This is a genomic window from Methylocystis sp. SC2, from assembly GCF_000304315.1.
Lineage (GTDB): Bacteria > Pseudomonadota > Alphaproteobacteria > Rhizobiales > Beijerinckiaceae > Methylocystis.
In genome coordinates, this window is the sequence record NC_018485.1 from 877,919 (window position 1) to 1,101,159 (window position 223,241).

The following is a 223,241-nucleotide window of genomic DNA, read 5'->3' on the forward strand; positions in this document are numbered from 1 at the left end:
GGAACTTGGTCCCGTCGTTGAGTTCCCTGCCGACCCTAAGCCTCACTGGAAGCAATTTTTTATAGATCATCTGGCTCTTTCAAAGAGTCTGCATAACATAAAGAAGGTGTTAGTTTTAGGGCACAGAGACTGTGGTGCTTACAAAATGTTCAAGCTGTTGCCTGACAATCCAGATCTACAAGTGGAACATGATGTCCATAGAGATCAGGCCACAAAACTGGAGGCGCTTATAAAGGGATTTTGTCCTAACTTGGAAGTCGAATGGCGCTTGCTGGAATTGACGTTCCCCGGCGATACTATGAATTTGCAGGCCCTCTCGTGAGAGGACGAATTCCAGCCCTCGATCTAGTCGCGGTTCTTCATCGACACTCAGATATTTGTGCTGAAGTCCTCGAAGGAGACCCAGGCGTGAAGGCGCGCTAACGGTAAAGCCAGGCGTTGCGCGCCAGCATGCCGCCGCCGCCGAGGGCGCGGATCGCTAGATTGCGCGCGGCCGCCGGCAGTCCGCCCATATGGAAATAGCCGCCCTGCCGGCGCGAAGCGCGCACAACGCGCTCGGCGCGGGGAAGCCTCGCGTCCTCATAGGCGGCGAAGGCGGCCTCAACCGTCGCGCCCAGTCGCATGAAGGCTTCGCCCAAGGCGTCGGCGTCCTCGATCGCCTGCGCCGCGCCCTGCGCCAGAAAGGGGACCATCGGATGCGCGGCGTCGCCGAGGAGCGTCACCGGACCTCGCGTCCAGCGTTCCAGGGCCGGCCGCGCGAACAGCGGCCAATGCCGCCAGGAGTCGCCGGCTTCGATCAAGTCGCGCAGATCTGCCGCGAGTCTACGCGGCGCGAGCCGGCGCGCGAGCGCCGCGCCCTCAATCGACAGGCTTGACGCGGCGTCCTCCGCCTGCGGCGGCTCTTCGATGATGACGACGACGTTGATCAGCGATGCGTCGCGCAGCGGATAGTGCACGACATGCGCGCCCGGCAGCAGCCAGAGATTGGACGCGCGCGCGCGCAGCGCCGCCGGAACGCGGTCGGCGGGCAGCGTCGCGCGCCAGGCGACGCAGCCGGAATAAGCGGGCGCGTCGCGCTCGGACGGAACGAGATGGCCGCGCACGCTCGAGCGCACGCCGTCGGCGCCGATCAGGCCCGCCGCCTGGATTTCCTCGACGCCGTCCGGGGTGTGCACGCGAATCCGAACGCCTCGGGCGGTCGCTTCGAAATCGCCGACGCGGGCGCCGGCGCGGACATGAGTCTGCGGATTGTCCAGCGCCGCCTGCAGCAGCGCGCCCTGCAGGTCGGCGCGGTGGAAAAGCCGGAACGGCGCGCCCCAGCGGATCCTTGCGGCGGAAAGATCAAGGCGCGCCAGAACGGCGCCGTCCCGCCCGCGGCGGATGTTGATCGCCTCGGGCTCCAGAGCGACGGCGGCGAGCGCCGGCTCGAGCCCGAGCCTGGCGAGGATGCGCCCGGCGTTCGGCGCGATCTGCAGTCCCGCGCCGACCTCTTCGATCCGAGCGGCGCGCTCGAGGACCAGCGCGCGCTTGCCGGCGCGCGCCAGCGACAGCGCCGCGGCGAGGCCGCCAACGCCAGCGCCGGCGATGACGATCGGCGCGTTCACCCGCGATCTTCGATCAGGCGGCGGTGTCTTCAGAGATGCGATAGACGCATTCGGCGGGGTCGGCGCCGCCGCGCAGCGCCGCGTCGTAGACGTAATGCGTCGAGCAATAGGGGCAGATCGCCTCCGACCCCGCGCCCATATCGAGATAGACGTGCGGATGGTCGAAGGGCGGGAGCGCCCCGATGCACATGAATTCCTTGGCCCCGATCCTGATCTGCGCGACGCCGGGCTGATTGTGGAAATGGGGCGTGTAATGCTGGGCCATGATCCGCTCCTTGAGAGGCGCCGGGCGGCGGGACTCCCGCCCCTATAGTGCAGCGCGAGCGCCTTGGATAGGGTTTTAGCTCTTGGGGGTTTAGCTCTTGGGCCGTTCCAAGTCCGAGACGCCCAGAGTTTTCAGTCGCGCGCGCTCTTCTTCACTGAGCGCCTTGGCGGGCGCGGCGACGATGCTCGCCCGTCGCCGCGCCGCCATCCAGATGGCGGCGGCGCCGGCGAGCAGCGCGATCAGCGGCGCGGCCCAAAGCAGCGCCGTCTCGGGTTTCACCGGCGGGCGCAGCAGCACGAAGTCGCCATAGCGCGCATGAATGTATTCGCGCACCTGCGCGTCGCTCATCCCCTCCTTGAGCTTCTCGCGCACGAGCACGCGCAAATCCTTGGCGAGCGAGGCGTCGGAATCATCGATCGACTGGTTCTGGCAGACGAGGCAGCGCAGCTCAGTCGTGATCGCCCGGGCGCGGGCTTCAAGCGCCGGATCGGCGAGCCTTTCGCCGGGCGTGACGGCGTGGGCGGTCAAGGGGAAAAGAACGAGCGCGATGAACACCCCCGCCCCAACCCTCCCCCGCTTCGCGGGAGAGGGAGCAGGATTCGGCGATTTCTCGCCATCCGACAAATGCCGATCGTTAGGGTCCCCTCTCCCGCGACAGCGGGAGAGGGACAGGGAGGGGGCTTCGACGCTCATTCCGCGGGCTCCATGGCTGGCGCGGCGGCGCGGCGGGCGACGCCGATGCGCAATCGCCGGTCGGCGAGCGACAGCGCGCCGCCGAAGGCCATGATGAGCGCCCCGATCCAGATCAGCGTGACGAGCGGCTTCCAGTAAAGCCGCGCGTCGATCGTTCCATCCTCATGCGACTCGCCGATCGCCGCATAAACCTGCCCGAGGCCCAGCGTCACGATTCCTGCCTCCGAACGCGCCATGCGCCGCGCCTGATAGAAGCGCTTCGCCGGCTCGATCGTCGCGAGCGTCGCGCCGTCCTTGCGCACCGCCATCACGGCGTAGACTTCCGAATAATTCGGCCCCTGGCGCGGCGAAACGGAGTCAATGCCGATCTGGTAAGGACCGACGTCATAGAAGCTCGAAGGCTTCATCGCCACGATCGTTTCGACGCCCCAGCCGGTCGCGGCGAGGCCGAGAAGCGTCAGCCCCATGCCGGCGTGCGCGATCGACGTGCCGAAAGCGGAGAGCGGCAGGCCGGCGAAGCGCTTGAAGCTTGCGCGCCCCCCGCCCCCTCGCGCGCGCAAAACAAGATCGCTCAAGGCGCCGACGACGAGATAGACCGCGATGCCGGCGGCGGCGATGGAGAGGAAGGGCGTTCCGTACCAGGCGCCGAAAGCCGCCGTCGCCAAAACGCCGACGATAAAGGCGATGCGCAGCCGCTGCAGAGCGGCGGTAAGATCGCCGCGCTTCCAGGACAGCATCTGGCCGATCGGCATCAGCAGAGCGAGCGGCAGCGCAATCGGGATCAGCACCGTGTTGAAGAAAGGCGCGCCGACGGAAATCTTCTCGCCGGTGATCGCTTCGAGCGCCAGCGGATAGAGCGTGCCGACGACGACGGTGGCGCAGCAGGCTGACAGCAGCAGATTGTTGAGGACGAGCGCGCCTTCGCGCGAGATCGGCGCAAACAGACCGCCGACAGGCAGCGCGCTGGCCCGCAGCGCGAAGAGCGCAAGCGCGCCGCCGATAAAGAACACGAGAATGGCGAGGATGAACACGCCGCGGTCGGGATCGCTCGCGAAGGCGTGCACCGAGGTGAGCACGCCCGAGCGCACCAGGAAGGTGCCGAGGAGAGAGAGCGAAAAGGCGAGGATCGCGAGGAAGATCGTCCAGACCTTCAACGCCTCGCGCTTTTCCATCACGGCGGCGCTGTGCACCAGCGCCGTCCCGGCGATCCAGGGCATCAGCGACGCGTTCTCGACCGGGTCCCAGAACCAGAAGCCGCCCCAGCCGAGCGTGTAATAGGCCCAGTACGACCCCATGGCGATCCCGAGCGTCAGCGCGATCCAGGCGAAGAGCGTCCAGGGGCGGATGACGCGCGCCCAGCCCGCGTCGATGCGCCCGCCGATGAGCGCAGCGGCGGCGAAGGAGAACACGATCGAAAAGCCGACATAGCCGAGATAGAGCAGCGGCGGATGGATCGCGAGGCCGGGGTCCTGCAGGATCGGGTTGAGGTCGCGACCCTCCCACGGCGCCGGCGCGACGCGCGCGAACGGATTCGAGGTGAGCAGAATGAACAGAAGAAACGCCGCGCCGAGCAGACCCTGCACGGCGAGCGCGTCGGCGCGCAGCCTGTCGGGCATGGCGTTCGAGAACACCGCGATCAGCGCGCCGCAGAGCGAGAGCACCAGCACCCACAGCAGCATCGAGCCTTCGTGGTTCCCCCAGACGCCGGAGATTTTATAGATGAAGGGCTTCAGCGAATGCGAATTCTCGATGACGTTGACGAGCGAGAAGTCGGAAACGACATGGGCGTAGGTCAGCGCGCCATAGGCGAGCGCGACGAACAGGAATTGCGTGATCGCCGCCGGGCGCGCGACGCGCATCAACGCGGCGTCGTTCAGCCGCGCGCCGATGAAAGGAATGGCGAATTGCGCCAGCGCCAGGGCGAGGGCCAGAACGAGCGCGTAATGTCCGGTCTCAACGATCATGCGGACCTCGGTGTGGGCGCAACGATAAAGTCGCCCTCATGCTGAGGAGCGCCCGCAAGTCGGGTTTACCCGACTTGCGCATTTTGACGTCGATCTCGGGCACGCCCGAGATCGAGGCGCGTCTCGAAGCGCGAGGGCGTCGCGCAATCTGGTAAGAGCGGTTTCCTCGTCCTTCGAGACGCGAGCTTCGCTCGCTCCTCAGAATGAGGAAACCTTGGTGCCTCATTGGGACCGAAGCGGCGTTTCTCGTTACGCTGGATTGCTCGTTCCTTACACGCCCTGCCATGAAGTCGCCCATCACTTCGCCTCTCCCTGCCAGACGCCCTGCTTCTTCAAGGCGTCGGCGACGTCGCGCGGCATGTAGCGTTCGTCGTGCTTGGCCAGCACGCTGTCGGCCCGAAAGGCGCCGGAGGGCTGCAGCACGCCGTCGACGACGACGCCCTGCCCTTCGCGAAAAAGGTCCGGCAGCAGGCCTGTATAGGTCACCGCAAGATCGCTGGTCTTATCCGTGACGGTGAAATTCACGTCCTGTCCGTTTCGAACGACCGTGCCCTCCTTCACCAGCCCGCCGATGCGCAGCCGCGCGCCGGCCGCCGTCTGCTTCTTCGCAAGCTCCGACGGCGTGTAGAAGAACACGATATTGTCGCGCAGCGCGAACAGCATAAGCCCGGCGGCGAGGCTGAGCATCGCCATCGCGCCGGCAATCAACGTCAGCCGCTTTCCCTTACGCGTCATTATTCAGAGCGCTCCCATGCGGCCACGTCAGGCCGCTCTCGCGAAGAGGCGATACGTCTAGCCTCCGATATTCAGCTCCTTCGCCAGCGCCTCGATGCGGGCGACGTCATCTTGCTTGCTGGCGAGCGCCTTGCGCGCCTCGGTCACGGCCTTTTTGGCCTTTTCGGTCTCGGCGAGGACGCTATAGGCGCGAATCAGCTTTAGCCATCCCTCGACGTCGTCGCCCTTGGATTCGAGCCGCGAGGCGAGGCGATCCACCATGCCGCGGATCATCGCCTGACGCTGATCGGCGGGCATCGCCGCGATCGCTTTGCCTTGCTCGCTGGACGGCCCGCGCGCGACGACCGGCGGATTCGCCTCGCCGCGCAAAATGGCGAGCTGGGCGTTGACGGCCTTCAGATAAGCGGCGTCGGCCGGCGCGTCAGCGGCCATCTTGGAAAAGATTGCGATCGCCTTGTCCTTCTCGCCGGCCTGCGCCGCGGCGAGTCCAAGATAATACTGCGCCTCCGGCGCCGCCGGGTCGAGCGCGAGCGCCGCCTCGAAATCCTTCTTGGCTTGCGGCGTCACCACGCCTTGGGCGACGACGACGCGCGCTTCTCCGAGCGCCGCATGCCGCGTTGCGGTTGCGCCCAAAAGTCGCAGCGCTTCCGAATAGGCGTGGACGGCGTCTTCGCCGCGCCCCGTGCGCAGCAAATATGGCGCGATGACTTCGAAGCCGCGGCCGTCTTCTGGATGCGCGCGCAAATGCTGTTCGATGCGCGCGACGGCGCCGGAGAGGTCATTGCGGTCCGGCGCAGAGTCGAGCCGGGCCGTCAGCGGCATGTCCGGCATGTCGGAATGGCCAAGCCGCGCATAAAGCGTCAGCGCGACGGCGGGGATGACCACGATGGCCGCGAGCGCCGCGGCGAACGCGCGTTTGCGCGAGCCGACGACCCGCGCCTTTGGCGCGGCTTCCGCGCGCAACAGTCGACGCGCCGCCTCGGTCTTCGCGGCTCCCGCGTCCGCCGCGTCGAGACGGCCTTCCTCGCGCTCGCGCTCGATTTCGGCGATCTGCTCCTCGAAGAAGGCGACGTCGGCGGCGCTGTCATCCTGCGCCCCGTTGCGCATGGCGAGCGGCGCCAGCACCGCCATCACCGCGGCGCCGGTCAGCAAGGCGAAGATAAGCCAGATCATGCCCGCTCTTTAAGGCTTTGCGCTCCCTATTGGAAGGGCGGCCATTGCCCGTTCGCGCCCGTCCATCGATATTGCCGCCAGGGAGGCGGTGTGATCACGCGGCTCGCGATTTCCGGCTATCGATCCATTCGCGATCTGGTCCTTGCGCCGGGGCGCCTCACGATCGTGACTGGCGCCAATGGCGCCGGCAAGTCCAGCCTGTACCGCGCGCTGCGACTTCTCGCCGATGTCGCGCAGGGGCGCATCATCCAGTCCCTCGCCCGGGAGGGCGGACTAAATTCGACGCTTTGGGCTGGGCCCGAGAAATTCTCCCGCGCCATGAAAGCGGGCGAGACTCCGATAGAGCCGTTGGCGCGCCAATCGCGAAAGGCGCTGAAGCTCGGCTTCGCCGCGAAAACCAATGGTTATGCGATCGACCTCGGCCCAACTTCCAATGCGACGAAGGCCTTCCCGCTCGATCCGCAGATCAAGCTCGAGGCGCAATGGACCGGAGAACATCTCGGCCTTGCTAATCTTTTCGCCGAGCGACGCGGACCGAGCGTCCGCATTCGCGCGGAAAGTGGCGAATGGCGGCAGGCCGCGGCTTCGCTCGCCGGCGTCGACAGCATGATGACGCACTGCGCCGACCTGCGCGACGCCCATGATCTCTCGATCTTGCGCGAGACGGTGCGGCGCTGGCGCTTCTATGACAATTTGCGCGCCGACCGCGAGGCCCCGGCCCGACGCCCGCAGATCGGCACCTTCACCCCCGCGCTCGCTGACGACGGCGCAGACCTCGCGGCGGCGCTCGCAACCATTCTGGAAATTGGCGACGCGGACGGCCTGGCAGGGACGATCGACGACGCCTTTCCATCCAGCACGATCGATATTTCGGCGTCGGACGGTTACGTCGAGACGCTGATGCGCCAGCACGGTTTGCTCCGGCCGCTACACGCCGCGGAGCTCTCGGAAGGCACGCTGCGCTATCTGCTGCTCGTCGCGGCGCTGCTGACGCCGCGCCCGCCGCCGCTGATGGTGTTCAACGAACCTGAAGCGAGCCTCCATCCCAATCTCATTGGCGCGCTGGCGCGGCTCATGCGCAGGGTCTCCAACGAGACGCAGCTGTTCGTCGTGTCGCACTCGGCCCTACTGGTCTCGGAACTGAGAAAAGACGATTGTTGCGTCGAAATCGCGCTGGAGAAGCGTCTGGGCGAGACGCTCGCGCCGGAGCATGAGTCGCCAAAATGGCGCTGGCCGTCACGGTAGCGCTTGACTGGCGCGCCGCCGGATTGAACTTGGCTGGACCCGCATGCAAGACTAAACGTTCCGAGACCGTCATGATCTTTATCTTTGACCCGCCCTCGATCGAACAGCTTTCCAATGTGATCTCGCAGGTCACCGGCCCCGCATTTCTGCTCGCAGCGGAAGCGCAGCTCTTGTCCGTCCTCGTTTCGCGATTGGACCGCATCGTCGATCGTTCGAGAATCATCGCTCAGGGGGGCGACGATAAAGAGGCGCACGCTCATCTGAAAGCAGAACTGCCGATCCTCAAACAGCGCGGCATGCTGATGCATTACGCCATTTACTGGGGCGTGGCGAGCTGCATCGTGACGAGCGTTCTCGTCATCGTCAGCTTCGGGGCGGCCTACCTGCATATGCGCCACGAGTATGGCGCGGGATTGCTGTTCGCTGTGGCGATGGCGCTCTTCACCGCCGCGCTGATCGCCTTCGCGAGAGAATTGCAGCTTGGATATCTGGAGATCGGCATCGGCGCTAAGCCGCCCCAAACACCCGCGCGAAAATCGTATCCACATGTTTGAAGTGGTACGAGAGGTCGAACAGCGCGTCCAATTCCGCCGGCGATAGTTTCGCGCTTACGTCCTTGTCCTGCCCGAGCAGCGCGCGGAAATCGCCCTCCAAATTTTCTTGCGACGGGCGTCCTTCGAACGCCCTATGCCAGACCGGCATGGCGTTCCGTTGCACCGTCGCATAGGCGTCTTCGCGCGACACGCCTTTCTGAGTCAACGCCAGAAGCACGCGCTGCGAATGGATGAGGCCGCCGAGCTTTTCTAAATTCTTGCGCATGTTTTCCGGATAGACGACGAGATTGTCGATCACGCCCGTCAGGCGCGCCAGCGCGAAGTCCAACGTCACCGTCGCATCGGGACCGATCATGCGCTCGACGGAAGAATGCGAAATATCGCGCTCGTGCCACAGCGCGACGTTTTCCATCGCGGGGATGGCCATGCCGCGCACGAGGCGCGCAAGGCCGGTCAGATTTTCGGTCAGCACCGGATTGCGCTTATGCGGCATGGCGGACGAGCCCTTCTGGCCCGCCGAAAAATACTCCTCCGCCTCAAGCACTTCGGTGCGCTGGAGATGGCGGATTTCGATGGCGAGCCGTTCGACCGACGACGCCACGACGGCGAGCGTCGCAAAATACGCCGCATGGCGGTCGCGCGGAATGATTTGCGTCGAGATCGGCTCGGGCGTCAGCCCCATCTTATGCGCCACATAGTCTTCGACGCGCGGATCGATATTGGCGAAAGTGCCGACCGCGCCCGAGATCGCGCAGGTCGAAATTTCCCGGCGCGCCTGGACCAGCCGTTCGCGCGCGCGAGTGAATTCGGCGTAAGCCTGGGCCAGTTTCAGCCCGAAGGTCGTCGGCTCGGCGTGAATGCCGTGCGAGCGGCCGATGGTGGGCGTGTATTTATGCTCATAGGCGCGGGTCTTGAGCGCCGCGAGCAGCGCGTCGACGTCGGCGATCAGGAGATCCGCGGCGCGCGACAATTGCACGGCGAGACAGGTGTCGAGCACGTCGGAAGACGTCATGCCCTGATGCACGAAGCGCGACTCGGCGCCGATGAATTCGGCGAGATGGGTCAAAAAGGCGATCACGTCATGCTTTGTCACCCGTTCGATCTCGTCGATGCGCGCGACGTCGAAGGTGACGAAATCCGCTTTGTCCCAGATCGCCTTGGCGCTCTCCCTCGGGATGACGCCGATCTCGGCGAGCGCGTCGCAGGCGTAGGCCTCGATCTCGAACCAGATGCGAAACCTGGTCTGCGGCTCCCAAATGACGGTCATCTCGGGTCTGGAATAGCGGGGGATCATCGGCGTAAGCGTCCTTTTGGAAAAGTTCTCGGCGCAGCAGAGGCTGCGGGAAGAGGATCGTTTAGGCCCTTCCACGAGCGGAGTGAAGGGACTGGATCTCTTCGTGTCCTTCCCGTCTTTTTAATAAATGAGTTGCAAAGACATGAGTGCAGGAAATTAGGCGCCGAAAAAGCCGCAAAGCTCGAAGATGAAGCACGCATAGGAGGCGCACATGCGCAAGATATTCGCAGCTATTCTTCTCGTTGTTCTCACCATCGCCGCCGGGCTCGGCATCGTCTATTTTCGAAACGGCAGCTATGGCCTCAACGCCATTCTGCGGCGGGGCGCCTCTATCTGGGTCGCGGTCAACGCCCTCGACTCTCGCCTTACCCAGAGCGTGCGCTACGCTCTCGCGCATGATTTCACGCCGGAGCCGGGCGAAATCCGTTGGATGACTCGGGCGCCAGGATTCGAGACCGCCGAAATGCCGGTTCTCGTCGCGGGAAAGGAAGCGGATCGGCTCCTTCTCGCCCGCATCGATCCGAAGCTATGGCGCTTCTCGGTTCACAGCGATCCTAGCGGCAATCGCCACCTCGATGATTGGATGCGCGATCTTCACGCGACGCTCGTCATCAATGGCAGCTATTTCGGCCAGAAGGGTGAGCCCGATACGCCCTTTCGCAGCGAAGGCGTCGATCTCGGCCCCACCGACTATGTCGGCGTCCATGGCGCTTTCGTCGTCACGCCGGGCGCCGCCCGACTCCTCGACCTCAAGGACAAGGACTGGCGCAGCGCTTTCATCGGCGCCGACAATGCGCTCGTCTCCTATCCCTTACTGCTCGACGAAACGGGGGCGAGCCGCGCCACGCCCTCCCAATGGCTTGCGAACCGCACCTTCCTCGGCGAGGACCGCGCCAACCGCATAATCATCGGCACGAGCGAAGATGCGCTGCTCACTCTGGAAAAGCTCGCCGCGCTGCTGCGCGCGGCGCCGCTCGATCTGAAGCTCGCGCTCAATCTCGACGGCGGCCCGGTCTCCTGTCAGGCGATCGCGCTCGGGGATTTTCGCCGCCGTCATTGTGGATCTATGGAGGTGCAGGCCAAGGATCGCGACATTCAGCTGTTGCAGCCCCTCGTTCCGGGCGGCGACATGTGGGGCCTACCGGTCGTCCTAGCTATACGCCCCGCAACGCCTCCGTGATCCGCAGCGATCGGCGAGGTGGCCTCGCGCGAAGCGCCTTGGTTGAAACCGGCTAGGCACAAAGAACGCTAAGTCTGTTCGAGCACGCCATCCCCCTGGCCGAAATATTGCTGCGGATGAACAAATGTCCGCGCCGGGGTTCGCTCGCCAGCGCGCAGTATTCGGCTTTTCCGGAGAGCCTCATGCAGCAGACCACCGATGTCGTCGTTCTTGGCGCCGGAATCGTCGGCGTCAGCGCCGCGCTGCATCTGCAGGCGCGCGGCCGCGAGGTCGCGCTCATCGATCGTGCCGGCGCCCCAGGACAGGAGACGAGCTTCGGCAACGCGGGACTGATCGAACGCTCCTCGCTCATTCCCTATCTTTTCCCGCGAGACCCGGCGAAGCTCATCAAATATGCGCTGAACCTCCTGCCCGAGGCGCATTATCATTTGTCCGCCCTGCCGGCGGTGGGGCCGTGGCTGTTGCGCTATTGGCGCGAGAGCGCGCCTGAGCGGGTGCAGCGGAACATCGAAGCGCGGCGCCCGCTGATCGAACACAGCCTGAGCGAGCATGAGGCGCTGATCCAGCAGGCAGGCGCCGGCGAACTGCTGCGCAGGACCGGCTGGATCAAGCTGCATCGCAGCAAAGAGACTCTCGCCGCCGGCCTCGCCGACGCCGAGCGGCTGCGCGCCTATGGCTTACATATTGACACGCTCGACGCCGCCGGAGTCGCTTCGCTGGAGCCCGATCTCGCCCCGATCATGGGCGGCATCCATTACCTTGACACCGCCGCGATCATCGATCCCGCCGCTCTCTCGAAAGCCTATGCAGATCTGTTCGTCTCGCGCGGCGGGCGATTGCTCGCCGGAGACGCGCGCAGCCTTTCACAGGAGCCGGACGGGCGCTGGCGCGTCGAGGCCGCGCCAGGGCCGCTCGTCGCGGGCGCCGCGGTCGTGACGCTCGGCCCCTGGTCGGATTTTGTTTATGGGCCGCTCGGCTATCGCATTCCGCTCGGCTGGAAGCGCGGCTACCACATGCATTACGCGGCGAAGGACGGCGCAACGCTCAATCATCCGATCCTGGACGCCGACGTCGGTTATCTTTTGGCGCCGATGCGGCGCGGCGTCAGGCTGACGAGCGGGGCCGAATTCGCCCGCCGCGACGCGCCGCCGACGCCGGTGCAGATCGAGGTTTGCGAACCGACCGCCCGCCGATTGTTTCCGCTGGCGGAGCGGCTGGACCCCGACCCCTGGCGCGGCGCCCGGCCCTGCCTGCCGGACATGCTGCCGATCATCGGTCCGGCGCCGCGTCATCGCGGCCTGTGGTTCGATTTCGGCCATGCGCATCATGGGCTGACGCTCGGGCCGGTTTCCGGCCGGCTCCTCGCCGATATGATGACGGGCGAACAGCCCTTCATCGATCCCGCGCCCTATCGAGCCGACCGCTTCTGATCTTGCGCCGACGCCTTTGTGAGAGGCTGTGCGCCTATTCGGCGCCGACGAGCCTTAAGGCGCGATCCAGAACCCGCACGACGCGCGCCAGATCATGGCCGCGCCGGAGCACGAGTCCTGTCGCCGCGATGACCGAATAGGCGCCCTGCCGACGCGCCAGCGCCGGGTCCTTTTCGATTCGATAGAGCGGCGCCTCGCTCGCGCGCCGGAAAATCGAGAACACGGCCTTCGCCGGCGTGAAGTCGATGGCGTAGTCGCGCCATTCCCCCTGCGCGACTTTCGCGCCGTAAAGATTGAAGATGACGTTGAGCTCCAGGCGGCTGAACGAGACCGGCGCGCGCTTGTCTCCCCGAGCGCCCGACGCCGCGTCCGGCGAAGCGCCGTTCACGACGACGAGCGCGGGTCGAACCCGGCTGGGCTCCGTCGTCTCCGACTCCGCCATGCGTCCGCTCTCCTCGATCTGTCTTAACCATGTTGGCCCGCAAGGATGCGCCGGGCAAGACTTAATGACCGGTTTACGACGAGAATCTTCGTGTCTTTGCGCGCTGATAAGATTTGGCTGGGAAGAATCATACTTTCGCCGGCATGGCGCCCCTTGCCAGCCAAACGCGCCGCCCAAAATGAAGTTCATTGCCTCGACAGCTCGGGGCCACGCGTTTTCGGTTTCGTCAGCCCCCCAGCCCCCCGAAGCGTGTGGTTCCGAGATTTAGAGGTCGTGGCGATGGTCGGGCCGGCCGGGAGTTTCGCTCCCGCGCCGGCCCGTCTAGCTTTAGCTAGTCGCCTCGTCCGCTTTTAGCGGCCCGAGGCGGCGCCCATGGCGGCGGTCCGCCGCCGCGGCTCTTGCAAAATTCCCGACAATGACGAACTCAAGATGCGCTGTCGCGCCGATCGCGACGGGCATTCTCTTTTTCTTTTCATCGGAGAGAACATGACCGACGACGCCGCATCCGTCGCCGCCGCGGCTCCCGCCGCCGATCCGCAAACCGCCGCCAATTTCGGTTTTGAGGCCGACGTCGCGCGGCTGCTCGAGCTGATGACGCACTCCGTCTATTCGGAGCGCGACGTCTTTCTGCGCGAACTCGTCTCGAACGCCGCCGACGCCTGCGAAAAGCTGCGTTACGAGGCGCTTTCCGACGAAAAACTCGCCGCGCAAGCCGCCGCGCCGCTGGTCACGATCTCACTCGACAAGGAGAAGCGCACGCTGACGATCGCCGACAATGGCGTCGGCATGTCGCGCGAGGAGCTGATCGGCGCGCTCGGCACCATCGCCAATTCGGGGACCCGCGCCTTTCTCGACAAACTCGGCAAGGAGAAGGACGCCGGCTTCATCGGCCAGTTCGGCGTCGGCTTCTACTCGGCGTTCATGGTCGCCGGTCGCGTCGAGGTCGCGACGCGGCGGGCAGGCGAGGATCAGGCCTGGCTGTGGAGTTCAGACGGAAAGGGCTCCTATCAGATCGCGGCTCTGCCGCTTGAAGAGGCGCCCGCCGTCGGCGCCCGCGTCACGCTGCATCTCAACGCCGAGAGCGATGAATTTCTTGACGGCTGGCGGGTCGAAAGCGTCGTGCGCGAACATTCGGGCGCGATCGCCGCGCCGATCGATCTCATCGCGGCGCCGGGCGAAGAGCCGCGGCGGATCGCCGAAGGCGTCGCCCTGTGGACGAAGCCGAAGTCGGACATAACGCATGAGCAATATGTCGACTTTTACCGGCAATTGTCCGGGCAGCTCGACGAGCCGGCGCTGACCGCCCACTGGCGCGCCGAAGGACGCACCGAATATACGGTGCTCGCCTTCGTCCCCGGCGCGAGGCCGTTCGATCTCTTCGACCCGGCGCGAAAGAGCAAATCCAAGCTGTATGTGCGGCGCGTGCTGATCTCGCGCGACATGGAGCTGCTGCCCGCCTGGCTGCGGTTCATGCGCATCGTCGTCGACAGCGCCGACATTCCGCTCAATGTCTCGCGCGAGATGGTGCAGAAAAGCCCGGTCGCCGGCGCGATCGGCAAGGCCATCGCCACGCGCATTCTGCAGGAACTCAAAAAGCTCGCGGACGCCGAGCCCGAAAAATTCGCGGATGTGTGGAAGAACTTCGGCTCCGTGATCAAGGAGGGGCTGCATGAAGATCCGAGCCGCCGCGACGCTCTGTTCGAAATTGCGCGTTTCGCCTCGACGAAGTCCGAGGAACAGACCCGCACGCTCAAGGATTACGTCGCCGATCTGAGGGAAAATCAGACAGCGATCTATTATCTTGTCGGCGACGACATGAAGCGGCTGCGCGCCAGCCCGCAGCTTGAAGGCTTCCGGGCGAGAGGCGTCGAAGTGCTGCTTCTCGACGACGCCGTCGACGCCTTCTGGGTGACGAGCGCGCTCGGCTATGAAGGCAAGCCATTCAAATCCGTCACGCAGGGCCAGGCCGACATCGATTCGATCGCGCTGGTCGAGGACGCCAAGACCGAGACGCCGGCGCCGGCCGACGTCGCCGACCTGCTTGCGGCCCTCAAGGAGACGCTTGCGGATCATGTCGACGACGTGCGCGCCTCGACGCGGCTGACCGACAGCGCCGTTTGCCTGGTGGCGCCCGATACCGGATTTGACCGCCAATTGTCCCGCCTTCTGGCCGAACATGGACAACAGGCCTTCGGAAAGCCGGTTTTGGAGATCAACCCGAGGCATGAAGCGATCGTCGCGCTTGCGACGGCCTTGCGCGCAAAGGGGCGCGAAGCGGCGCGCGACGATCAGTTTCTGCTGCTCGATCTCGCCCGCGTCGCCGACGGCGAGCACCCGATCGACGCAGCGGCTTTCGCAAAGAGGCTGACGGCGCTTCTCGCCAGCCGGGGGTAGAGATGAGTCTGGGCGCGAGGAAGGCCGCAACGAACGATCCGCTGACGCGCGCCCAGGCGATCGCGACAGTTGCGGACTATCTCGGCGCGCGGGGGATCGACGACGCGCAGGAGGACGCGCGCGCTCTGCTGCGCGCCGCCACAGGACTGACGCGGCTCGAACTCGCCATGACGCCACGCGCGCCGCTTTCTCAGGAGGAGGCGCGCGCCCTCTCCCGCTACGCGGCGCGACGGGCCGCCCGTGAGCCAGTGTCGCGCATTCTTGGCGAGCGCGGATTCTGGACGCTCGACCTCGCCGTCGCGCCGTCAGTGCTCGATCCACGGCCCGACACGGAAACGCTGGTCGAGACGGCGCTGCGCTTCGTTGCGGAACGGGGCGGCGCGCCGCTCTCGATACTTGATCTCGGCGCCGGCTCGGGCGCGATCGCCTGCGCGCTGCTCAGCGAGCTTCCGGCCGCGCGCGCCGTCGCCGTCGATCTCTCGCAGGACGCCTGCGCGGCCACCGCCGCAAATTTCGCCCGATGCGGCCTGGCGGACCGCGCGGCGGTCGTGCGCGGCCGCTGGGCGGAGGCGCTTCAGGCGCGTTTCGACCTCATCGTGTCCAATCCGCCCTATGTGCGCACGGACGATATCGCTGGACTCGATCCCGAGGTGCGGCTCCATGATCCGGCGCTGGCGCTCGACGGCGGCGCCGACGGGCTCGAGCGGTATCGGGAGATCATCGGCGACCTGCCGCGGCTCATGGACGAGGACGCCGTCGTGGCGTTCGAAGTCGGCTTCGATCAAGCTGGCGTCGTCGCCGCGCTGCTGGAGGCCGAGGGCTTCAAAATCGAGCGCGTGGCGCGCGACATTGGCGGCCACGAGAGGGTCGTCGCGGCGCGGCTTGAACGGCCAAGGCCGTGACATATTGGCGACAGTAACCCCTTTTTTGGCCCGTCGCGCCGCGCTCGGCCTTGTTGGGGGCCACCCCCTCCACTATAGTCATCCCAGGTCCAACCGATCGCCGACTTCGAGAGTGAACTCGAAACGCTTTGGCGCCGCTTCGCGAACGGCAGCCCGAAACGACCGGCCAGGAGCAACGTCGAAATCGACATGATAGCGCCGGAGTGAAGACCACTTCGATTGTCGGGGGCGTTGTGGTCCGTTAGGCAGGCATGCAGTCGCGTTGGACATCAAGCAGTTGCGCTGAGGGGAATTGGCGCAGAGCGACGTGGGGCCGCCGACTGCGGCCGACTTGAGGAAATCGACTCGCGCACAGCGTTATCGAAGCTTGAGTCCGAAACGGATTGCTGTCGCCTGTCCGTTGGCGCATGCGCCGGGCGAAGGAATTTAGCGGCGACTTTGTTGGGAACGCCGCGCAGGCGGGGCCGAGCGCAGCAAGATTTCGGGGAGTTTGATGAGACCAGGGCAAAACAAGAGAATGCGCGGACGGAGCAACCGCAAAGGGCCCAATCCGCTTACACGATCCTATGAGTCGAATGGCCCCGACGTGAAGATCCGCGGCACGGCTCAGCATGTCGCCGAAAAATATTTACAGCTCGCGCGCGACGCGCAGTCTTCCGGCGACACGATCATGGCCGAGAGCCTGCTGCAGCATGCGGAGCACTATTTCCGGCTGATCGCCGCCGCGCAGCAGCAGCAGCAAGTCAACGGCTATGGACGCCCGCAGCTGGAAGCGGAGATCGACACCTCCGAGGACGACGACGATTTCGCCCCGCTTCCCGACCGTTTCGCGCCGCTTGCCGAACGGCTGCCGCCGCCGGCCTTCCAGCCGCCGCCGCCCTTCGCGCCGCAGCCGCAGCCGCATTTTTCGCAGCCCCAGCCGCAGCCGCAGCCGTTTGAGGAGCGCCCGATCGGCGAGATGCGCGCCGGCGATCGCGCGGAGCGTCCGGAACGCCCGCAGCGGCATGAACGACCGCCGTTCAACCGCGACCGCAACGCCGAGGGCGGCGACCGTCCGCGTCACCAGGGATATGAGCGCGGCCGCGACCGACGCTTCCAGCCGCGCCCCGAGGCCAGCGCGGCCGAGAGCGAACCTGGGACGGCGCTTCCCTCATTCATCACCGCGCCAGTGGCGCGCGTCGCCGCTCCGAGCGAGGGCGCTGGAGCGGAACCCGTTCTCGAGCGCGAGAATGCGCCGCGTGAACACGAGGGCGGCGTCAATTATCATCTGAGTTCGCGCCGGCGCCGGCGCCCGCGCCCGCCGATGGATGACGTCGCCGGCGGCGCACGGGACGATGACGCGCCGCAGGTCGGCGAACTTCCGTTGGAGCCGGACCGGTTCTAGGCCTTTAGGCGAGGAAGCTGATCGCGTCGCCGGCCTTGATCCGGCCACCCTCGATCACCCGCGCGTAAACGCCGCAATCAATGTGGCCGAAATTCTGGCGCAGGGTTTGGACGAGGTCCATGTCGCGTCGCCCCGTGCCCGGCTCGACGCCGGTGGCCACGCAGCGATCGGTCATTTTGAGCACCTCAAGCCGCGCGCCGCCGATCGACAGGGTGCGCCCCGGGAGCGTCGCTTCGGCCCATGCGCCCATGTCTGCGACATAGAGATTGGCGCGAAACCGCAGCGGATCGAGCGCGGCCCCTTGCGCCTGCGCGATCGCCGCGACGCTCGCCAGATTGACGAGCGAGACGAAGCCCGACTTCGAATCCGTGAAGCGAAAACCGTCGGGCGCTGCCATAAGCCGCACGGGGCCACGGATTTCGGGCCCAAGAAAGCCGGTCAGGAAGGCCTCGATGGCGCCGCGCCCTTCCGCCGACCGCAAATCCCCTCGCGCGACCTCGCGCCCTGCCCTGGCGATCGTCAATACCCCTGTCGCGTCATCGTAGCGCGTCGCAAGACCCGCGAGCGCGCCGTTCCTCATTAGCATCAGAAATTTGATCTTGGGCTGGTGCTCGGGGGCCGCTGGATCGAAGCCTGAAGGGCCGTTTTCCAGCGCGAACAGTCGATCTCCCGGGAAATAATTGCCAGTCTTCAGATCGGCGGCGTCCAGCGGCTCGGGCGAGAGGCCTTTGACGGGATAACGGTAGAGAGAGGCGAGTCGCATGGACGTCCCAGTTCGATGACAAGTCGAGGCGAATTGCCTACACCTCGCCGGCCGTCAGGAAAATAGACTCGGCCGTTTGCAAGGAGAGCCAGCCATGCCGGACAAGACGCTCACGGTCCTCGTTCTCGCCGCAGTGGCGCTTTCCGCCGCGCATGATCTCGACCACCTGTCACGCGACGATTTCTCGCAACCAGGGGCATGGTCGATCGCCGCCGCCTTTCTTTCGGTGAAATACGCGCTCACGGGCGCCGCGCTGTATTTCTATTTCCGCGGCAAGATCGGCGCTGGGTTCTGGGCGGTCATCGGCGTTCTCGGCGCCGCGGCGCTCTGATTCGCGCATTTGAGCCCTGGCGCCGCGCAGCGGCCCCCGGACATCTATGCGATGTACGGCAGTCCCGCCGCCGGCCTCATCGCCTCCAGCCTGGTCTATGCGATGATGCTGTCGCTTGTGGCGCTCGCGCTCTATGGGGGATGGCGCGCCATTGGAGCGGGCGGGCGCGGTTAACCGATATATCTTTTGCTAGCGGCCGAGTCCGCGCTTTCGCGCCGCACCCCCTTTAACCCCGTGCGGCCCTTCCCATATCGACCACGAGGGCAGCCGCAAGGGGCCTTGAACGAGAAATTTTGGACGCGAGGCGCGCCGCTTAAAACAAAGGGCCGCCTCATGGTCAGAGGGGCTAAAAATGAACTTTGAGAAATACACCGAACGCGCGCGCGGATTCGTGCAGTCGGCGCAGTCGATGGCGACGCGCGAAGGCCACCAGCAGTTTACGCCCGAGCACATATTGAAAGTCCTGCTCGACGACGATCAGGGGCTTTCAGCCGGCCTGATCGACCGCGCCGGCGGGCGCTCGCGCGAGGCGCTGGCGAAGACCGAAGCCGCTCTCGCCAAACTGCCGAAAGTCGGCGGCTCCGGCGCCGGCCAGCTCTATCTCGCGCCGGCGACCGCCCGGCTTTTCGACAACGCCGAGAAGATCGCCCAGAAGGCGGGCGATTCCTACGTCACCGTCGAGCGGCTGCTGCTGGCGCTGGCGATGGAGAAGGATTCCGAGGCCGCGCGCATTCTGCGCGACGCAGGCGTCACGCCGCAGACGCTCAACGCCGCGATCGAAGATCTGCGCAAAGGCCGCACGGCGGATTCGGCTTCCGCCGAAAACGCCTATGACGCGCTGAAGAAATACGCCCGCGACCTCACCGAAGCGGCGCGCGAAGGCAAGCTCGACCCGGTCATCGGACGCGACGAGGAAATCCGCCGCACGGTGCAGGTGCTGTCGCGCCGCACCAAGAACAATCCGGTGCTGATCGGGGAACCCGGCGTCGGCAAGACCGCGATCGTCGAGGGGCTCGCCTTGCGCATCGTCAATGGCGACGTGCCGGAGTCGCTCGAGGATAAAAAGCTGCTCGCGCTCGACATGGGCGCGCTGATCGCCGGCGCGAAATATCGCGGCGAATTCGAGGAGCGGCTGAAGGCGGTGCTGAACGAAGTCACCGCCGCCGAAGGCAATGTCATCCTGTTCATCGACGAGATGCACACGCTCGTCGGCGCCGGCAAGGCGGATGGGGCGATGGACGCCTCCAATCTGCTGAAACCGGCGCTGGCGCGCGGCGAATTGCATTGCGTCGGCGCGACGACGCTCGACGAATATCGCAAGCATGTCGAAAAGGACGCGGCGCTCGCGCGGCGCTTCCAGCCGGTCTTCGTCGACGAGCCGACGGTCGAGGACACGATCTCGATCCTGCGCGGGTTGAAAGAGAAATACGAACTCCATCACGGCGTGCGCATCACCGACAGCGCGATCGTCGCCGCGGCGACTTTGTCGAACCGCTACATCTCCGACCGCTTCCTGCCGGACAAGGCGATCGACCTCATCGACGAGGCGTCGTCGCGCCTGCGCATGCAGATCGACTCGAAGCCCGAGGAGCTCGACGAACTCGACCGGCGCATCATTCAGCTGAAGATCGAGCAGGAAGCGCTCAAGAAGGAAACGGACACAGCGTCAAAAGATCGCCTGGCGAAGCTCGAAGGCGAGCTTGCCGACCTTGAAGAAAAATCGGGCGCGCTCACCGCCCGCTGGCGGGCCGAGAAGGACAAGCTCGGCTCCGCGCAGAAGCTCAAGGAGCAGCTCGAAGCCGCCCGCAATGAACTCGCGCAGGCGCAGCGGCGCGGCGAATATCAGCGCGCCGGCGAACTCACCTATGGGGTGATCCCGGATCTGGAAAAAAAGCTGAAGGAGACGGAAACCGAAGCCGACACGCTTGTCGACGAAGAGGTCACCGCCAATGACGTGGCGCAGGTCGTCTCGCGCTGGACCGGCGTGCCGGTCGACAAGATGCTCGAAGGCGAACGCGAGAAATTGCTGCACATGGAGGACGAGCTCGCCAAGCGCGTCGTCGGCCAGCATGACGCGGTCGTCGCGGTCTCGACCGCGGTGCGCCGCGCGCGCGCCGGACTGCAGGACCCGAACCGCCCGATCGGCAGTTTCATCTTCCTTGGCCCGACCGGCGTCGGCAAGACCGAGCTGACCAAGGCGCTCGCCGCGTTTCTGTTCGACGACGAGACCGCCATGGTGCGGCTCGACATGTCCGAATATATGGAGAAACATTCGGTGGCGCGGCTCATCGGCGCGCCGCCCGGCTACGTCGGCTATGAGGAAGGCGGCGCTTTGACCGAAGCCGTCCGTCGCAGGCCGTATCAGGTCGTGCTCTTCGACGAGATCGAGAAGGCGCATCCGGACGTCTTCAACGTGCTGCTGCAGGTGCTCGACGACGGGCGCCTGACTGACGGCCAGGGCCGCACGGTCGATTTCAAGAACACGCTGATCATCATGACGTCGAATCTCGGTTCCGAGTTCCTCGTCATGCAGAAGGAGGGCGAGGATTCCTCCGCCGTGCACGATGAAGTGATGCAGGTGGTGCGGGCGCATTTCAGGCCGGAGTTCCTGAACCGCGTCGACGAGATCATCCTGTTCAACCGCCTGCGGCGCGAGGATATGGGCGCCATCGTCGACATCCAGGTCAAGCGGCTGCAGAAGCTCCTCGAAGATCGCAAGATCACGCTGCATCTTGACGCCAAGGCGCGCGACTGGCTGGCCGCCAAGGGCTACGACCCGACCTATGGCGCGCGGCCCTTGAAGCGCGTCATGCAGAAGGAGTTGCAGGACACGCTTGCCGAGCGACTGCTCGCGGGCGAGATCATCGACGGCGCGAGCGTCGAAGTGTCTGCCGACGCTTCGGGCCTGATCATCGACGGCAAGTCGACGCATCGTCATGCCGCACCGCTGCTGCGAACGGTGGGCAACGCGTAACCCCCTCCCCAACCCTCCCCCGCTTCGCGGGAGAGGGAGTGGGACTCGGCGCGTGATCAAATTTTCCGCGTTGCGGCTCGTAAGCGTCCCCTCTCCCGCGAAGCGGGGGAGGGACAGGGAGGGGGCTCTTGACGTTTCCCGAGCGCCGTGTTCTTGACGCGGCGCGTCGGCCTACCCCAGCCGCTCTTTCCTCCGGTTCAGCACGTCCGCTTCGCGCAGATCGAGTTCGCGCTCAATCCGACGGCGGGCTTCGTCGGTCAGCTTGCCGTCCGGCAGCATGCCATTGATCAATTTGCGCTCCTCGGCGATGAGCTGCAGGTCGATCTCGTCGTGAAGCGCCGCCAGCGCGCGGCGTTCTTCATTTTCTTCGCATTTCATGCGCACGCGCGACAGAAAGTAGTCCTGTTGCGCGAGCAGCGAGTTCATCGCTTCTTCGGGGACCTCATTCTCCGCGCCGAATTGCGCGAGTTTCGCGCTCGACGCCTCGATCGCGGCGTGCCGGGCGCGCAGCTCCTCGGCGCGGTCGAGGACGCGTTCCTTCCTGCCGGTTCTAACGAGGCCGAGTTTGCGGATGATCCATGGCAACGCCGACCCTTGGAAGACGAGCGTCACCATCACGACGCAGAAGGTGAGAAAAAAGATCGAGTCGCGATAGGGAAACGGCTCGCCGTCCGCCGTGGCGAGCGGGATCGCCAACGCCGCGGCGAGCGAGACGATGCCGCGCACGCCGGTGAAGGAAATGACGAACGGCCATTGCCAGGGCGGCGAAGGATCGCGTCGCGCCAGCGGCGGAATGAGCCAGCGCGGCAGATAGGTGATCGGAAAGGTCCATACGAAACGCGCAAGGATCACGACGAGCGAAACGATCGCGGCGGACGTCGTCAGTTCGTACAGCGAATGGTCCTGGATCCGCGCAAAGAGCGCCTGCGCCTGCAGTCCGGTGAAGAGAAAAACCAGACCTTCGATTAAAAACAGAAAGAAATCCCAGAAGAACACGCCTTGCAGGCGCGTCGCGGCGCTGATCAGCCGCGGCCCGTTCCAGCTGATGTAGAGGCCGGTCGCCACCGTCGCGATGACGCCCGAGCCGCCCAAATGTTCTGGCGGCCAATAGGCGAGGTAAGGCGTAATCAGCGACAGCGTGATTTCAATGCGCGGATCGCGCATGAAGCGACGCAGCCGCAGCATCGTCCAGCCGACGCCAAGACCCCACACGATCTCGCCGGCGATAATCGCCGCGAAGGTCTCGCCGGCCTGCGCCAGGGAAAAAGAGCCGACGCTGACCGCCGCCACCGCGAAGCGATAAAGGACGAGCGCCGTGGCGTCATTGGCGAGACCCTCCCCCTCCAAAATCACCGAAATCCGCCGCGGCAATTGCATGCGGCGCGCGATGGCGAGCGGCGCGACGGCGTCGGGCGGCGATACGATGGCGCCGAGGACGAAGCCGACCGCCAGCGGCCAGCCAAGCAGCCAGTTCGTCGCGAGCGAAACGGAAATGGTGGTGAAGACGACGCAGCCGACGGCGAGCAGAAGGATCGGCCGCAGATTGGCCCGAAACTCGCGCCAGCTCATGTTGACCGCGGAAATGTAAATCACCGGCGGCAGCACGAGCAGCAATACGAATTGCGGCTCCAGCACGAAGGCGGGCACGCCAGGCGCCACGGCGATCAGCACGCCCGACGCGACAAGCAGGATCGGCAAGGCGACGCCGGACCGCAAGGCGATGAAGGCGACGAACGCCACCGCCGCCAGAAGAAAGACGAGGATTTGCAAACCCGCCAGCATGCGCTCACCTCTTTGCCGCGCCCCAGCGGCAGAGCGAGCTCCGCGACGCCGATGAAGCCAAGTTACAACTTCCGAAGCGCCACTTCCTCGATCCTGTGATCAGCGTCCTTGGTGAGGATCAAGCTCGCGCGCGGGCGCGTCGGGGCGATGTTCTGGCGCAGATTCTCGAGGTTGATGCGCGTCCATATATCTTTCGCGACGCGCGTCGTCTCCGCTTCGTCGAGATCGGCATAGACACGGAAGTAGGATTCCGGATCGCGGAACGCCGTCTGCTGAAGCCGCCGAAAGCGCTCCACATACCATCGCTCCAGCACGTCCTCGGGCGCGTCGAGATAGACCGAGAAATCGAAGAAGTCGGAGACGAAGGGAATTTCGCGGCCGTCGCGCATGCGCGGCGCAAGCAGAACATTGACGCCTTCGACGATGAGAATGTCCGGCCGATCGACGCAGGTCGCCTCGCCCTCGACGACGTCATAGGTCATATGCGAATAGACCGGCGCGCAGACGTTGCGACGTCCCGCCTTCACATCGGAGAGAAATCGCAGCAGCGATTTGTTGTCGTAGCTTTCCGGAAAGCCCTTCTTGTCCATCAGCCGTTCGGCTTCAAGAATCCTGTTGGGCAAGAGAAATCCGTCAGTGGTGATGAGCTCGACTTTCGGCGTATTCGGCCAGCGCGACAACAGGGCGCGCAGCACGCGCGCCGTCGTGGATTTTCCCACGGCGACGGAGCCCGCGACGCCGATGATGTAAGGAACCTTGCCGTCCTCGGCGCCAAGAAAGCGCTGCGTCGCCTTGAAGAGGCCCTGCGTCGCCGCGACGTAAAGCGCCAGCAGGCGCGAGAGCGGCAGATAGATCTCGATGACCTCTTCGAGCGAGATCGGATCATTGAGCGATTTCAGCCGGACGAGATCATCGAGCGTCAGCGTCAGCGGGGTGTCGGCGCGCAGCGACGCCCATTCGGCGCGCGTAAAATGCCGGTAGGGGGAAAGAGCCTCGTTGTTGGGGACGAGCTCCGCCACCGTCATTCCTTTGCTCCGCGCGCGGCTTTCTCCGCCAGCCCGGATTGTTTGGTGCGCCGCTCCAGTTCGCGCAGCACCTCGTCGAGCGAAATATCCCGCGCTTCGAGCATGACCAGAAGATGATAGAGCGTGTCGGCGGCTTCATTGACGAGCGCGCTTCGGTCGCCCTCCATCGCCGCGATCACCGTTTCGACCGCCTCTTCCCCGAACTTCTTGGCGATGCGCGGCATTCCGGCGTCAAGCAGGGTTTTCGTATAGGAGGTCGAGGCGCTGTCGTTGCGCCGCGCTTTGATGAGCGCCGCGAGATCGTCGAGCGTGAAACTCATGACAGGCCCCCTCCCCAACCCTCCCCCGCTGCGCGGGAGAGGGAGCAGGCTCGGCGCTCGATATTGAGCCCGCAAGGCCGAAGGCCTGACCGGGAATCCAGAGCCAATTCAAGAATGCTGGTCTTGCTCTGGATTCCTGATCGCGCGCGTTGCGCGCGTCGGGAATGATAGCCGAGCCGTTCAATAGCCGTCATCCCATCGCCTCGAGGCCGTCGAGGCGCATCGGGAGACCCGCCGCCGCCATGTGAAGCTTCGCCTGCGGGATTGAATATTCGCCGAAATGGAAGATCGACGCGGCGAGCACGGCGCTCGCATGGCCATCCTTGACGCCGGCGACGAGATGGTCGAGCGTTCCGACCCCGCCCGAGGCGATGACCGGCACCTGCACCGCGTCGGCGACGGCCCGCGTCAGCGCGATATCGAAGCCGCTCTTCGTGCCGTCGCGATCCATCGAGGTGAGCAGGATTTCGCCGGCGCCGAGGTCGCTGACGTCGCGCGCAAATTGCACTGCGTCGATCCCCGTTGCGCGGCGCCCGCCATGGGTGAAGATTTCCCAGCGTCCCTCGGCTGCGCGCTTGGCGTCAATGGCCACGACGATGCATTGCGCGCCAAATTTTTCCGACGCTTCGCGAACGAAGCCGGGATTGGCGACGGCGGCGGAATTGATCGAGACCTTGTCGGCGCCGGCGAGCAGCAGATTGCGGATGTCGTCCAGCGTGCGCACGCCGCCGCCGACGGTCAGCGGCATGAAGCAGGCTTCCGCGGTGCGCTGCACGACGTCGAGCAGAATGCCGCGGTCTTCATGGCTTGCGGTGATGTCGAGAAAGCAGAGTTCGTCGGCGCCGGCGGCGTCATAGGCGATGGCGCATTCGACCGGATCGCCGGCGTCGCGCAGATCGACGAAATTGACGCCTTTGACGACGCGTCCTCCTTTCACGTCCAGGCAGGGAATGACGCGCGCTTTCAGCATCAGGCGTTCTCGGTCGCCGCGCGCGCGCGAATCATCGCCAGCGCCTGCGCCGGATCGAGCCGCCCGTCGTAGAGCGCCCGTCCGGTGATGGCGCCGGCGAGCTTGCGACAATCGGGCTGCAGCAGGCGGTCCACGTCGGCGAGCGACGCCAGGCCGCCGGAGGCGATGACCGGAATCGTCAAGGCGTCGGCGAGCGCCAGGGTCGCCTCGATATTGAGGCCGGTCAATACGCCGTCGCGCGAGATGTCGGTGTAGATGATGGCGCTCACCCCCGCGTCTTCGAAGCTCTTGCCAAGATCGAGCGCCGACATGCGCGTCGCGCGGGCCCAGCCGTCAACGGCGACAAAACCATTCTTGGCGTCGACCCCTACGGCGACGCGGCCCGGGTGAAGGCGCGCCGCCTCGCGCACGAAGGACGGGTCCTTGACGGCCGCCGTGCCGATGATGACGCGCGCGACGCCTTTTTCCAACCAGCCGGACAGCGTGCGCATGTCGCGAATGCCGCCGCCGAGCTGCACGGGTATCGTCAGCGCGGCGAGAATGGATTCGACCGCCTGGGCGTTGCGCGGCGCGCCGGCGAACGCGCCGTCGAGATCGACGACATGCAGATATTCGAAACCGACTCGCTGGAAGGCGCGCGCCTGCTCGGCAGGATCGTCATTGAACACGGTCGCGCGGTCCATATCGCCCTGGGCCAGGCGCACGCACTGACCTTCCTTCAAATCGATCGCGGGAAACAGAATCACGGACGCCACCTCAGGAAATTGCCGATCAACGCTAGGCCCAGCCTCTGGCTTTTTTCGGGATGGAACTGCACGCCGACGAGATTGTCGCGCGCCACGGCCGCGGTGAGCGGCGCGCCATAGTCGGTGGTCGCCAGGACGTGCGCCGGCGACGCCGGCGTCAGCTGAAACGAGTGCACGAAATAGGCGTGCAATCCGCGCTCTCCCGTCGGCACGCCGGCAAAGAGCGGATGTTCCCGGCTCAGCGTCAGCGTATTCCAGCCCATATGCGGGATTTTGAGCGAAGGATCCGCAGGCGCGATCGCCGCGACGTCTCCCGGTATCCAGCCGAGACCCGGCGTTTCGCCATGTTCAAGGCCGCGCGCGCCCATGAGCTGCATCCCGACGCAAATCCCCAAGAACGGCCGGCCGCGGTCGATGACCGCCTCCTGCAGGGCGGCGTAAAGCCCCTCGATCGCCATCAGGCCGCGGCGACAATCGGCGAAAGCGCCGACGCCCGGCAGAACGACGCGCTCGGCGGCGCGCACGACGTCGGGGTCGCTGGTGACGCAAATGTCGCCTTGCGCCTGCGACTCGCGGGCGGCGCGCTCAAAGGCTTTCAAGGCGGAGTGCAGATTGCCCGACCCATAGTCGATGATCGCGGTCGTCAAGGAGCGGGCTCCCCAGCGACATCGTCTTTCGCGATCCGCTCGGAAGTGCGATGGCGGTGAAAATAGGCCGCCTCCGCCTCGTCGAGGTCATCGCCAATGACGAGATCCTGCTCGACGTAGCCGCGACGCGCCAAATTCCAGCCGACGAGCCGTTCCCCCTCGAAACCGAGCCAGACGGCGAGCCCGAGCGTCAGCCAGGACATCGCGTCGCGCGATACGCGCAGCTGCCAGGCGATGAGCGCCAAGGCGACGAGAAGAAGCGTCCAGAGGACGGCGACCAGCCAGGCGCGCCGCCAGGCCAGCCAGAACGGACCAAAAATAAACGCCGGCCAGGAAAAGCCGTCGCGCAAGAAGACGACCTTGTCCGGCGCGGGAAGCTGACCCGGCGCCATGCGCGGAAAATGAACAGTGAATATCGCCATCGGCCGTCCCCTCGTCGGCGTCACCCGCCTCTTTTCAGGCGGTGAGCGTTCCCTTGGTGGAAGGCGCTTCCCCCTGCGTGCGGCGCGGATCGATCGCCACCGCCTTGCCGAAGGCGCGCGCGAAGCCCTTGAAGGCGCTTTCGGCGATATGGTGGCTGTTGACGCCGCGCAGACATTCGATGTGCAGCCCGACACGGGCGTGAACCGCAAAGGCCTGGAAGAATTCGCGCATCAGCTCGGTGTCAAAGCCGCCGATCCGCTGCGCCGGAAATGCGACATCGTAGACGAGAAAGGGCCGGCCCGAGACGTCCACGACGACGCGGGTCAGCGCCTCGTCCAGCGGCACATGCGCGTCGCCATAGCGGGAAATGCCTTTGCGGTCGCCGAGCGCGCGATCCGCCGCCTGGCCGATGGCGATGCCGACGTCCTCGACCGTGTGATGGCCGTCGATATGCAGATCGCCCTCAGCGCGCACGGCAAGATCCAGCGGCGCATGACGGGCGATCTGATCGAGCATATGATCGAAAAATCCCACGCCGGTCGATATGTCCGAGCGGCCGGCGCCGTCGAGGTCGACGGCGACCGAGATTTTGGTTTCCTTGGTGTTGCGCTCGATCGTCGCGCTGCGCATTTCCAGCCTTTTCTTGGGCCCTACCGGCGTTTCCGGCGACTGCGGCCGCAAGCGGCCAGCTTGTAGCAACTCCGCCCTGGATTCGCCACCCGAACCGCTCGGGCGTCAAAGAGAAGCGAGATGCGCGCCAACCAACGTCGCTTGTCGGCGGATCGGACACAAAACAAGAATGGTCCGTCAGCTGGCGTCGATTCCTCGCTTAAGCGCGACCACGGCAATTCGTCCCGGGCCGGAAGGCGCTTGTACCTTGGCGACAACGCATCAAGAAGACGCTAAATGCCGCAGCGGCGGCGACTTCGGCCGACGGCGGCCGGCGGAATCGCGAAGGCGCGGCGAACATCTGTGGCGCGCAGCGCCGTAAGGAGGCTTGAACATGCGACTTCGGATCGGTTTCGCGCTCTTCGCGGCGTCTTTGACGTCCCTTCCGGCGACCGCCGAGCCTTGGCGGGACGGTTTCGTGTCGCGCATCGAAGCGCTGGCGCTCATGCAAACGCTCAACGCCTCCCTGCTCGCAAGCCGCAGCGCGACGGCGACCCTCGAGAAATGGTGCGCCGATCACAAGATGTCCGCCGAGCCCAAGATCGTCGCCCGCCGCGTCGCTGGGATCGACCGGCGGCCGAGCGCGGAGACGCGCCGGCGGCTCGACGTCAGCGACGCGGAGCCGGTGAACTACCGGCGCGTGCAGCTCGCCTGCGGCGATCACGTGCTCTCCGAGGCTGACAATTGGTACGTGCCTGGGCGGCTTTCCGACGAAGTGAACCGCACGCTGGAGACGACGGAAACGCCCTTCGGCAAGGCCATCGCGCCGCTGCAGCCGTTCCGTCGCACCGTCGACATGAAGATGCGCTGGTCGCCCTTGCCCGAAGGGTGGGAGCTTTCGGCCATCCCGACGGCCTCGCCTGAAAACGCCGGCGGCGCGCTCGCCATTCCGCACGACCTCTTCGAACACACCGCCGTGGTCTATGCGCGCGACCAACGTCCTCTCTCCGAGGTGCATGAGACCTATACGCGCGAGATTCTGGATTTTCCCGCGCCGCTCGCCGGCGCGCCGCGCGAGTGAGTCTTGCAGTGAATCCCAGCCCGACTGGCGAATAGCGCCGCTGCCCCTCGCCGCTCCGCCCTTGCTCAAATCGCCGCCAAACCTTACATCGGCTGGACATCTCAGGCTGGATACGGCGAATGGATAGCGAACAACACCGCTTTGCGGCCATGCACGCGACGACGATCATCCTCGTCAAGAAAGCCGGAGAAACGGTGATCGCCGGCGATGGCCAGGTCAGCCTCGGCCAGACGATCATGAAAGGCAACGCCAAGAAAGTGCGCCGTCTTGGCAAGGGCGACGTGATCGCCGGCTTCGCCGGCGCGACCGCCGACGCCTTCACGCTCTTCGAACGGCTTGAATCGAAGCTCGAGCAATATCCCGGACAATTGATGCGCGCCTGCGTCGAACTCGCGAAGGACTGGCGCATGGACCGCTATCTTCGGCGCCTCGAGGCGATGATGCTCGTCGCCGACAAGAGCGTCGGCCTCGTGCTCACCGGCTCCGGCGACGTGCTCGAGCCGGAAGGCACCGGCGAAGGCGCGGTGGCCGCGATCGGCTCGGGCGGCAACTTCGCGCTCGCCGCCGGACGCGCCCTGCTCGATACATCGCTCGACGCCGAAGCCATCGCCCGCCGCGCGATGGTGATCGCCTCAGAGATTTGCGTCTACACCAACCAGAATGTGGTGGTGGAGAAGATTTAGGGCGTTCGGCCGTACAAAATACTGCCGAATAGCGACTGCCGACTGCCGTTCCGAAGGAACTCACCATGGCCGACTTCTCGCCGCGCGAGATCGTTTCCGAACTTGATCGCTATATCGTTGGACAAAGCGACGCCAAGCGCGCGGTGGCGATCGCGCTGCGCAACCGCTGGCGGCGGCTGCAGCTCGAAGGCCAGATGCGCGAAGAGGTGCTGCCCAAGAATATTTTGATGATCGGCCCGACAGGCTGCGGCAAGACCGAAATCGCCCGGCGTCTGGCGCGTCTCGCCAACGCGCCCTTCATCAAAGTCGAAGCCACGAAATTCACCGAGGTCGGCTATGTCGGCCGCGACGTCGAACAGATTGTGCGCGATCTGGTCGAGGTCGCCATCGTGATGGTCAAGGAGCGCCGCCGCAAGGACGTGCAGGCGCGCGCCCAGCAAGCGGCCGAAGAGCGCACGCTCGATGCGCTGGTGGGGCCCGCCGCGTCGCCGGGCACGCGCGAAACCTTTCGACGTCGCCTGCGCGCGGGCGAACTCGACGACAAGGAGATCGAAGTCGAGCTGACGCAGTCGGGTTCATCGATGCCCATGTTCGAACTGCCGAACATGCCCGGCGCCAGCGTCTCCGCCTTTTCGCTCGGCGACATTTTCGGCAAGGCGATGCAGCGCGGCAAGCCGCGCAAGCTCTCGGTGAAAGAGGCGCAGGGACCTCTGATCGCCGAAGAGAGCGACAAGCTGATCGATCAGGAAGCGAGCGTCCGCGAGGCGATCCATGAGGTCGAGAACAACGGCATCGTCTTCATCGACGAGATGGACAAAATCTGCGCGCGCGAAGGCCGCGGCGGCGCCGACGTCTCGCGCGAAGGCGTGCAACGTGACCTGCTGCCGCTGATCGAAGGCACCACCGTCGCGACGAAACATGGAACGGTGAAGACTGACCATGTGCTGTTCATCGCCTCCGGCGCCTTCCATGTGGCGAAGCCCTCCGACCTGCTGCCGGAACTGCAGGGGCGCTTGCCGATTCGCGTCGAACTCGCCTCGCTCAACGAAGACGACTTCCGCCGCATTCTGACCGAAACCGAAGCCTGCCTGACCAAGCAATATTCCGCGCTGCTGGGCACCGAGGGCCTGACCCTCGAATTCGCGCCTTCCGCCGTCGACGCCATCGCCAAGGTCGCCGTGCAGGTGAACACCTCCGTCGAGAACATCGGCGCGCGGCGCCTGCAAACGGTGATGGAGCGCGTGCTCGACGACATCAGCTTCTCGGCGTCCGACCGCGCCGGCGACAGAATCGTCATCGACGGCGCCTATGTCGAGGAGCACATCGGCGATCTGGCGAAGAACAGGGATTTGAGCCGGTTTATTTTGTGATCTTGTCTTGTGCGACGAGGGCGCGCGCTCGATAGGCGTTGAGGCGAGTGACCATTTCTTCAGGTGTCAATCGCCATCCAAGTGGCAACCACCCCTCGAATCCATGGGTGCGATTGAGATTTGTAATTAGGCTGCCCGGCGCCTTCCCGGGCGCGAAATTGTAGACGACCGTTTTGGACATTTTGTCTTTATAAACAAAAAACTGGTCGATGTCGCGCCACGCCACCTTTTTCGGCGCCAATGTCCATCTAGCTGCAAGCGTGAAGCCTTCGCTGTACAAATCCAACACAGCGGGATGCATCAGGAGCCAGAGACTAAACAAGACGCTCGAGCCAAAGGCGCCGGCGCCGACAATCAGGACCAAGCCCGCGTCCCAAATGTCTCCGCCTCGAGAGACAAACTCCATTAATGCGTAGATGGAAGCTCCAGTCATTGTGCCGCTCAGGAGCACGTTTAGTAGAAGCAAAATGTGAGGCGATCCTGTGTAGCGTTCGGGTGCAACAACGTCCTTTTTAGCACTGGACATTATTCTTTCGCCCTCTTTTCGGTCGGATGAGTTCCGATCAAACTTGTAGAAAACTGTCTTATCATGAGCCTATATTTCTCACCTCGGATCGCAAAAAAGATTCCTTTTGCCCCGGACTTGCCTCAGCCCCCGCTTCTCGCCATAAGACCGGCCAAACGCAAAACCCTGGCCGATCACATGTCCACTTTTCCCCAGCGCGTCTTTTCGGGCGTGCAGTCCACCGGCAACCTGCATCTCGGCAACTATCTCGGCGCCATCGTCAAGTTCGTGGAGCTGCAGAAGAGCTTCGATTGCATGTATTGCGTCGTCGATTTGCATGCGATCACCGTGCCGCAGGACCCGATCGCGCTGAAGGCGAACACGCGGGAAATCGCCGCCGCCTTCATCGCCTGCGGCATCGACCCGAAGGAAAACATCGTCTTCAACCAGAGCCAGGTGCCGGAACACGCCGAACTCGCTTGGGTCTTGAATTGCGTCGCGCGCATCGGCTGGCTCAATCGCATGACCCAGTTCAAGGACAAGGCCGGCAAGGACCGCGAAAACGCCTCGATGGGCCTGCTCGACTATCCGGTGCTGATGGCCGCCGACATCTTGATCTACCGGGCGACCCATGTGCCGGTCGGCGACGACCAGAAGCAGCACCTTGAACTTGCGCGCGACATCGCGCAGAAGTTCAACAACGACTTCTCGGAATCGATCGCGCGCAACGGCTTTGGCGAGGCGTTCTTTCCCCTGCCCGAGCCGCTGATCTCCGGCCCCGCGACGCGGGTGATGAGCCTGCGCGACGGCACGAAGAAAATGTCGAAGTCCGACGCTTCCGACTATTCGCGCATCAATTTGTCGGACGACGCCGACCAGATCGCGCAGAAGGTGAGGAAGGCGAAGACCGACCCCGACGCGCTGCCTTCCGAGGAAAAGGGCCTCGAAGGGCGCCCCGAGGCCTATAATCTCGTCGGCATCTTCGCGGCGCTTTCGGCGCGCAGCAAGGTGGATGTGCTCGGCGAATTCGGCGGCGCCAATTTCTCGACCTTCAAAAGCGCGCTCGTCGATCTCGCCGTCGCCAAGCTCGCGCCGATCACCGACAAGATGCGCCGCATCCGCGAGGATGAGAGCTATGTCGACGGCGTGCTGCGCGACGGCGCCGAACGCGCCCGCGCCATCGCCCGCGAGAACATGAATGCGGTGAAGGATATCGTTGGGTTTTTGCGTTAGGCGCCCAAGATAACGGACGCCGCCAGATTTATTCACATGGCGGGTCATTCCCGGCGGACCGAAGGTCCGACCGGGAATCCAGATCTAATCCATGAATGCTGGCCTTGCACTGGATTCCCGATCGCTCGCTTTGCGAGCGTCGGGAATGACACAGGCAGTCACGTGAGAATAGGTATTTCTCTAGTTTGCCAATCTAGGCTTCGGCCCGCCGGTCGCCCAGTCGAGCAGTTCGACTGTGTGAACAACTGGGATTTCCGTCCCAGACCTGATCTGCACGATGCAGCCGATGTTGCCCGCGGCCACGATGTCCGGCGCAGCGCTCTCGATATTCGCGACCTTTCGCGACCGCAACGCATCGGCCAGCTTCGGCTGCAGCACATTATAGGTTCCCGCGGAGCCGCAGCAGATGTGAGCCTCCGGAACGGCGACGACATCAAAGCCGGCGGCGGCGAGCAGCGCGACCGGCTCTTGCGATATCTTCTGACCATGTTGCAGAGAGCAGGCGGAATGGTAGGCGACCCGAAGTTTCGGCGCGTCGCCCAACGGCGCAAAGCCAATCTCCGTCATCAGCTCCGTCACGTCTTTCGTCATCGCCGAGATGCGCGCGGCCTTATCCGCGCGAGCCGGATCATTACGGAACATATGGCCATAGTCCTTCACGCTCGTTCCGCAGCCCGAAGCATTGATGACGATATGATCGAGTCCGCCGGAGTCGATTTCGCGCGTCCAGGCGTCGATGTTCGCGCGCGCATAGCTCAGCGACTCGTCGAGCTTGCCGAGATGATGCGGCAGCGCCCCACAGCAGCCGGCGCCTTTCGCGACGACGACCTCGACGCCATGACGCGTGAGCAGCCGTATCGTCGCTTCGTTGATCGACGTGTCGAGAACCGTCTGCACGCAGCCGCCGAGCAGCGCCACGCGCATCTTGCGTGCGCCCTGCGCGGCAAAGACCTGCGGAGCGTCGACGCTGGAAGCTGGCGGAAGCCGCGACGGCGCGAGCGCGAACGGCGCTGCGAGGCGGCGCGGCAGAAAGCGCGCATATGGCCGTAGCGTCGCCGCCACGCGAAACAGCGCTCGCGCCAATGAAGGTCGGGGCAAGACGAAAGCGAGCGCCGCACGCATGGCGCGCTCGATAAAGGGCCGCGCATAGGTTTTTTCGATATGCGCCCGGGCGTGATCGACAAGATGCATGAAATGCACGCCCGAAGGGCAGGTCGTCATGCAGGAGAGACAAGACAGACAACGATCAATATGTCGCGCGGTTCGGGCGTCAGCCGGCCGCTCCTTCTCGAACATCTCCTTGATGAGATAGATGCGACCCCGCGGCCCGTCGAGTTCGTCGCCGGTGAGAAGATAGGTCGGACATGTCGCCGAGCAGAATCCGCAGTGCACGCAGGCGCGAAGAATCCTTTCGGTCTCCGCCATGTTTGGATCAGCCAAGGCCTGCAGCGAAAAAAACGTCTGCATGGCCTTAGACCTCCGCCCGCATCCGACCACGCTCCAGAATATGAGCGGGATCGAAGCTTTCCTTGACGCGGCGCGTCAGCGCCGCGAGCGCCGCCGGCTGCGGATGGAAGACGTCAACGCACGCGCGTGCGTCTTCGCTTGCGCGTATGAGCGTCGCATGTCCGCCGCTGGCGTCGACGGCTTCGCGTACGACGGCCGCGTGCGCCTCGGTCGCCGTCTCAAGGCACAGCCAGATCAGACCGCCCGCCCAGTCGTAGAAATGCGCGAACATCGGCGCGCCAGCGCGGCGGATGCGCTCGACGACCGCGAAGCCTTCGGAGGGCGCAACCGAAATGCGCCAGACTTGACCGGCGTGAGCGGCGACAGGCGCGGCGTCGCGCAGCGCTTTCCAAAGCGCCGTCGAGTCGAGCGAGTCGAGCGTCTCGAATTCAACGCCATCTTTCGCCAATCGCGCGACGAGATCGTCGCGCCGCGCCATCACGGAGATCGCGGGACCTTCGAGGCGGATGGCGGCGACATTCGCGTTCAGCGCCAGAGGCCCGGCGCCGGAGGGCAGCATCGCGAGCGATGAGGGTTCGCAAGGAGTCGCCGTGGCGCGGCGCAGGAGCGCCAGGCTCTCCGCCTCGTCCGCGCCGACCGCAAGCAGCGTGCATTCTGTTTCAGGTTTTGGAAGCACTTTGAGCGTCAGCTCCGTAAGGAGCGCCAGCGTGCCGTAGGAGCCGCAAACAAGTTTCGAGAGGTCATAGCCGGTCACGTTCTTCATCACGCGGCCTCCGGATTTCACCAGCTCGCCCCGCCCGGTGACGCAGCGGAAGCCGAGCAGATGGTCGCGCGCCGCGCCGGCTTTGATCCGCCGCGGCCCGGATGCGTTCACCGCGATGACGCCGCCCAGCGTCGCGCCGCCCGCCTCTTCGCCGAGGAGCGGTCCGTAATCCATCGGCTCGAAGGCGAACTGTTGTCCCTGGCTCTCCAGCAGCGCCTCGATTTCGGTGAGCCGCGCGCCAGCGCGCGCCGACAGAACGAGTTCGTCGGGCTCATAGAGCGTCACGCCGGTCAGGGCGACAGTCGAGAGAGCCTGCGCTTGCGGCGCGTAGCGGCCGAGCCGCGATTTGGAGCCGCCGCCGACGATCGCGCAGCAGTCGCCTTTGGCTTTCGCCGCGCAAATTGCGTCAATGGCGTCCGCCTCGTCGCGGATGTCGAGCGTCGCGCAAGCGGGCTGCATCGCTAAAATCTCGGCAGGTCGGGAAAGGGCGTTTTACCGCCCGAGACATGCATCATCCCGAGTTCAGCGCAGCGATGCAGGGTCGGAAACACCTTGCCCGGATTGAGCCGGCCGGCAGGATCAAAGGCGCATTTCAGCCGCATCTGCTGCGCGAGATCCACGTCGGTGAACATCTCTCCCATGAGGTCCCGCTTCTCGACGCCGACGCCATGTTCGCCAGTGAGAACTCCGCCGAGGGAGACGCACAGGCGCAAGATGTCGAAACCGAGCCTTTCCGCGCGTTCGACGTCGCCCTCTTTTGACGCGTCGTAGAGAATGAGCGGATGGAGATTGCCGTCGCCGGCGTGAAAGACATTGGCGACGCTCAACCCCTGCTCCTTGGCGAGCCGATCCATGCCGGCGAGCGCTTCCGGCAGCCGCGCCCGCGGAATCGTGCCGTCCATGCAAAGATAGTCGGGCGCGATGCAGCTCACCGCCGGAAAGGCGTTCTTGCGTCCGGCCCAGAACTGCAGCCGTTCGGCCTCGCTCGTCGACGCCCGTATCGTCGTCGCGCCTTCTTCGCGCGCGATATCCTGCACGACGCCGACGAGATGATCGACTTCGGCCTGCGGCCCATCGAGTTCGACGATGACGAGCGCTTGCGCGTCGAGCGGATAACCGCAGGGCTGGAAGCGCTCGACGGCATGGATCGTCGCCCTGTCCATCATTTCGAGCCCTGCGGGAATGACCCCGCGCGCGATGATCGCGCCGACGCAGCGCGCCCCCGCCGCCACACTCGCAAAGCCGAGCAGCAGCCCCCGCGCGACGGGCGGCTTTTGGAGCAGCCGCACCGTCACCTCCGTGACGACGCAGAGCAATCCTTCGGAGCCGGTCATCAGGCCGATAAGGTCGTATCCCTCGCTGTCGAGATGCTTGCCGCCAAGCTTGATGAGGTCGCCGCCCATCAGCACGACGTCCAGTCCCAGTATATTATTGGTCGTCAGGCCGTATTTCAGACAGTGAACGCCGCCGGCGTTCTCGGCGACATTGCCGCCGATCGAACAGGCGATCTGCGACGACGGATCCGGCGCATAATAGAAGCCCCGCGCTTCGACGGCCTTGGAGATCGCGAGATTTTGAACGCCGGGCTGGACGCGCGCGCAGCGGTTTTCGTAATCGATTTCGAGAATGCGATTGAACTTGGACATGCCAAGAAGGACGCCGTCCTCAAGCGGCATGGAGCCGCCAGAGAGCGACGTGCCGGCGCCGCGAGGCACGAGTTTGACGTTCATTTCAGCGGCGAGCGCCATAATCGCGCGCACCTGCTCGACGCTCTCCGGCAGCGTGACGACGAGCGGCAGCGCCCGATACATGGTGAACGCGTCGCATTCATAGGCGCGCCGCGCGACCTCGTCGACGATCAGGCTTTCGCGCGGCAGTATGGCCGCGAGGCGCGCGATGAGTTCATTGCGCCGCGACATGATCGCCGGCTCGGGCTTCGGCATGAGAAGCGTCATGGACTCGCGCCTCCAACGCGAGCGAGAGCGCCGCTGAATCTGCAGCTTCGTCTAGAGCGCCTCCCGATCGCATGGAATCATGTGATCGATCAGGAATCGCTCAAAATCAAAACGTTGGAGCAGGTTCTCATCGAAAAAGTCTGTCAACTTTTTCGGAACCTGCTCGAAGTGGCGCATGGGCCCTGCTCCAGGCCCGCCTATGGTCCGAACCGTTTAGAGGAGGCTCGAAGCGCCCGCAAGCGCGGCCCGATCGCCGCAACCAGTAGAAATGCGCTGATTTATGGCGCTTTTCATTAATCCGCCTATGCTAGGTGAGATCGATCGCACGACGAAACACGGGCCGAAGGGAAATGACCAAGACCATCCTCATCGTCGAGGATAACGAGCTCAATATGAAGCTCTTTAACGATCTCTTGGAAGCCAACGGCCATGCGACGCTGCAAACAAAGAGCGGCTTCGAGGCGATATCCCTCGCGCGCAACCACCGGCCGGATCTGATCCTGATGGATATCCAGCTGCCCGAGATCAGCGGCCTGGAGGTCACCCGCATGCTCAAGGAGGACGACGATCTGCGTGCCATTCCCGTCATCGCGATCACCGCCTTCGCGATGAAAGGCGACGAGGAAAAAATTCTGCAGGGCGGCTGCGAAGCCTATTTGTCGAAGCCGATCTCCGTGGCGAAATTCTTGGAGACCGTGAATGCCTTTCTCGCAGATAAGCGCTGAGAGTTCTGTCTTCCATGAGCGCGCGCCTTCGCGTCACTGACGATCCGCCCGCGAAGGGCCGCGTCGCCGTGATCCCCCGTCGATGGTCGGCCACCGGCGGAGCGGCGGACTTTTCAAGCGGGCCCTATCGATAACGAATTAAGCTGGCCGAGTGCTGGCAAAGCGCCGCAACGTCCCATCGCCAACCCCGCTCACGCGGCTCCGACTTTTGACGGGTCAGTGTCCGTCGTTGGAAAAATGCTGATAGTCGATGCTTCTTTTCCAACGTCCGCCCCAGCGCCAGCCCTGTCGAGCGAAGGCCCTAGTGACGACGTCGCCGTCGACGATGATCCCGACGATATCGCTCCTGCGCTCGGAGGGCTCGTCATAAGCGCGCCCGGCTTCAGGCTCGGTTAGGTTTCCTTCCCGGTAGGGATTTTGAACTGGATTGATGTCCACGGCCATTCCATAGGCGTGTCGCGACATCGCGCCGCGATCTGTCGTTCGGCAATTGAAGGCGCTCGTATTATTCGCGGCCATCGATCGCGCGTCGTCGCCGCCGAAGTCATCGATCAGGGACATTCGATAAATTCGGAATTTCCGGCTGTCGTAGATTTCCTGAAAGGCGGCCGCCACGGCTCTTGCGGCGCTTTTCGCGACGATCAGAGCGCCGATCTGCGTCTTGCCGTCGAAATCGAGGTAAGGAACTCTCAAGAGAATGAGCTGATCCCGTGCCGGACATGGAAGCTCCGCCCGCCATGACCTTCCCCGCATGTAAGCCCATACGGCGTCGGATATGGGTTCAGCGGCGACCTTCGCGCCCAGCGCATCCGCTTCTGCGGCGGGAAGAAGCAGAGTCACAAGCGCAACTGCTCGGATGGCGCGCGCGCAGCGATTTATCGAGATCATGCGCCCGCCAATCCGCCTCTTCGTTCGACGATGTCGATCCTTCGCCAAAGGCTGAAACCCATGCCGAGTCCGGCGATCTCGACCGGATACGTCGGCGGATCACAATGGCCTTCTCTCAGACGCTCAAATGCCTTCGGTGGTAGAACGGGTAAAACTGTTCAACCGACGTATGCCGCCGATCGCCATCGTAAGAAAGGCGACGCCTCGATCGTCAGCGCCGCGATGCACACAAATTCGCCGACTCCATCTGCGATCGCCATGTCGCCGATGGTGAGTATCGCAAGTCCCTTGCAGATTTCCGAGACGGCGAAAATTCCGTTCGCCCTAGCCATGCGACCCAGCTTGCCGAGCGGGCGATCTGGCCGGACAAAAGCTGCCGCCGAAAAGAGGGCGATCTCTGTTCTTCCTGGCGACGGCCCGACGGATAATGGCGCCCGTGAAAAGCCCATGCCCAGCCTTCATAAGAGGGAGGTGTGGCTCCTTTACCGTGAATTGGGAACGCCAATATGGCCGACATACGGCCCCACCTGGGCATTAGAGCAGGTTCCGAAAAAGTTGACAGACTTTTTCGATGAGAACCTGCTCCAACGGTTTGATTTTGAGCGATGGAACGACGAGCGCTCCCGCTCGCCGCCGCTCGAACGCCGCTCAGCGCGGCGTTGGAGGACGTCCAAGTTTTACTCGAAAAGCCAGATCGCCAGAGCGGCGTCTTCGCCGTCGGCGGCGCGAGGTCACGCGCAATAAAAACGCCCCGACTGAGGCGTCGCAGCGGGGCGTTTCTTGCGTCTCATCGAACCGGCGTGTTGCTCAGCACACCCATACCCAGTTGCCGACGGAATCGCTCCACTGCCAGCACACGCCGGGGTTAAGAGGCCGCCAGGGCGTGCTATAGTCCCTCTTCTGATAACGCCAGAGCCCGCCATAGGACTGGACGTTGCCATCGCTCGGGTAAGATCGCTGCGCTTGAGCCATCGGAGCGAAAGTAAAAGACGCCCCGATTATCAATAGCACGAGCTTGCGCATTTTTTCCTCCAGATTGTTTGGCTGTTAGCCAGTTCAACTGGGTCAGGCGCAAGTTCATTCAACCCGCCGGCGAATGCTGACGTAGTCAAGCGTATCCGACGCAGGTTATTGTTTCATCCTAGGCTTGCGCGGCCGAGGCGATCGCAAAGCTTAGTGTTTTGCAAAACGCTCTATGGCGTCGATAAACGCCTCCGGCGACGCGGCGATGCGTCGAACGATATGAATCGGCAGTTGGACGAGCATCCGAACGGTCGAGACGGTGACGATGACTTTCGACGCGGAAACGAGACGCTGCATTGGGCTCTCCATGCTTGGTCTGCGCGGCGCTGATCTGCGGGGAGACATTCAGCGGCGCCGACGCGCGACCCTGGGTATTGCGAGCACACACTTAAGCATGCCCGCGTTTCGGCCGAATTGCCGTAATGTTGCCGGTTGTTTCGGGCCTAGGGCGATTTTGGGCGACGCGCCGCCCCGCTTCGGCTATTTGCCGAGCATATCCCTCCGTAACCGGCCCGCGACGATATCGACGGCCGCCGCGACCGCCGGCGACATCGGCGCGCCGGCGTCGAAGGTCCCGCCTTCGATCGCATAAACGACGCAGCGCGGGGGCAATGCGCCCAGCGCGCGGGCGAGTTCCAGAGCTTCGGCGAGGCCGAAGCCATGCGTCGACGCGCCAAAGGCCGCTCGCGGAAGCGGGCTCGCGCCGACGTCGAAGCGGCGGATGTCGCCAGGCTCCGCCCCGGAGACGCAGGCGTCGACGATGTAGGCGGCGTCCGCGCCCTCGAGCCGCGCCAATATGCGCGTCGCCTCGCCCTCCTCCTCGATGATTTCGACGTCGGCCGCCGACGCTCTCAGCGCGCGCGCGACCGCGCGGCCCGCCGCATCGTCGCCGCGATCAGGATTGCCGATACAGAGCACAAGGATGCGCGGTCCTTCGCGCGCGCTATCCGCCCCGGTCGACATCGAGCCGCAGAAAATGCGTCGCGCAGGAAATGCAGGGGTCGTGATTGCGAATGGTCTGTTCGCATCGATGGCGCAGAGCATCGTCCGGCAGATCGAGCCACGCGGTCGCGAAAATCTTCAGATCCTCTTCGATGCTCGGCTGGTTCTGCGACGTCGGGGGGACGATGCGCGCGTCCGCGATCTTTCCATCGGCATTGAGGCCGTAGCGATGATACAGCATGCCGCGCGGCGCCTCGGTCGCCGCAAAGCCGGTTCCCGCGCGCGGCTCGAGATCGACCGCTGGCCGCGCCGGCTCTTCGTAGTCGTCGATGATCCGCAGCGCCTCGTCGCAGGCGTAGAGAACTTCGACGGCGCGAACGATAATGCTGCGGAAGGGATTGGCGCAGACCGGTCCAAGGCCGGCTTCGCGCGCCGCCTCACGCGCGATCGGCGAGAGCGACGCGGCGTTCAGCGCGTAGCGCGCCAAGGGCCCGGTGAGATAGGCGCCGCGCGCCTTGATATGCGCGTGCAGCGCGGTCGAATGTTCGACGTGGCTCTCCTCGAAATGTTCGTCATATTCAGCGGCGGCGATGTCGAGCCCGCGGCTCGAGACGATGCGGCCCTGGTTGAAGGGATATTCGCCGTCGCCGCGCAAGGCGACGAATTCATAGTCGCGCTCAACATCGGGAAAATCAAAACCAGCCGTCCAGCGCACGGTCGCGAGCGCCTCGTCCCGCGCACGCTTCAACTGTTCGGCGAGCGGCTGAAGTTCGCGCCGGCGCGGCGCACGATAAAAGCCGCCGACGCGGACATTGATCGGATGAATCTCGCGGCCGCCGAGCAGCGCGATGATAGCATTGCCTGCCTTTTTGAGATCGAGGGCCCGGCGAACGATATCGGCGTGGTCGCGCGCCATCTCGATGGCGCCCGCGTAACCGAGGAAGTCCGGCGCGTGCAGCATGTAGACATGGAGCGTGTGGCTCTCGATCCACTCGCCGCAATAGAGGAGTCGTCGCAGGTCGCGTAAGGGTCCGTCGACGACGACGCCGAGCGCGTCCTCCATCGCGTGAATCGCGCTCATCTGATAGGCGACCGGACATATGCCGCAGATGCGCGCGGTGATGTCCGGCGCTTCCGTGTACATGCGATCGCGGAGGAGAGCTTCGAAGAAGCGCGGCGGTTCGAAAATATTGAGCTCGGCCGACTGCACGACGCCGTCGCGCGCGACGACCTTGAGCGCGCCCTCGCCCTCAACTCGGGCAAGCTGATCGACTTTGATCGTCTTAACGATCATGACGCTCGCTTTCCTTACGGAAGGCGTCGGCGTTGGCGTTGAAAGTACGATAGACGCGCTTCAGCGCATCCTCATCCATGCCGAGTTTGCTTAACCATGCCGACAGCGACGGCGTATTGGGCGTTTCCATCGGGCCATAGCAGCCATAGCAGCCGCGATTGTAGGAGGGACAGAGCGCGCCGCAGCCCGCATGAGTGACGGGTCCCAGACACGGCGTACCGTGACCGACCATGACGCAGAGATTGCCGGCGATCTTGCACTCGACGCAGACGCTATGCGGCGGCGTTTGCGGCTTGCGCCCGGCGAGGAACGCAGAAATCGTTTCGACGAGCTGCCGCGTGCTGATCGGACAGCCGCGTAGTTCGAAGTCAACCTTCACGTGATCGGCGATGGCGGTCGACGTCGCCAGCGTTTGGATATAGTCCGGCCGCGCATAGACGATCGCCGCATAGTCGCGCACGTCGGCGAAATTGCGCAGCGCCTGAACGCCGCCTGCCGTGGCGCAGGCGCCAATCGTTATTAGGAACCGCGACTGTTTGCGGACCTCCTGGATGCGCGCGGCGTCATGCGCCGTCGTCACCGAGCCTTCGACGAGCGAAAGATCATATGGACCTTCAACCGACGCGCTCGTCGCCTCGAGAAAGTGCGCGATCTCGATTTCGCCGGCGATCTCCAGCAATTCATCCTCGCAATCGAGCAGGCTGAGCTGGCAGCCGTCACATGAGGCGAATTTCCAGACGGCGAGTCTTGGTCGAATACGCGCCACGTCACAGCTCCCGATAGGCGAGAAGATCGCGCACGCGATCGTAGCGATGCACCGGCCCGTCCTTGCAGATGAACAGCGGACCGAATTGACAGTGACCGCAATGGCCGATGGCGCATTTCATATTGCGCTCCATCGAAATGAAGATCCGCGAGTCCGCGACGCCCGCGTCTTCGAGCGCGAGCGCTGTCGCCCGGATCATCACTTCCGGACCGCAGATCATGGCGATGGCGTCCGCCGGTTCGTAGCGAAGCTTGGACAGCAGAGGCGTCACATAGCCGACGTCGCCGGTCCAATCCGGTCCGGCGCGCTCCACAGCGACGCGCAGCTGGAAGTCTGGCGTCTTCCGCCATTCTTCGAGTTCGTCGCGAAAAATCAGGTCCTCCGGCGTGCGCGCGCCATAGAGCACGCCCACCCGCCCGTAAGCGGCGCGATGGCGCAGCAGCCAGTAGATCGCCGGCCGAAGCGGCGCGAGGCCAATGCCGCCGCCAATCAGCAGGACGTCGAAGCCCTTCGCTTCCTCGACCGGCCAGCCGACGCCGAAGGGGCCGCGCAAGCCCACCTGATCGCCGGCCTTAAGCTTGCCAAGCGCTGCGCTCACCGGGCCGACGGCGCGGATCGTGTGCGTGAGCCGCTCCGGCGCCTGCGAGTCCCCGCTGATGCTGATCGGTATCTCGCCGACGCCGAATGCGTAAAGCATATTGAACTGCCCCGGCGCGAAGGGCGTGGCGCGCTCGGGGAGGAGGTCGAAGGTGAACACGTCCGCCGACTCGCGGGTGAAGCGCGTCACCGGCGTCATGCTCGGCGCCATCGGATAAGATAGCGGCGCGCAGGCTTTAAGCATTGGCGGCATCATACATCCCGAGCGCCTGCATGCGCGCCGACTGCAGACGTTTGACGAGCGGCGGAATGAACCGCTTCATCATTTCATAGCCGACGCGCGGATCCGCCTCGCATTTGCCGCGCAGACACTTCCCGTCGAAAGCGATGGCGCGCGTCAGTTCGATGGCGCGCGCGTCGAAAGACGAACGATAGGGCGGAATGAGCCAGTCGGCGCCGAGGATTTCGCCGCTCTTGACGGTGAGAAAGGTGAAAGCCCCCCGGCCCGGGACGAAAGTCTCCAGCGCCACGGCGCCATGCCGCACGAGATAAAAGGAATCCGCCGCGGCGCCCTCGCGATGCAGATAATCGCCCGGCTGCAAGACGACGTTTGTGGCGCATCCGGCGACCAGCGCCAGCGTCTCTTCATCGAGCCCCTCAGCGAAGGGATGATGGCGCAGCAGATCGGCGATATTCTTCATGGCCAGTCCCCAGCGGACGTGTCACAGCCGCGAATGGCGCGCACTTCCTCGGTGATGTCGATGCCCACCGGGCACCAGGTGATGCAGCGCCCGCACCCCACGCAGCCCGACGAGCCGAACTGGTCGATCCAGGTCGCGAGCTTGTGAGTCATCCACTGTCGGTAGCGCGATTTCGCGCTGGCGCGCACGCTGCCGCCATGAATGTAGGAAAAATCCATTGTGAAGCAGGAATCCCACCGGCGCCAGCGTTCGGCGCGCGCGCCGGAAAGATCGGAGGCGTCTTCCACCGACGTGCAGAAGCAGGTCGGACAAACCAAGGTGCAATTCGTGCAGCTCAGACAGCGCGTCGCCACCTCGTCCCAGCGCGGATGTTCGAGATTGCTCATCAGCAGTTCGTTGAGATCGTCCGAACGCATTTCGCGGCCCATTGAGGATGCGGCGCGTTCGACCACGGCGTCGCCAGCTTCAATCTCGCGGCTCGACGCAAGCCGATGCGGAATCTGCGCGAGGAGCGCGCGCCCCTCGTCGCTGCCGGTCTCGACGAGAAAGATGTGCTCGGTTCCCTCGAAAAGCTCGGTCAGGGCGAGGTCGAACCCGTGCTCGACGCGCGGCCCCGCATGCATCGACACGCAGAAGCAGGTGCCTCCCGCCTTGCCGCAATTGACGGCGACGATCAGCGCGCGCGCGCGCAGCGCTTGGTAGTGCGGGTCGACGTAGAGATCGCCGACGAGGACCCGGTCTTGAATGTCGATCGCGCGAATTTCGCAGGCGCGCACGCCGATAAAGGCGAGACGATCGGCCGGGAGCGCTTCGGGCGTAACGCTTGCGTTCTCGCCAGCGCGTTCGGCCGTCCACAGCCGCAGCTTCGGCGCATGCAGATATTTCTTCCACGACTGCGGCCCGACGGAATATCCAAAGAGCGCATCGTCATCGCGTCTGGCCAATTTGTAGCGGCCGCCGTCCTGCTCATCCGTCAACCCGCGGGGCAGATCGTCGACGGATTCGATATCGTCGTAAACGATCGCCTCATTGTGCACGGTGGGGCCGATGGCGCGATAGCCGCCGGCCCGGATCGCCCGCAGCAAGGCCTGCAGCCCCTCGACCGTGATGGTCGCCGCCGCTTCGTCAGCTTTGGCCATGAGCGCTCCTATCCCGGTTTCCTGCCCGCCGACATCAAATCGAACCACGCGGAATGTTTCGTCAAGTTTAGCCTTTGCCGGCGCCCTTGTGACGCGAGGATGACGTTCGGCCGCCGTCCCGCATCACGCGCTTATCGTCTTCCCCCGTGACGACAACCGCCTCGCGCGATCCTGAAGCCCGAGTTTACCAGCAGCCGGACGAGCCGGCGCAATTCCCATCTCGCCGGTTGCTCGGTTCCCGTGCACGAACTATCTTGACCTTCTAATTCGGCCAACAGGCGCGGAGGACAAGGTGAACTTGCCGCCGCAGCATCATTCGCGCCGGAACCAGTGAGGATTGCTCATGTCCAATAGCTCCGACCCGGCCGAACCGAAGTTGCCCGACGCCTCGCCGCAGCACGAAAGCTGGACGACGACGTTGGAGCACGGCATCGAAGAGATCCGGACCCAGTCCCCGGGCGTTCTTTTTCTCGACGTCATCAAAATCGACCTGCCCTACATCGTGATGCTGTCGACGGCCGTGCTCGGCATCGGAATCGTCACCTTTACGGGACGGCCGGTCGCCTTGTACTGGGAGTTCCTGACGCCGGTCTATTGCGCGATCTGCATTTATATCGGCTGGCGTCATGCGGAAACGACGCATGAACGCACGCGGCTCGTTTGGACCCAAATACTGCACTGGGCGGCGTTTCTCTTCGGCATGTGGCTGATCTATTCGCCGCCGCTGCGCCAGCTGATCGACGTAAACGCCGCGGGCCTCAACCTGATGGTGCTGCTGGCCGTCGCCACCTTCGTGGCGGGCGTTCACGCGGCTGCGTGGCAGATCTGCGTCGTCGGCATTATTCTCGGACTCTTCGTGCCGGCGGTGGCGATCATCCAGCGCTCATCGCTGTTCATTATCGTTTCCCTTCTCGGCATAGGCTTCATCGCCGCCAGCATCTACATCACGCTGCACTCCCATCGCCGAAAAGCTCGCGAGGCGGAGGAGACCGTTTAGAGCAGGCTCCGCAAAAAGCTGGCCGGCTTTTTCGATGAGAGCCTGCTCCAACGTTGGATGTTGAGCGATTCCTTCGATCACATGTTTCATGTGATCGGAAGCGGGCCAAAGGGCGCGCGCCGAAGAGCTCTTCGGCGCGCAGCCCGATCAGGCGGAGGTCGGCTGCGCCGCCAGCGCGGCGCGGATGGCGTCGTCCTTGGATTTATCGAAGGACGTCCGCAGCACCACGCCGCCGACTCCTTTCAGTCCCTCGAGAACCTTGTCGGTCGTCATCTTGCGCACGAGCAGGAACAAGGCGGCGCCGCCGGGCGGAACCGCGGCCGCCACGTCCTTCATGAATTTGTCGTCGATGCCGAAGTCGGTCAGCGCGCCCGACACGGCGCCGGCGCCGGCGCCGATCGCAGCGCCTGCAAGCGGCATCATGAAGATCAATCCGATCAGAGCGCCCCAAAAAGCGCCGGAGACTCCGCCAAGGGCGGTAGTGCTGAACAGCTGATTGAGCTTTATCGCGCCATCGGCGTTCTTGACGGCGACGACCGCGTCGCCGAGCTCGATCAAATATTCCTTTTGCATGGTGAAGAGCTTCTGCCGAACTTCTTCGGCCTTTTCTTCCGACGGAAATGCAATCACGAGAAGATCATTCATTGGCCTCTCCTGTTCGGCGCGCGGGTCTCGCGCGCCGCCATTGACGATCTAGTTCAGTGAAAGAGGCAAGACAATGCGCCGATGAGCGGCTGAGGCTGAGTGAAGGGACCGAACGACGGGCGGGCGGTCGGCCGCCGTCATCGCCTCCTCGGCGACGCCGGCGGGCCAGACTTCCATCAAATCATCACTTCTCGCGATGGCGCGACGGCGCGGCTTCGCTGCGGGCGCGCAGCGGGACACGATGCGGCGCGGCATACAGGAAACAGAGCGGCGACAGCGCCGCGGCCAGCAGCAGCATGACGACATCCATAGGAGTTTCTCCCGTTTTTGTGGCGCCGCCCGCCGCGAAGCGGGCGGCGACGTCTCGGATTACTCGGTCAGGAGGGCGACGCCTTCCTTGCCGATCAGACGCTGAATGTTGATCAGCAGCTGAAGCACGACGCCGAACACGCCGAGCGCCATCCAGCCGAAGAACACGAAGCCCCAATGCAGCGGCGCGACGAACAGTTCTTCCATGAACCAGAACGTGTGGCCCCACTCATTCAGGCCGACGTTCGGGATGATCATGAACGGGCCGATCGCCACGATCAGATAGGCCACCGAATAGCCCTTGGCGAAATACGGAAGACGCGTCTTCGCATAGAAGAAGCCGCCGACCGCGATCACCGAGTAGATCGGGTAGCTCATGTAGAACTCGATGATGTGCGACGGCGTGAAGTCCGTGTCGCGAATCACCGTCATGTGCCAGGTGCCGTCCTGCTCCGTGAAGAACGACGCGCCCCAGTAAATGGCCGCGGCGTAAACCACCAGCCACTGCACTTCGACAACCAGGCGGCGCATTTCTTCGCGCGCCGTCAGAGTCGAGAAGTCGCGCGTGCGCGTCTTCCAAAGAAAGCCCGCAAGGCCAATGCCCGAGATCAGCTCAAGCGGAATCTCGGTCCAAAGGATCGACATCCAATAGGTCTGGAACTCCGGCGCAAACGAGTCCAGGCCGGCGCGCCAGCCATAAATCTGCTCGTAAATGCGAACGACCAGATAGAACCCGTTCAGAACGGCCAGGCCGATCCACATGCCCTTCAGGTCAACTACAGCTTCCGTGCCAGCAGCAGCCCGGGCTGCTGTGTCAGTCGTTGAGCTCATTAAGTCTCCTCCATGGAATTTGACTCGAAGAGACGCTCTTCGAGGCTGACGCATCTTGCTTGTTCTGGCGCCCCGCAGACAGTGACTTTGTCGCCAAATACGGCGCAGAATCCGCCACGCGGAGGGGTTCGAAACCGCGCTTCCGGCCTTCGCGAGTCGCAAAAAAAAGCCCGGCGCTGACGCCGGGCTTCCTATTCGATCGCCACAGTCTAGACCGGCTGGGGCTCCAGGCCGCCGACATCGGGCTCCGGCTTCTGCCCCGTCGTCGGCACCGCCGAGCCGCGCGGCGGCTGCGTCGGCGACGATTCCTCGCGCACCGGCCGCTTGCCGACGAGCAGGCCCTTCATCTCGTCGCCGGACAGCGTCTCGAATTCGAGAAGCGCATTGGCGAGCGTGTCGAGCTGGCTGCGCTTTTCCGACAGGATGCGCATCGCCTCGTCATAGGCTTCCTGCACCAATCGACGCACCTCAGCGTCGATCGTCTGCTGCGTCGCCTCGGAAATCGTCTGCTGACGTCCGAGGGAATAGCCGAGGAACTGCTCCTGCTCGGGATTGGCGTAGGCGACCGTGCCGAGCTTGTCCGAGAAGCCGAGCTGGGTGACCATCGCACGCGCCACACGGGTGCATTGCTGGATGTCCGAAGCCGCGCCCGACGTCACCTTGTCGTGGCCAAAGATCATTTCCTCGGCGACGCGGCCGCCCATGGCGATGGCGAGCATCGCGGTCAGCTGCTCGTAAGTCTGCGAGATCTGATCGCGCTCGGGCAGGCCCTGCACCATCCCGAGCGCTCTGCCGCGCGGAATGATCGTCGCCTTGTGGATCGGCATGGCGCCGGGAACCGAGAGCTGCACCAGCGCATGGCCGCCTTCGTGATAGGCGGTGAGCTTCTTCTCCTCATCCGTCATCACCAGCGTGCGACGCTCGGCGCCCATCATGATCTTGTCGCGGGCGTCCTCGAACTCCTGGTTCGTGACGATCCGCTTCGAGCGCCGCGCCGCGAGCAGCGCCGCCTCATTGACGAGATTCATCAAATCGGCGCCGGAGAACCCAGGCGTGCCGCGCGCCACGACCTTCAGATCGACGTCCGGTGCCAGAGGCACCTTGCGGGCGTGGACCTTCAGAATCTTCTCGCGGCCGATGAAGTCCGGGTTCGGCACCTGGATCTGCCGGTCGAAACGGCCGGGGCGCATCAGCGCCGGGTCGAGCACGTCCGGACGGTTCGTCGCGGCGATCAGGATGATGCCCTCATTCGCTTCGAAGCCGTCCATCTCGACGAGCAGCTGGTTCAAGGTCTGCTCGCGCTCGTCATTGCCGCCGCCAAGGCCGGCGCCGCGATGGCGGCCGACCGCGTCGATTTCGTCGACGAAGATGATGCAGGGCGCGTTCTTCTTCGCCTGTTCGAACATGTCGCGCACGCGCGACGCGCCGACGCCGACGAACATTTCGACGAAGTCGGAGCCCGAGATCGAGAAGAAGGGCACGCCCGCTTCGCCGGCGATGGCGCGGGCGAGCAAGGTTTTACCCGTGCCGGGCGGTCCAACGAGCAGCACGCCGCGCGGAATGCGCCCGCCGAGCCGCTGGAACTTCTGCGGATCGCGCAGGAATTCGACGATCTCCTGCAGATCCTCTTTCGCTTCGTCAACGCCGGCGACGTCCTCAAAGGTGACGCGGCCTTGCGTCTCGGTCAAAAGCTTCGCCTTTGACTTGCCAAACCCCATCGCGCGGCCGCCTGCCCCGCCCTGCATCTGCCGCGCCATGTAAATCCAGACGGCGATGAAGAGCAGCAGCGGCAGCCCGTTGACGAGAAGAGTCGAGAGCCAACCCGGACTGTCGTTCGCGGGCTTGGCGCTGATCTGCACCTTCTTCGATTCAAGCTTCTGCACGAGGCCCGGATCGCTCGGCGCATAGGTCGTGAAGGAACGATTGTCGTTAAAGTGGCCGGAAATCTCGTTGCCGGACATCGTCACGTCATGGACGCGGCCTTCGTCGATCTGCACCAGCAGCTCGCTGAAGGTGATTTCGCGAGCCGGCGTGCGGGTCTGCTGATGCTGGAAGAGCCCGAAAAGCAAGGCGCCGACTGCGACGAACAGAACCCAAGGCAAATATTTCTTCCAATTCGCCTTCATTTTTCACCTCCATGACGAGAGCCGCGGCGGGCCGGGCGTCGTCGTCACTATGTATGCATCCCCCGCCGTCGCCAAAGATGCCGCGACGAGCGCAGGATGAGATTAGAAGTAATCTAGGTCAGGATGGCGCAATCGCCAAACAGGCGTCATAATTCGCCAAAGGTTGGGGCGGATGCATAAGATCGTCATCGCCGGCCTAAATGAATGCCTAGGCTCGGCTTTCTCGGGATTGACGGATGTTTTGACGCTCGCGCGGCGCGCCGTCGTTCGCGCCGCCGCGCCCGCTGAAAACGCCGAGGATCCCTTCTATGTCGTCGCGGCGAGCGCGGATGGCGAGTCGATCCGCGACCGCGCGGGGGCGAGTTTCCCTGTCGCCGCGTCCTTCGAGGCCATCGCGAGCTGCGACGCGATCATCGTGCCGAGTTTCTGGCCCGACGAGGACGGAAAGCCGCCGGACATGTCGCGCTTTGGCGTGGCGGCCGCCTGGCTACGCCGCCACCATGCGCGCGGCGCGCTGATCGCAGGCTGTGGATCTGGCGCTTTTCTTCTCGGCGAGGCGGGCCTCCTCGACGGCCGCCGCTGCACGACGAGCTGGCGGCATCATGAGGAGTTGAAGCAGCGATACGCCCGAATCGACGCCGCCTGGGGCGCGCGGCTGATCGAGGACCGTCGCGTGGTCACCGCCGCCGGCCCCCTGTCGTGGATCGACGTCGCTCTGCATGTCGTTCGTGCGCTTTGCGGGGTTGAAGCGGCGCGGGTCGCCGCGGAGTTCACCCTGGGCGAGGCTGCGCCCGTCAAAGGCGCGCAGCATGGCCCGACCGTCTATAACGCAGCGACGCGAAACGAAGGCGCCAGCGGCTTTCTGGCTGACGCCGAGCGAATCATCCGGCAGTCCGATTCGGCGATGAGCGCTCAGGAGCTCGCGCGGGCTCTTTCGACATCCGAGCGGACGCTGCATCGCAGGCTCAAACTGGCCTCCGGAGAGTCGCCCAAGACGTTCATCGATCGGATACGGGTCGAGACCGCGCGCATGTTGCTGGAAACCAGCGCCAAGCCCGTCAAGGAGCTCGCCTCCAGCGCCGGCTTCGCCGACGAGGCGCGTTTTCGGCGCGCGTTCCGGCGTTTCGCCGGCATGGCGCCGAGCGCCTATCGGGTGTGGGCGCGCGCCAGAAGCCAGAATAAAGGCCAGCTTTTCGCCTTGCGCAAGGACGCGGAAATCATTCCGAAAATGCTGACGACCATCTTCGACGCCTGCGTCAATGGGGTCACGCTGGCCGACCCCGACCTCGAAGATTCGCCGATCATCTACGCCAATCGGCCGTTTATGCGAATCACCGGCTACGAGCTCGACGAGATTATCGGACGCAACTGCCGCTTTCTGCAGGGCGAAGACCGCGACCAAGAAGGCAGACTGCGGCTGCGCGAAGCGCTCCGCAATCGAGAACAGATCGAAGTCACGCTGCGCAATTATCGCAAGGACGGCGCGCTCTTTCACAACAAGCTCAACATCACGCCCCTTTTCGACGCCGACGGCCGCCTCCTGTATTTCCTCGGCGTGCAATATGACGTCAGCGCTCATGTGCAGGCCGAATTGGAAATCGGCGACCTTAAAGCGAAGCTTATGTCACTGACGGATTAATCGTCATTGCGGCGCAAAGACGCTGAAGCCTGGCCGACTAGTCTTTGTTTAAAGCCGCACTACCGGCCGCAAGCTGAATCTGCGCCGCGCGCTATTGAGCGGCGCTGCAGGTGCAGCGCAACAGCTTTTCCCACTTGGCTTATTTCGGAGTCGGTGCGCTAATTTGTCGCGTCTGCCTCAGATGCGGCTCTTCGTTTCCTCGATGGGCAGCGAGCCACAGGACAAAACGCCATGAACGCGATCTCAGCGATTCTCTCGATTTTCGCCGCCGCCGCCGCCATCACGCTTGCGATCACCGCATTCGTGAACGCCTGACCGTCGTTCGCCAAATCTAAGAAGCGTCGCTCGCCGCCCGCCGGCGAGCCGCCAACGCCTCCATTTGCATTCCCTCTTGGATCGCTCGCCGGCGAGAGATTGTTTTGCTCATGACCGGCGGCATCCCCTTTGGCGCAGCCTTTCCAAATCGGCAAGATTGATCGGCGGCGCCGTGGCGTCGCCCGCGAGACTTTTGAACGGCGCGTTCATCGCGGCGCCGACTTCATAAAGCACCGCAAACATGTCGGCGCCGTCGATGCGCATCGACGCTAATGTTTCGCCGGCGCAGCCGCGATGCGACAGCAGCCGATGCGTCGACCTGTCAAAAACGCCGATCATATGCGTCAGAGCGGCGGTTTCGGCGATCGCATTGAGCGCGACGCCGAGTTGACCGATCGTGCGATCGATCGCGGCCTCCGTCGCGCGCGCATCTCCGACGGCGTGGAGCGTCAAACGACTCGCTTCCCAAATCAGCGGGCTTTCGACGCGCAAGCCATCCGGCAAGTCCCCCGCGAAAGCGGCGTTCAACATCGTGACGCCGGCGGTCGGCAGCAATCTCAGCGCTCCCGCGACGCAATCCATTTCGTCGAGCGCAAGAACGTAGAGCGGATCCAGAGAATCAAAATAATCGACGACCGCCAGCCGATGGAAGGCGCCGTACGGCTGTATGGCTGCGCGAGCGGCGGCGAGACGCAGGCGATACATCTCATCCATGAGTCGGGGAAAGAGCGCGCGCGATTCGCCAGGCAGCAGCGCGATCATCGCTCCCGCCGATTGATTGAGGGACGGTCAGCGGGAGTGGATTCGATCACGGAATGAAGCCGTTCGACGCCGAGCGAATGAGCCCTATCCGGCGGGCCTCCTCGACGGCCTTGTCGACCGAGGCGGCGTGAAGCCGGGCGCGCGCCGTTTCGAGCCAGAAGCGCACGGCGGTTGGAGCGGCGCCGAGCGCCACCCCGATCTCACGATCGCTGGTTCCCTGGGCCTTAAGGCGCAGGCAAGCGAGCTCCCGATCCGACAATCGCATGTCGACGCGAGGTTCGACTGCAAGGGCGCCTCGCACGCTGGCGTGAAAGATCGCGCTCATAACCATGAGTCGGCGAATCAGCGCGCGGCGCCGCGGCGGCGGGGATGAAGCGTCCTCGGCGCAGCAGACGCTGAACAGCCCATATTCGCCGCTTCGGCCGCGCAGGGGAATCGAGACGCCGTCGGCGCCGAGGTCGAACTCCAGCACTTCGCCCAGGAGCTTTTCAACCACCGGATCATCGCGATCCAGCAGGCGCCAATCGACGGGCGTTATCCCCCCGAAACCCGCGCGTATGACGGGCTCGAGGTCGACACGGCGCGACTGGGCATAGGATTTTCGCCATGAGGCGGCGTGAATGGCGGACAGCAGCGGTCGGTCGACGCGGCGGGTCGGCAAGTTGAAGGCGACATATCCGACATGAGAGACGCCCGTCGCCCGCAAGACTTCATCAAGGAGATTGTAGCGAGCAGTCCGCCGATCGGCGCGCGCGAGCCGATCGATAAGATCGAAAACATCTTCGCGATACACGCTGAACGCCTATCGTGCCGAAATCCATAAGCAATTTGATACACAGTCGCTGGCGGGCAGGCAATCCGTCGCGCGACGACATGTTTTGAAAAAGCCGCCGTTGCCGCCGACAAAAAAAAGCCCGGCCGATTGGCCGGGCTCTTTCATGATTGATCGTTCAGGCTCGATCAGTATTTCGCAACAATCGGGGGAGCGCCCCAGTTGAAGTGATAGTTCACGCCAGCGCGGACGATGTTGCCGTTGAAGCGGGTCTGCGACTGCGAAACCACCCCGGAGATCAGCCTGTTCGGAAGGAAGGTGTTGCCGAAGGTCGCCAAGAGGCCCGAGGAGTAGCTGACATTGCCGAGATCGTAATAGAGATATTCGACCTTGGCGGACCAGTTCGGCATGAACATCCACTCCAAGCCGGCGCCCGCCGTCCAGCCGACGCGCGTGTCGGAGAAGGCTCCGGACGAGAAAGCGGCGCTCGTGATGCAGTTCGCCGGGAACTGAGCGCAGTCATTGTTGAACTGCGCGATGCCGGTCGACACGGAGACGCCGCCATAGGCGAGACCGCCGGTGCCGTAAACAAGCATGGTCGGAGTGAAGAGCCAGCCGAGCCGGCCGCGAACCGTTCCGATATAGTCGAGACGCTTCGAGGTCGTGATCGCCGTGGTCAGGATTTCATTGGCGCCGAAGAACGGAAATGCGCCGGCCGCGGTAACCGCAGTCTTGTTGCTGTTGCTGCCGGCGACGCCCTGGATGTCAGCCTCGACGCCCGCGACGAGGCGGCCGCCCCAGAACTGCCAGTTATAGCCAATCTGGCCGCCGCCGATGAATCCGCTGATGTTGCCCTGCGAAACGCCCGACGCGCCGAGCGCGGAAAATCTGGCGAAACGGAGCCCGGCGTTTCCGGGGAAGGAGGAAATCGGGGCTGACGAGGTCCAGATGTTGTTGCTGTTGCCCCACGTGCCGCCCGCATTCAGGCCGACGTAAAAGCCGCTCCACAGCGGCGGCGGCGGCGGGGGAGGCGGAGGCGGAGCCTTGTAGCTGGGAAGATCGGCCGCCAAAGCCGAGCCCGTCAGCGCGACCATAAGAGCGGCGACGGAAAGAGCCTTTTTCATCTGTGTCCTCGTTGCTTGAGGCGGAAAATCTTCGCCCGATTGCCTTGTTGAAACCTTCAGCGATTGCTCGCCATGCCCTGCACTCAATCAGTCGAGGCCGCGCACAGTCAATCCAAAAGCCCCGGATATTGCAGGCGCTCGGTCGGAATTCCGGCTGGTGTGGCGCCGGCGCCACAACGGCGCATGGGTCGAAGCCATAACGACCGCGGGCGTCGCCCTGCGTTGAACGTGATCGGAGACGACGGCTCGCCGAGCGGCCCTGCTTCGAAAGGGCCGCTAGCTGTTGGAGGCCGCCAAGCGCGCGATCGCGCTGCGGCGCCAGCCCTCCTTCGAGCCCTCCGTCAGCCAATCCTCCAGCATCCGCACAGCGACCAGATCGAGCGGCCCCACGGGGCGAATTCCGCCCCACTCAAGCCGCTGCGCGGGCGCAAGCGACCCCAGCACGCGCGAACAGCTCCTGCCGAAATGGCGCAGAGGCAAAAGCAGAAGCTCGAATTCCGCCGCATTCCGGTCCGACGCGGTCCGAGCTTGCGCGATAAGCGGCGTTTCGGCGTCGACGACTCGGCGAATCGCCTCAGCCACCGCCTCCTGCCGCTGCGCGCTCCACCATTCCGGGAAGAGGCGTCCTTTCTGCTCGCACTGCCAGAGAGCGTTAACCCGAGCGCCGCAGAGACGGAGCGGAAGTCGGCGTTCCGGGTCCACTTCGATGATGAAGATGTCGGGCAGAATATGGCGAATCGCGAGGGGATCGATCTCCGCTCGATCCGGCGCCGTCCGTTCTCCCTTCAATCGTCCCCAATAGTCGTAAAGATCCCTGGTGACCGGCAATTTCATTCAAACCCGCCCGACGCTCGCGCGCCCCCGCCCAGGAATGGGACGCTCTCCTCTTGCATTCCGACTTTTTCCGGAGGGAGCAGCCATCGTGCCATCGAAGCGGCGATCGCCAAACTGGCGGAGCCGATCAACGGCCAGGATTCAGCGCCAACGGAAAGACGAGCGAAAGCAACGGGCTGAACTTGTCGGAACCGACCTCGGACGACCCGCTCGCCGCCCACAATCAGTCCTCGCTCTCGCCGCGAGGCGCCCCAAATCGGGACGCTGGCCGACGTCGGTCGCGCTAGATAGCATCGAGGCTGCGCGGGCCCTCGCCCAGCAAAACGGACAGGAGCGAATGTGCCCGCAAGTCGAGAACGAATTTTCAATCTCCCGACAGTGACGAAGACGATCATCGTCGCGCTCACGGCGACGCAGCTCGTCGTCGCTTATGGCCCTTTGGAGTTCTCAAACTGGCTGCTGACGACGTTCGCCTTCATCCCGGCGCGGGTGACGCTTGAAGGCGGCGCCGAATACGCCACCATGCTGACCTACTTTTTCTTGCACGGCGACTGGACGCATCTCATCGTGAATGCGTTGGCGCTTGCAGCATTCGGCACGCCGGTCGAACGTCGATTCGGTTCGGCGCGCTACCTCCTGTTTCTCGGCGCAAGCGCCTTCGCAGGCGCGTTGTTGTTTCTTGCGCTGCACCCTTACGAAATCGCCCCTGTCGTAGGCGCATCAGGCGCAATCTCAGGAACAATGGGGGCAATTGTGCGTTTCGCATTTACGCCAGGAGCGCGGCTGGCGGACAACAGGCGCAGCCCCCAGGCGCCATATGACGAGGGATCGCATTCCACTTCGCTGTCGCAACTGGCTTTGAACCGACAGGCGATGTTTTTCCTTGTCGCATGGCTAGCGGTGAATGTGCTTCTTGGCGCCTTTCCGCAGGCGGTCGGCGTGTCAAACGCAATCGCCTGGGAAGCGCATGTCGGAGGGTTTGTGTTCGGCCTGCTCTTTTTCAGCTTCTTCGATCGCGCGGGTCGGCATGCCCTTTAGTTCGCAGTAACGCCCTTCGACTGGCGCGGGAGGCCGTCGAGAGCGAAAAGGAGGGCCAGATGACGATCTCGAACATACTCGCGGAGAAAGGACGAGAGGTGGTGACGGCGAGCGCCGATACGACGCTGCAGGAGGCGGCTCAGCTGATGATGCGTTATCGAATCGGCGCGCTCGTCATTCTGGACGACGGCGGCCGACTGGCTGGACTGATCGCCGAGCGCGATATCGTTTCGGCGGTGGCGCTGGACGGTCCGGAGGCGCTGACGCAGCGCATCTCAGCGTATATGCAGCCCAGTCCTCAGCCCGCGAGAGAAGACGACGCCGTCGAAAATACGATGCGCGTGATGACCATCGAACGGCGCCGGCATATTCCCGTGGTCCGGGAAACGCGCCTCGTGGGCCTCGTGTCGATCGGCGACGTCGTCAAATACCGCATTCGCGTCATAGAGGAAGAGCACCGATCGATGCGCGAATACATCGCCCAAGCCTAAGAACCGGACAGGGCCGACAGCGGGATGTGAGCGAAAATGTTCGGCAGCGCGCGCTTCGTCGCCTCGCGGCCCACATGGATGAGTTGCTCCGCCTTGTGAAAGTCGAACATGCCGACCTCCTCCAAGCGCGCCGTGATCGTCGCGTCGGGCGGGTCGCCGGCCAACCGCGAACGCAGGATTCGATCCTGGATGATGTTGAACGCGTCGATCATCGCAGTGGCGACGTTCGGCGCGTCGCCCGGCTGGCGGTCGAAATAGCGGGGCAGGAACCGGTCGACGAAGGACGCGTCGGCCTTCTCCCCGAACGGCCCAGCCTCCGCGGCGCGATGCAGCGCGGCGGGATCGTCGCGGATCACCCGCGCGCGATACATCGTGTCGGCCGTGACGTTCACGGCGATGACATATTCCGCGCCGAGCGCGCGGCAGACGGTGACCGGCACGGGATTGACCAGCGCGCCGTCAAAGAGCCAGCGATCGCCGATGCGCACCGGCTCGAAAACGCCCGGCAGCGCATAGGATGCGCGGATGGCGAGCGACAGGGAGCCATGCTGCAGCCACACCTCATGGCCCGTGCCGACCTGAGTCGCCACCGCCGCGAAAGGTATCGGCAGATCTTCGATCTCGACGCCTTCGAGCTCCTTCTCCAGAGCGGACCGCAGCCGTTCGCCGGTGATGAGGCTCGCGCCCGAAAATGAGAGATCCATCAGTGTGAAGACGCGCCGCTTGGTCAGGGAGCGGGCAAAGGCTTCGATCTGATCAAGCTTGCCGGCGGCGTAGCATCCGGCGACGACGGCGCCGATCGAAGTGCCTGCGATCACATCAGGCTTGATGTCATGGGCGGCGAGTTCGCGCAGCACGCCGATATGCGACCAGCCGCGCGCCGCGCCTGCGCCGAGCGCCAGTCCGATCGTCGGCTGACCGCGTCTTTGCCGTTTGGCCTCGGTGTCCGCCTTGCGTACGAGGGTCGTCGGAGGGGCTTGTGGTTCGTCCGTCATCGCGCTGGCCGCATCGGCGTCGAGAAGTTGGGGGTTGCGTGAGCGTAGCGATAACATGCGGGCCTTCCTGCGCCGCTGTCGCCGTCGTGGTTAGCGGCACAAGATATATTTGGAGACCAGCCTGCGCTTCGGAAGGTGGCCTTCAGGTTAACTTTCCGCAGATGATGGGGGCCTACGCGCCGCCGGCGGAGAAAACCAGCGCGCCATCGTCGCCGAGCGCTCGATAAAAGCAGGATTTTCTCCCCGTGTGGCACGCCTTGCCGTCGCCGCCCACTTCGACTTCGAGCAGCAAGGCGTCCTGATCGCAGTCGACGCGCAACGAGACGACCTTCTGCGTCTGGCCGGAAGTGTCGCCCTTGCGCCACAGCGCATTACGCGAGCGCGACCAATAATGCGCGACCCCGGTGTCGATGGTTTTTTCAAGCGCGAGCGGGTTCATATAGGCGACCATCAGCACGTCGCGCGTCGCCGCCTCCGTGGTGACGCAGACGATGAGGCCGTTCGCGTCGAATTTCGGCGCGAAAACGCTCCCCTCCTCCACCTCTCTGGACGCCTGCGACATCACTGCGCCCCGCGCAGCAGCGTATAGAAACGCGCCTGCTCGGCCGGATCGTCGCGGAAAACGCCAGAAAACTGCATGGTGACCGTGGACGATCCCTGCTTCATCACGCCGCGCATCGACATGCACATATGTTCCGCCTCGACCATCACGGCGACCCCGCGCGGCGCGAGCGCTTCGTCGATCGCCGCCGCGATCTGCGCCGTCATCGCCTCCTGAGTCTGCAGCCGCCGGGCAAAAATCTCGACAAGCCGGGCAAGCTTCGACAGACCGACCACCCCGCCCGCCGGATAATAGGCGATGTGCGTCTTTCCAACGAAGGGCACGACATGGTGCTCGCAATGCGAGGTGAAGGGAATGTCGCGAACGAGCACGAGATCATCGTAGCCTTCGACCTCCTCGAAGACTTTCGACAGAACCTCGTCGGCGCTCTCCCGATAGCCGCTGAAAAACTCTTCATAGGCTTTGACGACGCGACGCGGGGTGTCGCGCAGCCCCTCGCGGTCCGGATCGTCGCCCGCCCAGCGCAACAGCGTGCGCACGGCGGCTTCGGCTTCATCGCGGGAGGGGCGTTCGACGGTTCTCACCGTCTCGAGCGAAGAAAAGGGACAGGTCTTAACCACGTCATCCATGTGGCGCCTCCATATGCTTCAGCGCGCGCCTCTGAAAGGCGCAACGGCAGCGAATGCCTCGCGCCAGCGAGGCGGTCCCTCAAATCGTCGCCCTCTCCAGATGGTTCGAGATCACGCGAGAATTCGAGACGAACGAAAGCCGTTGACGGCCTCGGCGCGCCCCCGCTTTCGCGAAGGCGCGCAAAATTATATATAGAGATTTACCGAGGCGATGGTAAGCCTTGGCTTGAACGCACCGGCGGCGATGCTCGACAACATTTACAATCAACGCATTCTGGAGCTTGCCGGAAATATTCCGCGCCTCGGCCGGCTGCCGCGCCCGGATGCGACCGCCTCGGCCTATTCCAAGCTCTGCGGCTCGACGATCACCGTCGATCTGAGGCTGGAAGAAGGGAAAGTGGCCGACTATGCGCATGAGCTGAAGGCCTGCGCGCTGGGCCAGGCGTCGGCCTCGATCATGGCGCGCAACGTGGTCGGCTCCACCCCGCAGGAGCTGCGCGAGGCGCGCGAGGCGCTGCGCCGAATGCTCAAGGAGAACGGCCCGCCGCCGACCGGCAAATGGGCGGATCTTGCGGTGCTGGAGCCGGTGCGCGACTACAAGGCCCGGCACGGTTCGACCATGCTGGCGTTTGACGCCGTGGCGGACGCGGTGACGAAGGCGGAGGCTTGATCGCACGTCGCGCGGCAGGCCATGGCGCCGCCCGCCGACTGTCCGCAGGATGGCGAAACGTGCGAGCGGCCGGAGACGCTGCCGCCCTGAAGCCGTCCGAAACGTCACCAGAGCCTCGCCCCAGCGCCGCTTTCCGCCTACGCTCGCCGCATGACCCCTGCTCCGATTCGCATCCTCGGCATTGATCCCGGCCTGCGCAACACCGGCTGGGGCGTCATCGAGGCGCAGGGCTCGCGGCTCTCTTTCATCGCCTGCGGGCGCGTGCGCTCGGACGCCAGCCTCAACATGGGCGCGCGGCTTTCGCAGCTGCATTTGGGGCTGATGGGCGTCATCGCCGACCATGCGCCGCAAGAAGCGGCGATCGAAGAGACCTTCGTCAATCGCGATCCGCAGTCGGCCCTAAAACTCGGACAGGCGCGCGGCGTGGCGCTCACCGCCCCTGCCCTCGCCGGCCTCGTCATCGCCGAATACGCCGCCAATCTCGTCAAGAAGACCGTGGTCGGCGCCGGCCACGCCGACAAGACGCAAGTGCAGATGATGGTGCGGGTGCTGTTGCCATTGAGCGGCGCGACGAGCGCCGACGCCGCCGACGCTTTGGCGGTCGCGATTTGCCACGCCCAGCATCGCGGCGCGAGACTGCGGATTTCGGCATGATCGGCAAGCTCAAAGGCCTCATCGACAGCTATGGCGAGGATTTCGTCATCCTCGACGTCAATGGCGTCGGCTATGTCGTGCATTGTTCGACGCGCACGCTGCAGAAGCTGCCGCGCGTCGGCGAGGCCTCGGCGCTCGCGATCGAGACGCAGGTGCGCGAAGATTCGATCCGCCTCTTCGGCTTTACGAGCGAGGCGGAGCGCGACTGGTTCCGGCTGCTGCAGAGCGTACAGGGCGTCGGCGCCAAAGTGGCGCTGGCGATCCTGTCGATCCTTTCCGCGAACGATCTCGCCTCCGCGATCGCCATGCAGGACAGAGCGAGCGTCTCCCGCGCGCCGGGCGTCGGCCCGAAGCTCGCCGCGCGCATCGTCGCGGAGCTGAAGGACAAGGCGCCCGTCTTTGGCGCCGTCGATCCCGCCGTCGTTCGGCTCTCCGGCGAGGAAAGCGACGCCGCGCCGTCCGCGGCGCGCGACGCGATTTCGGCGCTCGTCAATCTCGGCTACGGGCGCCCGCAGGCGGCGGCCGCCGTGGCGGAGAGCCTCAAGCAGCTCGGCGAAGCCGCCGAGGCCGGCGCGCTGATCCGCCAAGGCCTGCGCGAACTCGCGCGCTGAGCGGCGGGCGCTATGCCGCGATCACGTCTTGGTAGATTTCGGCAAGCGGGACGCTGACTCCGATCGCCGGCAGATCGAGCGCAGCATCGAGGCCGTCGAGGATGCGCACCCCCCATTCATCCTTGAGCCGATCGAACGCCTCGACATGCGCCCTGTCGCGGTCAACCAGGACGTAATGCTTGAGACTTGGGAGCTTTTGATAAATGGCCCATTTTTCGAAGCGATCGCGCGCCTTGCTGCCATCCGACATGACTTCGACGAGCACTGTGGGGTCGTCAGCCGAAGTTGCGCCCGGCTCCATGGGGCCGCAACGGACCATCACGTCGGGCAAGGTCGCGGACTCGATCGATTTTTTCTTCATGTAGAAGGTTTCGAGAAAGACAAGGCACCCCGCGCCTTTCTCATAGAGCCGCCGGCGCAATCCGAACGCCAGATTCTGCGCAATGATATGATGCTCCCACCTTGCCCCAACCATCATCCGCACGACGCGGCCGCCGATCAGCTCCCATTTCTCATTGGCGGGCTTGTCGGGGAGAAGTTCCTCGAAATCATCGAGGGACATATACTCATATTGCGAGGACGGGCGATTCACGGCGCGGCTCCGTTTGCCGCATCTTAGCATAGCGCCTGCGCCAGCGCATGGGAGCCGCCCGTTTGACCACCCCCGCGCGCCTTTTAAGCCCCGAACAACGCGACGACGACGCCGACTCGTCGCTGCGGCCGCTGTCGCTTGCCGATTTCACCGGCCAGGAGGCGGCGCGCGCCAATCTCAAGGTCTTCATCGAGGCCGCCAAGACGCGCGGCGACGCGCTCGATCATGTGCTGCTCGTTGGCCCGCCGGGGCTCGGCAAGACCACGCTGGCGCAGATCGTCGCGCGCGAGCTTGGCGTCAACTTTCGCTCCACCTCCGGCCCCGTCATCGCCAAGGCCGGCGACCTTGCGGCGCTGCTCACCAACCTCGAGCCGCGCGACGTGCTGTTCATCGACGAAATTCACCGGCTCAATCCGGCGGTGGAGGAAATCCTCTATCCGGCCATGGAGGATTTCCAGCTTGACCTGATCATCGGCGAGGGCCCGGCGGCGCGCTCGGTGAAAATCGACCTTGCGAAATTCACCCTCGTCGGCGCGACGACGCGCGCCGGACTTCTGACGACGCCGCTGCGCGACCGCTTCGGCATTCCTGTCCGGCTGAATTTCTACACGCCGGAAGAATTGGAGCTGATCGTCAAGCGCGGCGCGCGCGTGCTGGGGATCGGCGTCGACGGCTCGGGCGCAAAGGAAATCGCCCGCCGCTCGCGCGGCACGCCCCGCATCGCCGGCCGCCTTCTGCGCCGTGTGCGCGACTTCGCCGTGGTGGACGGCGCGGGATCAATCACCCGCAAACTCGCCGATCACGCTCTGTCGCTCCTCGAGGTCGATTCCATCGGCCTTGACGTAATGGATCGTCGCTATCTCACTCTGGTGGCCGTCAATTTCGGCGGCGGCCCGGTCGGCATCGAGACGATCGCGGCGGCATTGTCGGAGCCGCGCGACGCGATCGAGGACATTATCGAGCCGTTTCTTTTGCAGCAGGGTTTTTTGCAGCGCACGCCGCGCGGACGGCTCTTAACGCCGCACGCCTTCCGTCACCTTGGCCTCGCCGAGCCGGCGCGCCCTGCCGCGCAGTTCGGATTATTTGGCGAAGGCGAAGACTGATCGGGCTCACGCGGTGAGCACGAAATAAATCATTGCGCCAAACAAGAGAACGGCGGCGATCTCGCCGGCATGCTCCAGCGCCTTCAGCGCGCGGCTTAGAAACTTCGAGTTCATGATGCACACTCCATAGAAGCGTACATGGTGTCTCAAGCTACGCTTTCCAGCTCCCTTGGAGGAGCCACCTCGATCGAACCAAATCGCCAATGTCCGGCTTAACCTGCGAGCGGACCGCCGGCCTTTATCCAGGCGTCGAGGCCGCCCTGGATATGGCGCGCCGAAGTTAGTCCCGCATCCTGCGCGGCCTCGACGGCCATCGCCGAACGCTCGCCGAAGGCGCAATAGAAAACGATGCGCTTGCCGGTGGCGGCCGCCAATTCATGCAGAAGGCCGCCGCCGCGAATATTCTCTTCGAGTTCGTCATAGGGCATGTGCAGCGAGCCGGGAATGACGCCGTGGATTTCGCGCTCGCGCGCCTCGCGCAGATCGACGAGAGCTGTTGACGGCTGACCAAGAACGTCGAGCGCCTCTTGCGGCGTCAACGACCAGCCACGCCGCGCGATGTCCTCCTGATGCAAGCCGATGTGTCTGTTGGCCGGCACCGCGACGTCCATCATTTTCGGATTGGGCAAATGCAGGCTGTCCATCAGCGCGACATATTCGTCGATGGATTTGACCTGCAAACGCGGATTGAACGCCCGCTCCTCGCCAATCGTGCTGACCGTATCGCCCTTATAGTCATGCGCAGGATAGACAAGCGTCGAGTCGGGAAGCTTCAACAGCTTGCCGAATAGCGACTCATATTGCGCCCGCGCGTCGCCGTTTTGAAAATCGGTGCGGCCCGTGCCGCGGATCAACAGCGTGTCGCCGGTGAACACCCGGTCGGCCATCATGAAGCTGTATGAATCGTCCGTGTGGCCAGGCGTGTAGAGAACATCGAGCTCGACGCCCGGAATGCGGATGCGCTCGCCTTCGCGAACGCGCATCGACACCACGTCGGCGTTGCTGCGCTCGCCCATCACCGTGATGCAGTGCGTGCGGTCGCGGAGCGCGCCGAGGCCGGTGATATGATCGGCGTGAGTATGCGTGTCGACGGCCTTGACCAGCCGAAGATCGAGTTCGCGCATCAGCTGCAGATAGCGGTCAACCTTGTCGAGCACCGGATCGATGATCAGCGCCTCCCCGCCGCGATTGCCGGCGAGGAGGTAGCTGTAGGTGCTGGAGACGCTATCGAACAATTGCCGGAAGATCATCGCGCGCGTCGCCCGCCCCGCATCATTTCGGCTGCGGAACAATGCGAAGATAGGGCCGCGGCGCGTTCCAGCCGTCCGGATAGATCTTCTTGGCTTCCTCGTCGGAGACCGAACCCGCGATGATGACGTCATCGCCCGGCCGCCAGTTGACGGGCGTCGCCACCTTATGTGCGGAGGTCAATTGCAGCGAGTCGATGATGCGGAGCACTTCATCGAAGTTGCGGCCGGTCGTCATCGGATAGACCATGATGAGTTTGATCTTCTTGTCGGGCCCGATGACGAAGATGTTGCGCACCGTCTGATTGTCGGCCGGCGTCCTGACGCTGGCGTCGCCGCCCGCGCTCGCGGGCAACATTCCATAGAGCTTGGAGATGCGCAGGTCCGGGTCGCCGATCATCGGATAATTCGGTTTCGCGCCCTGAGTTTCCTCGATGTCGACCGCCCATTTGGCGTGATTGTCGACCGGATCGACGCTCAACCCGATGATCTTGACGTTGCGTCGCTTAAATTCCGGCTCGAGTTTGGCCATATAGCCAAGTTCGGTCGTGCAGACCGGCGTGAAATCCTTGGGATGCGAAAACAGAATGCACCAGGAATCGCCGATCCAATCATGAAATTTGATATGTCCTTGCGTCGTATCGGCTTCGAAATCCGGCGCGGTGTCGCCAATCTGGAAAGACATGTGGAAGCTCCTCGGTTATGGTTGCGACGCGCCTTGGAGCGCGAGCGACGCTCTTCGCGGCCTGAGAGCGTATGCCTATAAATGCGATTATTTCGCTCGGTATCAAGAACAGCCGCGTTCAAGCCAATCCCGCCTCTTTGATGAAACTCCAACCTAGCCGCCGGCCAAAGGCAGAATGACGACGATCGCGCCATGTCCATCCCTCTCGATTCGAGTCTATTACGAGGACACGGATTTTTCCGGACTCGTCTATCACGCTTCCTATCTGCGCTTCATGGAGCGGGCGCGCACGGAAATGTTGCGCGGGCTCGGGCTTGATCAGCGCGCGCTGCTGGCGGGCGCCGCAGGCGCGCCGATTTTTTTCGTCGTCCGGTCGATGGACGTCGATTTCCAAAAGCCCGCGACCATGGACGACCTGCTGACAGTCGAAACCGAGGCCCTCGAGCTCGGCGGCGCCTCGTTCACGCTTGAGCAGCGGGTTCTGCGGCAGGCGGAACTGCTTGTCCGCGCCAAAGTCCGGATCGTGTGCGTCGAAGCCGGCCGCGCGCGCCGCCTGCCTCCCGAGGTGCGCGTGAAATTCGAACGTCTTTGGCCAAATTCAGCGTAGAACGCCGTCGCCATCTGGACGCCGCCTTTTGGGGCCTAAAATGGCGTTGAGATGGGAATCAACGAACCCGCTGCGCGCCTGCGGCCCCGGACCGAGCCTTCGGACCCGGCGGAGACCGGCGTTCTGATCGTCGACCTCGCCGCCCTCGCCGACAATTGGCGCACAATGGCGCGGCTGTCCGGCGGCGCGGAATGCGGCGCGGTGGTGAAGGCCGATGCTTATGGCTTGGGGCTCGCGCCCGCGATGCGCGCGCTGCTCTCAGCCGGCTGCCGAACCTTTTTCGTGGCCAATGTCGTCGAGGGCGAAGCGGCCCGGGCGGTCGCCCACGACGCGACCATCTATGTGCTGGACGGGCTCGTGCCCGGCGCGGCGCCGCGCCTCGTCGCCGCCGATCTTATACCATCGCTGGGTTCGCTCGGCGAAATCGACGAATGGGCGGCGACCGGGCGCAAGCCCAAAGCCGCGATCCATTTCGACACCGGGATGAATCGCTTCGGCATTCCGATCAGCGAGGCGGCGCAGGCGGCCGAGCGGGCGCGCCATCTCGCGCCTACCCTGGTGATGAGCCATTTCGTCAGCTCGCAACTGCGCGACGCCCCCTGCAACGCCCGGCAGATCGAGCAGTTTCTGGACGCCCGGGCGCGCTTCGCCGGCGTTCCGGCGTCGATGGCGAATTCCTCGGCCGTCTTCCTGCCGCAGCGCCCGCATTTCGATCTGGTTCGCCCCGGTTACGCGCTGTTCGGCGGCAACCCCACGCCCTACGCCGAATGCCCGGTGCGGCCGGTGGCGCGGCTTAAGGCGCGCATTCTCTCAACGCGCGAGATCGAGCCCGGCGCCTGCGTCGGCTATGACGCGCTATGGTCGGCGCCAAAGCGCACGCGCATCGCCACGATCGGCGTCGGCTATGCGGACGGCGTGCCGGTCGGGGCTACCTCTTGCAAGGAAAAGCCCACGGGTGAAGCGCTGGTCGGCGGAGTCCGCTGCCCGTTCATCGGCCGCGTGTCGATGGACTATGTCGTGCTGGACGTGTCCGAGGCGCCGCGCGAGGCGGCGCAGCGCGGCGAATGGGTCGAGCTGCTGGGCGACGGCATTTGCCTCGAGGAAGCGGCGTCGCGCGCCGGCACCATCGGCTATGAGATTCTCACGCGGCTCGGCGCGCGATTCTCGCGACGCTATCTCGGGGCTTAGAGCGCTTCCAGATCACATGGAATCATGTGATCGATAAGGAATCGCTATAAATCAAAACGTTGGAGCAGGTTCTCATCGAAAAAGTCTGTCAACTTTTTCAAAGCCTGCTCTAGCTCGGCGTCACGCCATCGCGAACCACGGCGCGAGCACCGGATATCCCTCGCCTGCGAGGAGCGACACGGTCTCGTGCAGCGGCAGGCCGACGACCGCCGTGTAGGATCCGACGATCTTCACCACGAACACGCCGGCGCGTCCCTGGATGGCGTAGCCGCCGGCCTTGCCGCGCCACTCGCCCGTCGAAAGATAGGCCTCGATCTCGGTGGAGCCGAGGCGCTTGAACCGCAGCCGCGCCTCGACCAGACGCCTGCGCTCATAACCGCGCGGCGTGATCAGGCTCACCCCCGAATAGACCCGGTGCTGGCGCCCCGAGAGCAGCTGCAGGCACTCATCGGCCTCCTCGCGCGTCTCCGCCTTGGGCAGGATGCGCCGGCCGACGGCGACGACCGTGTCGGCGGCGATGAGAAAGGATTCCTTCAGCTCGGGCTGCCTCGCCCTCAGCTTGGCGGCGGCGGCCGCCTTCTCGCTGGCGATTCTTGTGGCGTAGGCGCGCGGCGATTCTCCGCGGTGCGGCGTCTCATCGATGTCGGCGGGCAACAGGGCGTCGGCGTCGAGCCCGGCCTGCTGCAGCAGCGCCAGGCGCCGGGGCGAGGCGGAGGCGAGAACGAGCTTGGGACGGGCGATGGGAGGATTGGCTGTCAAGAATGTCGCTCCGCCAAAGAAAATTACCGGAAACGATATGTTATACGCCCTTTGGTCAAATCATAAGGGGTCATCTCGACAAGCACCTTATCGCCGGTCAATACGCGGATGCGGTTCTTGCGCATCTTGCCGGCGGTATGGGCGATGATTTCATGGTCGTTTTCGAGCTTGACGCGAAACATCGCGCTCGGCAGCAGTTCGGTGACGACGCCGGGAAATTCGAGCAGTTCTTCCTTGGCCATGTGGTTCCTTGTGAGGCGCTCTCAGCCGCGAGTTTGACCGCGGCTTAGATAGCGCGTGAAAAGCGAAAAACCCGCTGCCCCGGCCGGGGAGCGGACTTGGGCGCGGACCCTAGTCGAGAACGAAGGATTTGTGAACCAGGGAGTTGGGGGCGCCTCAACGCCCCTTCGCGGGTTTGACGGCCGCGAAGGGATCAAGAATTTTTGCCTCGAGTCCCTCAACGTCTCGAACGTTGCGCGTCACCAGCGTCAGCTCATTCGCTTTGGCCGTGGCCGCAAGCAGGGAGTCCACAACAGGGGCGGTCCGCAGAGCGCCCATTCGCCCCCACTCCCCGGCAACGTCAGAGTCGACCGGCAGAATGCGTCCGACGAAGGCGCGTTCGACATCGACCAACCAACGGTCAAGAGCGTCGGCGCTCCTCACGTCCCTTCGCCGCAGCTTTTCCGCTCCCCGGCGGATTTCGCCAAGCGTCAGCACGCTCAGATAAAGCTGCTCGTCCTTTACGGAGGCGAACCAAGAGGCGACACGCGCATCGCATCGCGCGCCTTTGCGAAACTCGGAAATCACATTGGTGTCGATCAGAAAATTCAAAAGGCGACGTCCCGGCCGAGATCGCGCGGGCGTTCGAGGTCAACGCCTTCAAGCGGCGCTGCGGCGAGCAGCGCCTTGAGCGAGCCCGGAGCTGGGGAGGGCACGACATCGCGGAGAACGGCGCGCACTTCCGCTTCGCGGAGGGGATCGGCGAGCGCGGCGGCGACGCCGCGAACAAGCGCGACATCCTCCCTGCGCGCCTGCACCTCGACGCGCACGAGGCCCTTTCGCTTCATCCGCTGCCGATAGATTTGGACGCTGGATTTTAGAGGCTTTGGCATTTGCGGACCCAACTTTCCGGAAAGGTTACCGGAAAGCTGGCGCGCGCGCAAGTATCTGGACCGGCTCCTTTATGCGTCCTCCCGCAAGCGGGAGAAGGAAGAAGCGGCGTCACTTCGGCTTGCCCTTCACCGTGCGCGTGCCCGGCCTGCCGCCCGACGAGCGCGGCGAAACGCGCGGCGGCGGCGCGGGCCGACCCAACGGCCGCGCTTCGCCGCCGCCGAAATTATGCGGCCCCATGTCGGCGTCGGTCGGCTTATGCGCGCGCGTGGCGAGCTTTTCCGCTTCGTCACGGCGTATGGCGCCGCGCCCTCCCCGGCCAAAGGAGGCGCGAAATTGCGGGCTCGCCTCGGCGAGCAATTCGGCGCGCTGCAGCCGCTGAATTTCATCGCGCATCCGCGCCGCCTCCTCGAAGGCGAGATCGGCCGCCGCCGCCTTCATGCGCTTTTCGAGATCGGCGATCGTCGCCGCGAGATTATGCCCCGGGGCGATGTCGTAGCCGGTGTCGATGGTCACATGATCCTGCTCGGCGACCGAGCCGAGAATATCGGCGATGCCGCGCTTGATCGACGCCGGCGTGATGTTGTTCTCGAGATTGTATGCTTCCTGCTTGGCGCGGCGACGGTTGGTCTCGTCCATCGCGCGCTTCATCGAGCCGGTGATCTGATCGGCATAGAGGATGACGCGGCCGTCGACATTGCGCGCGGCGCGGCCGATCGTCTGCACGAGCGAGGTTTCGGAGCGCAGAAAGCCTTCCTTGTCGGCGTCGAGGATCGCGACGAGGCCGCATTCGGGGATGTCCAAACCTTCGCGCAGCAGATTGATGCCGACGAGCACGTCGAAGGCGCCGAGCCGCAGATCGCGGATGATCTCGATGCGCTCGATCGTGTCGATGTCGGAATGCATGTAGCGCACGCGCACGCCGTTCTCGTGCAGATATTCGGTCAGGTCTTCCGCCATGCGCTTGGTGAGCACGGTGACGAGCGAGCGATAGCCGATCTGCGCCGTCGCCCGCGCTTCGTCGAGCAGATCGTCGACCTGGGCGCGGGCCGGACGCACCTCGACAATCGGATCGATCAATCCCGTCGGGCGAATCACCTGTTCGACGAAGACGCCGCCCGTCTGATTGAGCTCCCAGTTTCCCGGCGTCGCCGAGACCGAAACGGTCTGCGGCCGCATGGCGTCCCATTCCTCGAAGCGCAGCGGGCGATTGTCCATGCAGGACGGCAGGCGGAATCCATATTCCGCGAGCGTCGCCTTGCGGCGGAAGTCGCCCTTGTACATCGCGCCGATCTGCGGAATGCTGACGTGGCTCTCGTCGGCGAAGACCAACGCGTTGTCCGGCAGATATTCGAACAGCGTCGGCGGCGGCTCTCCCGGCCTGCGGCCGGTGAGATAGCGCGAATAATTCTCGACGCCGGCGCAGGAGCCGGTCGCCTCCATCATTTCGAGATCGAAGCGGGTGCGCTGCTCGAGCCGCTGCGCCTCCACCAGACGCCCCGAGCGATTGAGTTCATCCAGTCGCGCGCGAAGCTCGTCCTTGATCGCCTTGACCGACTGCAGCAGCGTCGGCCTCGGCGTCACATAATGCGAATTGGCGTAGACCTTCACGAATTCGAGATCGACGGTCTTCTTGCCGGTCAGCGGATCGAATTCGGAAATCGACTCGACCTCATCGCCGAAGAAGCTGATGCGCCAGGCGCGATCCTCATAGTGGGCCGGGAAAATGTCGACGGTGTCGCCGCGCACGCGGAAAGTTCCGCGCGTGAAGTCGGCGCCGGTGCGGCGGTAATGCAGCGCCACCAGATCGGTGACGAGCTGCCGCTGCTCCAGCTTCTCGCTGAGCGTGACCGAAAAGGTCATCGCCGTATAGGTCTCGACCGAGCCGATGCCGTAAATGCAGGAGACCGAGGCGACGATGATGACGTCGTCGCGCTCCAAGAGCGCGCGCGTCGCGGCGTGGCGCATGCGATCGATCTGCTCGTTCACCGAGGATTCTTTCTCGATATAAGTGTCCGAGCGCGGCACATAGGCCTCGGGCTGATAGTAGTCGTAGTAGGAGACGAAATATTCGACGGCGTTATTGGGAAAGAAGCTCTTGAATTCGCCATAGAGCTGCGCGGCGAGCGTCTTGTTGGGCGCGAGAATCAGCGCCGGCCGCTGCACGCGTTCGATCACGCTGGCCATGGTGAAGGTCTTGCCGGAGCCGGTGACGCCGAGCAGCACCTGATCGCGCTCCTGCGCCGCGATTCCCTTGACCAGCTCCTCGATCGCCGCCGGCTGATCGCCCTTCGGCGTATAGTCGGAGACGAGTTCGAACCGCACGCCGCCTTCGGATTTCTGCGGCCGCTCGGGCCGATGCGGCGTCCAGGGCTTTTGGTCGCGAATGTTCGGGTCGCCAAGGCGCAGCAGCTGCGCAAGGCTCTCGGCGGTGGCCTCGACGCCGCCGCCCGCATGAAAGCCCTCGCCGAGCCCGTATTTCTCGATGTCCTCCTCGTCGAGGCCGTGGATCGAAGAGGCGTCATAGGCGGCCTGCGGCGCCTCGCCGAACCCGGGCGCGAGCGCCGGATTGAGCAGCTGCGCCAAATGCGGCGCGAGCGGCGCGACCTCCGGCTTCGCCGCCTTGGCGCGCGTCGGCCGCGCCGGGTCTTTGGGCTTTTTGGGGGGAGAGGCCATGGCGGCAATATGGGGGAGACGCGCGCGGGATGGAAGCGGACCCTTCGCCGTTGTCGGCAAGATTGCCGCATGAGCTTCGCCCCCTCCCCAACCCTCCCCCGCCTCGCGAGAGGGGGGGGGAGGGTTGGGGAGGGGGCGCGTCAGACTCGCTCATTGAGGCCCACAACGCTCTTGAAGGAGGCGCCACGCTGGCATAGCATGTGTATAGAACCGGAGTTCTATACACATGCGCACCAACATCGTCATCGACGACAAGCTGATGCGGGAGGCGCTGCGCGCGACGGGCCTCAAGACCAAGAAGGAAGCCGTCGAACTCGGGCTGCGGACGCTGTTGCGCCTTCAGCGGCAAAAGCGAATCCGAAGCCTGCGCGGCAAGCTCGACTGGCGCGGCGATCTCGACGCTATGCGCACGGATGAGAAAACTGAAAAATGATCCTCGTCGATTCCAGCGTTTGGATCGACTATTTTCGTGGCGTCGCCTCGCCTGAGACCGATCGTCTGGATGAGCTGCTCGAGGAGGAATTGATTGCGATCGGCGATCTGATCTTGACCGAAGTGTTGCAAGGCTTCGATCGGGACCGCGATTTCAACCGCGCCGAAAAATTCCTGACCGCGCTGACGATCATCGAACTCGGCGGCAAGGAAATCGCCCTGCGCGCGGCAAAAAATATTCGCAAGCTGCGCGGTCTCGGCGTCACGCCGAGAAAAACCATCGACACGATCATCGCCACCTGTTGCATCGAAAAGGGTCTACCGCTGCTCTACAGCGACAGAGACTTCGACCCCTTCGTCGAACGCCTTAGTTTGCGTTCCGCGATGGCGTAGCGACGCGACGCGCACAGCCCATTGCTCGCAATGTTTAGCGGCGACGGTTGGTCTCCGCCTCGGCCGCGCTAACTGCTTTGACAGGGGGGTGCGATGCGCAGAAGTCGAAAGAAGATGAACAAGCTTTTTGCAGACACGCTCAAAATGAGTGTTGTGGCCAATCAGGTGATCGGCTTGCGGCTGCTGAAAATCGCGGCCGGCGGCGCGCATGGCAAACGTGAAAGCGATCTGATGGTCAGTGAAAAGCTCGAGGCCGCCGCCGAGGCAAGCCTCGCGGCGGCGACCAGCATGGCGACCGGACAACCGCATCGCGCCGCCGAGCGCGCCCTCGCCGTCTATACGAGGCGGGTCAACGGCAATCTAAGACGACTGTCGAAGCGCTGACGGCGACGGTTTGTCGGGGGCGAACCGCGGCGACGCCGCGGCGCGCTTGCGGCGCCAGACGGCCAGCGCGCCGACGGCGCCAACCAAGGACAGCAGCCCGAAGGCTGCGTACCATCCGGCCGTGTCGCCCACCGAAAAATCATACTGGCCGATATATTCCTTGGCCCCGTCGTCGCTCGTCGCCCTGACGAGAGCGATATAGTTCCCGTCGGTGGTGAAGTTATGCGTAAAGCTCGCGGTGCCCTTGTCCGCCAGATATTTCTTTGGCGGCAGGACGGCGACCGTATTGGCGTCGAGATCGTCGCGCCAGTCCGACTGACCGATATTGCGCAGAATACGGACCTCAAGATTCATGTCGCGAAGCTCGACCTGCCGGGCGTCCAGGATGATCATTGTGAGGCCGAGCGTCGGCACATGCCGGCAAAAGATCTCGTCGGTCTGGTTTTCTTGAAACGCGCTGAACATCATCTGCGTCGGACCGACGCTCATGACGCAGTGACGGGGATGTTCGGCCTTGATCTGCGCTTTTGCTGCGCTGATCGGCGCGCAGGCGATAAGCGCGGCGAGCAGTAGCGTTCCCTTCATCGAACCCTCCGGGCGCATCGCGCAAGACGCTCGGCCAGACGCCGGTCGACTTGTCGCCAAAGAGCCACGCCTAGCCGCCGCGCGCGCGCATGCTCAAAGAACAAGCGTGCCGGCAAGCCGATGGTCGACAAAGAAAGGATTTCGCCAAAGAGCGGCGAAAATTCGCCAAGAGGGCGACCGCCTACTCCGCTTCCTCCAACTCCTCTCGCTCCGCCTCCAGCAATTTGGCGCGCGCCTCCGCCGCCTCGCGCTGGCGGTTCCACATGCCGGCGTAATGGCCGCCAAGCGCCAGCAATTCCTTATGCGTCCCACGCTCGATGATGCGGCCGTGATCGAGAAACAGGATTTCGTCAGCGTCGACGATGGTCGACAGGCGATGCGCGATGACGAGCGTCGTGCGGCCGCGCGCGACGCGTCTCAGCGCCTCCTGAATCTCATGTTCGGTGAAACTGTCGAGCGCCGACGTCGCTTCGTCGAGGATGAGGATCGGCGGACCTTTGAGAATCGTGCGGGCGATCGCCACGCGCTGCTTCTCGCCGCCCGAAAGCTTCAGCCCGCGCTCGCCGACCTGCGCCTCATAAGCTTCCGGCACGCTTTCGATGAAGCGGTCGATCTGCGCCAGCCGGGCCGCGTCGCGCACCTCCGCGTCGCTCGCGTCCCATCGTCCATAGCGAATGTTGTAGCCGATCGAATCGTTGAACAGCACGGTGTCCTGCGGCACCATGCCGATCGCCGCGCGCAGGCTTTCCTGCGTCACATCGAGAATATTCTGGCCGTCGATCATGATGCGTCCGCCTTGCGGCTCGTAGAAGCGATACATCAGCCGGGAGATCGTCGATTTTCCCGCGCCGGACGGCCCGACGATGGCGACGGTTTGTCCGGGCTCGGCGTCAAAGCTCACGCCCTTGAGGATCGGCCGGTTCGGCTCGTAGTGGAACGAGACATTGTCGAAAACGATCCGTCCTTCGCTGACCACGAGCGGCTGCGCGCCCGGCCTGTCCAAGATCTCGGGGCTCTGCGCCAAGATCGAGAACATGGTTTCGATGTCGATGATCGCCTGCCGCACCTCGCGATAGAAGGTGCCCATGAAATTCAACGGCTGCGCCAGCTGCCCCATCATCAGATTGATCAGCACGAAATCGCCCACCGTATTGCGGCCGGCCTTAATGCCGTAGACGCACATCACCATCATGGTGGTGAGCCCGATGATGAAGATGACGGTCTGGCCGGCGTTGAGCACCGCGAGCGAGACATAGGATTGCGTGCTCGCCTGCTCGTAGCGGATCATCGATTTGTCGTAGCGCTCAGCCTCACGCCTTTCCGCGCCGAAATATTTTACCGTTTCATAGTTGAGCAGACTGTCGATCGCCTTCTGATTGGCGTCGGTGTCGCTGTCGTTCATCCTGCGCCGAATGGCGATCCGCCAATTCGTCGCGAGGGTCGTATAGAGGAAATATCCGGCGAGAGTCGCGACCAGGACGAGGCCGTAAGGCCAGCCGAACTGAAAGAGAAAAATCCCGAGGACCAGCGCCATCTCCAGCACTGTCGGGGCGCCTGTCGACATGATGAGGCGCGACAGCGTCTCAATGCCGTTGCGCCCGCGCTCGAGCACGCGCGTCAATCCGCCGGTCTTTCTGCCGATATGAAAGCGCAGCGACAGCTCATGCATGTGAACGAAGAGGTCGGTCGCCAACCGACGCACGGCGTGCATGGCCACCGCCGCGAAGATGCCGTCGCGCAGCTGCATCAGCACGACGGTGACGATGCGCATGGCGCCCATCAGCAGCGTGAAATAGATCGCCGCGGCCCCGACTTTCTCCCACGCGCCGGCGCCGCCCTCGGCGAGGGCGTCCGTCGCCCATTTGAAGGCGTAAGGCGTCGCGGCGTTGAACAGCTTGCTGACGACGAGCAGCGCGAAGACCGCGGCGACCCGGAGTTCCAGATCGCGGCGGCCACGCGGCCAGATATAGGGCCACAAACGCCGTATCGTCTTGATGAGAGACGATTCCGACAATTGCTGCTCGGGAACGGGCGGAGGCGCGGCGTCATCCGGATCGAGCGCGTGGGGATCGCTCGATTCGCCTTGATCGGGTCTAATCATATGTCTCCGAATGAATGGGGCCGTCGTCGCGGCGTTTTGCGTCATATATGACGTTTAGAAGGAATGCGCACCCCGCCAGCGCCGCGGAGATAGCGCTGAGAGATTAGAACATGCGAGAAATAAAGAATGTTTGCGTCTATTGCGGCTCCTCGATCGGCGCCGATCCGCGTTACACGGCGGCCGCGCGCGCGTTGGGCGTCGCCCTGGCGCGCGCCGGCGTCGGCCTCGTTTATGGCGGCGGGGCCATCGGCCTGATGGGCGTTCTGGCGAAGGCCACGGTCGCCGCCGGGGGCGTCGTCACGGGAATCATTCCCGAATTCCTGGACCGTCGGGAGATTCCCTTTACGGGCGCGACGGAGCTCGTCGTCGTCGACGACATGCACACGCGCAAGCGCATGATGTTTGAACGATCAGACGCCTTCATCGCGCTGCCTGGAGGCATCGGCACTTTGGAGGAGCTGACCGAGCAGCTGACCTGGATCCAGCTCGGCCGTCACACCAAGCCTCTGGTCATCGCCGACATCGGCGGCTTCTGGCGGCCGTTGCTGTCGCTTTTCGCTCACATGCGAAACGAGGAATTCTTCGGCGAAGTCGATCACGTGCGCTATCTCGTCGCCGAACGCGTCGAAGACATTCTGCCGATGATTTTTGCGGCGGTCCGCCACTCGCCTGACATCAGCGAGACAACGGTGACTGAACGGCTTTAATACGAATCCGAGAGGATCCGTTCGCTTGGACCGTTGTCATTCCCGGCAGGCCGAAGGCCTGACCGGGAATCCAGAGCCAATCCAGGAACGCTGGCTTTGGCCCTGGATTCCCGATCGCGCGCGTTGCGCGCGTCGGGAATGACCCGCGCGAAAGATTCAGAAACGGGGCCTGTAGATGGACTCTTGCAGGTTCTCAGAAAACTTTCTCGCCTTCGGCTTGGCTCACTGAAACGAGAAGCTTGTAATTGATCGCGTCGACGAGCGCCTCGAAGGACGCGTCGATGACATTGGCCGAGACGCCGACGGTCGACCACCGTTCGCCCTCGCCGTCGGCGCATTCGACGAGAACGCGCGTCACCGCATCGGTGCCGCCCTGAAACACGCGAACGCGGTAATCGACGAGCCGCACATCGTCGATGAATCGCTGATAGGCGCCAAGATCCTTGCGCAGCGCGAGATCGAGGGCGTTGACGGGGCCATTGCCTTCGGCGGCGGAAATCCGGCTCTCGCCATCCACATTGATCTTGACAATCGCCTCGGCGCCCTGGTCCTCAAAGCCGCCATTCCTGGCGAAGCGCCGATCGACCGCGACGCTGTAGCGTTCGATGTCGAAGAAATGCGGCGCCTCGCCGAGCACGCGCTTCGCGAGAAGAAAGAACGAGGCGTCGGCGCCCTCATAGGCGTAGCCTTGCGCCTCCTTCTCCTTCACCTCGTCGAGCAGCCGCGCCAGACGCGGATCGTCCTTGTCGAGGACGACGCCCAGTCGGCCAAGCTCGGCCGCGATGTTGGAGCGTCCCGCCTGATCCGATACGAGCACGCGCCGCACATTGCCGACCGATTCCGGCGTGACATGTTCATAGGTGCGCGGATCGGTCAGCACCGCCGAGGCGTGAATGCCGGCCTTGGTCGCAAAGGCGCTGGCGCCGACATAGGGCGCGTGGCGGTTCGGGGCGCGATTGAGAAGCTCGTCGAGCGCGTGGCTCACACGTGTCAGATGCGTCAGCTTCTCTTGCGTCACGCCGATCTCGAAGCGCTCGGCAAATTCGCGCTTCAGCAGCAACGTCGGGATGATCGTCGTGAGATTGGCGTTGCCGCAGCGCTCGCCAAGACCGTTGAGCGTGCCTTGAATCTGCCGCGCGCCGGCGCGCACGGCGGCGAGCGAATTCGCCACCGCCTGCCCCGTGTCGTCGTGGCAATGCACGCCGACGCGATCTCCTGGAATCTGCCTGACCACCTCCGCGACGATGCCTTCAACCTCATGCGGCAGCGTGCCGCCATTGGTGTCGCAGAGCACGATCCACCGGGCGCCGGCGTCATGCGCCGCCTTGGCGCATGCGAGCGCATAGTCAGGATTCGCCTTGAAGCCGTCGAAGAAATGTTCGCAATCGACCGCGACTTCCTTGCCGCGCGCCACCGCGGCGCTTACGGATTGCGTAAGGCCTTCGAGATTGTCCTCTTCCGTTGAACGTAAGGCGACGCGGACCTGAAAGTCCCAGCTCTTGGCGACGAAGGTGACGGCGTCGGCGCCGCTGTCGAGCAGCGCCGCGACGCCCGGATCATTCTCGACCGAGCGGCCCTGACGCCGCGTCATTCCAAAGGCGGCCAGGCGCGCGCGCAGCCTCGGAGGCTGCGCAAAAAACTCGGTGTCGAGCGGATTGGCGCCGGGATAGCCGCCCTCGACATAGTCGATTCCGAGTTCGTCCAGCATGGCGGCGATCTGACGCTTGTCGTCGAGCGAGAAATCGACGCCCGTCGTCTGCGCGCCGTCGCGCAGCGTCGTGTCGTATAGCGTCAGCCGTTCCTTGGCTCGTTCTTCGGCCATCAATGCGCTCTCCCGGCGGCGGGCTCCGCCAGCTCCTTGGTCATCGTCGTATTGCCGAGCCATTGGCCGCCGATCTCGATCATATTGCGCGTCGTGGTCACATAGCCGCGCGCCGCGAAAAAATCCTGCGCTGCGTCGGAGGCCTCGACCGTCAGCAGTGTCGCGCCGCGCGCGGCGGCGAGTTTTTCGATCGCCTCGGCGAGCGCCGCGCCAACGCCTTGGCGCGCAATGTCGGGTCGCACATAGAGCATGTCGAACGTCTTGTTGTCGCGCAGCGACGCGAAGCCGGCGATATTCCCGTCGACGAGCGCGACGATGGTCAGCGCCTCCGCGAGGCGCGACGCGAAGGCCGCTTCGTCGTCGGCTGCGGACGCCCAGGCTTCCCGCTGCGCCTCGTCATAGTCATCGGCGGCAAGCGCCTCGATGCTGGCGCGAAACAGCGCCGCGAGCCTCGCGGCGTCTGCGGGAAGATACGGCCGCAGGCCGGGCGTTCGGGCGCGGCGCGCCATCACACGATCTCGAAGGCGCGCAGCAGATGCCACGCGATGAAGACCGCGAGCGCCAGAACGATCAGCTTGAACGCGAGATAGAGCGCCCAGTGGCGCTTGAAGGGAAGCGTCTTTTTCCAGTCATCGTTGGACATCGGATATTTCCCCCAGTTCATCCCACCCGGTTCGCTTCGCCAACCACCCTCCCCGTCGAGGGGAGGGATGGGCCTGCATCAGCGAAGCGGCCAATTTCATGCGCAGCAGATTGCGCAAGCGATTCATCACGACGCCGAGTCGCGCCGTTCCGATCCCTCCCCCTTGCGGGGAGGGTGGCTCGCGCAGCGCGCCGGGTGGGGGGAATGACAAGCGCAGAGCTCATCGCTTCACCTCCCAGCTCGTCGTGCCGTCCTTATTGTCCTTGAGCGTAATGCCCATGGCTGCGAGTTCGTCGCGGATGCGGTCGGACTCGGCCCAGTTTTTTGAAGCGCGGGCGGCGTTGCGAGCGCTGATGAGGCGATCGACAATATCGCCATGTTTTTCGAAGAACGCCTGATCCCGAGCGTTCCTCCCTTCCCGAAATGCGTTCAAATCGATGCCGGAAAGCCCTAGCATGATCGAGAGAACTCGATCTGTGCGAGATTCAGAAAATGCGCGATCTAAAATTTGCATTGCGAGCGGAGTGTTCAGGTCATCGGAAAGCGCTTCCATATAGGTCGATGGAACCTCATCAGAGCGCGGAGATTGATCGGCGATCCTCCCATCCGAACCCAAAGGCGCGACGGAAAAATCCATAACGGTCATCCAATATGTAAGCTTCGTCTCCGCCTCCTCCAGCGCCTTTACGGTCCAATCGATCGGCTGGCGGTAATGCGTGCGTAGCATCGCGAGACGAAGCACCGGCCCAAGCCACTCGCGTCCACCAAACTTCTCCGTATGCAGCAGTTCATGGATCGTCACGAAATTCCCCAGGCTCTTGGACATTTTCTCGCCCTCGACCTGCAGGAAGCCATTGTGCATCCAGTAATTCGCCATCACCTCCTGGCCGAAGGCGCAGCAGCTTTGCGCGATTTCGTTTTCGTGATGCGGAAAAACGAGATCGATGCCGCCGCCGTGGATGTCGAAGGTTTCGCCAAGATGCGCGGCTGACATTGCGGAACATTCTATATGCCAGCCGGGGCGTCCCCTGCCCCAGGGACTTTGCCAACCCGGCTCATCGTCCTTCGACGGTTTCCAGAGCACGAAATCCATATCCCCGCGCTTATAGGGTGCGACATCGACGCGCGCGCCAGCGATCATTTCGTCGAGCGGACGCCTCGACAGTCGTCCGTAGGTGGGCATGGACGTCACATCGAAAAGCACATGACGATCTTCAACATATGCATGACCCGAATCGAGCAAGCGCTGAATCAATCGAACCATGTCGATCTGCTTGTCGTCGTTCCTGATGTAATCTGTTGCGCGCGGCTCGATGGTCGGATTCAAACATCCAAGAGCGCGAACGTCCTCGTGGAATATGTCGATGGTCTTATCGGTCAGTTCGCGAATGGAAATCCCGCGCTCGAACGCCCGCGCGTTGATCTTGTCGTCGACGTCGGTGATGTTGCGGACGTAAGCGACGTGCTCGGCGCCATAGAGATGGCGCAGCAGGCGAAACAGCACGTCGAAAACGATGAGCGGCCTGGCGTTGCCGATATGGGCGTAGTCGTAGACCGTCGGTCCGCAGACATACATGCGCACCTGCGCGGGATCGATCGGACGGAATTCCTCCTTCGTCCGGGTCAGCGTATTGTAGATTTTCAGCGCAGGCGTCGACATGAATTTCCCCGCAAGGCCGCCGGCCGGGGCGTCGCTTCATGTCGTGGGATAGACGTGACGGCTCCGGCCAGCGTGATCGCTAGCTGATAATGGTCTTCCGACAAATGGTGAGCCGAGGCGTCATGGCGGCGACCATGCGCCAAAGCGCGCCGCCGCGTCAAGCGCGAGCCAATACGAGCCGCGGCGGTTTAACTCGGGTTTTACCGCTTTGCGCTAGCTCTGACGGAGGCCGTCTCGGCCATTTGGGACTCGTTCATTATGTGGAAATATGAGGCGCCGATCGCGCGGCGCGCACTTGCGCTGCTGCTCGCGGGCGCACTGTTCGGCGCCGGCTACGCCTGCGACGCACAGGCCGAGGCGAGCGCGGGCGCCGCCTATGTGATCTCCGATCAAGAGGGCTACGGCCTGACGGAATGCCTCACGCACAAGGGCGATTGCGGCAAGATCGTCGCCGACTCCTGGTGCGCGGCGCACGGCCATGGCGCGGCCCGAACCTACGGCCGCGCCAACGATGTGACCGCCTCTGTCGACGTCCAAACTGCGCGCGCCTCCGAGCCGGACGCCGCGGTCGTCGCCTGCGTCGATTAGCGTCAGCGCAGAAACTCTCCGCAGCGCGGGACGTCGTTCTGGCCGGCCCAGGGCTGAATGGCGAGGGTCGAGGTCGAGCTCTCGGGCGAGCCTTCAACGAGCTTGTCGGAATAGACCATATAGATCAGCACATTGCGCTTCGCATCGCAGCCGCGAACGATATGCATGCGCTTGAACAGCAGCGACCGCCGCTCGCTGAACGCCGTATCGCCCTGGCCGAACTTCTCCTTGAACTTGATCGGGGCGTATTGCCGGCAGGCGAGCGAAACCTCCGACGACTGCTCCGCCACGCCGAACATGCCGGCGACGCCGCCTTTTTCATGCGCCGTATAGTAGCAGACGACGCCGTCGATCACCGGGTCGTCGATTCCGTAGGTCGCGAGCTTGTCGTTTGGCGTAAGAAGCTTGAAATCCACAGATTTGCGGAAGATGAGATCCGGTCCATTCTGCGCCAAGGCCGTCGCGGCGCCGAAACAAAGAAAGGCCGTCGAAATCAGAGCCAGAAATTTGGAACGCTTCATGTCGGCAACCTCCTTGATCACGCCGCCTTCGGCGGAATCGCCCAAAGTCGGACAACGTGATCGATCTCGAAAGCTTAGAGCGCGCTCTCCACAAAACCGAATTCCACTTTTTCGCGAGCCGCGCTCGAGCGACGCCGTTGCCGATATGGGCGAAGCGCCGCGGCAAGGGAAGGGCTTCGACCCTGGACGCGGCAAAAAATTGACGCGCCGAGCGGTTGGCGGCGTCCGCCGGCGCCTTGTTGCCGACATGATGGGCGCGATTAATCGAGCGACGTTTGCTCTGCGGCCGGGATTGGTGAAAATGACGCGATTCGTCGCAAGCGACGCGCGCCGGAGCGTCAGTCGCAAGCGATCGCGCAAGCGTTGCTCGGCTCCTTACGAGCGTGTGAAGAGCGAAACTTCAATGAGGCCGCGATCATAGACCTCTTTTTGACGAAATGCGCCTCGAAGCGGACGAAGCTGGCGGTCGCCGCCGGCGTCGCGGTCGGTCTTTTCGCCGTTTCGCCCGCCGCAGGCGAATCATCCTACTGCACGGAGCTGCGCGCGCAGATCGCCCGCGCCGGCTCGGGCGGCGGCGCGGGGCGATTCCAGGCCGCGGCGGCCAAGCAGCGCGGCGAATACGCGCGCGTCGCCGCGCGAGGTCGCGCGCTGGGGTGCGACCGCGGCCAATTCCTGTTCTTCGGCGATCCGCCGCCGCCCCAGTGCGGACAAATCAACGCCCAACTGCACCAACTCTCGGGCGCCGTCGCGGCCTACGAACGGGCGAGCGCCGACGACGGCGGCCAGCGTCAGGCGCTTGTCGCCCGCTACGAGGCGGAGTGCCGCAATCCTCAGGCGCGCGTCGCCCGGCCGCGCAATTTCTTCGAGGAGCTGTTCGGCGTCGCGCCGGACGACGGCTCTGGCATGCGCGAAGTTCCGGTCGGTCCGGACCCGGATCAGGAACCTTCGGACGGAACGCCGCGCGGGGGCCCAATGGCGATCTGCGTGCGCGCGTGCGACGGGGGCTTTTTCCCGATCAGCTATTCGGCGCGCAGCTCCAATCTCGACGATCTCGCGGCGATGTGCCGGGCGCTGTGTCCGAACGCCGAGGTGAAACTCTACACGGCGTCGCAATGGAAGGGTCTCAGTTCCGCCCTTTCGATCGACGGCGAGGCTTATTCGAACCATCCCAACGCGCATAAATTCGAGACGTCTTATGATCCGTCCTGCGGCTGCAAGCCGCCGGGCCAGTCTTGGGCCGAGGCGCTCGCCGACGCCGAGCGGCTGATCGCCGAGCGCAATGCGAAAGATCAGGTCGTCACCGCGGAGCAGGCCGAGCAATTGTCGCGGGCGCTGCCGCCCGGCGTCGCGCGCGGTCGGAAAGCGAAGGGCTCCGCGCCGGCGGCGCCTGAGCCGACGACGACGGCGCAACCCGCGGCCCAGGCGCAGCCCGTCGAGGATGGCGCAGCCGCGGCGCCGGAAACCTATCGCGAAATCGTCGGACCCGATGGGATCAAGCGCCGCGTGCGAGTCGTCGCGCCGGCGTTGTGAGCTTGTTTCTCCGCCCTGTCAGGGCATATGCGCCTTGACCGTCTCGATCAGCTGTTTGATCGAGAACGGCTTCGCCAGAAAACCGAAGTCGCCCTCGGGAAGGTTTTTGGCGAAGGCCTCTTCGGCGTAGCCGGAAACGAAGATCACCTTCGCCGCGACGCCGCGCTTGCGCAGTTCGGCGAACATCGCGGGACCGTCCATCTCCGGCATCACCACGTCGGAGACGATGAGATCGATCTTGCCGTCGACGCGTTCGACGACCTCGAGCGCCTCCATGCCCGTCGCCGCTTCGAGCACAGTGAATCCGCGCGAACTCAAGGCGCGCGCGCCGATCGAGCGCACCGCGTCCTCGTCTTCGACAAGGAGAACCACGCCCTGTCCCGTGTAGTCCGCGGCGACCTTGGGCGTATCGGCCTTTTGCGACGTCTCCTTCTCCTCCGGCGCGTAGCGCGGCAGGAAAATGCGGAACACCGCGCCCCGCCCGACCTCGCTGTCGACGAAGATGAAGCCGCCCGACTGCTTGACGATGCCGAAGACCGTCGAAAGGCCAAGCCCCGTGCCTTTGCCGACCTCCTTCGTCGTGAAGAAGGGTTCGAAGATCTTTTCTTTCACATCGGCGGGAATGCCGCTGCCCGAGTCCTCGACCTCAACCAGCACATAATCCGCCGCCGGCAGCGCCGCTTCGTTGAAGGCGGCGCATTCCGAGGCGGCGACGTTGCGCGTGCGAATCTGCACCCGACCGCCCGACTCCAGCATGGCGTCGCGGGCGTTGACGACGAGATTGATGATCACCTGTTCGAACTGGGTGATGTCGGCCTTCACGAACCAGAGATCGCGACCCAGACGCAGTTCGAGCTCGTTCTTTTCGCCGACGACGCGGCGCAGCAAATTCTGCACTTCGGAAAGCGCGTCGCCGAGCTGCAGGACTTGCGGGCGCAGCGTCTGTCGGCGGGAGAAGGCGAGCAGTTGGCGCGTCAGGCCCGCCGCGCGATTGGCCGTTTCCTTGATCTGGCGAATGTCGCGGAAGGCTGGGTCGGTCGGCCGGTGGCTGGAGAGCAGCAGATCCGAATAGCCGATGATCGCCGTCAGCATATTGTTGAAGTCATGCGCGATGCCGCCGGCGAGCTGGCCGACCGCATTCATCTTCTGCGACTGCGCGAACTCCTCCTGCAGCTTGCGCTGCTCGGTGGTATCGAGCGCATAGACCATCGCGCCTTTCTTGCCGGCGTCCTCGGCGGAAGAGACGAAGAAACGCGCCGAACGCGTCGCCGCGCCGGCCGCGTCTTCCTCGAAGACGACATTGATCGGGCGCACTTCGCCTTTGCCTTCGATCGCATCTTCGATCGCGGCGCGCAGGGCGGCGCCGTCGCGTTCGCCGAGTCCTCTCAGCACCGACCATGGCGCCGCCGCCGCGCCCTGGCCCGACTTCAACGCCTGGGGCAGCAATTTTGCAAAAGCGGCGTTCGACGTCAGCACGCGGCCCTCGCCGTCGAGCGTCGCCATCGCCATCGGCGTCGAATTGAAGAAGCGCGCGAAACGCACCTCCGCCGCGCGCAAATTCTCTTCCGGCTGCTCGCCGGAGGCGCGGTTGAGCACCAAGGTGCGTGACGGGCCGGCTTCGCCGTCCTGGCCGAACGCGACCTGGTGCAGCAGCCTGACGGGCAGCGACTTGCCGTTGCGGCATCGCAGGTCGAGGTCGATCTGCTCGGCGCGCACGTCCCCCGGCGCGCCCGACATGGCGGCGAGAAGCGCCGCGCCGCTATGCGCGACGATGGAGGACAGCGTCGCGCCGCCAGAGCCGACTTGCGTGAGATCATAGCCCAGCCAGCCGGCAAGCGTTTTGTTCATATAAGAGACGGCGCCGTCCGGACTCGCGGAAAAAAACCCCGCCGGCGCGTGATCGAGAAAGTCGATCGCGTGCTGCAGCTCCTGGAAGACGTTCTCCTGCCGCTGTCGATCGGCGGTCACGTCGGCCACCGCCCATAGACAGAACCGTCCGCTCGACGTCGTCGGCAGCGGCCGAACGCGAATCCGATACCAGCCGACCGGCCCCTGCCCCGAGAGCGGCGGCGAAAGCCGCAGATCTTCGCTATGCGAAACGCCCGCCCGCGCCGCCTGCGCCAATCTGTAGATCGCCTCGGAGACCTCGGGCGGCCCTGAGAACAGCCGCTCGACCGGCTGAACGCCGGAAGCGTCTTTCGCATCGCACATCGCCGTATAGGCGTCATTGGCGTAAACGATGCGCGCGTCGCCTCTGGTGACGAGCAGCCCTTCTCCGGACGTGTCGGCGATGAGCTTCGTCACATCATTGCCCGCGACTCGGCCGGAGAAGTGAATCAATCCGACCGCATAGGCGAAGAGAAAGAAGATTCCGGCGACGCCGAAAACCGCGAGCGCCAGAATGGTGACGCGCGGCGCGAGGTCCGAAGGCGTCAGGTAATAGACGGCGACGCCCGCAACCAACGCAATGACGAGGGCGAGCGTCAATCCCGCATTGGCGGGCCGCTCGCTGCGTCCTAAGTCGGACGCTTCGGTCCTGTCGCTCATTTCTTAACCACCCGCGTCATATATCGCCGATCGCGACGGCCATGCTGACGCCGGCGCGCCGATTATTAGTCTGCCGACGCCTACAGAATCATCTAAAACAATGGCCGTGAACGCCAATAATAGCAACGCCGAACGTTGGAAGGGCGCTGATTAGTCAAACATTAACCATTCATTAACCTTTTTTCGGCGCTTGCCAGGAAAGCTGTTAATTTGGCAAGGTTCACGCGCGTTCGAACGAGAGACTAGCCGTTCATGCCCGATAAATTCACTCAACTGCTGCCGGCGCTTGGAGCGCTCGTTGCGTTCCTCGTTGCTGCGGTGCTCGTGCTTTATATTTACCGTCTGTTGTTCGGACGCCGCATCCGTTCGCCGGGCGGCCGCAATCGCGCGCGCCGGCTGGACGTCGTCGACGTCTACGACCTCGACCGCGAGCGCCAGCTCGTCATTGTGCGGCGCGACAACGTTGAACATCTGCTGCTGATCGGCGGTCCTACCGACATCCTCGTCGAAGCGACGATCAGCCGGGTGGAAGGCGCCGTCAGCCGCGGGCCGGAACAGCGTCCCGGAGCGCCGGCGGCGGCGAACTGGCCGGCCGGGCCGCCGGCTCCGCCACGAGAGCTGGAGACGCCGCCGCCGAAGCCCGCGGCGGCGGGCCCCGTCAATCTGCCGCCTGACCTCTTCGCGCCGGCGCCGCCGAGGCCTGCGGCGCCGCCGCCTCCCCCGCCGCCGCCGCCCGCCGGACCAAGAGTTTCGAGTCCGGCCGCTCCGCAGCGCCCGGCGCCGCCCCGCTCGCCGACGCCGCCTTTCCTGGCGCGCGCTCAGCAGCGGCTGGCCCCGCGTCCGAAGGAGCCGCCGCCAGAAGCCGCGGCCCCGTCTCCGCCCCCTCCGCCGCCCGCAGCTCCTCCCAGACCGGCGGAGCCGCCGCCGGCGCCAAGACCCGCTGCGCCGCCGCCTCCCGCGCCGCCGCCGGCCGCCGCCCGGCCTGCAGCGCCACCGCCTGCGCCCCCGCCGCCGCCCAAGCCCGCGGCGCCGCCGCCTCCACCGCCGCCGGCGGCTCCGGCCGACGTGGATCCGCTGGACTCGCTTGAAGCGGAGATGGCGCGACTGCTCGGCCGCCCGGATCAGAAGGAATAGACCAAGAGGCGCAGCGCTCGAGATACGCTGGCCTTACGCCGTTAAGTGTTGACAAGGCTAGTGGTCAGCAAAGCGCCTGAGTTGGAAAAAAATTGCTCCGGCAGCAATCGATGCAGCTGTTCGACTCGGAAGGCGCTTCCGCCTAAAGCAGAGGCGGGCGCGCCCAACCCGCGTTAGGAGTTGGCTCTTGTCGCCCTTCTCGGTTCCCGAAACTGTCGCACGCTACGCCGAAGGTCCGGTGAGGAAGGTGCCAGGCTTCCACGCTTTGCAGCGGATGACGGGCGTGCTTCTCGCCGAGCGAGTTCCGGAAGATGGCAATTTGCTCGTTCTCGGCGCGGGAGGCGGACTGGAACTGAAGGCCTTTGCCGAGACGCATCCCGGATGGCGCTTCTGCGGCGTTGATCCATCAGCGGAAATGCTGGGGTTGGCGGAGCGCACGCTCGGTCCGTTCGCGGAGCGCGTCGACTTGCACCTGGGCTATATCGATAGCGCGCCTGCGGGTCCTTTCGATGCGGCGACGTGCCTTCTAACCATGCACTTCATTCCGGAGGAGGAGCGGCGACGCACGATGGCCGAGATCCATCGGCGCTTGCGCTCCGGCTCTCCATTCGTCGTGGCCCACCACAGCTTTCCGCAGCAAGATGGGGAAAAGGCGAAATGGCTCGCGCGCTATGCCGCCTTCGCGGCCGCGTCGGGAGACCCAGACTCGAACGCGGAAAACGCGATCGCCGCCATCGGCGAGCGCTTGCCCATTCTGTCTCCAGAGCAGGACGAAGCTATATTGCTAGATGCAGGATTCACCGACGTGACCCTGTTCTATGCGGGTTTCACGTTCAGGGGGTGGGTGGGGTACAAGCCTTAACCGCCGATGTGTTAGCTGACGGTCGCGAAACCTCATTCGGCAGCATACCCGGGCGCGCGGTGGGGCCGCGAGCTCCAAGGACCGGCGGCGCCGGCCAGCCTTCGTTCGAAGCTGGCTTCGCCTGCTCAATCGTCTCGATAGACTTTTTCGCGCCGTTCGTGACGCTCCTGCGCCTCGATCGACAGTGTCGCGATTGGACGGGCGTCGAGGCGCTTGAGGGAGATCGGCTCCCCCGTTTCCTCGCAATAACCGTAACTGCCGTCGTCGAGGCGCGTCAGCGCCGCGTCGATCTTGGCGATGAGCTTGCGCTGCCGGTCGCGCGCGCGCAGTTCGATGGCGCGATCGGTTTCGGACGACGCGCGGTCCGCCAGATCAGGATGGTTTTCGTTTTCATTCTGCAGAGTGGCGAGCGTTTCCCGACTCTCTTGTAGAATGTCCTCCTTCCAAGCCAGCAGTTTGCGCCGGAAATATTCGCGCTGCCGATCGCACATGAAGGGTTCGTCTTCGGAAGGCTTATACGTTTCTTCCAGATCCACCGCCATCTCGCGAATCCTTAATTGGCCTATAGGCGACGCCTATATAGCTGCGCCGGACGCCACATACAATCATTCCCCGCGCCGCCCTCACTCCATGGCTCTGCGCAGATTTTCGTCGATCTTGTCCAGGAAGCCTGTCGTCGACAGCCATTTCTGATTGCAGCCGACAAGCAGGGCAAGATCCTTGGTCATGAAGCCCGACTCGACGGTTGCGACGCACACATCCTCGAGCGTGCGGGCGAAACGGGTCAGTTCGTCATTCCCATCGAGCTTGCCGCGATGCGCGAGCGCGCGCGTCCAGGCGAAAATCGAGGCGATCGAATTGGTCGAGGTCTCATGCCCCTTCTGGTGCTCGCGATAGTGGCGCGTCACCGTGCCGTGCGCGGCTTCGGCCTCGACGGTCTTGCCGTCGGGCGTCATCAGCACGCTCGTCATCAGGCCGAGCGAACCGAAGCCCTGCGCCACCGTGTCGGATTGGACGTCGCCGTCGTAATTCTTGCAGGCCCAAATATAGCCGCCAGACCATTTGAGCGCCGAGGCGACCATATCGTCGATCAGACGATGCTCGTAGGTGAGGCCGAGCGCCTCGAATTTCGATTTGAACTCGGCGTCGTAAATTTCTTGGAACAGATCTTTGAATCGGCCGTCATAGGCCTTGAGGATCGTGTTCTTGGTCGACAGATACACCGGATATCTGCGCGTCAGCCCGTAGTTGAACGTGGCGCGCGCGAATTCGCTGATCGACTCGTCAAGATTGTACATCGCCAGCGCGACGCCGGCGCCGGGGAAGTTGAAGACTTCCTTCTCGATGACGTCGCCGTCGACGCCTTCGAATTTGATCGTCAGACGGCCCTTGCCCGGCACTTTGAAGTCGGTGGCCTTATATTGATCGCCGAATGCATGGCGCCCGACGATGATCGGCTGCGTCCATCCCGGCACCAGGCGCGGCACGTTCCTGCAGATGATCGGCTCGCGGAAGATGACGCCGCCGAGGATGTTGCGGATCGTGCCGTTCGGCGACTTCCACATCTCCTTCAGATTGAATTCCTTCACCCGCGCTTCGTCGGGGGTGATCGTCGCGCATTTGACGCCGACGCCATGCTTTTTGATGGCGTAAGCCGCGTCGATCGTCACCTGATCATTGGTGGCGTCGCGATTTTGAATCGAGAGATCGTAATAAAGGAGATCGACGTCGAGATAGGGCCGGATGAGCTTTTCTTTGATGGCGGCCCAGATGATGCGGGTCATTTCATCGCCGTCGAGTTCGACGACAGGGCTCGCAACCTTGATCTTCCGCATGCGCCGGCTCCTCCTGTGCCGCGCGCCTTATAGCGTCGGCTAAAGGTTTTGGGTAGCAATTGGGAGGCCTTTCTCTCAGCGCCGAACCCGCCCTTCCCCCCGCGCGCTTTCCGCCCTAATTTGCCGCCGCTTTAGGGCGAGGAGGCGAATTGGTCGGGGCCGGAACGGATCGCAGCAAGACGGCCCTCTCGGGGGGGCCGGCGATTGTGCTCGTGCGCCCGCAGCTCGCCGTCAACATCGGCATGTGCGCGCGCGCCATGGCCAACTTCGGCCTCTCCGATCTGCGCCTCGTCTCGCCGCGCGAAGGCTGGCCGCGCACCGGCGCCTATCGCAAGGGCGCCTATGCGGCGGCGGCCGGCGCCGTGCATCTCCTCGAAAGCGCGAAACTCTACGAGAGCGTCCGCGAGGCGATCGAGGATCTCTCCTTCGTTTACGCCGCGACGGCGCGCGGACGCGGCCAGATGAAGCCGGTGCTGACGCCGGCGCAGGCGATGCCGGGCGCGGCGGCGCGCATAACGGCGGGCGAGAAGTATGGCGTGCTGTTTGGCCCCGAGCGCACCGGCCTCGACAATGACGACGTCGCGCTCGCCGACGCCATCCTCACCTTTCCGGTCAATCCCGCTTATGCCTCGCTCAATCTCGCGCAGGCGGTGCTGCTCACCGGCTATGAATGGTTTCGCGCCGCGCATGGCGACGCCATTCCCTTCGAGATCGAAGAGCGTTCGCCCCCGGCGACGCGCGAGATGACGCTGGCCTTTTTCGATTTTCTCGAAGGCGAACTCGACAAGCGCGGCTTCTTCCGTCCGCTGACGAAAAAGCCCGTGATGTCGCGCAATCTGCGCAACATGTTCCACCGCATGAGTCTGACCGAGCAGGACGTGCGCACGCTGTGGGGCATGGTCGTGCGGCTGGTGGAGGGGCCGCGAAGGGAGCCCAAGAAGCCGAGCCGCAAGAAGCAGGCGGAAGGCGCGGACTCCTGAGCCGCCGCACCTGTGACGACGCGACCGTTCTAGTGAAGCGACCGCTTGCCTTCCCGCCGCGTGGGCGGCGCGGCGAGCGGGCTCGCCTGATGGTGCACGAGCCGCCAGCGCTCCCCGCTCCAGCGAAACCAGTTGGTCGCGAGTAGCAGCCCGCCGCCGACCTCCTCGATGCAAAAGACCCGGCCGTCGGCGCCCTCGACGAGCGTCTGCGGATCTCGCGTCGTGACCGCTTCCTGCGCCGGGTTACGAAAAATATCGCGGTAGGAGGCGAGCACCGGCATGCGCCCGACGAGCGCCGGCCATCCCGGGTGAACGCAGGAACAGCCCTCCTCCGCCCAAAGATCGTTCAAGGCGCCAAGGTCACGTGCGGCGAAGGCCCGGTAATAAGCAGCGTTGGCGTCGAGCAGCGAGATTTCATCCATCGGGGGACACTGCGAGATTCGATTGGGCATGGCAAATGCAAGACGGGGCCCAGAGAGAATGTTCATGGATGCGCTGACCTGGTTCGGGCTCTTCGCCGTAAGCGCGATGCTGCTGGCCTATGCGCTGGAAGAACGCAGCCATTGGTTCGTGCTGGGATTCGCCGCCGCCTGCGCTTTGGGGTCGATCTACGGATTTCTTCAAGGCGCCTGGCCCTTCGGCCTGATCGAGGCGGTATGGGCGCTGGTCGCGCTCAAGCGGTGGCGGTCGCGGCGAAGCGCCTCGCAAGAGTGCGGCGAAGCGCTTAAATGTAATGTCGACGATGTCACAGAACGCCCAATTTGTGTTATCGCGCACTTCGCGCCGGCCTTGAACCGGACGCAGGAGACTCCCGATGTTCATCCAGACTGAAGCCACCCCCAACCCCGCGACGCTCAAGTTTTTGCCCGGCCAGGACGTCTTGGGCCAGGGCGCGATGGAATTCCGCTCGCGCGACGCCGCCGCCCACGCGCCCCTCGCCGAGGCGCTGCTCTCCATCGAGGGCGTCGAGGCGGTGATGTATGGCGCGGATTTCGTCTCGGTGACGAAGAACGGCGCCGAATGGCCGCATCTGAAGCCGGCCATTCTTGGCACGATCATGGAGCATTTCGCCTCCGGCGCGCCGCTCCTGACCGAAGGCGCGGCGCCGGCGCAGTCCAGCGGCGAGTTCTATGACTCGGCCGACGCGGAGACGGTCGCCACGATCAAGGAGCTGATCGAGACGCGCGTGCGCCCGGCGGTCGCCGGCGACGGCGGCGACATCGTCTTCCGCGGCTTCAAAGACGGGGTCGTCTATCTTGCCATGAAGGGCGCCTGCTCCGGATGCCCGTCCTCCACCGCGACGTTGCGGCACGGCATCGAGAACCTGCTCAAACATTTCCTGCCGCAGGTGAAGGCGGTCGAGCCGGCGTAGGGGCGGCGTCGCGGAGGCGACATTGATCGCGCCCCGAAAAGCGTCATAATCAACGAATCATGCGAATCCTTGCGATTGACACCGCTCTGCCAGCCGTCTCGGCCTGCGTGCTGGACCATGACGCGGCGGCGCCGATCGCCGCCGAGTCGATCGAGATGGAGCGCGGCCACGCCGAGGCGCTGCTGCCCCTGATCCGGCGAATCATGAGCAGGGTCGAGGGCGGGTTCGCCTCGCTCGACCGCGTCGCGGTGACGGTCGGCCCCGGCTCCTTCACCGGCATCCGCATCGGCCTCGCCGCCGGTCAGGCGATCGCGCTCGCCTGCAAGGCCGAGATCGTCGGCGTCTCGACGCTGGCCGCGCTTGCGGCGCCGCTGATTATCGATCCTTTCGACGGCGTCGTCGCGGCGGCGATCGACGCGCGCCACGACAAAGTCTACATCGCCGCCTTTGGCCCGGGCGGCCGCCCGCTGCTCACCGCGCGCCGCATGAACGCCCCCGAAGCGCTACGCGCGCTCGGGACCGGCCCGCTGCTTCTGACCGGCTCCGGCGCGCCGCTCCTTGCGAAGGAGGCGCGCGCCCGCGGCGTTCCGGTCCGGATCGCGAGCGAGCGGCCTACGCCCGATATCGTCCTCGTGGCGCGTCTGGGCCTTGCCGCGCAGCCTGACACCGCGCCGGCGCGGCCGCTTTATCTTAAAGAGCCCGACGTCACCATGCCGAGCCCGCGGTCAGACCCGCACAAGGATGCGGGCTTGGGCGATGCGGCCGCCCGAGCCCGGGCCGCCGCCACGGCTCAGGCGTGAGCTTGCGCCATGACGCTGCTCTCGTCCTTCTTCGCCAAGCCGACTTTCGTCATCGAACCCATCGGCGCTGAGCGCGCCGATGACTGCGAACGTCTGCACGGAGCGTCCTTCGCCTTTGGCTGGTCGAAAATCGACTTCGAGAATTATCTGACCGACCCCCATATCATCGCCGACGGCGCGGTCGCGGAGGGCCGCAAGGGCGAACTTGGGGGCTTCATCCTCTCGCGGCTGACGCCGCCCGACGCCGAAGTCCTCACTTTCGCGGTGAACCCCGCGAGACGCGGCGCGGGACTGGGCCGGCGCATTCTTGAAAAGCATCTCGAAAATCTCGAGCGCGGCGGCGCCCGGCTCGTCTTTCTCGAGGTGGCCGACGACAATGAGGCCGCGCTGAAGCTCTACGCCCGGGAAGGCTTCAAAGAGATCGGCAGGCGGGAGAATTACTATCAACGCGCCGACGGCGAACGGCGCGCGGCGATCGCGCTGCGGCTGGAGATCTGAACGCGACAGCTCATCGCACAGGCGGTCGTCGAGGGTTTGACGCTGCTGACGGCGGATGCGCTCCTGGCGACCTTCCCGGGGCCGGTAGAAAAAATATAAGGGCGCAGATTCTTCGCGCCACGAACGGCGTCGCGGCGCAAAATGTCGTATAGTGCGCGCGCTGGGCGCCCAGGCGCGCCGAGTCGCGGCGGGCGCGTGAGACGGAGCGACAAAAATAAGCACGGAAGTTTTAGACGCGATTGAGACGTCGCCGCGGGCGGGCGAGGCTCCGTCTGCACTGAAGCGCAAAGTTCTGGTCAAGTCATACGGCTGCCAGATGAACGTCTATGACGCGGCGCGCATGGCTGACCTGCTCAGCCGCGAGGGCTACGCCGAAACCAAGAGCGAAGAAGACGCCGATCTCGTCATTCTCAACACATGCCATATTCGCGAAAAGGCTGCGGAAAAAATTTATTCCGAACTCGGCAAGCTTGCGATCGCCAAACGCGCGCTGAACGCGCAAGGCCGCGACATGAAGATCGTCGTCGCCGGCTGCGTCGCCCAGGCTGAAGGCGAAGAGGTGCTCAAGCGCCAACGCGCCGTCGATCTTGTCGTCGGCCCCCAGAGCTATCACCGACTGCCGGAGCTGCTGCGCCGCGCCAGGGACGGCGCAAGGATCTCGGACACGGATTTCGCGGTCGAGGACAAATTTCGCGCCCTGCCCGCCCCGAACCGCACGCAGATTCGCGCCCGCGGCGTTTCGGCGTTCGTCACCGTTCAGGAGGGCTGCGACAAGTTCTGCTCGTTCTGCGTCGTGCCTTACACGCGAGGCGTCGAAGCCTCGCGCCCCGTCGCCGAGATCGTCGCAGAGACCATGCGTCTCGTCGACGCGGGCGTTCGCGAGATCACGCTGATCGGCCAGAACGTCAACGCTTATCGCGGTCCGGATGGAGACGGCGGGGAGGCAAGCCTTGCGCAGCTTCTCGACCGGCTGGCGCGGATCGAAGGGTTGGCGCGCCTGCGCTACACCACGAGTCATCCGGTCGACATGGCGCAGGAGTTGATTGACGCGCATCGCGCGATTCCAAAGCTCATGCCCTATGTGCATCTGCCGGTTCAATCGGGCTCGGACCGCATTCTGAAGGCCATGAACCGCAAGCACGGCGCAGACGCATACCTCTCCATCGTCGAGCGCCTGCGAAAGGCGCGCTCGGACATCGCCCTGTCGTCGGACTTCATCGTCGGCTTCCCCGGCGAAAGCGACGCGGATTTCGAGGCGACGATGGCGCTGGCGCGCACTGTGGGCTTCGCGTCGAGCTTTTCGTTCAAATATTCGCCGCGGCCCGGCACGCCCGCCGCCGACCGCGACGATCAGATCGACGAGACGGCGAAGAGCGAACGCCTCGCGGCGCTGCAGGCTTTGCTCGAAGAGCAGCGGCAAGCCTTCAACGCGGCGACCGTCGGCCGAGAACTCGACGTGCTCTTCGAAAAAGCCGGTCGGCACGCGGGGCAAATCGCGGGCAAGAGTCCCTATATGCAGGCTGTGCATGTTGAAGGCCCGACGGAGCTTATCGGCCGCGAAGCCAGAGTGAAGATCATCGCGGCGGGCTCGAATTCCTTGGGCGGACGGCTCATGAGCGAGGAGGCGAAGGCTTGACGACGATCGACGACCCGTTGCTCGCCGCACGGGGACCGGAGCCTGTTGACCCGGAAGCGGAAATCACGCTCGCCTTTGAAAACAACCGTCACGCCTCGCTCGTTTTCGGCCTCTACGACCAGAATCTCGCCAAGATCGAACGACGCTTGCGCGTCGCCTCCTTCGCCAATGGCAATCACGTCACGCTCAAGGGCAAGTCCGAGGCCTGCGAACATGCGCGGCGCGTGCTCGAGGCGCTTTACGAGCGCGTCGCGCTGGGTCAGACGATCACGCTGGGCGACGTCGACGGCGCCATAGAAGAAACAGCGCGCCAGCGCAGCCTGTTTCCGGATTCGGAGCCGTCACGCGGCGCTTTCGAGCAGATCCTGACCCGCAAACGCGGCTCGGTGCGCGCGCGCAACGCCGCGCAGGACCAGTATTTGCGCGCCCTCAAGCGCTACGAACTGGTCTTCGCCGAGGGTCCTGCGGGCACCGGCAAGACCTGGCTCGCGGTCGGCCACGCCGTGCAGCTGATGGAGCAAGGCGCGGTCGAACGGCTGATTCTGTCGCGTCCCGCCGTCGAGGCTGGCGAGCGTCTCGGCTTTTTGCCCGGCGACATGCGCGACAAGGTCGACCCCTATCTCCGCCCGATCTACGACGCGCTGCATGATTTCATGGATGCGCGGATGGTCGAGCGCGGCATGCAGACCGGACTCATCGAAGTCGCGCCGCTCGCGTTCATGCGCGGCCGCACGCTGACGCGAAGCTGCATCCTGCTCGACGAGGCGCAGAACGCCAGCTCGATGCAGATGAAGATGTTTCTCACCCGGCTCGGCGAAGGCTCGCGGATGATCGTCACCGGCGATCCGTCGCAGACCGATCTGCCTCCCGGGCAGAAATCCGGCCTCTCGGAAGCCGTAAGCCTGCTCGCCAATCTCGACGTCGTCGGTCGCGTGAAATTTTCGGAAGGCGACGTCGTGCGGCACGATCTCGTTCGGCAGATCGTTGGAGCCTATGAGCGCGCCGCGCGCGCCAACAAGCAGACGCGGGACCCCTAACTTTGGAGATCGACGTGAATGTCGCGGCGCCCGCCTGGCGGCGGATCGCGGACCTGGAAGATTTGGCCAAAGAATGCGTGCATCAGAGTCTCGCAACGAGCGAGGCCACGCTCGCGCCGGAATGTGAAATCAGCGTCACATTCTGCGACGACGCGGCGATCCAGCAGCTCAACGCCGAATGGCGCGGCAAGGATCAGCCGACGAATGTCCTGTCTTTTCCGACGCCTGGCGCGCTTGAGCGCAAGCCTCTCCTTGGCGACGTGATCGTCGCCTTCGAAACCGTCGCCAAAGAGGCGGAGCAACAGGGCAAGCTTTTGCGCGCCCACACGGCGCATATGATCTCACATGGATTTCTGCATCTGATCGGATATGATCACGAGACCGCCGCCGAGGCCGAGCGGATGGAGGCGCTGGAGCGTAAGATCGCGATGGCGCTTGGATTTCCCGACCCCTATGCGGAGGACGCAGACGGGCCGGCCGGCGGAGCGAATTGAACAAAGCGCATGTCGACGCGATACGATAACGCCGACGATCCCATTCCATTAAGACGCGCTGGCGATGGGCCGCGCCCGAGCCTCGTCGACAGGCTGCGCGGGCTGCTCGGTCTCGCCCCGGCCTCGGTGCGCGAGGACATCGAAGACAGGCTCGAAGAGTCGGCCTGCGACGTGACCCCGCATGAGCGGGCGCTCTTGAAGAACGTCCTCGGCCTGCACGACATGCGCGTCGACGACGCGATGATCCCCCGCGCCGACATCGTCGCCATCTCGCTTGACGCGCCGCTGCGCGAAGCCTTGGAGCTGTTTCGCACCGCCGCCCATTCGCGCCTGCCGGTTTACGCCGATACGCTCGACGATCCGCGCGGGATGATCCATATCCGCGATTTCGTCAATCATATCGCGTGCTGCGCCGATCGGCGCGAAGACTCCGAGGCGACGACCGCCGAACCGAGAAAGATCGATTTCGACACGCCGCTGTCGCAGGCGAATTTGCTCAAGCCGGTGCTCTTCGTGCCGCGCTCCATGCCGGCGCTCGATCTTTTGATCCGGATGCAGGCGACGCGCACGCATCTGGCGCTCGTCATCGACGAATATGGCGGCACGGACGGCCTCGTCACCATCGAGGACATCATGGAAATGATCGTCGGCGACATCGAGGACGAACATGACGTCGTCGACGAGTCGGGCTTCGTCGAGCTTGAGAACGGCGATTTCATCATCGACGGGCGCGCCGATCTGGACGAAGTGACGGCGCGGCTCGGCGTCGACTTCCGGCTTGAAGATACGCCCGCCGAGGTGACGACGCTCGGCGGTCTGGTCGCATGGCTCGCCGGCCGCGTCCCAATGCGCGGCGAAATCATCGCGGCGCCGGTCGACTCCCACGAATTTGAGATCGTCGACGCTGATCCGCGGCGCGTCGGCAAGTTGCGCGTGCGCTCGCGCCGGCCGGCGTGAGACATCCTTCCCACGCGCATAAAATTGTCCGCTAAATCCGCTGTAAAATCGGCCTGCCGATTCGCGGCGCTTCGAGGATCGATGGCGCAGATTGCCGAAATCGCCAGCGCGCGCGCGTCGGCGCCGACCATCTTGCAACGCATTGTCCTCGCCCGCGGCTGGACGCGCCGCGCGATCGCCTTCTGCGCCGGCGCGGCCGGCGCCCTCGCCCTCGCGCCCTTCGATGTCGTTCCGGCGATGTTCGCGCCGCTCACCGTCGCCGTCTGGCTGATCGACGGCGCGGCGGACGGCGAAGACTCGCCGCGCTTCGCCCTCGCGCCGCTGGTCTCGGCGGCCGGCGCCGGCTGGTGGCTGGGCTTCGGCTATTTCGTCGCGGGCCTCTGGTGGATGGGCGCCGCGATGCTCGTCGAAGCCGACCAATTCGCCTGGGCGCTGCCGCTCGCCGTGTTCGGGCTGCCGGCGGTTCTCGCGATATTTCCCGCCGCAGGTTTCGCGCTCGCGCGCCTCTTGTGGTCGCCAGGCGGGGTCCGCGTCTTCGCGCTCGCCGCGGGACTGGGGGCCGCGGAGTGGCTGCGCGGCCATCTGTTCACGGGCTTTCCCTGGAACGATTTCGGCATGGCGCTCACAAGCGCCGGGCCAATGGCGCAAACGGCCTCTCTCGTTGGCCTCCACGGGCTCGACATTATCGCGATCGTGATTTTCGCCGCGCCCGCGACGCTCATCGATCGCGCGCCCCGCGGCGCCCGCCGCATCGGCGGGACGATGCGCGCCGCGGCGGCGCTCGCCATGCTGATGTTCGCCTATGGCGTGTTTCGGCTGGGCGCCAATATGACGGAATATGTCGACGGCGTGACGCTGCGGCTGATGCAGCCCAATCTCCCTCAGGATGCGAAATTTCGTCCCGAGAATGGCGCGAAAATCTTGCATCACTATCTCGCTCTTTCGGAACGCGCGACAAGCGCGCGGACCTCCGGGCTAGCCGACGTCACCCATCTCGTCTGGCCGGAGTCGGCGTTTCCCTATGTCATTTCACGCCATCCGGAGGCGCTGGCGGCGATCGCCCGCGCGCTCAAGGGCGGCGTTCTTTTGACCGGCGCGGCGCGCGCCGAAAACGATGGCGACGGACGGAGCAGAATCTTCAATTCGATCGAAGCGCTAAAGGGAGAGTCGATCGTCGCCTTTTACGACAAGGTTCATCTCGTCCCCTTCGGAGAATATCTGCCGCTGGAGGACGCGCTGCGGCCGCTTGGAATCAATCACCTCGTTCCGGGCATATGGGACCGCGGCGCGGGGCCGCGCCTTCTCGTCGCGCCCGGTCTGCCGCCGATCGCGCCGCTCATCTGCTACGAGGCGATTTTTCCGGGCGAAGCGATCGAGCGCGGCGCCCAGCGGCCGCGGCTTTTCCTCAACCTCACCAATGACGGATGGTTCGGCCGCACCACCGGCCCCTATCAGCATCTGGCCCAGGCCCGCCTGCGCGCGATCGAAGAAGGGCTGCCAATGATCCGCGTCGCCAACACGGGCGTTTCGGCGATCATCGACGCCTATGGACGCATCCTTCAATCGCTGCCGCTCGGCGAAGAAGGCCTCATTGACGGACGTCTGCCGAGGGAGGCGGCGCCCACCGTCTTCGCCACCTACGGCGCGCTGGCGTTCCCGGCGCTCCTCGCCGCCGCGACGGCCTTGGCCTTGCTCGGCGTCGCCCGGCGCCGGCCATGAAGTCGCGCCGTCTCCGTCGAGCGTTCGATGATCCGCCCGCGGCGAAAAGACGCCCTGACATCCGCGCCGAGCGCGTTCCTCCATCCACAGACCTTGCGCTTTTCGTGGTTCTGCAGCGCCACACAGCTATCGGAGCGGGCAAGGAAATGTAGACTGTCCGGTGCAGAGCAGATCGTCGCCCGACCACGCCTAACTCAAATCTTGCTTGAAATTCATGCACCTGCCTGCAATGTAGCTTGCGCGCTCGACCGGGAACCAGCTACAACTGAACAGGAGGCGGCAAAGTTGAAGAAGGCGCCAGATCCGATCGATCGTCACGTCGGCAGCCGCGTTCGCATGCAGCGTGTTCTCATGAAAATGAGTCAGGAGAAGCTTGGAGAAGCGCTCGGAATCACTTTTCAGCAAGTGCAGAAATACGAGAAGGGCGCCAATCGTATCGGCGCGAGCCGCCTGCAACAGATTTCGAAGACTCTGAACGTGCCGCCGTCCTTTTTCTTCGAAGGCGCGCCCGCGAGCGGCGCGCCCGCGCCGACCGGCGGATTCGCCGAGGAGTCCTCCTCGCAATATGTCGTCGATTTCTTGTCGACGACGGAAGGCCTGCATCTCAACCGCGCCTTCGCCCGGATTCGCGATCCCAAGGTGCGAAAGCGCGTGCTCGATCTGGTGACGACGCTCGCAGAGCAGTCGGAGCCCGCGCGGGAGTGAGAAATCTCGTTCTCCAAAACGAACGATTTGGCCTTTTCGGCTTGACGCACCGAACGGGCGCTGGCAGATGATTCCCCCTGCTCCGCAATTGTTCAACTCTTCCTCTAAGCCATCGGAGATTTGGAAGTGACCCGGAAAAATTATCTTTTCACGAGCGAGTCCGTTTCCGAAGGCCATCCGGACAAGGTTTGCGACCGTATTTCAGACGAAATCGTTGACGAGTTTTTCCGTGAAGGCCCCAAGGCGGGCATCGACCCCTACGCCATTCGCGTGGCCGCGGAGACTCTCGCGACCACCAACCGCGTGGTCATCGCCGGGGAAGTGCGCGGGCCGCATATTCCCTTCGATCGCATCATCGAGATCACACGCGGCGCGATTCGCGCCATCGGCTATGAACAGCGCGGGTTCCACTGGAACACCGCCAACGTCGAAGTGCTGCTGCACGAGCAGTCCGTCGATATTGCGCAGGGCGTGGACGCCGCCGGCAACAAGGACGAGGGCGCGGGCGACCAGGGCATCATGTTCGGCTACGCCGTGCGCGAAACGCCCGAACTGATGCCGGCGCCGATCTATTATTCGCATAAGATTCTGGAGCTGCTCGCCCAGGCGCGCCATAGCGGCAAGGAAAAGGGCCTCGGTCCCGACGCCAAGAGCCAGGTCACGGTGCGCTACGCCGACGGCAAGCCCGTCGAGGCGACGCAGATCGTGCTGTCGCATCAGCACGTCGACGAGACCCTGTCGCCGGCCGACATTCGCAGCATCGCCGAGCCCTATATCCGCAACGCGCTGCCCGACGGCTGGATCACCAACACGACCGTCTGGCACGTCAATCCGACCGGCAAGTTCTACATCGGCGGCCCTGACGGCGACGCCGGCCTCACCGGCCGCAAGATCATCGTCGACACCTATGGCGGCGCCGCGCCGCATGGCGGCGGCGCCTTCTCCGGCAAGGATCCGACCAAGGTCGATCGTTCGGCCGCTTACGCCGCGCGCTATCTCGCCAAGAACGTCGTCGCGGCCGGGCTAGCCGACCGCTGCACGCTGCAGCTGTCCTACGCGATCGGCGTCGCCGAGCCGCTGTCGATCTATGTCGATCTGCATGGCACCGGCCATGTGTGCGAGGAGAAGGTGGAAGAGCTGCTGCCTCAGCTCATTCGCCTCTCGCCGCGCGGGATTCGCGAGCATCTTCAGCTGAACCGGCCGATCTATGCGCGCACCTCCGCCTACGGTCATTTCGGCCGGACGCCTGACGCGGACGGCGGCTTCTCCTGGGAGAAGACCGATCTCGTCGACCAGCTGAAGTCGCATTTCGCGTAAGTTCGGCCCGATCGACGAACGGCTCGGAAGGCGAACGCCGCAGCGGGGAAATGCGCTGTCCGGCGCGAGACGGCTCTGTTCGTGACGCGGGCGGCAAGCCGGCGCCGGGAACAGAGCGACGTTTGAATGATCGCGGCCATTTAGCGCTTATGAGCGAGACCTCTCAGCAACGCGGCGCTCACGCCCGTCTCTATGGCCGCTCGAAAGGCAAGGCGCTCCGAAAGCGTCAGGCGGCGCTGATCGACGAACTCTTGCCGCGGCTGTCGCTGGACCTTGCGCAGCCGCCGGCGCCTACGGCCCATGAAAGGCGCCTGGAGATCGGCTTTGGCGGCGGCGAACATCTGATCGCGGCGGCGAGCGACAGCCCCGAGGTTGAATTCATCGGCTGCGAACCTTTCCTCAACGGCGTGGCGAAGCTCCTCGCCCGGATCGACGAACGTGGACTGACGAATATCCGCCTGCATCAGGGCGACGCCGCGGATGTGCTCGACTGGCTGCCCGAGGACAGCCTGTCGCGCGTATATCTTTTCTATCCCGACCCGTGGCCCAAACGACGCCATCACAAGCGGCGTTTCGTGGCGCGTGACAATCTCGACCGTCTGGCGCGGGCGATGCATGCGGGCGCGGAGCTGCGCTTTGCGACGGATATCGACGACTACGCCGCCTGGAGCTTGGCGCGGCTGCGCGCGCACCCAGCCTTCCGCTGGCGCGCGCAGCGCGCGGAGGACTGGCGAACGCCATGGCCAGGCTGGACCCGAACCAAATATGAAGCCAAAGCCATGGCCGAAGGCCGCAATCCGGTCTATCTGACCTTCATCCGGGCGTCGCGCTAAGCCGCCCCCAAGCTGCAAAGACGACAAGAATCACACAGCCGACGATGACGACAGGGGGAGAAGCGCATGGTTGAGACGGCGGGAATGGCTAACGCGCCGACGACGCCGGTCGAAACGACCACGGATCGGTTCCGCGCCGACGTTCTCGACGCGTCGATGCGGCAGATCGTGCTCGTCGATTTTTGGGCGCCATGGTGCGGCCCCTGTCGCCAGCTCGCGCCCGTCATCGAGCGTCTGGTCGCCGCCTCGGGCGGTAAGATCGCGCTCGTCAAAATGAATATCGACGCCGATCCGCTGATCGCCGATCAGCTTGGCGTCAAGTCGATTCCCGCCGTCGTGGCGTTTCAGCGCGCACGACCGATCGATGGTTTCGTCGGCGCGCTGCCCGAGAGTCAAATCAAGGGCTTTCTGGAGCGGCTGATCGGCCCGATCGAGGACGAGGGCGATGCGCTCGAGGCGGCGCAGGCGATGATCGCGGCGGGCGATCTCGCCGGCGCGGAATCGCTGCTGAGCGACCTCGCCGGCGGCGAACCGCCCAACGCCAGGGCCGCCGCCGCCTTGCTGCGTCTTTACGTCGACTCGGAACGCTTCGACGATGCCGGGGCGCTCCTTGAGGCCCTTCCCGACGCTCTTCGCCGCGACGGGGGCGTCGCGGCGGCCGCGGCGGCGCTTCAGAACGCCCAGCGGGCCCAGGATCTCGGCGAGATCGACGAGCTAAGAAATCGCGTCAATTTCGATCCCAACGACCTGCAGGCCTATTTCGATCTGGCGCTCGCGCTCAACGCCAAAGGACTGCGCGAGGAAGCCACGGATGCGCTGCTTGAAATCATCCGCCGCGACCGTAGTTGGAATGACGATGGGGCAAGAAAGCAGCTGATACAGTTTTTTGAGGCGTGGGGACCGATGGACAAGGCGGCCGTGAACGCGCGGCGGCGGCTGTCCACGCTGCTCTACTCCTAGGGAGGCGTTCGCCGATATGAGCCTGAACCGTCCCTACGCCGACATCGACGAATTGCCGAGGGTTCTGCCGCTCTTCCCGCTTTCGGGCGCCATATTGCTGCCGCGCGGCGAACTGCCGCTCAATGTTTTTGAGCCGCGCTATCTCGCGATGGTCGATGACGCGATCGCCGGCGCGCGGCTGATCGGCATGATCCAGCCGCTGCCGGCGGACGGGACGGTCGGCGACGCGACGCAGCTCTATGACGTCGGCTGCGCCGGACGGATCACCCGCCTCGCCGAGACCGGAGACGGCCGCTATCTCATCACCCTCACCGGCGTCGCGCGGTTTCGCGTTCTCGAAGAGCTTGGGGCTCGGACGCAGTACCGGCAGTGTCGGGTCGGATATGATGAATTCGTGGAGGATTTGACGACGGGCGCCGGCGCCGACGCGGTCGACCGCGAAAGCATGGTGTCCATGTTGCGCAACTTCGCCGAATGTTCGAAACTTGAAGTCGACTGGGCGAGCATCGACGCGGCGCCGACGGAGACGCTCGTCAACGCGCTTGCGATGATGTGTCCGTTCGGCGCCAATGACAAGCAGGCGCTGATCGAAGCCATCGATCTGAAAACCCGCGCGGAAACACTCATTGCGCTCGCGAAGCTCGATCTCGCGCAGCGCGCCGGCGACCGGCCGCAGTGGCATTGAAGGAAATTGACGATCATGACTGACGAACGCGATTCCGGCGCCGAGCGATTTGACTCCCCTGCGGAGCCGACGCGGATTGATCCGCGCCTGCTCGAAATCCTCGTCTGCCCGCTGACGAAGACGACGCTCGAATATGACAGCGCGCGCCAGGAGCTCATTTCGCGCTCGGCGCGGCTCGCCTATCCGATCCGCGACGGCATTCCGATCATGCTGCCAGAAGAGGCCCGCCAGATCGACTGACCGGCTCGTCCGCTATGGACGAAACCGCGCCATCCAAGCTTCTGGCGCTTCTGGATCTCGAGGAGGTCGGACCAGACCTCTTCCGCGGCCATAGCCCGGCCTCTTCCGGCCGTCAGGTCTATGGCGGTCAGGCCGTGGCGCAGGCGCTCGTCGCCGCGACGCGGACGACCCCTGCGGACCGTCCCGCTCATTCGCTGCACGGCTATTTCGTCCTCGCCGGAGATCCGTCGATTCCGATCGACTTCGCCGTCGAACGCGTGCGCGACGGCAAGAGCTTCACGACGCGGCGCTGCAACGCCACGCAGCGCGGACACACGATCTTTTCGATGGAGGCGTCCTTCCAGCGGCGCGAAGAAGGCCTCTCGCACGCCGCCCACATGCCGGACGCCCCGGACCCGGAGAGTCTCGACGACGTGCATGCGCTCGTCGAGCGCTTTCGCGCCTGCCTTCCCGAACAGGCCGAGAGCTGGCTGCAGCGGCGCAGCGCGCTCGATATGCGCGTCGTCGCGCCCGACGACGTATTTTTTCCCGAACGCCGCGCCGCCGGCCAGATGATCTGGTTTCGCGTGCGCGGCGCGGCGCCGGACGACCCCGCCATTCACACGGCGCTGCTCGCCTATCTTTCCGATATGACTCTGCTCAATACGGCGCTGCTCGTTCACGGCCTTACGATCTTCGATCCGAAGATCCAGGTGGCGAGCCTCGATCATGCCCTGTGGATACACGGGCCGATGCGAGTCGACGAATGGCTGCTCTATGCGCAGCAAAGCCCATGGGCCGGCGGCGCGCGCGCCTTGACGCGCGGCCAGATCTTCACCCGCGAGGGACGCCTCGTCGCCTCGGTGAGCCAGGAAGGCCTCGTGCGCCGGCGCGACTCGACGCGATCCTGAGCGACTGCCTACGCTGCAGGCAGATCAAGAAACTATGCGTAATATCTAGGCATAGAGCCGGGCGGCGGCGCCCGCGGCGAATGCGCGCCGGCGCCCCCGGCCCGGCCCAGATTCGCGCGCATAGCCGAGGCCGGCAAAGGCGATAGCCGACCCCGCCGCAAGCTGCGGCGCAGCCTGTGTCACAGCAGATACGCTTCCGGTCAGTAGATTTCAGCCGTCAGCGCGGCTGGCACGGCATTTGAAAGCGGCAAGTCGCCGACGCGGCGGCGTCCTCCCGCGAATTGCAATCAAGAGACGCCGCCGTCACGCGAGCGACCGCTCGCCAACGAGGTCGATAACCAACAGGATTGGCAGATGAAAATCGTCACAGCGATCATCAAGCCGTTCAAGCTCGATGAGGTCCGCGACGCGCTGACCAACATCGGCGTGCACGGCCTTACCGTGACTGAGGTCAAGGGCTACGGACGTCAGAAGGGACATACGGAAATTTATCGCGGCGCCGAGTATGCGATCAGTTTCTTGCCAAAGTTAAAGATCGAAGTCGCCGTCGACGCCGCCCTCGTCGAACAGGTGATCCAGGCAATCTCCAACACCGCGCGCACCGGACAGATCGGCGACGGAAAGATTTTCGTCACGCCGCTTGAGCGCGCCATCCGCATTCGCACCGGCGAAACCGACGCCGACGCGCTTTGATCGCCTCCCCGCAACATCAGGAGCTCTCACACATGAAACTTCCTTCGCCTCGAAGCGCTTCTGTCGCTTCGGTCATCGCGGGAGCGGCGATTTCGGCATCCTTGGCGTTTCCGGCCTTCGCCGCGAACGACCCGACTCCCAATCCCGGCGACACCGCCTGGTTGCTGACGTCGTCGCTTTTGGTGCTGATGATGTCGATCCCGGGCCTCGCATTGTTCTACGGCGGCCTGGTGCGCGCCAAGAACATGCTATCGATCCTCTCGCAAACTTTCGCGATCGTCGCGCTCGTCGGCGTGATCTGGACGGTCTACGGCTATTCGCTCGCCTTCGGCGACGGCGGATCGCTCAGCAATTATATCGGCGGCTTCAACAAGCTGTTTCTCAAGGGCGTGACGGCGGCCTCCAATGCGCCGACCTTCACCCCCGGCCATGTCATTCCGGAATATGCCTATTTCGTCTTCCAGATGACCTTCGCGATGATCACCCCGGCGCTGATCATCGGCGCCTTCGCCGAGCGCATGAAATTTTCGGCCGTTCTGCTGTTCGTCGCCTTCTGGGTGACGGTCATTTACTTCCCCATCGCGCATTGGGTGTGGGGCGTCGCCGATCCGAACGCGCTCGTTGACGCCGCGACCCAACTCGCCGCGGCCGGCGACGAGGCGGCGAAAGCGGCCGCACAGGCGAAGATCGACGAGATCAACGCCGCCGTGGGCTGGCTCGCCGGCAAGGGCGCGCTGGACTTCGCGGGCGGCACGGTGGTGCACATCAACGCCGGCATCGCGGGCCTCGTCGGCGCCATCATCGTCGGCAAGCGCATCGGCTACGGCAAAGAGGCCTTGCCGCCGCATTCGCTCACCCTGTCGATGGTCGGCGCCTCATTGCTGTGGGTCGGCTGGTTCGGCTTCAACGCCGGATCCAATCTCGAAGCCAACGGCGCGACGGCGCTGGCGTTCGTCAACACCATGGTGGCGACGGCGGCGGCGGCGCTCTCCTGGATGATCGTCGAGTGGCTGGTGAAGGGCAAACCGTCCATGCTGGGCCTGATCACCGGCGCGGTCGCCGGCCTCGTCGCGGTGACGCCGGCGTCCGGCTACGCCGGCCCGGTCGGCGCCATCGTGCTTGGCCTCGCCGTCTCGCCGATCTGCCTCTTCTTCGTCGATTTCGTGAAGAAGATGGCGGGCTATGACGACGCGCTCGACGTCTTCGGCGTGCACTGCATCGGCGGCATCACCGGCGCCTTGGCGACCGGCATTCTGGTCAGTCCCGATCTCGGCGGCGTCGGCATCACCGACTACACCAATCTCGAAACCTTCGCCGGAACCTACGACATGATGGCGCAGATGAAGGCGCAGGCGATCGCCGTCGTCGCGACCCTCCTGTGGTCCGGCATCGGTTCGGCGATCCTCTACAAGCTGGTCGACCTCATCATCGGCCTGCGGCCGACGCCGGATCAGGAGCGCGAAGGCCTCGACATCACCGATCACGGCGAGCGCGCTTACAACTACTAAGTTTAGTCTCCTGACACGACGCGAAGCGGCGCCCACGGGCGCCGTTTCATTTTTGTAGCGGACGCAAATTGTTATGGCGCAATGCTTGCCGCCCCTCTCCCCGCGGAGAGCGGGGAGAGGGGGGCGTTTGACGAGAAGCGCGGCCATACCTCCCTCTTGCAGGGAGGTCGCGACGCGAAGCGGCGCGGGTGGGGGTGATTGCGTTTCTCCCGGCGCACGTCACCCCACCCGGTTCGCTTCGCGAACCACCCTCCCCGTCAAGGGGAGGGATTTCGCCTCCCACCAACACGTATTGCCCTCGTCATCGAGGGAAGGCAGATTGCGCGTTTCCAATCGGATCAGGGCTGGCCTATGTCGCGGTTTGTTAATAGGCGCGTTTTCCTTCTTTTCTTAGCTGTCGCGCTCGGGATTCCGATTCTTTCCGCCCGCGCGGCCGAGCGCGTCGTCAATCTCACCTTCGTCGTCTTCAGCGACATCTACGAAATGGCTGAGCGAGACGGACGCGGCGGCTTCGCCCGGATCGCCGGCGGGCTGAAAGCCGAGCGCGCGAAAAGGAAGAACGTCATCGTCGCGCATGCCGGCGACACGCTGTCGCCGTCGCTCACTTCGAGCGTCGACAAGGGCGCGCATATCGTCGACCTCCTCAACCGCATCGGCGTCGACGTCTTCACGCCCGGCAATCACGAGTTCGATTTCGGCGAAGCGGTTTTTCGCCAGCGCATGGGCGAAGCGAAATTCCCTCTGCTCGCCGCCAATCTGCGCGACGCCGCCGGCCGCGCCGCGCCGGGCTTCGCCGACAGCAAGATCATCGACGTCGACGGCGTGAAGGTCGGACTCTTCGGCCTCACCGACGATGAGGCGGCGAGACGGTCCAGTCCCGGAAGCCTGAAGCTTCTGCCCGCGATCGAGACCGCGAAACGCGAGGCCAAGGCGCTGCGCGACGCCGGCGCCGATCTCGTCGTCGTGGTCACGCATTCGGAGTGGCAGGACGATCTGCGTCTGGCGAAGCTCGGATCGATCGACATCGTCCTCTCTGGGCACGACCACAATCTCCTTGTCGCCTATGACGGGCGCGCCGCGGTCGGCGAGACCCAGGCCGACGGCGTCAACCTCGTCGCCATCGATGTCGAGATGCGGATCGCCGACGACGGCGTGAAGCGCTGGACGCCCAGGTTCCGCATCATCGACACGGCCGACATGACGCCAGACGCCGCGATCGCGGAACGCGTCGCGCAATATGAAGCCGAGGTCGACAAGGCGCTCGACGTCGACATCGGGCGCACAATGTCGCCGCTCGACAGCCGAAAGGCGAGCGTGCGCGGCGAAGAGACCGCGATCGGCGACTTTTTCGCCGACGCGATGCGCGCCGCCGCCGGCGCCGACGTTGCGATCATCAACGGCGGCGGCATTCGCGGCAATCGCAACTATGCGCCAGGGACGAAACTGACGCGCAAGGACATCGCCAAGGAGCTGCCGTTCAACAATCAGCTTGTGACTCTGGAGCTTTCAGGCGCCGATCTGCGCGCCGCCTTGGAAAACGCCGTCTCGCTGGTTGGCAAGGACGCCGGCCGCTTCGCGCAGATTTCCGGCGCCCGCATCGTCGTGCGGCGCGACGCGGTTCCTGGCTCGCGGCTTGTTTCGATCGAGGTCGGCGGCAAGCCGCTCGACGACACGAAGCTCTACAAACTTGCGACGATCGACTTCCTGGCCCGCGGCAAGGACGGCTATGTCGCGCTGACGCGCGGGAAACCGCTCGTCAACGACCTCGAGGGTCCGCTGCTGACGAACGTCGTCATCGACGCCATCGAAAAGGCCGGCGCGATTGCGCCCGTCGTCGACGGCCGCATCAAAGTCGAGTGATCATACGAATGTCGGCTGATCGGTTCGCTTGGGCCGCGTCATTCCCGGCAGGCCGAAGGCCTGACCGGGAATCCAGAGCCGATTCAGGAATGCTGGTCATGCTCTGGATTCCCGATCGCGCGCGTTGCGCGCGTCGGGAATGACAGCCGAGCCGTTCAAACGGAACTCGTATCACAGCCCGCCGAGGCAGACATATTTGATCTCGATGTAATCGTCGACGCCGTAGCGCGAGCCTTCGCGTCCCAGGCCCGAGTGTTTCACCCCGCCAAATGGCGCCGCTTCGGTCGAGATCAGCGTCTCATTGACGCCCACCATGCCGAATTCCAACTGCTCGGCGACGCGGATGACGCGCGCGACGTCGCGGCTGTAGAAGTAAGCCGCGAGACCGTAAGGCGTGGCGTTGGCGAGACGCACCGCTTCAGCCTCGCATCCAAAGGAAATGAGCGGCGCGACGGGACCGAAGGTCTCCTCGTTGAGGACGAGCGCGTCGGCCGGCACATTGGCGAGCACCGTCGGTTGAAAGAAAGAACCGCCGAGCGCATGGCGGGCGCCCCCGGTGAGAACCTTTGCGCCGCGGGCGACGGCGTCGGCGACGTGACGCTCGACCTTTTCGACCGCCGCCTCTTCGATCAGCGGACCGATGGCGACGCCCGCCTCCGTCCCGTCGCCGACCTTTAGCGCGCCGGCCGCCGCCGCGAGTTTTTCGGCGAAGGCAGCGACGATCGACTCATGCACGATGATGCGGTTCGCCGAAACGCAGGTCTGGCCGCTGTTGCGATATTTGGTGGCGATCGCGCCCGCGACGGCGCGATCGAGATCGGCGTCTTCAAAGATGATCAGCGGCGCGTTGCCGCCAAGCTCCATCGAGCATTTCTGGATGTTCTCGGCCGCCTGCCGCAGGAGAATTCTGCCCACCTCGGTCGAACCGGTGAAGGTCAGCTTGCGCACGAGCGGATTTCGCGTGAATTCGAGTCCGACCGGCGCGGGGTCTTTCGCCGTGACCACATTGATCGCGCCGGAAGGCGCGCCGGCGCGTTCGGCAAGCTCCGCCAGCGCCAGCGCGGAGAAGGGCGTCAGCTCCGCAGGCTTCACCACCATCGTGCAGCCGGCGCCCAGCGCCGCGCCGACCTTGCGCGCGAACATGGCGGAGGGGAAATTCCATGGCGTGATCGCCGCGGTGACGCCGATCGCCTGTTTGAAGACGAGCAGCCGACGATCGGTCGGACCCGGTATCACATCGCCATAGATGCGCCTTCCCTCCTCCGCGAACCATTCGATGAAGCTTGCGGCATAGGCGATCTCCCCGCGCGCCTCCGCGAGCGGCTTGCCCATTTCGGCGGTGATGATGCGCGCCAGCCGCTCCTGATCGGCCATGATCAGTTCGAACCAGCGGCGCATGATCTGCGCGCGCTCCTTGGCGGCGCGATCGCGCCAGCCCGGTAGCGCCCGCGCGCAAGAGTCGATCGCCCGGCGTGTCTCGGCTGCGCCCATGTCGGGAACTTGGCCGAGGATCGCGCCTGTCGCCGGGTTGTTGACGGCGAAGGTTGCGCCGCTGTCGGCGCCCACCCAAAGCCCTCCGATGAACGCTTGCTCGCGAAGGCCTAGGCTGACAGAGTGCATTTCGAGTTCCCCCTGGGCGCGCGTCGCGCATTTTTGCTACAAAGGGCCAAAGCGGCGTGACGGTCCTTAACGGGCCGCTCGCGAACCCGCAAAAAAACCGACATAATCGCGGCTCAAGGGCAAGCGCCCTTCCGCCGCCCGAGGTCACATTTGGCTCGTTCCACAATCGTCGATCTGACGCGCATTCGCCTGTCCCGTCGCTCTGTTATCGGCGCCGGCGCCGCCGCATTGGTCGCGCCGCGCGTTCTGGCCAAGCCCGGAGCGCCGTCGACCGGCGCCTCCAACCGCTTCGGTCCTCTCGCGCAGGGCGAAGTCGAAAGCCACGGCCTTTCGACCTTTGGCGACCTTGGCGAGCCGGCCGACTTCAAATATTTCGGCTACGTGAATCCAAAAGCCCCCAAGGGAGGGACATTGGCGCTGTCGCCGGCAAGCTCGACCTACGACAGTTTCAACGCCTATGTGCTGCGGGGCAATCCGGCGACGGGCATGACGCTCGTCTTCGACAGTCTGATGAATCAGAGCCTCGACGAGCGCGACGCCTACTACGGCCTCGTCGCCAAGAAGGTGCGCATCTCGCCCGACAAGCTCACTTACGCCTTCCTGTTGCGTAAAGAGGCGCGGTTCCACGACGGCTCGCCGCTCACGGCGCATGACGCGGCCTTTTCGCTCAACATTCTCAAGAGCAAGGGCCATCCTGTCATCAGCCAGATGCTGCGTGACCTCGAAAGCGCCGAAGCGGAGGCGGACGACATTCTCGTGCTGCGCTTCGCGCCTGATCGCACGCGCGATCTGCCGCTCAGCGTCGTGGGTCAGCCGATCTTTTCGCGCGCCTATTACAAGGACCGCGACTTCGCAGCGACGACATTGGAGCCGCCGCTCGGCTCCGGGCCCTACAAGGTCGGCGCCTTCGAGCAGGGCCGCTACATCGCCTATCATCGCAATCCCGACTATTGGGCGAAAGACCTGCCGATCACGACAGGCCAGGCGAATTTCGACGTCGTGCGCTTCGAATATTTCGGCGACAGCCAGGTCGCCTTCGAAGCCTTCAAGGCCGGCGCATTCACCGAGCGAGAGGAAAACATCGCGCGCGTTTGGGCGACGGGCTATGATTTTCCGGCCTTCAAGGACGGGCGCGTCAAGCGAACCACGACGCCCAACAACAATATTCCGCAGATCCAGGGATGGTTCTTCAACACGCGCCGCAAGATTTTCAAGGATCCGCGCGTGCGCGAAGCGATCGGCTACGCCTTCGATTATGAATGGACCAGCCGCAACCTGATGTATGACGCCTATAAGCGCATCTCCTCCTATTTCGAGAACTCCGAGCTGGAAGCGAAAGGCTTGCCGAGCGAACAGGAAAAGGCGCTGCTGGAGCCCTTTCGCGCTGATCTGCCGCCGGAAGTTTTTGGCGAGCCCTTCGTCGCGCCGGTCTCCGACGGCACGGGTCAGGATCGCGTCCTGCTGAAAAAGGCGAATGATCTGTTCGTCGCGGCCGGCTGCACGCGCAAGGATGGCGTTCTATGCCTGCCCGACGGAACGCCGCTGGAATTCGAGTTTCTCGACAATTCCAACGTCTTCGAACGGCATACGCAGCCCTTCATCAAGAATTTGAAGCTGCTCGGAGTCAACGCCCACATCCGCGTCGTCGACGCCGCGCAATACAAGCAGCGACTTGAAAACTTTGACTTCGACGTCGTTCACGACGTGCTGCTCATGAGCTGGAACCCCGGAGAGGAGCTTCGCGCTTATTTCAGCTCGAAGACCGCCAATGTGCCCGGCTCGCGCAACCTGCCGGGGGTCTCCAATCCGGCGATCGATTCGCTCGTCGAAAAGGCGCTCCAGGCGCAAACGCGCGAAGAGCTCGTCACCTGCAGTCGCGCGCTCGACCGCGCTTTGCGCGCGCAGCGCTATTGGGTTCCGCACTGGTATAATCCGGTGCATCGCTTCGCCTATTGGGATCTCTTCGGCCAGCCCGAGCGCCCGCCGAAGTTCGACACCGGCGTGCTGTGGACCTGGTGGTGGGACGAGGATAAGGCGAAAAAAATCAACTTCACGGGACGCTAAGGGAATCTCCCGGCGTCATCCGTCGGGAGCCGTAATGCGGCCGATGCAAAAGAACGCGAGACGTTAATGGGAGCCTATATCGCCCGCCGCGTGCTGCTGATGATCCCGACGATCCTTGGCATCATGCTTATCTCTTTCGTCATCGTGCAGTTCGCGCCGGGCGGTCCTGTGGAGCGCATCATCGCGCAACTGCAGGGCTTCGACGTCGGCGCGACCGGACGCTTTTCCGGCGGGGGCGGCGACGTCGGACAGGGCGGCGCAAGCCAGACCGGAACGATGGCCGCCGAAACCGCCTCGAAATATCGCGGCGCGCAGGGGCTCGACCCGAAATTCATCGCGGAGCTCGAAAAGCAGTTCGGCTTCGACAAGCCGGCGTGGGAGCGATTCCTGCTGATGGTGAAGAATTATGCGATGTTCGATTTCGGGCGCAGCTATTTTCGCGACGAGAGCGTCCTCAAGCTGATCGGGGAGAAGCTTCCCGTCTCGATTTCGCTCGGCCTCTGGATGACGCTTCTCTCCTATTCGATTTCAATTCCGCTCGGCATCGCCAAAGCGGTGCGCGATGGAACGAAATTCGACATGTGGACGTCCAACGCCATCATCGTCGGCTACGCCATTCCGAGTTTTCTTTTTGCGATGCTGCTGATCGTGCTCTTCGCTGGCGGCTCCTTCTGGCAGATCTTCCCGTTGCGCGGCCTGATCTCGGACGATTTCTGGCAGCTGTCGCTGTTCGACAAGGTGAAGGACTATCTCTGGCACATCATACTGCCCGTCTCCGCGATGACGCTGGGGGCCTTCGCGACGCAGACCTTTCTGACAAAGAACTCTTTTCTCGACGAGATCCGCAAGCAATATGTGCAGACGGCGCGCATGAAGGGACTGACGGAGCGGCGCGTGCTCTATGGACATGTGTTTCGCAACGCGATGCTGATCGTCATCGCCGGCTTTCCCGGCGCCTTCGTGCATGCCTTTCTCACCGGCTCGGTGCTGATCGAGACGATCTTTTCGCTTGATGGACTGGGCTATTTGTCTTTCGAGAGCATCGTCAATCGCGACTATCCGGTCGTCTTCGCCAACCTCTACATCTTCGCGCTTCTCGGACTTGTGGTGAATCTCATTTCCGATCTCACCTATACCTGGATCGATCCGCGCATCGATTTCGAAACGCGCGAGGTATGACGGTGAGCGCAGCAGCCGACGCCGAAACGCATCTCGCCCCGCCGCTTCATCGCGAGGGCTGGCTGCGGCTCACGCCGCTCGACCGGCGACGCCTCGACAGTTTCAAGGCGAACAAGCGCGGCTATTGGTCGTTCTGGGTCTTCATGACGCTGTTCATCATGGCGCTCGGCTCGAATTTCCTGGCGAACGACCGGCCGATTCTGGCCTGGTACAAGGGCCAATTGCTGTTCCCCGCCTTCGTGTCCTATCCGGAAGACAAATTCGGCGGCTTCCTGGCCCGCACCGATTATCGCGATCCTGTCATCGCCGACGAAATCAAAGCGCATGGCTGGATGCTCTGGCCGCCGATTCGCTTTTCCTATGACACGCATAATCTGGAGTTGCCGACGCCCGCGCCCTCGCCGCCGACCTGGATGCTGACGCAGCAGCAATGCGAGGTCGCCGCGGCGAAAGGTCTACGGCCCGGCGAGATCAATCGCGGCTGCGCCGCGCTGGAATATAATTGGCTCGGCACCGACGATCAGGGCCGCGACGTCGTCGCGCGACTGCTTTATGGATTCCGCATCTCGGTGCTGTTCGGACTGATCCTGGCGACGATCTCCTCGATCGTCGGCGTCGCCGCGGGGGCGATACAGGGCTATTTCGGCGGGCGCGTCGATCTCGTGTTCCAACGCTTCATCGAGGTTTGGTCGTCGCTGCCGCAGCTCTATCTGCTCATCATCATTTCATCCTTCCTGACGCCCGGCTTTTTCGTGCTGCTCGGCATCCTGTTGCTCTTCTCCTGGGTGTCGCTGGTGCATGTCGTTCGCGCCGAGTTCCTGCGCGCGCGCAACTTCGAATATGTCAACGCGGCGCGCGCGCTTGGGCTGAGCAATTTCAAGATTATCGTCAAGCACCTGCTGCCGAACGCCACCGTGGCGACGCTGACCTTCCTGCCCTTCATTCTCAACTCATCGATCACCACGCTCACGGCGCTGGACTTTCTGGGGTTTGGCCTGCCGCCGGGCTCGCCCTCGCTCGGCGAACTGTTGCTGCAGGCGAAATCCAATCTCCAGGCCCCATGGCTGGGACTGACCGGCTTTGCGATCATTGCGCTGATGCTGTCGCTTCTGGTCTTTGTCGGCGAAGCGGTCCGCGACGCCTTCGACCCGAGGAAGAATTTCCGGTGACGGCGTGGTAGATTGCAGGCGGAGCATCACGATGAACAGAATTGTGCGTGAACATTATCCGGCGGCCAACCTTCCCGAGGAACTAAGGGACGGCATCGATTCGAACGCCACCGTGACGATAACCGTCGAGATCGAACCCCCGCCTGAGCAGATTCTCTCTTTGGAGGAAATGTTTGCGCTTCGACGCGATGTGTTTATGTCAATTCGCGACGTCGACGAACACGTCAGCGCCATGAGAGACGAGTGGAGCCACTAGCAAAGTGCGCGCCCCGCCAGTCTATATCGACACCAATGTGTTTATCATTGGCTTCGAGTCGCCCCTTGAGCTGGCCGCGCCCGTACAAAAGTTGCTCCTTGCAATACGTGAAAGGCCGCTTTCGGCCGTAACAAGCGAACTCACGCTCGCAGAGTTGTTGGCGCCGGTCATCCGCCCACAGGCTCTGGTCCCGAGCCAAAGGCGGCGTCTATACCTCGATCTTCTTACTGGGAGTCGACTTGTCGAACTGAGGCCAGTGACTCGAGATATCCTCATCCAAACAGCTGAATTGAGAGAAGCGACGCCCTGTAAGCTACCTGATGCGATCCACGTCACAACGGCTGTTCAAGCCAAGTGCGGATTTTTCCTCTCCAAGGATAGGCGAATGCGACTTCCGCCAGGCATGATTCAAGTGGGGCCCGACCATTCTGGCGTTGATCGCATCCTAGCGGCTTCGTCGCAATTATCGTGATGCCAACGATGTCCCCTCCCCTCCTCAACATTCGCGATCTCTCCGTCACTTTTCGACAAGGCGGGCACGAGACCAAGGCGGTCGATCGCGTCTCCTTCTCCCTTGAGCGGGGAAAGACGCTGGCGCTCGTCGGCGAATCCGGCTCTGGCAAGTCGATCAGCGCTCTGTCGATCGTACGCCTGCTTCCTCCTGGCGCGATCGCGTCCGGCGAGGCGCTGTTCGACGGCAAGAATATGCTCACGATCGACGACAATCGTCTGCGCGCCATTCGTGGCGCGGGCATCACAATGGTGTTCCAGGAGCCGATGACCTCGCTCAATCCGCTGCACATGATCGAGCGGCAGATTGCGGAGATTCTCGAACTGCACGGCATGCGCGGCGAAGACGCGGTTCGGAACCGAGTCATTGAGCTTCTGGGTGAAGTCGGCATCCCTGATCCTCAGGCGCGACTGAGCGCCTACCCGCATCAGCTCTCGGGCGGCCAGCGTCAGCGCGTCATGATCGCCATGGCGCTCGCCAACAAGCCAGACCTGCTCATCGCCGACGAGCCGACGACAGCGCTCGACGTCACGGTTCAGGCGCAGATTCTCGCGCTGCTGGAGCGGCTTCAAAAAACCTACGGCATGGCGATGCTGTTCATCACCCATGACCTGCGGCTCGTGCGCCGTTTCGCCGATACGGTCTGCGTGATGCAGAATGGCCGCATCGTCGAGCAGGGCGAGGTGGGAGAGGTCTTCACATCGCCGCAGCATCCCTACACCAAGGCGCTGCTCACGGCGGAGCCCAAGGGCGCGCCGATTATCGAAAACGAGGAAGCGCCCGTCGTCGCATCGGCCGAGCAACTGCGCGTCTGGTTTCCGATCCGCCGCGGCTTCATGCGTCGGATCGTCGGCCATGTGAAGGCGGTGGACGGCGTCACTCTTTCAGTGCGCGAGGGCGCCACCGTCGGCGTCGTCGGCGAGTCGGGCTCCGGCAAGACGACGCTGGCGCTGGCGATGCTGCGGCTCATTCGTTCGGAAGGGCCGATCGTTTTCCTGGGCCAGCGCATCGACGGCAAGAGCGTCGACGCCATGCGTCCGCTTCGCCGCGACATGCAAATCGTCTTTCAGGACCCTTACGGCTCGCTCTCGCCGCGCATGTCGGTCGCGGACATCGTCGCCGAAGGACTGACCGTTCAGCGGCCCGAACTTACGCTCAATCAGCGCCGCGAGATCGTTGCGCGCGCGCTGCAGGAAACCGGGCTCGATCCATCGACGATGGACCGCTACCCGCATGAATTTTCCGGCGGCCAACGGCAGCGCATCGCCATCGCCCGCGCCATCGTGCTCGAACCGAAATTCGTCGTGCTCGACGAGCCGACCTCGGCGCTCGACATGTCCGTGCAGGCACAGATCATCGATCTCTTGCGCGACCTGCAGCGTCGCCGCTCGCTCGCCTATCTTTTCATCAGTCACGATCTGCGCGTCGTGAAGGCGCTCGCCGCACATCTCATCGTCATGCGCTATGGCAAGGTCGTCGAGGAAGGGCCGGCGAGCCAGGTGTTTTCCCAGCCCAAGAGCGAGTATACGCGCGCGCTCTTCGCCGCGGCCTTTCGCAACGAGGCGGCGCCGGTTCCGGGCAATTCAGTCTGACCAAGCGAGTGGAATTGAAATTTTTTTCGTAGCTTTAGGGTGAATTCGCTACTGTCGGAAGGCGCCATAATGAGAGCGCCACACCGTGAAAACGTCTCCGCAGCCGCCGCCGCTTGTGGAGCCGCCGGCCCGCCATGACGCGAAGGCGGCGAAGCACATACTAATTCGTCCCGCCGAGGACGCGATGCAGGCCGAATTCTTACGGCACGGCGTTTGGACGGGATATGATGCTCAAAGACACGGGGCGACCGCGCCCCCTTCAGGTTGGAGCTTGAGCCGTGACCATTTTGCTTGAACAGGCCCTCGCCAAGGTGCGGGCGTTGCCCGACGCCGCACAGGACGAACTTGCGCGGCTTCTCTTGCAGCTTGCGGGCGAGGATCAAGCGCCGATCCAATTGACGCCGGAGGAGGAGCGCGACCTCGACGCAGCCTTGGCCGAGGCCGAACGCGGCGAGCTTGTATCGCATGAAGAGGTTGAGGCCATTTTGGCCAAATATGCGTGAGGACGCTTCGCTATACCCCGCGATCCGTCGCGCAGATCGACAGGGCGCTTGCCTATGTCGCGGCGGAATCGCCTCGGGGCGCGAGCAATATTCGGGCGCGGGTTTTGACCATCTTGACCATGCTGCGCGAGCGGCCAGCCGCCGGACGCCCGACGAGCCGCGCGCTCGTGCGGCGCGTCGTCGTCACGCCCTATCCCTATGTGTTGGATTACCGCGTAACCGCGACCGAAATTGTCGTCTTGCGGTTTCGTCCCGCCGCACGGCGTCCGCCTAATTGAGCGCGAGGCCGCATCATGACGATGGCCGCCGCTGAAACGCACCCGCGCCATTCCAGCGCCGTCACGATCCAGCAAAAAAACAATTGTATTATTCCGACTCTTGGCGGCGCCGAGTTTTATTGTGAATCTATAAGTTTTTATCCAAGATGTGGAATAGTAAATACGAGGAACTAAAACAAATCCGCGCGGGCTTGCTTGGGGGCAATTCAGTCGACGGGAAATGACCCTGGAATTGGTGTCTCTGTGGTTGAGCGTGGAGCTGCGCGGCTCGGATCGCGGAAGGCGACGACAGTGACGCGCTGGGTCAAGACGACTTCGTCGCGCTGATTATAGGTCGCCATATCCATGGAAACGAAGCCGCGATCGGCATAGCGCCGCGGATGCACGATCCGCGTGACCTCGGCCTCGACGCGCAAGGAGTCGCCTGGCCGCACCGGAAATTTCCAGGCGATATGCGCCTCGACGCCGACGAGCCCACCTGCAAAGGGCGGATCGGCGGACTCGATGAGAAGCTTTATGCTCAGCGCGCCGGTTTGCCAGCCGCTGGCGACAAGCCCGCCGAACATGCTGTCTTTCGCGGCTTCTTCGTCGAGATGAAAATACTGCGGATCATTGTCGCGCGCGAAGCGAATGATGTCTTGCGCGCTGATCGTGACGCTCTTTGAACGCAGGCGATGACCCACGCGAAGGTCGTCGAGATAAAGTTTCTTGGCCATGCCTAAGCTTCTTTCGGCAAGCGTTTCACGCTGGTCACCGGCCCGCCGCCCGCCGCCTCATTGCGCGCGCGCACGACGTCGAACGGCTCGCTCGTCACCTGCATATGCGTGGCGTTGGCGTGAAGCAGCGTCGCGGCGTCGCGCATGACGCCGACATGCCCCTTCCAGAAGACGATGTCGCCGCGCATCAGCGGGGCGCCGGGCGCGAGCGGCGCGCCGAGCGCGGCCTCCTGCATATCCGTGTCGCGCGGCGCTTTGATCCCCGCCATCAGCAGCGACACCTGCACGAGCCCTGAACAGTCGACGCCAATCCAGGATTTGCCGCCCCAGAGATAGGGCGCGCCTAGAAGCGTCTCGGCCACGGCGACGAAGTCGGGCGCTTTCGCCTCGCGCGGCACGAGATGTTTGCGATAGATGAATCCGAGCTCCGGCGTCACGCCAAAGCCGCCGCGCTCCTCGGTGATCGCGACTTCGGCGCCGAGCGGCAGCGCGTTGAGCGGCGGCAATTTGATGTTCGGACCGGGATAAATGAAGGTTCGCGGAACGCAGATTCGATGCGTCGGCGCGCTCAATTCGCGCCACAGCGTATTCGCCGCGATCCAACCGACATAATTATCGCGCGCTAGTTGCGCCCACGCCCAGCCTTCCTCTTCGTCATAGACGGTGACGCGCTCGCCGTAGATCGCCTGAGTGTCGACGGCGGCGTCGGGACGTGGTTCGCGCCGAAGGTCGACGACGCAGTCCCTGACCTCCATCGCGACGCCCTCCACATAGCGGTCGGCGCTCACGCGTCCCTTGAGATAGGCGGCCGCGACTTCGGGGCGCGCGGGCGTCAGCCGCCGGTCAAACTCTTCGCTCACGGCTTCGCCTTCCTCTGCTCGGCGCGCGCCTCGATCAATCCATAAAGCAGGCGCGCGGCCTGCACCTCGCCGCCTTCCGGGCGGCCGGGCTTCGTCGAGGGGTTCCAGCAGTAGACGTCGAAATGCGCCCAGCGCTTGGGATCCGCCACGAAGCGCCTCAGGAACAGCGCGGCGGTGATCGATCCGGCGAAGGAGCCGCTGGCGACATTGACCAGATCGGAGATCTTGCCGTCGAGACCGCTGTCGTAATTGTCCCAGAGAGGCATCCGCCACACCGGATCGTTCACCGCGGCGGCCTGCCCGCCGATCTCTTGGGCAAGCGCGTCATCGCCGGTATAGAAGGGCGGAATCTCAGGACCGAGCGCGACGCGCGCGGCGCCCGTCAACGTCGCGAAATCGAACAGCAGATCGGACGGCGTTTCGCTCGCATAGGCGAGCGCATCGGCGAGAATGAGCCTGCCCTCGGCGTCGGTGTTGCCGACTTCGACGCTCAGCCCTTTGCGGCTGCGGTAAACGTCGCTGGTTCGAAACGCCGACGCCGAGATCGAATTCTCGACGATCGGCAGCAGCACGCGCAACCGGACCGGCGCATTGCCGTCAAGCAGCATCGCCGCAAGCGACAGGGTCGTCGCGGCGCCGCCCATGTCCTTCTTCATCAGCGCCATCGCGCTCGAAGGCTTGATGTCGAGACCGCCCGTATCGAAGCAGACCCCCTTGCCGACGAGCGTGACGCGCAGACCGTCCTCCGGGCCGTGCTCAAATTCGACGAGCCTCGGCGCCTCCGCAGCCGCGCGCCCGACGGCGTGAATCAAGGGGAAGTTTTCCGCGAGCAAGGCGTCGCCGACAATGACGCGAGTCTTGGCGCCATGTTTCGCGCCGAGAGCGAGCGCCGCTTCGGCGAGCGCCTCCGGCCCCATGTCGTTGGTCGGCGTATTCACGAGATCGCGCCCGAGGGCGACGGCGCTGGCGATGCGCTCGACGCGCGCGCGGTCGACGCCCTGCGGCGCGCACAGACGCGGAGCTTCGCTCTTTCGCGCCTTGTAGCGCGAGAAGAAATAGGTCGACAGAAGGAACGCCAGCGCCGCCTCTCCCGGCGCGTCGACGCCATCGCCAAACCGGTAGAGACCCTTGGGCAGCGCAGTCGCGAGCTTTCCGGCAAAGAACGGATCGCGCGCCTTTGGCGCCCTGCCCTCCGCGCCAAAATAGACGCGCGGCGCGCCGTCGGCGTCCGGCGCGATCAGAAGCGAGCCGGGCTTCGCCTCGAATCCCGCAAGCTCCGCGAGACGCGCCGCAGGCTCAGGAAGCTTCACGCGGCGTTCGGGCCAGTCTTCCTTGTTAACGAAATCGATGGGGGTCGCCTCGGGCGACCCGTCTTCAAGCTTCATCCGCTTCCGCCGCTTTCTGCGCTCCCGACGATCGGCTTCTACCTCTACCGGGCGCCCGCATCACACAAAAGGGAAAGATCGCACATCTCAAGCGGCGCGGCGGGCGAAGCCGGCGAGCCGCGCCCGCATCAGCCGCCAATGTACGCATAGTGTACAAAACTTAGCCGCCTGGCGCCTCACGACTGCCCAGGCCCCAACTCGACGGCACGACGTAAAACGATTATTTTCTGCGCAAAATGGCATGCCAATTGCTGAGACAATGCTCAATTCGCCAACCATGAGGGCATGTCTGCGCAAATGAAGATCATCACGGCGATTATCAAACCCTTCAAGCTGGACGAGGTGCGCGAGGCGCTGACGGAAATCGGCGTGCACGGAATGACCGCGACCGAAGTGAAAGGCTATGGCCGACAGAAGGGCCATGCCGAGATCTATCGCGGCGCCGAATATATCGTCGCATTCCTGCCCAAGGTTAAGATCGACATCGCGCTTCCCGAAGCGCTCGTCGATCGCGCCATTGAGGCGATCAGACTCGCCGCCTACACCGGCCATATCGGCGACGGCAAAATTTTCGTCTCGCCGCTGGAGCGCGCCATGCGCATCCGCACCGGCGAGACCGATTCCGACGCGCTCTGAGCGCGATCTCCCTTCATCGATCAGGACCAGGCATGCACAGCTCGTTGATGCGCGCGGCTACACCATTCGTCGGCGCGAGGATTCCGCGAATCCGTTGGGATCGTTTTGGCGCGGCGCTCGCCGCGATTCTCGTGACTGGCCCTGCTCTCGCCCAGGACGGCGCGAGCAAGATCGACGGCGCCGACACCGCCTTCATGATCGCCGCCACCGCGCTGGTGCTGATGATGACGCTGCCGGGGCTGGCGCTCTTTTACAGCGGCATGGTGCGCAAGAAGAACGTGCTCGCCACCATGGCGCAGAGCCTCATCGCCACCGCGCTCGTCTCGCTGCTGTGGATCGCGGTCGCCTACAGCCTCGCCTTCAGCGGCGAGGGCGCCTATATCGGCGACGCGTCGCGGACGCTTCTCGCCGGGATCGGGCTCGACACGGTGAGCCCCTTCGCCAAGACGATCCCCGAAATCCTGTTCATGCTCTATCAGATGACCTTCGCGGTGATCACCTGCGCGCTGGTCGCCGGCTCCGTCGCCGAGCGCATGAAATTCTCGGCCTTCATGCTGTTTTGCGCGCTGTGGCTGTTCATCGTCTATGTGCCTTCCGCGCATTGGGTCTGGGGCGGCGGATTTCTGCAGAAGCTGGGACTTCTCGATTTCGCCGGCGGGACGGTCGTGCACATCAATGCGGGCGTCGCCGGGTTGGTGTGCGCGCTCGTGCTCGGCAATCGCGTCGGGTTCGGACGCGAAAATCTCTCGCCCTTTGATCTCTCGCTCGCCGTCGTCGGGACGGGGCTGCTCTGGGTCGGCTGGTTCGGCTTCAACGGCGGCTCGGCGCTCGCCGCCAATTCCCGCGCGGTCTTCGCGATCGCGGCGACGCATCTCGCCGCCTGCGCGGGCGCGCTGGTGTGGAGCGGGCTGGAGTGGCTCCAGCGCGGCAAGCCGTCGGTGCTTGGCGTCATCTCGGGCGCCATCGCGGGACTTGGCACGATCACGCCGGCCTCGGGCTATGTCCTGCCCTGGCACGGCGTTGTCATTGGCTTGATCGCCGGCGGCGTCTGCTATTGGTTCTGCACCGTCGCGAAATACAAATTTCGCTACGACGACACGCTCGATGTTTTCGGCGTGCATGGCGTGGGCGGCATTATGGGCACGCTGCTCGCCGGCGTCTTCGCCACCCGCGCGATCACGGCTTCGGAAAGCGATCCGGGCGTCGCAGGCCTGTTGGAAGGCGATCCGCATCAGCTTTACGTGCAGGCGATCGGCGTTCTCGTCACGATCGCCTGGGGCGTGATCGGCACTTTGGCGACGCTGAAAATCGTCTCCATGATCACGCCGCTCCGCGTGACTTACGACGACGAACGCGAGGGTCTCGACATCGCGCTGCATGGCGAAGCGCTGCATCAGTAGCGAACCGCTGGAACTCAGGTCTCCTATGCGTCATGGCCGGGCCTGTCCCGGCCATTTTCGATACTCGCCGAACGGCTCGAGTCGAATCGCTTCCGCCAAAACGCTCGCATCCATTTCTTCGATGGTCTTGGCGAGGCCATCATAGCAAAGCATCCCGACAACATCATCGACACACGTCGTCTTCAAAACCGACGCCTCGGCAAACGCGCCATTCTCGGTCGGCTCGTCATGGCCGGGCTTGCCCCGGCCATCACGGATGGTAGTTGAATTTGCCCAGATTTCTAAGCCCGCGCGCTCCGCAATCTGCTTTTCGATGAAACCCTGCGCCAGCTCTTTTCGTCGGCGAACGTGAAGCCTGCGCCGCGAACGCACGTATACGGTATTATTTTACCACCACGCGCTACATGCGAGTTTTTAAAGCTTCCCGGAACTTCGGCAGCCCAAAAACCGCTTGACCCCTGCTGCCCCATCCCCTATCCACACCCATCCGAACACACCGTTCACACGGAATTCCCATCTCATGTTTGGCAAGACCTATTCGGCGAAGCCCGCCGACATCGAAAAGAAATGGGTGCTGATCGACGCCTCCGGGCTCATCGTCGGCCGCCTCGCCTCGATCATCGCGCTGCGTCTGCGCGGCAAGCACAAGGCGACGTTCACCCCGCATATGGACGACGGCGACAACATCATCGTCATCAACGCCGAAAAGGTGGTCCTGACCGGCCGCAAGCGCGACCAGAAGGTCTATCACCACCACACCGGCTTTCCCGGCGGCATCAAGGAACGTTCGGCGAAGTTCCTTCTCGAAGGGCGCTTCCCGGAGCGAGTCCTGGAGAAGGCCGTGCAGCGCATGCTGCCGCGCGGCCCCCTGGGCCGCAAGCAGCTCGGCAATCTGCGCGTCTACAAGGGCGCCGAACATCCGCATGAGGCGCAGAGCCCACAGACGCTCGACGTCGCCGCCCTGAACGTCAAGAATAGCCGGAGCGCCTGATCATGGCCGAGACCACCCTTTCCTCGCTTTCCGACCTTCAGGGAAGCGTCGCCACGGCGCCCGAGTCGCCGCGCTATGTGCAGAAGCTCGACAAGCAGGGCCGCGCCTATGCGACCGGCAAGCGCAAAAACGCCGTCGCGCGCGTCTGGATCAAGCCGGGCCCCGGCAAGATCACCGTCAACGGCCGCGACGTCGAAGTCTATTTCGCCCGTCCGGTGCTGCGCATGATTCTGGCTCAGCCCTTCGGCGTCACCAAGCGCACGGGTCAATATGACATCGTCGTTACGGTCGCCGGGGGCGGACTTTCGGGTCAGGCCGGCGCGGTGCGCCACGGCCTCGCCAAGGCGTTGACCGCTTACGAGCCGGAGCTGCGTTCCGCGCTCAAGAAGGAAGGCTTTCTCACGCGCGACTCCCGCGTCGTGGAGCGCAAGAAATACGGCAAGCGCAAAGCCCGCCGCAGCTTCCAGTTCTCGAAGCGCTAAGCTTCGCGGTCTTTACGGCAACCAGTTGCAAAGCGGCGCTTCGGCGCCGCTTTTGTTTTGATCAGTAGACGCAGATCTTGAAGTCGTCGCCGACCCAGCAGGCGGGATCGGTTTTGGAGCGCTTCGCCTCTCCCCAGCGGGAGTTGATCCCGTCGCGAGTCAGTCCTCGCACTTCAGCAACGCCCGGCGACGTGACGAAAACGCTGACCACCGTCGCGCCGTTGAATGCGCGTTTTCCGGCTGGCGTAATCGAAAAGCTGCCGCGATCTTCAGCCGAAAAATCGCACGCGCCGTTATAGGCCGGCGCGCCGTTGCTGGCGATGACGCATCTCGCGGGTCTGGCGATCGCCTCCGCGAGCAGGATCTGCTGCGTCATGAGGAAAGACGCGATCCAAACAGCAATTCTCTTCATGAAAGTCTCCCGTCTAGCGTCCGCCGCAGGCGTCAAACTCAATCAACCATCGTCGAACGCCATAGTTCAATGCGGCGGTCATTCGAGATCCGACTCCCCATGCCGTTCGTGCAGGCCCGCAACGCCAAGGAGGCCCACGCCGGCGCCGAAGATGAGATAGAAGGCGGGCGCGACGGGCGTGTCGAAAAAGCCGATCAACCACGCGACGATAAACGGGGCGAAGCCGCCAAAGATCATCACGGCGAGATTGTAGGGGATCGCAAGGCCCGCGGAACGCGTATGCGTGGGAAACTGCTCCGCGAGCGCCGTCGAAAACGCCCCGCAGACGCCCGACATCATGACGCAGAAGGCTATTTGCGCCAACGCCAGCGCCAAAACCGACCGTTCGGCCTGAAGCCAGACGTAGAGAGGATAAGCGCACAGCAGAAGCAAACCATTCGACGCCAGCAGCAGCGGCCGACGGCCGACGAGGTCGGAGAAAACGCCCATCAACGGCGTCAGCGCCATCAGCAGCAGGAGCGCGGGCGCCTGGGCGAGGAAGGATTGTTCAAGCGTCAATCCCATCTCGGTCTTTGCGTAGGTCGGCATATAGACGAGGATCACGTAGAATGAGATGGTCGTGCCGATCGTGGCGACGAAACAGACGAGCAGCCTCTCGCCGCGCCGGCGGATCAGATCGACAAACGCCTCCCGCGCGCCGCACGCCCTTGCCGTCGCCTTGAATGCCGGCGTTTCGTCGAGATGGCGTCGGACATAGAGTCCGACGGGACCAATCAGCAGGCCCGCGAAAAACGGCAGCCGCCACGCCCATTCATTCACCGCATCGACCGAGAAAACGCTCGTCACGACGATGCCCGCCAGCGTCGCGAGCAGGATCGAAAGCGCCTGCCCAAATACTTGCAGCGAGCCATAGAAACCACGTCGGCCTCGGGGCGCCATTTCGATGAGAAAGCAGGTCGAGCTGGAGTATTCTCCGCCGGTCGCAAATCCCTGCAGCAAGCGGCCGGCGACGATCAGCAGAGGGGCGGAAACGCCGATCTTCGCGTAGGTCGGCGTGAGCGCGATGACAGCCACCGCGGCGGTCATCGCGAATATGACGAGTTGCAGCGCCGCCTTTCGTCCTTTCCGATCCGCGTAAAATCCGAAGAAGAGGCCGCCGAGCGGACGCGTGCAGAAGCCCGCGCCAAAAGTCGCGAACGCCAGCAAGAGAGCGGCCGTCTCATCTCTGCTTGGAAAGAACGCCTGCGCCAGAACCGAAGCAAAAAAGCCGTAGACGACGAAATCATACCATTCGAGCGCATTCCCGATCACGGCGGCCGCGATCTGTTTGGGCGCTGGCGCTCTCGCCTGGCGCATGTTCTGGCGCATATCCATGCAAATTCTCGATTGTCCGCGCGTGGCGTCTTCGCAATCGCAAGCCACGGCCGCTAGAGGGCGTCCCGGTCACATGAAATCACGCAATCGATAAGGAAGCGCCCAAAACCGCAATGTCGGAGCAGGTTCTCATCGAAAAAATCTGTCAGTTTTTTCGGAATCGGCTTGTCTGATGATGAGGGTTGTTGGGGATGACGGCGCGCGCGCCCTTGGCGGCGATGATGCGACGCAAGCGATCGGCGATGGCGGCGTCGACGATCAGATATGCGACGTCCGGATCATCAGACTTCGCCTCGAAAAAATCGCGACCAGCCCCCTTGCGCGCAGGATCCACGGCGCCCTCCGCTCCAACGCCACGTCGGTCAAAACCAGTCGTTCCATCACATCCAAGGCCGCCTCGCGTAAGGCCGCCTTGAATCTGATTTGCGCCTAAATGGACTCCTGAGAGTCCAAACGACCTAGGCCTCGTCGTCATCCGGCGCGTCCAGAATGCGATCGGCGATCAGCCCGGCGTTCTCGCGGATCGCCTGTTCGATGCGCTGCGCCGCCTCGGGATTTTGCTTCAAAAAGCTCTTGGCGTTCTCGCGGCCCTGGCCGAGCCTCTGGCTGTCGTAGGAGAACCAGGCGCCCGACTTCTCGACGACGCCGGCCTTGACGCCAAGATCAATCAATTCGCCGAATTTGGAGACGCCCTCGCCATACATGATGTCGAATTCGACCTGCTTGAACGGCGGCGCCACCTTGTTCTTGACCACTTTGACGCGGGTCTGGTTGCCGGTCGTCTCCTCGCGGTCCTTGATCGCGCCGATGCGGCGGATGTCGAGCCGCACCGAGGCGTAGAATTTCAGCGCATTGCCGCCGGTCGTCGTCTCCGGCGAACCGTACATCACGCCGATCTTCATGCGGATCTGATTGATGAAGATGACGAGCGTGTTGGAGCGGGCGATCGAGGCGGTGAGCTTGCGCAGCGCCTGGCTCATCAGCCGCGCCTGCAGGCCCGGCTGCACGTCGCCCATCTCGCCCTCGATTTCGGCGCGGGGCGTCAGCGCCGCCACCGAATCGACGACGAGCACGTCGACGGCGCCGGAGCGCACCAGCGTGTCGGTGATCTCGAGCGCCTGCTCGCCGGTGTCGGGCTGCGAGATCAAGAGATCTTCGAGATTGACGCCAAGCTTGCGGGCGTAGATCGGATCCAGCGCATGTTCCGCGTCGACGAAGGCGCAGACGCCGCCCAATTTCTGCGCCTCGGCGATGACATGCAGGGTGAGGGTGGTCTTGCCCGAGGACTCCGGCCCGTAAATTTCAACGACGCGGCCGCGCGGCAGGCCGCCGACGCCCAGCGCGATGTCGAGCCCCAGCGAGCCCGTCGAAATCGTCTCGATCTCGACGGCCTTCTGGTTCTTGCCGAGCCGCATGATCGAACCTTTGCCGAATGCGCGCTCGATCTGCGACAGAGCGGCGTCGAGCGCCTTGGTCTTGTCCACGGACGTCCCTTCCACGAGGCGGAGATTGGCTTGGCTCACGGCTGAAATTCCTTCTGGCACGGTTAGCTAGGCGCAGGCAATGCGGCTGCGAGGGAGGTCGCGAGGCCAGGGCGCCGGGTGAAGGAGCGCGCTCGACCCTGAACTCCAGTGTGCACGATTTGTTCTTTTTGCCAAGTTCTTTTTGGCGACCTTGTCCGGAATCGAAGGGCGACGACAAGGAACGATCGGGCGCGCCGGCGCGCGACGCCCGTCCTCAGCCACGCCCCCTGCATTTGCGCCCTGCCCCGCCCTCCGTGTATCTCTTTGGGCGTGGCGGTTCGCCATCCCATCCACGCGGCGACCCTCGCCGCTGATCGCAAGGCCGTTTCATGCCGCTTGCCGACGCCATTCGCACCATTCCCGATTATCCCAAGAAGGGGATCCTGTTTCGCGACATCACCACCCTGCTCGGCGACGCCAAGGCGTTCCGCAAGGCGGTCGACGAACTCGTGCAGCCCTGGTGCGGCGGCAAGATCGACAAGGTCGCGGGCATGGAGGCGCGCGGCTTCATCCTGGGGGGCGCGGTGGCGCATCAGCTTTCCGCCGGCTTCATCCCGATTCGCAAGAAGGGCAAGCTGCCGCATCGCGTCGTCTCGATCGCCTATGAACTCGAATATGGCGTTGACGAAATGGAGATGCATGAGGACGCGGTCCGCCCCGGCGAGCGGGTGATTCTCGTCGACGATCTGATCGCCACCGGCGGCACCGCCGAGGGCGCGGTGAAGCTCCTGCGCCAGGCCGGCGCCGACGTCGTCGCCGCCTGTTTCGTCATCGACCTGCCCGACCTCGCCGGCGTGAAAAGACTCCAGGCGCTGGGCGTCCCGGTGCGCACGCTGGTCGCCTTCGAAGGCCACTAAAGCGCCTTTTTCGGATGTCTTGCTCAGCCCAGGCTCGAAATTCAGAATCTCGGCTCGGAATCTTCAGGAGAGGCTGCATAGGCGCATGACGCCGCGACAGACCCATTTGGCGCTGGCGGCGATCGCCGTCGTCGCGCTCGTCGGCGGAGTCGCAGCCCTCCGCTATCTGCCCTGGGGCGAGAGCGCGTCTCCCGTCCGCAGCGACGCCGCGCGCAGCGCCTGGGGCGGCGCGCTGCCGACCGGCCTGCGCCGCATGGCCCTGCGGGTGAAGCCCGGCGCCTTCCCCCCTGCGCCGCCGCCCGAACCCATAATCGCGACGCCGCAAGAGCCGATCGTCGAGACGGCGACGCCGCCGGCGCAAGACGGCGTCGAAGCGTCGATCTCCTTCCCGCCCGCGCCGCCGCCCGCGCGGCCGGAGATCGTGGAAAAGCCCACGCCGCTGCCCCCGTCGCGACCGGCCAATCTCGCCGAGCTTGCCGACAAATTCGCCGAGACGGCGGCGGCCCCTGCCGAGCAGCCGAAAACCGCCGAGGCGACCCCGCCCGCGCCCGCCGAAGTCCCGGCGACGGCGCCGGCGCTCGCCAATGCGCCGCTGCCGCCGGCCCGGCCGCAGGAGCCTTCGGCGCGCGCCGCCGTTGAAGCGACGCCGACGGCGCAGGAGTCGGCGCCGCCGACCCAGGTGGCGCGCGCCGTCGAGCCGACCTTGCGGCCTGCGCCCGAGGACGCCTTTCAGCAGGAGGCCCCGATCCGTTACGGCATGGGGGATCAGGTCTTCGTGCGCATCTTCAAGCAGGAAGGCCAGCTCGAACTCTGGCTTCGAAAGAACAACAGCCGCTTCTCGCTCTACAAGACCTATCCGATCTGCAAATGGTCCGGCAGGCTCGGCCCCAAGCTCAAGGAAGCCGACTACCAGTCGCCGGAAGGCTTCTACAGCGTCTCGGCGAAGCAGCTGCATCCGCATTCGAATTATCACCGCGCGTTCAACGTCGGCTATCCGAACGCCTTCGACCGCCAGAACGGCCGAACCGGTGGCCTCGTCATGGTCCATGGCGCGTGCAAATCGGTCGGCTGCTTCGCCATGACCGACCGCGGCATCGAGGAAATCTACGCCTTCGTCGAGGCGGCGATGCGCGCCGGCCAGAAGGAAGTGCAGGTGCATATTTTTCCCTTCCGCCTGACGGAGCAGGCGATCGCTCGGGAAACCGGCGGCAGCTGGCTCGCCTTCGTCGGCGCGGGCGGCAATTATCAGCACTGGGCCGAGTTCTGGCGCAATCTGAAGCAGGGCTACGATATTTTCGAACAGACCGGCGAACCGCCGGTGGCCTTCGCCTGCGGCGATCATTACGCTTTTGGCGCGGGCGATTCGTCATGCCGACGCATCGCCGGCTGGTGATCGCGGGCCGTTGAGACAGGATCGTTCAGCTTGGTTTCAGCCGGCGCGCGCGAAGATGCCTCGGCAAAAGCGCTCGGGAGCGCAAACAAGGAAAACGCCCGCATGCGGCTCGTGACTTGCTCTATCGTCGGCGCGGCTTGCGCGCTCGGCGTCCTCTTCGCGCCGATCGCCCAGGCGGCCAATGCGCCGCTGTGCTTCGCGATCGCCGAAAACTACAACAAATGCATGCGCCAGCATCAATACGGGCGCGGCGGGCATGGCGGCTACGGTCCGGGTTACGGCCAAGGATACGGTCAAGGTTACGGCCATGGATACGGACATGGCTATGGCCGTGGCTATCGCGGCGACTATGATGGCGGCGATCCCGGCGACTATGATGGCGATGGCGGCTACGGCGGATTCGGCGGCTATGGCGGCGGCCCCGGCCGCGGCCATTACGATCGCTCTAAGGCGGCCTGCGCCGTCTGGATCGCGCAGATGCAGGCCAGCGGCTGCTTCAACTAGCCAAGAGAATCGGCGCGGCTCGATTGCGCCGCGCCGGCGCCCGATCTCACCTGTAGGGTTTCGGGCACTCGCCGTCCGACTTTTTCGCGACCTTGGCGGCGCGACGCTCGCAGTCGTTGCCGTATGTCTTGTCGTTGCAGCCGCAAACCGGGCGAAATTCCCTGGTGCATCGCTCCGAGACTTCCACGCATTTACCGGCGATGTCCGCCCCGCGGCATTGGCCCGGCTCGGGGTCGCACCACAAGCCTTTGTCGCACGGAACGCCGGCGATGCCGCCGCACATTTCGCCGACCTTGGCCGCCGAGACGGGCGCGGCGGCGAAGAGCGAGAGCGCCAGGGCGATCGCTGATGTCCAAAGTATTTTCGTCATATCGTCCTCCCTTAAAAATCACCTTTGCAGCCTTTTGCTCCGGCGGCCGCTTTCACCGTTCCTTCGTTCAGACGTGGGCGAACCGCGGCTGAACGCGCGGTCAGGGGCGGCGCCTGCAGCGGCCATTGTGGTTTTTGCTGACGCCCGCGGCGCGGCGCGCGCAATCGTTGGGGTAGGTGCGCCCGTCGCACCCGCAAACCGGACTTAAGTTCCGGCGACAGAAGGCGGGCTTGCGCGCGCAACGGCCGAGAGCGTCGGCGACGCGGCAGGAGCCTTGGCGCATCTCGCACCAGAGGCCGCGGGCGCAGGGAAGGCCGGCGACGCCGCCGCACTGCGCGCCCACCCCGCCGGCCGCGATCGCCGGCGATGACGTCGCGATGAAGAATAGAAAGAGCGTCGACGCGAGGAGCGCGCAAAGGCGCAGGCCAAGGCGTAAATTCATCGCAATTCTCCAAAAAATGCTTTCGCAACGGCGGGATAACGCGTCTGCCGCGTAAGCGTTCCCGTCGAGCGATGACCGGCGGCCGGTTGATCGTTCGCGCCGGCGCGACTATGCTGGCTTCCCTACGGGATGGGGCTCCCGGTAACCGCCTGATGAGGCTGATGGCTCCTGCCGCAAGGACGCGCGTCCTGCGGGAGGAGCGCGCCTTAAACGCCGCCTGCCGCAGCATGTTTGTCGTCCGCTCTTGGAAAGGACGACGTCATGGGCTTCTTCATCGTATTTGCTGGCGGGGGACTGGCCGCGGCCGCGCGCCACGGGGTCAATCTTCTTCTTGCCCGACTGATCGGCGTCGGCTTTCCGTTCGGGACGCTGGCGGTGAACGTGCTCGGCTCGTTCCTGATGGGCGTGATCGTCGGCTATTTCGCCTTCCAGGGCGAGGCGTCGCAGAACTGGCGCCTGTTCCTCACGACCGGGATCCTTGGCGGCTTCACCACCTTTTCGGCGTTCTCACTCGACACGGTGTTGCTGTACGAACGCGGCGAACTGGCGATGGCGACCTTTTATGTCGTGGCTTCGGTCGGCCTTGCGGTCGCCGGCCTCCTCGCCGGCCTGTCGCTGCTGCGTCATTTTTCGTGAAGGGTGCGAACTCCAGCCTCTCCCCGCCGAGCGGCGGATGAATGGCTTGATTTGACCCAAAGACGACCTGCGCCGAGAATGTGCTAGTGTCACAACCTCCAACGGAAACTTGCTTGCGGACAGCCTTGGAATGGCAGAGACACAAATTGAATGGACCGATGCGACTTGGAATCCGGTCGCCGGGTGCTCGATCATTTCCCCAGGCTGCACGCATTGTTACGCGATGGAGATGGCGAGGCGACTGGAAGCGATGGGCATCGAGAAATATGCCGGGCTTATCCGTCGCAGTGACCGGCGGATCGTTTGGAATGGCGTTGTGCGCGAAGATCGCGAGGCGCTGGAAATTCCCCGTCGCTGGAGAAAACCTCGCAAGATTTTTGTGAATTCGATGAGCGATCTTTTCCACGAGAGGGTTAGCGATGCATTCATCGCGGGTGCCTGGAAAGTGATGCGTGAAACGCCGCATCACAACTATCAAATATTGACCAAGCGCCCGGAGCGGATGGCTACTTTCGTTACCGAAAAGATCGGAGATATACTTCCTAATGTATGGCTCGGAACGAGCGTCGAGGATGCTCGGGTTGTCGAACGCATCGGCCATTTGTGCGCGGCGCCTGCCCGAGTTCGTTTTATTTCATTCGAACCCCTCATTGGTCCTGTCGGCTACGTCGATCTTACGAACATCCATTGGGCTATTGTCGGAGGTGAAAGCGGAAAGGCGGCGCGTCCCATCCGAGAGGAGTGGATTGACGAAATCTATCATCAGTGCGTCCATGCCCGCACTGCCTTTTTCTTCAAGCAATGGGGCACCTGGGGCAAGGACAATAAGCGGCGGTCAAAGAAGGCCAACGGCCGCGAGTATCGGGGGCGAACCTGGGACCAGATGCCTGCGTCATCTGCCTGACAGGTTCCCGTTCACGCAAGCGAGAACGTTTGATTGGTCGAGAAGCCGTATCAATGGTCAGAAGGCGCGACCCTCGAAGATCACTCGCGCCGTAAGCACAAGATCCTGCGCGAATACTTCTTCAACTATCTCGCCGTTCGTTGCCAGCTCCCGCAGCAGGAGCGTTGCCGCGTGGCGGTTGTCGAAGGCTTTGCCGGGGGAGGCCGCTATCGCGACGGCGCGGCGGGCTCGCCAATCATTTTCATCGAAGAGTTAAGGCACGCCGTCGAGGCCGTGAACCTTCGACGTGCCGCCCAGCAGCTAACTGCGATCGAGATCGAATGCCTCCTACTCCTCAACGACGAGAAGCGCGAGGCTGTTGAGCTTCTGAAAACCCACGTTGCCCCTTTGCAGGCCGAGATCAGTCAGAAAGTGCCGAAACTCCATCTGCGCGTCGAGTATCTGAACGAGGCTTTCGAATTAGCCTACCCAAAAATCAAATGGATGCTCCAGCAGGGACGCTATCGAAACGTCCTCTTCAATCTGGACCAATGCGGGCATAGCCACGTTGACCGAAAAACCTTACTCGACGCCATGCGGTCCTATCCCTCCGCGGAAATCTTTTACACGTTCGCGATCGAGGCACTCGTTTCGTTCCTGCGCAAGTCGGAACCGGTCCTTTTGGCGTCTCAACTGAGCAATGTCGGACTGGAGAACGCTGACCTGCAGGCACTCGAAAGTACTATGAACAACAAGGCTTGGCTGGGAGCGGCAGAGAGATTGGTATTCGAGGCCTTCAGGGTATGTGCGCCCTTCGTCAGCCCTTTCTCAATCAATAACCCGGACGGCTGGCGGTATTGGCTTATTCACTTCGCGAACTCGTATCGAGCGCGGCAGGTCTACAACAATATTCTTCACCAGAATAGCAGCTATCAGGCGCACTTCGGCCGATCCGGCCTGAACATGCTTGCCTACGATCCTACTCACGATGATGGGATGCTTTATCTATTCGATGAGCAGGGAAGGAACGCGGCTAAGAGCCAATTGGCAGAGGATATCCCCCGGCTCATATCAGAGTCGGGGGATGTCATGGGAGTCGGAGACTTCTATGAAAGCATCTACAATGTCACGCCCGCCCATGCCGATGACATCCACGCCGCGATCATCGACAGTTCAGACATTCAGGTGGTTGCGCCTGGAGGCGGGGAGCGCCGTAAGGCAAGCACCATAGGCATCCACGACGTGTTGAAGCTGCGTATCCAACGAAGCTTTTTCCCCATGTTCCTGAAAGCGAACGCATGGCCGGAGCGGGAAAGGTGACAGAGCCATCCCCCTGCCAGCAAAAGTTCTGTTTTTGCCCAAAGCGAAAATTTCAAACCGACCACCGCCCCATCCGCCAGGGCTTCGAACTCGGGTTAATTTCAGCTCGCTTTCCGCCGTCATGCCCGGCCTTGTGCCGGGCATCCACGCCGGGCAACCGCGAAACGCTTCGCGCGGAGACGACAAGTGCGGCTCATATTCCGAGATTTGCCTCGTGTCGCCCGCGTGGATGGCCGCGACAAGCGCGGCCATGACGCGGTGAGATGACGCGTCATTAACCTGGATTCGGAGCCCACCACCCCGTCCGCCCCACATATTGACAGTCGCCGGCCTTAGCGGGTAGATGAACGTCGCTTCGGCGCGGCGGTTTCGCCGCGCTTTTCGTTTGCGCGCCTTTGCGCAAGTTCGAGGCGAAGCCACTAACTGCCAAGAAGCCGGCCGGCGGAAAACGCCAGCGTCGGGACGAACACAGGACAAAAAGATGTTCGCAGTCATCAAAACCGGCGGCAAGCAATATAGCGTCGCCGCGGGGGACGTGATCACCGTCATGGCGCTCGACGGCGCGCCGGGCGACGCCGTCACCTTCGACGAAGTGCTCATGCTGGGCGGCGACAGCCCCAAGGTCGGCGCCCCGACGGTCGCCGGCGCGAAAGTCTCCGGCGAGATCGCCGAGCAGACCCGCAGCCCCAAGTCGATCGCCTTCAAGAAGCGCCGCCGGCAGAATTCCAAGCGCAAGCGCGGTCATCGCCAGGACCTGACGCTGGTGAGAATCACCGCGATCGAGGGCTGAACCGCCCTCTCGCGACACGCAGAATAAAGCGGCCCCAGTCGCCGCAATAGGAAGATCGGAGCAAGACCATGGCGCACAAAAAGGCAGGCGGCTCGTCGCGCAACGGCCGCGATTCGGACGGCCGGCGCCTCGGCGTCAAGAAATTCGGCGGGGAATCCGTCATCGGCGGCAATATTATCGTGCGCCAACGCGGCACGAAGTGGCGTCCCGGCCGCAATGTCGGCATGGGCAAGGACCACACGCTTTTCGCGCTCGTCGACGGAGTCGTCGAATTCAAGTCCAGCGGCGGACGCGCCAGCGTATCGGTCGCGCCGGCGCCCGCCGCAGCAGCCGAGTAAGGCGGTAGGGGACGACCCGCCGCCGGCCTTCCGGCGGTCAGTCGTCTCGACTACCACTCTCGCGAATTCAGGCGGGAACGTTTCAGGCGAGATGTCCGGAAGCGCCGTGAAGGGCCAGTGGGGAGCGCTCTCCTTTCAGGCTCTTGGGCCAATATTTCCGATGTCGCTTGGAGCAATCAATGTTTCCCGAAATTACCCGCGACGACGTTTTTCGGCTGGAGACTGAAAGACTGTGGCTGCGCTGGCCGCGCGCGGCCGACGCCGACGAGATTCGCCAGCACGTCGGCGATCCCGACGTCGCGCTGATGACCGCCAGCATTCCGCACCCTTATGCGCCGCACGACGCCGACGCGTTCATCGCCTCGGCGCGCGCGGAGAACGGCGCCGGCGGCGGGCTTCATCTCGTCATCACCCCGAAAAACCGGCCCAACGAGCCGATCGGGCTTGTGAGCCTGCATGGCGCGGACCGCCGGGGCGCGGCGACGTTCGGATTCTGGCTCGGCAAGCCCTATTGGGGCCAAGGCTATACGACCGAGGCGGCCAGGGCGCTCATCGACCTCGCCTTCGGAATCACCTCGCTGGATCGGATCGTCTCGGCCGCGCGGCCGGACAATCGCTCGTCGTTGCATGTGCATGAGAAGCTCGGATTTCACCGCACGGGCCGCGGCATGCGGCCGGCGCCCGCGCGCGGCGGCGACATGGAAGTCGAGCTTTTCGAGTTGAAGCGCGGCGAAGCGCATACGCTGTTCGGCGCCCGCCGGCCGCGATTCTTTTCACCGTGAGCGGCAGATGAAATTCCTCGACCAGGCCCGCGTTTTTGTCCGCTCCGGCGACGGCGGCGCGGGATCCGTCTCCTTCCGGCGCGAGAAATTCATCGAATTCGGCGGGCCGGACGGCGGCGACGGCGGACGCGGCGGCGACGTCGTCGCCGAATGCGTCGCCGGGCTGAACACGCTGATCGATTATCGCTACCAGCAGCACTTCAAGGCCAAGACCGGCGGCCATGGCATGGGCAAGAACCGCGCCGGCGGGCGCGGCGCCGACGCCGTGCTGAAAGTGCCGGTGGGAACGCAAATCTTTGAGGAGGATGGAGAAACCCTCATCGCCGACATGACCGAGGTCGGGCAGCGCGTCGTCATCTGCAAAGGCGGCAATGGCGGCTTCGGCAACGCGCATTTCACCACCTCGACCAACCGGGCGCCGCGGCGCGCCAATCCGGGCCGCGAGGGCCAGGAGCGCACCATCATCCTGCGGCTGAAACTCATCGCCGACGCCGGGCTGATCGGCCTGCCCAACGCCGGCAAGTCGACGTTTCTGGCGACGGTGACCGCGGCGAAGCCCAAGATCGCCGACTATCCCTTCACGACGCTGCATCCCGGCCTCGGCGTCGTGCGCAGCGACGACAGGGAGTTCGTGCTCGCGGATATCCCCGGGCTGATCGAAGGCGCGCATGAGGGCCACGGCCTCGGCGACCGCTTTCTCGGCCATGTCGAGCGCTGCCGGGCGCTCCTGCATCTCATCGACGCGACCGGCGAACATGCCGGCAAAGATTACAAGATCGTCCGCGGCGAACTCGCCGCCTATGGCGCCGGTCTCGCCGAGAAACCGGAAATCGTCGCGCTTTCAAAGATCGACGCGGTCGACGCGGAGCATCTCAAGAAGCAGCGGGAGCGGTTGAAGCGGGCGATCGCCGCCGCCGGGCCTGAGACGCGCGAGCGCCCTCCGGCGCCCCTGCTCCTGTCATCGGCGAGCGGCGCCGGCGTCAGGGAAGCGCTCCGGGCGCTGTTCGACGCCATCGAGGCGCAAAAGGCCTGTGAGCGCGCGTCGGAGGCCGGGGGGCCCTGGAGCCCCTGAGGAGAGCAGGTTCCGAAAAAGCGGACTTTTTCGATGCGAGCCTGCTCCACCATTTTGATTTCGAGCGATTCCTGTCGATCACATGATTCCATGCGATCGGCGGCCCCAACCTTTAATCGCCGCCGGCGCGCGGCGTCGCCATTGACCTTGACATGATCAGTGAATAGCTTCGAGGGGCTATGAGCGCGCGCAGCGAAGTCAAAACATCGCAGTACGGTTCGACGGCGGTCACGCTGCTCGTCGCCTATCTGTTTGTTTTGCAAGGCCTCGCTGTCGGCGTTTCGTTCAGCGGACGCAGTTCGGGCCTCTTCGCCAACACGATCTGCTTCAGCAAGGCTTCCGGACCGCTTTCCGGAGATCCGGCGACGCCCGCGCGTCCGGCGCGGCACGGCGACGTCTGTTGCGTCGTGCATTGCGCATCGCTCGGCGGCGCGACCGCCGCCTCGCCGTTCATCGGCGAGACGCCCCCGGCAGCGTCCTATTCGACGATCGGGCTGGCCTTTGACGAGACATCTCGTCTTCCGGAGGCGTCGACCCCGCCGCTCGGCTCCCGCGCCCCTCCCGTCCTGATCTGACGCTTGCCGCAGCAATGCGGCGTCACGCCCCGACATGTCGGCATGCGGCAGGCGGGGAGAGTCAGACCAGCGTATCCGTCGTTTGTCAGCGTGCATCGCAGAGAGCACGCGCCGCTCAGACGGGCGGTTGCGACGAGCCATCGGACCGCGCAGCGATTTGGGACCATGGAACAGAAAACTCATCTGGCGCCGCGCCTCGTCAAGCGGGCGCGCAGCGCCGCCTCGGGAGAACGGCGCTGCTCTCAGAACGGAAAGCTGACCGCCGCGAGCGAGGGCGACATCCGCGTCGCGCCTGAAGCCATTGCGGCCCCGGCGCCGACGCGCGGACGGGTGGAGGTCGTCGAGACCTATTTCGACCCCGACGGGCGGCCAATGAAGCGCAAAAGCCTGGGCGCAGCCAGGGTGGCGCGCTTCTATGACGCCAAGGGCAATCAGGTCGAGGAGGCCTATTTCAACGCCGAGGGCAAGCCCACGATCCGCAAGGATCTGGGCGCGGCGCGCATCTCCTGGCGCTATGACGACAGCGGCAATCAGGTGGAAGCCGCGCTGTTCGGCGCCGACGGCGCGCCTTTGACCCGCAAGCGGCGCGGCAAGCGGGCGTTCGACAGCGTCTGAAGAGGGCTGACGGCGCGTCCTATTTGACGCGCGCGATCAAGAACCCGTCCCAACCCTTAGCGCCGACGGTTTGCACCGCCGTCGCTTCGACCCGCTCTTCCGCCGCGACGGCGTCAAACAGCGCGCGCGCGCCCAGCGCGGCGTCGTCCGCGGCGGATGCGTCGGCGACGGCGCCCTGGCGCACGACATTGTCGACGATGATCAGCGCGCCCGGACGCGACAGCTTCAGCGCATAATCGAAATAGGCGGCGTTGCTGGGCTTATCGGCGTCGATAAAGGCAAGATCGAAGGGTCTCCCCCGCTCCGATTCAAGCAGCGGCAACATGTCGAGCGCGGGGCCGACGCGCAGATCGACGCGCGCGCTCATGCCTTCCCGGGCGATGTTGGCGCGCGCGACCTCGGCGTGTCGCGCGTCGACTTCGAAGGTGACGACCTTGCCGCCCTCGCCCACCGCCCGCGCCAGCCAGATCGTCGAATAGCCTCCGAGCGTCCCGATTTCGAGAACGCGTCTTGCGCCGATCGCGCCGGCGAGCAGCTGCAGCAATTTGCCTTGCGACGGCGAAACGTCGATCGCGGGAAGGCCGGCGCGCGCATTTGCCGCAAGCGTTTCCTCCTGCGCTTCTTCTTTGGAAATCAGCGCCGCGCCGATATAGTCGTCCACGCGACGCCAGGCTTTTTCATCGAACATGTGACGTCCCTTGCATCGAGCGCCTGGCGTTAGTCAGGGCGAAATTCATTGACATCTCGCGTGATATCACGCGATGTTCCGCCGTCGTTCGCGCGCCAAAGCGCACGGACGCAAAAAGGCTTGATAGCCGCATTTCACGAGCCCCAGTTGGACTGCGGCCGATATGCTGCTCATCACAACACTTTATGGGAGCACAACAAATGATCAAGCTTGCTTTGACGACGGCCCTTGCCGCCGTCGCCTTTAGCGCATCGGCCTATGCGGGGCAGTGGAATGTGACGGAAGCCAACAAGGCTGGCATCAAGCGCGCCCAGGGCACCTGGACTGTCGCGACGGAAGGCGACAAGGTTTCCGGCAAGGGCGAAATGCAGCTCGATAACGGCTCTGTGCTGACCTACAAGCTTGAAGGCGAACTCACGGGCGGCGTTTACACGCTGAAATTGGTGGACCGCACCGATTCCAAGAAGAATTGCGTTTGGACCGGCAAGGCCGTCGAGGGCGCCCGCAACGTCTACGCGGGCGAAGCCGCATGCGACGGCGAAAAGTTCACGATCCGGGCTGGCCAGAATTAAGCGCCTGACGACAGCTTCTTCCAACGACAAACGCCGGCTCAACGCCGGCGTTTTTGTTTGGCGCGCGCGTCGTATCGCGTCGCTTACGCGTCCTCCATCGCCTCGAGTTCCGCAATCAGGCCTTCGATCATGTCGAGGCCGATGTTCCAGAACGCCGGATCCCGCGCGTCCAATCCGAAGGGCTTGAGGAGCTCGTTGTAAGGCTTGGCGCCGCCCGCTTCGAGCAGCGCGAAATAGCGCTCGGCGAATCCTTCATGCGCCTTTTGATAGACGCCATAGAGCGAATTCACCAGGCAATCGCCGAACGCATAGGCGTAGACGTAGAAGGGCGAATGGATGAAATGCGGGATATAGGCCCAGAAGGTCTCATAGCCGGGGCCCAGGCGGATTGAAGGGCCAAAGCTTTCGGCCTGCACGCTCATCCATAAGTCGCAGATCTGACCTGCTGTCAGTTCGCCTTCGCGCCGCGCGTTATGCACCTTTCGCTCGAAGGCGTAAAACGCCATCTGCCGCACCACGGTGTTGAGCATGTCCTCCACCTTGGAGGCGAGCAGCGCCCGCTTTTGCGCCTTGTCCGACGCTTGCGCGATGAGCGCGCGGAAGGTGAGCATTTCGCCGAAGACGGACGCCGTCTCCGCGAGCGTCAGCGGCGTCGGCGCCATCAGGGCGCCCTGCCGGGCCGCAAGCACCTGATGCACGCCATGGCCGAGTTCATGCGCGAGCGTCATCACGTCGCGCGTCTTTCCTTGGAAATTCAGCAGCACATAGGGATGCGCGGAGGGCACGGTCGGATGTGAAAAGGCCCCCGGCGCCTTGCCTGGCCGCACCGGCGCGTCGATCCAGTTCTTCTCAAAGAAGCGCCCGGCGATCTCCGCCATCCGCGGCGCGAATCCGTCGTAAGCCTCGAGCACGATTTCGCGCGCCTCCGGCCAGGAATAACGCTTGGCCGGCGTCGACGGCAGCGGCGCGCTGCGATCCCAATAGTCGAGCGCGTCCTTGCCGAACCACTTCGCCTTGAGTTTGTAATAGCGATGCGACAGGCGCGGATGCGCGGCCTCGACCGCTTGCGCGAGCGCCTCGACGACCTCGCGTTCGACGCGATTGGAGAGATGGCGCGAATCGGCGACGTCCTGGAAGCCGCGCCAGCGATCGGAGATTTCCTTGTCCTTCGCCAACGTATTGGTGATCAGCGAAAAGGTGCGCAGATTGTTTTTCAGCGTCGCGCCAATCGCCTGCGCCGCTTCGCGGCGCGTCTCTTCGCGCGAATCCTGCATGAGATTGAGCACGGGCTCGATCGCCAGCTCTTCGCCGCCGACCTTGAAGCGCAACCCGGCGATGGTCTCGTCGAAAAGACGATTCCAGGCGGCCGCGCCGGAGATGTATTTCTCGTGGAACAGCTCTTCGAGCTTGTCCTCGAGCTCATAGGGCTTTTCCTTGCGGATGTCTTCGAGCCACGGCTTCCAGCGCGAAAGCGGCTCCTGGCTTGCCGCCGCCATCAGCGTCGCGTCGTCGATTCGATTGAGTTCAAGCTGAAAGAACAGCAGCTGCGCCGAGGCGTTGGTGACTTTCTCCTGCACGTCGCCGTAGAATTTCGCGCGCGCAGGATCCGTCGTGTCGCCGCTATAGAGCAGGCCGGCGAAGGACATCAGACGCCCCAGCAAATCCTGCAGCGCTTCATATCGCGCGACCGCCTCGCCAAGCTTGACGCTGGCGTCCGGGGCTCTCGCCAGCGACTCGAGCTGGCCGCGATACTGCTTGCCGAATTGCGCCACCTCCTGCGCGGCCTTGGCGAGATCGGACGCGACCTGGGGAGAATCGATTCCCGGATAAAGATCGGCGAGATTCCATTCCGGCAGCCGTTCCGCAGTTTTCGCGACGGGAGCTTCGGCGATCGAATGGGTGCAGGAACGGGCGCTGAACATGGCGGGGAACCAAAATGGGGCGGCTCCGACAAGCGAAGACGCGAGGATCGGGATAAGCTTAAATATGGCAACAGACCGGACGGGATCAACCTGCGGTCGGGGTCGGCGCCCGCGCCAGTTGCCTCTATAACACTATGGGGGCGAAAGAATCAGCTTAGGTGCGCGGATGGCGGGAGAGCCCGATTTTCTCAGTTCGGTCACGTCGCGTTACGCCATGGCGCGAGACATTTTCGCGCGTATCTCAACGTTCCTCAACAAGGCGACCTTCAAGATCAAGCGCGGACCGCCGCTCGAAGCGATTGGCGAAATCGCGAAGCGGTTCAAGACCGACGACTATGATCGGCTGACTCTGAAGGACCTCGCCGAGACCAAGGCGGGCGCGACTTTCATCGACGAGAAGATTCAAGACATCAACCGCGCGAGCTTTCATCGCTCCGCCTTCGTGCTGAACGCATTCACCCATCTGTTTTTCGTCGACCTCGCCGCGCAACTGTCGTTCTCGTTCCTCCAGCTCAAATTCGCCTTCGTGATCGCCAACATCATTCTCGCGCTGCTTGCGCATTCCTCGGTGCGTCAAAGCTATCGCGCGCTGCTCGCGGGGCCGAATGCGCTTCCGTCCAAACGGCGCTTCTGGGGCATGTTTCCCAATCCGGCCTATAACCGCACGGTGAAGAAGAATTCACGCAGCTATGCGCAAAGCGCCTGGGAGGAAAAATCGCTGTTCCGTCCAGCCTATTTCGTCAATGCGGCGCTCATCTTTCTTGGCGCGCAATTCATTCTTCCGCCGGACCGCCTCATCTTTCCCTTCAGCTTCATCGTCGGGAAAATTTCCGGACTGTTCACGACGCTGGTGATGGCCTTCGACGTCTGGCGCGGCGTTCGCGCCGGCGATGCGGCGCGGATCGCGCGCGAAAGGGAAGTCTCCGTCTACCGCGATCTCGACGTCTGAAGCCAAGCTTCTTTGGTCAGCGCCGGCTTGTTCGCACATGCGAGCCTTCCGGCTCGCCAACGCTCCACCGATTCATTCATGTCATGGCGCCGGCCTAGCGCCCGCGCAGCCGCGCCAGAACGTCCTTTGTGGCGAAGCCGTCAGCGGGCTGTATGCCTTCGCTCAATTGAAAGGCGTGGATGGCGTTGCGGCTCGCGCGGCCGAGCTTGCCGTCGAACGCGCCGCGATAAAAGCCGCGCTCCGTCAACAGCTGCTGCATCGCCTTGACGTCGGCGGTGGGCAGCGGCGCGACCTTCGGCCAGGGCGCGATCGGGATCTCGCGCCCGGCGATGCGATCGGCGAGCAGCGCGACCGACATCGCATAGGCGTCGGAGGTGTTGTACTGGCGGATGACTTCGAAATTGTCGGTGATCAGAAAGGCCGGGCCGCTCGCGCCGGCCGGCAGATAAAGGCTGGCGGCGCCGCCGCCGGGGAGCGCGCCGCCGTCGGCGCGGGTCACGCCGAGCTGCCGCCAGCGGGCGAAGTCGAGATCGAAGGCGCTATAATCGAACCCTGCGGGCAGTCGCACTTCGACGACGGCGGGCAATCCGGCGACCCATCCGGATTTCGCCAGGAAATTGGCGATGGAGGCCACGGCGTCGCCGCGCGAGCGCCAGATGTCCGGGGCGCCGCCGCCCTCGTCGCTTTCAGCATATTTGAGATAGGCGGACGGCATGAACTGCGGTTGGCCCATGGCGCCGGCCCAGGAGCCGCGCAATTGCGCGCGCGTCGCATAGCCCTTCTCCAGCATCACCAGCGCGGCGACAAATTCCTCAATGAAGGTTTCGGCGCGATGGCCCTTCCACGCCAGCGACGCCAGGACGCGCAGCGCGTCAGAGCCGCCGGCCGCCGTTCCGAAATTGCTTTCGACGCCCAGTATGGCGACGACGATCTCGCTGGGGACGCCGTGGCGGGACTGGGCCCGACCGAGCGGCCCCGCGAGTTCGGCGGCGACCGCCCGGCCGCGCGCGACGCGACCATTCGTCACGGCCCCGGCGAGATAGGCGGGAATCGAGATGGTGAACTCGGACTGCGCATGCGGCTTCGCCGAGACCGACGGGTCCGGCGCGAGGCCGGCGATCGCCGCGTCGAAGGTTTCGCGCGAGACGCCGGCGGCCTGCGCCGACGGCCACAGGCCCTGCAAAAACGCCTCGAATGTGTCGGCTTTGGCGCGGCCTCCGGCGATCCAAAGAGCCGCGACTACACGAACCGACGCGCTGAGGATGAAACGTCGATCAGTTTCTGCACAGAGTATTGGCTCAAGGCGCCCCATCATTAGCCAGTCCTTTGCTGCTTCTTTGGAAATATTACACCTTCCGCCATTTCGTTTGACAGGGGGCGGGCGCTGCCCTCTACTGAAAAAAGCTTAATGTATGAATAGGGAGCGAGTGATGCTCGCCTGTCGCCAAGAATGACTCATCAACCTTCGACTACGAGTTTCGACCGTTCGATCAAACTGCGCGATCAATCCCCGGAGAGCGCGACGAAGGTCTCGGAAATCAAAGCGCGGCTGCGCGGCGCAGGTCTGCGTCCAACCGTTCAGCGGCTCGCTCTGAGCCGGCTGCTGTTCGGCAATGGCGATCGACATGTGAGCGCCGAGGCTTTGCACGCTGAAGCGCGCGAAGCCGGTCTGACGATGTCGCTCTCCACGGTCTATAACACGCTCAATCAGTTCGCCGGAGCTGGACTGTTGCGCGAGATCGCCGTTCAGGGACCCCGCACCTATTTCCACACCCGCACGTCGCCGCATCATCACTTCATGGATGAGGCGACGGGCCGCATGTTCGACGCCGCCGATGGCTCCGTCGAATTTACGCGACTGCCGGCGCCGCCCGAAGGCATGGAAATCGTCGGCTGCGACGTGATCATCCGCATTCGCCCGAAGAGGGGGTGAACGACCGGCCGCCGCAGGATGCGCGACGGCGCTTTTGCGCGTCGGGTGGCTGGCCTGTGCAATCGGACGATCGCGCCCCTGCGCGCAGCTCACTTCCGCTGCGCGTCGCGCCACCGCCGCACGACGGCGAGCGCATTCTCAATATGTTTCGTTGCGCCGGAATCCTCGACCGCCGAGAGAATCTTCCCGTCGGGCGCGATGACATAGGAGATGCGGTTGGCGAACATCGCTCCCGCGACCGGAACCTTGAAGGCGGCGTCATAGGCGTTGATCACCTTGAAGTCGGGATCGGCGCCGACGGGAAATTTGTCCCGGCACTCTGTCGCCGAGAATTCGCGCTGCGTCGCGATCTTGTCGCTCGACACGCCGATGACGCTCGCGCCCATGGCGGCGAACTGCTGCATGGCTTCGGCAAATTCATGCGCCTCGAGCGTGCAGACGCTCGTGAACGACTTCGGATAGAAATACAGCACGACCGGACCCTTCTCGAGCGCCTGCCGCAGCGAGAAGGAGAACTCCTTGCCGCCCTGCGCGGCCACCAGACTGAAGTCGGGCGCGGCGTCTCCGGGCTTGAGAGCGGCGAGCGCGGCGCTGGAGATGAGAGTTAATACGGCGGCGGCGATGGCTCGCATCTGGGTCTCCTGAGCAGTCGGCGTTCCTTCACAAGGACATGGTAGCGCTCGCCGCCCGGCCAAGCCCGGGAAGACGGGGCCGTGATGTTGCGGCGCAGCATTTCCCGAAATAAGCTAAGGAATCCAGTCGAGCGCTCCGGCTTAAAGGACGTTGATGACAAAGCACCCCAATGCCGCGCAGACGAACCCTGCGCGCGCAGAACAGATATCTTCCAGCCTTCGCCACGCCTCCCCCGCCCGTGACTTTCCGCGCCTCGCGTCGAAAGCCTTCGTCGACGCGTGGCCCGCCGCCTTTCTGGCCGCGGAGCGCGCCACCGACAGCGAATCCTACGGCTACGCCGCGCTGAGCGACGTCATCGACCGTTCGCTTCATGCGAGCGTCGCGCATCTGACCGGCGGAATTTCGCCCGCCGCCATGGCGGGCGCCTATTGGGATTGGGCGGCGCATCTCGCGACCGCGCCAGGAAAGCAGATGCAGCTTGCCGAAAAGGCGATGCGGAAAAGCTGGCGTTTCGCCAGTTACGCGTCACGCTGCGCCCTGCAGCCCAACGCCGCGCCCTGCATCGAGCCGCTGCCGCAGGATAAAAGATTTTCCGGCGAAGCGTGGCGGCGCTGGCCCTATGCGCTGCTCTACCAGGGTTTTCTGCTCAATCAGCAGTGGTGGCACAACGCCACGACGGGGATCGGCGGCGTCACCAAGCAGCATGAAAACGTCGTCGAATTCGCTTCACGGCAATTGCTCGACATGTTTTCGCCGTCGAATTTTCTGCTGACGAATCCGGAGGCGCTGCAACGAACCTTCGAGACCGGCGGCGTAAATCTGCTGTATGGCCTGCAGAATTTTCTCGAAGACATGGAGCGGCGCGCCGGCGGCAAGCGCCCTGTCGGCGCCGAAGCCTTCGTTCCGGGCAAGAATGTCGCGATCACGCCGGGCAAGGTGATCTATCGCAACCGGCTGATCGAGCTCATCCAATATGCGCCGTCGACAGAAACGGTGCGGCCCGAGCCCGTGCTCATCGCGCCCGCCTGGATCATGAAATACTACATCCTCGATCTATCGCCGCATAATTCGCTGGTGCGGTTTCTAACCGGGCAAGGCTTCACGGTGTTCATGATCTCCTGGCGCAATCCAGGCGCCGAAGATCGTGATCTCGACATGGAAGCCTATCGACGGCTCGGCGTCATGGCGGCGCTCGACGTCATCTCGCGACTCATGCCGGACCGAAAAATCCACGCGGCCGGCTATTGCCTCGGCGGAACGCTGCTCGCCATCGCCGCCGCCGCCATGGCGCGCGACGATGACGAGCGCCTCAAGAGCGTGACCTTGCTCGCGGCGCAGACCGATTTCACCGAAGCCGGAGAACTGACGCTCTTCGTCAATGAAAGCCAGCTCAACTTTCTCGAAGATCTGATGTGGGAGCACGGCTTTCTCGATTCCAAGGAGATGGCCGGCGCGTTCCAGCTCCTGCGCTCCAATGATCTTGTCTGGTCCTATGCGCTGAAATCCTATCTCATGGGCGAGCGCGAGCCGATGACCGACATGATGGCCTGGAACGCCGACGCGACGCGCATGCCTTACAAGATGCATTCGGAATATCTGCGCCGGCTGTTCCTCAACAATGATCTCGCCGAGGGCCGACTGCGCGCGAGCGGCGGCGCCGTCGCGCTCAGCGACATCCGCGCGCCGATTTTCGCGGTGGGCACGGAGCGCGATCACGTCGCGCCCTGGCGTTCGGTCTATAAGATTCACCTTCTCGTCGACACGCAAATCACCTTCCTGCTGACGAGCGGCGGGCATAACGCCGGCATCGTCTCGGCGCCCGAGAAGAGGCGCGGCGAGTACCGCTTTACGAACCGCGTGGACGGCGAGCATTACGCCGACCCCGAGGAGTGGGTGAAAATCGCGACGGTCAGGGAAGGATCCTGGTGGCCGGAGTGGAGCGCCTGGCTCGCCGCCCGTTCCGGTCCGCCGGTCGCGCCGCCGCCGATGGGCGAAGCGCTCTGCGACGCGCCGGGAACATATGTGCTGCAGAGCTGACGCGCGAGACGCGCCGCTCATCCGGTTTTTGTTCGTCTGACGTTGTCATCCCCGACGCGCGAAGCGCGATCGGGGATCCAAAGCAACATCACAGACATTTTTTATGAGTCCGGATTCCCGATGGCGCGCACAGCGCGCGTCGGGAATGACGCCCCGCGTTCGGCTCAAACGTGTATCGCGCGGCCGTAGGCGGCGAGCACGCTTTCATGCATCGTTTCCGACAGCGTCGGATGCGGAAAGATGGTGCGGATCAGATCTTCTTCGGTCGTCTCCAGATTCATCGCGATGACGAAGCCCTGAATCAGCTCCGTCGCTTCCACCCCATAAATATGCGCGCCAAGCAGCCGCCCGCTCTTGGCGTCGAAGATCGTCTTCACGACGCCTTCGAGCTCGCCGAGCGCGATCGCCTTGCCATTGGCGAGATAGGGGAAGCGGCCGATCTTCACGTCAACCCCCTGCTCCTTCGCCTTCGCCTCGGTCAGGCCGACGGACGCGACCTGCGGATGACAATAGGTGCAGCCCGGAATGCGCGACCTGTCGAGCGCGTGCGCGTCCAATCCGGCGATCGCCTCGACGCAAGTGACGCCCTCATGCTCCGCCTTATGCGCGAGCATCGGACCGCCGGCGACGTCGCCGATCGCGTAAACGCCTTCGACATTGGTGCCGCCCCTTCCGTCTGTCTTGATGACGCCCCGCTCAAGGGCGACGCCGAGCGCCTCCAGCCCGAGGTTTTCCACATTGGCGATGACGCCGATCGCCGACAGCGCGCGCTCGACTTCCAGCGTCTGCGTCTCGCCGTCCGCGCCTTTCAGACTAACGACGAGGCTGTCGGCCTTCTTCTCGACGCCCGTCACCGTCGTCGCGACGCGGATGTCGATCCCCTGCTTTTTGAACGATCGATGCGCCAGAGCGGCGATCTCTTCGTCTTCGCTGGGAAGAATATGCGGCAGCGCTTCGACGAGAACGACCTCGACGCCGAACGTCCGATAGAAGGACGCGAATTCGACGCCGATCGCGCCCGCGCCCACGATGAGCAATGTTTTTGGAAAGCGCTCCGGCTTCATCGCCTCGAAATAGGTCCAGATGAGTTTCCCGTCGGGCTCGAGGCCCGGCAGAACGCGCGGGCGGGCGCCCGTCGCGATAATGACGTGCTTCGCCTGATAGAGGCCGTGGTCGAGCCGCGTTTGCGGCGCGGGCAATTGCGGCGGCATGGGCGGTTTGGTCGGCGCGGCGACGCGCACTTCGCCCTTACCGGCAAGCGTCGCCTCGCCCCATATGACGTCGATCTTGTTCTTCTTGAGCAGAAACGCCACGCCGCCGTTGAGCCGCGTCGCCGCCTCGCGCGAATGCGCGACGATGCGCGCGACGTCGGCGCTCAAAGCGCCTGGCGAAACGCCGAACCGCTCGCCCTCGCCGGCGAGGCGATAGACCTCGGCGGAGCGCAGCAGCGCCTTCGTCGGGATGCAGCCCCAGTTCAGGCAGATGCCGCCGAGATGTTCGCGCTCGACGACCGCGGTCTTCAAGCCCAGTTGCGCGGCGCGAATCGCGGCGACATAGCCGCCGGGTCCGCCGCCGATGACGATGAGATCATATGTGTCGGCCATGCTTCGTCCTAGCTTCCAAGTGACCCGTCTTGAGCGTTGTCGGCATATCTAAAAATTCACGAAAATTTGCGGCCTGGAGAAAAGCATATATTGTTTAGGCGTTTGCAGTCACCTGACCACGAGGGGGCTTTGATTGAGCGCCCGTCTTGCATCGACGATCGGCTCGCTGCGTTCGCTTTTTTTCAAGATCCTCGCTGGTCTGCGTCGCGCCGGTCGTTTCATCTGGCGCGGCGCGGTCACTGTCGTCCATCTTTTGCTTTTGGTCTTTCTGACGGTTCTCGTAACCGCTTGGGCCATTTCCACGCCGAAGGACCACCCCTATCGCGTTCTTGATCCCGACTCGCGCGACTGCAACATGCGGATCGGCGAAAACGGGAACTACGCGTCGCCGGCATGGAATATTCTCGCAGCCTATGGCAACGCCGAAAACGAAGCGGCGCTCAAGGACGAGGCAGGTCATTGGGACACGAGATTTCAATGCGCGATCCAGCGGCACGAAGTTCCTGTTCCCAACGCTGACGCCAGCAATCGATTGAATCCGCTTGGCTACACGCTGGCCTTTCTGGAATTCAAGGAGGATGGCGAGCCCTTCGAGCTGATCAAGGACCCTCATCAGCTGTTCACCATGAACGAATTGACCGATCGCGTGAGCTATATCGAACGCAGCGCATGGAAGCCGATCACACAGCTTGAGGCGCTCAACGCGCATCTTAGATCAGTTGAAAAGCGCACCCACGCCGATGAATTCGGAAACGCCGTCAAGCACAGCAATTATGTAATCGTCTTCGTTCATGGCTGGCGGCATGACGCATCGATCGGAGACGGCAATGTCACCGATCTTCGCGCTTACGCGGCGCATGTCGCGCGATACCTTCGCGACCGGTGCGTCGCTGGCGAAAGCGAGCATTGCGGGCGCGAGGTGACGGCGGTGTACGTCGGCTGGCGAGGCGCCCGCCTAAACGAAACGCAACTGCATCTTCCCTTTATCGCTTTGGGCAATACCGTGGGCGCGCTCTTGGACGGCGACGCGTCACATTGCTCGAACGGCGTTTTACCCAGCGATAAGCCCTTGTGCTGGAAGAACTGGATCAATTCCTGGGGCGATTCGCTCGCTTCCGGCGTCGCGACGCTGACTTTGTTCGACCGCAAACCCGTCAGCGAATATATCGCGCCGCACGCCCTCATGGCGCTGCGAAAAATCGAGCAGGTTCTCAACAAACAGCCCGGGACGAAGGCAAAGCAACGAGACAATCCCAACAAGATGATCGTGATCGGCCACAGCCTCGGCGGCAACATGTTGGCCACGGCGTTGAAGGACCATTTGATCAAGGCCGTGCGCAATCATCCGGGCGACAACGCCTATTTTTATCCCCCGCTCGGCGATCTCGTGGTTCTCATTAACCCTGCCGCCGAAGCCTCCAAATGGACTGATGTTCAGCGCGCCGTCTGGGAGAGAGTCGCCTTCTTCGAGGGCGAAGGCGACCTCATGCCAGGTCATCGCTTTTTTCCCGCTCATCAAAGTCCTGTCGTGATCTCAGTCACCTCGGCCTATTCCTGGCCTCCCGGCGGGATCCGGCCGGCGGACTGCGCCATAGCCATGCACGACAAACTGAGTTTGCTCGGTCGGGATATGAATTCGCCGAGCGAAATGTGCGAGAGATACAAGCAGTTCCTCCAGGCAAAAAAGCCCGGGGAATTCATCTTCCATGACGAGACGCCGAACCCCGACGAGCGCGCCTGCGGGGCGCTAAGAACGCCGTTTGCGCTCGATCAAGCGGTGGAGGAGATCGATCGAAAAAAGAAAATCGGCATCAAGTCTGACTTCGCGACCTATCTCGCCTTCCCGCTTTTTCGCGGCGACCTCCGTCCGCTTGGCGCGATGATCGCCGGCGCCGCGCGCGATTGGCGCGCCGCCTGCCAAAGCTTCGAGCGGCCTGCAAACCGGCGCGAACAGCGGGCGCGGAGCTTTTTGCAGAGGGTCGGAGAATTCGTGAGCGATCTTCCCTTCCAGAATACCGATATCGAATCTTCCCGCACGATCGGCCATCTCGATCCGCCGCGGTCGTCGGTAAGTCTCGTCGACACTTATCGCATGCCGGCGCGCCAGGTCGGGACGACGCATGAAATCCGCAGCATCGGTTGGGCGACGCCCAACCAGGCGCCCTACGAGCAGATCCCCGCCGACCCGTCATTGGACTGTCCGATCAGCCACGACTGGCTGACGCGCGCCCGAAAGGCGCAAACGAACGGCACTCAGTGGGAGAGCGCGCGATTGGCGCCGCCGCTCGATGTCGATCCTGCTAATCCTCGCGGCGGCGACGGTCATCCAGCGGTCGAGATGACTCATGGCTTCCGGCTCGCGGGAATGCTCCCGATCACGCGCGCTAACGACCCCTTCTGGAACATGCGCGCCTATGACGATGTGCTCATGAGCCATGGCGGCTTCATGTTCAGTTCGTTCATTTGCGCGATCAATCAGTTCGTGATGGATCGGCCGACACGCTGGCCCGCGCCGTCAACGCCCGCCGAATGGCAGAGCGCGCCTATGCCTCGGGAGCCAAATCGGCCGGCGGCGGACGCTTTCAAAACTCGTGGGCGGGCGAGATGAAAAGCCCCGGCGATCCGGCGGCCAAAGAATAGAAAACAAAAAAAGCCTCCCGCGGGCCGCGGGAGGCTCGAATGTGTTCGCGATATCGAGCAGGTTCCGAATCGATGAGAACCTGCTCCAACGTTTTGATTTGAGCGATTCCTTATCGATCACATGATTCCATGTGATCGGGAAACCCTCTAGCTCTCAGGCGGCCTGCGGCAACGCCGATTTGGCCTGCGCCACGATCGCCGCGAAGGCTTCCGGCTGGTGGATGGCGAGATCCGACAAAACCTTGCGGTCGACTTCGATCCCGCCCTTGGCGAGCCCGTCGATGAATCGCGAATAGGTCAGCCCGTGCTCGCGCACGGCGGCGTTGAGCCGTTGGATCCACAGCGCGCGGAACACGCGCTTCTTCGCCTTGCGGTCGCGCGTCGCATATTGCATCGAGCGGTCGACGGCGGCCTTGGCGGCGCGGATCGTGTTCTTGCGGCGGCCGTAGAAGCCTTTGGCGGCCTTGAGGGTCTTCTTGTGTTTGGCGTGGGCGGTGACGCCGCGTTTGACGCGAGCCATGACGAACTCCTTTGCGAAAAAGTGCGGTTCTGCAGATCAGCCGTTCGGCAGGAAGTATTTCTTGACGTTGTCGCCGTCAGTCTTGAACAGCACATTCGTGCCGCGCAGGTTTCTGATCTGCTTGTTGGTCCGCTTGATCATGCCGTGGCGCTTGCCCTGCTGGGCGTAGACCACTTTCCCGGTGCCGGTGATCTTGAAGCGCTTTTTCGCGCCGGATTTCGTCTTCAGTTTGGGCATTTTGCTCTCCCGGGCTCTGGGCCCTGTTGTTTGCGCCGCAGGAAATTGGTCCGAACGACGCGTGTTCGCGCGAGCGAAAGAACCGCCACGGCAGCCCATCACTGGCCGGGCGGTTCTGTAGAGCGCGGTTTATTGCCCAACGCCGGGGGAAACGCAAGTCCGCGCACGCCCTGGGGAGCGCCCGGAGTAGACGGCCCCGCCTCTTGGCGACATAGTCCGACGGCCAAGAAGGCGTGAGTCGACAACAAGGCGAGGAAGACCAAGCAGCGCGACGTTAAACCAAGAAATAACGCCGTTTTTCATAAGATTGAAGAACAATCGGAAAGCGCTAGATGTCACTCGCTGGAAACGATCCGGGGCGCATTATGAATATGCATGCATCTATAGGGGCCGCGATTGCCGCGGACTGTCCGGTCAACTCCCACAATGAGTGGGATCCACTGGAAGAGATCATCGTCGGCCGCCTCGAAGGCTCGACGATTCCTTCCGACCATCCGGTCGTCACCTGCAACATTCCCGGCATGGCCGCGCGCGCCCAATCGCTCGCCGCGGGCTTCCGCTTTCCGAAATTCATGATCGAGCCCGCCCAGGAAGAGCTCGACAATTTCATCAAGGTGCTCGAATCGCTCGGCGTCACGGTGACGCGGCCGGAGCCCTTCAACCACAAGGCGAAGTTTTCGACGCCCTATTGGTCGTCGCGCGGCTTCTGCAATTCCTGCCCGCGCGATTCCATGCTCGTCTTCGGCGACGAGATTCTCGAAACGCCGATGGCCTGGCCCTGCCGCTATTTCGAGACGCACAGCTATCGGCCAATCCTGAAGGACTATTTTAAGCGCGGCGCGCGCTGGACGTCGGCGCCCAAGCCGCAGCTCACCGACGAGTTGTTCGATCCCAACTTCAAATTGCCCGAGAAAGGCGAGCCGCTCCGCTATATTCTCACCGAGTTCGAGCCGGTGTTCGACGCCGCCGATTTCTTCCGCTGCGGCCGCGATATTTTCGTCACGCGCTCCAATGTGACGAACGCCATGGGCATCGACTGGCTGCGCCGCCATCTTGGCGAGGGCTATCGCATCCACGAGATCAAGAGCCGCTGCCCCAACCCGATGCATATCGACACGACGATCCTGCCGCTGGGGCCGGGCCGGCTGCTGATCAATCCGGAATATATCAATCCGGATGAGCTGCCCGACATTTTGAAGAAGTGGGACGTTCTCGTCGCGCCGGAGCCCGATCCGATCAACGACCGCATTCTCGCGATCACCTCGATGTGCGGCAAATGGCTCAGCATGAACATTCTGATGATCGACGAGAAGCGCGTCATCGTCGACCCGCATCACACCAACATGATGCGGCAGATGGAGAAATGGGGCTACGAGCCGATCCCCTGCTCTTTCCTGCACTATGCGGCGTTCGGCGGCGCCTTCCATTGCGCGACGCTCGACGTGCGCCGGCGCGGAACGCTCGAAAGCTATTTTTGATTCAAGCTTCTTTCGCCCGACGCTTCTGACAAGGAGCGCCGGGCAATCTCTATTTCAGGTCGACGCCGCCAAGCCGCAGGCCGACGATGCCCAAGAGAATGAGGCCGATCGATCCCAGCCGCAGCACGGTGGTCGGTTCGTTGAACAGGAAAACGCCCACCAGGGTCGCCGCCGCGATGCTTGCGCCGGTCCACACCGCATAGGCCGTGCCGGCGGGAATCGTTTTCACCGCCAGGCCCAGGCATCCGACGCTCGCCGCCATGAAGAAAACCATAATGAGCGACGGCCAGAGCCGCGTGAATCCTTGCGCATATTTCATCCCGATGAGCCAGCCGACTTCGCAGATGCTGCCGATAAAAAGGATGATCCAGTCCATTTAACCGTCCTTGCCTGCCGACGTCGCCGCCCCGTCCGGCGACTTGTGGATTTTGCGGTCCGATCCGTCAAGAACCGCCAATTTGCAATTCGCCCGACGCCGCCCACATAGGCGGCAGAGGAGCCTACGTCATGAGAAGGATTATCGACGTTTACCCCGCCCCGGACTCCATGCACTGGGTCGGCGACGGCTTTCCAGTACGCTCGCTGTTCTCGCATCACGAACATGGCGCGCCGGTGAGCCCCTTTTTGCTGTTCGACTACGCGGGGCCATTCGATTTTCCACCGACCGCCAAGCGGCGCGGCGTCGGCGCCCATCCGCATCGCGGCTTCGAGACGGTGACGATCGTCCTGGACGGCGAACTCGCGCATCGCGACTCGACCGGCGCCGGCGGACTGATCGGTCCCGGCGACGTGCAATGGATGCGCGCGGCCTCGGGCGTCGTCCATGAGGAGTATCATTCCGAAAGCTTCGGCAAGTCGGGCGGACGCTTCGAGGTCGTGCAGCTTTGGGTCAATCTGCCGGCGCGCGAGAAGATGAGCCCGCCGCGCTACCAGACCCTCCTCGACAAGGACATTCCGCGCGTCGATCTGCCGGATGACGCCGGAATCGTCCGCGTCATCGCCGGCGAATTCGATGGCCATCGCGGACCGGCGCAAACGGCGACCCCGATCGATCTTTGGGACGTGCGGATCGACGCTGGAAAGCGCGCCCGATTCACGCTTCCCGAAGGCCATACGGCGCTTGCGGCGGTTCTTGAAGGAACGGTCGAAGCCAATGGCGAGAGGATCGCGCGCGCGACGGATGTGGTCGTGTTCGAGGAGGAAGGCGGCGACATCGCCTTCGAAGCCAACACTGACGTGAAGCTGATTCTCATGAGCGGCGAACCGATCGACGAGCCCGTGGCGCAACAAGGCCCGTTCGTGATGAATTCACAGGAAGAATTGCGTCAGGCCTTCGCCGACTATCAATCGGGGCGGTTCGGCGTCATCGCGCCGCAGGGCGGATAAGAGCAGGTTCCGAAAATGTTGACAGACTTTTTCGATGAGAACCTGCTCCAAGGTATTGCTTTTGAGCGATTCCTTATCAATCACATGATTCCATGTGATCGGGAAGCGCTCTAAGAGGAAGCGCCGCTGCGGCGCGGCGCCAGTCTCAGCTCTTCGATCGTCGCCGCGAGCGACGCGAACTCCACCGGCTTAGTGAGAAAAGCGTCGACTCCGGCGGCGCGGGCGGCGCGTTCGTCTTCCTCGCGCGCGCTGGCCGTGAGCACCAATATGGGCGTGCGCGGCGCGCCTGCCCGCGCCTCCGCCTCGCGAATGCGGAGGCTCGCCTCGCGTCCGTCGAAATCCGGCATGAAAAGATCCATGACGATCACGTCATAGGGCGCGCCCACGCCCTCGATCGCTTCGCGGGCGCGCGCGAGCGCAAGCGCGCCGCTTTCCGCCCGAGTCACCGTCGCGCCAAGCTTCGCGAGGTGACGCGTGAGGATGAGCGCGTTGATCTCATTGTCTTCGGCGATCAGCGCGTTCACCCCGGCGAGCGCCTGCGGCGGCGCGTCGTCGTCAGGCGCCGGCGCCTTGGCGCGCTCTGGCGACAGACGGGCGATCAGCGAGGCGACCCGCACCGGCTTAACGAGCCATCCGTCGAAGTCGCACAAGGCGTCTTCGCCGAAGGCGCGCCGTTCGATGGGCGAGAAGAGCAGAAACAGTCGTCCCGCCTGCGCGTCGCGAGCGACTTTCGCCAATTGCGCGGTCATGTGCGGGCCCAGCGCGCAGTCGACGATGACGGCGTCGAAGGGTTTCTCGCGCCGCATTTGCAGCGCGGACGGCGCATCCCCGGCCGCGACGATCTCCGCTTTGGCTCCGGCGAACCGCAAGGTCTCGGCGAGATAGGGCGCTTCAAAGACGCTCTGCGCGACGATCAGCGTTTCAAGCCCGGAAAGCGGCGCCGGCGCCCTGTCTTCGCTGAACGGCGGCGCCGGAAGCGTGAAGGCGAAAACCGCGCCCGTATCCGATGAATTGACGAGCGCCAGGGCGCCGCCCATCCTGGCGACGAGACGGCGAGAGATGGCGAGGCCGAGCCCTGTGCCCGCCTGCGGGTGGTTCTCGGAAGGATCGGCCTGCTCGAATTCCTCGAAGATCGCCTCGCGCGCCACCTCTGGAACGCCCGGCCCGGAGTCGCGCACCTCGAAGCGCAGCCGCGCGCCGTCTCGCGCGACGCGCACGCCCACGCCGCCGCGCTCGGTGAATTTCACCGCATTGCCGATGAGATTGACAAGCACCTGCCGAAGTCGCGCCGGATCGCTCACGATTTCGCGCGGCGTGTCCGGCGAGATGACGCTGGCAAGCTCCAGCCCTTTCGCCATCGCGCGCGGCGCCAGCAATTCGACCACGCTTTCGACGAACGGCGCGAGCGCGAAGGCTTCGTGACGCAGCTCGAATTTGCCGGCTTCGATCTTGGAGAAATCCAGAATGTCGTCGATCAGCTGCGAGAGCGAACGGCTGGAATCGCCGATCGCTTCGACATAGCTCGCCTGTTCGGCGGTGAGCCTGGTCATCGCGAGAAGCTGCGCCAGGCCCATGACGCCGTTGAGCGGCGTGCGGAATTCGTGGCTGACCGCCGCGAGAAAGCGCGACTTGGCGAGACTGGCGGCTTCCGCTCTGTCGCGCGCCGCGGCGGCGGCGCGCAGCTCCCAGATTTCGTCGCGCAGCGATTCGAATTCGGCCTCGACCTGCGCGCGGCCGCGTCTGCGCAGCGCAATGAAAATGGACGCCGCCAGCAGCAGAATGGCGAGCTGCGCCGCAAGCAAAATCACAATATGGTTTAAAGACATGCGCCCATATCAGGCCGCAAGGCGCCCCGACGCAAGCCCCGCGCGATAGGAAAGCGCTTCGGCAAGATGCGGTCGGCCGACGGACTCAGCGCCGTCGAGATCGGCGATGGTGCGCGCGAGCTTCAAGACCCTGTGAAACCCTCTGGCGGTGAGGCCGAAGCGCTCGGAGGCGTCCCGAATCAGCGCCGTGCCGCCGGCGTCGAGACGCGCCACGCGCTCGATCACCGCCGCGGGCGCGGCGGCGTTGGCGGCGACCCTTGGCAGCGAGAGCGCATCGTAGCGTGCGCGCTGAATCTCTCTGGCCCGCGCGACGCGCGCCGCGACCTGCCGCGACCCCTCGCTTGGCGGCGGCAACACGAGATCGGCGGCGGTCACCGCCGGCACCTCGATCTGCACATCGAAACGGTCGAGCAGCGGCCCCGAAAGCCGCGCCTGATATTGCGCGACGCAGCGTTCATTGGGTTGGCGCTTGCAGGCGTAGCCCGGATCCATCGCATGACCGCAACGGCAGGGATTCATCGCCGCGACTAGCTGAAAGCGCGCCGGGTAGACGGCGCGATGATTGGCGCGCGACACCGCCACCTCGCCCGTCTCGAGCGGCTGGCGGAGACTGTCGAGGACCTGAGGCTGAAACTCGGGCAGTTCGTCGAGAAAGAGCACCCCGTGATGCGCGAGCGAAATCTCGCCCGGCCGCGCATGGGTCCCGCCGCCGACCAGCGCCGGCATCGAGGCGGAATGGTGAGGCGCGCGAAAGGGCCGCCGGTCGGTCAGTTCGCCTCCGGCGATCTGCCCCGCCACCGAATGCACCATCGAGACTTCCAGCAATTCCCGCGGCGTCAGCGGCGGCAGGATCGACGGCAGCCGCGCGGCGAGCATCGATTTTCCCGCCCCCGGAGGGCCGCTCATCAGAAGATTGTGGCCGCCGGCGGCGGCGATTTCGAGCGCGCGCTTGGCGCTCTCCTGTCCCTTGATGTCGGAAAGGTCGGGCTGATCGTCGGCGAGCCGGCGGACCGCCGGCTGAGGCCGGGCCAGAACCTGCGCGCCCTTGACGTGATTGACCAGCTGGATGAGCGAGCGCGGCGCGATCACCTCCATATCGCTCGACGCCCACGCCGCTTCCGGCCCGCATTGGCTCGGACAGATCAGTCCCAATCCGCGCGCGTTGGCCGCCACCGCCGCCGGCAGGACCCCCGCCGTCGGCGTCAGCGTTCCGTCGAGCGCAAGTTCGCCAAGCACGACGAATCCTTCGAGCGCGTCGGAGGGAATGGCTCCAATGGCCGCCATGACCCCAAGCGCGATCGGCACGTCATAGTGGCTTCCCTCTTTGGGCATGTCGGCGGGAGCGAGATTGACGGTGATTCTTTTCGCCGGCAGCGCCAGACCGGAAGCGATCAGCGCCGCGCGCACCCGCTCGCGCGACTCGGCGACGGCCTTGTCGGCGAGGCCGACGACATTGAAGACGACCGCGCCGCTCGAAATCTGCACTTGGACGTCGACGGGACGGGCCTCGACGCCTTCGAACGCGACCGTCGCCACCCTCACCGCCATCGCGCGCTCCCGAGAAATTCCTTTCGGCAATTGTCGACAGCTTAACTGGCGCGCGATCTCGGCGCAAGAACATTATATGAACACAGCCGCGCCGGCACTAACCTAGATCGGAAATTGCAATTGCCAGGTTTCGGTTTGCGCGCAGATATTCTGCGCGCGCGGCGCGAGGAGCCGCACACAGGCCGATTGAAGGAGATTGCAGATGAAGTTGAGAACGGGTCTCGCGATGATTTTCGCGGCGGCTCTGGCCGCGCCGGCCGACGCGGCGATGCCGGTCGCGCCGAGTGAGACGGCGGGCGCGCCGATCGTGCAAGTCTATGGCGGTTGCGGGCCTTACGGCCATCGCGGTCCCTATGGCGGGTGTCGGTGGGGCGGACAATGGGGCGGCTACCGCTTTGGAAGGCCCTGCCCGCCCGGCTTCCATCTCGGTCCCTACGGCCGCCGCTGCTGGCCAAACTAAGCTCACCGAAAAGCCGGGACGGCGAACCGTCCCGCGCTTTGCCGGCGCCCGTCCGTCGCCGTCAGGGCTGCTTTGTCCCGGACGGGCGAAGTCCCGTCCCGCCTTTTGGCTGCGCTGCGGCGCTCGGGGCCGGCGCGTCGCTCGGCGCCACCGGCGCCGAAGATCCCAGCGAAACCGAGAGGCCGAACAGCTTCCACTGGCTCTGGACAGGCGCATAAAGCAGTTCGAAGCGAATCTGCGTCGGCACGGACGGGAAAAACCCCGCCATGTGCATCATTCCAGTCGACTCTATCTGCGGCAGCATGCTGAGCTGCGGCTCCAGGACGGCGACGCCCGACAGGTCGAGATTTTGGGTGCGCTGATAAGCGAAGATTTCCGCCAGCCGCGCGGCCGTGTTCGTCTGGAAGCCCGGGGCTCCGAGGTCGCGCAGCACCGTATAATTGCCGGTCTTGTTGGCCTGATCGAGCGCAAGCAGAGTCGAGCGGACGAGAATCAGAACCCCGTTCTTGTCGATATCGGCGGGCCTGGGCGGCTGCGCCGGCCGCGCAGGCTGAGACTTAGGCGACTGCGCCGAAGCCATCGTCGGAAAAAAACTCGCGGCCACCAGGGCCGCGAGCATTATGTGCTTGATCTTTACGATCATGGATCACCAAGCCAGGGTCAGGCCCGCACGTCCGGCGACGCCGCCGTATTTGAGGCCCGCGCCGATGCCGGCATTGACCACCGCCCATTCGTTCAAGCGCAGTTGCCCCTGAGCGGCGAGGGCGTACTGGCCGCGGAAGGTGCCGAAGTTGCCGGTGACCGAGAAGAACTTGTTGTCCGGCAGGTAGCTGGCGCCGCCGAGCGCGACGGCGACCGCCGTGCCCTCGTAACCACGTTGCACCCCTCTTCCGAGGTCATACACGCTTTGCGCCAGGCCAAGGACGCCAGCCTGCAGACCTTGGATGTCCTGCGGACCGAACGCCGAAGTCGCGAGATGACCCTGGGCGTCCGTGGTGGTGAACTTGGTCACGCCAACCTGCGAGGCCAAGCTCGCGGCGGATGTGATGCCAGGCGCCTGGTAGGTGTTGGCCGCCGTGCCGAGCATGATCTGGTTGTTCGCGGTGTTGGTCGCGCCAGCGCCCAAAGCCGTTGAGCCGTTGAAGCCATTGGCGTTCGCTCCGGCCCCAACCGCCGTCGAGGCGACGGTTCCGTTTGTGTTGGCGCCTAGGCCAACCGACACCGAGCCGACGCTGCCGACGGACGTAGCGCCCGAACCCAGCGCAGAAGAGCCAAAGCTGCCGTTGGCGTTAGCCAGCGTGCCAGATGCCGTCGAAAGGAAGCTGCCGGTCGCTGTCGCACCCGTTCCGACCGCGGACGAGCCAAAGCTGCCGCTAGCGTTCGAGTCCGTGCCAACCGCCGTTGAATTGACGGCGAGGTTGGCCTTAGCGTTGGTACCGAGCGCCGTCGAACGGAAGCTCGGAGCCGCTTTTGTGCCGGCCTGAGCGCCATTGCCAAATGCGGAGTTCTTCGAATCCCCGAAGAAGCCCCAGGCGGAAGAACCGTCACCGACCGCCGTGCCACCCTTGTTCGCCAGAGCGCCGGCGCCGATCGCAACGGAGCCTTGTGCTTGCGCGCCCGTGCCGATCGCGATCGCGTTGGCGCCGGGTCCGGCCGTAGCCCCGTTACCTAGAGCAATGCCGTTTTGACCTGTCGCCTTCGAGCCAACACCCCCGGCGAAAGAATTGTCGCCGGTCGCCGAGTTGCCCGTGCCGACCGCGGTGCCCTTGTCGCCGGTGACCAGATTGCCAGAGCCGAAGGCTTGGGCCTTGTCGGCAGCCACGAAGTTGCCGTTGCCGACCGCCGTGGACTTGTCGCCGAGCACGAGGTTCTTGGAGCCGGTCGCGGTCGAGCCGTCGCCGGACACGCCATTGACCGCGCCGAAGGCGCTGGAGTTGTCGCCGAACACGCCATTGACGGTGCCAAAGGCGTTGGAGTTGTCGCCGAAGACCGCGTTGGTGTTGCCGACGCTGGTGGACTTGTCGCCGACGATCAGGTTCTTGGAGCCGGTCGCGGTGGAGCCATCGCCGAAGACCGCGTTGGTGGTGCCCACGCTGGTCGACTTGTCTCCGATCACGAGGTTCTTCGAGCCGGTCGCGGTGGAGCCGTCGCCAATGACGCCGTTGATGGTGCCGAAGGCGTTGGAGCCGTCGCCGATGACGCCGTTGATGGTGCCGACCGCGTTCGAGCCGTCGCCGATGACGCCGTTGATCGTGCCGATGGCGTTCGACCCATCGCCGAGAACGCCGTTCAGCGTGCCGATGGCGTGCGAGCCGTCGCCACCCACGAAGTTAAATGCGCCAATGGCCGCGGAATTGTCTCCGAAAACGCCGTTCACCGTGCCGAATGCGCTGGAGTTGTCGCCGAAGACCGCATTGGTGTTGCCGACGCTGGTCGACTTGTCGCCGACGATCAGGTTCTTGGAGCCGAAGGCGCTGGAGCCGTCGCCGAAGACCGCGTTGGCGGCGCCGACGCTGGTCGACTTGTCGCCGACGATGAGGTTCTTGGAGCCGAAGGCGCTGGAGCTGTCGCCGAAGACCGCGTTGGCGGCGCCAACGCTGGTCGACTTGTCGCCGACGATCAGGTTCTTGGAGCCGAACGCGCTGGAGCTGTCGCCGAACACGCCGTTGGTGTTGCCGACGCTGGTCGACTTGTCGCCGATGATGAGGTTCTTGGAGCCGAACGCGCTGGAGCCGTCGCCAAACACGCCGTTGATCGTGCCGAAGGCGTTGGAGCCGTCGCCGATCACGAGGTTGAGCGTGCCGATGGCGTTCGAACCGATGCCGACCACGCCGTTGAGCGTGCCGATGGCGTTCGAGCCGATGCCGATCACGCCGTTGAGCGTGCCGATGGCGTTCGAGCCGATGCCGAGCACGCCGTTGAGCGTGCCGATGGCGTTCGAGCCGGGACCGAACGCGGCGTTGAGATTGCCGCAGGCAAACGCGAGGGGCCCGGCGATGGAGGGCGATCCGGGGCAGACTAAGGCGCTCGCCGACGTCGGCGCGAATGCCGCGCCCATCGCGATGGCGGCGGAACCGCCCATCAGCACGCGACGAAATGCGAGGGAACCGTTTTTGGGTTTGATGAGTTTCTGAGACAGTTTGGTCATGGTCAGTTCCCATTCCTAAGGACTGCGAAGAGCACCGAACCGCGAATTTGCCGAGCGCGGTGACAAGTGGTCGCGATGAATAAAATTTGGACGGGCATGCACAGTCAACGATGAACGGCGCCTTTAGCGCTCGGTTTGGCCACATTTCCGGCAGCTGTGATAAATAGGAAACAGTGCCGAGGACCTGCGTAAAGGCGCAACAAGCGCGCCGTCTAATCTCAAATAATTGAAGTTCCCCGAGTAATCGGTTCGCCTCGAGACCGCCTCCGTAAACTTACGTAGGTCGTTTGCTTGGGAAGGCGTCGCCCCTCCAAATATCGTTCGCGGGGCGACTCGGGAGTTCGAACGCCGAGACGGCGCGATGCTCGAGGATGAGCGGAGGCGAATCTCGCCACGTTGCAAATTGGCCGGGCCAAGTGGAGAATGAAACTCCTTGGGCTCCGGAAACTTGCTTATGACGACTCACTTCGGGACGGCCGTGCAGGCGGCGATCGCGCGCAACGCCGCCTCCTACGACGATCTTCCTTATGTCTCGCATCCCTTTCCGCAGACGCATCCGGCGCGGCTTGGCGCGGTCGCCCGCATCTTCAAGCTGACGGCCCCCGATCTCTCCCGCGCCCGGGTTTTGGAGCTTGGATGCGCGGCCGGGGGCAATCTCATTCCGCTCGCGGCCCGTCACCCGGACGCCTATTTTCTCGGCGTCGACCTGTCGCAGCGGCAGATCGAGGAGGGCCAGCAGCGAATCGCCGCCCTCGGACTGTCCAACGTCAATCTACGCCGCCAGAGCCTGACCGACCTTCGGTCCAAGGACGGCGGCTTCGACTATATTATATGTCACGGCGTCTACAGCTGGGTGCCCGAGCAGGTGCGCGACGCTATTCTGCGGATCGCGCGAGAAAATCTCGCGCCGCACGGGGTCGCCTTTGTCAGCTACAATGTTCAGCCCGGATGGCGGCTGCGGCAGACCTTGCGCGACGCGCTGGGGCTGCACGTCGGGCCGCATGGCTCGCTGCGCGAGCGCGTCGCCCGCGCCCGCGAAATGCTGTCCTTTCTGGAGCAGAACACGCCGGCGGAGACGACCTGGGGCGCTATTTTCCGGGCCGAAGCCGCCAATTTGCGCATGGCCGACGACTCCTACATCGGCCACGAATTTCTCGAAGACTGCAACGAGCCGTGCAGTTTCTCCGAGTTCATGGCGAGCGCCGGGGGCCACGGACTGGCCTATCTCGGCGAGGCGGCCCTTTCGACCATGATGCCCGAGAATATGAATCCGGCCGCGGCGCCCTTGCTGCGCGCGCTGGCGGGCGACAATCAGGTGTCGCTCGAACAGCATATGGACATTTTCACCGGCCGGACCTTCCGCCAGAGCCTGCTCATCCACAAGGAGCGGGAGAGTAAATGCGTCCGCAAGATTATGCCCGACGCGCTCGCGGGCCTGCACTTTCTGGCGCGGACGGACTTCGGCTTTTCGCGCGAAGAGGGGGGCAACGCCTTTTTCGCGGACGGCACCGGCGCCTGGTTTTCCACACAGGATCCGGGCGTGCGCAAGGCCATGGACGCGCTTGCCGCGCGGCTGCCGGATTCGAGTTCGATCGACGAGATCGTCGCAGCGATGGAGGTGCGCGGCGCCTCCGTCGACGAGGCGACGCGATCCAGAATCGCCGACGCGTTTATGCGCATGACGCTCGTCGGCCTTTTGACGGGCTCGACGGAACCCATGCGGATCGCTCGCGCGCTTTCAGCAAAGCCTCTCGCCTGCCCCATGCTGCGGGCCGACGCGGCCGCCGGCGTCTTGCACTCGGCTAATCTGCGCCATGAGCCGATTCGGCTCGATATCGTCGCCCAGTTGGTGACGCCGCTGCTCGACGGCGGCAACGACCGTGACGCCCTGATCGCCTCGACGATCGCCGCGGCGGACGCCGGCCGCGTGACCTTTCAGCGCGCCGGTCAGACAGTGGTCGATCCGGCCGATATCGCCGTCTGCGCCGCCGAGCACGTCGATCGCGTGCTCGGCCACCTGCAGAGCAACGCCTGCCTCCTCGCCTGAGGTGCGGCTCCAAGGGAGGGGATCCGCCGGGCCGCGACGGCGTTATCCCATGGAGCGGCGAGCGGCCATCTCCGATTGTTCCGGTGAGGCGGCGCTCTCCGCCTGATCGTCCGAGAGCAGCGTCGCGATCCAGCGGACGCTCGGAAAGTGCTGACAGAGGATGATCAGCGCCGATGTCAGCGGAACGGCGATAAAGGCGCCGGCGATTCCCCAGATCCAGGTCCAAACCGAAAGTGAAACGAGGATCGCCATCGGCGTCAGCGATAGGCGCTGGCCCTGAAGCATCGGCGTGACGACATTGCTGATCACGATTTGGATCGCCGAAAAGCCCAGGAATGTAATCGCCGCCATCGTCCAGCCATCGTATTGCATGATCGCATAGAGCGTTGGCGGCAAAATGCCGATGATATTGCCGATCACCGGAATATAGTTGAGCAGAAAGTTCAGCAGCGCCCACACCATCGCCAGGTCCAGGCCGAGAACCAGCGACCAGACCAGAGTCGCCACGCCGGTGATCGTGCTGGTCAGGGTGGCCACCCAGAGATACTGGCGGATCTTCACCGCGGTCGAGTCGACGGCGTCGACGAGTTCGCGTCTTTCGCGCCCGCCGAGTTGCTGTCCGATCTTCTTTCGCAGAAGCGTGACTTCGGGAAGGCCGAAGGCGACGAGCACGCCAATCACGCCGATATAGGCGATGACGTTATAGACGCTCGTGAGGGCCTTCTGCGCCAGATCGATCATTCGACTGTAGCCGCCGAATCCGCCGAGCGAGCCGCCCCAGCTCTGCACCCAACCGGACATTCTGTCATAGAGCTGCTGCAGCTTTTCAGAATTTTCGCCGAACGCCTGCCCGATCTGTGCGACGGAAAAGGAAATGGCGCCGGCGAACGCCGCGAGCACGGCCAGCAACACCAGAATCGTGCCGATGTTGCTAAGCGTCTCCGGCACGTAGCGCTGAAGCCATGGCTTGACCGGCCACACCGCGGCGATGACGACGGAGGCGGCGGCGAGCGGCATCGTCACCGGGTAGGTTTGTCTCAACGCGAAGGCGACGATGAAGAAGGCGACGATCGCCAGCAGTCTCGTCTGCGTGGCCTGTTGTGCTTGCTGCGACTGATCCATTCCGCTCTCCAGAGGCTCATGCAAAGCAAAGCGGCTGACAAGGACGCGCCTAGCCGCTGTGAAACAGACCGCCAGTTCTGGCGGGCGCCGGCGCCTGCTCGCGTCGTTGCTTGCGCGGCGCTGGAGCCTCTTTGGGAGCCGGCCAGCCTTCGCGCTGTCGTCCGCGCTCGCCGTCGGTTTCCTCGGTCTGATCGTGGAAGAGGATCTGATAGGTGGGGAACGGCATGTCGACGCCGGCCGCCGTCAAAGCGGGCGCAATGGCGCGATAGACTTCGTCGGTCGATTCGACGACCTCGCGCATGATCGTCGGCTGGATCCAGTAGCGGACCTCCAGATTGACGCCGAAATCGCCAAGGCCTTGAAAGAGCACGGCCGGCTTCGGCTCCGGCAGCACCCGGCGGATTTGGGCGATTTCGGCAAGAATCACCGCGCTGGCCCTGGCGACGTCGTCGCTGACTCCGATCGAGATTATGAGATGAATGCGCCGCGCCTCATAAGCGGTATTGACCACGACCCGGTTCGTATAGAGCTCGCTATTGGGAATCACGACGCGGCGACTGTCATATGTGCGCAGCAGGGTTGCGCGGATCTGAATGTCCTCCACCGTTCCCTCATGCGGGCCGCTGACGATCTGATCGCCGATATGGAATGGCCGCGTCACCAGCAAGAGAATGCCGGCGAGCATGTTCTGGAAGATGTCCTTCGCCGCGAAGCCGACGGCCACGCTGCCGATGCCGAGGGCGCCGAACACGGAAGCGGCGTCGAGCGACGGAAGCACGACGGACAGGGCGATGATGGCGCCGATCAGGTTCACGGCGCCGCGGCCGAGCCTGGAGAAAATCTTGACGATGTGTGGAGGCTGTCCCGAACGGGTCGCGACCCTCGCCACGCCGCGTCCGACGCCCAGGGCGAACAGGTAAACGACGAAATAGACCAAGAGTCCGAAAGCGAGGTTCGGCAGAAATGCGACGAACCCCTGCCAAATGTTCTGAAGCCGCTCCCAGGCCGCGTCCAACTGAAACTCCATGACCAATCCGGGTTCGTCAGGCGATAGAACCCCGAGATGTGGTCGATGTTCCTCGACGCCGCCGACGCGGCTTCCCTGCCGCCATTGCGCCTGCGCTTCTGCGTGAGCGAAACCGCGACGCGTCTATGAACTCGGATCTTTATTCGCGCGGGAATCTTTGTTCGCGCGCGAATCGTCGTCGACCAGCACGTTGTTTTCGAGCGGCGTGATCGCCCTGAGCGTCACAAAAGTGAAGAGCGCGACCGCGACCGCAACGTCGTAGCTGCCGAGACCAACTGCGGCGCCAATAGCGCCTGTGGCCCACAGACTCGCCGCCGTCGCCGTTCCTTTAACCATGGCGCCTTGCTTGAGAATGGCGCCGCCGCCGATGAATCCAATTCCGGTGATGACGCCTTGGATGATTCTCGCCATGCCTTCAGGCGAATTCGACATGTATTGCTCAGCCGCCTGGACAAATCCGCAGGAGGCGAGCGCGACGAGCGGAAAGGTGCGCAGACCTGCGCTGCGCTCCTGTCGCTCCCGATCCCAGCCGATCGGCAGAGCGAGCCCATAGGCGCCGGCAAGCGCCGCGAGATGGGGAAGTATTTGAAATTTGTCCACGTCTACGCCGCTTGCCGCCCCAAGTTTACACAGTAGGCGACGGGGCGGACGTTTCAATAGCCGCCGCAAGCTCTGGATTGACCGGCGCGCTGGCCAATATGGTCCTTATTCGCAACTCGCACCAACGAAGCGATGAGCAGAACGAAATTGGCGATGGCATCGACGGCGGACGGCGCGCGCCTCGCCCAAGCCGCTTGGGACTCGCGGTCGAAGCTCGTCGTCGCGGTGATTGTCGCCTGCGCCGTCGGACTCGCCGCTCGCTTAGGTCCGGGCCTCGGACCTCGCGCGTCTCACATGGCGACGCATATTTTACTGATGAGCGCGCTCGCGCCTTTTCTGGCTGTGCTGTGGATGCGTTTCACATCGGCGCCGGTCCTTGCGACCGGTCGCGCCCTGGCGATCGTCACCCTGGCGCAGCTTGCCCTGCTCTATGCGTGGCATGCGCCGGGGGCGTCCGCCTATGTCGAGCGGCATCCGACCGCGCATCTCCTGATGCACGCGTCGCTGCTGGCGACCGCCCTGCTGTTCTGGCTGGCGATTCTCGGCGATACGGGCGTCGGTCGCTGGCGCGGCGTCGCGGCGCTCGCGATCACCGGCAAGCTTGCTTGCCTTCTTGGCGTGCTGCTTGTGTTCGCGCCGCGCGTTCTCGACGCAAGCGCGGCGAGTTGGGGAGCGACGACGGAGACGACGCTGGCGGATCAGCGCCTTGCCGGTCTGCTGATGCTGGCGGCCTGCCCGGCAAGCTATGTCCTCTCCGGTGTCTCCATCGCCTCGCGGTGGCTTCTTGATATGGAGGACAATCGCTTGCGCGCGCGGACCGATCGCCCGGACGGCGCCTAGAGCGCGCGCCCATGTCCGACGGACCAAGCGACCCGAAGCGTCTTCCAAACGAAACGCCACGGCCGCCGGGCGAGCTTGAAGAGCTTGAGCGGGTTTGGGCCTATCCGCCGGGCTGGCGCAAGATCAGCGAGATCAACAATAGTCTCGTCGGCGTCATCTATATCGGCGCGGCCTTTCTGTTCTTTTTGCTGGCGGGCGTGCTGGCGCTGATCATGCGCGTCCAACTTTCACATGGCGACAATCGTTTCATCGGACAGGATTTCTACAATCAGATCTTCACCGTGCATGGCACGACGATGATGTTCCTTTTCGCCGTGCCGGTGATGGAGGCGCTGAGCGTCATTCTGCTGCCGCAGATGCTCGCCGCGCGCGACCTGCCCTTTCCAAGGCTCAGCGCCTTCGCCGTCTGGGCCTATGTCATCGGCGGCCTCGTGTTCTTCTCGACGATCTTCTACGGGCTCGCGCCGAGCGGCGGCTGGTTCATGTATCCGCCGCTCACGCTGACGAAGTTTTCGCCCGGAGACAACGCCGATTTCTGGCTGCTCGGCATCGGCTTCATCGAAATATCCGCGATCGCCGGCGCGATTGAAATCATCGTCGGGATGCTGCGCACGCGGCCGCCGGGAATGACGCTCGACAAGATGCCGCTCTTCGGCTGGTCGATGCTGGTCTTCGCGGCGATGATCGTCTTCGCCTTCCCCGCCGTGATCCTCGCGACCATGATGCTGGAGATCGAGCGATCCTTCGGCTGGCCGTTCTTCACGGCGGCGCAGGGCGGCGATCCGCTGCTGTGGCAGCATCTCTTCTGGTTCTTCGGGCATCCGGAGGTCTATATCATCTTCCTCCCGGCGGCCGGTCTCGTCTCGATGATCGTGCCGACGATGGCGCAGCGGCCGCTGATCGGCTATCGGCTGATCGTCGTCGCGTTGATCGCCACGGGCTTCTTTAGCTTCGGCCTTTGGGTGCATCACATGTTCAGCACCGGCATACCGGCGCTGAGCCTCGGTTTCTTTTCGGCGGCCAGCATGGCCGTCGCGGTGCCGTCCGGCATTCAAGTCTTTTCGTGGATCGCGACGATCGCCTCCGCGCGCGAGCGATTTAAGATCACAACGCCATCCCTGTTCATCCTCGGATTTCTTTTCATCTTCGCCATCGGCGGTCTGACGGGCGTGATGGTCGCGGTCGTGCCGTTCGATCTTCAGGCGCATGACAGCTACTTCGTGGTCGCGCATTTCCATTACGTCCTCGTCGGCGGCATGGTGTTTCCGCTCTTTGCGACCTTCTATTACTGGGACCCGATGATCAGCCGGAACCGGCTTTCCGAGCGCCTCGGACGCTACGTGTTCTGGCTGATGTTCGTGGGCTTCAACGTCGCCTTTTTCCCCATGCACATCTCCGGTCTCCTAGGCATGCCGCGGCGCGTCTGGACCTATCCAAGCGCCATGGGATGGGATGCGCTGAACATGACGTCGACCGTCGGCGCCTTCATTCTCGCGCTGGGCGTGCTGGTGTTCGTCGTCGATCTCTTCGTCCGCTTCCGGCGCGACTGGGAGACGCAGAGAACGCAGACCAATCCCTGGAGCGCCGGAACGCTGGAGTGGCTGCCGAGCGATCTGTATTCGATGCGCAGCGTTCCGATCGTGACGAGTCGCTATCCGCTTTGGGATCAGCCCAATCTCGCCGAAGACGTCGCGGCGGGCGCCTATTATCTGCCGAACGCCACAACCGGACGGCGCGAGACGATCGTCACCTCGCCCATCGAGGCCCGACCGGAATATCTCCTTGAAATGCCGGGACCCGGCTGGGCGCATATGTTCTCGGCGGTCTTCACGGCCGCCTTCTTTCTGCTGCTGACGGTGAAGGCCGTTGCGATCGCGCTTGTCTGCGGCGCGGTGGCCGTCTTCGCCACGCTCGTCTGGTGCTGGCAGCTCGACCCGCCGCCGCGCGGACGCGTCGAGATCGGCGGCGGGATCAGTCTGCCCACCTATATGTCCGGACCTTCGTCGCACGCCTGGTGGGCGATGATCGTGCTTATTCTCGTCGCCGCTTCGCTCTACATCGCCTTCGTGTTTTCTTACCTCTATCTTTGGACCGTCAGCCCGCAAGTCTGGCCCGTCGCCGGGTCGTCGCCGTTTCCCGAATTGCGTTGGGCGCTAGGCGGCGCATCGCTGATGCTTCTCAGCATTCTTGCATTCAGAATGGCCGACCGCGCACTTCCAAAGCCCGGCTCGATCAGCCTGTCGGCGGCGCTCCTGATGATCGCCGGCGCGCTGTGCCTCATTGGCGGCGTCGGGATGGAGTTGCATGCTCAATGGCAATCTGGCCTGCGGCCGTGGGAAAATTCCTACGGCGCGATGGTGTATTTGGAAGTTGTCTTGACTGGGCAGCTCGTGGCGACTGTCGCGGTGATGACGGGATTCGCCCTGGCGCGTCTCTTCACGGGGAAACTGGATGCGCAGCGGCGCGTATCATTCGAAAGTGCGGCGCTGCTGGCGTACTACACAGCCGCGCAAGGGCTTCTCGGATTTCTGCTCCTTTATGGCTTTCCGCGAATGCTGGAGTAGGCGATGTCGCGTGCAAGCAAGGCTGAGCGTTCTCGCTGGTCGCTGACGACGATCATCGGCTTTCTGCTCGCCGGTCCGATCGTCTGGGGCCTGCATTTTCTTTTCGTCTATGGCGGGCACACGCTGATGTGCGTGCTCGGCTGGTCCAGCGAGCCGCAAATCATACGGGCGACGGTGATCGTGGCGGGCGGGTTCGCGCTCGCGCTTCTGGTTTTCATCGCGCGTGGGGCGCGCCGCTGGCGCCGCTATGTGGTCGAGAGCGGCGGCGACTTGGCCGAGTCAGCGGAATTCCAAATGAATGCGACGTTGCTGCTGATGCTGCTGTCGAGCGCCGGCGTGATATGGTCGAGCCTTGCGGCTTTCTTTATCGCGCCCTGCCAGACGCTGCGTTGACGTCGCCGAGATCGTAAAAGGTGCGGCGGAATGGCCCCGCAGCCGTCGCGCCTGAGCACGCCGGCGCTGACGCGCTGGCCGTTGCGACAAAGGCGCGGCGCATCTCGCGCATTTCGCGCGCGCGCCAGACTCTCAGCGGGGCCTGTCGGCCTAGGCCGCTCGCGCCCCCGCCGACGTCCAGTTCCGGACTCTAGGCCGCAGGCTTCGCCTGTTCGGCGACCTTGACCGGAAGCTGCGTCCGAATCGCCTCGACGATCCTTTGAACGGAGGCGTCGGCCTCACTGGCGCGCTTCTCCGCCGCGATCGCCCGCTGCTCCATCGCCGCGAGTTCGGCCTGCCGCGCCGCGAGCTGCGACTGCACCCCATCGAGATCTTTCCGCGTCTGAATGAGCGCCGCGGAGAGTTCGGCGGCTTCCGACTCGGATTTGCGCAACGCGGCTTCGGCGCGATCGCCGCGGTCTTCCGCGCGCTCCAGCTTCTCTCTCACCGCATTGGCGGCGCTATGCGCGCGCGCCACCGCCTGAGCAGACTGCTTTTCGAGCTCTTTGATCGCCGCGGCGGCCTGGGACACGAGGTCCAGCGCCGCCGTAGCGTCGTCAGTGGCGCGCAGCCGCTGACGGACAGGAAAGTTCGGGGCTGGCGGCGCCAGCGGCCTGTTGTCCCCTCTCGGGATGATTTCGTCCATCACCTGATCCAGATCCAGCGAATCCATTTGCGCCTCCCGCCATCGCACGAACTGAGTTGGGCCAGCCGTCCAATCAGATTCCTATTATGGCCAAGAATCCGGCCAAATCTCGACCATTAGGTCAAGTTTTAACCATAACCAGCGGGGTAAGCGTTTTTTCTAGGACAGATCGGCCTCCAGCAACCAATGCTTAAGCTATTGAGAGCGCCGATGCGACTGAAAACGTGCCTTGTTCACACAAATTCTGTGTAAGCGCTCAAGATCACCGCGCAGCTGTAATAATTTTGGCGCAATAGCCCGAGGGCCTCACGCTCGCTCCCTCACAAAAAAGAGCTCGTCATGAACAAAACGGCCGACTCCACCAATTCCAAAGAGACCAAGCCGGCGCATTCGGCCTTCGGGAGGTTTATTCGCTTTTTCAACGAGGTGAACATCGCCGACGTGCCGCTGGTGGGCGGCAAGAACGCCTCGCTCGGCGAAATGTACCGGGAGCTGACGGCCAAGGGCATCCAGGTGCCCAATGGCTTCGCCGTCACCGCCGAAGCCTATCGCTACACGCTCGATACAGCGGGCGTCTGGGCCGCGCTTCGAGAGGCGCTCGACGGATTGGACCCGTCTGACGTCGATGATCTCGCCAAGCGCGCCGCGCGCGCCCGCGACATCGTTTATGGCGCGCCGACGCCCCCCGATGTCGAAGCCGAAATTCGCAGCGCCCTCGCCCGCCTCACCGACGAATACGGATCCGATCTGACGGTCGCCGTGCGCTCGTCGGCGACGGCGGAAGATTTGCCGAGCGCAAGTTTCGCCGGACAACATGACACCTATCTCAATGTGCGCGGCCCCGCCGCCGTTCTCGACGCGATTCGTCATTGCTTTGCGAGCCTGTTCACCGACCGCGCCATCCGCTATCGGATCGACAATGGGTTCGATCATTTCAAAGTGTTCAACTCTGTCGGCGTGATGAAAATGGTGCGCTCGGATTTGGCGGCGTCCGGCGTCGTCTTCACGATCGACACCGAAAGCGGATTCGAGGACGTTGTCTTCATCACCGGCGCCTACGGCCTTGGCGAAAATGTCGTGCAGGGCGCGGTCGACCCGGACGAATTCTACGTCTTCAAGCCGACCTATCGGCAGGGCAAGCGCGCTGTTTTGAAGCGCGCGCTGGGAGCGAAAAAAATCAGGATGGTCTTTTCGGACCGGGGCCGGACGACGACGCGCAACATCCCCACCGACGCCAAGGAAAGAGAGAAATTCTGCATCACCGACGAAGAGGCGCTGAGGCTCGCCGGCCAGGCGATCGAGATCGAGGACCACTATAGCGCCAAGGCCGGCGCGCGCCGCCCCATGGACATCGAATGGGCCAAGGACGGTCTCGACGGCCGTCTCTACATCGTGCAGGCCCGCCCCGAAACCGTGGCGTCGCGCCGCGACCGCAACATTGCCGAAATCTATAAGGTGACGAAGCACGGCGGGGTGAAAGTCGAAGGGCGCGCGGTCGGCGCGAAGATCGCCAGCGGCAAGGCGCGCGTGATCGAGCGCGCCAGCGAGCTTTCAACCTTCGTGCCGGGCGAGATCCTCGTCGCCGATACGACCTCGCCCGACTGGGGCACGGTCATGAAATCGGCCGCCGCCATCGTGACGAACCGCGGCGGTCGCACGTGCCATGCGGCGATCGTCGCGCGCGAACTTGGCATTCCGGCCATCGTCGGCACGGACGCGGCGACGCGACTCATTCGCACCGGCGACATGATCTCTGTGAGCTGCGCCGAGGGCGACGTCGGGAAGGTCTATGAAGGCGGCATCGAGTTCGAGGTGGAGCGCGTCGATCTTTCGACTCTGACGAAGCCCGCCACCCATGTGATGATGAACGTCGGCAATCCCGACATCGCTTTCGGTCTTGCCGCTCTGCCCAACGACGGCGTCGGCCTTGCGCGCATGGAGTTCATTATTGCCGACTCGATCAAGGCGCATCCGATGGCGCTCGTTCACCCGGAGCGGCTCGGCGCGCGCGAACGCGCCCAAATTGCGCGACTGGCCGCCAATTGTGCAAGCCCCAGCGAATTCTTCGTGAAGCGCTTGTCCGAAGGCGTCGGCGCGATCGCGGCGGCGTTTTATCCAAAGCCCGTCGTCGTGCGCATGTCCGACTTCAAGAGCAATGAATATGCCTCATTGCTCGGCGGAGAGGTTTTCGAAACGCAGGAAGCCAATCCGATGATCGGCTTTCGCGGCGCGTCGCGCTATGCTCACCCTGCTTACCGGGAAGGCTTCGCGCTCGAATGCGCCGCAATGACCCGCGTGCGCGACGAGATGGGTCTGACCAACGTCAAGCTGATGATTCCCTTCTGCCGCCGGATCGAAGAAGCGGAGAAGGTCATGTCGCTGATGCGCGAACTCGGTCTCGAACGCGGCAAGAACGGGCTCGAAATCTACGTGATGTGCGAAATTCCAAACAACGTCATGCTTATCGACGACTTCTCCAAACATTTCGACGGTTTTTCGATCGGCTCGAACGATCTGACGCAACTGACGCTTGGCGTCGACCGCGACTCCGAAACCGTCGCCTTCGACTTCGACGAGCGGGACGAAGGCGTCAAGGAGATCATTCGTTTGGCGGTCGAAGGGGCCAAGCGCAACGGTCGGCACTGCGGCATTTGCGGCCAGGCGCCCTCGGATTATTTGGAGATCGCTGAATTCCTCGTGCGCTTGGGAATCGATTCGATCAGCCTCAATCCCGACACGGTCTTGCAGACCACAAGACGCATCGTCGACCTGGAGAAGCGTCTTGGTCGAGAGCCGCGCAAGGCGGATTGACCGGTCCGGCGCGTCTTTGCATTCATTCAAACACCATCCACCCTCGGCGCCCGCGCAAGGCGTCGATTCGCTCGTGGCGCGCGTCGCCGAATAAAGGAAAAGCAAATGAGCGCAGCCGCCAACCGGAAAGTCCTCGCGACGATGGCTCCCGCGGCCGGACTTGTGGGAGTCGCCGCGGCGCTGCATTTTGCGCAAGCAGGACCCATCGTGAACTTCATCGCCTCGGCTTTGGCCCTGGCGAGCGTCGCGCATGTGATTGGCGAAGCCACCGATCAGCTTGGCAATCACCTCTCGCCGGCGGCGACGGGCATTGTTCAGTCGGCGGTCGGCAATCTGCCGGAACTGTTCGTCTGCATCTTCGCGCTCCGGGCCGGGCTGCTGACCGTCGTGCAGGCGTCGCTGATCGGCTCCATTCTGTCGAACGCGCTTCTTGTCCTGGGCCTCGCTTTTATCAGCGGCGGGTGGAGGGTCGGCGTCCTTCACTTCGAAAGTCAGACGCCGCGAATGATCGCGACGCTGCTTCTGCTGGCGGTGTCGGCGCTGGTGCTGCCGACGCTCGCGCAGGAGCTGCATCTGCCGAGCGGCGCGCATGAGCAGGAGCTCGCCGTCGTCTGCGCGATCGTGCTTCTTTTCGTTTTTGTTGTGCTCACCCATGCGATGCTCAGTCAGGGGCAGCGCACGCTGCCGGCCGAGACCCATGCGCGCGCGCATGCATGGTCGCTCGGCGCCGCGATCGGCGTTCTCGCGGCCTGCGGCGGCGGCGCCGCCTTCGTCTCCGACTGGTTTGTCGACGCGCTCGGTCCGGCGATCGAAACGCTGGGCGTCAGCGAAGCCTTCTCGGGCCTTGTAATCGTCGCCATCGCCGGCAACGCCGTCGAAAACGTCGTTGGAATTCGGCTCGCGGCGCAAGGCAAGGCCGATCTCGCGGTCAGCGTTATTCTGAACTCGGCGCTTCAGGTCGCCGTGGCGCTTATTCCGATTCTGGTGCTCGTCAGTTTTGCGATGGGCGGCGCGGCCCCGTTCACGCTCGCCATTCCGCCGATTCTTGCGGCGGCCATGTTTCTTTCAGTGCTCGTGGTCACAGTGGTCACCGTCGACGGCCGGGCGGACATGGTCGACGGGGCGGCGCTGGTCGGTCTTTACGTCATTGTCGCGGCGATCTTCTGGTGGGGCTAGACCGCCCGTCCCCGGCGCCAATGCGACCTTTTCACACGCCTACGCCTTTTCCGGCCGCGAAGGGATGAGCGCCGTCGCTCTCGCCCTATATCTCTCGCCCTGAAGGCGCCGCGCAGCCGACGCGGCTAGCGTCGTGCGGGTAAACAGATCGCGGCGATGGGAGGGACTCATGAAAACAACAATAGCGATCATCGTCGCCGGCGTCCTCGCCTGCGGCGGAGCGGCCCAGGGCGGCGCAGTCGAAGCGCATCGCGTGTTTCTTCCGCAAAACATGAAATGGGAGCCGGCGCCGAGTTCGCTGCCCGGCGGCGCCGAAATGGCGGTGCTGTACGGGGATCCAGGCAAAGAAGGCGACTTCGTCGTCAGGATCAAAGCGCCGAAAGGCTACCGCGTCCCACCACACACGCATTCCAAGGCCGAACTCGTCACGATCATCTCCGGCGCCTTCAGTTTCGGTCGAGGACAGGCGGCCGACCGCGCCACGGTCGAGAAGCTGCCGGCGGGAAGCTTCATTTCGATGCCCGCCGGCGTGCTGCATTATGTTTTCGTCGACGAGGATTCAGTGCTCCAGATCAACGCCGCCGGTCCTTGGCAGATCGACTATTACGATCCGAAAGACGACCCGCGGCTGAATATTGCGCCTGCGGGGGCGCCTGCGCGCTAAGCGAAAACGCTCAAAGAAAACGGCTCGCGCCTTTACATCCGAGGTCGCGAGCCGTTCCGTGTAGGGCTACCGCGGGCAGCGGCCGCCTCTCGATGAAAACCTAGGCCCAGCGCAACGGAATGCAAGCAGGGCCGTTGCGCCCTCGTCCGCCCCCGGAGCTCGCGAGGAACATTTGCCGAGCGTGAGAGTTGCGCTTTGAAACTGTCGCGCAAGGGGCGCGCCCGGACAAGCGGAGTTCAGCCATGCTCTCGACCGTCCTGATTGTCGTTCTGCTGTTGTTGCTTATCGGCGCCCTGCCGACATGGCCTTACAGCTCTGGATGGGGATATGGCCCCGGCGGAATTGTCGGCGCCCTGCTCGCAATCGTCCTCGTGATGGCGCTCATCGGCAGGCTGTAGCAATTTGGAGCCGGCGCGGCGTAGCGATGGCTTGCGCGGGGTTGCGCAATGACCGAGACGAGAATGGCGCCGCTCGAGCGCGGTCGCGCCGAATCTGACGGCCCGCCATCGAGCGCCGCCCGGCGGGTGGGATTCGTTCGACGTCACCCGGCGCTTATCCTCTTGGGCGCGCTGGCGCTGATCATGCTCGGCGTCGGCGGGTTTATTTACTGGGACTATGCGTCGCATTTCGAAACGACCGACGACGCTTTCGTCGACGCGCGCCAATATTCCATTTCTCCGAAAGTCTCCGGCTATCTCACCGCGGTCGAGGTGACCGACAATCAACATGTCTCCCCCGGCGACGTCATCGCGCGCATCGATCAGCGCGACTATCGAATTGCCCTCGCTGACGCGGAGGCTCAACTCGCCGCGGCGCAAGCGAGCGCGAAGAATCTCGATGCGCAAATCGCCGCGCAGCGCGCTCAGATCGGCGCCTCCGAAGCTCAAGTCGAGCAGTCCCAGGCTGCGCTGCGCTTCGCCCAGCAGGAGGCGACGCGATCTCGCACGCTTGTCCAGCGCGGCACCGGCACCGTGCAACGCCAGCAGCAAACCTCGTCGCAGCTCGGGCAAGAACAGGCCCGACGCGAGCGCGCCGGCGACACGCTTCAGGCGGCGCGCGCTCAGGTCCAGTCGCTCGAGGCGCAGCGCGCGACGGCGGAGGCGCGGATCGGGCAGGCCAGCGCGCAGGTCGATAAGGCGCGCCTCGACCTCTCTTATACGACGGTGAAGGCCGCCGAATCTGGCCGCGTCGTTCGACTGACAGCGGCGGTTGGCCAGCTTGTGCAGGCCGGCACAAGCCTTGCGATGTTTGTTCCCGACAACATCTGGGTGACCGCAAATTTCAAGGAGACGCAGCTCGACGACATGCGGCCGGGCCAGCCCGTGCAAATGCGCATCGACGCTTATCCCGAACGCGAGTTCAGGGGCCGCGTCGTCAGCGTTCAGCCGGGCTCCGGCACGGCGTTCTCGCTGCTCCCGGCCGAGAACGCCACAGGCAATTACGTCAAGATCGTTCAAAGAGTGCCCGTAAAAATCTCGTTTAGCGATTTGCCGTCCGACGTGGTGCTGGGTCCTGGGATGTCGGTCGTCCCGAGCATTCGCGTGCGCCCGCAGCTCTCGATCTACGAACGTTTGAGAACCCGATTGTGAGCGTCGCAGACGACGTCGGCGCCGCCGGGGAAGCGTCGGATTCCCCTAATCCTTGGCTGATCGCCATGGTCGTCTCGGTCGCGACCTTCATGGAAGTTCTGGACACGACCATCGCCAATGTGGCCCTGCCCTATATCGCCGGCGGCATGGGCGTCTCGCCCGACGAAGCCACCTGGGTGGTGACGACCTATCTCGTCTCTAATGCGGTGATCCTGACGGCAAGCAGCCATCTGGCGAAGGCGCTTGGCCGCAAACCGTTTTTTCTTGTCTGTCTCGCGCTTTTCACCGCCAGTTCGATATTGTGCGGCTTCGCCTGGGACATCCGTTCGCTGCTTTTTTTTCGAGTCCTGCAAGGGCTTGGCGGCGGCGGAATGGTGCCCGTCTCGCAGTCGATTTTGGCCGACGCCTTTCCGCCGGAAAAGCGGGGACAGGGATTCGCGCTCTTTGGCATCGCGGTCGTCGTTGCGCCCGTCATCGGTCCGACGCTCGGCGGCTGGCTTTCCGACAATTACTCCTGGCACTGGTGTTTCCTGATCAACGGCCCCATCGGGCTTCTGTCGATCGCAATGGTCGCCGTTGTGTTGCGCGAACCGGAAGACAGGCCGTCGGCGGCGCCCTTCGATCTCGTCGGCTTTCTTCTCGTTTCGACCTTCCTCGGCTCTCTCGAAGTCGTGCTCGACCGCGGTCAGCGCGAAGACTGGTTTGGCTCGAACTTCATCGTGGGATTCGCCATCCTCTCGGCCGCCGCCTTCGCCTTCATGATCCCCTGGGAGGCGACACGCGAAAACCCGGTGGTCGACATTCGGATGATCGCCACGCGGCAGTTCGGCGCCTGCTTCGCTGTGATGATGGCGCTCGGCGCGGTCCTCATCGCGACGACGCAAATACTGCCGCAGCTGTTGCAGCTCTCCTTCGGCTATACGGCGACTCTCGCTGGACTGGTGCTGTCCCCTGGAGGCGTCGTCACGATGGCGATGATGATCGTCGTCGGGCGGCTATCGAGCCTAGTGCAGCCAAAATATCTCATCATGGCGGGAGCGGCCATCGTCGCTCTTTCGATCTACAATCTGACGAGTTTCTATGGCGACGTCGATTTCTGGTATTTCGCGCGCACGCGCATCTACATCGGCATCGGCCTGCCGCTCATTTTCATTCCGATTACGACCGCGTCTTACCAAGGCCTTCCACCGGAGAAGACGGATCAGGCTTCCGCTCTCATCAATGTCGCGCGCAATGTGGGAGGCTCCATAGGCGTCTCGCTTGCACAAAACGTCCTGGCGCATCGAGAACAGTTCCATTTGAATCGTCTCGCCGAAAATACGATTCCATCCAATATCCAGTTTCAGGAGACGTTGCGGCGCGCCACCGAACATTTCCTCGCCCTCGGCGGAACGGCGTCGGAGGCGCGGCGGCAGGCCGTCATCTGGATTGGCCGGCAGATGCAAACGCAGGCGTCCCATCTTGCCTATATCGACGTTTTCTACGCCCTGACGCTCGTCGCAGCGACGATCATCCCGTTCGCCTTGTGTCTGCGCCGCGTCCGGCTCGGCGCTTCGAACTCCGCGCCAGCGCATTGAGCCGCGCTCGACCGGCTTTTCGGCGCCGGATCGCCCCGGCGCGAAGCCGCGCGCCGTTCGGCCCGGGCGCGATCCCCCGTGCGCAGATATTCTTGCGCCTGCCCAACGAATTCCCGGCGGGGTTACTTTTTGTATTTTTCGCCATTAAAGTCCCGCCGCGCGGCTAAGTTCCGCACCCATCAATTGGAGTCGATAATGTCTCATTTCTCGCTCGGCCGCGCGATGTGCGCGATATCTTTCATCGCGCTGTCGTCCAGCGCCGCCATGGCGCAGTCGGTGCAAGTCGGCACCCTTCTCTGCCATGTTTCCGGCGGCGTCGGCATGATCATCATGGAGAATCAGGCGCTCGACTGCGTCTATACGGACGCTAAGGGCAGCCCGCCCCAGCATTACATCGGCAGACTGACCAATGTCGGCGCCAATATTGGCATCAGCGGTCCGGGTCAGATGATTTGGAGCGTGCTTGCGGCCACCAACAGCGTCGCGCCTGGCGCGCTGGCCGGAGACTATGTCGGCGCGGAAGGGTCGGTCGCCGTCGGCGCCGGCGCCGGCGGAGCGGTCCTTGTCGGCGGCTCCAACAAGACCATCTCACTGCAGCCCGTGTCCGTCTCCCTTGGCACCGGCCTCAATGTTTCCGCCGGCGTCGGCAATGTCAGCCTGCAATATATGCCGGTGACCCCCCCGCCGCCGCCGCCCGCGCCGGCCAAGCCGAAGAAAACCCGCCATCGGTAATCTCGGGCGCCGCAAAGGACGAAAAAAACGGGCGCGCCAGCGCGCCCGTTTGTCGCCGCCGAATTACTTCGGGTGCGGCGTCCCGAGGTAGGGGAACTCTTTCAACGTGTCGGTATGCGGCTGCAGCCCATCCGGCGGGATGTCGCCTTTCGAGAGAAAGGACAGCCGAAAATTGATGACGTCGTCGGCGAAAGTGCGGCCGTTGGGATAGCCCGCGGGCCTGGTGGGATCGAAGCTCAGCATGTCCGGCAGGATGCCGTGTTCGTCGATCGCCGTGATCGCTTCATCCCTGGTGTAGTCGCCGGTATGGCCCATCAGATGAATGAACAGTTCGAGCCAGCGCGCGCGGTCGTTTACGGGTTCGCTGGCGTTATATTCTTCCTTTGTTTCATCGGTATTGAAGAAGCTGCTGACTGACGGATGGCCGGCGCGATCGGCATGAACCAGCTTGCCGTCGCTACGAACGCTGCACCGCCCCCAGATTCGAACCGTCGGATTGCCGCCGAGCGCGCTCGTCGGCATCTCGACCACGGTAGACAGGATGTTCGCCTCGGTGTTCGAATCCTTGCCCGTCCAGGGCGACTTCCCCCCCAGATGCGGCGCCGTGAAATTTCTGCCGCCGGACGTGTCGTACAAGGCCAGAATGCCGTCGTAGTCGAAAAAGAACGCGTCGCTGCGAACGCCCGTGAAGAAGGTGAAATCGCCTGATCGCACGATGTTCGGCTTGGGCCCGAAGGAGACTTCCGCGCCGGAGACGATCTTCTCGCCGACGGGTTCGGGCGAATGCGACTCTGCCCCGTGCGCCAAATAAACGTCGTAAGTCTGCCTGCCGTTTTCCTTGGGCGAGAACACATAGCTGAACGCAATATCCGTCAGGCAGTCGCCGTCATTGTCGATATTAAGCCGGTAGATCGCCTCAGGATGGAACTCATCGCAGGAGGGATTGGCGTTGAGGATGATCGCCGTCCGAGACGGATCGCTTGGAGACTGAAAGGCGTAGAGATCGCACAGGTCCAACCTTTGATCGCCGAGCGGCGGACCAAGACTAAGGCCGGTAAAATGATTCGACACGTGTCGCCTCCTATAAAGACGTGGAGAGAATGTGCGGCTGATCCGCTTCAAGCGCCTGCCGCCGCACGCTATGTCGTGTTTGTCTCAACATCAAGATTGTTCGAAATTGTCTGTTCGCCGCGAATCAGTCTGATAATGCTGGAAAAATCGGCGCAGCCCTGGCCCGCCGCCTGATGCAGCGCATAGAGCTGCGTCGCGACGGCGCCGAGCGGCGAGGCCGCCCCAGCCAGCGCGGCGGCTTCCTGCGCGAGTCGCAAATCTTTCAACATCAGGGAGGTCATGAAGCCGGGTTTGTAGTCGTTGTTCGCCGGCGACGCAGGCGTCATCTCCGGCACGGGGCAATAGGTCGTCAGCGACCAGGACTGACCAGAGGAGATCGACGCCGCATCGAACAGCGCCCGATGCGAGAGGCCGAGCCTTTCCGCGAGCACGAAAGCCTCGGCCGTCGCGATCATCGTGGCGCCGAGCATGAGATTGTTGCAGATTTTCGCCGCCTGCCCCATGCCGGCGCCGCCGCAATGAAGCACATGCGCGCCCATATGCTCGAGAATGGGCCTCGCCGCGGCGAACGCCTCCGCTTCGCCGCCGCACATAAAGGTCAGCGTCGCCGCTTTCGCGCCGGCGACGCCTCCCGACACCGGCGCATCCACCGAGAGCGCGCCGCTCTCTTGCGCCAGCCGATGCGCGGCGCGCGCGCTTGCGACGTCGACCGTCGAGCAGTCGATGAGCAGCTTGCCGCGCGCTTGCGGCGCAATGTCGCGCCAGACGGCAAGCGTCTGATCGCCGCTCTGCAGCATGGTGATGGCGACATCGGCGCCCTCGATCGCCTCCCGCACCGACCGTGCGGCGGCGACGCCCTCCTGGGCGGCGGCTTCGACGAGCGAGGCGTTGAGATCAAATCCTCGCGCCTCGACGCCGGCGCGCGCCAGCGCCGCCGCCATCGGACGGCCCATATTGCCGAGACCGATGAACGCCGCGCGCATCATGGCTAGGACAAGGTCGGCATGACGAAACTCGCGCCGGTCCTGACGCCGCCCGGCCAGCGGGACGCGACCGTCTTCGTCTTCGTATAGAAGCGCATGGCGTCCGGCCCATGCTGATTGAGATCGCCGAACATCGAACGCTTCCAGCCGCCGAAGGTGTAATAGGCCAGCGGCGTCGGGATCGGCACATTGACCCCGACCATGCCGACGTCGACCCGCGAGGCGAATTCGCGCGCGGCGTCGCCATCGCGCGTAAAGATGGCGACGCCATTGCCATATTCGTGATCATTGGCCAGCGACAGCGCCTCGTCGAAGCCGCGCGCGCGTACGACGGAGAGCACCGGGCCGAAGATCTCCTCCTTGTAGATCCGCATCTGCGGGCGCACCTCGTCGAACAGGCAGCCGCCCATATAAAAACCGTTCTCATAGCCTTGCATTTTGAAGCCGCGTCCATCGACCCGCAGCTTGGCGCCCTCCTTTACGCCAAGAGCCACGTAGTCTTTCACCCGCTCCAGATGCGCACGGGTGACCAGCGGGCCGAAGTCGGCGGAAGGATCGGTGGACGGCCCGACGCGCAGATTTTCCACGCGCGGTTCGAGCCGCGCGATGAGCGCGTCGGCGGTTTCTTCGCCCACCGGCACGGCGACCGAGATCGCCATGCAGCGCTCGCCGCCGGACCCATAGGCGGCGCCGATGAGGGCGTCGACCGCCTGATCCATGTCGGCGTCCGGCATGATCACCATGTGGTTTTTCGCGCCGCCAAAACACTGCACGCGCTTTCCGTGGGCGGCGCCATGCGCGTAGACATGTTCGGCGACCGGCGTCGAACCGACGAAGCCGATGGCTTTGACCTCAGGCTCCTCGAGCAGCGCATCGACGGCTTCCTTGTCGCCGTTGACGACGTTGAACACGCCCGGCGGCAGGCCGGCTTCGAGCATCAGTTCGGCCAGAAGCAGCGGCGCGCCGGGATCGCGCTCGGAGGGCTTCAGAATGAAGGCATTGCCGCAGGCGATCGCCGGAGCGAATTTCCACATCGGAATCATCACCGGAAAATTGAAAGGCGTAACGCCCGCGACGACGCCCAGCGGCTGGCGCATCGAATAGACGTCGAGGCCGGCCGCCGCGGAATCGGAAAATTCGCCCTTCATCAGATGCGGAACGCCGATGCAGAATTCGGCGACCTCGACGCCGCGCTGGATCTCGCCCTGCGCATCGGCGAGCGTCTTGCCGTGCTCGCGCGCGAGAATCGCCGCGAGCCGCTCCTTCTCCCGCCCGACGATATCGACGAATTTCATCAGCACGCGGGCTCTGCGCTGCGGATTGACCGCCGCCCATTCTCGCTGCGCCGCGGCGGCGTCGGCGATCGCCTCGCGCACCTCGTCGCGGCTGGCGAGCGGCACGCGCGAGATCGTCGCTCCGGTCATCGGCTCATAGGCGTCGGCGAATCGTCCGGATTTTCCCTTGACCCGGCGTCCGCCGACAAAATGCCAAAGCTCTTCCATGTTCGCTCATCTAAGGCGCGTCCGGCCGATGTCATCTCGCAAGACGGGACCGCGCGCCTATATGTTGGAGAGAGACGCCTTCCATGACGGAATTCGGCGATGGAACTGCAGCTCACGAGCGAAAGCAAGAATCGATACGCGCAGGCGCCGCGACAGGCGGACTGGACGATAGATCAGAACTGGGCTTCCTACAGCGACGAGGAGCATGATCGCTGGAACCGGCTGTTCGCCCGCCAGGCGAAGCTCCTGCCGGGCCGAGCCTGCGACGAATTCCTGGAGGCGAAGCAAAAGCTCGAACTTTCGCGCTCGGGCATCCCGGATTTCGCCGACCTGAGCCGCCGACTGGGGGCGATGACCGGCTGGAGCGTCGTTCCGGTGGCGGGGCTGATTCCCGACGACGCCTTCTTCGATCATCTCGCCAATCGGCGCTTTCCAGCCGGGGCGTTCATTCGCCCGGAGTCGGAGCTTGAATATCTCCAGGAGCCCGACGTCTTCCACGACGTTTTCGGCCATGTGCCGCTCCTCGCCAATCCGACCTATGCGCGCTTTCTCGAAGCCTATGGCAAGGGCGGCCGACGGGCGCTCGCGCGCGGGCAGCTCCATAATCTCGCGCGGCTCTACTGGTACACGATCGAGTTCGGCCTGATCGAGACGCCGAAAGGGCTGCGCATTTTCGGGGCCGGAATCATGTCTTCGCCCTCTGAAACGATTTTCTCGCTGGAAGACTCGTCGCCGAACCGCGTCGTCTTCGACCTCGAACGCGTCATGCGAACGAATTACATCATCAGCGATTTCCAGCAGACCTATTTCGTCATCGAAAGCTTCGAGAAGCTTCTCGCCGACGGCTATCAGGATTTTGCGCCGATCTATGATCGGCTGCGCGGCGCTTCGGACCTCGCGGCGCACGAACTCGCGCCGGGAGACCGCATCATTTCGCGCGGCGACTTCCATTACTTCCGCGCCAAGCGAAGCGCTTAAGGCTACGCCGGAATTGCGTGACGGGTGTTTTCCTCACCCTGATCCTGAGGAGGCTCCGAAGGAGCCGTCTCGAAGGACGAGAGTAAGAAAACTAGGCGAAAACGGGCTTCCTCGTCCTTTGAGACGCGTGCTTCGCACGCTCCTCAGGATGAGGAAGCCCTTCATCCGATCGCCCTGTTAACCCTAGGACTCGGCGTTGACGACCCGTTGCTCGATGGCGCCGAAAATCGAGCGCCCGTCCGCGTCGCGCATCTCGATGCGCACCACATCGCCCGCTGTCAGAAACGGCGTGCGGGGCGCGCCCTCGATCAGCTTCTCCACCACGCGCTGCTCGGCGATGCAGGAGTAGCCGTCTCCGCCCTGCGCGATCGGTCTGCCGGGACCGCCGTCGGCGTCCCGGTTGGAAATGGTGCCGGAGCCGATGATCGTTCCGGCGCTGAGCGCGCGCGTTTGGGCCGCATGCGCGATGAGACGCGGAAAGTCGAAGGTCATATCCTTTCCGGCGTCCGGGCGGCCGAGCGGCGCGCCATTGACGAAGGACAGCAGCGGCAGCGAGAGCCGCTCGCCGTCCCATGCCTCGCCAAGCTCGTCAGGCGTCACGGCGACGGGGGAAAAGGCGGACGCTGGCTTTGACTGGAAAAAACCAAAGCCTTTTGCAAGCTCCGGAGGCACCAGCCCGCGCAGGGTCACGTCATTGACCAGCATGACGAGCCTGATGTGACCACGCGCCTCCTGCGGCGTCACGCCCATCGGCACATCATCCGTGATGATGGCGACTTCGGCTTCGAGATCGAGATCATGCTTTTCGTCGCGCAAGGGAATGGCGTCGCGCGGGCCAAGGAAGACGTCGGAGCCTCCCTGATACATCAGCGGATCGCTCCAGAAGCTCTCCGGCATTTCGGCGCCGCGGGATTTTCGAACGAGCGCGACGTGATTGACGTATGCCGAGCCGTCGGCCCACTGATAGGCGCGCGGCAGCGGCGAGGCGCAATCCTGCTCGCGAAAGGGAAAGCTTTCTCTAAGTCCGCATTCGAGCCGCGCCGCCAGCGCCCGCAGCTCCGGCGCCACAGCTTCCCAGTCTTCGATCGCCGACTGCAGAGTGGGCGCGACGAAGCCCGCCGCGACGGCCCGCGTGAGATCGCGCGAGACAAGGATAAGCGCGCCGTCGCGCCGACTTTTCAGGGATGCGAGCTTCACGGGCCATTGCCGGTGAAATGGCGGCGCAGCCCTGACCAGCACTCGGCGTAGTCTTGATGAAGGGTTGCAAGCGACATCGCGAAAGAGGTCGGATAGAGCGGCAGTCGAGACTCGAACATAAAGGCGAGCGCGTCGTCGATCTTCGCTGGCCCGAGATCCGCCCGAGAAGCCTGTTCGAAAGCTTCGGCGTCGGGACCGTGCGGCAGCATCGCATTGTGCAGCGACATGCCGCCGGGCTCGAAGCCGGACGGCTTCGCGTCGTAGCGCCCGTAAATCAGGCCCATGAACTCGCTCATAATGTTCAAATGATACCAGGGAGGCCGGAACGTGTGCTCCGCGACCTGCCAACGCGGCGGAAAGATCGCGAAATCCACGTTGCCGACGCCTGTTTCGTCTGAAGGAGAGGTCAACACCGTAAATATCGAGGGATCGGGATGATCGAACAACACGGCGCCGACCGGACAGAATCTTCGCAGATCATATTTATAGGGCGCGTAATTGCCATGCCAGGCGACAACGTCGAGCGGCGAATGATCGATGTCGCAGCGATAGAAGCGGCCGCCCCATTTGACGCTCAGACGGCAAGGCTTTTCATTGTCTTCGAAGGCCGCGGTCGGCGTAAGGAAATCGCGCGGATTGGCGAGTCCATTCGCGCCGATCACGCCGCGATAGGGCAATGTAAATGGCGCGCCATAGTTTTCGCAAACATAGCCGCGAGACGGGCCGGCCAAGAGCTCAACCCGAAATTTTACGCCGCGCGGAATGACGCATATCTCGCCGGGAGAGCATTCGATAAGGCCGAACTCGGTGAAGATGCGCAGGTCGCCGAACTGCGGGACGATCAGCAACTCGCCGTCGGCGTCGTAGAAATAGTCGTCGCGCATCGATTGCGCGGCGAGATAGAGATGCGCCGCCATGCCAACCCTCAGGCCGCAATCGCCGCCCGTTACGATGGTGCGCATTCCTTCGATGAATGAGCCTGCGTCGTCGCCGACATCGCTTGCGCCCCAGCGCAGCTGGCCGAGCCGCGCGTCGACATCGCGGCATGGCGCGGACTTCCAGTGACTCTGCTCGATGTTCCTCGGGTCGCGCAGGTGAAGAACCGAGGGGCGAATGCGATACAGCCATGACCGCCGGTTGAGATGGTTTGGCGCGGTGAAGGCGGAGCCAGACAATTGCTCGGCGTAGAGGCCGTATGGACATCGTTGCGGCGAGTTCTGCCCCATCGGCAATGCGCCGGGCAGGGCTTCACTCTCGAACTCATTGCCGAAGCCGTGCAAATAGCGCGTGGGGGACATTGCCTAACCTGCCGCCCGGTTCAACACGCCGCGGCGGATCTGATCCTCTTCGATCGACTCGAACAAGGCGCGGAAATTGCCTTCGCCAAAACCTTCATCGCCCTTGCGCTGGATGAATTCGAAGAAGATAGGGCCAATGACAGTCTTGGAGAAAATCTGCAGCAACAGACGTCGGGCGCCCGTCGTGAGTCCGTCGACCAGAATGCCGAGTTCCTTGAGCCGCTGCGTCGGCTCTCCGTGACCAGGAAGCCGATGCTCCAGCGCGTCATAATAGGCGTCCGGCGGCGCCGGCATGAAGTCGAGCCCGTTGTCGCGCATCGCGACGACGGTCTCGTAAATATCCCGGCACGCGCAGGCGATATGCTGAATCCCTTCGCCCCTGTATGCGTCCAGGAATTCCTCGATCTGGCTTTTTTCGTCGGCGCTTTCGTTGATCGGGATGTGAATCTTGCCGCAAGGACTCGTCATGGCGCGAGAGCGCAGGCCCGTCATCTTGCCTTCGATGTCGAAGTAGCGAATTTCACGGAAATTGAAGATGCGCTCATACCAGGCCGCGAGCGCGTCCATGCGGCCGCGGCGAACGTTGTGCGTGAGATGGTCGATATTGGTCAGGCCCACGCCTGCAGGATTAGGGTCGCGCTCTCCGATCCACCGGAAGTCGATGTCCCAGATTGAACCCTGATCGCCATATCGGTCGACAAGATAAATGAGCGAACCTCCAACGCCCTCGATGGCGGGAATGTTCAGCTCCATCGGGCCAACCCCGAAGGCCACAGGCTTGGCGCCGAGAGAAACGGCGCGGCGCATCGCTTTTGCGGCGTCGACGACGCGGAAACCGATGCAGCAAACCGACGGCCCATGCGCTTTCTGGAATTCGGCGGCGAAGCTGTGAGGCTCCGCGTTCAGCACATAATTCACTTCCCCCTGCCGATACAGCGTCACGTCTTTGGAGCGATGGCGCGCGACGGCGACAAACCCCATCTTCTCGAAAAGCGAGGCGAGTTGCGCGGGATCGGGATGCGCGAATTCGACAAATTCGAATCCGTCCGTTCCCATCGGGTTTTCGGCGGGCGTTTCCGCGCCGCCAAGCGTCGAGTCCATGAGCAGGCCCTATATACGGCTTTGACTGACCTGCTATTTAAATATTGCGTTCCCGATCCGGTTAAAGGCCCATGATCCTTTACGACTATTATCGCTCGTCGGCCGCCTATCGCGTGCGGATCGCCATCGCGCTCAAAGGGCTCGTCGTGGAACGCCGCCGGGTCCATCTCTTGCACGGCGAACAGCGTGATCCCGGCTATCGCGCCAAAAGCCCGCTGGCCATCGTGCCGACCCTCCAGCTTCATGACGGTCGACTCATCACCCAGTCGCTGGCGATCATCGACTATCTTGACGCGCTGAAGCCTGAGCCTTCGCTCCTGCCACGAGACGCCGTTCGGGCGGCGCAGGCGCGGGCGGCGGCGTTGACGATCGCCTGCGAGATACATCCGCTCGCCAATCTGCGGGTGATCGAGGCGCTGCAGCAGCAGTTCGGCGCCAAGAACGATCAGATCGCCGTGTGGCGCAAGCGCTGGATCGCCGAAGGGCTGAGCGCGGTCGAGGCGCTGATCGCGCCCGCCCCTTTCGCCTTTGGCGCAGAGCCGTCGCTCGCCGACATATGCCTCATTCCGCAGGTCTATAACGCGCGACGCTTCGACGTTTCGCTCGAGGCCCGCCCGCGCATCCTCGCCGTGGAGGCGGCTTGCGCCGCACACCCTGCTTTCATGGAAGCGCGTCCAGAGGCGCAGCCGGACGCCGAATGATTTATGACGCGCGCGTCAGATCGGCGATCGCCGCCCCCAGGAAGCGGCCGGCTTCGCCGCCGGTGACCACGCGGTGATCGAAGGTGAGGCTCAGAGGCAAAATCCGATGCACGGCGGGCGCGCCGTCGACGGCGACAACCTCATCGCGAATGCGCCCGGCGCCGAGAATCGCGACCGTCGGCGGCAGCACGATCGGCGCGGCGTAGCGCCCCGCGATCATGCCGAAATTCGACAGCGTGATGGTCGCGCCGCGCAGCTCCTCGGGCGGTATGCGGCGCGCCGCCGCGTCCTGCCGCAGGCGGTCGAGGCCCTTGCGCAAGTCCTGCGCGTCGCGATTGCCGACATCCCGCAGCACAGGCACGAACAGGCCCTCTTCCGACAGATCCACGGCGACGCCAAGGTCGATCTTCTTCATCACACGGCGCGCGAAGGCATGAGGCTCGAACCAGGCGTTGAGCGCAGGCTCCGCCTTGCAGGCCTGGACGAGAGCGCGGATCAGACGGATGGTTGTATCCGTCCCGGCCGCCCAAGCGTGGATGTCTGCGTCGTCGACGATTGTGGCCGCGGCCACTTCCGCCTGCGCCTGCGCCATATTGTGGGCCATGGCCCGGCGCACGCCGCGCAGCGGCTCGGCGGCTTCCGTCTCACTGAGAATGCGCGCGACGCGCTCAATGTCCTGCGTGGTGATCAACCCGTCCACGCCGGAGGGCGTCACCATGGCGAGATCGACGTTCAGTTTTCGCGCGAGCGCTCTTACGGCGGGCGTCGCCCGCACCGCGCCGCCGACATGGCCGACCGAGATCGGCTGGTCGCGGACGACGCCGGCCCCCTGCTGAACGGCGCCGACCACTGACCCCGTGTCCTCTCCCGCGCCCTCAAAACCGACCAGCGGCGCGCCGATGCGGATCACGTCGCCCGCGGAGGCGAACAGCCGCTCGATGCGGCCTCCTTGAGGCGATGGGATTTCAACGACCGCCTTGGCGGTTTCAACCGCCACGAGCGGCTGATCGACTTTAACGTCCTCGCCGGCGGCGACACGCCATTCGACGAGTTCGGCCTCCTGCAACCCCTCTCCGAGATCGGGAAGACGAAAGATGTTCATGACGCCTCCATCACTTGCCGAACGCCGTCGACGATGCGGTCCACGCTCGGAATATATTGCTTCTCCAGCTTCGCCAGCGGCACGACCACGTCATAGCCGGTGACCCGCTTGATCGGGGCGAGCAGAGAGTAAAGCGCGCGCTCAGCGATTTCCGCGGCGACCTCGGCGCCAAAGCCCGCCGTGCGCGGCGCCTCGTGAACGATGACGCAGCGTCCGGTCTTTTCGACGGAGCGAAGGATCGTTTCCACGTCGAGCGGCTTCAGCGTGGCGACGTCGATCACTTCGATCATCACGCCCTCTTCTTCGAGCTTTTCGGCCGCGGCGAGCGTTTCGGGCGCCATCGCGCCCCAGGTGACGACCGTCGCGTCGGCGCCTTCGCGCAGGACGAAGCAGGCGTCGAGCGGCAACTCCACGCCGTCGTCCTCGACCTCCTGACGGAAGAGACGATAGAGGCGCGTGGGCTCGAGAAAGATCACCGGATCGGGATCGCGCACCGACGCCAGAAGCAGCCCGTAGGCTCGGGCCGGCGAAGACGGCGCGACGACGCGAAGCCCCGGCATGTGAGCGAACATCGCCTCCGGACTTTCGGAATGATGCTCGGGCGCGTGAATGCCGGCGCCGCAAGGCGAGCGAAGCACCATTGGACAGGTCAGCCGCCCGCGCGTGCGATTGCGCATGCGAGACGCGTGATTGATGATTTGGTCGATCGCCGGATAGATGAAACCGGAAAACTGAATTTCGGCGACGGGCTTCAGCCCCATCGCCGCCATGCCGACCGCGACGCCGGCGATGCCGCCTTCGGCCAAGGGCGTGTCGATGACCCGCTCGCGCCCGAACCGCGCCTGCAGGCCGTTCGTGGCGCGAAACACGCCGCCATTGACGCCGATGTCCTCGCCAAGCAGGAGGACATCCTTGTCTTCGCTCATTGCGCGCGCGAGCGCGAGATTGACCGCTTCGACAAGAGTGATTTCAGACATGGCCGTTTCCGTCGCGGTTTGCGCTGCGCAGGGCAAATCGGCGGGCTTCTTCGCGTTGCCACTGCAAGGTATCCGGGAGCTTTGCATAGAGATGCTCGAACATGGCGTCGCAGTTCAGGGGCGAGGCGTTCAAATAGGCCGCAACCTCGCGATCGACCTCTTCCGCGCACTCCTTGTGAAGCTCCGCCTCCTGCTCCTTCGACCAGGCGCCTTCGCTCACGAGGTAGGCGCGCAGCCGAGCGATCGGCTCGCGCGTCCACTGCGCGCGCACGACCTCGGGATCACGATATCGCGAAGCGTCATCGGCGGTGGTGTGATCGCCGAGGCGATAGGTGAGCGCTTCGATCAGCGTCGGTCCGCCGCCCGATCGCGCCTTGTCGATCGCCCGGCGCGCCACTTCATGAACCGCGATGACGTCATTGCCGTCGACCTGGCGCCCCTCGACGCCGGCGGCGACGCCCTTTTGCGCGAGAGTCTCCGCGGCGCTTTCGAGCTCTCGCGGCGTCGAGATCGCCCAGCCATTATTGTTGATGATGAACACGACGGGCGCCTTCCAGACTCCCGCCATGTTCAACGCTTCGTAAAAGGCGCCATTGGAGGTGCCGCCGTCGCCAATGAAGGTGACGACGACGCGGTCCTCCTTCCGCGCCATCAGCGCGTACGCCGCGCCGACCGCCTGCGGGGCCTGCGTGGCGACGGGAACGCAGTTTGGAAAGTCGCCGCGCGCGTTCTTAAAATCGCTGCCGCGCTCGTCGCCCCCCCAATAGAGCAGACATTCGGACATCGCCATGCCGCGATAGAATTGCGCCGCATGATCTCGATAGGACGGCACGAGCACGTCGCGTGCTTCCATCGCCGCGGCCGCCCCGACGCCGATCGCTTCCTGGCCGAGCGCCGACGCGAAGGTGCCCAGCTGACCGGTGCGTTGAAGACTGATCGCCTTGTTGTCGAAGATTCTGGTTCGCGTCATCGCGCGATAGAATCGGACCAGTCGTTCGATATCCTTCGCCGATTTGCTGGCCGCCTTGCTGATCTCGCCGCTCGGCGACAACAGCTGAACAAGATCCATATGGAGATCGAAGCCCATCTCAATGTTTCCCATCGCCCCGCTCCTGATGTGCGAAGTAGCGCGGCGATAGGCGACGTCACGGCTCCGCGACATTTTTTTTGGCGATTTGCCGGCGCCGCAGCGCGGGATAGAGGTTCGGTTGCGGGCTTGACTGTATGGCCGATTGTCCAATTTACCGATCATGTCCGCCAAATCGGAAATTGATCCCTTTTCGTTTCGAGACGAATTTGGCCCCGCGAAGATCGTCCATATCTGGTCGCCCTCGGTCGAACTACGCGCCGTCGTCGTCATCGACAATGTCGCCGCAGGTCCCGCCATCGGCGGCACGCGCATGGCGCCGGACGTCAGCGTCACGGAGTGCTTCCGACTCGCCCGGGCGATGACCTTGAAGAACGCCGCGTGCGGATTGCCGCACGGCGGCGCAAAATCCGTGATTTTCGGCGATCCAGATATGGCGCAAGCCGACAAGGAACGGCTCATGCGCGTCTTCGCCAAATCCATTGAGCAGCTCGTCGATTATATTCCCGGACCCGACATGGGCACGGACGAGACGGCGATGGCCTGGGTGCATGACGAAATCGGCCGCTCGGTCGGTCTCCCGGCGGAGATTGGCGGCATTCCTCTCGATGAAATCGGCGCCACGGGTTTTGGCGTCATGATCGCGGCGTGCGCAGCGGCGCCCTTCGCCGGTGTTTCGCTCAGCGGAGCGCGCATCGTCGTGCAGGGGTTTGGCGCCGTGGGCATGCACGCGGCGCGGTTTCTGGCCAGCAAAGGGGCGCGAATGGTCGGCGTATCCGACAGCCGCGGCGCGGTGGCCGACCAGGATGGGCTCGATATCGAGGCGCTCGCCGCGTTGAAGCGCCAAGGCAAGAGCGTCGGCGACCTGGCGCGCGCGCGCGCCGTCGACCCCGAGGCGCTCATCGCCTTGCCTTGCGAGATCTTCATTCCGGCTGCGCGCCCCGACGTGCTGCGCGCGGACAATGTTGACCTGCTCGACTGTAAACTGGTGGTGCAGGGCGCGAATATTCCCGCCACCGCCGAAGCGGAACGGATGATGCTGGCGCGGGGAATCGTCAGCGTCCCGGATTTCATCGCCAACGCCGGCGGCGTGATCTGCGCGAGCATTGAATACGGTGGCGGCGGCGAAGCGGCGGCCTTCGCGGCGATAGAGGAAAAAATCGGCCGGAACACGCGGCTCACGCTGGAGCGGTCGCGCGCCGAGAGCGTTGCTCCCATCGACGCCGCGATGGACCTTTCGACCGACCGGCTGCGCAAGATCATGCAATTGAGGCGCTGGCGCTAGCCCGGCCGCTCGATCGCCATCGCGGTCGCTTCTCCGCCGCCGATGCAGAGCGCCGCCACGCCTCTTTTCAGGCCCTTAGCCTCCAGAGCGGCGAGAAGCGTGACGATGATTCGTGCGCCCGACGCGCCGATCGGATGGCCGAGCGCGCAGGCGCCGCCGCGGACATTCACCTTCTCATGCGGCAAGTCGAGTTCGCGCATCGCCGCCATGGCGACGACGGCGAACGCCTCATTGATCTCAAAGAGGTCGACGTCGTTCGCCGCCCAACCCACCCGTTCCATGAGTTTGCGGATCGCTGCGATCGGCATGACGGAAAAGCGGCTCGGCGCGCCCGCGACGGTGAGATAGCCACGAATGACGGCCAGCGGCGTCGCGCCGGCGCGCTCGGCCTCGTCGACGCGCATCAGGGCGAGCGCCGCCGCGCCGTCCGATATCGCGCTGGCGTTGGCGGCGGTGATCGTGCCGTCCTCCCTGAAAGCGGGTTTGAGGCGGGCGATATCCTGCGCCTTGGCCTTGCCGGGCAGTTCGTCGCTGGCGATGGCGCGCGCGTTGGCGCCTTTGCCCAGCGTTATCGGCGCGATCTCCTGCGCGAAAGAGCCGTCGCTCGTCGCGCGTTGCGCGCGCGCCAGCGACGTCGCCGCATATTGGTCCTGCATCTCGCGGGTAAATTGATATTCGGTCGCGCAATCCTCCGCGAAGGAGCCCATCAGCCGACCCTTTTCATAGGCGTCCTCCAGCCCATCCAGAAACATGTGATCGAGCGCCTTGCGATGCCCCATTCGATAGCCGGTGCGCGCGCGATCGAGCAGATAAGGCGCGTTGCTCATGCTCTCCATGCCGCCGGCGACCGCGACCCGCGCGCCGCCAACAGCGAGCTGGTCGCTCGCGAGCATCACCGCCTTCATTCCAGATCCGCACATCTTATTGACGGTGACGGCGCCCGTCGTCTCCGGCAGCCCGGCGCCGAGCGCCGCCTGCCGCGCCGGGGCCTGGCCAAGGCCCGCGGAAAGGACGCAGCCCATGACGACTTCGTCTATGTCGTTCGGCGCCAGGCCGGCGCGCGTCACGGCCGCTTCGATGGCCTGCGCGCCGAGCTGCGGGGCGGAGACGTCCTTCAACTCTCCCAGAAACGCGCCGATCGGCGTGCGCGCGGCGCCAATAATTGCGACGGGTGCGGCAGCGCTCATGATCGACTCCTCATCGGCTGGCGAACGAGCCCCTCCAGGCAGAATATGGCGTCTGATCCCAGCTTTTGAACGTCGGGAGGGGCGTGTCGTCCCCGCCGAGAATGTCTTCGACGGTTTCGTCGCTCACGGCGTCAAGCCTATCCGGCGACCAACTCGGGCGCCGGTCCTTGTCGATGATCGCGGCGCGGATGCCTTCATAAAGGTCGTGGGTCGCCAGCATGCGGCACGCCGCCTTGAATTCGTTCGTGAGACACGTCTCGACGTCAGGCGCGCCCGCGGCGCGCAGCAGCAATGCGCGCGTCGCTTTCAGCGCCGTCGGCGACTTCGCGCCGATGTCCTCCGCCGCACGCAACGAGAATTCCGACCCTTCACGCTCGAAGGCCGCGATGACGTCATCGACCTTCTCATATGCGGTCGCTTCGGCAAGCAATCGCCTGTGCAGCGAAAGTCGGCCGCTCCCCGGATGGCGGGCGAGGCGCCGCAACGCAACATCGACGTCGGCGCCGTCTTGTATCGTCGCCAGCCTGTCGATCAGCGGCTGAATGTCCTCCGCATGGATTAGAACATCCGCAAGACCGGCCTCTATCGCGTCCGCCGCCGCCACCGACGTCGCCGAAAGCGCCAGATAGGCGCCGATTTCGCGCGCTCTCGAAAGAAGCCAGGTCGCGCCCACGTCAGGAAAGAATCCGATGCCGACCTCCGGCATCGCGACGCGGCTTCGCTCCGTGACCACTCGCCGGTTGCCATGCGCAGATATGCCCACGCCGCCGCCCATCACGACGCCATCCATGATCGCGACATAGGGCTTGGGGAAGGAGGCGATGCGGGCGTTCAGCTCATATTCCTCGCGCCAAAAGTCGGCGAAAAGCCGTTTGTGCGAGGGTTCCAGTTCGTAGAGAATCCTCACGTCGCCGCCGGCGCATAGTCCGCGATCGCCGGCGCCTGTAACGAGCACGGCGCAAACGCTCGCGTCGCGCCCAAAGTCGTCAAGGGCGCGTCGGAACTCGCGCACCATCGGCAGCGTCAACGTGTTGAGCGCCTGTGGTCTGTTGAGGAGGATGCGTCCGAGACGGCCCTCGCGCGAAGCGATGAGATCCATCAGCTCACTTCAGTAATGAGCGCGCGATGATGACGCGCATGATTTCATTCGTTCCTTCGAGAATCTGATGAACGCGCAGATCGCGAACGATCTTTTCGACTCCATATTCACTTAAATATCCATAGCCGCCATGCAATTGCAGCGCCTCATTGGCGACCGTGAAGCCGGCATCGGTCACGACGCGCTTGGCCATGGCGCATAGCGTCGTGGCGCCGGGCGCCTTAGCGTCAAGCGCCGCCGCCGCGCGCCAAAGGAATGTGCGCGAGACTTCAAGCTGCGTGGCCATATCCGCGAGCCGGAACTGCAGCGCCTGGAATTCGTCGAGCGCGCGTCCGAACGCCTTGCGGCTCGCCATGTAGCGCAGACTATGGTCGAAGGCCGATTGCGCGCCGCCAAGCGAACAGGCGGCGATGTTTAGGCGGCCGCCGTCGAGCGCGGCCATGGCGATCTTGAATCCGTCGCCCTCGCGTCCGATGAGATTTTCGGCCGGCACGCGGCAGTCATCGAAGATGACCGCCCGTGTCGGCTGGGCGTTCCATCCCATTTTTCGTTCGAGCGCGCCGAAACTCAAACCCCGAGAGCCACCCTCGACGACGAAGGCCGATATGCCCTGGGCCCCCGGCTCGCCGGTGCGCGCCATGACCACATAGAGATGGTCGGCGCCGCCCGCTCCGGCGCCTGAGATGAACTGTTTCGCGCCATTCAAGACATAATGATCGCCGCTGCGCCGCGCCTGAGTGCGTAGCGCCGCAGCGTCCGAACCGCTGCCCGATTCGGTCAGGCAGTAGCTCGAGAGAACCTCCATCGTCGCGAGCTTTGGCAGCCATGCGTCGATCTGGCGCTCGGTTCCGAAAGCGTCGATCAGGCCCGCGCACATATTGTGAATCGAGAGATAGGCGGCGATCGTTGGACAGCCCATCGCGAGCGCCTCGAAGATCAGCACGCCATCAAAGCGCGTCAGCCCGGCGCCGCCGGAAGCCTCTCGCACAAAGATCGCCGCCATGCCGAGCGCCGCCGCGTCGCGCAGCGTTTCTGCCGGGAAGACATGCTCGCGGTCCCAATCGAGAGCAAAGGGCGCAAGGCGATCGCGTCCGAAGTCTCGCGCCATCTCACGAATGGCTTCTTGCTCGGCGCTCAATTCGAAATAGGACGACATTCGGCCATTCACCGCAATTGTTGACGTTAATCTGTCGCGGCGAAGCTTTTTGACAAGTCAGCGTCGCGAGGGAGCTTCCATCGGATCGCCGCATCTGGCGGCATAGGCTTGCGCCACGCGGCTTGCGGGCGCGCGATTCAACTCCCGGCAGGCGAAGGCCCCCGCCTCCAAGAGCCGATCGAGCGTCACGCCGGTTTCGACGTCCATTCGCTCAAGCATATAGACGACATCCTCGGTCGCGACATTTCCGGCGGCGCCGGGCGCGAAGGGACATCCGCCAAGGCCGGCGACCGAACTGTCGACGACGCTGACGCCGACTTCGAGGCACGCGAAAATATTGGCGAGCGCCTGGCCGTAGGTGTCGTGAAAATGCGCCGCGATTTTGTCGAGCGGCGCGATGCGCGCGACCCGTTCGACCAGTCGACGGGCTTGCAGCGGCGCGCCGACGCCGATCGTATCGCCGAGCGAGACCTCGAAGCAGCCCATTTCCAGAAGAGCGGAGGCGACCGACGCCACTCGGCTACTCTCGACCTCTCCTTCATACGGACAGCCTAGGACGCAGGAGATATAGCCGCGGGCCATGACGCCATATCGCCGGGCTTCCGCGACGACTTTGGCATATCGCGTGAGACTTTCCTCGATCGAGCAATTGATGTTGCGTTTCGAAAACGTCTCCGAAGCCGCAGCGAACACGACGATCTCGTCCGCCCCGGCCGCAAGCGCCGCCGCGAGTCCGCGCAGGTTTGGCACCAGCACGCTCAGCCGCACATTTTGCCTTGACGCAAACGCAAGAGTCTCATCCGTGTGCGCCATCTGCGGCACGGCCGCTGGCGAGACGAAACTTCCCGCCTCGATGCGCGAAAGCCCCGCGGCCGCAAGACGGCTGATAAGTTCGGCCCGGATCTGCGGCGACAGCGTCGCCTTCTCATTCTGCAGGCCGTCGCGAGGAGCGACTTCAACAATGCTGACGCGCGCAGGAAGGCTCATGCCACGTCCTTTCGCAGGATCGTGACGAGTTCGGCGCCCTCGATCGCCATGTCGCCCACTGCGCAGGCGACGCTCTCCACCACGCCGTCATGCGGCGCAGCGAGAGCGATCTCCATTTTCATCGCCTCCAGAATCAAGAGGGTCTCGCCCTTGCTGACGGCGTCGCCAGACTTCACCGCGACCCGCGTGACGGTCGCCGGCATTGGCGCGAGCACGCGCTCGTTTAATGGTCCTTCGCCTTGCGACGGCCTCGCCGCTTCCACCCAGTTGATGACATAGTTTCTGCCGCCAAGAATGACGACGACGCCGTCATCCAGGGCGACTGTTGAGACCTCGTGCTTAACCCCATCCACGAGCAGCGAGAGGCGACCGTCGACGCTTTGAGCTTCCACCGCGGTGACGGCGTCGCCAAAGCTCAGCAGGAAGCCGCCGTCCTGCGGACGCATGATTTGTGCAGCAAGCGTCCGGCCCGCCTGCCTAACCCTGAGTTCATGATCGGCGCGCTCGTAGAGTCGCCACGCGTCCGTTCCGGCCCAGGGCGACCAATCGTCGCCGACCGCTTTGCTCGCTTCAAGCGCGGTGCGCCGCGAGTCGGCCAGGAAAACCGCCGCCGCCGCCGCAAGAAGAATGCGATCCGTATCCGTGCTCGGAGCCGCGGCGCAAGTCAGCATAGCGATATTGTTCCCGACGTATTCCGTGTCGTAATCGCCAGCCGCCATGCCGTCGCTCTTGGAGATCGCCCGCAGCAGATCGAGATTTGTGGCGACGCCGACGATCTCGACCTCGTCCAGCCCCGCCTGCAGGCGACGCAACGCCTGCTCGCGATTTTCGCCAAAGACGATGAGTTTCGCCAGGAGCGAATCATAATAAGGCGTGACGCGATCCCCGGCGCGAACGCCTGAGTCGACGCGCAAGAAAGGCGCCTCCCGCGGCCCGCGGAAATGGGCGATCTCGCCAACCGACGGCATGAACCCGCGCGCCGGATTTTCCGCGCAGATCCGCGCTTCGATTGCGCAGCCGCTCATCCTCAGCTCGCTCTGCGTCAAGGGAAGCGGCGCGCCACAGGCGACGCGCAACTGCCATTCGACGAGATCCTGCTTCGAGACCATCTCGGTGACGGGATGTTCGACCTGAAGCCGCGTGTTCATCTCGAGAAAATAGAAGTGGTCTTCTCCGACGAGAAATTCGACCGTGCCTGCGCCGGCGTAGCCAGCGGCTCGGGCGGCGCGGATCGCCGCGTCGCTCATCCGCGCGCGCAGCGTGGGCGTCAGACCGGGCGCAGGCGTCTCCTCAATGATCTTTTGGTGGCGGCGCTGCATCGAACAGTCGCGCTCAAGGAAAAAAACGACGCCGCCAAGCGAATCCGCGAATATCTGGATTTCGACGTGCTTATAGCCGGAGAAATATTTCTCGACGAACAGCGCGTCATCGCCGAAGGCGGCGCCCGCTTCACGCCGCGCGCTTTCGATCGCCGATGACAATTCTTCCAGCGTGCGTACGATGCGCATGCCCCTGCCGCCGCCGCCCGCGGACGCCTTCACGAGCAGTGGAGGGCCGATGGCGCGCGCCGCTTCGAACAATTCAGCGTCGTCGCCCCCGGATGACCCCGGCGCCACAGGCACCCCCGCCCGCACCATCGCGGCCTTGGCCTCGCTCTTCGAGCCAAGAAGCCGCATTGCGTGGGGCGGAGGCCCGACGAAGATCAGTCCGTTCGCCGCGCAGGATTCGGCAAAGTCCGCATTCTCGGCCAGGAAACCATAGCCCGGATGTATGGCGTCCGATCCGCTACGCCGGGCGACCTCGATGATCTTCTCGATCGACAGATAGCTGTCGCGCGCCGGCGCGGGTCCGAGATGATAGGCTTCATCCGCCAGTTCGACGTGCAGCGCATGCGCGTCGACGTCGGAATAGACGGCGACCGACGCGACTCCCAACCTTTTCGCGGTTCGTATGATTCGGCAAGCGATCTCGCCGCGGTTCGCGATGAGGAGCTTGCGCATCATTTCAATCGGCCGCGATCCAGTGAGGCGCTCTTTTTTCAAGAAAGGCGGCAAGACCTTCCTGCGCCTCTACGCTCGATCGCCTTGCGGCGAGACGATGCGCGGCCTCGCGCAAGAGCTCCGCGTCGACGCCATGGCCATGGCAATCCGCGAAGAAGCTCTTCACGTCCGCCTGAGCGCCAGGCGCGCCGCGCAACACATCCGCAACGATCGCCGCATGCGCCAAATTGACCTCCAGCCTTGGCGCCACCCGATGGACGAGACCCAACATCTGCGCCTCGGCGGCGGAAAATCGCTCCGCCGTCAACGCATATCGGCGCAGCTGCCGCACGCCTATGGCCCGGATGAGAAAGGGCGCGACGATCGCCGGAAGCAAGCCCAGCCGCACCTCATTGAGCGCGAATGACGCGTCGTCGGCGGCGACGACGATATCGCAACACGCAAGCAGGCCGACGCCTCCGCCAACGACGACGCCCTTGGCCAGAGCGATCGTCGGCTTTGACGCCGTGTCCAGAGCGTGCAGCATGCGGGCGAGCGCCAAAGCATCCTGCTCATTGGCGCTTGATGAACGCTGCGTCACGCGGATCATCGCGCCGATGTCGCCCCCGGCGCAAAAATGGTCTCCCGCGCCCTCAAGCGTAATGATGCGGACGTCGGCGCGCGCATCCAATTCTTCGAGCGCATGCTTCAGAGCGCCAATAAGCTCATAGTCGAGCGCATTGCGCTTCTCTGGACGATTCAGCGTCAAAGTCGCCACGCCGTTCGCGTCAACCGATTGCAGCAACGTCGTCATAGAATGCTCACATGCGAAACAGGCCAAAGCGCGTTTCTTCGATCGGCGCCTTCAGCGCGAAAGATAGCGCCAAACCGACAATCCGTCTCGTGTCGAGCGGGTCGATGACGCCGTCGTCCCAGAGTCGGGCGCTGGAATAGAGCGGCAGGCTCTGGCGCTCATATTGCTCACGAATCGGGCGCGCGAAGTCCTCTTCCTCCTCTTCCGAGAAAGTCTTCTGCTGTTTATCCATGGCTTCGCGCTTGACTCGCGTCAGCACGCTCGCGGCCTGTTCGCCGCCCATGACGCCGATGCGCGCGCCCGGCCACATCCACAAGAATCGCGGCGCGTAGGCGCGTCCGCACATGGCGTAGTTGCCGGCGCCAAAACTGCCTCCGACGATGATCGAGAGCTTCGGCACCGCAGCCGTCGCGACGGCTGTCACCATTTTGGCGCCCTCCTTGGAGACGCCGGCGCTTTCGTATTTCGCCCCGACCATGAAGCCCGTCGTATTGTGCAAAAAGAGCAGCGGTATTTTTCGTCGCGCGCAAAGCTCGATGAAATGCGCGCCCTTTTGCGCGCTCTCAGGAAACAAGACGCCATTGTTGGCCACGATCCCGACGGGATAGCCGTAGATGTGCGCGAAACCCGTCACCAGCGTCGCGCCATACAGCTTGCGGAATTCTTCGAATTCGCTGGCGTCGACAAGCCGCGCGATCACCTCGCGTATGTCGAACTGCTTGCGGGGGTCCTGCGGCAGCAGACCATAGATCTCGGCGGGATCGTAGAAAGGCTCCGCAGGCTTCCTCACCGGAACTGTGACGGCGCCCGAAGGTCCGAGATTGCCGACGATCTCCCGCGCGATCTGCAGGGCGTGCGCGTCATTCTCGGCGCAATGATCGGCGACGCCGGAACGGCGGCAGTGAACGTCGGCGCCGCCGAGCTCCTCGGCGGTCACAACTTCGCCCGTCGCCGCTTTGACGAGAGGCGGACCCGCCAGGAATATCGCGCCTTCGTTGCGCACGATAATCGTTTCATCGCTCATCGCCGGAACATAGGCGCCGCCGGCGGTGCACGAACCCATGACGACGGCGATCTGCGCAATGCCGCGCGAAGACATCGTGGCCTGATTGTAAAAGATCCGGCCGAAATGATCCCGGTCCGGAAAGACATCCTCCTGGCTCGTCAGATTGGCGCCGCCTGAGTCGACGAGATAGAGACACGGCAAGTTGTTCTGGGCGGCGATCTCTTGCGCGCGAAGATGCTTCTTCACGGTCAGAGGAAAATAGACGCCGCCTTTGACCGTGGCGTCATTGGCCACGATCATGCATTCCCGGCCGCGCACCCGCCCTATGCCGGCGACGACTCCGGCCGCTGCGACACGCCCGTCATACATGCCGTGGGCGGCGAATGGGGCGATTTCGAGAAAGGGCGAGAAGGGATCGATAAGCGCGTCAATGCGCTGACGCGCGAGCATTTTACCGCGCGCCAGATGCCGCCTGCGCGCTTGCTCGCCGCCGCCCGCGCGAATATCCGCCGCAATTCGCTTCAGCTCGGCGACGCGATCGGCCATCACCTGGTGATTATTCCTGTAATCGGCGTCTTTCGAATGAACAAGGCTATCGAGGCGGGGCATATCTCTCATCCAAAGTCAGGCTGTCTCCTGAAAGAGTTCGCGCCCGATCAACATGCGGCGAATTTCGCTTGTTCCCGCGCCGATCTCGTAAAGCTTGGCGTCGCGCAATAATCTTCCCGTCGGATATTCGTTCATATAGCCGTTGCCGCCGAGGCACTGAATGGACTCAAGCGCCATCCATGTCGCGCGTTCAGCGGCGAAAAGTATCGCGCTCGCGGCGTCCTTCCTCGTGACGCGGCCGCGATCGCAGGCCTTGGCGACCGCATATACATAGGCGCGCGTGGCGGTGACGGCGGTGTACATGTCGGCGAGCTTGCCCTGCATGAGCTCGAACTCGCCGATCGGCTGGCCAAATTGCTTGCGCTCGTGCACATAGGGAAGCACGACATCCATACAGGCCTGCATGATTCCAAGCGGACCGCCCGCAAGCACCGCGCGCTCGTAATCCAGGCCGCTCATCAGCACATTGACGCCGCGCTCGGGAAGGCCGAGCACGTTTTCTTCTGGCACCTCGCAGTTTTCGAATACGAGTTCGCAGGTGTTGGAGCCGCGCATGCCAAGCTTGTCGAGCTTCGCGCTTGACGAAAATCCGGCAAAGACGCGCTCGACGATGAAGGCGGTGATGCCATGCGGGCCGGCGCTCGGATCCGTTTTGGCATAGACGATCACGACATCGGCGTCGGGACCGTTGGTCACCCACATCTTGCTGCCATTCAGAACATAATGATCGCCGCGCTTCACCGCGCTAAGCCTCATGTCCGTGACGTCCGATCCCGCGCCAGGCTCCGACATCGCCAGCGCGCCCACGTGCCGACCAGAGACGAGGTTCGGCAGATACCGCCGCTTCTGTTCGTCCGAGCCATTACGATGGATCTGGTTCACGCAAAGATTGGAGTGCGCGCCATAGGACAATCCGACAGACGCTGAGGCGCGGCTGATTTCCTCCATCGCCAGCACATGTTCCAAATAGCCCATGCCCGCGCCGCCATATTGCTCATGCACGGTCAGACCGAGCGCGCCGAGCGCGCCGAGCTTTGGCCAAAGGTCAGGGGGAAAGGCGTTCTGGGCGTCGATCCGCTGCGCCTGCGGCGCGATTTCCGCCGTCGCGAAGGCTTCGGTGGCGCTGCGCACGCGGTCGGCGACGTCGCCGAGATCAAAGTCGAAAGTAGGCGTCCAATGGCGCATGCGCATCCTCCGACGGCGCACCAAGATAGAGCCTATATTTCTCGAATCGGCGAAGTTTCAAGTTGGCGCGCGCTTGCGCGGTCCTGTTTGGCGCAAGGCGCTTGCCGGCTATCCGACGACGCCCGGCTGGGCGTCGAGCACCTGCTGGTCGACGAAGGGGGCAAACCGGCTGAAATTGGCCTCGAACATTCCGATCAGCCTTTTCGCCATCTGGTTAAAATCTTCGCGCGAGGACCACGTCTGAACAGGATCCAGCATTTTCGAGTCGACGCCCGGCGCAGACGTCGGCGCGCACAAACCGAAGGATGCATCCATCCGGAAGTCGGCTTGCGCGAGGGAGCCATCGAGAGCGCTCTGCAGCAAGGCGCGCGTCGCCGCGATCGGCATTCGACGTCCGATCCCATAGGGTCCGCCCGACCAACCGGTGTTCACCAGCCAGCAGTTTGCCTGGCTGGAGCAGATAAACTCGCGCAGCAGGTCGGCGTATTCCGTCGGCCGGCGCGGCATGAAGGGCGCGCCAAAGCAGGCGGAGAACGTCGCCTGGGGCTCTTTGACGCCACGCTCGGTCCCCGCGACTTTCGCGGTGTAGCCGGACAGAAAATGGTACATCGCCTGCGCGGGCGTCAGACGCGCGATCGGCGGCAGCACGCCAAATGCGTCGCACGTCAGCATCATGATGTTCCGGGGATGGCGCGCGCAACGCGTCTTCGACGCATTGGAGATGAAGTCGAGCGGATAAGCGATCCGCGTGTTTTCGGTTTTCGAATCGTCGTCGAAGTCGAACCGACCGGCGCCGTGATCGTACGTCACATTCTCGAGGATCGCGCCCCGACGATGGGACGCGGCGTAGATATCGGGCTCGGAGTGTTGCGCGAGCCGGATCGCCTTGGCGTAGCAGCCGTCTTCGAAGTTGAAGAGACCGCTCTCGTCCCACCCATGCTCGTCGTCGCCAATCAGGCTTCGCGTCGGATCGGCGGAAAGCGTCGTCTTGCCTGTTCCTGAAAGCCCGAAGAACACCGCCGATCCGCCCGCGCCGTCATTGACGGCGCAGTGCATCGGCAGCACGCCTTTCGCGGGCAGAACATAGTTGAGATAGGTGAAGATCGACTTCTTGATCTCTCCCGCATATTGAGTGCCGCCGATGAGCACGACGCCGCTCGACACGTCCATGGCGATCACCGTGCTGGAGCGGCAACCGTGGCGTGAGGGGTCAGCCCGGAATGACGGCAAGTCCAGAACCGTTAGTTGCGGCTCGAAATTACCCGCGCTCGCAACCGGAGTGAAGAGATGCCGCGCGAAGAGCGAATGCCAAGCGTATTCGGTCAAAACACGGATATTCAGCCGATGCGCCGGAGCTGCGCAGGCATAGAGATCCTGAGCAAAAAGCGTCGTTCGACGCGCATGCGTCAGCATGTCTTGACAAAGCCGGCCAAATTGCTCGGGCGTCATCGAGAGATTGTTGTCCCACCAGATCGTCGGTTTGGTCAAAGCGTCGCAGACGATGAATTTATCGTTCGGCGATCGCCCCGTGTGGGCGCCGGTTTCCACGACCAGTCCGCCGGTCGAGGCCGCGACTCCCTCCCCACGTCGGATCGCTTCGCGGTAGAGTTCGCTCGTCTCGCAATTCCGCCGCGCTTTAATGAGGAGGTCTGTGCCTTCAACCGCCGAACCTCCGACGTCATCCGCCCGCCACATCGCCGTGTTCGCCATCCCGAGATCTTCCTCACCGGCTCGCTAACGTGCGACGCGAAATGCGTATGACGCGCCAGCTAAGTGCAAGCACCTTTTTGGAAATAAAGCGTGAATCATTCAAATCAAGCCGCCGATGACGTTCCGTTGAACGGCGTGCGGACAGCGACGCCCAAGGCTCGACAAAGAGGTCCACCGCACACATCGGCCCCATCGCGACCTGCGATGTCCTGCCTTTCCGCGATTGGAACAACGACGATGTCAGCGGGTTAAGGCGAGGCTCGAATGATTTCGAGGATGGAGGCAAAAATGGCGACGCCAGAACTGGAGCGCATCCGACAATCGGATCGCCCGATCAGCGAAACTGCTGCGGTCATGGGCGACAAGGCAATGGCGGCGGCCGACAGAGTCGGGCAGCGCATCAATCAGACAATGGAGCAGGCCGGATCGGCGATGTCGACGGTGCAGGAGAAGGGCAGTGAAGTCGCCGGACGCGCCGGGGACGTGATCGGCAATTTTCGGCAGGCCATTGAGACGTCGGCGCGCAGTCAGCCAACGACGACTGTGCTGATGGCCGTGGCTGCGGGATTCATGCTGGGCGCGATGTGGAATTCGGGAAGCAGCTATCCGCGCGACTAAAGGTTTGGCGGATGAAAGATGGCCGGCGCGATGAGCGTCGGCCATGTTCAGTTTCGATCTGGCGCGCCGGGGTCTCCCGCCCCCGTAGACGGCAGCGCGCTCGACCAATCGTCGGCTTGTAGCGCCGGCGTCGCATCGAGTTCCTTCCCGGACATTTTGCTACGCGCAAAACCGCCCGTGAACTCGATGTTCGCCGGATCGACGGCGCGCAGCGTCTCGCCGACGCCGCCCAGTCCATGTTGGGCGACGACCACATAGGCGAGACCGGGCTCATCGCGCTTCAACATCAGATCAACGATAACGCCAAGCTTTTCGCCGCTCGCGTCTATGACATTGGCGCCGACGGCCGCAGACGCGGAAAAAAGCGCGGGCGCATTGCTCGCCTGGCGGCTCTTGCGCACGGCCTTGTCGCTTCCGTCCTCGTGCCGCGCCTGCCTGCCTAACCACCGCCACACCCCAATCAAGTTGATGACTGTAAGAAAAAGATTGGTGAGCAGAAGATTGCTCTGATCCGTGTAGGCCGCCGTCAAGCTCCAGGCGACGGAGCCGATCGCAAAAACGACGAAGCCCCAGCCCGTGACGCGCGCGCCGGCGTTGGCCGCCGTCATCATCGCGGCGATCATTGTTGCGGCTGGCGCGATCCAGCCTAACGCCCATTCCCACATTAATGACCGCCAATGGCCCCGAACCACCGCCGTCGCCAGCCGCCGTTCGCACGGTCCGCATAAACGCGCCGGCAGCGACGCTGTTCCGACGGACGCCCGGCGCGGGACCCGCTCGCCGCACCCCCGCCAACCCTGTCCAATTGTTCATAATGCCGGAACAAAGCTGCTGAACGCGAGTTTGTTCAGGGAGATTGAAAAGCAAAGAAAACGGCAAGGCTTGAGGTGGGGCATGATGTCAGTTCCAAGTCATCTTTTTTGTTTCTCTCATCTTCGTTGGAACTTCGTTTATCAACGGCCACAACATCTCCTCAGCCGAGCAGCCAGAAATCTCGGCGTCTTCTATGTCGAAGAGCCCATCTTTTCTCAAGTTGATGCAGGCGTAAAAATCCAAAGGGACGAAGCCTGTGGCGTTGTTGTCGTGACGCCAGTTCTTCGAGAAGGCCTCTCAACGGACGAAATCACGAACGCGCAACACCGCGTCGTGGACACGTTGCTGGCGGAGGTGCGGCCTTCGCAATGGGTGGGCTGGTACTATACGCCCATGGCGCTTCAATTTACCCGGCATCTCTCTCCGAACCTGCGCGTCTATGACAATATGGATGAGCTTTCCGCGTTCGCTGGAGCGCCGCAAGGGATTCTCGATCTCGAACGAGAGCTGATGGCCAAATGCGATCTCATGTTCGTCGGCGGACAGAGTCTGTACGAATCAAAACGTAAACGTCACGACAACATTCACGTTTTTCCCAGCAGCGTCGACACCGCTCACTTCAAGAGCGCGCGAGAGCGCCGCCTTGACCCCGATGATCAAAGGGCGATTCCGCATCCCCGCATCGGATTCTTCGGCGTGATCGATGAACGCATGGATATGGACATCGTCGCCGGCGTCGCGGCGCTGCGCCCGCACTGGCAATTGGTGATGATCGGCCCCACCGCGAAGATCAGCCCGCAATCTCTTCCGCGCGCCGAAAACATTCATTGGCTGGGCTGCAAGCAGTACCAGGAGCTTCCGAACTATCTGTCCGGATGGGACGTCGGAACCATGCCCTTCGCGTTGAATGAAGCGACGCGCTTTATCAGCCCGACGAAAACGCCCGAGTTTCTCGCTGCAGGCGTGCCGGTCGTTTCAACGCCCATCACCGATGTCGTTAACCCCTACGGCGCGGCCGGGCACGTGGAAATCGCATCGAGCGCGGAAGAGTTCGTCGCGAAGATCGATCTGTTGCTTTCGCGGCCGAAGGCGCGCTGGCTCAGTTCGATCGACGCGCACCTTGCGGAAATGTCGTGGGACAAGACCTGGGCAAGAATGATGCTGCACATCGCGAGCGTCGGCGCCGAGTCCAAATCAGCGCGGGAGGGGCAACTTGTTTGACTGGCTTATCGTCGGGGCAGGCTTCGCGGGAAGCGTGCTGGCCGAACGGCTCGCGTCGCAGCGCGACGAGCGCGTCCTTCTCATCGATCGTCGGCCGCACATTGGCGGAAACGCCTATGATCGCTACGACGACGCCGGCGTGCTGATGCATCAATACGGACCGCATATTTTTCATACCAATTCCGAAGCGGTCTTCGAGCATCTTTCTCAGTTCACGCGTTGGCGCCCGTACGAGCACCGCGTGCTGGCGAATGTGGACGGCATGCTCGTGCCGATCCCGATCAACTTGGACACGGTGAATCGTCTCTATGGTCTCTCCCTCGATTCCAACCAGCTTGCGGCGTGGTTCGCGAGCCGCGCCGAACCTTGCGAGGAGATCAAGACGTCTGAAGACGTCGTCGTCAGCACCGTGGGGCGAGAACTCTACGAGAAATTCTTTCGCGGCTACACCAAAAAGCAGTGGGGCGTGGAGCCGTCGCAGCTGGACAAGTCCGTGACGGCGCGTGTGCCTACGCGCCTCAATCACGACGACCGCTATTTTGGCGATGCATATCAATTCATGCCGCTTCACGGCTATACGCGCATGTTCGAACGGATGGTGGACCACCCCAACATCAGCGTCATGCTGCAGACCGACTTTGCGGAGGTGCGCAACGAAGTTTTCTATCGGCGGCTGATTTTCACCGGGCCGATCGATGAATATTTCAACTTCCGCTTCGGTAAGCTGCCCTATCGGTCCTTGCGCTTCGAACATGTCACGCTCGACAAGAGGCAGCATCAACCCGTGGCCGTCGTCAATTATCCGCAGACCGAGGCCTATACGCGGGTGACGGAATATAAGCATCTCACGGGTCAGGCGCATCCTAAGACAAGCTTGACCTATGAGTTCCCCAGCGATGAAGGCGATCCCTATTATCCCGTGCCGCGCGCGGAAAACGCCGAAATCTACAAGCGCTACGAAAAGCTTGCGATCGCGCAGCAGAATGTCTGGTTTGTCGGGAGGTTAGCAACCTACCGCTACTACAATATGGATCAGGTGGTCGGACAGGCGCTCGCGACGTTCAGGCGGATCAACAAGGAGATCCCGGCGCGCAACAGCGCGGCCTTCGCTACAGCGTCAGTCGCCGCCGAATAGGCTCACGTCATAGATGCGAGCCAACTTTGCGGCGCTGCGCAGTCCGGCTAAGCTTGAGTCGTAAATAAAAATACTGCGCGTTTGGGCGTTCGCTGTGTAGAAAATCGTCTGTGGATCGCTCATTGTTATAGTCGACCAACGCATCGATGCTCCGGCGCCGGCACTCTTGGTCGAGGTGAGGTTAGGTGAGCGCAGCGCGCATATCCCTGGACGGGTCGTGGGACTTCAAATATCTCGGCTATGGCGCCAAGCCGGCCGAGAGCCGGACGATTCTTGTCCCAAGCCCTTGGCAAGCTCAGTTCGCCGATCTGCGCATGCGCGGCGGCGTCGCCGTCTATCGCCGAGACGTCGAGATTCCGGAAGAATGGCTGGAGCAGCGCGTCTTCTTGCATTTCGGCGCGGTCTTCCATATCACCCATGTGTTTGTTAACGGCGCATTCGTCGGCAGCCATGTGGGCGGCTTCCTGCCGTTTCATTTCGACATCACGGATCGGATCGTCGATGGAAAGGCCGAGATAAAGGTGAAGGTGGAAAGCCCCACTGACGATCCATTCGAATTCCCGACGACGCCCTTCGCCGAAATGCCGTTCGGCAAGCAGAGCTGGTACGGCCCGCTCTCGGGAATATGGCAGTCCGTGTATCTCGAAAGGCGGATCGCCGATCACGTCACCACGGTGCGGGTGCGTTCATCGCCGGCGAGCGGCGAGATTTCGGCGCATGTGCGCTTCGAGAGCCCGCTCACCGACGCCGCCGAGGTGATGATTGCGGTCTTTGACGCAGAGGATAAGGTCGTCGCGCAGTCTTGCGCCAAACTGGCGGCGGGCGTCGAGCACGCCCTCGTATATTCGTTTGTGCCTGCGCCGCGCTGCTGGTCGCCTGACAGTCCCTATCTCTACCGTCTGCAAGTCTCGATGATGCGCCAAGACGTCGTCGTCGACCAAACCGAGACCACATTCGGTTTCCGCAGCGTCGAAACCCGCGACGGAAAACTGTATCTCAACGGCAAGCCCTTCTATCTGCGCGCCGCTCTCGATCAGGACTATTATCCCGACACGATCTGCACTCTGCCCTCCGTCGAATTTCTCGAGGACAGATTCTGCAAGGCGAAGCAACTCGGGCTGAACGCCCTGCGCTGCCATATTAAAGTGCCGGACCCGCGCTATTATGAAGTTGCCGATCGCCTTGGCCTGCTGATTTGGGCGGAGCTGCCGAACGCCGGGGATTCGACCGAACTCTCGCGAGAGCGCAAGGAACTCACGCTGAAGGGCCTTATCGATCGCGACGGAAACCATCCCTCGATCTTTTGCTGGACGCTGATCAACGAGAACTGGGGCGTAGATCTGGTCCATGACGCCTATCACCGGGCATGGCTGAAGAAACTGTATCTGTGGCTCAAAGCCTATGATCCGTCCCGGCTTGTCGTCGACAATTCCCCTTTGGCGCCAAGCTTTCACGTTCAGACCGATCTCGCTGATTTCCATTTCTATGCGGCCATTCCCGATAGTCGGGAGGACTGGGATCAGTTCGTCGAGGAACTCGCCGGGAGGGCCGATTGGCTCTTCAGCCCCGAGGGCGACGCCGTCATTACGGGACAAGAGCCGCTGCTATGCTCGGAGTTTGGCAATTGGGGGCTGCCCGACCCCGAGAAATTGAGAGACGCGGCCGGCGCCGAAGCCTGGTGGTTCGAGACGGGCCACGACTGGAGCGAAGGAGTCATGTATGCGCATGGCGTTCGCAACCGATTTCATGACTGGAGTCTCGATCGCGTCTTCGGAACTTTTGAAAGCTTCGTCGAGGCGACGCAGTGGCAACAGTATCGGGCGCTGAAATACCAGATCGAGGCCATGCGCCGGAAGCCGCAGATCGCCGGCTACGTCATCACCGAGCTGACCGATTGCCACTGGGAGGCGAACGGCCTTCTCGACATGCGCTCGAACCCGCGCGTTTTTCACAATCTGTTTCACTCGATCAATGCGGATACGGTCGTTCTGCCCACGCTCGATCGACCCGCCTATTGGTCGGGCGACGCCGTTCGCCTCTCGCTCTGCGTGGCGCATGGCGGGCCAAATCCGCTGGAGCCGGCGGCTCTCGACATAATGCTCGCCGAGCCGACGACATTGGAGATCCCCTCGATCGCGCCCGGCGCCGTGGTCGATCTCGGAACGATTTCGGTGGAACTCCCGGTCGTCGAGCACTCCTGCCTGCGCCGCCTCACCTTGCGCCTGCGCTCTCTTGAGGGTCGACTTCTCGCGAACAATGAAATCGACATCGCCGTGCATGCGAAGCCGCGACCGCCGGAGCTTTCGCTGTGGTCGTCACAGGATGACATTCGGAATCGATTGCAGACGCTCGGCTATGGATTGGCGGAAGGGGCCGAGACGGCGGACGTCGTCGTCGAGACGCAAGCTTCCGCCGCGCTCGCGGCCTATGTGCGCGCCGGCGGCCGAGCGGTTCTCCTGACCGAAACGCCGGGCTCGCTCACGCCATTCTTTCCGCACTGGCAGAACGTCAAGGTGGTGGCGCGCGACGGCACGCTCTGGCGCGGCGACTGGGCGTCCTCCTTCGCCTGGCTTCGACGGCAGGGTCCCTTCGCCGCGGTTCCGGGCGGGCCTTTGCTTGATCACGCCTTTGATCGTGTGATCCCGACGCATGTCATCTCCGGCTGCAATCTCCTTGACTTTCAGGCGCGCGTTCACGCGGCGCTGGTGGTCGGATGGATTCATCGTCCGGCCGCAATCGCGGTCGGACGCAATTACGGCACCGGCCGCATCGTGATCGCGACCTTCAAACTGTTCCGTGATCCTCCGGGAGAAGATCCAACCGCCGCGGCTCTGCTCGGCGGTCTGATCGAGGCTGCGGCGCGAAGCGCCGGTCCGGCGCCTGCGATCTCGAAGCTCGAACCCGTGGGCTGGGAAGACCTTTAGGCGAGCTGGCGCGTTATAGCGCCATGCATTCTGCGCAAGACATGTCGGACGTCGCGGTTTATCGCCGGGCGCTGACATATTTCCTACCTGACCGGCTGCGGATCGCCGCGCTTGTCGCAATGATCGCGGTCTCCGTCGGCGTGGGCCTCCTGGAGGCGTGGCCGCTGGCGGTGCTTGTCGACTCCGTGCTTTCCAGCGAGCCGAAAGGCAACTGGATACACAGCTACTTCCTCGCCTTATTGCCGAAGGACAAGCCCGGGCAGATCGCAGGTCTGGTCGCGATCGGGCTTGGACTGCAACTCGTCGGATATACGGCCTGGATGGGCCGCATGATGATCAACTATTACCTCAATTATCGCGGCACGACGCGGGTGCGGTTTGATCTCTTCACCAAGCTTCAAAATCTTGGCCTCACCTATCACCGCAGCCGACCGCAGGGCGATTCGATCTATCGTCTGACGACAGACGCCTTCGGCCCATGGGGCATCGTCGACGTCGTGATTGGAACCTCCGTTGCGGCCGTAACGCTCACCGTGATGACCGTTATTCTGTTGTCTCGAAACGTCAGTTTGACGCTCGCGGCGTTTACCGTCGCCCCCTTCATGATCTGGAGCAATTGGCGATTTGGCGTCAGAATCCACAAACGCGCGCTTGAGTCTAAGCAGATCGACGCCGATCTGACCGCGCATATTCAGCAGGCGATGGCGCGCATGCCTTTGGCGCAGGCGTTTCGTCGCGAGGCGTTCGAATTCAGACGCTTCTCCGGCGCGGTCTCCAGAAGCGTCCAGGCGCTGCTGAGTTTGAACTGGCAGGAACAGCTCTATCCTCTCGCGCGCGACGGCATCCTATCCATGGGCGGCGCGATCATTCTCGGCTATGGAGGCTGGCTCGTTTACCGCGACCAGTTTCTCGCGCCCGTCGCCGACGGAATGACCGTCGGGACGCTGCTCATTTTCGTCGACTACTTGCGCAAGCTTTGGGACCCGCTGAAATGGCTCAGCGAGTTCTTCGCCAAAGTGCGCATCTTCGAGGCCGCGTCGCGACGGGTTTTTCGTGTGCTCGACGAACCGGAAACCGTCGTCGATACGCCGGCGGCCCGCTGGATTTCCAGCAAGCCGAGAACTCTGACGCTCGAGCGCGTGAGTTTTGACTACGGAAGCGGCAAGCAAATTCTTACCGACGTTTCAGCGACGATACGCCCGCGCCAGATGGTGGCCTTCGTCGGCGCGAGCGGCGCCGGCAAAAGCACGCTCCTAAGCCTCATGCTTCGCTTCTACGATCCAACGAGCGGGGCGCTGCGCTTGGACGGCGTCGACTTCAGGGATGTGCGGCTCGAGTCGCTGAGGGCGCATTTCGCGCTCGTCGCGCAAGACAGCCTCGTGCTGCCGGCGACCATCGCAGAAAATCTCTCCTATGGCCGGCAGAGCGCAACGCGAGCGGACATCGAACGAGCGGCTGAGGAAGCGGGCGCCGCCGAATTCATCCACCCTCTGCCGCATGGCTATGAGACCGTGCTGGCCGAGGGCGGCGCGAATCTCTCCGGCGGTCAGCGGCAGCGGATCGCCATCGCCCGCGCGCTGCTGTCCGACGCGCCGTTTCTCGTCCTTGACGAACCGACGAGCGCGCTCGATCCCGAGCAGGAGCGTCGGCTGATCGGAACCCTGCACCGACTAAAGGGATCACGCACAATCATTCTCGTGACCCATCGGCTGGAGTCGGTCGTCGATTGCGACTGCATCTTCGTCATGAGCAAAGGACAAATCGTCGAACGCGGCGCGCATGACGCGCTCATCTCTTCAGGCGGCGCGTTCTCACAAGCGCGGAGACGCGCTGAAGCGGCGGAGTGACGACGCGGGGATCGCCGTCAACGCGCGGCGTAGCGCTTGCGCCGCGCAAGATTGAACTGCGGCTCGCCGCGACATTCAGCCTCCTGCTTCGACTGATGAAGCGCTTCGAGCGGCGCCGCGCCTTGCAGCGCTTCGGCCATCGGCTCGCATAGAAGACGGCCTGCGCCGGGATCGCGGTGACAGAGCGGATCCCACAGACCCATGGGCGTCCAGAGATCGCGATCATGCCACTCTGGCATTCCCAGGATCGGATAAAGGCATGCGCCGCGTAACGGCACGTTCTGCAGCAAGAGCGCGTGGCAGGCGCTGGCCACTTCGCACAGCCACGGTCCACGATTGTCCCCGACGTGGCTGGTCTCCGTGATCATGACGTCGCGGCCGTAGCGCTTCCAGACGGAGAGAATCAGATCCGAGAGCGGCGCGCGGCGCGGATCATCGTCGTCAAGCGGCGGCACGTTTCCATCGGCGTTGGGCGCATCGTTCAACTCCCACTGATTGGTCCAGTAGTAATTGATTCCGACCACGTCCAAATGTTCAGGACTGCCGCCGAGTTCGGGCAGGAGCCTCCCGCACAGCATGTCCCAGCTTTGAAACACCAGCCTCTCATTGAAATCCTGCGCCTGAGGAGCAAGATCCGGCCTGTCCTTGGGACAGACGACGCGGCACAGGGGATCGACATTCACAAAGCGCGCATCGGGACAGGCGGCGCGTATCGCATTGATGCCGGCGATCGCGCCGCGCGCGAGCGCGACCTTCAGCTCCCAGCCGCGTCCAGCCCCATAGGGCGCGAACAGCGCCTTCTCGCCGCCGGCGTAGGCCATGAACGAAGGCTCGTTGATCGGCGTGAAGACGCAGCGACCATCCATCCGCGTGGCCACGAAACGCGCCACCGCATAGCAGTAGTCGGCGAAACGCCGGGGAAACGCCTCGGACCAAAGGTCGACGTCCTGAGGAAAACCATAGTGAAAGAGGTCCCATATCACCCCAACGCCGTGGCGCTTTGCGGCCTCGATGAACGGTACGAGCGAGGAGAAGTCATATCGGCCGCGGCAGTCGACGAGCGGCCAACGAACGGTCTCACGCGCGGCGTGCAAGCCCAGCCGCGCGATGTCGGCGTAGTCTTCGTCGACATTGGCGTCGTGACCTGTCGCGACGACTTGATCGAACCACTCGCCGTGCCGGTTGAAGCCTGTCGATCCTTCAAACCCGGCCAGAAAGAAACTCTCAAACATGCCTTCACTCCCCCGATCGCTCGTGGAGGCTGCGCTATGACAGCCGTGGCGTTGGCGCGAGCGGACCCACCGCAGCCGCGCCACCGAACGTCAGTCGACGATAGGCGTCGACAAGGGGCGTCTCAACACGGTCCAGCCGCCCCGAGGGATCAGGATCGAGATCCCATAGCCCCATTTGCAAAAGATGATCGTGGAGGGGCCGCAGCCCCTGACGATAGGCCCATGTCACCAGCGCGAACATCGGCCACCACGTATAGCCCACCAATGGAACGCCCTTCGCGCGCAGCGACTTTACCGCCTCGACCGAGTCGGCGAGCCAGGCCTGCCGCTGTCGCACCGAACCTTTGGTCGCGGTTTCCGAGATCATGATCGGCGCGCCGTAACGTTCAAAATACATCTCGCCGATCTTCGTCAGCAGCGCGCCGGAGGCGTAAGGCATCCGAATGCGCAGCCGCCCGAAACGGTCCCGCGACATCCGCTTGAGCGTGAAGATCGGGTAAAGGTTCACCCCAATGACAGAGAGTTCAAGCGGGCGTTCGCGAAACGCGTTCAACGCGGGTTCCGCCGCGCCCTGCCCGAGCAGCCAGGTCCACAGCGGATGACGCGCATCGACGCGCCCGCTGATGAGATCGAGCGCAAGAAACACGATCCTTTGACGCCGCTCCGCCTCCTCGGCCAACGCCGGGTCGCTCGACTCGAAAACATCGGTGGCGTCGACATGAAACGCCACGATATCGGGGTCGACTTCGTGCAGCGCGCGGGTCGTCTCGACGATGCCGCGACAGATCGACAGCATCACCGCAACGAAGCTTGGCCAGCTGCGTCCGTAGGGCGGCCACCAGCCCAAACGTCCGCAATACCATGCGGTGATCCGAGGCTCATTTAGCGGCGTGTACCACCTGATCCTCCCCCGGAACCGTTCGGCGAGTCGCGCCGCGTATTCCGCAACGCGCCTTGGATAGTCCTCGTTGAGGAAGGCGTGCTCCATCCACTGCGGCAAACCGTAATGCACGAGATCGACGATCGGATCGATGTTAAGCTCCAGCATGCGCTCGAGCGCGGCGTCGACGAAGCTGAAATCCCAAGTTGCCGGCGCCGGTTGCACGCGATGCCAGGGCGCGCCGTAACGCGCGCAAGGAACGCCCAAGCGCGCCATCAGCGCGATATCCGCTTCCCACCGCCGGTAATGATCCGTCAGCTCATATTCGTCGAGCATGCGCCCGGTTCGCGGATGCGGAGCGGTGATGAAGGTGTCTTCAACGCCCGTCGCCCACAGAAAGGCGCCGGGCGCAGTGAGCCGATCGAGTTCCCTTGCGCTCGGAAGCATCATGCGCAGTTCATCGACGCGGCGGGGGCGAATGGCTCGCCGGCCCGGGCGCCGCGGCGTGGAACAGCAGGCGGCGCAGGCGCGAATCCGATGGCGCAGGCGCGTCGTTCATCGCAGGCGTCCTCCGTCTCTTCGCCGTGCATCGTTCATGAGCCGCATGCGCGCGCTCACGCTCGAGCCTGCAGCGGCGGGCCGGCCCCTACCTTAACCCTAAAGATCGACGTCGGTTCCGGCGCGCCGGCGCATCACGTTCGGGCTGCAAAGAGAGCCGGACCACGGCGGACTGCCGCGTTGGAGCTGTGAGCAATGAATTCATAAAGGAATGGCGAAGCGCACGGCCGACTCCTGGCCGTGCGCCTCATTCAGGTCAGCGGATGTTCTTTTGGATCGCATCCATGAGGGAGGACTTGGGCTTCTTCTTGCAATAATGCGTGATTTTATCGGTATTGCGCTTCATGTAACGCGAATCGATTACGGTGGTATTGTTCTTGGAGTTGAAATAGCCCCGCATCCAGTTGGCGACGAAGTCCTGGGTGTCCGCGTCATATTCGGCGAACTGCTTGCAGGTGATTTCCGACATTTCGATCATGACCTGCGCGCTGGCCGGAACGGCGAGGGCGACCGCGGCGAGAGCGCCTGCGAAAATAAGTTGGCGATTCATGGTGGTTCCCCGTTCCTGTTACTTCTGCTCAAAAGCGCGCTGCAGACCCGCCATGACCGATTCATTCGGATTGGAAGCGCACCAGCTCTTCACGCTGGCGGAGTTTTTCCGGAATAAATTCACGTCGATAAAGGTTCGGCCGCTTTTCTGTGCGAACCAGCCGGCCATAAAGGCGCCGAAGTCTGCTTGATCGTCGGCCGGCATCGCCAACAATTCCCCGCAGGTGATGCGGGTCATGTCGATCTTGACCTGCGCGTTGGACAGCGAAGGCGCGAGCGCTCCCGCCGCGGCAAGCGCAAATATCAGCTTCCTCATAAGATTTCCTCCGATAAAACCAGATTTCCGAAGCGCCGCCTCATCCCGCGGCTTTCGCAAGGCAAAGGGTTCGCCAACGCTGGCGGTTCCCACAATCGCCCGCGCCTAGCGCCCCACCCCGGCGCACTTGAACTAAACATTAAAAAATTGAAAGTCCATCGGCGTGATTTGAGCATCCTTGGCCGCTCCGGAGCCATTCTGTCTTGCCGGCCCAGGTATTCAGCGTTTCCGAGCATCGTCATCCAGCCCGCTTTTACGGGCGGTTTCGCTTTAAAAACAGAGTTTAGTCGAAGCAGTTCTTCAATTCAGCCGAACCCGGAGCCTGAATAATCGCTAGCCCAGCTCGGAAACGCGCACAAAAAACCAATAGGCGCCAAAGCACGCGATAATCGCTGAGCAGACCTGTACGAGCAGTGGATCGCGCTGACCGCGCGAGAAAATCTTATCCGTCATTAGAAGTAAGGGGAGAACGATGAGCACGACGCCGATCTGACCGACTTCGACGCCAATGTTGAAGCTCGCCAGCGCCGGCACGATGGCGCGCTGAGGAACGCCGAGTTCAATCAGGCCACTCGCGAAACCAAAGCCATGGATGAAGCCGAACGCGAATGTGTCTCGCCAGCGACCGTCGACCTTGCGCGTGAAGAAGTTCTCGACGGCGACATATATGATCGACAGCGCGATCGCGATCTCCACCCAACGGCTCGGCAGATTGACGAGTTCGAGCGCCGCGAGCGACAGCGTCACCGAATGCGACACTGTGAACGCCGTCACAATCTTGACGACGGGCCAGATGCGCGTCGCCCACAGCATCACGGCGATCAGGAAGCACAGATGATCATAGCCCGTCACGATGTGCTCGACGCCGGCGGATAAAAATTTCGGCGCAAGCTCCCAAGGCGTGAGCAGCGGCTTGGAAAGATCGATCATCGGGTCGCCGGGATAGATCATCACCTGCCCGGGCGCCGGCTCCCGGCCCATGCGCTGCGCCTCGGTCAGATGGGATTCATCGCCCTTCTCCCCGATGCTGACGAGTTGTTTCGCGCGCGGACCCTGCGCATCAAGAAGTCTGAACGGATTGTAAAAAATCTGTCCTTGAACCGCGCTGCAGTCCATCCGCAGCACAACTTTCGAGTCATAAGGATTAGTCGGATCATCGCCGACCGAAACGACCGTGCTCGCGCAGGTCCGACCTTCCGCATTCCGCAGATCGACGCGCGCCTGAATGAATTTGCCGATCATGCCCTCGATCACGCCGGGCTCGGTGAGATCGACCTCGTCGCTCTTCGGTTTGTTCTCGGCGAACATGCGCTCGATGTCAGTTCCCAGAAAGCCGACCTCGACGCGATAAAGACCGCGCCCTTCCGGCACGATGCGGCTGCTGGAGATATTCGCCGTATGGGCCTGCGCCGGCGCACTTGTGAGAAACGCCACAACGAGGGCGACCGCGCCGTTCAGCAACCACACCATCGGGCGGACTCCCTTGACGCGCCGCGCGCCTGCGGCGTATGCACTTCGTAAAAAAGATGCATATCGAGGCGGAAGGGCAAGCTCAAGTCCATCAGCGCGGCAGCCTTGCGCGAGGAGCGCCGAACGCAATGCGATACGATTTTGGCGCCGCAGCGGAATGGCGTCGCTGGTCGAGTCTGTGACAAAATGAGCGATCGGCGACTTGCGGCGCACGCATTCTTTGCGCGCGAGCGGGCTCGGAAATGACTATCGGATTCGGACTTCGCCCCATGACGAAGAGCGGACAGGCAAGAGTCTCCCGTCGAAAAGGCCCTACCTGGATGTCGGTCGACCGGCATGCGCGCCTGCTATCGTTGGCTGGGGCGATCCTGTCCGTCGGCGCGACGCCTGCGCCCGCCACGGCGTACGGATCTGTCTCTGATTCCTCAGGTCGCGATCAACAGCTTAGCCCTGCCCCGACGATCAATCTCACCGGCCCGTCGCGCCCGCCGCGAGAGCCGCAACGCCCGGCGATCATTCTGGCGCATGCGATCGTCGTCCGCACCTCCCCCGCGCAAGGCGGCGTCGGCGCCGAAGACATCGGAAAAGTGGATGTGTGGTACGACGCCGGCATTCGCGACGCCTTCGCCGCATTGGCGGTGGTGAGCGCATCGGGCGAAAGGGTCGACAAGCGCGACGCGGCGATCGATAGCGCGGATCCAAGCCATGTGTCGGTGGGCGTGAACCGGTTGACTCCCGGCAAATACACCGTGCGCTACAGGGCGCTTTCGGCTGACGGGCATCTCGTCAGCGGCGCCTGGGAATTCGAGGTGCGTCCGTGATGCGCGTCCTTGAGGCGCGCCGGCGAGAGCGCAGCGCGTCTCGAAGGCGCGAGGGCGCAGCGGCGGTTATGATCGGGCGATGAGGCGAAAGCCGCTCTTCGGCGTAAGGAAAGGAAACGGAAAGCGATGAGTCCTGGCCGTCTGAACGCACTGGTTTTCGCAGGCATCGTGCTGCTGATTGGCGTCAACGGCGCGGCGTTTTCCTATCGTCTATGGGGTCCGGCCCTCAATCAATATGTGGACGACTTTTGGAAGGCGCATACGCTAAAGCCTGCGATGAAGGCGGGCGATCGCACGATTTCGGAATGTCTTGGGGTCAGCGATTTCTATTCCGTGCACCTCACGACATATTTCCTGCCGGACTCCGAAGAGAGCGCCGGCGGGGCGACGGACGATTTGAGCAAATATGCCGAATATTGCGATCGCGTGCCCGGAACGGGAAAGGTGATTTTTTCCATCACCCTCATGGAAAAAGACGCGAGAAACGAATCCGTCGCGCTTTCCTTCTATCAAGTCGATACGGATGGCGGTCTTAAGCAGATCAATGCGCTGCCGCCTCGGCCCCGCTCAAGCGGCTTTGTGACTTTGGACGCGAACGTCGCTCACAGGGGCAAATACCTGCTGAAGCTCGCCTTTGGCGAAGCGAAGAACGCCGAAGACACCATCGAGATGCCGATTTCCGTCGGGCAATGATCAGGGCTTTGCAAAGCGAACCGGCGCGCGGTTTTCAATATCTCGCACGCCTTTGCGCGCGGCGCCTGTGTCGCCATCTCAGAAAGCCGGTGACGTAAAGCGCAAGCGGCGTCAGCCCGATACATAGAACGATCGAACGTCCGACGGCGCCGAAAGCTTCGCCCGAATGCAGCGGGAATAGCCATTCCAGAAATTTCTCGCCGGCGGTGAAGCCATTGCGATCCTGCACCTGCAGGACTCGGCCGCTGTACTGGTCGACGCTGACATTTCTGCTTGTCTTGGTCCGGTTGGGCTCCTCGTCCGATTGCTTGCCGACGACATAAACGCCGCTTGGCGCGCTTGGCAGAAGAATCCAGTGGAGCCTGCCATCCGGAAAGATTTCGTCGGCGGCCGCAACCGCCGCGCCGACGCCAATCGGCGATTGGCCCGGAAGCGGCGTCGATTTTCCAAAATCAATTTTGGGACGCACCGGAGAAAACAAGGTCGTCACCGACCGCGTCGCCGGCTTGAAGATCATGGCGATGCCAGTGGATAACATGATCAACAATATGGCGGCGCAATAAATGCCGACGCTGCGGTGCACGTCATAGGCAAATCTTTCGGCGCTGGCGCCCCATTTGATTTTCAGTCCCAGTCGCCAATCGCCATTGAGCGGGAACCACAGATAAAGTCCGACGAGGATGGAAAAGAAAACAAGTATGGCGAGCGAACCGAGGACATAGGCGTTGTTGAATCCAAGCAGCAACGTCCAATGAAAGGTCATGAGAAACGGAATGAGCGGCTGCGAAAACGACGCGCCGCGATGCTGATAAAGGCGCCGCCCAGTGACCTTCGCCGTGTAGGGATCGACGAACAACTGATATACGTCGGTCTCAAGATCGTCCGTCTCGACCATATAGGTTATCGCCGCCGCCGAGCCCGGATGGCGCGGCATCGTCAGTCTCTCCGCCTTGCCGTCCGCCGGCATCGCCGCGAAGGCGGCGCCGAGAATGTCGTCCGGCGAGCGGTAAGAAGCCTGCGCGGGCGTATCGACGCGCATGATTGAAGCGTTCAGCAGTTCGTCGATATCCTCGCGAAACGCCAGAACCGCGCCGCTGAGCCCGACCAAAACGAACACGGCCCCGACGAAGAGGCCGATGGTTCGGTGAATCTGCAGAAAGACCTTGCGTGCGACGTCGCGCCGACGCCCGATACGCGGCGGCGACGCCGCCCCTCTGTTGGGGCGGGCTTCGATCGTTCTCTCGATCATTGCGTTAACTACGGTCCGCCAGCGCCTTCGCGCCTCATCGCATCCGATCCCAGCCGTTTCAGGCGGCCCTGTCAACAGAAGCCGCGGCGTTCAGGCGACGCCCAGTCTGACGTCACGCGCCATCAAATGCGCCAAGCCAAGGAAGCGGTCGGCTTTGCAGGCGACCGAAGCTTCGGCCTCATGGCGCTGGCCTCATGACGCCTCGCGCTGGCCTCGCGGCGCTGAATGCGGTCAGCGCCGGCGCATCCCTTGCGAGGACATCACTTCTACTCGCGCCGCCGCTCGACGAGCAAATAGACCATGCCGCCAATCGCGACGATCGCCCATGTCGCAACGGTCAGGAGCCATGTTTCTCCGCTCCACATTTCGCCTTCCCGCGAATTGCGCCCTCACCTCGCGCGCGCTTGGCTGAAGTTCGCCACGCTTTGCAGCGCCGCCGTCTGCGCGCGAATCTGAGGCGTTTAACGCCGCCCGGCCAAGAGCAGGTTCCGAAAAAGTTGACAGACTTTTTCGATGAGAACCTGCTCCAACGTTTTGATTTTGAGCGATTCCTTTCGATCACATGATTCCATGTGATCGGAAAGCGCTCTAGTATGAACAATTTCATATAGTATCATACCTAAATGTCAAGCAATTCAGCTCCGAACACGAGTTTGTTGAGTGAAAGGACGCTCTGCGTCGCACGCGGCGGCGCATATCTCCGACTTTCGCGAAGTTCTCCTTTGGTTGCCATTATCTTCAGGTCATGCTTGCTTTCCACGACAGGGCGAAGCATGCCGACAACCTTCGAGAAGAGTCCGAAGGCGAGAGGAGGAAAAATGAAAAATGATGTGCGCAAGGGTGCGACGCTGGCCGTTGCCGCTGTTTCCATCGTTCTCGCTGGCGCTGCGCCGCCCGCAAAGGCGGCGTCGACCGGCAAAGTGCATTGCCTCGGCGTCAATAGCTGTAAGGGCAAGGCCGACTGTCACTCGCCCAAAAACGCGTGCAAGGGCATGAACGCCTGCAAGGGCCAGGGCTGGGTCTTTAAGGAGACGGCCGCAGCCTGCCAGGAGGCAGGCGGTAAGGCTCTCGACTGACCCCCGCCTCATAGTACGGCGCGCCCGCCATGCGCGCAGCGCGCTCGCCTCTTGAACTGGGGCGGACGTTTGGCGCGCGTCGCTCGCCGCCTGAGCGGCGCGGCGACGAACGCCGAGCCCCGCGAGAGGGCGCGTAGCGGCGACCGCCCGTATCGGGGTGGAGATCGACGCGATCGAGCGTCGAGCATGAGCGCGACGGCGCATTCCAAAGCATTCGCTCAATCCTATCGCGGAAGCCTCGCGATTTGCGCGCCGCGATGCGAATCCCCTTCGGACTTTGACTTTTTTCGCTTCCAAAGTTTGCGCGCTCGGCGGGGATCTTTGCCGGCGGCAAACGGCCGCTAATTAGATCTTGTCTTTTGGGGGCATCGAAGTTGAGAGGCGAACATGTCGATAACGGTCGGCGACTCCACTTTTCCCGAGCGCGCCAGCAGACGGGGCGGCTTGATCGATGATGTTGGCGGCGTAGCAACCGTCATCCTCGCTGTTTTCGGACTCATCGGCCTCCAGGCGCCGATCATGGCCGTGATCGCGACAATTGTGTTCGGCGTCACGCTCTTGATCCAGGGCAACGGCATGATGTCTGAGTACGCCATATGTTCGGCTCTGCTCAGCGGCAGGCCTTCGATCAACGGTTTTGCCGCCGGCAGCCGGTCGGCGGTTATTCTGCTTGGCGCCGGCGGCATCGCTCTGGGCGTGCTTTCGCTGCTGGACTTCGACTCGGCGGTGCTGACGCCAATCGCGTCAATCCTGTTCGGGAGCGCGCTGGTCTTGAGCAGCGTCTCTGCGTGGCATCTCAATGTCGTCAGACGCGCGTCCAAGGGCGAGGAGTCTTCGCGAGACATTCTTGCAAGCCAAATGGCTTTTGATTCCGCCGGCATTCAGATCTTTGGCGGCTTCGCCGCAGTCGTGCTCGGCGTTCTTGCCGCGGCGGGGACCAGGAATGACCTTACGTTCAACCTCGTAGCGCTTCTCATTCTCGGCTCCGCGCTCGTGCTGAAGGGCGGCGGCCTGAACGCCATCCTTCTCAGCTTTATGCGCGCCACTTCGCGACGGCCGCCGACTCCGCGCGTGTGACGCGCAGATTGAAGCGTCCTGGCGCGGGCTATGACTTGGCTTGCTGCTCTCAAAAGAGCTGCCTTTGAGCTTGAGCGGCGTAACGCGCTGTAGATCTTGACTGGGTGAATCCCGCGCTATGTGGAATTGCGCGCGCTCTTGCTCGTGTGGCGATATCGCAATTCTGGAGGCACTGTCATGTCCATTAGTTCTCGGGAGTCGACATTCCGCGAAACGGCGGCGTATGGGGGCCTGATCGATGCGATTGGCGGTCTAGCCACCGTCGTTATCGCCATCGTCGGATTATCGGGCGTGAACGCCCCGATGATGGCGTCAATCGCCACGGTCGTCTTTGGCGCCGCCTTGTTGATCCAAGGCGGAACCATGCTGTCCGAATATGCCCAGATTATCTTTCCGGCAGGGTCAAGAACCACGAGCGTCGAGGGATTTGGCGGCAGCAGCCTGTCGGTCGTCTTCCTCGCCGGCGCGGCCGGCATTGTTCTTGGCGTGCTTTCGCTGCTCGGCATTGAGCCTGCTACACTGACGCCGGTCGCCGCGATCGCGTTCGGCTCGGCCCTGGTTCTGAGCAGCAACGCCGTGTGGCAACTGCATGTGCTCAGCCAGGAATCGCTGAAGAGCCGCAATCAAGCTGGCGCTGGCGCCGGTGAAATTCTCGCGAGCGAGATGGCCTTTGGCTCAGCAGGCATTCAGGCGCTCGCGGGTTTGGCCGTGATCGTGCTCGGGGTTCTCGCAATAGCGGGCGCGGCGAATGATCTGACCCTTAACCTTGTCGCATTGCTCGCCCTTGGCGCGACGATCGTGTTCACGGGCGGTAGCCTGAGCGCCACCCTGCTGAACTTTATGCGCGCGCCCTGAGAGGTCGCGCGCGCGCCGCTTGACGGTGTAAGCATCGCAGACTCGCATCGTCTTCTCCGTGGCCGCCGGTGTCCGAA

General features: G+C 63.8%; 223 protein-coding genes, 1 pseudogene and 1 riboswitch (1 of these 225 cut by a window edge). Of the genes and pseudogenes, 113 read left to right on the plus strand and 111 right to left on the minus strand.

Translation table 11 applies throughout. The features are described 5' to 3' along the window. Nucleotides 1-322: the 3' portion of a carbonic anhydrase gene (locus BN69_RS04100; RefSeq protein ID WP_014890289.1), read on the plus strand. 188 nt of this gene lie to the left of the window's left edge; the window shows 322 of its 510 coding nt (coding positions 189-510); its start codon lies off the left edge, out of view; the stop codon is at nt 320-322. A 97-nt stretch (nt 323-419) separates the two neighbouring features. On the opposite strand, the gene BN69_RS04105 is transcribed toward BN69_RS04100, so the two are convergent. The 6 genes from BN69_RS04105 to ccmI form a co-directional block, all read right to left on the minus strand. Further along, the gene (locus BN69_RS04105) at nt 420-1,604 is read right to left on the minus strand and encodes an FAD-dependent monooxygenase (RefSeq protein ID WP_014890290.1); all 1,185 of its coding nucleotides are present in this window, start codon (nt 1,602-1,604) and stop codon (nt 420-422) included. Between the two features lie 13 nt (nt 1,605-1,617). Continuing rightward, the gene (locus BN69_RS04110) at nt 1,618-1,869 is read right to left on the minus strand and encodes a zinc-finger domain-containing protein (protein ID WP_014890291.1); all 252 of its coding nucleotides are present in this window, start codon (nt 1,867-1,869) and stop codon (nt 1,618-1,620) included. 90 nt (nt 1,870-1,959) lie between these two features. Continuing rightward, nucleotides 1,960-2,424 carry a cytochrome c-type biogenesis protein gene (locus tag BN69_RS04115; protein WP_014890292.1) on the minus strand — a complete coding sequence of 155 codons (465 nt, stop codon included), beginning with the start codon at nt 2,422-2,424 and terminating at the stop codon, nt 1,960-1,962. A 134-nt stretch (nt 2,425-2,558) separates the two neighbouring features. Then, the gene (locus BN69_RS04120) at nt 2,559-4,526 is read right to left on the minus strand and encodes a heme lyase CcmF/NrfE family subunit (RefSeq protein ID WP_014890293.1); all 1,968 of its coding nucleotides are present in this window, start codon (nt 4,524-4,526) and stop codon (nt 2,559-2,561) included. A gap of 297 nt (nt 4,527-4,823) precedes the next feature. Further along, nucleotides 4,824-5,261, minus strand: a complete 438-nt coding sequence (gene ccmE, locus BN69_RS04125; protein ID WP_014890294.1) for a cytochrome c maturation protein CcmE — start codon at nt 5,259-5,261, stop codon at nt 4,824-4,826. 57 nt (nt 5,262-5,318) lie between these two features. Then, nucleotides 5,319-6,434 carry a c-type cytochrome biogenesis protein CcmI gene (ccmI, locus tag BN69_RS04130; RefSeq protein WP_014890295.1) on the minus strand — a complete coding sequence of 372 codons (1,116 nt, stop codon included), beginning with the start codon at nt 6,432-6,434 and terminating at the stop codon, nt 5,319-5,321. A 90-nt stretch (nt 6,435-6,524) separates the two neighbouring features. Between ccmI and BN69_RS04135 the strand changes: the two genes are divergently transcribed. Continuing rightward, a complete protein-coding gene (locus tag BN69_RS04135; RefSeq protein WP_014890296.1) occupies nt 6,525-7,679 on the plus strand; it encodes an AAA family ATPase in 1,155 nt (384 codons plus the stop codon). Between the two features lie 71 nt (nt 7,680-7,750). Then, nucleotides 7,751-8,233 (plus strand): DUF2721 domain-containing protein, encoded by a 483-nt coding sequence (locus BN69_RS04140; RefSeq protein WP_014890297.1) that lies wholly within the window; start codon nt 7,751-7,753, stop codon nt 8,231-8,233. On the opposite strand, the gene purB is transcribed toward BN69_RS04140, so the two are convergent. Next, nucleotides 8,187-9,527 (minus strand): adenylosuccinate lyase, encoded by a 1,341-nt coding sequence (gene purB, locus BN69_RS04145; protein ID WP_014890298.1) that lies wholly within the window; start codon nt 9,525-9,527, stop codon nt 8,187-8,189. The two genes, BN69_RS04140 and purB, sit on opposite strands and share 47 nt — an antisense overlap. Nucleotides 9,528-9,738: 211 nt before the next feature. Here purB and BN69_RS04150 point away from each other — a divergent pair, with 211 nt between their 5' ends. Both BN69_RS04150 and BN69_RS04155 read left to right on the plus strand, forming a co-directional pair. After that, entirely contained in the window at nt 9,739-10,707 is a 969-nt protein-coding gene (locus BN69_RS04150; RefSeq protein WP_014890299.1) for a phosphodiester glycosidase family protein, read from the plus strand. Between the two features lie 182 nt (nt 10,708-10,889). Continuing rightward, nucleotides 10,890-12,137, plus strand: coding sequence for an NAD(P)/FAD-dependent oxidoreductase (locus BN69_RS04155; protein ID WP_041927147.1), 1,248 nt, complete (start codon nt 10,890-10,892; stop codon nt 12,135-12,137). 34 nt (nt 12,138-12,171) lie between these two features. On the opposite strand, the gene BN69_RS04160 is transcribed toward BN69_RS04155, so the two are convergent. Next, a complete protein-coding gene (locus BN69_RS04160; RefSeq protein WP_014890301.1) occupies nt 12,172-12,579 on the minus strand; it encodes a DUF2794 domain-containing protein in 408 nt (135 codons plus the stop codon). Nucleotides 12,580-12,951: 372 nt separating this feature from the next. Here BN69_RS04160 and htpG point away from each other — a divergent pair, with 372 nt between their 5' ends. From htpG to BN69_RS04175, 3 genes are all read left to right on the plus strand, one after another. After that, nucleotides 12,952-14,973, plus strand: coding sequence for a molecular chaperone HtpG (gene htpG / locus BN69_RS04165; protein ID WP_014890302.1), 2,022 nt, complete (start codon nt 12,952-12,954; stop codon nt 14,971-14,973). 2 nt (nt 14,974-14,975) lie between these two features. Next, entirely contained in the window at nt 14,976-15,875 is a 900-nt protein-coding gene (gene prmC, locus BN69_RS04170) for a peptide chain release factor N(5)-glutamine methyltransferase (RefSeq protein WP_014890303.1), read from the plus strand. A gap of 517 nt (nt 15,876-16,392) precedes the next feature. Then, the gene (locus tag BN69_RS04175) at nt 16,393-17,259 is read left to right on the plus strand and encodes a DUF4167 domain-containing protein (RefSeq protein WP_148277026.1); all 867 of its coding nucleotides are present in this window, start codon (nt 16,393-16,395) and stop codon (nt 17,257-17,259) included. Between the two features lie 4 nt (nt 17,260-17,263). Here the strand turns inward: BN69_RS04175 and BN69_RS04180 are convergent, their stop codons facing one another. Beyond that, on the minus strand, nt 17,264-18,022 hold the full coding sequence (locus BN69_RS04180) for an MOSC domain-containing protein (protein ID WP_014890305.1): 759 nt from the start codon (nt 18,020-18,022) through the stop codon (nt 17,264-17,266). Nucleotides 18,023-18,116: 94 nt separating this feature from the next. Here BN69_RS04180 and BN69_RS04185 point away from each other — a divergent pair, with 94 nt between their 5' ends. From BN69_RS04185 to clpB, 3 genes are all read left to right on the plus strand, one after another. Then, entirely contained in the window at nt 18,117-18,353 is a 237-nt protein-coding gene (locus BN69_RS04185) for a hypothetical protein (RefSeq protein ID WP_014890306.1), read from the plus strand. 9 nt (nt 18,354-18,362) lie between these two features. Beyond that, complete coding sequence (locus tag BN69_RS19380; protein WP_158491293.1) at nt 18,363-18,527, plus strand: hypothetical protein; 165 nt, start codon at nt 18,363-18,365, stop codon at nt 18,525-18,527. Nucleotides 18,528-18,705: 178 nt separating this feature from the next. Then, nucleotides 18,706-21,327 (plus strand): ATP-dependent chaperone ClpB, encoded by a 2,622-nt coding sequence (gene clpB / locus BN69_RS04190; RefSeq protein WP_014890307.1) that lies wholly within the window; start codon nt 18,706-18,708, stop codon nt 21,325-21,327. Between the two features lie 171 nt (nt 21,328-21,498). Here the strand turns inward: clpB and BN69_RS04195 are convergent, their stop codons facing one another. From BN69_RS04195 to hisB, 8 genes are all read right to left on the minus strand, one after another. Then, nucleotides 21,499-23,109, minus strand: a complete 1,611-nt coding sequence (locus BN69_RS04195; protein WP_014890308.1) for a Na+/H+ antiporter — start codon at nt 23,107-23,109, stop codon at nt 21,499-21,501. Between the two features lie 62 nt (nt 23,110-23,171). After that, nucleotides 23,172-24,134: a type I pantothenate kinase gene (coaA, locus tag BN69_RS04200; RefSeq protein ID WP_014890309.1), complete on the minus strand. Its 963-nt coding sequence runs from the start codon at nt 24,132-24,134 to the stop codon at nt 23,172-23,174. Then, nucleotides 24,131-24,454 carry a phosphoribosyl-ATP diphosphatase gene (locus BN69_RS04205; protein WP_014890310.1) on the minus strand — a complete coding sequence of 108 codons (324 nt, stop codon included), beginning with the start codon at nt 24,452-24,454 and terminating at the stop codon, nt 24,131-24,133. The genes coaA and BN69_RS04205 overlap by 4 nt, the downstream gene beginning before the upstream one ends. A 190-nt stretch (nt 24,455-24,644) precedes the next feature. Continuing rightward, nucleotides 24,645-25,424 (minus strand): imidazole glycerol phosphate synthase subunit HisF, encoded by a 780-nt coding sequence (gene hisF, locus BN69_RS04210; RefSeq protein ID WP_014890311.1) that lies wholly within the window; start codon nt 25,422-25,424, stop codon nt 24,645-24,647. Continuing rightward, a complete protein-coding gene (hisA, locus tag BN69_RS04215; protein ID WP_014890312.1) occupies nt 25,424-26,170 on the minus strand; it encodes a 1-(5-phosphoribosyl)-5-[(5-phosphoribosylamino)methylideneamino]imidazole-4-carboxamide isomerase in 747 nt (248 codons plus the stop codon). The genes hisF and hisA overlap by 1 nt, the downstream gene beginning before the upstream one ends. Continuing rightward, on the minus strand, nt 26,167-26,817 hold the full coding sequence (hisH, locus tag BN69_RS04220) for an imidazole glycerol phosphate synthase subunit HisH (protein WP_014890313.1): 651 nt from the start codon (nt 26,815-26,817) through the stop codon (nt 26,167-26,169). The genes hisA and hisH overlap by 4 nt, the downstream gene beginning before the upstream one ends. Beyond that, the gene (locus BN69_RS04225) at nt 26,814-27,239 is read right to left on the minus strand and encodes a DUF2628 domain-containing protein (RefSeq protein WP_014890314.1); all 426 of its coding nucleotides are present in this window, start codon (nt 27,237-27,239) and stop codon (nt 26,814-26,816) included. Before BN69_RS04225 ends, hisH begins: the two co-directional genes overlap by 4 nt. Before the next feature lie 34 nt (nt 27,240-27,273). Continuing rightward, a complete protein-coding gene (gene hisB / locus BN69_RS04230; RefSeq protein ID WP_014890315.1) occupies nt 27,274-27,870 on the minus strand; it encodes an imidazoleglycerol-phosphate dehydratase HisB in 597 nt (198 codons plus the stop codon). Between the two features lie 373 nt (nt 27,871-28,243). Between hisB and BN69_RS04235 the strand changes: the two genes are divergently transcribed. From BN69_RS04235 to hslU, 3 genes are all read left to right on the plus strand, one after another. Then, nucleotides 28,244-28,930, plus strand: coding sequence for a hypothetical protein (locus tag BN69_RS04235; RefSeq protein WP_014890316.1), 687 nt, complete (start codon nt 28,244-28,246; stop codon nt 28,928-28,930). Between the two features lie 119 nt (nt 28,931-29,049). Further along, complete coding sequence (gene hslV / locus BN69_RS04240) at nt 29,050-29,613, plus strand: ATP-dependent protease subunit HslV (RefSeq protein ID WP_014890317.1); 564 nt, start codon at nt 29,050-29,052, stop codon at nt 29,611-29,613. Between the two features lie 65 nt (nt 29,614-29,678). Beyond that, the gene (gene hslU, locus BN69_RS04245) at nt 29,679-30,983 is read left to right on the plus strand and encodes an ATP-dependent protease ATPase subunit HslU (protein WP_014890318.1); all 1,305 of its coding nucleotides are present in this window, start codon (nt 29,679-29,681) and stop codon (nt 30,981-30,983) included. On the opposite strand, the gene BN69_RS04250 is transcribed toward hslU, so the two are convergent. After that, nucleotides 30,973-31,509: a hypothetical protein gene (locus BN69_RS04250; protein WP_041926792.1), complete on the minus strand. Its 537-nt coding sequence runs from the start codon at nt 31,507-31,509 to the stop codon at nt 30,973-30,975. The genes hslU and BN69_RS04250 overlap by 11 nt on opposite strands. A gap of 177 nt (nt 31,510-31,686) precedes the next feature. Here BN69_RS04250 and trpS point away from each other — a divergent pair, with 177 nt between their 5' ends. Further along, entirely contained in the window at nt 31,687-32,721 is a 1,035-nt protein-coding gene (gene trpS / locus BN69_RS04255) for a tryptophan--tRNA ligase (protein ID WP_041926793.1), read from the plus strand. 180 nt (nt 32,722-32,901) lie between these two features. Here the strand turns inward: trpS and glcF are convergent, their stop codons facing one another. The 3 genes from glcF to BN69_RS04270 are packed head-to-tail and all read right to left on the minus strand — an operon-like array spanning nt 32,902 to nt 36,906. Continuing rightward, entirely contained in the window at nt 32,902-34,188 is a 1,287-nt protein-coding gene (gene glcF, locus BN69_RS04260; protein WP_014890321.1) for a glycolate oxidase subunit GlcF, read from the minus strand. A gap of 4 nt (nt 34,189-34,192) precedes the next feature. Next, the gene (glcE, locus tag BN69_RS04265) at nt 34,193-35,410 is read right to left on the minus strand and encodes a glycolate oxidase subunit GlcE (RefSeq protein ID WP_014890322.1); all 1,218 of its coding nucleotides are present in this window, start codon (nt 35,408-35,410) and stop codon (nt 34,193-34,195) included. A 2-nt stretch (nt 35,411-35,412) separates the two neighbouring features. After that, the gene (locus tag BN69_RS04270; protein ID WP_014890323.1) at nt 35,413-36,906 is read right to left on the minus strand and encodes an FAD-linked oxidase C-terminal domain-containing protein; all 1,494 of its coding nucleotides are present in this window, start codon (nt 36,904-36,906) and stop codon (nt 35,413-35,415) included. Nucleotides 36,907-36,987: 81 nt separating this feature from the next. On the opposite strand from BN69_RS04270, the gene BN69_RS19535 reads away from it, so the two are divergent. Next, nucleotides 36,988-37,203, plus strand: coding sequence for a hypothetical protein (locus BN69_RS19535; RefSeq protein WP_014890324.1), 216 nt, complete (start codon nt 36,988-36,990; stop codon nt 37,201-37,203). Nucleotides 37,204-37,256: 53 nt separating this feature from the next. Then, entirely contained in the window at nt 37,257-37,631 is a 375-nt protein-coding gene (locus BN69_RS04280) for a response regulator (protein WP_014890325.1), read from the plus strand. 216 nt (nt 37,632-37,847) lie between these two features. On the opposite strand, the gene BN69_RS04285 is transcribed toward BN69_RS04280, so the two are convergent. Beyond that, on the minus strand, nt 37,848-38,324 hold the full coding sequence (locus tag BN69_RS04285; RefSeq protein WP_244435034.1) for a M15 family metallopeptidase: 477 nt from the start codon (nt 38,322-38,324) through the stop codon (nt 37,848-37,850). Nucleotides 38,325-38,579: 255 nt separating this feature from the next. On the opposite strand from BN69_RS04285, the gene BN69_RS19040 reads away from it, so the two are divergent. Then, nucleotides 38,580-39,263 carry a hypothetical protein gene (locus BN69_RS19040; protein WP_148277027.1) on the plus strand — a complete coding sequence of 228 codons (684 nt, stop codon included), beginning with the start codon at nt 38,580-38,582 and terminating at the stop codon, nt 39,261-39,263. Nucleotides 39,264-39,692: 429 nt separating this feature from the next. Here the strand turns inward: BN69_RS19040 and BN69_RS19555 are convergent, their stop codons facing one another. The 7 genes from BN69_RS19555 to BN69_RS04315 all read right to left on the minus strand — a co-directional run bounded on the left by BN69_RS19555 (nt 39,693) and on the right by BN69_RS04315 (nt 44,981). Further along, nucleotides 39,693-39,839: a hypothetical protein gene (locus tag BN69_RS19555; RefSeq protein WP_173370388.1), complete on the minus strand. Its 147-nt coding sequence runs from the start codon at nt 39,837-39,839 to the stop codon at nt 39,693-39,695. 183 nt (nt 39,840-40,022) lie between these two features. Then, nucleotides 40,023-40,505 (minus strand): hydrogenase maturation protease, encoded by a 483-nt coding sequence (locus tag BN69_RS04290; protein ID WP_014890329.1) that lies wholly within the window; start codon nt 40,503-40,505, stop codon nt 40,023-40,025. Continuing rightward, entirely contained in the window at nt 40,486-41,778 is a 1,293-nt protein-coding gene (locus BN69_RS04295; protein WP_014890330.1) for a Ni/Fe hydrogenase subunit alpha, read from the minus strand. The genes BN69_RS04290 and BN69_RS04295 overlap by 20 nt, the downstream gene beginning before the upstream one ends. After that, entirely contained in the window at nt 41,768-42,544 is a 777-nt protein-coding gene (locus tag BN69_RS04300; protein WP_014890331.1) for an NADH-quinone oxidoreductase subunit B family protein, read from the minus strand. The genes BN69_RS04295 and BN69_RS04300 overlap by 11 nt, the downstream gene beginning before the upstream one ends. 1 nt (nt 42,545) lies before the next feature. After that, on the minus strand, nt 42,546-43,385 hold the full coding sequence (locus BN69_RS04305) for an FAD/NAD(P)-binding protein (protein WP_014890332.1): 840 nt from the start codon (nt 43,383-43,385) through the stop codon (nt 42,546-42,548). After that, nucleotides 43,378-43,842, minus strand: a complete 465-nt coding sequence (locus BN69_RS04310) for a cyclic nucleotide-binding domain-containing protein (RefSeq protein WP_014890333.1) — start codon at nt 43,840-43,842, stop codon at nt 43,378-43,380. The genes BN69_RS04305 and BN69_RS04310 overlap by 8 nt, the downstream gene beginning before the upstream one ends. Continuing rightward, the gene (locus BN69_RS04315; protein WP_014890334.1) at nt 43,839-44,981 is read right to left on the minus strand and encodes a 4Fe-4S dicluster domain-containing protein; all 1,143 of its coding nucleotides are present in this window, start codon (nt 44,979-44,981) and stop codon (nt 43,839-43,841) included. Before BN69_RS04315 ends, BN69_RS04310 begins: the two co-directional genes overlap by 4 nt. Before the next feature lie 343 nt (nt 44,982-45,324). Here BN69_RS04315 and BN69_RS04320 point away from each other — a divergent pair, with 343 nt between their 5' ends. Beyond that, nucleotides 45,325-45,978 carry a hypothetical protein gene (locus BN69_RS04320; protein ID WP_014890335.1) on the plus strand — a complete coding sequence of 218 codons (654 nt, stop codon included), beginning with the start codon at nt 45,325-45,327 and terminating at the stop codon, nt 45,976-45,978. Nucleotides 45,979-46,125: 147 nt separating this feature from the next. On the opposite strand, the gene BN69_RS04325 is transcribed toward BN69_RS04320, so the two are convergent. From BN69_RS04325 to ftsH, 4 genes are all read right to left on the minus strand, one after another. After that, nucleotides 46,126-46,623 carry a DUF1269 domain-containing protein gene (locus BN69_RS04325; protein WP_014890336.1) on the minus strand — a complete coding sequence of 166 codons (498 nt, stop codon included), beginning with the start codon at nt 46,621-46,623 and terminating at the stop codon, nt 46,126-46,128. Nucleotides 46,624-46,807: 184 nt separating this feature from the next. After that, on the minus strand, nt 46,808-46,933 hold the full coding sequence (locus BN69_RS19945) for a hypothetical protein (protein ID WP_256364806.1): 126 nt from the start codon (nt 46,931-46,933) through the stop codon (nt 46,808-46,810). Between the two features lie 59 nt (nt 46,934-46,992). Further along, the gene (gene amoC, locus BN69_RS04330; protein WP_014890337.1) at nt 46,993-47,763 is read right to left on the minus strand and encodes a bacterial ammonia monooxygenase, subunit AmoC; all 771 of its coding nucleotides are present in this window, start codon (nt 47,761-47,763) and stop codon (nt 46,993-46,995) included. Nucleotides 47,764-47,972: 209 nt separating this feature from the next. Then, the gene (gene ftsH / locus BN69_RS04335) at nt 47,973-49,889 is read right to left on the minus strand and encodes an ATP-dependent zinc metalloprotease FtsH (RefSeq protein WP_014890338.1); all 1,917 of its coding nucleotides are present in this window, start codon (nt 49,887-49,889) and stop codon (nt 47,973-47,975) included. 172 nt (nt 49,890-50,061) lie between these two features. Between ftsH and BN69_RS04340 the strand changes: the two genes are divergently transcribed. Further along, nucleotides 50,062-51,528, plus strand: a complete 1,467-nt coding sequence (locus BN69_RS04340) for a GlxA family transcriptional regulator (RefSeq protein ID WP_014890339.1) — start codon at nt 50,062-50,064, stop codon at nt 51,526-51,528. 423 nt (nt 51,529-51,951) lie between these two features. Here the strand turns inward: BN69_RS04340 and BN69_RS04345 are convergent, their stop codons facing one another. The 4 genes from BN69_RS04345 to BN69_RS04360 all read right to left on the minus strand — a co-directional run bounded on the left by BN69_RS04345 (nt 51,952) and on the right by BN69_RS04360 (nt 55,335). Continuing rightward, the gene (locus BN69_RS04345) at nt 51,952-52,605 is read right to left on the minus strand and encodes an acyl-homoserine-lactone synthase (RefSeq protein WP_014890340.1); all 654 of its coding nucleotides are present in this window, start codon (nt 52,603-52,605) and stop codon (nt 51,952-51,954) included. 46 nt (nt 52,606-52,651) lie between these two features. Then, the gene (locus BN69_RS04350) at nt 52,652-53,398 is read right to left on the minus strand and encodes an autoinducer binding domain-containing protein (protein ID WP_014890341.1); all 747 of its coding nucleotides are present in this window, start codon (nt 53,396-53,398) and stop codon (nt 52,652-52,654) included. Nucleotides 53,399-53,565: 167 nt separating this feature from the next. Then, nucleotides 53,566-54,501: an outer membrane protein gene (locus BN69_RS04355; protein WP_014890342.1), complete on the minus strand. Its 936-nt coding sequence runs from the start codon at nt 54,499-54,501 to the stop codon at nt 53,566-53,568. 276 nt (nt 54,502-54,777) lie between these two features. Then, nucleotides 54,778-55,335, minus strand: coding sequence for a PAS domain-containing protein (locus BN69_RS04360; protein ID WP_014890343.1), 558 nt, complete (start codon nt 55,333-55,335; stop codon nt 54,778-54,780). A gap of 339 nt (nt 55,336-55,674) precedes the next feature. On the opposite strand from BN69_RS04360, the gene BN69_RS04365 reads away from it, so the two are divergent. Beyond that, nucleotides 55,675-56,373: a rhomboid family intramembrane serine protease gene (locus tag BN69_RS04365; protein ID WP_014890345.1), complete on the plus strand. Its 699-nt coding sequence runs from the start codon at nt 55,675-55,677 to the stop codon at nt 56,371-56,373. A 59-nt stretch (nt 56,374-56,432) separates the two neighbouring features. After that, on the plus strand, nt 56,433-56,864 hold the full coding sequence (locus BN69_RS04370; protein ID WP_014890346.1) for a CBS domain-containing protein: 432 nt from the start codon (nt 56,433-56,435) through the stop codon (nt 56,862-56,864). Here BN69_RS04370 and BN69_RS04375 read toward each other — a convergent pair. From BN69_RS04375 to folE, 3 genes are all read right to left on the minus strand, one after another. After that, nucleotides 56,861-57,916: a patatin-like phospholipase family protein gene (locus BN69_RS04375; protein ID WP_014890347.1), complete on the minus strand. Its 1,056-nt coding sequence runs from the start codon at nt 57,914-57,916 to the stop codon at nt 56,861-56,863. The genes BN69_RS04370 and BN69_RS04375 overlap by 4 nt on opposite strands. A 115-nt stretch (nt 57,917-58,031) precedes the next feature. After that, nucleotides 58,032-58,421, minus strand: a complete 390-nt coding sequence (gene hisI, locus BN69_RS04380) for a phosphoribosyl-AMP cyclohydrolase (protein WP_014890348.1) — start codon at nt 58,419-58,421, stop codon at nt 58,032-58,034. After that, nucleotides 58,421-59,050, minus strand: a complete 630-nt coding sequence (folE, locus tag BN69_RS04385; protein WP_014890349.1) for a GTP cyclohydrolase I FolE — start codon at nt 59,048-59,050, stop codon at nt 58,421-58,423. Before folE ends, hisI begins: the two co-directional genes overlap by 1 nt. A gap of 244 nt (nt 59,051-59,294) precedes the next feature. On the opposite strand from folE, the gene BN69_RS04390 reads away from it, so the two are divergent. The 3 genes from BN69_RS04390 to ruvA all read left to right on the plus strand — a co-directional run bounded on the left by BN69_RS04390 (nt 59,295) and on the right by ruvA (nt 60,985). Continuing rightward, nucleotides 59,295-59,720: an iron-sulfur cluster assembly scaffold protein gene (locus BN69_RS04390; RefSeq protein WP_041926795.1), complete on the plus strand. Its 426-nt coding sequence runs from the start codon at nt 59,295-59,297 to the stop codon at nt 59,718-59,720. 150 nt (nt 59,721-59,870) lie between these two features. After that, complete coding sequence (ruvC, locus tag BN69_RS04395; RefSeq protein WP_014890351.1) at nt 59,871-60,374, plus strand: crossover junction endodeoxyribonuclease RuvC; 504 nt, start codon at nt 59,871-59,873, stop codon at nt 60,372-60,374. Continuing rightward, nucleotides 60,371-60,985, plus strand: coding sequence for a Holliday junction branch migration protein RuvA (gene ruvA / locus BN69_RS04400; RefSeq protein ID WP_014890352.1), 615 nt, complete (start codon nt 60,371-60,373; stop codon nt 60,983-60,985). The genes ruvC and ruvA overlap by 4 nt, the downstream gene beginning before the upstream one ends. Before the next feature lie 10 nt (nt 60,986-60,995). On the opposite strand, the gene BN69_RS04405 is transcribed toward ruvA, so the two are convergent. Further along, nucleotides 60,996-61,577, minus strand: coding sequence for a Uma2 family endonuclease (locus BN69_RS04405; protein ID WP_014890353.1), 582 nt, complete (start codon nt 61,575-61,577; stop codon nt 60,996-60,998). Nucleotides 61,578-61,624: 47 nt separating this feature from the next. Between BN69_RS04405 and ruvB the strand changes: the two genes are divergently transcribed. Continuing rightward, nucleotides 61,625-62,680: a Holliday junction branch migration DNA helicase RuvB gene (gene ruvB, locus BN69_RS04410; RefSeq protein ID WP_014890354.1), complete on the plus strand. Its 1,056-nt coding sequence runs from the start codon at nt 61,625-61,627 to the stop codon at nt 62,678-62,680. A 212-nt stretch (nt 62,681-62,892) separates the two neighbouring features. Here ruvB and BN69_RS04415 read toward each other — a convergent pair whose 3' ends face one another. Both BN69_RS04415 and BN69_RS04420 read right to left on the minus strand, forming a co-directional pair. Further along, complete coding sequence (locus BN69_RS04415) at nt 62,893-63,930, minus strand: MBL fold metallo-hydrolase (protein ID WP_014890355.1); 1,038 nt, start codon at nt 63,928-63,930, stop codon at nt 62,893-62,895. 22 nt (nt 63,931-63,952) lie between these two features. Further along, a complete protein-coding gene (locus BN69_RS04420; protein ID WP_014890356.1) occupies nt 63,953-64,612 on the minus strand; it encodes a peroxiredoxin in 660 nt (219 codons plus the stop codon). 175 nt (nt 64,613-64,787) lie between these two features. Between BN69_RS04420 and ybgC the strand changes: the two genes are divergently transcribed. Continuing rightward, nucleotides 64,788-65,219 (plus strand): tol-pal system-associated acyl-CoA thioesterase, encoded by a 432-nt coding sequence (gene ybgC, locus BN69_RS04425; RefSeq protein WP_014890357.1) that lies wholly within the window; start codon nt 64,788-64,790, stop codon nt 65,217-65,219. A 51-nt stretch (nt 65,220-65,270) separates the two neighbouring features. Then, entirely contained in the window at nt 65,271-66,407 is a 1,137-nt protein-coding gene (gene alr, locus BN69_RS04430; RefSeq protein ID WP_014890358.1) for an alanine racemase, read from the plus strand. 120 nt (nt 66,408-66,527) lie between these two features. Here the strand turns inward: alr and BN69_RS04435 are convergent, their stop codons facing one another. The 5 genes from BN69_RS04435 to uvrB form a co-directional block, all read right to left on the minus strand. Continuing rightward, nucleotides 66,528-67,166: a Maf-like protein gene (locus tag BN69_RS04435; RefSeq protein WP_014890359.1), complete on the minus strand. Its 639-nt coding sequence runs from the start codon at nt 67,164-67,166 to the stop codon at nt 66,528-66,530. 23 nt (nt 67,167-67,189) lie between these two features. After that, nucleotides 67,190-67,408, minus strand: a complete 219-nt coding sequence (infA, locus tag BN69_RS04440; RefSeq protein WP_014890360.1) for a translation initiation factor IF-1 — start codon at nt 67,406-67,408, stop codon at nt 67,190-67,192. 154 nt (nt 67,409-67,562) lie between these two features. Further along, a complete protein-coding gene (locus BN69_RS04445) occupies nt 67,563-67,997 on the minus strand; it encodes a type II toxin-antitoxin system VapC family toxin (RefSeq protein ID WP_041926796.1) in 435 nt (144 codons plus the stop codon). Continuing rightward, nucleotides 67,994-68,278 carry a hypothetical protein gene (locus BN69_RS04450; protein ID WP_014890362.1) on the minus strand — a complete coding sequence of 95 codons (285 nt, stop codon included), beginning with the start codon at nt 68,276-68,278 and terminating at the stop codon, nt 67,994-67,996. The genes BN69_RS04445 and BN69_RS04450 overlap by 4 nt, the downstream gene beginning before the upstream one ends. A gap of 109 nt (nt 68,279-68,387) precedes the next feature. Further along, nucleotides 68,388-70,952: an excinuclease ABC subunit UvrB gene (gene uvrB / locus BN69_RS04455; protein WP_014890363.1), complete on the minus strand. Its 2,565-nt coding sequence runs from the start codon at nt 70,950-70,952 to the stop codon at nt 68,388-68,390. A 226-nt stretch (nt 70,953-71,178) separates the two neighbouring features. Between uvrB and BN69_RS04460 the strand changes: the two genes are divergently transcribed. From BN69_RS04460 to BN69_RS04470, 3 genes are all read left to right on the plus strand, one after another. Next, nucleotides 71,179-71,385 carry a type II toxin-antitoxin system VapB family antitoxin gene (locus BN69_RS04460; protein ID WP_014890364.1) on the plus strand — a complete coding sequence of 69 codons (207 nt, stop codon included), beginning with the start codon at nt 71,179-71,181 and terminating at the stop codon, nt 71,383-71,385. After that, complete coding sequence (vapC, locus tag BN69_RS04465) at nt 71,382-71,777, plus strand: type II toxin-antitoxin system VapC family toxin (protein WP_014890365.1); 396 nt, start codon at nt 71,382-71,384, stop codon at nt 71,775-71,777. Before BN69_RS04460 ends, vapC begins: the two co-directional genes overlap by 4 nt. A 114-nt stretch (nt 71,778-71,891) precedes the next feature. Continuing rightward, entirely contained in the window at nt 71,892-72,161 is a 270-nt protein-coding gene (locus BN69_RS04470; protein ID WP_041926797.1) for a hypothetical protein, read from the plus strand. Here the strand turns inward: BN69_RS04470 and BN69_RS04475 are convergent. Next, nucleotides 72,138-72,746, minus strand: a complete 609-nt coding sequence (locus BN69_RS04475) for a hypothetical protein (RefSeq protein ID WP_014890366.1) — start codon at nt 72,744-72,746, stop codon at nt 72,138-72,140. The two genes, BN69_RS04470 and BN69_RS04475, sit on opposite strands and share 24 nt — an antisense overlap. A 181-nt stretch (nt 72,747-72,927) precedes the next feature. Beyond that, nucleotides 72,928-74,847: an ABCB family ABC transporter ATP-binding protein/permease gene (locus BN69_RS04480; RefSeq protein WP_041927151.1), complete on the minus strand. Its 1,920-nt coding sequence runs from the start codon at nt 74,845-74,847 to the stop codon at nt 72,928-72,930. Between the two features lie 110 nt (nt 74,848-74,957). Between BN69_RS04480 and BN69_RS04485 the strand changes: the two genes are divergently transcribed. After that, nucleotides 74,958-75,554 carry an LOG family protein gene (locus tag BN69_RS04485; protein WP_014890368.1) on the plus strand — a complete coding sequence of 199 codons (597 nt, stop codon included), beginning with the start codon at nt 74,958-74,960 and terminating at the stop codon, nt 75,552-75,554. A gap of 193 nt (nt 75,555-75,747) precedes the next feature. On the opposite strand, the gene cimA is transcribed toward BN69_RS04485, so the two are convergent. The 4 genes from cimA to cysS all read right to left on the minus strand — a co-directional run bounded on the left by cimA (nt 75,748) and on the right by cysS (nt 79,679). Next, nucleotides 75,748-77,376: a citramalate synthase gene (gene cimA, locus BN69_RS04490; protein WP_014890369.1), complete on the minus strand. Its 1,629-nt coding sequence runs from the start codon at nt 77,374-77,376 to the stop codon at nt 75,748-75,750. Continuing rightward, complete coding sequence (locus BN69_RS04495; RefSeq protein WP_014890370.1) at nt 77,376-77,885, minus strand: GNAT family N-acetyltransferase; 510 nt, start codon at nt 77,883-77,885, stop codon at nt 77,376-77,378. Before BN69_RS04495 ends, cimA begins: the two co-directional genes overlap by 1 nt. Continuing rightward, nucleotides 77,885-78,019: a hypothetical protein gene (locus tag BN69_RS19950; RefSeq protein ID WP_256364807.1), complete on the minus strand. Its 135-nt coding sequence runs from the start codon at nt 78,017-78,019 to the stop codon at nt 77,885-77,887. The genes BN69_RS04495 and BN69_RS19950 overlap by 1 nt, the downstream gene beginning before the upstream one ends. 220 nt (nt 78,020-78,239) lie before the next feature. Continuing rightward, a complete protein-coding gene (cysS, locus tag BN69_RS04500) occupies nt 78,240-79,679 on the minus strand; it encodes a cysteine--tRNA ligase (RefSeq protein ID WP_014890372.1) in 1,440 nt (479 codons plus the stop codon). 258 nt (nt 79,680-79,937) lie between these two features. Between cysS and BN69_RS04505 the strand changes: the two genes are divergently transcribed. After that, nucleotides 79,938-80,267: a hypothetical protein gene (locus BN69_RS04505; protein WP_014890373.1), complete on the plus strand. Its 330-nt coding sequence runs from the start codon at nt 79,938-79,940 to the stop codon at nt 80,265-80,267. A gap of 2 nt (nt 80,268-80,269) precedes the next feature. Here the strand turns inward: BN69_RS04505 and BN69_RS04510 are convergent, their stop codons facing one another. Beyond that, a complete protein-coding gene (locus BN69_RS04510; protein ID WP_041927152.1) occupies nt 80,270-80,788 on the minus strand; it encodes a CreA family protein in 519 nt (172 codons plus the stop codon). A 429-nt stretch (nt 80,789-81,217) separates the two neighbouring features. Here BN69_RS04510 and BN69_RS04515 point away from each other — a divergent pair, with 429 nt between their 5' ends. Next, nucleotides 81,218-82,318 carry a DUF2865 domain-containing protein gene (locus BN69_RS04515; protein WP_244435035.1) on the plus strand — a complete coding sequence of 367 codons (1,101 nt, stop codon included), beginning with the start codon at nt 81,218-81,220 and terminating at the stop codon, nt 82,316-82,318. 18 nt (nt 82,319-82,336) lie between these two features. Here the strand turns inward: BN69_RS04515 and cckA are convergent, their stop codons facing one another. Next, nucleotides 82,337-84,865 carry a cell cycle histidine kinase CckA gene (cckA, locus tag BN69_RS04520; protein ID WP_014890376.1) on the minus strand — a complete coding sequence of 843 codons (2,529 nt, stop codon included), beginning with the start codon at nt 84,863-84,865 and terminating at the stop codon, nt 82,337-82,339. 252 nt (nt 84,866-85,117) lie between these two features. On the opposite strand from cckA, the gene BN69_RS04525 reads away from it, so the two are divergent. Continuing rightward, nucleotides 85,118-85,999: a hypothetical protein gene (locus tag BN69_RS04525; RefSeq protein WP_014890377.1), complete on the plus strand. Its 882-nt coding sequence runs from the start codon at nt 85,118-85,120 to the stop codon at nt 85,997-85,999. 187 nt (nt 86,000-86,186) lie between these two features. Next, nucleotides 86,187-86,861, plus strand: coding sequence for a class I SAM-dependent methyltransferase (locus BN69_RS04530; RefSeq protein ID WP_014890378.1), 675 nt, complete (start codon nt 86,187-86,189; stop codon nt 86,859-86,861). A 125-nt stretch (nt 86,862-86,986) separates the two neighbouring features. Here the strand turns inward: BN69_RS04530 and dksA are convergent, their stop codons facing one another. Both dksA and BN69_RS04540 read right to left on the minus strand, forming a co-directional pair. After that, nucleotides 86,987-87,403, minus strand: coding sequence for an RNA polymerase-binding protein DksA (gene dksA, locus BN69_RS04535; protein WP_014890379.1), 417 nt, complete (start codon nt 87,401-87,403; stop codon nt 86,987-86,989). A gap of 81 nt (nt 87,404-87,484) precedes the next feature. Next, a complete protein-coding gene (locus BN69_RS04540; protein WP_014890380.1) occupies nt 87,485-88,696 on the minus strand; it encodes an NADP-dependent isocitrate dehydrogenase in 1,212 nt (403 codons plus the stop codon). A 149-nt stretch (nt 88,697-88,845) separates the two neighbouring features. Here BN69_RS04540 and BN69_RS04545 point away from each other — a divergent pair, with 149 nt between their 5' ends. Then, nucleotides 88,846-89,676 (plus strand): RNA methyltransferase, encoded by an 831-nt coding sequence (locus BN69_RS04545; RefSeq protein ID WP_014890381.1) that lies wholly within the window; start codon nt 88,846-88,848, stop codon nt 89,674-89,676. 29 nt (nt 89,677-89,705) lie between these two features. Here BN69_RS04545 and BN69_RS04550 read toward each other — a convergent pair whose 3' ends face one another. Then, nucleotides 89,706-90,098 carry a nuclear transport factor 2 family protein gene (locus BN69_RS04550; protein ID WP_014890382.1) on the minus strand — a complete coding sequence of 131 codons (393 nt, stop codon included), beginning with the start codon at nt 90,096-90,098 and terminating at the stop codon, nt 89,706-89,708. A 64-nt stretch (nt 90,099-90,162) separates the two neighbouring features. Between BN69_RS04550 and BN69_RS04555 the strand changes: the two are divergent. From BN69_RS04555 to BN69_RS04645, 19 genes and pseudogenes are all read left to right on the plus strand, one after another. Next, nucleotides 90,163-90,369, plus strand: a pseudogene (locus tag BN69_RS04555) (hypothetical protein); the annotation flags it as partial. A 121-nt stretch (nt 90,370-90,490) separates the two neighbouring features. Continuing rightward, nucleotides 90,491-91,048, plus strand: a complete 558-nt coding sequence (locus BN69_RS04560) for a NifU family protein (protein ID WP_014890384.1) — start codon at nt 90,491-90,493, stop codon at nt 91,046-91,048. Between the two features lie 59 nt (nt 91,049-91,107). Next, on the plus strand, nt 91,108-91,848 hold the full coding sequence (tsaB, locus tag BN69_RS04565) for a tRNA (adenosine(37)-N6)-threonylcarbamoyltransferase complex dimerization subunit type 1 TsaB (protein WP_014890385.1): 741 nt from the start codon (nt 91,108-91,110) through the stop codon (nt 91,846-91,848). A 9-nt stretch (nt 91,849-91,857) separates the two neighbouring features. Further along, entirely contained in the window at nt 91,858-92,346 is a 489-nt protein-coding gene (locus tag BN69_RS04570; RefSeq protein WP_014890386.1) for a GNAT family N-acetyltransferase, read from the plus strand. 277 nt (nt 92,347-92,623) lie between these two features. Next, the gene (miaB, locus tag BN69_RS04575; RefSeq protein WP_371212425.1) at nt 92,624-93,982 is read left to right on the plus strand and encodes a tRNA (N6-isopentenyl adenosine(37)-C2)-methylthiotransferase MiaB; all 1,359 of its coding nucleotides are present in this window, start codon (nt 92,624-92,626) and stop codon (nt 93,980-93,982) included. Continuing rightward, complete coding sequence (locus BN69_RS04580) at nt 93,979-95,019, plus strand: PhoH family protein (RefSeq protein ID WP_014890388.1); 1,041 nt, start codon at nt 93,979-93,981, stop codon at nt 95,017-95,019. The genes miaB and BN69_RS04580 overlap by 4 nt, the downstream gene beginning before the upstream one ends. A 2-nt stretch (nt 95,020-95,021) precedes the next feature. Then, nucleotides 95,022-95,513 (plus strand): rRNA maturation RNase YbeY, encoded by a 492-nt coding sequence (gene ybeY / locus BN69_RS04585; protein ID WP_014890389.1) that lies wholly within the window; start codon nt 95,022-95,024, stop codon nt 95,511-95,513. A 9-nt stretch (nt 95,514-95,522) separates the two neighbouring features. Beyond that, nucleotides 95,523-96,470 carry a hemolysin family protein gene (locus BN69_RS04590; RefSeq protein WP_014890390.1) on the plus strand — a complete coding sequence of 316 codons (948 nt, stop codon included), beginning with the start codon at nt 95,523-95,525 and terminating at the stop codon, nt 96,468-96,470. A gap of 81 nt (nt 96,471-96,551) precedes the next feature. Next, nucleotides 96,552-98,189, plus strand: a complete 1,638-nt coding sequence (gene lnt / locus BN69_RS04595; RefSeq protein ID WP_014890391.1) for an apolipoprotein N-acyltransferase — start codon at nt 96,552-96,554, stop codon at nt 98,187-98,189. Between the two features lie 285 nt (nt 98,190-98,474). Next, the gene (locus tag BN69_RS04600; protein WP_014890392.1) at nt 98,475-98,894 is read left to right on the plus strand and encodes a helix-turn-helix domain-containing protein; all 420 of its coding nucleotides are present in this window, start codon (nt 98,475-98,477) and stop codon (nt 98,892-98,894) included. Between the two features lie 126 nt (nt 98,895-99,020). Further along, nucleotides 99,021-100,211: a methionine adenosyltransferase gene (gene metK / locus BN69_RS04605; protein ID WP_014890393.1), complete on the plus strand. Its 1,191-nt coding sequence runs from the start codon at nt 99,021-99,023 to the stop codon at nt 100,209-100,211. Between the two features lie 149 nt (nt 100,212-100,360). After that, a complete protein-coding gene (gene trmB / locus BN69_RS04610; protein ID WP_041926798.1) occupies nt 100,361-101,044 on the plus strand; it encodes a tRNA (guanosine(46)-N7)-methyltransferase TrmB in 684 nt (227 codons plus the stop codon). Between the two features lie 66 nt (nt 101,045-101,110). Further along, nucleotides 101,111-102,004, plus strand: coding sequence for a thioredoxin family protein (locus BN69_RS04615; protein WP_014890395.1), 894 nt, complete (start codon nt 101,111-101,113; stop codon nt 102,002-102,004). 16 nt (nt 102,005-102,020) lie between these two features. Then, on the plus strand, nt 102,021-102,689 hold the full coding sequence (locus BN69_RS04620; RefSeq protein WP_014890396.1) for an LON peptidase substrate-binding domain-containing protein: 669 nt from the start codon (nt 102,021-102,023) through the stop codon (nt 102,687-102,689). A 15-nt stretch (nt 102,690-102,704) separates the two neighbouring features. Continuing rightward, on the plus strand, nt 102,705-102,929 hold the full coding sequence (locus BN69_RS04625) for a Trm112 family protein (protein WP_014890397.1): 225 nt from the start codon (nt 102,705-102,707) through the stop codon (nt 102,927-102,929). A gap of 14 nt (nt 102,930-102,943) precedes the next feature. Continuing rightward, nucleotides 102,944-103,819, plus strand: a complete 876-nt coding sequence (locus tag BN69_RS04630; RefSeq protein WP_014890398.1) for an acyl-CoA thioesterase — start codon at nt 102,944-102,946, stop codon at nt 103,817-103,819. Between the two features lie 354 nt (nt 103,820-104,173). Further along, entirely contained in the window at nt 104,174-104,512 is a 339-nt protein-coding gene (locus tag BN69_RS04635) for a P-II family nitrogen regulator (RefSeq protein ID WP_014890399.1), read from the plus strand. Nucleotides 104,513-104,544: 32 nt separating this feature from the next. Then, nucleotides 104,545-106,020: an ammonium transporter gene (locus tag BN69_RS04640; RefSeq protein WP_014890400.1), complete on the plus strand. Its 1,476-nt coding sequence runs from the start codon at nt 104,545-104,547 to the stop codon at nt 106,018-106,020. A gap of 351 nt (nt 106,021-106,371) precedes the next feature. Further along, the gene (locus BN69_RS04645) at nt 106,372-107,880 is read left to right on the plus strand and encodes a bifunctional metallophosphatase/5'-nucleotidase (RefSeq protein ID WP_014890401.1); all 1,509 of its coding nucleotides are present in this window, start codon (nt 106,372-106,374) and stop codon (nt 107,878-107,880) included. Nucleotides 107,881-108,051: 171 nt separating this feature from the next. On the opposite strand, the gene BN69_RS04650 is transcribed toward BN69_RS04645, so the two are convergent. Then, nucleotides 108,052-109,500, minus strand: a complete 1,449-nt coding sequence (locus BN69_RS04650; RefSeq protein WP_014890402.1) for an NAD-dependent succinate-semialdehyde dehydrogenase — start codon at nt 109,498-109,500, stop codon at nt 108,052-108,054. Between the two features lie 150 nt (nt 109,501-109,650). On the opposite strand from BN69_RS04650, the gene BN69_RS04655 reads away from it, so the two are divergent. From BN69_RS04655 to BN69_RS04690, 8 genes are all read left to right on the plus strand, one after another. Next, nucleotides 109,651-111,564 (plus strand): extracellular solute-binding protein, encoded by a 1,914-nt coding sequence (locus BN69_RS04655; RefSeq protein WP_014890403.1) that lies wholly within the window; start codon nt 109,651-109,653, stop codon nt 111,562-111,564. A 66-nt stretch (nt 111,565-111,630) separates the two neighbouring features. Next, nucleotides 111,631-112,743 carry a microcin C ABC transporter permease YejB gene (locus BN69_RS04660; RefSeq protein WP_014890404.1) on the plus strand — a complete coding sequence of 371 codons (1,113 nt, stop codon included), beginning with the start codon at nt 111,631-111,633 and terminating at the stop codon, nt 112,741-112,743. Then, nucleotides 112,740-113,912: an ABC transporter permease gene (locus BN69_RS04665; RefSeq protein WP_014890405.1), complete on the plus strand. Its 1,173-nt coding sequence runs from the start codon at nt 112,740-112,742 to the stop codon at nt 113,910-113,912. The genes BN69_RS04660 and BN69_RS04665 overlap by 4 nt, the downstream gene beginning before the upstream one ends. A 31-nt stretch (nt 113,913-113,943) precedes the next feature. Further along, nucleotides 113,944-114,168 (plus strand): hypothetical protein, encoded by a 225-nt coding sequence (locus tag BN69_RS04670; RefSeq protein WP_014890406.1) that lies wholly within the window; start codon nt 113,944-113,946, stop codon nt 114,166-114,168. Between the two features lie 4 nt (nt 114,169-114,172). Continuing rightward, nucleotides 114,173-114,640 carry a type II toxin-antitoxin system VapC family toxin gene (locus tag BN69_RS20025; protein ID WP_014890407.1) on the plus strand — a complete coding sequence of 156 codons (468 nt, stop codon included), beginning with the start codon at nt 114,173-114,175 and terminating at the stop codon, nt 114,638-114,640. Then, nucleotides 114,640-116,271 (plus strand): ABC transporter ATP-binding protein, encoded by a 1,632-nt coding sequence (locus tag BN69_RS04680; RefSeq protein WP_014890408.1) that lies wholly within the window; start codon nt 114,640-114,642, stop codon nt 116,269-116,271. Before BN69_RS20025 ends, BN69_RS04680 begins: the two co-directional genes overlap by 1 nt. Before the next feature lie 278 nt (nt 116,272-116,549). Next, entirely contained in the window at nt 116,550-116,774 is a 225-nt protein-coding gene (locus BN69_RS04685; RefSeq protein ID WP_041926800.1) for a hypothetical protein, read from the plus strand. Continuing rightward, nucleotides 116,771-117,052 (plus strand): type II toxin-antitoxin system RelE/ParE family toxin, encoded by a 282-nt coding sequence (locus BN69_RS04690; RefSeq protein ID WP_014890411.1) that lies wholly within the window; start codon nt 116,771-116,773, stop codon nt 117,050-117,052. Before BN69_RS04685 ends, BN69_RS04690 begins: the two co-directional genes overlap by 4 nt. A gap of 206 nt (nt 117,053-117,258) precedes the next feature. Here BN69_RS04690 and BN69_RS04695 read toward each other — a convergent pair whose 3' ends face one another. The 3 genes from BN69_RS04695 to BN69_RS04705 are packed head-to-tail and all read right to left on the minus strand — an operon-like array spanning nt 117,259 to nt 120,013. Continuing rightward, nucleotides 117,259-117,768, minus strand: a complete 510-nt coding sequence (locus tag BN69_RS04695) for a MaoC/PaaZ C-terminal domain-containing protein (RefSeq protein WP_014890412.1) — start codon at nt 117,766-117,768, stop codon at nt 117,259-117,261. 2 nt (nt 117,769-117,770) lie between these two features. After that, nucleotides 117,771-118,628 (minus strand): C40 family peptidase, encoded by an 858-nt coding sequence (locus BN69_RS04700; protein WP_014890413.1) that lies wholly within the window; start codon nt 118,626-118,628, stop codon nt 117,771-117,773. After that, nucleotides 118,625-120,013 carry a leucyl aminopeptidase family protein gene (locus BN69_RS04705; protein WP_014890414.1) on the minus strand — a complete coding sequence of 463 codons (1,389 nt, stop codon included), beginning with the start codon at nt 120,011-120,013 and terminating at the stop codon, nt 118,625-118,627. The genes BN69_RS04700 and BN69_RS04705 overlap by 4 nt, the downstream gene beginning before the upstream one ends. Before the next feature lie 285 nt (nt 120,014-120,298). Between BN69_RS04705 and BN69_RS04710 the strand changes: the two genes are divergently transcribed. Then, a complete protein-coding gene (locus tag BN69_RS04710) occupies nt 120,299-120,649 on the plus strand; it encodes a P-II family nitrogen regulator (protein ID WP_275548818.1) in 351 nt (116 codons plus the stop codon). A 32-nt stretch (nt 120,650-120,681) separates the two neighbouring features. Further along, entirely contained in the window at nt 120,682-122,049 is a 1,368-nt protein-coding gene (locus BN69_RS04715; RefSeq protein ID WP_083858682.1) for an ammonium transporter, read from the plus strand. A 30-nt stretch (nt 122,050-122,079) separates the two neighbouring features. Here the strand turns inward: BN69_RS04715 and BN69_RS04720 are convergent, their stop codons facing one another. Next, complete coding sequence (locus BN69_RS04720) at nt 122,080-122,421, minus strand: hypothetical protein (protein ID WP_014890417.1); 342 nt, start codon at nt 122,419-122,421, stop codon at nt 122,080-122,082. 148 nt (nt 122,422-122,569) lie between these two features. Between BN69_RS04720 and rplM the strand changes: the two genes are divergently transcribed. Beyond that, nucleotides 122,570-123,040 (plus strand): 50S ribosomal protein L13, encoded by a 471-nt coding sequence (rplM, locus tag BN69_RS04725; protein WP_014890418.1) that lies wholly within the window; start codon nt 122,570-122,572, stop codon nt 123,038-123,040. Between the two features lie 2 nt (nt 123,041-123,042). Then, nucleotides 123,043-123,522, plus strand: coding sequence for a 30S ribosomal protein S9 (gene rpsI, locus BN69_RS04730; protein ID WP_014890419.1), 480 nt, complete (start codon nt 123,043-123,045; stop codon nt 123,520-123,522). Between the two features lie 61 nt (nt 123,523-123,583). On the opposite strand, the gene BN69_RS04735 is transcribed toward rpsI, so the two are convergent. From BN69_RS04735 to recA, 4 genes are all read right to left on the minus strand, one after another. Further along, a complete protein-coding gene (locus BN69_RS04735) occupies nt 123,584-123,934 on the minus strand; it encodes a hypothetical protein (RefSeq protein WP_014890420.1) in 351 nt (116 codons plus the stop codon). 78 nt (nt 123,935-124,012) lie between these two features. Continuing rightward, entirely contained in the window at nt 124,013-125,308 is a 1,296-nt protein-coding gene (locus BN69_RS04740; RefSeq protein WP_014890421.1) for an MFS transporter, read from the minus strand. A 145-nt stretch (nt 125,309-125,453) separates the two neighbouring features. Beyond that, on the minus strand, nt 125,454-125,642 hold the full coding sequence (locus BN69_RS04745; protein WP_014890422.1) for a hypothetical protein: 189 nt from the start codon (nt 125,640-125,642) through the stop codon (nt 125,454-125,456). A gap of 124 nt (nt 125,643-125,766) precedes the next feature. Further along, nucleotides 125,767-126,831: a recombinase RecA gene (gene recA, locus BN69_RS04750; RefSeq protein WP_041926801.1), complete on the minus strand. Its 1,065-nt coding sequence runs from the start codon at nt 126,829-126,831 to the stop codon at nt 125,767-125,769. Between the two features lie 329 nt (nt 126,832-127,160). On the opposite strand from recA, the gene BN69_RS04755 reads away from it, so the two are divergent. From BN69_RS04755 to BN69_RS04765, 3 genes are all read left to right on the plus strand, one after another. Further along, nucleotides 127,161-127,688 (plus strand): adenine phosphoribosyltransferase, encoded by a 528-nt coding sequence (locus BN69_RS04755; protein ID WP_014890424.1) that lies wholly within the window; start codon nt 127,161-127,163, stop codon nt 127,686-127,688. A gap of 85 nt (nt 127,689-127,773) precedes the next feature. After that, a complete protein-coding gene (locus BN69_RS04760) occupies nt 127,774-129,081 on the plus strand; it encodes a L,D-transpeptidase family protein (RefSeq protein WP_014890425.1) in 1,308 nt (435 codons plus the stop codon). Between the two features lie 102 nt (nt 129,082-129,183). Continuing rightward, a complete protein-coding gene (locus BN69_RS04765; protein ID WP_148277029.1) occupies nt 129,184-129,585 on the plus strand; it encodes a hypothetical protein in 402 nt (133 codons plus the stop codon). 46 nt (nt 129,586-129,631) lie between these two features. Here BN69_RS04765 and BN69_RS04770 read toward each other — a convergent pair whose 3' ends face one another. Together BN69_RS04770 and BN69_RS04775 are read right to left on the minus strand one after the other, a co-directional pair. Next, the gene (locus tag BN69_RS04770; protein ID WP_014890427.1) at nt 129,632-129,955 is read right to left on the minus strand and encodes a Kazal-type serine protease inhibitor family protein; all 324 of its coding nucleotides are present in this window, start codon (nt 129,953-129,955) and stop codon (nt 129,632-129,634) included. Between the two features lie 100 nt (nt 129,956-130,055). Continuing rightward, entirely contained in the window at nt 130,056-130,397 is a 342-nt protein-coding gene (locus tag BN69_RS04775) for a Kazal-type serine protease inhibitor family protein (protein ID WP_014890428.1), read from the minus strand. 116 nt (nt 130,398-130,513) lie between these two features. Continuing rightward, a riboswitch (Fluoride riboswitch) is annotated at nt 130,514-130,575 on the plus strand. Between the two features lie 83 nt (nt 130,576-130,658). Between BN69_RS04775 and crcB the strand changes: the two genes are divergently transcribed. The 9 genes from crcB to BN69_RS04820 all read left to right on the plus strand — a co-directional run bounded on the left by crcB (nt 130,659) and on the right by BN69_RS04820 (nt 137,408). Further along, nucleotides 130,659-131,033: a fluoride efflux transporter CrcB gene (gene crcB, locus BN69_RS04780; protein ID WP_014890429.1), complete on the plus strand. Its 375-nt coding sequence runs from the start codon at nt 130,659-130,661 to the stop codon at nt 131,031-131,033. 130 nt (nt 131,034-131,163) lie between these two features. After that, the gene (locus tag BN69_RS04785) at nt 131,164-131,937 is read left to right on the plus strand and encodes a phage Gp37/Gp68 family protein (RefSeq protein ID WP_014890430.1); all 774 of its coding nucleotides are present in this window, start codon (nt 131,164-131,166) and stop codon (nt 131,935-131,937) included. 33 nt (nt 131,938-131,970) lie between these two features. Further along, nucleotides 131,971-133,236, plus strand: coding sequence for a three-Cys-motif partner protein TcmP (locus BN69_RS04790; RefSeq protein ID WP_014890431.1), 1,266 nt, complete (start codon nt 131,971-131,973; stop codon nt 133,234-133,236). Between the two features lie 481 nt (nt 133,237-133,717). Beyond that, on the plus strand, nt 133,718-134,026 hold the full coding sequence (gene rplU / locus BN69_RS04795) for a 50S ribosomal protein L21 (RefSeq protein WP_041927156.1): 309 nt from the start codon (nt 133,718-133,720) through the stop codon (nt 134,024-134,026). A gap of 68 nt (nt 134,027-134,094) precedes the next feature. Continuing rightward, nucleotides 134,095-134,364: a 50S ribosomal protein L27 gene (rpmA, locus tag BN69_RS04800; RefSeq protein WP_014890433.1), complete on the plus strand. Its 270-nt coding sequence runs from the start codon at nt 134,095-134,097 to the stop codon at nt 134,362-134,364. A 179-nt stretch (nt 134,365-134,543) separates the two neighbouring features. Beyond that, nucleotides 134,544-135,146 carry a GNAT family N-acetyltransferase gene (locus BN69_RS04805; protein ID WP_014890434.1) on the plus strand — a complete coding sequence of 201 codons (603 nt, stop codon included), beginning with the start codon at nt 134,544-134,546 and terminating at the stop codon, nt 135,144-135,146. 7 nt (nt 135,147-135,153) lie between these two features. Then, nucleotides 135,154-136,218 (plus strand): GTPase ObgE, encoded by a 1,065-nt coding sequence (gene obgE / locus BN69_RS04810; RefSeq protein WP_014890435.1) that lies wholly within the window; start codon nt 135,154-135,156, stop codon nt 136,216-136,218. Between the two features lie 179 nt (nt 136,219-136,397). Next, entirely contained in the window at nt 136,398-136,793 is a 396-nt protein-coding gene (locus tag BN69_RS04815; RefSeq protein WP_014890436.1) for a DUF2946 family protein, read from the plus strand. 165 nt (nt 136,794-136,958) lie between these two features. After that, the gene (locus BN69_RS04820; RefSeq protein WP_014890437.1) at nt 136,959-137,408 is read left to right on the plus strand and encodes a hypothetical protein; all 450 of its coding nucleotides are present in this window, start codon (nt 136,959-136,961) and stop codon (nt 137,406-137,408) included. 19 nt (nt 137,409-137,427) lie between these two features. Here BN69_RS04820 and BN69_RS04825 read toward each other — a convergent pair whose 3' ends face one another. Continuing rightward, on the minus strand, nt 137,428-138,096 hold the full coding sequence (locus BN69_RS04825; protein ID WP_014890438.1) for an O-methyltransferase: 669 nt from the start codon (nt 138,094-138,096) through the stop codon (nt 137,428-137,430). A 200-nt stretch (nt 138,097-138,296) separates the two neighbouring features. Between BN69_RS04825 and BN69_RS04830 the strand changes: the two genes are divergently transcribed. Further along, on the plus strand, nt 138,297-138,668 hold the full coding sequence (locus BN69_RS04830; protein WP_014890439.1) for a hypothetical protein: 372 nt from the start codon (nt 138,297-138,299) through the stop codon (nt 138,666-138,668). 83 nt (nt 138,669-138,751) lie between these two features. On the opposite strand, the gene BN69_RS04835 is transcribed toward BN69_RS04830, so the two are convergent. Then, the gene (locus BN69_RS04835) at nt 138,752-140,590 is read right to left on the minus strand and encodes a M3 family oligoendopeptidase (RefSeq protein WP_014890440.1); all 1,839 of its coding nucleotides are present in this window, start codon (nt 140,588-140,590) and stop codon (nt 138,752-138,754) included. A 166-nt stretch (nt 140,591-140,756) separates the two neighbouring features. On the opposite strand from BN69_RS04835, the gene BN69_RS04840 reads away from it, so the two are divergent. After that, on the plus strand, nt 140,757-141,539 hold the full coding sequence (locus tag BN69_RS04840; RefSeq protein ID WP_014890441.1) for a hypothetical protein: 783 nt from the start codon (nt 140,757-140,759) through the stop codon (nt 141,537-141,539). Between the two features lie 94 nt (nt 141,540-141,633). Here BN69_RS04840 and BN69_RS04845 read toward each other — a convergent pair whose 3' ends face one another. Then, complete coding sequence (locus BN69_RS04845) at nt 141,634-142,851, minus strand: lytic murein transglycosylase (protein ID WP_014890442.1); 1,218 nt, start codon at nt 142,849-142,851, stop codon at nt 141,634-141,636. Nucleotides 142,852-142,989: 138 nt separating this feature from the next. Between BN69_RS04845 and irrA the strand changes: the two genes are divergently transcribed. Then, nucleotides 142,990-143,472 (plus strand): iron response transcriptional regulator IrrA, encoded by a 483-nt coding sequence (gene irrA / locus BN69_RS04850; protein WP_014890443.1) that lies wholly within the window; start codon nt 142,990-142,992, stop codon nt 143,470-143,472. A gap of 89 nt (nt 143,473-143,561) precedes the next feature. Here irrA and BN69_RS04855 read toward each other — a convergent pair whose 3' ends face one another. Beyond that, a complete protein-coding gene (locus BN69_RS04855; RefSeq protein WP_014890444.1) occupies nt 143,562-144,104 on the minus strand; it encodes a peroxiredoxin in 543 nt (180 codons plus the stop codon). Between the two features lie 154 nt (nt 144,105-144,258). Between BN69_RS04855 and BN69_RS04860 the strand changes: the two genes are divergently transcribed. Further along, entirely contained in the window at nt 144,259-146,142 is a 1,884-nt protein-coding gene (locus tag BN69_RS04860) for a PHA/PHB synthase family protein (protein WP_014890445.1), read from the plus strand. 164 nt (nt 146,143-146,306) lie between these two features. Here the strand turns inward: BN69_RS04860 and lpdA are convergent, their stop codons facing one another. Beyond that, nucleotides 146,307-147,746: a dihydrolipoyl dehydrogenase gene (gene lpdA / locus BN69_RS04865; protein WP_014890446.1), complete on the minus strand. Its 1,440-nt coding sequence runs from the start codon at nt 147,744-147,746 to the stop codon at nt 146,307-146,309. 133 nt (nt 147,747-147,879) lie between these two features. On the opposite strand from lpdA, the gene BN69_RS18360 reads away from it, so the two are divergent. Further along, nucleotides 147,880-150,354, plus strand: coding sequence for a hypothetical protein (locus BN69_RS18360; RefSeq protein WP_014890447.1), 2,475 nt, complete (start codon nt 147,880-147,882; stop codon nt 150,352-150,354). Between the two features lie 186 nt (nt 150,355-150,540). Here the strand turns inward: BN69_RS18360 and rplT are convergent, their stop codons facing one another. After that, entirely contained in the window at nt 150,541-150,906 is a 366-nt protein-coding gene (rplT, locus tag BN69_RS04875) for a 50S ribosomal protein L20 (RefSeq protein ID WP_014890448.1), read from the minus strand. A gap of 36 nt (nt 150,907-150,942) precedes the next feature. Continuing rightward, nucleotides 150,943-151,143, minus strand: coding sequence for a 50S ribosomal protein L35 (gene rpmI / locus BN69_RS04880; protein WP_014890449.1), 201 nt, complete (start codon nt 151,141-151,143; stop codon nt 150,943-150,945). Nucleotides 151,144-151,508: 365 nt separating this feature from the next. On the opposite strand from rpmI, the gene BN69_RS04885 reads away from it, so the two are divergent. Beyond that, nucleotides 151,509-152,621 (plus strand): amidinotransferase, encoded by a 1,113-nt coding sequence (locus tag BN69_RS04885; RefSeq protein WP_041926802.1) that lies wholly within the window; start codon nt 151,509-151,511, stop codon nt 152,619-152,621. Between the two features lie 49 nt (nt 152,622-152,670). On the opposite strand, the gene BN69_RS04890 is transcribed toward BN69_RS04885, so the two are convergent. Next, complete coding sequence (locus tag BN69_RS04890) at nt 152,671-152,997, minus strand: DMT family transporter (RefSeq protein ID WP_014890451.1); 327 nt, start codon at nt 152,995-152,997, stop codon at nt 152,671-152,673. Between the two features lie 131 nt (nt 152,998-153,128). Here BN69_RS04890 and BN69_RS04895 point away from each other — a divergent pair, with 131 nt between their 5' ends. Then, nucleotides 153,129-154,007: a pirin family protein gene (locus tag BN69_RS04895; RefSeq protein WP_014890452.1), complete on the plus strand. Its 879-nt coding sequence runs from the start codon at nt 153,129-153,131 to the stop codon at nt 154,005-154,007. 110 nt (nt 154,008-154,117) lie between these two features. On the opposite strand, the gene BN69_RS04900 is transcribed toward BN69_RS04895, so the two are convergent. Together BN69_RS04900 and BN69_RS04905 are read right to left on the minus strand one after the other, a co-directional pair. Further along, nucleotides 154,118-155,833 (minus strand): ATP-binding protein, encoded by a 1,716-nt coding sequence (locus BN69_RS04900; RefSeq protein ID WP_014890453.1) that lies wholly within the window; start codon nt 155,831-155,833, stop codon nt 154,118-154,120. Nucleotides 155,834-155,842: 9 nt separating this feature from the next. Next, entirely contained in the window at nt 155,843-157,381 is a 1,539-nt protein-coding gene (locus BN69_RS04905) for a YifB family Mg chelatase-like AAA ATPase (protein ID WP_014890454.1), read from the minus strand. Between the two features lie 202 nt (nt 157,382-157,583). On the opposite strand from BN69_RS04905, the gene BN69_RS04910 reads away from it, so the two are divergent. Continuing rightward, nucleotides 157,584-157,841, plus strand: coding sequence for a GCG_CRPN prefix-to-repeats domain-containing protein (locus tag BN69_RS04910; RefSeq protein ID WP_014890455.1), 258 nt, complete (start codon nt 157,584-157,586; stop codon nt 157,839-157,841). 61 nt (nt 157,842-157,902) lie between these two features. Here the strand turns inward: BN69_RS04910 and BN69_RS04915 are convergent, their stop codons facing one another. Continuing rightward, nucleotides 157,903-158,484, minus strand: coding sequence for a hypothetical protein (locus BN69_RS04915; RefSeq protein WP_014890456.1), 582 nt, complete (start codon nt 158,482-158,484; stop codon nt 157,903-157,905). A 3-nt stretch (nt 158,485-158,487) separates the two neighbouring features. Further along, nucleotides 158,488-160,989, minus strand: coding sequence for a beta strand repeat-containing protein (locus tag BN69_RS04920; protein ID WP_014890457.1), 2,502 nt, complete (start codon nt 160,987-160,989; stop codon nt 158,488-158,490). 454 nt (nt 160,990-161,443) lie between these two features. Between BN69_RS04920 and BN69_RS04925 the strand changes: the two genes are divergently transcribed. Continuing rightward, on the plus strand, nt 161,444-163,036 hold the full coding sequence (locus BN69_RS04925; protein WP_014890458.1) for a class I SAM-dependent methyltransferase: 1,593 nt from the start codon (nt 161,444-161,446) through the stop codon (nt 163,034-163,036). A 42-nt stretch (nt 163,037-163,078) separates the two neighbouring features. Here the strand turns inward: BN69_RS04925 and BN69_RS18365 are convergent, their stop codons facing one another. The 3 genes from BN69_RS18365 to BN69_RS04940 all read right to left on the minus strand — a co-directional run bounded on the left by BN69_RS18365 (nt 163,079) and on the right by BN69_RS04940 (nt 165,785). Beyond that, the gene (locus BN69_RS18365) at nt 163,079-164,158 is read right to left on the minus strand and encodes an AI-2E family transporter (RefSeq protein WP_014890459.1); all 1,080 of its coding nucleotides are present in this window, start codon (nt 164,156-164,158) and stop codon (nt 163,079-163,081) included. 49 nt (nt 164,159-164,207) lie between these two features. Further along, entirely contained in the window at nt 164,208-165,185 is a 978-nt protein-coding gene (locus BN69_RS04935; protein ID WP_014890460.1) for a mechanosensitive ion channel family protein, read from the minus strand. A gap of 123 nt (nt 165,186-165,308) precedes the next feature. Further along, nucleotides 165,309-165,785 carry an MgtC/SapB family protein gene (locus BN69_RS04940; protein ID WP_014890461.1) on the minus strand — a complete coding sequence of 159 codons (477 nt, stop codon included), beginning with the start codon at nt 165,783-165,785 and terminating at the stop codon, nt 165,309-165,311. A gap of 153 nt (nt 165,786-165,938) precedes the next feature. On the opposite strand from BN69_RS04940, the gene BN69_RS04945 reads away from it, so the two are divergent. From BN69_RS04945 to BN69_RS04955, 3 genes are read left to right on the plus strand one after another with little or no spacing between them, the layout of a single operon-like run. Continuing rightward, nucleotides 165,939-166,625, plus strand: coding sequence for a cytochrome c oxidase assembly protein (locus tag BN69_RS04945; RefSeq protein ID WP_014890462.1), 687 nt, complete (start codon nt 165,939-165,941; stop codon nt 166,623-166,625). 11 nt (nt 166,626-166,636) lie between these two features. After that, complete coding sequence (gene ctaD / locus BN69_RS04950; RefSeq protein ID WP_014890463.1) at nt 166,637-169,189, plus strand: cytochrome c oxidase subunit I; 2,553 nt, start codon at nt 166,637-166,639, stop codon at nt 169,187-169,189. 3 nt (nt 169,190-169,192) lie between these two features. Beyond that, on the plus strand, nt 169,193-169,582 hold the full coding sequence (locus BN69_RS04955; RefSeq protein WP_014890464.1) for a hypothetical protein: 390 nt from the start codon (nt 169,193-169,195) through the stop codon (nt 169,580-169,582). A gap of 190 nt (nt 169,583-169,772) precedes the next feature. Here the strand turns inward: BN69_RS04955 and BN69_RS04960 are convergent, their stop codons facing one another. Further along, nucleotides 169,773-170,294, minus strand: coding sequence for a hypothetical protein (locus BN69_RS04960; RefSeq protein WP_014890465.1), 522 nt, complete (start codon nt 170,292-170,294; stop codon nt 169,773-169,775). 312 nt (nt 170,295-170,606) lie between these two features. On the opposite strand from BN69_RS04960, the gene ppsA reads away from it, so the two are divergent. The 7 genes from ppsA to BN69_RS04995 all read left to right on the plus strand — a co-directional run bounded on the left by ppsA (nt 170,607) and on the right by BN69_RS04995 (nt 178,816). After that, entirely contained in the window at nt 170,607-173,078 is a 2,472-nt protein-coding gene (gene ppsA / locus BN69_RS04965) for a phosphoenolpyruvate synthase (protein WP_014890466.1), read from the plus strand. A gap of 105 nt (nt 173,079-173,183) precedes the next feature. Next, nucleotides 173,184-174,254: a calcium:cation antiporter gene (locus BN69_RS04970; protein ID WP_014890467.1), complete on the plus strand. Its 1,071-nt coding sequence runs from the start codon at nt 173,184-173,186 to the stop codon at nt 174,252-174,254. Between the two features lie 169 nt (nt 174,255-174,423). Then, nucleotides 174,424-174,918 (plus strand): cupin domain-containing protein, encoded by a 495-nt coding sequence (locus tag BN69_RS04975; RefSeq protein ID WP_014890468.1) that lies wholly within the window; start codon nt 174,424-174,426, stop codon nt 174,916-174,918. A gap of 242 nt (nt 174,919-175,160) precedes the next feature. Next, nucleotides 175,161-175,316 (plus strand): DUF3309 family protein, encoded by a 156-nt coding sequence (locus tag BN69_RS18685; protein WP_014890469.1) that lies wholly within the window; start codon nt 175,161-175,163, stop codon nt 175,314-175,316. Nucleotides 175,317-175,364: 48 nt separating this feature from the next. After that, nucleotides 175,365-176,507: an HlyD family secretion protein gene (locus tag BN69_RS04985; RefSeq protein WP_014890470.1), complete on the plus strand. Its 1,143-nt coding sequence runs from the start codon at nt 175,365-175,367 to the stop codon at nt 176,505-176,507. Beyond that, the gene (locus BN69_RS04990; protein WP_014890471.1) at nt 176,504-178,084 is read left to right on the plus strand and encodes a DHA2 family efflux MFS transporter permease subunit; all 1,581 of its coding nucleotides are present in this window, start codon (nt 176,504-176,506) and stop codon (nt 178,082-178,084) included. The genes BN69_RS04985 and BN69_RS04990 overlap by 4 nt, the downstream gene beginning before the upstream one ends. 195 nt (nt 178,085-178,279) lie before the next feature. Further along, the gene (locus BN69_RS04995) at nt 178,280-178,816 is read left to right on the plus strand and encodes a DUF992 domain-containing protein (RefSeq protein WP_014890472.1); all 537 of its coding nucleotides are present in this window, start codon (nt 178,280-178,282) and stop codon (nt 178,814-178,816) included. Between the two features lie 63 nt (nt 178,817-178,879). Here BN69_RS04995 and BN69_RS05000 read toward each other — a convergent pair whose 3' ends face one another. The 3 genes from BN69_RS05000 to BN69_RS05010 form a co-directional block, all read right to left on the minus strand. Beyond that, nucleotides 178,880-179,887 carry a DUF4331 family protein gene (locus tag BN69_RS05000; protein WP_014890473.1) on the minus strand — a complete coding sequence of 336 codons (1,008 nt, stop codon included), beginning with the start codon at nt 179,885-179,887 and terminating at the stop codon, nt 178,880-178,882. 68 nt (nt 179,888-179,955) lie between these two features. Continuing rightward, complete coding sequence (mmsB, locus tag BN69_RS05005; RefSeq protein WP_014890474.1) at nt 179,956-180,873, minus strand: 3-hydroxyisobutyrate dehydrogenase; 918 nt, start codon at nt 180,871-180,873, stop codon at nt 179,956-179,958. A 2-nt stretch (nt 180,874-180,875) separates the two neighbouring features. After that, nucleotides 180,876-182,372: a CoA-acylating methylmalonate-semialdehyde dehydrogenase gene (locus BN69_RS05010; RefSeq protein WP_014890475.1), complete on the minus strand. Its 1,497-nt coding sequence runs from the start codon at nt 182,370-182,372 to the stop codon at nt 180,876-180,878. 99 nt (nt 182,373-182,471) lie between these two features. On the opposite strand from BN69_RS05010, the gene phhA reads away from it, so the two are divergent. Beyond that, a complete protein-coding gene (gene phhA, locus BN69_RS05015) occupies nt 182,472-183,350 on the plus strand; it encodes a phenylalanine 4-monooxygenase (RefSeq protein ID WP_014890476.1) in 879 nt (292 codons plus the stop codon). Between the two features lie 183 nt (nt 183,351-183,533). Here phhA and BN69_RS05020 read toward each other — a convergent pair whose 3' ends face one another. The 3 genes from BN69_RS05020 to hppD are packed head-to-tail and all read right to left on the minus strand — an operon-like array spanning nt 183,534 to nt 186,946. Beyond that, nucleotides 183,534-184,547 carry a fumarylacetoacetate hydrolase family protein gene (locus BN69_RS05020; RefSeq protein ID WP_014890477.1) on the minus strand — a complete coding sequence of 338 codons (1,014 nt, stop codon included), beginning with the start codon at nt 184,545-184,547 and terminating at the stop codon, nt 183,534-183,536. Next, nucleotides 184,544-185,845: a homogentisate 1,2-dioxygenase gene (gene hmgA / locus BN69_RS05025; protein WP_014890478.1), complete on the minus strand. Its 1,302-nt coding sequence runs from the start codon at nt 185,843-185,845 to the stop codon at nt 184,544-184,546. Before hmgA ends, BN69_RS05020 begins: the two co-directional genes overlap by 4 nt. A gap of 3 nt (nt 185,846-185,848) precedes the next feature. Continuing rightward, entirely contained in the window at nt 185,849-186,946 is a 1,098-nt protein-coding gene (gene hppD / locus BN69_RS05030) for a 4-hydroxyphenylpyruvate dioxygenase (RefSeq protein WP_014890479.1), read from the minus strand. A 71-nt stretch (nt 186,947-187,017) separates the two neighbouring features. Between hppD and maiA the strand changes: the two genes are divergently transcribed. After that, nucleotides 187,018-187,647, plus strand: a complete 630-nt coding sequence (gene maiA, locus BN69_RS05035; protein WP_014890480.1) for a maleylacetoacetate isomerase — start codon at nt 187,018-187,020, stop codon at nt 187,645-187,647. A gap of 1 nt (nt 187,648) precedes the next feature. Here the strand turns inward: maiA and BN69_RS05040 are convergent, their stop codons facing one another. Genes BN69_RS05040 through pdhA form a run of 3 tightly spaced genes read right to left on the minus strand, consistent with a single transcriptional unit; the run spans nt 187,649 to nt 190,828 of the window. Further along, entirely contained in the window at nt 187,649-188,749 is a 1,101-nt protein-coding gene (locus BN69_RS05040; protein WP_014890481.1) for a dihydrolipoamide acetyltransferase family protein, read from the minus strand. After that, entirely contained in the window at nt 188,746-189,726 is a 981-nt protein-coding gene (locus tag BN69_RS05045) for an alpha-ketoacid dehydrogenase subunit beta (protein WP_014890482.1), read from the minus strand. Before BN69_RS05045 ends, BN69_RS05040 begins: the two co-directional genes overlap by 4 nt. Then, on the minus strand, nt 189,719-190,828 hold the full coding sequence (pdhA, locus tag BN69_RS05050) for a pyruvate dehydrogenase (acetyl-transferring) E1 component subunit alpha (protein ID WP_014890483.1): 1,110 nt from the start codon (nt 190,826-190,828) through the stop codon (nt 189,719-189,721). Before pdhA ends, BN69_RS05045 begins: the two co-directional genes overlap by 8 nt. Nucleotides 190,829-190,976: 148 nt before the next feature. Here pdhA and BN69_RS05055 point away from each other — a divergent pair, with 148 nt between their 5' ends. Next, nucleotides 190,977-192,098: a Glu/Leu/Phe/Val family dehydrogenase gene (locus BN69_RS05055; protein WP_014890484.1), complete on the plus strand. Its 1,122-nt coding sequence runs from the start codon at nt 190,977-190,979 to the stop codon at nt 192,096-192,098. Here the strand turns inward: BN69_RS05055 and BN69_RS05060 are convergent. The 9 genes from BN69_RS05060 to BN69_RS05100 form a co-directional block, all read right to left on the minus strand. Continuing rightward, nucleotides 192,095-193,285, minus strand: a complete 1,191-nt coding sequence (locus BN69_RS05060) for an acetyl-CoA C-acyltransferase (RefSeq protein WP_014890485.1) — start codon at nt 193,283-193,285, stop codon at nt 192,095-192,097. The two genes, BN69_RS05055 and BN69_RS05060, sit on opposite strands and share 4 nt — an antisense overlap. A gap of 10 nt (nt 193,286-193,295) precedes the next feature. After that, a complete protein-coding gene (locus tag BN69_RS05065; RefSeq protein WP_014890486.1) occupies nt 193,296-194,384 on the minus strand; it encodes a 3-hydroxyisobutyryl-CoA hydrolase in 1,089 nt (362 codons plus the stop codon). Between the two features lie 4 nt (nt 194,385-194,388). Next, the gene (locus BN69_RS05070; protein WP_014890487.1) at nt 194,389-195,540 is read right to left on the minus strand and encodes an acyl-CoA dehydrogenase family protein; all 1,152 of its coding nucleotides are present in this window, start codon (nt 195,538-195,540) and stop codon (nt 194,389-194,391) included. Nucleotides 195,541-195,597: 57 nt separating this feature from the next. After that, the gene (locus BN69_RS05075) at nt 195,598-196,527 is read right to left on the minus strand and encodes a hydroxymethylglutaryl-CoA lyase (protein ID WP_014890488.1); all 930 of its coding nucleotides are present in this window, start codon (nt 196,525-196,527) and stop codon (nt 195,598-195,600) included. Beyond that, nucleotides 196,524-198,530, minus strand: coding sequence for an acetyl/propionyl/methylcrotonyl-CoA carboxylase subunit alpha (locus BN69_RS05080; RefSeq protein ID WP_041926803.1), 2,007 nt, complete (start codon nt 198,528-198,530; stop codon nt 196,524-196,526). Before BN69_RS05080 ends, BN69_RS05075 begins: the two co-directional genes overlap by 4 nt. 1 nt (nt 198,531) lies before the next feature. Next, nucleotides 198,532-199,320 (minus strand): enoyl-CoA hydratase-related protein, encoded by a 789-nt coding sequence (locus tag BN69_RS05085; protein ID WP_014890490.1) that lies wholly within the window; start codon nt 199,318-199,320, stop codon nt 198,532-198,534. Between the two features lie 7 nt (nt 199,321-199,327). Then, a complete protein-coding gene (locus tag BN69_RS05090; RefSeq protein WP_305808490.1) occupies nt 199,328-200,872 on the minus strand; it encodes a carboxyl transferase domain-containing protein in 1,545 nt (514 codons plus the stop codon). 78 nt (nt 200,873-200,950) lie between these two features. After that, nucleotides 200,951-202,120 (minus strand): isovaleryl-CoA dehydrogenase, encoded by a 1,170-nt coding sequence (locus BN69_RS05095; RefSeq protein ID WP_014890492.1) that lies wholly within the window; start codon nt 202,118-202,120, stop codon nt 200,951-200,953. A 108-nt stretch (nt 202,121-202,228) separates the two neighbouring features. Then, nucleotides 202,229-203,815 (minus strand): phosphoenolpyruvate carboxykinase, encoded by a 1,587-nt coding sequence (locus tag BN69_RS05100; RefSeq protein ID WP_371212426.1) that lies wholly within the window; start codon nt 203,813-203,815, stop codon nt 202,229-202,231. A gap of 303 nt (nt 203,816-204,118) precedes the next feature. On the opposite strand from BN69_RS05100, the gene BN69_RS05105 reads away from it, so the two are divergent. Beyond that, nucleotides 204,119-204,448: a hypothetical protein gene (locus tag BN69_RS05105; RefSeq protein ID WP_148277032.1), complete on the plus strand. Its 330-nt coding sequence runs from the start codon at nt 204,119-204,121 to the stop codon at nt 204,446-204,448. Nucleotides 204,449-204,495: 47 nt separating this feature from the next. Here the strand turns inward: BN69_RS05105 and BN69_RS05110 are convergent, their stop codons facing one another. Continuing rightward, nucleotides 204,496-205,059: a PRC-barrel domain-containing protein gene (locus tag BN69_RS05110; RefSeq protein WP_244435039.1), complete on the minus strand. Its 564-nt coding sequence runs from the start codon at nt 205,057-205,059 to the stop codon at nt 204,496-204,498. On the opposite strand from BN69_RS05110, the gene BN69_RS19700 reads away from it, so the two are divergent. The 4 genes from BN69_RS19700 (at nt 205,043) to BN69_RS05130 (ending at nt 212,388) form a co-directional block, all read left to right on the plus strand. Continuing rightward, on the plus strand, nt 205,043-206,482 hold the full coding sequence (locus BN69_RS19700) for a glycosyltransferase (protein ID WP_244435040.1): 1,440 nt from the start codon (nt 205,043-205,045) through the stop codon (nt 206,480-206,482). The two genes, BN69_RS05110 and BN69_RS19700, sit on opposite strands and share 17 nt — an antisense overlap. Further along, nucleotides 206,475-207,617, plus strand: a complete 1,143-nt coding sequence (glf, locus tag BN69_RS05120) for a UDP-galactopyranose mutase (RefSeq protein ID WP_014890497.1) — start codon at nt 206,475-206,477, stop codon at nt 207,615-207,617. The genes BN69_RS19700 and glf overlap by 8 nt, the downstream gene beginning before the upstream one ends. A gap of 185 nt (nt 207,618-207,802) precedes the next feature. Continuing rightward, nucleotides 207,803-210,541 carry a glycoside hydrolase family 2 protein gene (locus BN69_RS05125; protein ID WP_014890498.1) on the plus strand — a complete coding sequence of 913 codons (2,739 nt, stop codon included), beginning with the start codon at nt 207,803-207,805 and terminating at the stop codon, nt 210,539-210,541. 23 nt (nt 210,542-210,564) lie between these two features. After that, the gene (locus tag BN69_RS05130; protein ID WP_014890499.1) at nt 210,565-212,388 is read left to right on the plus strand and encodes an ABC transporter ATP-binding protein; all 1,824 of its coding nucleotides are present in this window, start codon (nt 210,565-210,567) and stop codon (nt 212,386-212,388) included. 17 nt (nt 212,389-212,405) lie between these two features. Here BN69_RS05130 and BN69_RS05135 read toward each other — a convergent pair whose 3' ends face one another. From BN69_RS05135 to BN69_RS05155, 5 genes are all read right to left on the minus strand, one after another. Next, nucleotides 212,406-213,620, minus strand: coding sequence for a glycoside hydrolase family 1 protein (locus BN69_RS05135; protein WP_014890500.1), 1,215 nt, complete (start codon nt 213,618-213,620; stop codon nt 212,406-212,408). Nucleotides 213,621-213,654: 34 nt separating this feature from the next. Beyond that, a complete protein-coding gene (locus tag BN69_RS05140) occupies nt 213,655-214,950 on the minus strand; it encodes a family 1 glycosylhydrolase (RefSeq protein ID WP_244435041.1) in 1,296 nt (431 codons plus the stop codon). Nucleotides 214,951-215,314: 364 nt separating this feature from the next. Continuing rightward, nucleotides 215,315-215,608: an HdeA/HdeB family chaperone gene (locus BN69_RS05145; protein WP_014890502.1), complete on the minus strand. Its 294-nt coding sequence runs from the start codon at nt 215,606-215,608 to the stop codon at nt 215,315-215,317. A gap of 18 nt (nt 215,609-215,626) precedes the next feature. After that, entirely contained in the window at nt 215,627-216,016 is a 390-nt protein-coding gene (locus BN69_RS05150) for an HdeA/HdeB family chaperone (RefSeq protein ID WP_244435042.1), read from the minus strand. Nucleotides 216,017-216,256: 240 nt separating this feature from the next. Further along, a complete protein-coding gene (locus BN69_RS05155) occupies nt 216,257-217,393 on the minus strand; it encodes a HupE/UreJ family protein (RefSeq protein ID WP_041926804.1) in 1,137 nt (378 codons plus the stop codon). Nucleotides 217,394-217,713: 320 nt separating this feature from the next. Between BN69_RS05155 and BN69_RS05160 the strand changes: the two genes are divergently transcribed. Further along, a complete protein-coding gene (locus BN69_RS05160; protein WP_014890505.1) occupies nt 217,714-218,214 on the plus strand; it encodes a copper resistance CopC family protein in 501 nt (166 codons plus the stop codon). Nucleotides 218,215-218,340: 126 nt separating this feature from the next. Then, nucleotides 218,341-218,907, plus strand: a complete 567-nt coding sequence (locus BN69_RS05165) for a hypothetical protein (protein WP_014890506.1) — start codon at nt 218,341-218,343, stop codon at nt 218,905-218,907. 34 nt (nt 218,908-218,941) lie between these two features. On the opposite strand, the gene BN69_RS05170 is transcribed toward BN69_RS05165, so the two are convergent. Then, nucleotides 218,942-220,156, minus strand: a complete 1,215-nt coding sequence (locus BN69_RS05170) for a PepSY-associated TM helix domain-containing protein (RefSeq protein ID WP_014890507.1) — start codon at nt 220,154-220,156, stop codon at nt 218,942-218,944. 194 nt (nt 220,157-220,350) lie between these two features. On the opposite strand from BN69_RS05170, the gene BN69_RS19050 reads away from it, so the two are divergent. The 4 genes from BN69_RS19050 to BN69_RS05185 all read left to right on the plus strand — a co-directional run bounded on the left by BN69_RS19050 (nt 220,351) and on the right by BN69_RS05185 (nt 223,164). After that, nucleotides 220,351-220,722, plus strand: a complete 372-nt coding sequence (locus BN69_RS19050; protein WP_148277034.1) for a hypothetical protein — start codon at nt 220,351-220,353, stop codon at nt 220,720-220,722. 252 nt (nt 220,723-220,974) lie between these two features. After that, complete coding sequence (bufA2, locus tag BN69_RS05175) at nt 220,975-221,232, plus strand: BufA2 family periplasmic bufferin-type metallophore (RefSeq protein ID WP_041927169.1); 258 nt, start codon at nt 220,975-220,977, stop codon at nt 221,230-221,232. Between the two features lie 387 nt (nt 221,233-221,619). Continuing rightward, nucleotides 221,620-222,309, plus strand: a complete 690-nt coding sequence (locus BN69_RS05180; RefSeq protein ID WP_014890510.1) for a hypothetical protein — start codon at nt 221,620-221,622, stop codon at nt 222,307-222,309. A gap of 177 nt (nt 222,310-222,486) precedes the next feature. Beyond that, nucleotides 222,487-223,164, plus strand: a complete 678-nt coding sequence (locus BN69_RS05185) for a hypothetical protein (protein ID WP_014890511.1) — start codon at nt 222,487-222,489, stop codon at nt 223,162-223,164. Nucleotides 223,165-223,241 lie beyond the last annotated feature (77 nt).

Excerpts from the sequence above, each read along its gene's own strand:
- BN69_RS04110 (WP_014890291.1), bottom strand. The coding sequence starts at position 1,869 with ATGGCCCAGCATTACACGCCCCATTTCCACAATCAGCCCGGCGTCGCG.
- BN69_RS04120 (WP_014890293.1), bottom strand. The coding sequence starts at position 4,526 with ATGATCGTTGAGACCGGACATTACGCGCTCGTTCTGGCCCTCGCCCTG.
- ccmE (WP_014890294.1), bottom strand. The coding sequence starts at position 5,261 with ATGACGCGTAAGGGAAAGCGGCTGACGTTGATTGCCGGCGCGATGGCG.
- ccmI (WP_014890295.1), bottom strand. The coding sequence starts at position 6,434 with ATGATCTGGCTTATCTTCGCCTTGCTGACCGGCGCCGCGGTGATGGCG.
- BN69_RS04140 (WP_014890297.1), top strand. The coding sequence starts at position 7,751 with ATGATCTTTATCTTTGACCCGCCCTCGATCGAACAGCTTTCCAATGTG.
- purB (WP_014890298.1), bottom strand. The coding sequence starts at position 9,527 with ATGATCCCCCGCTATTCCAGACCCGAGATGACCGTCATTTGGGAGCCG.
- BN69_RS04150 (WP_014890299.1), top strand. The coding sequence starts at position 9,739 with ATGCGCAAGATATTCGCAGCTATTCTTCTCGTTGTTCTCACCATCGCC.
- BN69_RS04155 (WP_041927147.1), top strand. The coding sequence starts at position 10,890 with ATGCAGCAGACCACCGATGTCGTCGTTCTTGGCGCCGGAATCGTCGGC.
- BN69_RS04160 (WP_014890301.1), bottom strand. The coding sequence starts at position 12,579 with ATGGCGGAGTCGGAGACGACGGAGCCCAGCCGGGTTCGACCCGCGCTC.
- htpG (WP_014890302.1), top strand. The coding sequence starts at position 12,952 with ATGGCGGCGGTCCGCCGCCGCGGCTCTTGCAAAATTCCCGACAATGAC.
- prmC (WP_014890303.1), top strand. The coding sequence starts at position 14,976 with ATGAGTCTGGGCGCGAGGAAGGCCGCAACGAACGATCCGCTGACGCGC.
- BN69_RS04175 (WP_148277026.1), top strand. The coding sequence starts at position 16,393 with ATGCGCGGACGGAGCAACCGCAAAGGGCCCAATCCGCTTACACGATCC.
- BN69_RS04180 (WP_014890305.1), bottom strand. The coding sequence starts at position 18,022 with ATGCGACTCGCCTCTCTCTACCGTTATCCCGTCAAAGGCCTCTCGCCC.
- BN69_RS04185 (WP_014890306.1), top strand. The coding sequence starts at position 18,117 with ATGCCGGACAAGACGCTCACGGTCCTCGTTCTCGCCGCAGTGGCGCTT.
- clpB (WP_014890307.1), top strand. The coding sequence starts at position 18,706 with ATGAACTTTGAGAAATACACCGAACGCGCGCGCGGATTCGTGCAGTCG.
- BN69_RS04195 (WP_014890308.1), bottom strand. The coding sequence starts at position 23,109 with ATGCTGGCGGGTTTGCAAATCCTCGTCTTTCTTCTGGCGGCGGTGGCG.
- coaA (WP_014890309.1), bottom strand. The coding sequence starts at position 24,134 with ATGACGGTGGCGGAGCTCGTCCCCAACAACGAGGCTCTTTCCCCCTAC.
- BN69_RS04205 (WP_014890310.1), bottom strand. The coding sequence starts at position 24,454 with ATGAGTTTCACGCTCGACGATCTCGCGGCGCTCATCAAAGCGCGGCGC.
- hisF (WP_014890311.1), bottom strand. The coding sequence starts at position 25,424 with ATGCTGAAAGCGCGCGTCATTCCCTGCCTGGACGTGAAAGGAGGACGC.
- BN69_RS04225 (WP_014890314.1), bottom strand. The coding sequence starts at position 27,239 with ATGGCGATATTCACTGTTCATTTTCCGCGCATGGCGCCGGGTCAGCTT.
- hisB (WP_014890315.1), bottom strand. The coding sequence starts at position 27,870 with ATGCGCAGCGCGACGATCGAGCGCAACACCAAGGAAACCAAAATCTCG.
- BN69_RS04235 (WP_014890316.1), top strand. The coding sequence starts at position 28,244 with ATGCGACTTCGGATCGGTTTCGCGCTCTTCGCGGCGTCTTTGACGTCC.
- hslV (WP_014890317.1), top strand. The coding sequence starts at position 29,050 with ATGGATAGCGAACAACACCGCTTTGCGGCCATGCACGCGACGACGATC.
- hslU (WP_014890318.1), top strand. The coding sequence starts at position 29,679 with ATGGCCGACTTCTCGCCGCGCGAGATCGTTTCCGAACTTGATCGCTAT.
- BN69_RS04250 (WP_041926792.1), bottom strand. The coding sequence starts at position 31,509 with ATGTCCAGTGCTAAAAAGGACGTTGTTGCACCCGAACGCTACACAGGA.
- trpS (WP_041926793.1), top strand. The coding sequence starts at position 31,687 with ATGTCCACTTTTCCCCAGCGCGTCTTTTCGGGCGTGCAGTCCACCGGC.
- glcF (WP_014890321.1), bottom strand. The coding sequence starts at position 34,188 with ATGCAGACGTTTTTTTCGCTGCAGGCCTTGGCTGATCCAAACATGGCG.
- glcE (WP_014890322.1), bottom strand. The coding sequence starts at position 35,410 with ATGCAGCCCGCTTGCGCGACGCTCGACATCCGCGACGAGGCGGACGCC.
- BN69_RS04270 (WP_014890323.1), bottom strand. The coding sequence starts at position 36,906 with ATGACGCTTCTCATGCCGAAGCCCGAGCCGGCGATCATGTCGCGGCGC.
- BN69_RS04280 (WP_014890325.1), top strand. The coding sequence starts at position 37,257 with ATGACCAAGACCATCCTCATCGTCGAGGATAACGAGCTCAATATGAAG.
- BN69_RS19040 (WP_148277027.1), top strand. The coding sequence starts at position 38,580 with ATGCCGAGTCCGGCGATCTCGACCGGATACGTCGGCGGATCACAATGG.
- BN69_RS19555 (WP_173370388.1), bottom strand. The coding sequence starts at position 39,839 with ATGCAGCGTCTCGTTTCCGCGTCGAAAGTCATCGTCACCGTCTCGACC.
- BN69_RS04290 (WP_014890329.1), bottom strand. The coding sequence starts at position 40,505 with ATGTCGACCGGGGCGGATAGCGCGCGCGAAGGACCGCGCATCCTTGTG.
- BN69_RS04295 (WP_014890330.1), bottom strand. The coding sequence starts at position 41,778 with ATGATCGTTAAGACGATCAAAGTCGATCAGCTTGCCCGAGTTGAGGGC.
- BN69_RS04305 (WP_014890332.1), bottom strand. The coding sequence starts at position 43,385 with ATGCTTAAAGCCTGCGCGCCGCTATCTTATCCGATGGCGCCGAGCATG.
- BN69_RS04310 (WP_014890333.1), bottom strand. The coding sequence starts at position 43,842 with ATGAAGAATATCGCCGATCTGCTGCGCCATCATCCCTTCGCTGAGGGG.
- BN69_RS04315 (WP_014890334.1), bottom strand. The coding sequence starts at position 44,981 with ATGGCCAAAGCTGACGAAGCGGCGGCGACCATCACGGTCGAGGGGCTG.
- BN69_RS04320 (WP_014890335.1), top strand. The coding sequence starts at position 45,325 with ATGTCCAATAGCTCCGACCCGGCCGAACCGAAGTTGCCCGACGCCTCG.
- BN69_RS04325 (WP_014890336.1), bottom strand. The coding sequence starts at position 46,623 with ATGAATGATCTTCTCGTGATTGCATTTCCGTCGGAAGAAAAGGCCGAA.
- BN69_RS19945 (WP_256364806.1), bottom strand. The coding sequence starts at position 46,933 with ATGGATGTCGTCATGCTGCTGCTGGCCGCGGCGCTGTCGCCGCTCTGT.
- amoC (WP_014890337.1), bottom strand. The coding sequence starts at position 47,763 with ATGAGCTCAACGACTGACACAGCAGCCCGGGCTGCTGCTGGCACGGAA.
- ftsH (WP_014890338.1), bottom strand. The coding sequence starts at position 49,889 with ATGAAGGCGAATTGGAAGAAATATTTGCCTTGGGTTCTGTTCGTCGCA.
- BN69_RS04340 (WP_014890339.1), top strand. The coding sequence starts at position 50,062 with ATGCATAAGATCGTCATCGCCGGCCTAAATGAATGCCTAGGCTCGGCT.
- BN69_RS04345 (WP_014890340.1), bottom strand. The coding sequence starts at position 52,605 with ATGATCGCGCTGCTGCCTGGCGAATCGCGCGCGCTCTTTCCCCGACTC.
- BN69_RS04355 (WP_014890342.1), bottom strand. The coding sequence starts at position 54,501 with ATGAAAAAGGCTCTTTCCGTCGCCGCTCTTATGGTCGCGCTGACGGGC.
- BN69_RS04360 (WP_014890343.1), bottom strand. The coding sequence starts at position 55,335 with ATGAAATTGCCGGTCACCAGGGATCTTTACGACTATTGGGGACGATTG.
- BN69_RS04370 (WP_014890346.1), top strand. The coding sequence starts at position 56,433 with ATGACGATCTCGAACATACTCGCGGAGAAAGGACGAGAGGTGGTGACG.
- BN69_RS04375 (WP_014890347.1), bottom strand. The coding sequence starts at position 57,916 with ATGTTATCGCTACGCTCACGCAACCCCCAACTTCTCGACGCCGATGCG.
- hisI (WP_014890348.1), bottom strand. The coding sequence starts at position 58,421 with ATGTCGCAGGCGTCCAGAGAGGTGGAGGAGGGGAGCGTTTTCGCGCCG.
- folE (WP_014890349.1), bottom strand. The coding sequence starts at position 59,050 with ATGGATGACGTGGTTAAGACCTGTCCCTTTTCTTCGCTCGAGACGGTG.
- BN69_RS04390 (WP_041926795.1), top strand. The coding sequence starts at position 59,295 with ATGCTCGACAACATTTACAATCAACGCATTCTGGAGCTTGCCGGAAAT.
- ruvC (WP_014890351.1), top strand. The coding sequence starts at position 59,871 with ATGACCCCTGCTCCGATTCGCATCCTCGGCATTGATCCCGGCCTGCGC.
- ruvA (WP_014890352.1), top strand. The coding sequence starts at position 60,371 with ATGATCGGCAAGCTCAAAGGCCTCATCGACAGCTATGGCGAGGATTTC.
- ruvB (WP_014890354.1), top strand. The coding sequence starts at position 61,625 with ATGGGAGCCGCCCGTTTGACCACCCCCGCGCGCCTTTTAAGCCCCGAA.
- BN69_RS04415 (WP_014890355.1), bottom strand. The coding sequence starts at position 63,930 with ATGATCTTCCGGCAATTGTTCGATAGCGTCTCCAGCACCTACAGCTAC.
- BN69_RS04420 (WP_014890356.1), bottom strand. The coding sequence starts at position 64,612 with ATGTCTTTCCAGATTGGCGACACCGCGCCGGATTTCGAAGCCGATACG.
- ybgC (WP_014890357.1), top strand. The coding sequence starts at position 64,788 with ATGACGACGATCGCGCCATGTCCATCCCTCTCGATTCGAGTCTATTAC.
- alr (WP_014890358.1), top strand. The coding sequence starts at position 65,271 with ATGGGAATCAACGAACCCGCTGCGCGCCTGCGGCCCCGGACCGAGCCT.
- infA (WP_014890360.1), bottom strand. The coding sequence starts at position 67,408 with ATGGCCAAGGAAGAACTGCTCGAATTTCCCGGCGTCGTCACCGAACTG.
- BN69_RS04450 (WP_014890362.1), bottom strand. The coding sequence starts at position 68,278 with ATGCCAAAGCCTCTAAAATCCAGCGTCCAAATCTATCGGCAGCGGATG.
- uvrB (WP_014890363.1), bottom strand. The coding sequence starts at position 70,952 with ATGGCCTCTCCCCCCAAAAAGCCCAAAGACCCGGCGCGGCCGACGCGC.
- BN69_RS04460 (WP_014890364.1), top strand. The coding sequence starts at position 71,179 with ATGCGCACCAACATCGTCATCGACGACAAGCTGATGCGGGAGGCGCTG.
- vapC (WP_014890365.1), top strand. The coding sequence starts at position 71,382 with ATGATCCTCGTCGATTCCAGCGTTTGGATCGACTATTTTCGTGGCGTC.
- BN69_RS04470 (WP_041926797.1), top strand. The coding sequence starts at position 71,892 with ATGAACAAGCTTTTTGCAGACACGCTCAAAATGAGTGTTGTGGCCAAT.
- BN69_RS04475 (WP_014890366.1), bottom strand. The coding sequence starts at position 72,746 with ATGAAGGGAACGCTACTGCTCGCCGCGCTTATCGCCTGCGCGCCGATC.
- BN69_RS04480 (WP_041927151.1), bottom strand. The coding sequence starts at position 74,847 with ATGATTAGACCCGATCAAGGCGAATCGAGCGATCCCCACGCGCTCGAT.
- BN69_RS04485 (WP_014890368.1), top strand. The coding sequence starts at position 74,958 with ATGCGAGAAATAAAGAATGTTTGCGTCTATTGCGGCTCCTCGATCGGC.
- cimA (WP_014890369.1), bottom strand. The coding sequence starts at position 77,376 with ATGGCCGAAGAACGAGCCAAGGAACGGCTGACGCTATACGACACGACG.
- BN69_RS04495 (WP_014890370.1), bottom strand. The coding sequence starts at position 77,885 with ATGGCGCGCCGCGCCCGAACGCCCGGCCTGCGGCCGTATCTTCCCGCA.
- BN69_RS19950 (WP_256364807.1), bottom strand. The coding sequence starts at position 78,019 with ATGTCCAACGATGACTGGAAAAAGACGCTTCCCTTCAAGCGCCACTGG.
- cysS (WP_014890372.1), bottom strand. The coding sequence starts at position 79,679 with ATGTCGACGCCTGCGCTGAAAATCTACAATACGCTGACCCGGACGAAG.
- BN69_RS04505 (WP_014890373.1), top strand. The coding sequence starts at position 79,938 with ATGTGGAAATATGAGGCGCCGATCGCGCGGCGCGCACTTGCGCTGCTG.
- BN69_RS04510 (WP_041927152.1), bottom strand. The coding sequence starts at position 80,788 with ATGAAGCGTTCCAAATTTCTGGCTCTGATTTCGACGGCCTTTCTTTGT.
- cckA (WP_014890376.1), bottom strand. The coding sequence starts at position 84,865 with ATGAGCGACAGGACCGAAGCGTCCGACTTAGGACGCAGCGAGCGGCCC.
- BN69_RS04525 (WP_014890377.1), top strand. The coding sequence starts at position 85,118 with ATGCCCGATAAATTCACTCAACTGCTGCCGGCGCTTGGAGCGCTCGTT.
- dksA (WP_014890379.1), bottom strand. The coding sequence starts at position 87,403 with ATGGCGGTGGATCTGGAAGAAACGTATAAGCCTTCCGAAGACGAACCC.
- BN69_RS04540 (WP_014890380.1), bottom strand. The coding sequence starts at position 88,696 with ATGCGGAAGATCAAGGTTGCGAGCCCTGTCGTCGAACTCGACGGCGAT.
- BN69_RS04550 (WP_014890382.1), bottom strand. The coding sequence starts at position 90,098 with ATGGATGAAATCTCGCTGCTCGACGCCAACGCTGCTTATTACCGGGCC.
- BN69_RS04560 (WP_014890384.1), top strand. The coding sequence starts at position 90,491 with ATGTTCATCCAGACTGAAGCCACCCCCAACCCCGCGACGCTCAAGTTT.
- tsaB (WP_014890385.1), top strand. The coding sequence starts at position 91,108 with ATGCGAATCCTTGCGATTGACACCGCTCTGCCAGCCGTCTCGGCCTGC.
- BN69_RS04570 (WP_014890386.1), top strand. The coding sequence starts at position 91,858 with ATGACGCTGCTCTCGTCCTTCTTCGCCAAGCCGACTTTCGTCATCGAA.
- BN69_RS04590 (WP_014890390.1), top strand. The coding sequence starts at position 95,523 with ATGTCGACGCGATACGATAACGCCGACGATCCCATTCCATTAAGACGC.
- lnt (WP_014890391.1), top strand. The coding sequence starts at position 96,552 with ATGGCGCAGATTGCCGAAATCGCCAGCGCGCGCGCGTCGGCGCCGACC.
- trmB (WP_041926798.1), top strand. The coding sequence starts at position 100,361 with ATGAGCGAGACCTCTCAGCAACGCGGCGCTCACGCCCGTCTCTATGGC.
- BN69_RS04615 (WP_014890395.1), top strand. The coding sequence starts at position 101,111 with ATGGTTGAGACGGCGGGAATGGCTAACGCGCCGACGACGCCGGTCGAA.
- BN69_RS04620 (WP_014890396.1), top strand. The coding sequence starts at position 102,021 with ATGAGCCTGAACCGTCCCTACGCCGACATCGACGAATTGCCGAGGGTT.
- BN69_RS04625 (WP_014890397.1), top strand. The coding sequence starts at position 102,705 with ATGACTGACGAACGCGATTCCGGCGCCGAGCGATTTGACTCCCCTGCG.
- BN69_RS04630 (WP_014890398.1), top strand. The coding sequence starts at position 102,944 with ATGGACGAAACCGCGCCATCCAAGCTTCTGGCGCTTCTGGATCTCGAG.
- BN69_RS04635 (WP_014890399.1), top strand. The coding sequence starts at position 104,174 with ATGAAAATCGTCACAGCGATCATCAAGCCGTTCAAGCTCGATGAGGTC.
- BN69_RS04640 (WP_014890400.1), top strand. The coding sequence starts at position 104,545 with ATGAAACTTCCTTCGCCTCGAAGCGCTTCTGTCGCTTCGGTCATCGCG.
- BN69_RS04645 (WP_014890401.1), top strand. The coding sequence starts at position 106,372 with ATGTCGCGGTTTGTTAATAGGCGCGTTTTCCTTCTTTTCTTAGCTGTC.
- BN69_RS04650 (WP_014890402.1), bottom strand. The coding sequence starts at position 109,500 with ATGCACTCTGTCAGCCTAGGCCTTCGCGAGCAAGCGTTCATCGGAGGG.
- BN69_RS04660 (WP_014890404.1), top strand. The coding sequence starts at position 111,631 with ATGGGAGCCTATATCGCCCGCCGCGTGCTGCTGATGATCCCGACGATC.
- BN69_RS04665 (WP_014890405.1), top strand. The coding sequence starts at position 112,740 with ATGACGGTGAGCGCAGCAGCCGACGCCGAAACGCATCTCGCCCCGCCG.
- BN69_RS04670 (WP_014890406.1), top strand. The coding sequence starts at position 113,944 with ATGAACAGAATTGTGCGTGAACATTATCCGGCGGCCAACCTTCCCGAG.
- BN69_RS04680 (WP_014890408.1), top strand. The coding sequence starts at position 114,640 with ATGCCAACGATGTCCCCTCCCCTCCTCAACATTCGCGATCTCTCCGTC.
- BN69_RS04695 (WP_014890412.1), bottom strand. The coding sequence starts at position 117,768 with ATGGCCAAGAAACTTTATCTCGACGACCTTCGCGTGGGTCATCGCCTG.
- BN69_RS04705 (WP_014890414.1), bottom strand. The coding sequence starts at position 120,013 with ATGAAGCTTGAAGACGGGTCGCCCGAGGCGACCCCCATCGATTTCGTT.
- BN69_RS04710 (WP_275548818.1), top strand. The coding sequence starts at position 120,299 with ATGTCTGCGCAAATGAAGATCATCACGGCGATTATCAAACCCTTCAAG.
- BN69_RS04715 (WP_083858682.1), top strand. The coding sequence starts at position 120,682 with ATGCACAGCTCGTTGATGCGCGCGGCTACACCATTCGTCGGCGCGAGG.
- rplM (WP_014890418.1), top strand. The coding sequence starts at position 122,570 with ATGTTTGGCAAGACCTATTCGGCGAAGCCCGCCGACATCGAAAAGAAA.
- rpsI (WP_014890419.1), top strand. The coding sequence starts at position 123,043 with ATGGCCGAGACCACCCTTTCCTCGCTTTCCGACCTTCAGGGAAGCGTC.
- BN69_RS04735 (WP_014890420.1), bottom strand. The coding sequence starts at position 123,934 with ATGAAGAGAATTGCTGTTTGGATCGCGTCTTTCCTCATGACGCAGCAG.
- BN69_RS04740 (WP_014890421.1), bottom strand. The coding sequence starts at position 125,308 with ATGGATATGCGCCAGAACATGCGCCAGGCGAGAGCGCCAGCGCCCAAA.
- BN69_RS04755 (WP_014890424.1), top strand. The coding sequence starts at position 127,161 with ATGCCGCTTGCCGACGCCATTCGCACCATTCCCGATTATCCCAAGAAG.
- BN69_RS04760 (WP_014890425.1), top strand. The coding sequence starts at position 127,774 with ATGACGCCGCGACAGACCCATTTGGCGCTGGCGGCGATCGCCGTCGTC.
- BN69_RS04765 (WP_148277029.1), top strand. The coding sequence starts at position 129,184 with ATGCGGCTCGTGACTTGCTCTATCGTCGGCGCGGCTTGCGCGCTCGGC.
- BN69_RS04770 (WP_014890427.1), bottom strand. The coding sequence starts at position 129,955 with ATGACGAAAATACTTTGGACATCAGCGATCGCCCTGGCGCTCTCGCTC.
- BN69_RS04775 (WP_014890428.1), bottom strand. The coding sequence starts at position 130,397 with ATGAATTTACGCCTTGGCCTGCGCCTTTGCGCGCTCCTCGCGTCGACG.
- crcB (WP_014890429.1), top strand. The coding sequence starts at position 130,659 with ATGGGCTTCTTCATCGTATTTGCTGGCGGGGGACTGGCCGCGGCCGCG.
- BN69_RS04785 (WP_014890430.1), top strand. The coding sequence starts at position 131,164 with ATGGCAGAGACACAAATTGAATGGACCGATGCGACTTGGAATCCGGTC.
- rplU (WP_041927156.1), top strand. The coding sequence starts at position 133,718 with ATGTTCGCAGTCATCAAAACCGGCGGCAAGCAATATAGCGTCGCCGCG.
- rpmA (WP_014890433.1), top strand. The coding sequence starts at position 134,095 with ATGGCGCACAAAAAGGCAGGCGGCTCGTCGCGCAACGGCCGCGATTCG.
- BN69_RS04805 (WP_014890434.1), top strand. The coding sequence starts at position 134,544 with ATGTTTCCCGAAATTACCCGCGACGACGTTTTTCGGCTGGAGACTGAA.
- obgE (WP_014890435.1), top strand. The coding sequence starts at position 135,154 with ATGAAATTCCTCGACCAGGCCCGCGTTTTTGTCCGCTCCGGCGACGGC.
- BN69_RS04815 (WP_014890436.1), top strand. The coding sequence starts at position 136,398 with ATGAGCGCGCGCAGCGAAGTCAAAACATCGCAGTACGGTTCGACGGCG.
- BN69_RS04820 (WP_014890437.1), top strand. The coding sequence starts at position 136,959 with ATGGAACAGAAAACTCATCTGGCGCCGCGCCTCGTCAAGCGGGCGCGC.
- BN69_RS04825 (WP_014890438.1), bottom strand. The coding sequence starts at position 138,096 with ATGTTCGATGAAAAAGCCTGGCGTCGCGTGGACGACTATATCGGCGCG.
- BN69_RS04830 (WP_014890439.1), top strand. The coding sequence starts at position 138,297 with ATGATCAAGCTTGCTTTGACGACGGCCCTTGCCGCCGTCGCCTTTAGC.
- BN69_RS04835 (WP_014890440.1), bottom strand. The coding sequence starts at position 140,590 with ATGTTCAGCGCCCGTTCCTGCACCCATTCGATCGCCGAAGCTCCCGTC.
- BN69_RS04840 (WP_014890441.1), top strand. The coding sequence starts at position 140,757 with ATGGCGGGAGAGCCCGATTTTCTCAGTTCGGTCACGTCGCGTTACGCC.
- BN69_RS04845 (WP_014890442.1), bottom strand. The coding sequence starts at position 142,851 with ATGGGGCGCCTTGAGCCAATACTCTGTGCAGAAACTGATCGACGTTTC.
- irrA (WP_014890443.1), top strand. The coding sequence starts at position 142,990 with ATGACTCATCAACCTTCGACTACGAGTTTCGACCGTTCGATCAAACTG.
- BN69_RS04855 (WP_014890444.1), bottom strand. The coding sequence starts at position 144,104 with ATGCGAGCCATCGCCGCCGCCGTATTAACTCTCATCTCCAGCGCCGCG.
- BN69_RS04860 (WP_014890445.1), top strand. The coding sequence starts at position 144,259 with ATGACAAAGCACCCCAATGCCGCGCAGACGAACCCTGCGCGCGCAGAA.
- lpdA (WP_014890446.1), bottom strand. The coding sequence starts at position 147,746 with ATGGCCGACACATATGATCTCATCGTCATCGGCGGCGGACCCGGCGGC.
- rplT (WP_014890448.1), bottom strand. The coding sequence starts at position 150,906 with ATGGCTCGCGTCAAACGCGGCGTCACCGCCCACGCCAAACACAAGAAG.
- rpmI (WP_014890449.1), bottom strand. The coding sequence starts at position 151,143 with ATGCCCAAACTGAAGACGAAATCCGGCGCGAAAAAGCGCTTCAAGATC.
- BN69_RS04885 (WP_041926802.1), top strand. The coding sequence starts at position 151,509 with ATGAATATGCATGCATCTATAGGGGCCGCGATTGCCGCGGACTGTCCG.
- BN69_RS04890 (WP_014890451.1), bottom strand. The coding sequence starts at position 152,997 with ATGGACTGGATCATCCTTTTTATCGGCAGCATCTGCGAAGTCGGCTGG.
- BN69_RS04895 (WP_014890452.1), top strand. The coding sequence starts at position 153,129 with ATGAGAAGGATTATCGACGTTTACCCCGCCCCGGACTCCATGCACTGG.
- BN69_RS04900 (WP_014890453.1), bottom strand. The coding sequence starts at position 155,833 with ATGTCTTTAAACCATATTGTGATTTTGCTTGCGGCGCAGCTCGCCATT.
- BN69_RS04905 (WP_014890454.1), bottom strand. The coding sequence starts at position 157,381 with ATGGCGGTGAGGGTGGCGACGGTCGCGTTCGAAGGCGTCGAGGCCCGT.
- BN69_RS04910 (WP_014890455.1), top strand. The coding sequence starts at position 157,584 with ATGAAGTTGAGAACGGGTCTCGCGATGATTTTCGCGGCGGCTCTGGCC.
- BN69_RS04915 (WP_014890456.1), bottom strand. The coding sequence starts at position 158,484 with ATGATCGTAAAGATCAAGCACATAATGCTCGCGGCCCTGGTGGCCGCG.
- BN69_RS04920 (WP_014890457.1), bottom strand. The coding sequence starts at position 160,989 with ATGACCAAACTGTCTCAGAAACTCATCAAACCCAAAAACGGTTCCCTC.
- BN69_RS04925 (WP_014890458.1), top strand. The coding sequence starts at position 161,444 with ATGACGACTCACTTCGGGACGGCCGTGCAGGCGGCGATCGCGCGCAAC.
- BN69_RS18365 (WP_014890459.1), bottom strand. The coding sequence starts at position 164,158 with ATGGATCAGTCGCAGCAAGCACAACAGGCCACGCAGACGAGACTGCTG.
- BN69_RS04935 (WP_014890460.1), bottom strand. The coding sequence starts at position 165,185 with ATGGAGTTTCAGTTGGACGCGGCCTGGGAGCGGCTTCAGAACATTTGG.
- BN69_RS04945 (WP_014890462.1), top strand. The coding sequence starts at position 165,939 with ATGGCATCGACGGCGGACGGCGCGCGCCTCGCCCAAGCCGCTTGGGAC.
- ctaD (WP_014890463.1), top strand. The coding sequence starts at position 166,637 with ATGTCCGACGGACCAAGCGACCCGAAGCGTCTTCCAAACGAAACGCCA.
- BN69_RS04955 (WP_014890464.1), top strand. The coding sequence starts at position 169,193 with ATGTCGCGTGCAAGCAAGGCTGAGCGTTCTCGCTGGTCGCTGACGACG.
- BN69_RS04960 (WP_014890465.1), bottom strand. The coding sequence starts at position 170,294 with ATGGATTCGCTGGATCTGGATCAGGTGATGGACGAAATCATCCCGAGA.
- ppsA (WP_014890466.1), top strand. The coding sequence starts at position 170,607 with ATGAACAAAACGGCCGACTCCACCAATTCCAAAGAGACCAAGCCGGCG.
- BN69_RS04970 (WP_014890467.1), top strand. The coding sequence starts at position 173,184 with ATGAGCGCAGCCGCCAACCGGAAAGTCCTCGCGACGATGGCTCCCGCG.
- BN69_RS04975 (WP_014890468.1), top strand. The coding sequence starts at position 174,424 with ATGAAAACAACAATAGCGATCATCGTCGCCGGCGTCCTCGCCTGCGGC.
- BN69_RS18685 (WP_014890469.1), top strand. The coding sequence starts at position 175,161 with ATGCTCTCGACCGTCCTGATTGTCGTTCTGCTGTTGTTGCTTATCGGC.
- BN69_RS04985 (WP_014890470.1), top strand. The coding sequence starts at position 175,365 with ATGACCGAGACGAGAATGGCGCCGCTCGAGCGCGGTCGCGCCGAATCT.
- BN69_RS04995 (WP_014890472.1), top strand. The coding sequence starts at position 178,280 with ATGTCTCATTTCTCGCTCGGCCGCGCGATGTGCGCGATATCTTTCATC.
- mmsB (WP_014890474.1), bottom strand. The coding sequence starts at position 180,873 with ATGATGCGCGCGGCGTTCATCGGTCTCGGCAATATGGGCCGTCCGATG.
- BN69_RS05010 (WP_014890475.1), bottom strand. The coding sequence starts at position 182,372 with ATGGAAGAGCTTTGGCATTTTGTCGGCGGACGCCGGGTCAAGGGAAAA.
- phhA (WP_014890476.1), top strand. The coding sequence starts at position 182,472 with ATGGAACTGCAGCTCACGAGCGAAAGCAAGAATCGATACGCGCAGGCG.
- hmgA (WP_014890478.1), bottom strand. The coding sequence starts at position 185,845 with ATGTCCCCCACGCGCTATTTGCACGGCTTCGGCAATGAGTTCGAGAGT.
- hppD (WP_014890479.1), bottom strand. The coding sequence starts at position 186,946 with ATGGACTCGACGCTTGGCGGCGCGGAAACGCCCGCCGAAAACCCGATG.
- maiA (WP_014890480.1), top strand. The coding sequence starts at position 187,018 with ATGATCCTTTACGACTATTATCGCTCGTCGGCCGCCTATCGCGTGCGG.
- BN69_RS05040 (WP_014890481.1), bottom strand. The coding sequence starts at position 188,749 with ATGAACATCTTTCGTCTTCCCGATCTCGGAGAGGGGTTGCAGGAGGCC.
- BN69_RS05045 (WP_014890482.1), bottom strand. The coding sequence starts at position 189,726 with ATGTCTGAAATCACTCTTGTCGAAGCGGTCAATCTCGCGCTCGCGCGC.
- pdhA (WP_014890483.1), bottom strand. The coding sequence starts at position 190,828 with ATGGGAAACATTGAGATGGGCTTCGATCTCCATATGGATCTTGTTCAG.
- BN69_RS05055 (WP_014890484.1), top strand. The coding sequence starts at position 190,977 with ATGTCCGCCAAATCGGAAATTGATCCCTTTTCGTTTCGAGACGAATTT.
- BN69_RS05060 (WP_014890485.1), bottom strand. The coding sequence starts at position 193,285 with ATGAGCGCTGCCGCACCCGTCGCAATTATTGGCGCCGCGCGCACGCCG.
- BN69_RS05065 (WP_014890486.1), bottom strand. The coding sequence starts at position 194,384 with ATGGATCTCATCGCTTCGCGCGAGGGCCGTCTCGGACGCATCCTCCTC.
- BN69_RS05070 (WP_014890487.1), bottom strand. The coding sequence starts at position 195,540 with ATGTCGTCCTATTTCGAATTGAGCGCCGAGCAAGAAGCCATTCGTGAG.
- BN69_RS05075 (WP_014890488.1), bottom strand. The coding sequence starts at position 196,527 with ATGAGCCTTCCTGCGCGCGTCAGCATTGTTGAAGTCGCTCCTCGCGAC.
- BN69_RS05080 (WP_041926803.1), bottom strand. The coding sequence starts at position 198,530 with ATGATGCGCAAGCTCCTCATCGCGAACCGCGGCGAGATCGCTTGCCGA.
- BN69_RS05085 (WP_014890490.1), bottom strand. The coding sequence starts at position 199,320 with ATGACGACGTTGCTGCAATCGGTTGACGCGAACGGCGTGGCGACTTTG.
- BN69_RS05090 (WP_305808490.1), bottom strand. The coding sequence starts at position 200,872 with ATGGCCGATCGCGTCGCCGAGCTGAAGCGAATTGCGGCGGATATTCGC.
- BN69_RS05095 (WP_014890492.1), bottom strand. The coding sequence starts at position 202,120 with ATGCGCCATTGGACGCCTACTTTCGACTTTGATCTCGGCGACGTCGCC.
- BN69_RS05100 (WP_371212426.1), bottom strand. The coding sequence starts at position 203,815 with ATGTGGCGGGCGGATGACGTCGGAGGTTCGGCGGTTGAAGGCACAGAC.
- BN69_RS05105 (WP_148277032.1), top strand. The coding sequence starts at position 204,119 with ATGGCGACGCCAGAACTGGAGCGCATCCGACAATCGGATCGCCCGATC.
- BN69_RS05110 (WP_244435039.1), bottom strand. The coding sequence starts at position 205,059 with ATGATGACGGCGGCCAACGCCGGCGCGCGCGTCACGGGCTGGGGCTTC.
- BN69_RS05130 (WP_014890499.1), top strand. The coding sequence starts at position 210,565 with ATGCATTCTGCGCAAGACATGTCGGACGTCGCGGTTTATCGCCGGGCG.
- BN69_RS05135 (WP_014890500.1), bottom strand. The coding sequence starts at position 213,620 with ATGTTTGAGAGTTTCTTTCTGGCCGGGTTTGAAGGATCGACAGGCTTC.
- BN69_RS05140 (WP_244435041.1), bottom strand. The coding sequence starts at position 214,950 with ATGATGCTTCCGAGCGCAAGGGAACTCGATCGGCTCACTGCGCCCGGC.
- BN69_RS05145 (WP_014890502.1), bottom strand. The coding sequence starts at position 215,608 with ATGAATCGCCAACTTATTTTCGCAGGCGCTCTCGCCGCGGTCGCCCTC.
- BN69_RS05155 (WP_041926804.1), bottom strand. The coding sequence starts at position 217,393 with ATGGTGTGGTTGCTGAACGGCGCGGTCGCCCTCGTTGTGGCGTTTCTC.
- BN69_RS05160 (WP_014890505.1), top strand. The coding sequence starts at position 217,714 with ATGTCGGTCGACCGGCATGCGCGCCTGCTATCGTTGGCTGGGGCGATC.
- BN69_RS05165 (WP_014890506.1), top strand. The coding sequence starts at position 218,341 with ATGAGTCCTGGCCGTCTGAACGCACTGGTTTTCGCAGGCATCGTGCTG.
- BN69_RS05170 (WP_014890507.1), bottom strand. The coding sequence starts at position 220,156 with ATGATCGAGAGAACGATCGAAGCCCGCCCCAACAGAGGGGCGGCGTCG.
- BN69_RS19050 (WP_148277034.1), top strand. The coding sequence starts at position 220,351 with ATGACGCCTCGCGCTGGCCTCGCGGCGCTGAATGCGGTCAGCGCCGGC.
- bufA2 (WP_041927169.1), top strand. The coding sequence starts at position 220,975 with ATGAAAAATGATGTGCGCAAGGGTGCGACGCTGGCCGTTGCCGCTGTT.
- BN69_RS05180 (WP_014890510.1), top strand. The coding sequence starts at position 221,620 with ATGTCGATAACGGTCGGCGACTCCACTTTTCCCGAGCGCGCCAGCAGA.
- BN69_RS05185 (WP_014890511.1), top strand. The coding sequence starts at position 222,487 with ATGTCCATTAGTTCTCGGGAGTCGACATTCCGCGAAACGGCGGCGTAT.